This window comes from Pseudomonas sp. Mb7 (genome assembly GCF_054790525.1).
In genome coordinates, this window is sequence record NZ_CP186501.1 from 4,300,747 (window position 1) to 4,531,432 (window position 230,686).

199 protein-coding genes, 1 tRNA gene and 1 other RNA gene (1 of these 201 cut by a window edge) are annotated in these 230,686 nt (G+C 59.1%); 88 read left to right on the forward strand and 113 right to left on the reverse strand.

Annotation, left to right across the window (positions count from 1 at the left end; translation table 11 throughout):
- Positions 1-174, reverse strand: partial view of a HugZ family pyridoxamine 5'-phosphate oxidase gene (locus ACOYXH_RS19335; protein ID WP_320413414.1) — the start only. The gene continues 558 nt to the left of window position 1, outside the view; 174 of the gene's 732 nt are visible here — the first part of the coding sequence; it begins with the start codon at positions 172-174; its stop codon lies beyond the left edge, outside the window.
- 165 nt (positions 175-339) lie between these two features.
- Here ACOYXH_RS19335 and ACOYXH_RS19340 point away from each other — a divergent pair, with 165 nt between their 5' ends.
- Positions 340-1,098 (forward strand): SDR family oxidoreductase, encoded by a 759-nt coding sequence (locus tag ACOYXH_RS19340; RefSeq protein ID WP_150794589.1) that lies wholly within the window; start codon positions 340-342, stop codon positions 1,096-1,098.
- Between the two features lie 131 nt (positions 1,099-1,229).
- Here the strand turns inward: ACOYXH_RS19340 and apbC are convergent, their stop codons facing one another.
- Complete coding sequence (apbC, locus tag ACOYXH_RS19345) at positions 1,230-2,324, reverse strand: iron-sulfur cluster carrier protein ApbC (protein ID WP_095048283.1); 1,095 nt, start codon at positions 2,322-2,324, stop codon at positions 1,230-1,232.
- 225 nt (positions 2,325-2,549) lie between these two features.
- Here apbC and metG point away from each other — a divergent pair, with 225 nt between their 5' ends.
- The 8 genes from metG (at position 2,550) to ACOYXH_RS19385 (ending at position 9,575) form a co-directional block, all read left to right on the forward strand.
- Entirely contained in the window at positions 2,550-4,601 is a 2,052-nt protein-coding gene (gene metG / locus ACOYXH_RS19350; protein WP_095048392.1) for a methionine--tRNA ligase, read from the forward strand.
- A gap of 131 nt (positions 4,602-4,732) precedes the next feature.
- Complete coding sequence (locus ACOYXH_RS19355; protein WP_095048284.1) at positions 4,733-5,302, forward strand: electron transport complex protein RnfA; 570 nt, start codon at positions 4,733-4,735, stop codon at positions 5,300-5,302.
- Positions 5,299-6,507 carry an electron transport complex subunit RsxB gene (rsxB, locus tag ACOYXH_RS19360; RefSeq protein ID WP_460409886.1) on the forward strand — a complete coding sequence of 403 codons (1,209 nt, stop codon included), beginning with the start codon at positions 5,299-5,301 and terminating at the stop codon, positions 6,505-6,507. The genes ACOYXH_RS19355 and rsxB overlap by 4 nt, the downstream gene beginning before the upstream one ends.
- A complete protein-coding gene (locus ACOYXH_RS19365) occupies positions 6,494-7,477 on the forward strand; it encodes an RnfABCDGE type electron transport complex subunit D (protein WP_095048286.1) in 984 nt (327 codons plus the stop codon). The genes rsxB and ACOYXH_RS19365 overlap by 14 nt, the downstream gene beginning before the upstream one ends.
- Positions 7,474-8,079, forward strand: coding sequence for an RnfABCDGE type electron transport complex subunit G (locus ACOYXH_RS19370; protein WP_095125870.1), 606 nt, complete (start codon positions 7,474-7,476; stop codon positions 8,077-8,079). The genes ACOYXH_RS19365 and ACOYXH_RS19370 overlap by 4 nt, the downstream gene beginning before the upstream one ends.
- On the forward strand, positions 8,076-8,657 hold the full coding sequence (locus ACOYXH_RS19375; RefSeq protein ID WP_460409887.1) for an Rnf-Nqr domain containing protein: 582 nt from the start codon (positions 8,076-8,078) through the stop codon (positions 8,655-8,657). The genes ACOYXH_RS19370 and ACOYXH_RS19375 overlap by 4 nt, the downstream gene beginning before the upstream one ends.
- Entirely contained in the window at positions 8,654-9,292 is a 639-nt protein-coding gene (gene nth / locus ACOYXH_RS19380) for an endonuclease III (RefSeq protein WP_038369071.1), read from the forward strand. Before ACOYXH_RS19375 ends, nth begins: the two co-directional genes overlap by 4 nt.
- A 106-nt stretch (positions 9,293-9,398) precedes the next feature.
- Complete coding sequence (locus tag ACOYXH_RS19385; protein ID WP_093430574.1) at positions 9,399-9,575, forward strand: PA3496 family putative envelope integrity protein; 177 nt, start codon at positions 9,399-9,401, stop codon at positions 9,573-9,575.
- Between the two features lie 89 nt (positions 9,576-9,664).
- On the opposite strand, the gene ACOYXH_RS19390 is transcribed toward ACOYXH_RS19385, so the two are convergent.
- The gene (locus tag ACOYXH_RS19390) at positions 9,665-10,291 is read right to left on the reverse strand and encodes a response regulator transcription factor (RefSeq protein WP_064119001.1); all 627 of its coding nucleotides are present in this window, start codon (positions 10,289-10,291) and stop codon (positions 9,665-9,667) included.
- Between the two features lie 510 nt (positions 10,292-10,801).
- Here ACOYXH_RS19390 and ACOYXH_RS19395 point away from each other — a divergent pair.
- Positions 10,802-11,518 carry a hypothetical protein gene (locus ACOYXH_RS19395; RefSeq protein ID WP_095048288.1) on the forward strand — a complete coding sequence of 239 codons (717 nt, stop codon included), beginning with the start codon at positions 10,802-10,804 and terminating at the stop codon, positions 11,516-11,518.
- A gap of 133 nt (positions 11,519-11,651) precedes the next feature.
- On the opposite strand, the gene ACOYXH_RS19400 is transcribed toward ACOYXH_RS19395, so the two are convergent.
- Both ACOYXH_RS19400 and ACOYXH_RS19405 read right to left on the reverse strand, forming a co-directional pair.
- Positions 11,652-12,869: an argininosuccinate synthase gene (locus tag ACOYXH_RS19400; protein ID WP_460409888.1), complete on the reverse strand. Its 1,218-nt coding sequence runs from the start codon at positions 12,867-12,869 to the stop codon at positions 11,652-11,654.
- A gap of 129 nt (positions 12,870-12,998) precedes the next feature.
- Positions 12,999-13,913 (reverse strand): flagellar protein MotY, encoded by a 915-nt coding sequence (locus ACOYXH_RS19405; protein WP_460409889.1) that lies wholly within the window; start codon positions 13,911-13,913, stop codon positions 12,999-13,001.
- A gap of 160 nt (positions 13,914-14,073) precedes the next feature.
- Here ACOYXH_RS19405 and pyrC point away from each other — a divergent pair, with 160 nt between their 5' ends.
- Both pyrC and rnt read left to right on the forward strand, forming a co-directional pair.
- Positions 14,074-15,120, forward strand: a complete 1,047-nt coding sequence (gene pyrC, locus ACOYXH_RS19410; protein ID WP_095048290.1) for a dihydroorotase — start codon at positions 14,074-14,076, stop codon at positions 15,118-15,120.
- The gene (rnt, locus tag ACOYXH_RS19415) at positions 15,117-15,794 is read left to right on the forward strand and encodes a ribonuclease T (protein ID WP_007916667.1); all 678 of its coding nucleotides are present in this window, start codon (positions 15,117-15,119) and stop codon (positions 15,792-15,794) included. The genes pyrC and rnt overlap by 4 nt, the downstream gene beginning before the upstream one ends.
- Before the next feature lie 62 nt (positions 15,795-15,856).
- Here rnt and ACOYXH_RS19420 read toward each other — a convergent pair whose 3' ends face one another.
- The 3 genes from ACOYXH_RS19420 to ACOYXH_RS19430 all read right to left on the reverse strand — a co-directional run bounded on the left by ACOYXH_RS19420 (position 15,857) and on the right by ACOYXH_RS19430 (position 17,561).
- Positions 15,857-16,270 (reverse strand): hypothetical protein, encoded by a 414-nt coding sequence (locus ACOYXH_RS19420; RefSeq protein ID WP_093430578.1) that lies wholly within the window; start codon positions 16,268-16,270, stop codon positions 15,857-15,859.
- A 1-nt stretch (position 16,271) separates the two neighbouring features.
- Positions 16,272-16,742, reverse strand: a complete 471-nt coding sequence (locus ACOYXH_RS19425; protein WP_095048291.1) for a Panacea domain-containing protein — start codon at positions 16,740-16,742, stop codon at positions 16,272-16,274.
- A gap of 216 nt (positions 16,743-16,958) precedes the next feature.
- Positions 16,959-17,561, reverse strand: a complete 603-nt coding sequence (locus tag ACOYXH_RS19430; RefSeq protein ID WP_003227723.1) for a peroxiredoxin — start codon at positions 17,559-17,561, stop codon at positions 16,959-16,961.
- Between the two features lie 314 nt (positions 17,562-17,875).
- Between ACOYXH_RS19430 and ACOYXH_RS19435 the strand changes: the two genes are divergently transcribed.
- Both ACOYXH_RS19435 and bfr read left to right on the forward strand, forming a co-directional pair.
- Positions 17,876-18,094: a bacterioferritin-associated ferredoxin gene (locus ACOYXH_RS19435; RefSeq protein WP_093430580.1), complete on the forward strand. Its 219-nt coding sequence runs from the start codon at positions 17,876-17,878 to the stop codon at positions 18,092-18,094.
- A gap of 201 nt (positions 18,095-18,295) precedes the next feature.
- Positions 18,296-18,769, forward strand: coding sequence for a bacterioferritin (bfr, locus tag ACOYXH_RS19440; protein WP_007916671.1), 474 nt, complete (start codon positions 18,296-18,298; stop codon positions 18,767-18,769).
- 187 nt (positions 18,770-18,956) lie between these two features.
- Here bfr and grxD read toward each other — a convergent pair whose 3' ends face one another.
- From grxD to ACOYXH_RS19455, 3 genes are all read right to left on the reverse strand, one after another.
- Entirely contained in the window at positions 18,957-19,298 is a 342-nt protein-coding gene (gene grxD, locus ACOYXH_RS19445) for a Grx4 family monothiol glutaredoxin (protein WP_016773402.1), read from the reverse strand.
- 97 nt (positions 19,299-19,395) lie between these two features.
- Entirely contained in the window at positions 19,396-21,501 is a 2,106-nt protein-coding gene (locus ACOYXH_RS19450; RefSeq protein ID WP_095048292.1) for a molybdopterin oxidoreductase family protein, read from the reverse strand.
- 134 nt (positions 21,502-21,635) lie between these two features.
- On the reverse strand, positions 21,636-21,926 hold the full coding sequence (locus ACOYXH_RS19455; RefSeq protein ID WP_016986650.1) for a hypothetical protein: 291 nt from the start codon (positions 21,924-21,926) through the stop codon (positions 21,636-21,638).
- A gap of 403 nt (positions 21,927-22,329) precedes the next feature.
- Between ACOYXH_RS19455 and argF the strand changes: the two genes are divergently transcribed.
- Positions 22,330-23,250 carry an ornithine carbamoyltransferase gene (gene argF / locus ACOYXH_RS19460; protein WP_093430582.1) on the forward strand — a complete coding sequence of 307 codons (921 nt, stop codon included), beginning with the start codon at positions 22,330-22,332 and terminating at the stop codon, positions 23,248-23,250.
- Positions 23,247-24,356 carry an ABC transporter ATP-binding protein gene (locus ACOYXH_RS19465; protein ID WP_007916688.1) on the forward strand — a complete coding sequence of 370 codons (1,110 nt, stop codon included), beginning with the start codon at positions 23,247-23,249 and terminating at the stop codon, positions 24,354-24,356. The genes argF and ACOYXH_RS19465 overlap by 4 nt, the downstream gene beginning before the upstream one ends.
- Before the next feature lie 78 nt (positions 24,357-24,434).
- Here the strand turns inward: ACOYXH_RS19465 and ACOYXH_RS19470 are convergent, their stop codons facing one another.
- Positions 24,435-25,217, reverse strand: a complete 783-nt coding sequence (locus ACOYXH_RS19470) for a PhzF family phenazine biosynthesis protein (protein ID WP_460409890.1) — start codon at positions 25,215-25,217, stop codon at positions 24,435-24,437.
- Between the two features lie 95 nt (positions 25,218-25,312).
- Positions 25,313-25,783, reverse strand: coding sequence for a Cys-tRNA(Pro) deacylase (gene ybaK / locus ACOYXH_RS19475; protein WP_090285884.1), 471 nt, complete (start codon positions 25,781-25,783; stop codon positions 25,313-25,315).
- A gap of 362 nt (positions 25,784-26,145) precedes the next feature.
- Between ybaK and ACOYXH_RS19480 the strand changes: the two genes are divergently transcribed.
- The 11 genes from ACOYXH_RS19480 (at position 26,146) to ACOYXH_RS19530 (ending at position 38,800) form a co-directional block, all read left to right on the forward strand.
- Complete coding sequence (locus ACOYXH_RS19480; RefSeq protein ID WP_016986645.1) at positions 26,146-26,997, forward strand: MIP/aquaporin family protein; 852 nt, start codon at positions 26,146-26,148, stop codon at positions 26,995-26,997.
- Positions 26,998-27,074: 77 nt separating this feature from the next.
- Complete coding sequence (gene glpK, locus ACOYXH_RS19485; RefSeq protein ID WP_449123296.1) at positions 27,075-28,577, forward strand: glycerol kinase GlpK; 1,503 nt, start codon at positions 27,075-27,077, stop codon at positions 28,575-28,577.
- Between the two features lie 95 nt (positions 28,578-28,672).
- Complete coding sequence (locus ACOYXH_RS19490; RefSeq protein WP_007916700.1) at positions 28,673-29,428, forward strand: DeoR/GlpR family transcriptional regulator; 756 nt, start codon at positions 28,673-28,675, stop codon at positions 29,426-29,428.
- Between the two features lie 273 nt (positions 29,429-29,701).
- Positions 29,702-31,240 (forward strand): glycerol-3-phosphate dehydrogenase, encoded by a 1,539-nt coding sequence (gene glpD / locus ACOYXH_RS19495; protein WP_095048294.1) that lies wholly within the window; start codon positions 29,702-29,704, stop codon positions 31,238-31,240.
- A gap of 537 nt (positions 31,241-31,777) precedes the next feature.
- Entirely contained in the window at positions 31,778-32,704 is a 927-nt protein-coding gene (locus ACOYXH_RS19500) for a glutamate/aspartate ABC transporter substrate-binding protein (RefSeq protein WP_095048295.1), read from the forward strand.
- A 193-nt stretch (positions 32,705-32,897) separates the two neighbouring features.
- Positions 32,898-33,644 carry an amino acid ABC transporter permease gene (locus tag ACOYXH_RS19505; protein ID WP_095048296.1) on the forward strand — a complete coding sequence of 249 codons (747 nt, stop codon included), beginning with the start codon at positions 32,898-32,900 and terminating at the stop codon, positions 33,642-33,644.
- Positions 33,644-34,315 (forward strand): amino acid ABC transporter permease, encoded by a 672-nt coding sequence (locus ACOYXH_RS19510; RefSeq protein ID WP_003227756.1) that lies wholly within the window; start codon positions 33,644-33,646, stop codon positions 34,313-34,315. The genes ACOYXH_RS19505 and ACOYXH_RS19510 overlap by 1 nt, the downstream gene beginning before the upstream one ends.
- The gene (locus ACOYXH_RS19515) at positions 34,312-35,046 is read left to right on the forward strand and encodes an amino acid ABC transporter ATP-binding protein (protein ID WP_007963947.1); all 735 of its coding nucleotides are present in this window, start codon (positions 34,312-34,314) and stop codon (positions 35,044-35,046) included. Before ACOYXH_RS19510 ends, ACOYXH_RS19515 begins: the two co-directional genes overlap by 4 nt.
- A 177-nt stretch (positions 35,047-35,223) precedes the next feature.
- Positions 35,224-37,125, forward strand: coding sequence for a two-component sensor histidine kinase AauS (gene aauS / locus ACOYXH_RS19520; protein ID WP_095048297.1), 1,902 nt, complete (start codon positions 35,224-35,226; stop codon positions 37,123-37,125).
- Entirely contained in the window at positions 37,122-38,450 is a 1,329-nt protein-coding gene (aauR, locus tag ACOYXH_RS19525; RefSeq protein ID WP_095048298.1) for a two-component response regulator AauR, read from the forward strand. The genes aauS and aauR overlap by 4 nt, the downstream gene beginning before the upstream one ends.
- Before the next feature lie 11 nt (positions 38,451-38,461).
- Entirely contained in the window at positions 38,462-38,800 is a 339-nt protein-coding gene (locus tag ACOYXH_RS19530) for a GlpM family protein (RefSeq protein WP_095125874.1), read from the forward strand.
- A 200-nt stretch (positions 38,801-39,000) separates the two neighbouring features.
- Here the strand turns inward: ACOYXH_RS19530 and ACOYXH_RS19535 are convergent, their stop codons facing one another.
- Positions 39,001-39,666: a DsbA family oxidoreductase gene (locus tag ACOYXH_RS19535; RefSeq protein WP_220556933.1), complete on the reverse strand. Its 666-nt coding sequence runs from the start codon at positions 39,664-39,666 to the stop codon at positions 39,001-39,003.
- A 178-nt stretch (positions 39,667-39,844) separates the two neighbouring features.
- Entirely contained in the window at positions 39,845-40,879 is a 1,035-nt protein-coding gene (locus tag ACOYXH_RS19540) for an alpha/beta fold hydrolase (protein WP_320414542.1), read from the reverse strand.
- A 240-nt stretch (positions 40,880-41,119) separates the two neighbouring features.
- Here ACOYXH_RS19540 and ACOYXH_RS19545 point away from each other — a divergent pair, with 240 nt between their 5' ends.
- Together ACOYXH_RS19545 and metR are read left to right on the forward strand one after the other, a co-directional pair.
- A complete protein-coding gene (locus ACOYXH_RS19545) occupies positions 41,120-46,645 on the forward strand; it encodes a dermonecrotic toxin domain-containing protein (protein WP_460409891.1) in 5,526 nt (1,841 codons plus the stop codon).
- 149 nt (positions 46,646-46,794) lie between these two features.
- Positions 46,795-47,712 (forward strand): transcriptional regulator MetR, encoded by a 918-nt coding sequence (metR, locus tag ACOYXH_RS19550; protein ID WP_007916739.1) that lies wholly within the window; start codon positions 46,795-46,797, stop codon positions 47,710-47,712.
- Positions 47,713-47,822: 110 nt separating this feature from the next.
- Here the strand turns inward: metR and ACOYXH_RS19555 are convergent, their stop codons facing one another.
- The 4 genes from ACOYXH_RS19555 to ACOYXH_RS19570 form a co-directional block, all read right to left on the reverse strand.
- The gene (locus ACOYXH_RS19555; protein WP_460409892.1) at positions 47,823-48,320 is read right to left on the reverse strand and encodes a GNAT family N-acetyltransferase; all 498 of its coding nucleotides are present in this window, start codon (positions 48,318-48,320) and stop codon (positions 47,823-47,825) included.
- Positions 48,321-48,322: 2 nt separating this feature from the next.
- Positions 48,323-48,961, reverse strand: a complete 639-nt coding sequence (locus ACOYXH_RS19560) for a LysE family translocator (protein WP_460409893.1) — start codon at positions 48,959-48,961, stop codon at positions 48,323-48,325.
- 23 nt (positions 48,962-48,984) lie between these two features.
- Positions 48,985-49,419: an NUDIX hydrolase gene (locus ACOYXH_RS19565; protein WP_460409894.1), complete on the reverse strand. Its 435-nt coding sequence runs from the start codon at positions 49,417-49,419 to the stop codon at positions 48,985-48,987.
- Between the two features lie 67 nt (positions 49,420-49,486).
- Positions 49,487-50,848: a response regulator c-di-GMP phosphodiesterase, NosR family gene (locus ACOYXH_RS19570; protein WP_095048305.1), complete on the reverse strand. Its 1,362-nt coding sequence runs from the start codon at positions 50,846-50,848 to the stop codon at positions 49,487-49,489.
- 252 nt (positions 50,849-51,100) lie between these two features.
- Here ACOYXH_RS19570 and ACOYXH_RS19575 point away from each other — a divergent pair, with 252 nt between their 5' ends.
- From ACOYXH_RS19575 to ACOYXH_RS19595, 5 genes are read left to right on the forward strand one after another with little or no spacing between them, the layout of a single operon-like run.
- Entirely contained in the window at positions 51,101-53,359 is a 2,259-nt protein-coding gene (locus tag ACOYXH_RS19575) for an EAL domain-containing protein (RefSeq protein ID WP_460409895.1), read from the forward strand.
- Positions 53,356-55,230 carry a putative bifunctional diguanylate cyclase/phosphodiesterase gene (locus ACOYXH_RS19580; protein ID WP_320413421.1) on the forward strand — a complete coding sequence of 625 codons (1,875 nt, stop codon included), beginning with the start codon at positions 53,356-53,358 and terminating at the stop codon, positions 55,228-55,230. Before ACOYXH_RS19575 ends, ACOYXH_RS19580 begins: the two co-directional genes overlap by 4 nt.
- A gap of 40 nt (positions 55,231-55,270) precedes the next feature.
- Positions 55,271-56,224, forward strand: a complete 954-nt coding sequence (locus tag ACOYXH_RS19585; RefSeq protein WP_460409896.1) for a cytochrome-c peroxidase — start codon at positions 55,271-55,273, stop codon at positions 56,222-56,224.
- A complete protein-coding gene (locus tag ACOYXH_RS19590; protein ID WP_320413423.1) occupies positions 56,221-58,035 on the forward strand; it encodes a DAHL domain-containing protein in 1,815 nt (604 codons plus the stop codon). The genes ACOYXH_RS19585 and ACOYXH_RS19590 overlap by 4 nt, the downstream gene beginning before the upstream one ends.
- Positions 58,032-59,435, forward strand: a complete 1,404-nt coding sequence (locus tag ACOYXH_RS19595) for an ATP-binding protein (RefSeq protein ID WP_095125882.1) — start codon at positions 58,032-58,034, stop codon at positions 59,433-59,435. The genes ACOYXH_RS19590 and ACOYXH_RS19595 overlap by 4 nt, the downstream gene beginning before the upstream one ends.
- 3 nt (positions 59,436-59,438) lie before the next feature.
- Here ACOYXH_RS19595 and ACOYXH_RS19600 read toward each other — a convergent pair whose 3' ends face one another.
- Both ACOYXH_RS19600 and ACOYXH_RS19605 read right to left on the reverse strand, forming a co-directional pair.
- Entirely contained in the window at positions 59,439-60,764 is a 1,326-nt protein-coding gene (locus ACOYXH_RS19600) for an APC family permease (RefSeq protein WP_127929619.1), read from the reverse strand.
- Positions 60,765-61,059: 295 nt separating this feature from the next.
- Positions 61,060-61,881, reverse strand: a complete 822-nt coding sequence (locus ACOYXH_RS19605; RefSeq protein ID WP_449123301.1) for a carbon-nitrogen hydrolase family protein — start codon at positions 61,879-61,881, stop codon at positions 61,060-61,062.
- Between the two features lie 125 nt (positions 61,882-62,006).
- On the opposite strand from ACOYXH_RS19605, the gene ACOYXH_RS19610 reads away from it, so the two are divergent.
- Entirely contained in the window at positions 62,007-62,807 is an 801-nt protein-coding gene (locus tag ACOYXH_RS19610; protein WP_311882961.1) for a helix-turn-helix transcriptional regulator, read from the forward strand.
- Between the two features lie 170 nt (positions 62,808-62,977).
- Positions 62,978-64,597, forward strand: coding sequence for an FMN-binding glutamate synthase family protein (locus ACOYXH_RS19615; protein WP_095048313.1), 1,620 nt, complete (start codon positions 62,978-62,980; stop codon positions 64,595-64,597).
- Here ACOYXH_RS19615 and ACOYXH_RS19620 read toward each other — a convergent pair.
- The 3 genes from ACOYXH_RS19620 to ACOYXH_RS19630 all read right to left on the reverse strand — a co-directional run bounded on the left by ACOYXH_RS19620 (position 64,506) and on the right by ACOYXH_RS19630 (position 68,181).
- Positions 64,506-66,176, reverse strand: a complete 1,671-nt coding sequence (locus tag ACOYXH_RS19620; protein ID WP_460409897.1) for a glycosyltransferase family 39 protein — start codon at positions 66,174-66,176, stop codon at positions 64,506-64,508. The two genes, ACOYXH_RS19615 and ACOYXH_RS19620, sit on opposite strands and share 92 nt — an antisense overlap.
- On the reverse strand, positions 66,173-66,535 hold the full coding sequence (locus ACOYXH_RS19625; RefSeq protein WP_095048315.1) for a GtrA family protein: 363 nt from the start codon (positions 66,533-66,535) through the stop codon (positions 66,173-66,175). Before ACOYXH_RS19625 ends, ACOYXH_RS19620 begins: the two co-directional genes overlap by 4 nt.
- Before the next feature lie 224 nt (positions 66,536-66,759).
- Complete coding sequence (locus ACOYXH_RS19630) at positions 66,760-68,181, reverse strand: amino acid permease (RefSeq protein WP_116255123.1); 1,422 nt, start codon at positions 68,179-68,181, stop codon at positions 66,760-66,762.
- 526 nt (positions 68,182-68,707) lie between these two features.
- Here ACOYXH_RS19630 and ACOYXH_RS19635 point away from each other — a divergent pair.
- Together ACOYXH_RS19635 and ACOYXH_RS19640 are read left to right on the forward strand one after the other, a co-directional pair.
- Complete coding sequence (locus tag ACOYXH_RS19635; protein ID WP_460409898.1) at positions 68,708-71,851, forward strand: transglycosylase domain-containing protein; 3,144 nt, start codon at positions 68,708-68,710, stop codon at positions 71,849-71,851.
- A gap of 192 nt (positions 71,852-72,043) precedes the next feature.
- Complete coding sequence (locus tag ACOYXH_RS19640) at positions 72,044-77,170, forward strand: dermonecrotic toxin domain-containing protein (protein WP_460409899.1); 5,127 nt, start codon at positions 72,044-72,046, stop codon at positions 77,168-77,170.
- A gap of 109 nt (positions 77,171-77,279) precedes the next feature.
- On the opposite strand, the gene ACOYXH_RS19645 is transcribed toward ACOYXH_RS19640, so the two are convergent.
- From ACOYXH_RS19645 to ACOYXH_RS19665, 5 genes are all read right to left on the reverse strand, one after another.
- Positions 77,280-77,783: a CS1 type fimbrial major subunit gene (locus ACOYXH_RS19645; protein WP_176471310.1), complete on the reverse strand. Its 504-nt coding sequence runs from the start codon at positions 77,781-77,783 to the stop codon at positions 77,280-77,282.
- A 33-nt stretch (positions 77,784-77,816) separates the two neighbouring features.
- Complete coding sequence (locus tag ACOYXH_RS19650; RefSeq protein WP_095125889.1) at positions 77,817-78,560, reverse strand: pilus assembly protein; 744 nt, start codon at positions 78,558-78,560, stop codon at positions 77,817-77,819.
- Between the two features lie 44 nt (positions 78,561-78,604).
- Positions 78,605-79,819: a hypothetical protein gene (locus ACOYXH_RS19655; RefSeq protein ID WP_099757075.1), complete on the reverse strand. Its 1,215-nt coding sequence runs from the start codon at positions 79,817-79,819 to the stop codon at positions 78,605-78,607.
- Between the two features lie 4 nt (positions 79,820-79,823).
- Positions 79,824-82,346 (reverse strand): CS1-pili formation C-terminal domain-containing protein, encoded by a 2,523-nt coding sequence (locus tag ACOYXH_RS19660; RefSeq protein ID WP_460409900.1) that lies wholly within the window; start codon positions 82,344-82,346, stop codon positions 79,824-79,826.
- A gap of 123 nt (positions 82,347-82,469) precedes the next feature.
- The gene (locus ACOYXH_RS19665; protein ID WP_095048323.1) at positions 82,470-82,949 is read right to left on the reverse strand and encodes a CS1 type fimbrial major subunit; all 480 of its coding nucleotides are present in this window, start codon (positions 82,947-82,949) and stop codon (positions 82,470-82,472) included.
- 499 nt (positions 82,950-83,448) lie between these two features.
- Between ACOYXH_RS19665 and ACOYXH_RS19670 the strand changes: the two genes are divergently transcribed.
- Both ACOYXH_RS19670 and ACOYXH_RS19675 read left to right on the forward strand, forming a co-directional pair.
- Positions 83,449-84,024, forward strand: coding sequence for a PadR family transcriptional regulator (locus ACOYXH_RS19670; RefSeq protein ID WP_093430616.1), 576 nt, complete (start codon positions 83,449-83,451; stop codon positions 84,022-84,024).
- Positions 84,021-84,809 (forward strand): siderophore-interacting protein, encoded by a 789-nt coding sequence (locus ACOYXH_RS19675; protein ID WP_099757077.1) that lies wholly within the window; start codon positions 84,021-84,023, stop codon positions 84,807-84,809. Before ACOYXH_RS19670 ends, ACOYXH_RS19675 begins: the two co-directional genes overlap by 4 nt.
- Before the next feature lie 102 nt (positions 84,810-84,911).
- Here the strand turns inward: ACOYXH_RS19675 and ACOYXH_RS19680 are convergent, their stop codons facing one another.
- Both ACOYXH_RS19680 and ACOYXH_RS19685 read right to left on the reverse strand, forming a co-directional pair.
- Positions 84,912-85,553 carry a Pr6Pr family membrane protein gene (locus ACOYXH_RS19680; RefSeq protein ID WP_258708768.1) on the reverse strand — a complete coding sequence of 214 codons (642 nt, stop codon included), beginning with the start codon at positions 85,551-85,553 and terminating at the stop codon, positions 84,912-84,914.
- 1 nt (position 85,554) lies between these two features.
- Positions 85,555-85,785 carry a VF530 family protein gene (locus tag ACOYXH_RS19685; protein ID WP_007916799.1) on the reverse strand — a complete coding sequence of 77 codons (231 nt, stop codon included), beginning with the start codon at positions 85,783-85,785 and terminating at the stop codon, positions 85,555-85,557.
- 300 nt (positions 85,786-86,085) lie between these two features.
- On the opposite strand from ACOYXH_RS19685, the gene ACOYXH_RS19690 reads away from it, so the two are divergent.
- The 3 genes from ACOYXH_RS19690 (at position 86,086) to ACOYXH_RS19700 (ending at position 90,969) form a co-directional block, all read left to right on the forward strand.
- On the forward strand, positions 86,086-87,447 hold the full coding sequence (locus ACOYXH_RS19690; RefSeq protein WP_320336388.1) for a carbohydrate porin: 1,362 nt from the start codon (positions 86,086-86,088) through the stop codon (positions 87,445-87,447).
- 218 nt (positions 87,448-87,665) lie between these two features.
- On the forward strand, positions 87,666-90,077 hold the full coding sequence (locus ACOYXH_RS19695) for a glucose/quinate/shikimate family membrane-bound PQQ-dependent dehydrogenase (RefSeq protein ID WP_095125894.1): 2,412 nt from the start codon (positions 87,666-87,668) through the stop codon (positions 90,075-90,077).
- A gap of 526 nt (positions 90,078-90,603) precedes the next feature.
- Positions 90,604-90,969, forward strand: a complete 366-nt coding sequence (locus ACOYXH_RS19700) for a DUF6124 family protein (RefSeq protein WP_460409901.1) — start codon at positions 90,604-90,606, stop codon at positions 90,967-90,969.
- A 62-nt stretch (positions 90,970-91,031) separates the two neighbouring features.
- Here the strand turns inward: ACOYXH_RS19700 and ACOYXH_RS19705 are convergent, their stop codons facing one another.
- Positions 91,032-91,220, reverse strand: a complete 189-nt coding sequence (locus tag ACOYXH_RS19705) for a hypothetical protein (RefSeq protein WP_320413466.1) — start codon at positions 91,218-91,220, stop codon at positions 91,032-91,034.
- 668 nt (positions 91,221-91,888) lie between these two features.
- Between ACOYXH_RS19705 and ACOYXH_RS19710 the strand changes: the two genes are divergently transcribed.
- The 8 genes from ACOYXH_RS19710 (at position 91,889) to cmoB (ending at position 104,775) form a co-directional block, all read left to right on the forward strand.
- Positions 91,889-92,263 (forward strand): DUF6124 family protein, encoded by a 375-nt coding sequence (locus ACOYXH_RS19710; protein ID WP_258708771.1) that lies wholly within the window; start codon positions 91,889-91,891, stop codon positions 92,261-92,263.
- 243 nt (positions 92,264-92,506) lie between these two features.
- Complete coding sequence (locus ACOYXH_RS19715) at positions 92,507-92,959, forward strand: hypothetical protein (protein WP_095048329.1); 453 nt, start codon at positions 92,507-92,509, stop codon at positions 92,957-92,959.
- A 206-nt stretch (positions 92,960-93,165) separates the two neighbouring features.
- Positions 93,166-98,892 carry a membrane-targeted effector domain-containing toxin gene (locus ACOYXH_RS19720; RefSeq protein WP_460409902.1) on the forward strand — a complete coding sequence of 1,909 codons (5,727 nt, stop codon included), beginning with the start codon at positions 93,166-93,168 and terminating at the stop codon, positions 98,890-98,892.
- A gap of 276 nt (positions 98,893-99,168) precedes the next feature.
- Positions 99,169-101,586, forward strand: coding sequence for an endopeptidase La (gene lon, locus ACOYXH_RS19725; RefSeq protein WP_095125897.1), 2,418 nt, complete (start codon positions 99,169-99,171; stop codon positions 101,584-101,586).
- Between the two features lie 258 nt (positions 101,587-101,844).
- The gene (locus ACOYXH_RS19730) at positions 101,845-102,237 is read left to right on the forward strand and encodes a protease inhibitor I42 family protein (protein WP_093430626.1); all 393 of its coding nucleotides are present in this window, start codon (positions 101,845-101,847) and stop codon (positions 102,235-102,237) included.
- A 2-nt stretch (positions 102,238-102,239) separates the two neighbouring features.
- Positions 102,240-102,878, forward strand: a complete 639-nt coding sequence (locus tag ACOYXH_RS19735; RefSeq protein WP_176471311.1) for a lysoplasmalogenase — start codon at positions 102,240-102,242, stop codon at positions 102,876-102,878.
- 200 nt (positions 102,879-103,078) lie between these two features.
- Entirely contained in the window at positions 103,079-103,822 is a 744-nt protein-coding gene (gene cmoA, locus ACOYXH_RS19740) for a carboxy-S-adenosyl-L-methionine synthase CmoA (RefSeq protein ID WP_007916813.1), read from the forward strand.
- The gene (cmoB, locus tag ACOYXH_RS19745) at positions 103,819-104,775 is read left to right on the forward strand and encodes a tRNA 5-methoxyuridine(34)/uridine 5-oxyacetic acid(34) synthase CmoB (protein WP_258708773.1); all 957 of its coding nucleotides are present in this window, start codon (positions 103,819-103,821) and stop codon (positions 104,773-104,775) included. Before cmoA ends, cmoB begins: the two co-directional genes overlap by 4 nt.
- 268 nt (positions 104,776-105,043) lie before the next feature.
- Here the strand turns inward: cmoB and tadA are convergent, their stop codons facing one another.
- The 7 genes from tadA to treP form a co-directional block, all read right to left on the reverse strand.
- The gene (gene tadA, locus ACOYXH_RS19750; RefSeq protein ID WP_258708774.1) at positions 105,044-105,544 is read right to left on the reverse strand and encodes a tRNA adenosine(34) deaminase TadA; all 501 of its coding nucleotides are present in this window, start codon (positions 105,542-105,544) and stop codon (positions 105,044-105,046) included.
- Positions 105,544-106,920 (reverse strand): multicopper oxidase family protein, encoded by a 1,377-nt coding sequence (locus ACOYXH_RS19755; RefSeq protein WP_095048335.1) that lies wholly within the window; start codon positions 106,918-106,920, stop codon positions 105,544-105,546. The genes tadA and ACOYXH_RS19755 overlap by 1 nt, the downstream gene beginning before the upstream one ends.
- A 117-nt stretch (positions 106,921-107,037) precedes the next feature.
- Positions 107,038-107,328 (reverse strand): PTS transporter subunit EIIB, encoded by a 291-nt coding sequence (locus tag ACOYXH_RS19760; protein WP_095048336.1) that lies wholly within the window; start codon positions 107,326-107,328, stop codon positions 107,038-107,040.
- A 2-nt stretch (positions 107,329-107,330) separates the two neighbouring features.
- Complete coding sequence (gene ptsP / locus ACOYXH_RS19765; protein WP_460409903.1) at positions 107,331-109,859, reverse strand: phosphoenolpyruvate--protein phosphotransferase; 2,529 nt, start codon at positions 109,857-109,859, stop codon at positions 107,331-107,333.
- A 62-nt stretch (positions 109,860-109,921) separates the two neighbouring features.
- A complete protein-coding gene (locus tag ACOYXH_RS19770; protein ID WP_460409904.1) occupies positions 109,922-111,145 on the reverse strand; it encodes a carbohydrate porin in 1,224 nt (407 codons plus the stop codon).
- A 105-nt stretch (positions 111,146-111,250) separates the two neighbouring features.
- The gene (gene treC / locus ACOYXH_RS19775) at positions 111,251-112,900 is read right to left on the reverse strand and encodes an alpha,alpha-phosphotrehalase (protein WP_095125901.1); all 1,650 of its coding nucleotides are present in this window, start codon (positions 112,898-112,900) and stop codon (positions 111,251-111,253) included.
- Between the two features lie 90 nt (positions 112,901-112,990).
- Complete coding sequence (gene treP, locus ACOYXH_RS19780; RefSeq protein WP_095125902.1) at positions 112,991-114,433, reverse strand: PTS system trehalose-specific EIIBC component; 1,443 nt, start codon at positions 114,431-114,433, stop codon at positions 112,991-112,993.
- A gap of 235 nt (positions 114,434-114,668) precedes the next feature.
- Here treP and treR point away from each other — a divergent pair, with 235 nt between their 5' ends.
- The 3 genes from treR (at position 114,669) to ACOYXH_RS19795 (ending at position 121,959) form a co-directional block, all read left to right on the forward strand.
- Positions 114,669-115,373 carry a trehalose operon repressor gene (gene treR / locus ACOYXH_RS19785; RefSeq protein WP_095048339.1) on the forward strand — a complete coding sequence of 235 codons (705 nt, stop codon included), beginning with the start codon at positions 114,669-114,671 and terminating at the stop codon, positions 115,371-115,373.
- A gap of 101 nt (positions 115,374-115,474) precedes the next feature.
- Positions 115,475-118,561: a membrane-targeted effector domain-containing toxin gene (locus tag ACOYXH_RS19790; protein ID WP_460409905.1), complete on the forward strand. Its 3,087-nt coding sequence runs from the start codon at positions 115,475-115,477 to the stop codon at positions 118,559-118,561.
- 254 nt (positions 118,562-118,815) lie between these two features.
- Positions 118,816-121,959 (forward strand): membrane-targeted effector domain-containing toxin, encoded by a 3,144-nt coding sequence (locus ACOYXH_RS19795; RefSeq protein ID WP_460409906.1) that lies wholly within the window; start codon positions 118,816-118,818, stop codon positions 121,957-121,959.
- Between the two features lie 75 nt (positions 121,960-122,034).
- Here ACOYXH_RS19795 and guaA read toward each other — a convergent pair whose 3' ends face one another.
- The 4 genes from guaA to ACOYXH_RS19815 all read right to left on the reverse strand — a co-directional run bounded on the left by guaA (position 122,035) and on the right by ACOYXH_RS19815 (position 126,750).
- Positions 122,035-123,612 (reverse strand): glutamine-hydrolyzing GMP synthase, encoded by a 1,578-nt coding sequence (gene guaA, locus ACOYXH_RS19800; RefSeq protein WP_093430638.1) that lies wholly within the window; start codon positions 123,610-123,612, stop codon positions 122,035-122,037.
- Positions 123,613-123,711: 99 nt separating this feature from the next.
- Complete coding sequence (gene guaB / locus ACOYXH_RS19805; RefSeq protein WP_034156270.1) at positions 123,712-125,181, reverse strand: IMP dehydrogenase; 1,470 nt, start codon at positions 125,179-125,181, stop codon at positions 123,712-123,714.
- Positions 125,182-125,297: 116 nt separating this feature from the next.
- Positions 125,298-125,846, reverse strand: a complete 549-nt coding sequence (locus ACOYXH_RS19810; protein WP_095048343.1) for a sugar ABC transporter ATPase — start codon at positions 125,844-125,846, stop codon at positions 125,298-125,300.
- Between the two features lie 136 nt (positions 125,847-125,982).
- Entirely contained in the window at positions 125,983-126,750 is a 768-nt protein-coding gene (locus ACOYXH_RS19815; protein ID WP_460409907.1) for a sulfite exporter TauE/SafE family protein, read from the reverse strand.
- A gap of 100 nt (positions 126,751-126,850) precedes the next feature.
- On the opposite strand from ACOYXH_RS19815, the gene ACOYXH_RS19820 reads away from it, so the two are divergent.
- From ACOYXH_RS19820 to leuA, 4 genes are all read left to right on the forward strand, one after another.
- Entirely contained in the window at positions 126,851-127,795 is a 945-nt protein-coding gene (locus tag ACOYXH_RS19820) for a LysR family transcriptional regulator (protein WP_460409908.1), read from the forward strand.
- An 85-nt stretch (positions 127,796-127,880) separates the two neighbouring features.
- Entirely contained in the window at positions 127,881-129,260 is a 1,380-nt protein-coding gene (gene xseA / locus ACOYXH_RS19825) for an exodeoxyribonuclease VII large subunit (protein WP_016984362.1), read from the forward strand.
- A 3-nt stretch (positions 129,261-129,263) separates the two neighbouring features.
- On the forward strand, positions 129,264-130,085 hold the full coding sequence (locus ACOYXH_RS19830) for a M23 family metallopeptidase (RefSeq protein ID WP_099757097.1): 822 nt from the start codon (positions 129,264-129,266) through the stop codon (positions 130,083-130,085).
- Positions 130,086-130,548: 463 nt separating this feature from the next.
- Positions 130,549-132,228 (forward strand): 2-isopropylmalate synthase, encoded by a 1,680-nt coding sequence (gene leuA, locus ACOYXH_RS19835; protein ID WP_007916856.1) that lies wholly within the window; start codon positions 130,549-130,551, stop codon positions 132,226-132,228.
- Positions 132,229-132,396: 168 nt separating this feature from the next.
- Here leuA and ACOYXH_RS19840 read toward each other — a convergent pair whose 3' ends face one another.
- The 21 genes from ACOYXH_RS19840 to trmJ all read right to left on the reverse strand — a co-directional run bounded on the left by ACOYXH_RS19840 (position 132,397) and on the right by trmJ (position 151,335).
- Positions 132,397-133,188, reverse strand: a complete 792-nt coding sequence (locus ACOYXH_RS19840) for an amidohydrolase (RefSeq protein ID WP_220556956.1) — start codon at positions 133,186-133,188, stop codon at positions 132,397-132,399.
- A complete protein-coding gene (locus ACOYXH_RS19845; RefSeq protein ID WP_414927031.1) occupies positions 133,176-134,324 on the reverse strand; it encodes a pyridoxal phosphate-dependent aminotransferase in 1,149 nt (382 codons plus the stop codon). The genes ACOYXH_RS19840 and ACOYXH_RS19845 overlap by 13 nt, the downstream gene beginning before the upstream one ends.
- A gap of 234 nt (positions 134,325-134,558) precedes the next feature.
- The gene (gene der, locus ACOYXH_RS19850) at positions 134,559-136,028 is read right to left on the reverse strand and encodes a ribosome biogenesis GTPase Der (RefSeq protein ID WP_095048349.1); all 1,470 of its coding nucleotides are present in this window, start codon (positions 136,026-136,028) and stop codon (positions 134,559-134,561) included.
- A gap of 136 nt (positions 136,029-136,164) precedes the next feature.
- Positions 136,165-137,316: an outer membrane protein assembly factor BamB gene (gene bamB, locus ACOYXH_RS19855; RefSeq protein WP_034156262.1), complete on the reverse strand. Its 1,152-nt coding sequence runs from the start codon at positions 137,314-137,316 to the stop codon at positions 136,165-136,167.
- Complete coding sequence (locus tag ACOYXH_RS19860) at positions 137,309-137,950, reverse strand: YfgM family protein (RefSeq protein ID WP_460409909.1); 642 nt, start codon at positions 137,948-137,950, stop codon at positions 137,309-137,311. The genes bamB and ACOYXH_RS19860 overlap by 8 nt, the downstream gene beginning before the upstream one ends.
- A 41-nt stretch (positions 137,951-137,991) precedes the next feature.
- Positions 137,992-139,281: a histidine--tRNA ligase gene (gene hisS / locus ACOYXH_RS19865; protein WP_016984369.1), complete on the reverse strand. Its 1,290-nt coding sequence runs from the start codon at positions 139,279-139,281 to the stop codon at positions 137,992-137,994.
- A 37-nt stretch (positions 139,282-139,318) separates the two neighbouring features.
- Complete coding sequence (ispG, locus tag ACOYXH_RS19870; protein WP_003227888.1) at positions 139,319-140,428, reverse strand: flavodoxin-dependent (E)-4-hydroxy-3-methylbut-2-enyl-diphosphate synthase; 1,110 nt, start codon at positions 140,426-140,428, stop codon at positions 139,319-139,321.
- 3 nt (positions 140,429-140,431) lie between these two features.
- A complete protein-coding gene (locus ACOYXH_RS19875) occupies positions 140,432-141,475 on the reverse strand; it encodes a RodZ domain-containing protein (protein ID WP_095048350.1) in 1,044 nt (347 codons plus the stop codon).
- A complete protein-coding gene (gene pilW, locus ACOYXH_RS19880) occupies positions 141,475-142,233 on the reverse strand; it encodes a type IV pilus biogenesis/stability protein PilW (protein WP_093430650.1) in 759 nt (252 codons plus the stop codon). Before pilW ends, ACOYXH_RS19875 begins: the two co-directional genes overlap by 1 nt.
- A 12-nt stretch (positions 142,234-142,245) precedes the next feature.
- A complete protein-coding gene (gene rlmN, locus ACOYXH_RS19885) occupies positions 142,246-143,394 on the reverse strand; it encodes a dual-specificity RNA methyltransferase RlmN (protein ID WP_016984373.1) in 1,149 nt (382 codons plus the stop codon).
- Positions 143,395-143,422: 28 nt separating this feature from the next.
- Positions 143,423-143,848: a nucleoside-diphosphate kinase gene (gene ndk, locus ACOYXH_RS19890; protein WP_007916882.1), complete on the reverse strand. Its 426-nt coding sequence runs from the start codon at positions 143,846-143,848 to the stop codon at positions 143,423-143,425.
- An 87-nt stretch (positions 143,849-143,935) separates the two neighbouring features.
- The gene (gene iscX, locus ACOYXH_RS19895; RefSeq protein WP_447787020.1) at positions 143,936-144,136 is read right to left on the reverse strand and encodes a Fe-S cluster assembly protein IscX; all 201 of its coding nucleotides are present in this window, start codon (positions 144,134-144,136) and stop codon (positions 143,936-143,938) included.
- Positions 144,137-144,150: 14 nt separating this feature from the next.
- On the reverse strand, positions 144,151-144,492 hold the full coding sequence (fdx, locus tag ACOYXH_RS19900) for an ISC system 2Fe-2S type ferredoxin (RefSeq protein WP_007916885.1): 342 nt from the start codon (positions 144,490-144,492) through the stop codon (positions 144,151-144,153).
- Positions 144,492-146,357 (reverse strand): Fe-S protein assembly chaperone HscA, encoded by a 1,866-nt coding sequence (gene hscA, locus ACOYXH_RS19905; RefSeq protein WP_099757101.1) that lies wholly within the window; start codon positions 146,355-146,357, stop codon positions 144,492-144,494. The genes fdx and hscA overlap by 1 nt, the downstream gene beginning before the upstream one ends.
- A gap of 51 nt (positions 146,358-146,408) precedes the next feature.
- Entirely contained in the window at positions 146,409-146,930 is a 522-nt protein-coding gene (gene hscB, locus ACOYXH_RS19910) for a co-chaperone HscB (RefSeq protein ID WP_095048351.1), read from the reverse strand.
- 8 nt (positions 146,931-146,938) lie between these two features.
- On the reverse strand, positions 146,939-147,262 hold the full coding sequence (gene iscA, locus ACOYXH_RS19915) for an iron-sulfur cluster assembly protein IscA (RefSeq protein WP_003227904.1): 324 nt from the start codon (positions 147,260-147,262) through the stop codon (positions 146,939-146,941).
- Positions 147,263-147,296: 34 nt separating this feature from the next.
- Positions 147,297-147,683 carry a Fe-S cluster assembly scaffold IscU gene (gene iscU, locus ACOYXH_RS19920; RefSeq protein ID WP_007916892.1) on the reverse strand — a complete coding sequence of 129 codons (387 nt, stop codon included), beginning with the start codon at positions 147,681-147,683 and terminating at the stop codon, positions 147,297-147,299.
- 101 nt (positions 147,684-147,784) lie between these two features.
- Complete coding sequence (locus ACOYXH_RS19925) at positions 147,785-148,999, reverse strand: IscS subfamily cysteine desulfurase (protein WP_095048352.1); 1,215 nt, start codon at positions 148,997-148,999, stop codon at positions 147,785-147,787.
- A 47-nt stretch (positions 149,000-149,046) separates the two neighbouring features.
- Positions 149,047-149,538, reverse strand: coding sequence for a Fe-S cluster assembly transcriptional regulator IscR (gene iscR / locus ACOYXH_RS19930; protein WP_038362955.1), 492 nt, complete (start codon positions 149,536-149,538; stop codon positions 149,047-149,049).
- A gap of 246 nt (positions 149,539-149,784) precedes the next feature.
- A complete protein-coding gene (gene cysE, locus ACOYXH_RS19935) occupies positions 149,785-150,561 on the reverse strand; it encodes a serine O-acetyltransferase (RefSeq protein ID WP_007916901.1) in 777 nt (258 codons plus the stop codon).
- A gap of 3 nt (positions 150,562-150,564) precedes the next feature.
- Positions 150,565-151,335, reverse strand: a complete 771-nt coding sequence (gene trmJ, locus ACOYXH_RS19940) for a tRNA (cytosine(32)/uridine(32)-2'-O)-methyltransferase TrmJ (protein WP_007916903.1) — start codon at positions 151,333-151,335, stop codon at positions 150,565-150,567.
- Between the two features lie 145 nt (positions 151,336-151,480).
- On the opposite strand from trmJ, the gene suhB reads away from it, so the two are divergent.
- Both suhB and ACOYXH_RS19950 read left to right on the forward strand, forming a co-directional pair.
- Positions 151,481-152,299, forward strand: a complete 819-nt coding sequence (gene suhB / locus ACOYXH_RS19945; protein WP_095048353.1) for a type III secretion system regulator SuhB — start codon at positions 151,481-151,483, stop codon at positions 152,297-152,299.
- A gap of 374 nt (positions 152,300-152,673) precedes the next feature.
- On the forward strand, positions 152,674-153,615 hold the full coding sequence (locus tag ACOYXH_RS19950; RefSeq protein WP_460067285.1) for an IS110 family transposase: 942 nt from the start codon (positions 152,674-152,676) through the stop codon (positions 153,613-153,615).
- A 114-nt stretch (positions 153,616-153,729) separates the two neighbouring features.
- Here ACOYXH_RS19950 and ACOYXH_RS19955 read toward each other — a convergent pair whose 3' ends face one another.
- The 6 genes from ACOYXH_RS19955 to queA form a co-directional block, all read right to left on the reverse strand.
- Positions 153,730-154,278 (reverse strand): glycine zipper 2TM domain-containing protein, encoded by a 549-nt coding sequence (locus ACOYXH_RS19955; protein ID WP_007916907.1) that lies wholly within the window; start codon positions 154,276-154,278, stop codon positions 153,730-153,732.
- A 121-nt stretch (positions 154,279-154,399) separates the two neighbouring features.
- Entirely contained in the window at positions 154,400-155,314 is a 915-nt protein-coding gene (gene secF / locus ACOYXH_RS19960) for a protein translocase subunit SecF (protein ID WP_095048354.1), read from the reverse strand.
- Positions 155,315-155,323: 9 nt separating this feature from the next.
- The gene (secD, locus tag ACOYXH_RS19965) at positions 155,324-157,192 is read right to left on the reverse strand and encodes a protein translocase subunit SecD (RefSeq protein WP_095048355.1); all 1,869 of its coding nucleotides are present in this window, start codon (positions 157,190-157,192) and stop codon (positions 155,324-155,326) included.
- 64 nt (positions 157,193-157,256) lie between these two features.
- Positions 157,257-157,595 (reverse strand): preprotein translocase subunit YajC, encoded by a 339-nt coding sequence (yajC, locus tag ACOYXH_RS19970; protein ID WP_007916913.1) that lies wholly within the window; start codon positions 157,593-157,595, stop codon positions 157,257-157,259.
- Positions 157,596-157,638: 43 nt separating this feature from the next.
- Entirely contained in the window at positions 157,639-158,754 is a 1,116-nt protein-coding gene (tgt, locus tag ACOYXH_RS19975; RefSeq protein ID WP_163004798.1) for a tRNA guanosine(34) transglycosylase Tgt, read from the reverse strand.
- Between the two features lie 14 nt (positions 158,755-158,768).
- Positions 158,769-159,833: a tRNA preQ1(34) S-adenosylmethionine ribosyltransferase-isomerase QueA gene (queA, locus tag ACOYXH_RS19980; RefSeq protein WP_158958315.1), complete on the reverse strand. Its 1,065-nt coding sequence runs from the start codon at positions 159,831-159,833 to the stop codon at positions 158,769-158,771.
- Positions 159,834-159,940: 107 nt separating this feature from the next.
- Between queA and ACOYXH_RS19985 the strand changes: the two genes are divergently transcribed.
- Together ACOYXH_RS19985 and ACOYXH_RS19990 are read left to right on the forward strand one after the other, a co-directional pair.
- Positions 159,941-160,025: transfer RNA gene (locus tag ACOYXH_RS19985), tRNA-Leu, on the forward strand.
- A gap of 139 nt (positions 160,026-160,164) precedes the next feature.
- The gene (locus ACOYXH_RS19990; protein ID WP_150693183.1) at positions 160,165-160,494 is read left to right on the forward strand and encodes a hypothetical protein; all 330 of its coding nucleotides are present in this window, start codon (positions 160,165-160,167) and stop codon (positions 160,492-160,494) included.
- A gap of 12 nt (positions 160,495-160,506) precedes the next feature.
- Here the strand turns inward: ACOYXH_RS19990 and ACOYXH_RS19995 are convergent, their stop codons facing one another.
- Both ACOYXH_RS19995 and ACOYXH_RS20000 read right to left on the reverse strand, forming a co-directional pair.
- Positions 160,507-160,875: a PH domain-containing protein gene (locus tag ACOYXH_RS19995; RefSeq protein WP_034156100.1), complete on the reverse strand. Its 369-nt coding sequence runs from the start codon at positions 160,873-160,875 to the stop codon at positions 160,507-160,509.
- Positions 160,876-160,920: 45 nt separating this feature from the next.
- On the reverse strand, positions 160,921-161,667 hold the full coding sequence (locus tag ACOYXH_RS20000) for a hypothetical protein (RefSeq protein ID WP_258708794.1): 747 nt from the start codon (positions 161,665-161,667) through the stop codon (positions 160,921-160,923).
- Between the two features lie 25 nt (positions 161,668-161,692).
- On the opposite strand from ACOYXH_RS20000, the gene ACOYXH_RS20005 reads away from it, so the two are divergent.
- From ACOYXH_RS20005 to ACOYXH_RS20020, 4 genes are all read left to right on the forward strand, one after another.
- Positions 161,693-162,151: a hypothetical protein gene (locus ACOYXH_RS20005; protein WP_256579889.1), complete on the forward strand. Its 459-nt coding sequence runs from the start codon at positions 161,693-161,695 to the stop codon at positions 162,149-162,151.
- Positions 162,152-162,266: 115 nt separating this feature from the next.
- Positions 162,267-163,004, forward strand: a complete 738-nt coding sequence (locus ACOYXH_RS20010) for a hypothetical protein (protein WP_258708795.1) — start codon at positions 162,267-162,269, stop codon at positions 163,002-163,004.
- 71 nt (positions 163,005-163,075) lie between these two features.
- On the forward strand, positions 163,076-164,995 hold the full coding sequence (locus tag ACOYXH_RS20015) for an alkaline phosphatase D family protein (protein WP_258708796.1): 1,920 nt from the start codon (positions 163,076-163,078) through the stop codon (positions 164,993-164,995).
- A 205-nt stretch (positions 164,996-165,200) separates the two neighbouring features.
- Positions 165,201-165,404: a type II toxin-antitoxin system Phd/YefM family antitoxin gene (locus ACOYXH_RS20020; protein WP_258709946.1), complete on the forward strand. Its 204-nt coding sequence runs from the start codon at positions 165,201-165,203 to the stop codon at positions 165,402-165,404.
- Position 165,405: 1 nt separating this feature from the next.
- Here the strand turns inward: ACOYXH_RS20020 and ACOYXH_RS20025 are convergent, their stop codons facing one another.
- A complete protein-coding gene (locus tag ACOYXH_RS20025; RefSeq protein WP_460065943.1) occupies positions 165,406-166,575 on the reverse strand; it encodes an acetylornithine/succinylornithine family transaminase in 1,170 nt (389 codons plus the stop codon).
- Between the two features lie 102 nt (positions 166,576-166,677).
- Between ACOYXH_RS20025 and ACOYXH_RS20030 the strand changes: the two genes are divergently transcribed.
- From ACOYXH_RS20030 to ACOYXH_RS20040, 3 genes are all read left to right on the forward strand, one after another.
- Positions 166,678-167,583, forward strand: coding sequence for a LysR family transcriptional regulator (locus ACOYXH_RS20030; protein WP_095048380.1), 906 nt, complete (start codon positions 166,678-166,680; stop codon positions 167,581-167,583).
- Positions 167,584-167,637: 54 nt separating this feature from the next.
- On the forward strand, positions 167,638-168,042 hold the full coding sequence (locus ACOYXH_RS20035) for a GNAT family N-acetyltransferase (RefSeq protein ID WP_095125931.1): 405 nt from the start codon (positions 167,638-167,640) through the stop codon (positions 168,040-168,042).
- 134 nt (positions 168,043-168,176) lie between these two features.
- Positions 168,177-168,878, forward strand: coding sequence for a hypothetical protein (locus ACOYXH_RS20040; protein WP_007949995.1), 702 nt, complete (start codon positions 168,177-168,179; stop codon positions 168,876-168,878).
- Positions 168,879-169,179: 301 nt separating this feature from the next.
- Here ACOYXH_RS20040 and ACOYXH_RS20045 read toward each other — a convergent pair whose 3' ends face one another.
- The 8 genes from ACOYXH_RS20045 to hmpA all read right to left on the reverse strand — a co-directional run bounded on the left by ACOYXH_RS20045 (position 169,180) and on the right by hmpA (position 177,648).
- Positions 169,180-169,671, reverse strand: coding sequence for a RidA family protein (locus ACOYXH_RS20045; protein ID WP_007916938.1), 492 nt, complete (start codon positions 169,669-169,671; stop codon positions 169,180-169,182).
- A 387-nt stretch (positions 169,672-170,058) separates the two neighbouring features.
- Positions 170,059-170,946, reverse strand: coding sequence for a heme o synthase (cyoE, locus tag ACOYXH_RS20050; RefSeq protein ID WP_007916939.1), 888 nt, complete (start codon positions 170,944-170,946; stop codon positions 170,059-170,061).
- Between the two features lie 11 nt (positions 170,947-170,957).
- On the reverse strand, positions 170,958-171,293 hold the full coding sequence (cyoD, locus tag ACOYXH_RS20055; RefSeq protein ID WP_007916940.1) for a cytochrome o ubiquinol oxidase subunit IV: 336 nt from the start codon (positions 171,291-171,293) through the stop codon (positions 170,958-170,960).
- The gene (gene cyoC, locus ACOYXH_RS20060; protein ID WP_034156084.1) at positions 171,293-171,916 is read right to left on the reverse strand and encodes a cytochrome o ubiquinol oxidase subunit III; all 624 of its coding nucleotides are present in this window, start codon (positions 171,914-171,916) and stop codon (positions 171,293-171,295) included. Before cyoC ends, cyoD begins: the two co-directional genes overlap by 1 nt.
- A 3-nt stretch (positions 171,917-171,919) precedes the next feature.
- The gene (cyoB, locus tag ACOYXH_RS20065) at positions 171,920-173,950 is read right to left on the reverse strand and encodes a cytochrome o ubiquinol oxidase subunit I (RefSeq protein ID WP_007916945.1); all 2,031 of its coding nucleotides are present in this window, start codon (positions 173,948-173,950) and stop codon (positions 171,920-171,922) included.
- A 3-nt stretch (positions 173,951-173,953) separates the two neighbouring features.
- Complete coding sequence (gene cyoA / locus ACOYXH_RS20070; protein ID WP_007916947.1) at positions 173,954-174,895, reverse strand: ubiquinol oxidase subunit II; 942 nt, start codon at positions 174,893-174,895, stop codon at positions 173,954-173,956.
- Between the two features lie 825 nt (positions 174,896-175,720).
- Positions 175,721-176,230 (reverse strand): disulfide bond formation protein B, encoded by a 510-nt coding sequence (locus ACOYXH_RS20075; RefSeq protein WP_025109264.1) that lies wholly within the window; start codon positions 176,228-176,230, stop codon positions 175,721-175,723.
- Positions 176,231-176,466: 236 nt separating this feature from the next.
- The gene (gene hmpA / locus ACOYXH_RS20080) at positions 176,467-177,648 is read right to left on the reverse strand and encodes an NO-inducible flavohemoprotein (protein WP_095050665.1); all 1,182 of its coding nucleotides are present in this window, start codon (positions 177,646-177,648) and stop codon (positions 176,467-176,469) included.
- Positions 177,649-177,812: 164 nt separating this feature from the next.
- On the opposite strand from hmpA, the gene norR reads away from it, so the two are divergent.
- The 5 genes from norR (at position 177,813) to ACOYXH_RS20105 (ending at position 182,309) form a co-directional block, all read left to right on the forward strand.
- Positions 177,813-179,372 (forward strand): nitric oxide reductase transcriptional regulator NorR, encoded by a 1,560-nt coding sequence (gene norR / locus ACOYXH_RS20085; protein ID WP_095050664.1) that lies wholly within the window; start codon positions 177,813-177,815, stop codon positions 179,370-179,372.
- Between the two features lie 307 nt (positions 179,373-179,679).
- The gene (locus ACOYXH_RS20090) at positions 179,680-180,582 is read left to right on the forward strand and encodes a chemotaxis protein CheV (protein ID WP_038362880.1); all 903 of its coding nucleotides are present in this window, start codon (positions 179,680-179,682) and stop codon (positions 180,580-180,582) included.
- 27 nt (positions 180,583-180,609) lie between these two features.
- The gene (locus ACOYXH_RS20095) at positions 180,610-181,068 is read left to right on the forward strand and encodes a GNAT family N-acetyltransferase (RefSeq protein ID WP_258708799.1); all 459 of its coding nucleotides are present in this window, start codon (positions 180,610-180,612) and stop codon (positions 181,066-181,068) included.
- A gap of 81 nt (positions 181,069-181,149) precedes the next feature.
- Positions 181,150-181,476, forward strand: coding sequence for a hypothetical protein (locus tag ACOYXH_RS20100; RefSeq protein ID WP_095050662.1), 327 nt, complete (start codon positions 181,150-181,152; stop codon positions 181,474-181,476).
- An 83-nt stretch (positions 181,477-181,559) separates the two neighbouring features.
- Positions 181,560-182,309 (forward strand): YkgJ family cysteine cluster protein, encoded by a 750-nt coding sequence (locus ACOYXH_RS20105; protein WP_258708800.1) that lies wholly within the window; start codon positions 181,560-181,562, stop codon positions 182,307-182,309.
- Between the two features lie 175 nt (positions 182,310-182,484).
- Here ACOYXH_RS20105 and ACOYXH_RS20110 read toward each other — a convergent pair whose 3' ends face one another.
- The 3 genes from ACOYXH_RS20110 to ACOYXH_RS20120 all read right to left on the reverse strand — a co-directional run bounded on the left by ACOYXH_RS20110 (position 182,485) and on the right by ACOYXH_RS20120 (position 183,733).
- Complete coding sequence (locus tag ACOYXH_RS20110) at positions 182,485-182,724, reverse strand: hypothetical protein (RefSeq protein WP_095050660.1); 240 nt, start codon at positions 182,722-182,724, stop codon at positions 182,485-182,487.
- Positions 182,725-182,835: 111 nt separating this feature from the next.
- Positions 182,836-183,141 carry a hypothetical protein gene (locus tag ACOYXH_RS20115; protein WP_095050659.1) on the reverse strand — a complete coding sequence of 102 codons (306 nt, stop codon included), beginning with the start codon at positions 183,139-183,141 and terminating at the stop codon, positions 182,836-182,838.
- 229 nt (positions 183,142-183,370) lie between these two features.
- Positions 183,371-183,733, reverse strand: a complete 363-nt coding sequence (locus ACOYXH_RS20120; RefSeq protein WP_093430677.1) for a DUF6124 family protein — start codon at positions 183,731-183,733, stop codon at positions 183,371-183,373.
- Between the two features lie 974 nt (positions 183,734-184,707).
- Here ACOYXH_RS20120 and ACOYXH_RS20125 point away from each other — a divergent pair.
- The 7 genes from ACOYXH_RS20125 to ACOYXH_RS20155 all read left to right on the forward strand — a co-directional run bounded on the left by ACOYXH_RS20125 (position 184,708) and on the right by ACOYXH_RS20155 (position 194,710).
- Entirely contained in the window at positions 184,708-185,868 is a 1,161-nt protein-coding gene (locus ACOYXH_RS20125) for an efflux RND transporter periplasmic adaptor subunit (protein WP_460065954.1), read from the forward strand.
- Positions 185,865-188,966: a multidrug efflux RND transporter permease subunit gene (locus ACOYXH_RS20130; RefSeq protein ID WP_460409910.1), complete on the forward strand. Its 3,102-nt coding sequence runs from the start codon at positions 185,865-185,867 to the stop codon at positions 188,964-188,966. Before ACOYXH_RS20125 ends, ACOYXH_RS20130 begins: the two co-directional genes overlap by 4 nt.
- An 8-nt stretch (positions 188,967-188,974) precedes the next feature.
- The gene (locus ACOYXH_RS20135) at positions 188,975-189,652 is read left to right on the forward strand and encodes a heavy metal response regulator transcription factor (RefSeq protein WP_007916978.1); all 678 of its coding nucleotides are present in this window, start codon (positions 188,975-188,977) and stop codon (positions 189,650-189,652) included.
- A complete protein-coding gene (locus ACOYXH_RS20140; protein ID WP_460409911.1) occupies positions 189,642-191,006 on the forward strand; it encodes a heavy metal sensor histidine kinase in 1,365 nt (454 codons plus the stop codon). Before ACOYXH_RS20135 ends, ACOYXH_RS20140 begins: the two co-directional genes overlap by 11 nt.
- 319 nt (positions 191,007-191,325) lie before the next feature.
- Entirely contained in the window at positions 191,326-191,547 is a 222-nt protein-coding gene (locus tag ACOYXH_RS20145; protein ID WP_095125944.1) for a hypothetical protein, read from the forward strand.
- Positions 191,548-191,743: 196 nt separating this feature from the next.
- Entirely contained in the window at positions 191,744-193,060 is a 1,317-nt protein-coding gene (locus tag ACOYXH_RS20150; RefSeq protein WP_095125945.1) for an OprD family porin, read from the forward strand.
- A gap of 144 nt (positions 193,061-193,204) precedes the next feature.
- On the forward strand, positions 193,205-194,710 hold the full coding sequence (locus tag ACOYXH_RS20155) for a sensor domain-containing diguanylate cyclase (protein ID WP_095125773.1): 1,506 nt from the start codon (positions 193,205-193,207) through the stop codon (positions 194,708-194,710).
- 148 nt (positions 194,711-194,858) lie between these two features.
- Here the strand turns inward: ACOYXH_RS20155 and lpxC are convergent, their stop codons facing one another.
- The 18 genes from lpxC to rsmI form a co-directional block, all read right to left on the reverse strand.
- Positions 194,859-195,770 carry a UDP-3-O-acyl-N-acetylglucosamine deacetylase gene (gene lpxC, locus ACOYXH_RS20160; protein WP_007916984.1) on the reverse strand — a complete coding sequence of 304 codons (912 nt, stop codon included), beginning with the start codon at positions 195,768-195,770 and terminating at the stop codon, positions 194,859-194,861.
- A gap of 112 nt (positions 195,771-195,882) precedes the next feature.
- Positions 195,883-197,079, reverse strand: coding sequence for a cell division protein FtsZ (gene ftsZ, locus ACOYXH_RS20165; protein ID WP_007916986.1), 1,197 nt, complete (start codon positions 197,077-197,079; stop codon positions 195,883-195,885).
- Between the two features lie 68 nt (positions 197,080-197,147).
- A complete protein-coding gene (gene ftsA, locus ACOYXH_RS20170) occupies positions 197,148-198,407 on the reverse strand; it encodes a cell division protein FtsA (RefSeq protein WP_007916987.1) in 1,260 nt (419 codons plus the stop codon).
- Positions 198,408-198,422: 15 nt separating this feature from the next.
- Positions 198,423-199,289 carry a cell division protein FtsQ/DivIB gene (locus tag ACOYXH_RS20175; protein WP_053123632.1) on the reverse strand — a complete coding sequence of 289 codons (867 nt, stop codon included), beginning with the start codon at positions 199,287-199,289 and terminating at the stop codon, positions 198,423-198,425.
- Positions 199,290-199,293: 4 nt separating this feature from the next.
- Positions 199,294-200,253, reverse strand: a complete 960-nt coding sequence (locus ACOYXH_RS20180) for a D-alanine--D-alanine ligase (protein ID WP_093430684.1) — start codon at positions 200,251-200,253, stop codon at positions 199,294-199,296.
- Positions 200,250-201,710 (reverse strand): UDP-N-acetylmuramate--L-alanine ligase, encoded by a 1,461-nt coding sequence (murC, locus tag ACOYXH_RS20185; RefSeq protein WP_460409912.1) that lies wholly within the window; start codon positions 201,708-201,710, stop codon positions 200,250-200,252. Before murC ends, ACOYXH_RS20180 begins: the two co-directional genes overlap by 4 nt.
- Entirely contained in the window at positions 201,703-202,773 is a 1,071-nt protein-coding gene (gene murG, locus ACOYXH_RS20190) for an undecaprenyldiphospho-muramoylpentapeptide beta-N-acetylglucosaminyltransferase (RefSeq protein ID WP_460409913.1), read from the reverse strand. Before murG ends, murC begins: the two co-directional genes overlap by 8 nt.
- Positions 202,763-203,980, reverse strand: coding sequence for a putative lipid II flippase FtsW (gene ftsW / locus ACOYXH_RS20195; RefSeq protein WP_016987575.1), 1,218 nt, complete (start codon positions 203,978-203,980; stop codon positions 202,763-202,765). Before ftsW ends, murG begins: the two co-directional genes overlap by 11 nt.
- Positions 203,977-205,323: a UDP-N-acetylmuramoyl-L-alanine--D-glutamate ligase gene (gene murD, locus ACOYXH_RS20200; protein WP_460411489.1), complete on the reverse strand. Its 1,347-nt coding sequence runs from the start codon at positions 205,321-205,323 to the stop codon at positions 203,977-203,979. The genes ftsW and murD overlap by 4 nt, the downstream gene beginning before the upstream one ends.
- Before the next feature lie 5 nt (positions 205,324-205,328).
- Entirely contained in the window at positions 205,329-206,411 is a 1,083-nt protein-coding gene (mraY, locus tag ACOYXH_RS20205) for a phospho-N-acetylmuramoyl-pentapeptide-transferase (protein WP_007917000.1), read from the reverse strand.
- A complete protein-coding gene (locus ACOYXH_RS20210) occupies positions 206,411-207,781 on the reverse strand; it encodes a UDP-N-acetylmuramoyl-tripeptide--D-alanyl-D-alanine ligase (RefSeq protein WP_460409914.1) in 1,371 nt (456 codons plus the stop codon). The genes mraY and ACOYXH_RS20210 overlap by 1 nt, the downstream gene beginning before the upstream one ends.
- Positions 207,774-209,237, reverse strand: a complete 1,464-nt coding sequence (locus tag ACOYXH_RS20215; protein WP_095050650.1) for a UDP-N-acetylmuramoyl-L-alanyl-D-glutamate--2,6-diaminopimelate ligase — start codon at positions 209,235-209,237, stop codon at positions 207,774-207,776. Before ACOYXH_RS20215 ends, ACOYXH_RS20210 begins: the two co-directional genes overlap by 8 nt.
- Positions 209,237-210,976, reverse strand: coding sequence for a peptidoglycan D,D-transpeptidase FtsI family protein (locus tag ACOYXH_RS20220; RefSeq protein WP_176471303.1), 1,740 nt, complete (start codon positions 210,974-210,976; stop codon positions 209,237-209,239). Before ACOYXH_RS20220 ends, ACOYXH_RS20215 begins: the two co-directional genes overlap by 1 nt.
- Positions 210,976-211,269, reverse strand: coding sequence for a cell division protein FtsL (gene ftsL, locus ACOYXH_RS20225; RefSeq protein WP_007917008.1), 294 nt, complete (start codon positions 211,267-211,269; stop codon positions 210,976-210,978). Before ftsL ends, ACOYXH_RS20220 begins: the two co-directional genes overlap by 1 nt.
- Positions 211,266-212,213: a 16S rRNA (cytosine(1402)-N(4))-methyltransferase RsmH gene (gene rsmH, locus ACOYXH_RS20230; protein WP_371748248.1), complete on the reverse strand. Its 948-nt coding sequence runs from the start codon at positions 212,211-212,213 to the stop codon at positions 211,266-211,268. The genes ftsL and rsmH overlap by 4 nt, the downstream gene beginning before the upstream one ends.
- The gene (gene mraZ / locus ACOYXH_RS20235; protein ID WP_007917012.1) at positions 212,210-212,665 is read right to left on the reverse strand and encodes a division/cell wall cluster transcriptional repressor MraZ; all 456 of its coding nucleotides are present in this window, start codon (positions 212,663-212,665) and stop codon (positions 212,210-212,212) included. Before mraZ ends, rsmH begins: the two co-directional genes overlap by 4 nt.
- Positions 212,666-213,067: 402 nt before the next feature.
- Positions 213,068-213,421, reverse strand: an RNA gene (rnpB, locus tag ACOYXH_RS20240) — RNase P RNA component class A.
- A gap of 73 nt (positions 213,422-213,494) precedes the next feature.
- Positions 213,495-214,400: a 16S rRNA (cytidine(1402)-2'-O)-methyltransferase gene (rsmI, locus tag ACOYXH_RS20245; RefSeq protein ID WP_093430688.1), complete on the reverse strand. Its 906-nt coding sequence runs from the start codon at positions 214,398-214,400 to the stop codon at positions 213,495-213,497.
- A gap of 177 nt (positions 214,401-214,577) precedes the next feature.
- Here rsmI and ACOYXH_RS20250 point away from each other — a divergent pair, with 177 nt between their 5' ends.
- The 4 genes from ACOYXH_RS20250 to ACOYXH_RS20265 all read left to right on the forward strand — a co-directional run bounded on the left by ACOYXH_RS20250 (position 214,578) and on the right by ACOYXH_RS20265 (position 218,024).
- Entirely contained in the window at positions 214,578-216,389 is a 1,812-nt protein-coding gene (locus tag ACOYXH_RS20250) for a penicillin-binding protein activator (protein WP_095050648.1), read from the forward strand.
- Positions 216,389-216,751, forward strand: a complete 363-nt coding sequence (locus ACOYXH_RS20255; RefSeq protein ID WP_220556973.1) for a YraN family protein — start codon at positions 216,389-216,391, stop codon at positions 216,749-216,751. The genes ACOYXH_RS20250 and ACOYXH_RS20255 overlap by 1 nt, the downstream gene beginning before the upstream one ends.
- A 104-nt stretch (positions 216,752-216,855) precedes the next feature.
- Entirely contained in the window at positions 216,856-217,449 is a 594-nt protein-coding gene (locus ACOYXH_RS20260; protein ID WP_007917022.1) for a phosphoheptose isomerase, read from the forward strand.
- On the forward strand, positions 217,446-218,024 hold the full coding sequence (locus tag ACOYXH_RS20265) for a BON domain-containing protein (RefSeq protein ID WP_007917023.1): 579 nt from the start codon (positions 217,446-217,448) through the stop codon (positions 218,022-218,024). The genes ACOYXH_RS20260 and ACOYXH_RS20265 overlap by 4 nt, the downstream gene beginning before the upstream one ends.
- A gap of 51 nt (positions 218,025-218,075) precedes the next feature.
- Here ACOYXH_RS20265 and ACOYXH_RS20270 read toward each other — a convergent pair whose 3' ends face one another.
- The 7 genes from ACOYXH_RS20270 to rplM form a co-directional block, all read right to left on the reverse strand.
- Complete coding sequence (locus tag ACOYXH_RS20270) at positions 218,076-218,489, reverse strand: ClpXP protease specificity-enhancing factor (RefSeq protein ID WP_007917024.1); 414 nt, start codon at positions 218,487-218,489, stop codon at positions 218,076-218,078.
- 16 nt (positions 218,490-218,505) lie between these two features.
- Positions 218,506-219,123, reverse strand: a complete 618-nt coding sequence (locus ACOYXH_RS20275; RefSeq protein WP_007917025.1) for a glutathione S-transferase N-terminal domain-containing protein — start codon at positions 219,121-219,123, stop codon at positions 218,506-218,508.
- Positions 219,124-219,269: 146 nt separating this feature from the next.
- Positions 219,270-220,052, reverse strand: coding sequence for a cytochrome c1 (locus ACOYXH_RS20280; protein ID WP_095050646.1), 783 nt, complete (start codon positions 220,050-220,052; stop codon positions 219,270-219,272).
- Positions 220,052-221,263, reverse strand: a complete 1,212-nt coding sequence (locus tag ACOYXH_RS20285) for a cytochrome b (RefSeq protein WP_093430693.1) — start codon at positions 221,261-221,263, stop codon at positions 220,052-220,054. The genes ACOYXH_RS20280 and ACOYXH_RS20285 overlap by 1 nt, the downstream gene beginning before the upstream one ends.
- Entirely contained in the window at positions 221,263-221,856 is a 594-nt protein-coding gene (gene petA, locus ACOYXH_RS20290; protein ID WP_003228055.1) for a ubiquinol-cytochrome c reductase iron-sulfur subunit, read from the reverse strand. The genes ACOYXH_RS20285 and petA overlap by 1 nt, the downstream gene beginning before the upstream one ends.
- Before the next feature lie 268 nt (positions 221,857-222,124).
- Positions 222,125-222,517, reverse strand: coding sequence for a 30S ribosomal protein S9 (gene rpsI / locus ACOYXH_RS20295; protein ID WP_008080273.1), 393 nt, complete (start codon positions 222,515-222,517; stop codon positions 222,125-222,127).
- Between the two features lie 14 nt (positions 222,518-222,531).
- Positions 222,532-222,960, reverse strand: coding sequence for a 50S ribosomal protein L13 (rplM, locus tag ACOYXH_RS20300; RefSeq protein WP_007917032.1), 429 nt, complete (start codon positions 222,958-222,960; stop codon positions 222,532-222,534).
- Between the two features lie 245 nt (positions 222,961-223,205).
- Between rplM and ACOYXH_RS20305 the strand changes: the two genes are divergently transcribed.
- Complete coding sequence (locus tag ACOYXH_RS20305) at positions 223,206-224,246, forward strand: NADP(H)-dependent aldo-keto reductase (protein WP_007917033.1); 1,041 nt, start codon at positions 223,206-223,208, stop codon at positions 224,244-224,246.
- 156 nt (positions 224,247-224,402) lie between these two features.
- Here the strand turns inward: ACOYXH_RS20305 and ACOYXH_RS20310 are convergent, their stop codons facing one another.
- A complete protein-coding gene (locus ACOYXH_RS20310) occupies positions 224,403-225,539 on the reverse strand; it encodes an acyl-CoA dehydrogenase family protein (RefSeq protein WP_095050645.1) in 1,137 nt (378 codons plus the stop codon).
- 250 nt (positions 225,540-225,789) lie between these two features.
- Here ACOYXH_RS20310 and ACOYXH_RS20315 point away from each other — a divergent pair, with 250 nt between their 5' ends.
- The gene (locus tag ACOYXH_RS20315; RefSeq protein ID WP_175555647.1) at positions 225,790-226,686 is read left to right on the forward strand and encodes a GlxA family transcriptional regulator; all 897 of its coding nucleotides are present in this window, start codon (positions 225,790-225,792) and stop codon (positions 226,684-226,686) included.
- Positions 226,687-226,882: 196 nt separating this feature from the next.
- Here ACOYXH_RS20315 and zapE read toward each other — a convergent pair whose 3' ends face one another.
- The 3 genes from zapE to ACOYXH_RS20330 all read right to left on the reverse strand — a co-directional run bounded on the left by zapE (position 226,883) and on the right by ACOYXH_RS20330 (position 230,077).
- Positions 226,883-227,977, reverse strand: coding sequence for a cell division protein ZapE (zapE, locus tag ACOYXH_RS20320; RefSeq protein WP_034156483.1), 1,095 nt, complete (start codon positions 227,975-227,977; stop codon positions 226,883-226,885).
- 90 nt (positions 227,978-228,067) lie between these two features.
- Entirely contained in the window at positions 228,068-229,423 is a 1,356-nt protein-coding gene (locus tag ACOYXH_RS20325; RefSeq protein WP_077574485.1) for a tryptophan--tRNA ligase, read from the reverse strand.
- Positions 229,424-229,447: 24 nt separating this feature from the next.
- Positions 229,448-230,077 (reverse strand): alpha/beta hydrolase, encoded by a 630-nt coding sequence (locus tag ACOYXH_RS20330; protein ID WP_095050667.1) that lies wholly within the window; start codon positions 230,075-230,077, stop codon positions 229,448-229,450.
- A 144-nt stretch (positions 230,078-230,221) separates the two neighbouring features.
- Between ACOYXH_RS20330 and ACOYXH_RS20335 the strand changes: the two genes are divergently transcribed.
- The gene (locus ACOYXH_RS20335) at positions 230,222-230,656 is read left to right on the forward strand and encodes a Z-ring associated ZapG family protein (RefSeq protein WP_095050642.1); all 435 of its coding nucleotides are present in this window, start codon (positions 230,222-230,224) and stop codon (positions 230,654-230,656) included.
- The last annotated feature ends 30 nt before the right edge of the window (positions 230,657-230,686 follow it).

Consider the following 230,686-nt stretch of genomic DNA (forward strand, 5'->3'; position numbering starts at 1 on the left):
GGTGTGCTGGGCGATGCGGCTGATCAGGATCAGCGGCCGACCCTGCTCGTCCAGGCAGTACGGCACCACGGAGCCAAAAGGAAAACCAGGCATCGATTTGGAGTGGGTCGACAGCACTCCACGGTATTCCTTGAGAAGCAATTCTCGGGCATTCTTCGCCACTTCAACGCTCAATTTATGACTCCTTAAATAGAATCCGTCGAAAAAACGGACAGGCGCCCGGGATCAAGTCCCAGTCACGCCAGCGGGCAATTCTCATGTGCAACCCTGCCACGGCCGGTGCAGATCGGGAGTCGCTGAAAACAAAAAACTACTCAGACCTGCTATCGGGGCATGCGAATGCAACTCAACGACAAAGTAATCATTATCACTGGCGGTTGCCAGGGTTTGGGCCGCTCGATGGCCGAGTATTTCGCCAGCAAAGGCGCGAAGCTCGCCCTCGTCGACCTCAATCAGGAAAAGCTCGACGACGCGGTCGCGGCTTGCAAGGCCAAGGGCGTCGAGGCGCGCAGCTATCTGTGCAACGTGGCCAATGAAGAGCAGGTCGAGCACATGGTCGCCCAGGTCGCCGCTGACTTTGGCGCGATCCACGGCCTGATCAATAACGCCGGGATCCTCCGTGATGGCCTGCTGCTCAAGGTCAAGGACGGCGAAATGACCAAGATGAGTCTGGCCCAATGGCAGGCCGTCATCGACGTCAACCTGACCGGCGTGTTCCTCTGCACTCGTGAAGTGGCGGCTAAAATGGTCGAGCTGAAGAACAGCGGCGCGATCATCAACATCTCGTCGATCTCGCGGGCGGGCAACGTTGGCCAGACCAATTATTCCGCGGCCAAGGCCGGTGTAGCGGCGGCGACGGTGACTTGGGCGAAAGAACTGGCGCGTTATGGCATTCGTGTAGCGGGGATTGCACCGGGTTTCATCGAAACCGAGATGACCCTGGGCATGAAACCGGAAGCGCTGGAGAAGATGACTTCGGGGATTCCGCTCAAGCGCATGGGCAAGCCGGAAGAGATTGCGCACTCGGCGGCGTATATCTTCGAAAACGACTATTACACCGGACGGATTCTGGAGATGGATGGCGGGTTGCGGATCTGACTGCCAACACAAAACAAATGTAGGAGTGAGCCTGCTCGCGATTGCGGTCATTCATTCAACAAATCTGTTGAATGTTATTCCGCTATCGCGAGCAGGCTCACTCCTACAGGGTTATCGGTGTTGCTGAGTAATCAATCGTCGCTGATGGTGATATTCGGCATCGCCGGCGTCGCCGCTTCCTGCAACACAATCCGCGCGCCGACATGGCGGGCCAGTTCCTGATAGACCATGGCAATCTGGCTGTCCGGCTCGGCAATCACCGTTGGCTTGCCGCCGTCGGCCTGCTCGCGGATCAGCATCGACAGCGGCAGTGAAGCCAGCAGTTCGACGCCGTACTGAGTCGCCAGCTTCTCACCACCGCCCTCACCGAACAGATGCTCGGCATGCCCGCAGTTCGAGCAGATGTGCACGGCCATGTTTTCCACCACGCCCAGCACCGGAATGTTGACCTTGCGGAACATTTCCACGCCTTTGCGCGCGTCGAGCAAGGCCAGATCCTGTGGTGTGGTGACGATTACCGCGCCAGCCACCGGGACTTTCTGCGCCAGGGTCAGTTGAATGTCGCCAGTGCCTGGCGGCATGTCGATCACCAGATAATCCAGATCGCCCCACGCGGTTTGCGTGACCAATTGCAGCAACGCCCCGGAAACCATCGGCCCACGCCAGACCATCGGCGTGTTGTCGTCGGTCAGGAACGCCATCGACATGACTTCCACACCGTGCGCCTTGAGCGGCACGAACCATTTCTGATCCTTGATTTCAGGGCGGGTGCGCTCGGGGATGCCGAACATGATGCCCTGGCTCGGGCCGTAGATATCGGCGTCGAGAATGCCGACCTTGGCGCCTTCACGGGCCAGGGCCAGAGCGAGGTTGGCGGCGGTGGTCGATTTGCCCACGCCGCCCTTGCCGGACGCCACGGCGACCACGTTCTTGACGTTGGCCAGCCCGGGAATCTGCGCCTGCGCCTTGTGCGCGGCGATCACGCTGTTCACTTCAACCTTGGCGATCACCACGCCGTCGAGGTTTTCGATGGCCAGTTGCAGCAGTTGCGCCCAGCCGCTCTTGAACAGACCGGCGGCGTAACCGATTTCCAGCTGCACGTTGACGCGATCACCGACGATCTCGATGTGCTTCACGCAACCGGCGCTGACCGGATCCTGGTTAAGGTAAGGGTCGGTGTATTGGCTGAGGACGGCTTCCACCGCTGCGCGAGTGACGGCGCTCATGGGCAACTCCGATAACAAGACTGGGAATAGATGGCGGGTATCGTACCTGAAAAAGATCGCAGCCTTCGGCAGCTCCTGCAGGAGATCGACGTACGTCTGCAGGAGCTGCCGCAGGCTGCGATTTTTTCCGTCTGCTCATCCAATGAAACAGGCGCACAGGGTGAAAAATATGCGCCAGCGCTTTATAGTGGCCGACCTCCGTTTCATCAAGTAGCGAAGCCCCACATGTCCGAACCACGCAAGATCCTCGTCACCAGCGCCCTGCCCTACGCCAACGGTTCGATTCACCTTGGCCATATGCTGGAATATATCCAGACCGATATGTGGGTGCGCTTCCAGAAGCATCGCGGCAACCAGTGCATTTATGTCTGCGCCGACGACGCCCACGGTTCGGCGATCATGCTGCGCGCGGAAAAGGAAGGCATCACCCCGGAACAACTGATCGCCAACGTACAGGCTGAACACAGCGCCGACTTTGCCGAGTTCCTGGTCGATTTCGACAACTTCCACTCCACTCACGCCGAAGAAAACCGTGAGCTGTCGAGCCAGATCTACATCAAGCTGCGTGACGCCGGGCACATTGCCCAACGCTCGATCACCCAGTATTTCGACCCGGAAAAGAAAATGTTCCTGGCCGACCGCTTCATCAAGGGCACCTGCCCGAAATGCGGCACTGAAGACCAGTACGGCGACAACTGCGAGAAATGCGGTGCAACCTACGCCCCGACCGATCTGAAGGATCCGAAGTCGGCGATCTCTGGCGCCACCCCGGTGCTCAAGGATTCCCAGCACTTCTTCTTCAAACTGCCAGACTTTCAGCAAATGCTGCAGGCCTGGACCCGCAGCGGCACACTGCAAGACGCCGTGGCCAACAAGATCGCCGAATGGCTGGACGCCGGCCTGCAGCAGTGGGACATCTCCCGCGATGCGCCGTACTTCGGTTTCGAGATCCCGGACGAGCCGGGCAAGTATTTCTACGTGTGGCTGGACGCGCCGATCGGCTACATGGCCAGCTTCAAGAACCTCTGCGACCGCACGCCGGAGCTGGACTTCGACGCGTTCTGGGGCAAGGACTCCACCGCCGAGCTGTACCATTTCATCGGCAAGGACATCGTCAACTTCCACGCGCTGTTCTGGCCAGCGATGCTCGAAGGCGCGGGCTACCGCAAGCCGACCGGCATCAACGTGCACGGCTACCTGACTGTCAACGGCCAGAAAATGTCCAAGTCGCGCGGCACCTTCATCAAGGCCCGGACGTATCTCGATCACCTGTCGCCGGAATACCTGCGCTACTACTACGCGGCCAAACTGGGCCGTGGCGTCGATGACCTCGACCTGAACCTCGAAGACTTCGTGCAGAAGGTCAACTCGGATCTGGTCGGCAAAGTGGTCAACATTGCCAGCCGATGCGCCGGTTTCATTCAAAAAGGCAACGCCGGTCTGCTGGTCGACCAAAACGCTGCGCCGGAGCTGACCGAGGCTTTCCTCGCCGCTGCGCCAAGCATTGCCGACGCCTATGAAGCCCGCGACTTCGCCCGCGCCATGCGTGAAACCATGGCCCTGGCCGACCGCGCCAACGCGTGGATCGCCGACAAGGCCCCGTGGTCGTTGAATAAACAGGAAGGCAAGCAGGATGAAGTCCAGGCGATCTGCGCCACCGGCATCAACCTGTTCCGCCAACTGGTGATCTTCCTCAAGCCGGTGTTGCCGTTGCTGGCCGCCGATGCCGAGGCGTTCCTCAACGTCGCCCCGCTGACCTGGAACGACCACACCACCCTGCTGGCCAACCACCAGTTGAACGAATTCAAACCGTTGATGACCCGCATCGACCCGGTGAAAGTACAAGCCATGTCCGACGCCTCGAAAGAAGACCTGACCGCCAGCCAGACCGACACCGGTGCAACCGCTCCGGCCGGCAACGGCGAACTGGCCAAGGATCCGCTGTCGCCGGAAATCGACTTCGACGCCTTTGCCGCGATCGACCTGCGCGTCGCACTGATCGTCAAAGCCGAACACGTCGAAGGTGCTGACAAGCTGCTGCGCCTGACCCTGGACATCGGTGACGAGCAACGCAACGTGTTCTCCGGGATCAAGAGCGCGTACCCGGATCCGTCGAAACTCGACGGGCGCCTGACCATGATGATCGCCAACCTCAAGCCACGGAAAATGAAGTTCGGTATCTCCGAAGGCATGGTGATGGCCGCCGGCCCTGGCGGTGAAGAAATCTACCTGCTGAGCCCGGACAGCGGCGCCAAGCCGGGTCAACGCATCAAGTAAGGCCCGGCAACAAATCGATCCCACCGGCGTGCCCCGCATGCCGGTGGGATTTTTCATATCTGGCCCACCCTACGTGGCTGCTGGATAATGCCTAACCTTATGAGATAGCCGCCCGTTTCTCTGGCAGAACCATGACCGAACTCGTGCTTACGCTTATCAGTGCTGCGCTGCTTAACAACTTCGTGTTGCACTGGCCCCTGGGCGTCGATCCGCTGCTGGCGGGCAGTCGTCGCCAGGTGCATGCGCTGGGACTGGCGACGTTGTGCCTGATGCTGGTTGCGGGCGTAACCGCTTACGTGATCTGGCATTGGCTACTGGTGCCGCTTCATCTTGAAGCCCTGCGGCTGTTCGTGTTTCTGCCATTGAGTGTGTTGCTGATCGCACCGCTGCTGAAACTGTTGTCCGGCGGCTTTCACGGTCTGCCTTTCGACGGGCTATGGCCATTGTTGCTGGGCAATGCCGGAGTGCTCGGGCTGGCACTGATCAACGCGCAAAACGATCAAGGCCTGCCGCAGGCAATAGCGCTAAGTCTTGGCGCCGGGCTGGGTTTCTGGCTGGTGCTGAGCCTCTTCAGCGATTTGCGCGAGCGCACGGCCGACAACGATATCCCCCTGCCCTTTCGTGGCCTGCCGATTGATCTGATCGGCGCCGGACTGATCGCAGTGATTTTTCTCGGATTCAGTGGACTGATCAAAACATGAGTCTGATTCAACGCATCGATGCCCTCCTGCCGCAGACCCAATGCGGCAAGTGCGGCCATCCCGGATGCAAACCGTACGCACAAGGCATCGCCGAGGGCGAGCCGATCAACAAGTGCCCGCCGGGCGGTGACGAAACCATCGCGGCGCTGGCTGAACTGTTGAAAGTGCCGGTGCTGGAGCTGGACATCAGTCGCGGCTCGGCACCGCCGCAAGTGGCGTTTATCCGTGAAGCCGAATGCATTGGCTGCACCAAGTGCATTCAGGCCTGCCCGATCGACGCGATCGTCGGCGCGGCGAAACTGATGCACACGGTCATCGTCGACGAGTGCACCGGTTGCGATCTGTGTGTCGCACCGTGCCCGGTGGATTGCATCGAAATGAATCCATTGTCGCCGGGCACGTTGCCGGTGGTGGGCGGCCTCGCCGTCAGTCTCGACGAGCAGCGCGCGCGCGCGGCCAAACGCGATCACGCGCGTCAACGCTTCGAGCGCCGAAACGAGCGCTTGCACCGCGAAGAACAACAGAAACAGGCTGAGCGTGAAGCGCGGGCGAAACGGGCGGTGCAGCCTGAAGTGACCGCGACCGATCCGGTGCAGGCAGCATTGCAACGCGTGCGTGCGCAGAAAGCCGCCACCGTTGACGCGGCGCTGAAGAAAGCCAAAATTGATGTAGCGATGAGCCGCGCGCAATTGCACAAGTCGTTGAAAGCCTTCGGTCATCCGCCGACGTTCGAGCAGCAGGCACAATTGATCGTGTTGCAGCAGCAGTTCGACGCGGCCGAGCAGGCCTTGGCGAAACTTGAAAGCAGCGCCCCGCCTGCCCCGGCAGTCACGGCCCCGGCGAAAGATGCCGACTTGAAACGGGCAAAAATCCAGTTGGCAATGCGTCGTGCCGAACTGAAAAAAGCCCAAACCGCCGAAGCGGCGCCCGAACAGATCGCCGCGCTGGAACAAGCACTACGCGATGCCGAACAGGCCCTGCACGCCGCCGAAGCTACAAGCGATCAGCCGTTGCCTGACCTGGTGCGCGTCGAAAAACGCCCGGTCGACAGCCAGCTTCGCCAGTTGAAAACCGAATTGGCCTACGCCCGCGCCGACCTCAACAAACTCGAACGGCGCGCCGACACGCCCACCGAAATCCTCGCCAAGGCCCGCGCCCGCCTGCAAGACGCCGAGCGCCAGGTGCAAGATCATGTTGCCCCTTGAGGCACCGGACAATCGCCTGCAACAGGCAATGAAGCTGGTATTGCTGGCCGCTTTGCCGGGGCTGCTCGGACTGTTCTGGCTGTACGGTTGGGGGGTGTTGATCAATCTGATTCTGGCGGCCACCACAGCACTGATTGTCGAAGCAGCGGTCCTGCACCTGCGTCGACAGCCCCTGCAGCCAGCGCTGAGCGACGGCAGCGCGCTGGTCAGCGCGACATTGCTGGCTGCTGCCCTGCCACCTTATTGCCCCTGGTGGCTGACGGTAACGGCCATGGCTGCGGGTCTGCTGTTCGGCAAGCACGTGTACGGCGGCGTCGGCAAAAACCCGTTCAATCCGGCAATGCTCGGGTTTGCCCTGGCCATGGTGATGTTCCCGCAACCAATGACCCATTGGCCGGCTCATGGCCTGGATCTGACGGCAACGTTTCAACAAGTGTTCGGCGCAGGTCAGGCGCCGGATGCTTGGGTCCAGGCCACCGTACTGGACAGCCTGCGCATCAATAAAAGCCTGACCATGGACGAGTTGTTCACCAGCAATCCAGCCTTCGGTCGATGGGGCGGACACGGTGTGGAATGGGTGAATCTGGCGTTCCTCGCCGGCGGGCTATTTCTGCTGCAGCGCCGCGTTTTCAGTTGGCATGCGCCAGTGGGCATGCTCGCCAGCCTGTTTGTCATCAGTCTGCTGTGCTGGAACGGTTCCGGCTCGGACTCGCATGGGTCACCGCTGTTTCACCTACTCAGTGGCGCGACCATGCTGGGGGCGTTCTTTATCATCACTGAACCGGTCTCTGGCGCTAAAAGCGCGCTTGCCCGTCTGCTGTTCGGAGGCAGTGTCGGGCTGCTGACTTACGTGATTCGAACCTGGGGTGGATACCCGGATGGCGTGGCGTTCGCAGTGCTGCTGATGAATCTTTGCGTGCCTGCGCTGGAGCGATTTGCCGCGAGCCGTCAGTCAGAGGTGCGCCCATGAATCGCACGGCCAGCGCGTCTATTGTGCTGCTGTTGGCGGTCATCGGCGTCGCTGCGACTTATGTTTTATACCGTAGTTCTGCAGCGCAAATTGCCAGCGGGCAGCACTGGATCGAAAGCCGCAAACTGCTGGATTTGCTTCCACTCGATGCCTACGACAATCAACCGCTCGAGCAGCCTTTGGCCTTGGCAGACTTGAACTTGAGCCATAGCACCTTAACGGGTGGCTATCGCGCGACCAAACGCGGCCAGACCGTTGCGATCTTGCTGCACAGTCAAACCCAGGGTTATGCGGGCGCCATCGAACTGTTGATCGCCATCGATACCAACGGCAAATTGCTCGGTGTAAAAACCCTTAAACAAAGGGAAACGCCAGGACTCGGCGGGCATCTGGGTGACTGGCCGAATACCTGGCTACAGTCGTTTATCGGCACATCGAGCAAGGAGCCGACTGATGCGGGATGGGCGCTGCAAAAGGATCAGGGACAATTTGATCAAATAGCTGGCGCGACCATCACCTCGCGCGCAGCCATCAGCGCGATCCATGATGCCCTGCGCTACTTCGATGAACATCGGGCCGCGCTGCTGGGGAGCGGAAGATGAACCGATCAGCAGTCCTCTCGAACACTTTGATGCTGACATTGCTGCTTGGCACCAGTGACTCACTGGCAGGTGGTGTGGGGACATTATTGATGTTCGTTACTGTCGCAAGCTTGTATGGCCTGTGCATGGCTGCCTTGCGACCACGACTCACAGAAAAAAGCGTGTTGCTCGCCAGCGTGTTGCTCGCCGCGACCCTCACCAGTTGCGCAGATCTTTTGGCGCAACGCTGGTTTCTGCCCTGGCAGCAAACCTTCGGCCTCTATGTCGGCCTGATCGCCTTGCAATGCGTGGTGCTGGAGCACAACGGTTTCTGGCGACAGTCGTGGATCGAGCGGCTCAAACTCTGCGGCATGTTCGGCGGATTGCTGCTCGGGCTCGCCGGGCTGCGTGAACTCGTCGGTCACGGCAGTCTCGGCCGGGGACTGTTCGAACACTGGCCAGGTCTTGTTGTATTTGGCGAAGGGCTGCACCTGATCACGTTGATCCCCGGTGCTTTTATTTTGTTGGCGCTGCTGCTGGCGGCGCGTCAGGCGATAGTTCGCCCGAACTCGATATCCAAGGAAACACATCGCTCATGAATGCAGCAAAACGCCTGGAGATTTTCCGCCGCCTGCACGAAGACAACCCGGAACCGAAGACCGAACTGGCCTACTCCTCGCCGTTCGAGTTGTTGATCGCGGTGATTCTTTCTGCGCAATCGACAGACGTCGGCGTCAACAAGGCCACGGCAAAGCTGTTCCCGGTTGCCAACACGCCAGCGGCGATCCACGCTTTGGGCGTCGAGGGGCTATCCGAATACATCAAGACGATCGGCCTCTACAACAGCAAGGCCAAGAACGTCATCGAGACCTGCCGCTTGCTGGTCGAACGCCATGGCAGCGAAGTCCCGCAAACCCGTGAAGAGCTCGAAGCCCTACCGGGAGTGGGCCGCAAGACCGCCAACGTCGTACTCAACACGGCTTTCCGCCAACTGACCATGGCCGTCGACACTCATATCTTTCGGGTCAGCAACCGCACCGGCATTGCACCGGGTAAAAATGTGGTCGAAGTGGAAAAGAAGCTGATGAAGTTTGTACCCAAAGAATTCCTTCTCGACTCTCATCACTGGCTGATACTTCATGGCCGTTATGTGTGTCTGGCCCGCAAGCCACGCTGCGGCAGTTGCCGGATCGAAGACCTGTGCGAGTACAAGGAGAAAACTTCGGACGATTGACCGGCTATTGGAATAATTGATAAGTCGATTGAAAAAATCTTTTTTACCCGCCGCAGGAATATCGATATAAGGAGCGCCAAAGGCATTCTTAGCCGGGAGTTAGCTGATGAGTAGCGACAAAGAGCCACTTGATGTAGATGATGATATCGCTGCGGAAACTGAGGACACCGAACCTGTGGTCGAAGTCGCCAAGACCAATCTCAGCAAGCGCCGTACGATCGATAACCTGCTTGAGGAGCGCCGACTGCAAAAGCAATTGGCCGATTACGATTTTGATGACTGATATTTGAAAGCCTCCCGAAATGGAGGCTTTTCACTTTCTGCGGCTAGCTGAGTTCGACCGGCCCATCACCCTGTCAGCCATCGATACATTCAGACCAGACCATTACGCTGCGCCAACTCGATCAGATCAACCAGGGATCGCGCATTGAGCTTCAACAACAAGCGCGTCTTGTAGGTGCTTACGGTTTTGTTGCTCAAAAACATGCCATCGGCAATTTCCTTGTTTGTCTTGCCTCGCGCCAACTGCTGCAACACCATCATTTCCCGACCGGACAGACGATCCACCATGTCGGCTTCACTGGCATTGCCCAGACTGGTGCGGACTGTATGCAAAGCCTGATTGGGAAAATAACTATAGCCCGACAATACCGCCTTGATCGCACTGAGCAACTCGGTCAGGTCCTGTTGTTTACAGACATAGCCGGCCGCTCCCGACTGCATGCAGCGCATTGAAAAGTGCCCGGGAGCCTGGGAGGTCAACACCAGAACTTTAATAGGCATGGCCGTCGTAGTCAGGCGCGCGATAACTTCCAGACCATCAAGCTTGGGTATTCCAATATCCAGAATGACAATATCCGGCATTTGTTCTCGAGCAAGTTGTAACGCATCCACACCGTTATCAGTTTCTGCGATGACTTCGTAGCCATGACGTTCCATCAGCATACGTACCGCAAGACGAATGACAGGGTGATCATCCACGATCAGCACTTTATTCATGGGCAAGTCCAGTTTCGCTGTTCGAATTTTCAGAACACGCACAATAGCCCAGTCACTTGCTCTATGGCATGGCAGTGTTAACACGCACCAGCATCGAGAGACATACCCTACAGTCATTGCGGACTATTCCTACAAAAAGCCGCTACCCCCAGTAAACATCCGACGTTATTTCCTCCTCCGCTCACGGAAATATTTCGCTTTTAACTTGTTACAGACTACGACTAGCGACACAGAAATCATGCCTTATCGCTGAGTTTCACTATGCCCGAACGGCCATGACACGTGCAAATCTGCGCTCGGCCGAGAACTTTGATTATTAACCCGAAACACAATGCAACAGCCGACACACCAACCTCACAACTTCAAACCCGATATAAACACTTGAAACAAGATATTTATACCTAACACAATACTTTTGCTATAAATACAAGTATTTGAAACCCGTCTGCCAAGCTACTCAACCACACAAACTTATCACCAACGAGACAGATCAAACACAAGAGTACAAGCATGCTGAAAATAAAAAACAAAATCACTAACCCAATGACGGTAATTGCCATATTTGCAGCTATTTCGGAAACATCAGCCGCCATTTCGCTGCCTTTTCTAGACAACAAGGACAGAGAGATCTACGTATGGTTTCTGATCAGCTTTCCGTTCTACTTGCTGTTTCTATTTTTTATAACTTTAAACTTTAATTACCGTTCCCTCTACTCACCCTCGGACTTCGGCAAGGACAAAAACTTTCTTAAAGTAATCGATAACAACGATCGCGAGAACAAACGAAACACACCGCCCCTGGAGCCAGCCACGCAAGGGACATTTGGACTATCAAGTTGTATCGTGCCCAGCGAGTCAGGCCCAACCGAATGCAAGGACGCGTGCAAAGTCCACAACGCACCTGACCCGCCCTCGGCCATCAATTCAAAATCGAACCTGATTGTTCAGCACAACATTCAGTTGCCCGCGTGGGTCAGTGACCTGCACCTCATCGACGTTCGGGGTGTCGATGCATCGAGAGAGTTAGCCACGATTCTGGAAAACATCCGGAACCTGGACCGGAAAACTCCCCGGGTAGTGGTGTTTCTTTCCAATCATGTATCGGATGTTTTACTGACGCAGCATTCATTGCTGAAGATCAGGCACGTCAGGAAAGGCTCAGGCAAAACGATTTGTATTGTTTATAACCTTTGCGCACAGGCGGTAACGCTGCTGGGACGGGCATGAAAGATGAGTCGTAGCCACAGATGCCAAGACCAGGAACAGGCTTCAATCAGACGCAAACAAAGAATCATGCAAAAAGGGCGGCCTTGTCTCGATGACAAGGCCGCCCTTTTCATTACGCTTCAGACCAGAACGCTTAGACCAGCTTGCGGCCCTTGTTGGCAGCAATGCGCATGCGCAGCGCGTTGAGCTTGATGAAGCCCGCGGCATCAGCCTGGTTGTAAGCACCGCCGTCTTCTTCGAAGGTCGCGATGTTGGAATCGAACAGCGAATCGTCGGACTTGCGGCCGGTAACGATCACGTTGCCTTTGTACAACTTCAGGCGCACAACGCCGTTCACGTTGACCTGCGAAGCGTCGATCATCTGCTGCAGCATCAGACGCTCTGGGCTCCACCAGTAACCGGTGTAGATCAGGCTGGCGTATTTCGGCATCAGCTCGTCTTTGAGGTGAGCGACTTCGCGGTCCAGGGTGATCGATTCGATGGCGCGGTGAGCGCGCAGCATGATGGTGCCGCCCGGGGTTTCGTAGCAGCCACGGGACTTCATGCCGACGTAACGGTTTTCGACAATGTCGAGACGGCCGATACCGTGAGCGCCACCGATCTTGTTCAGCGTCGCCAGCACGGTGGCCGGAGTCATCTCGACGCCGTCCAGTGCAACGATGTCGCCGTTGCGGTAGGTCAGTTCCAGGTATTGCGCTTTGTCAGGAGCGTTCTCCGGGGAGACGGTCCATTTCCACATGTCTTCTTCGTGCTCGGTCCAGGTGTCTTCCAGCACGCCGCCTTCATAGGAGATGTGCAGCAGGTTGGCGTCCATCGAGTACGGGGACTTCTTCTTGCCGTGACGCTCGATCGGGATCGCGTGCTTCTCGGCGTAGTCCATCAGCTTCTCGCGGGACAGCAGGTCCCACTCACGCCAAGGCGCGATCACTTTCACGCCTGGCTTGAGCGCGTAGGCACCCAGTTCGAAACGCACCTGGTCGTTACCCTTGCCGGTGGCGCCATGGGAAATGGCGTCAGCGCCGGTTTCGTTGGCGATTTCGATCAGACGTTTGGCGATCAGCGGACGCGCGATGGAAGTACCCAGCAGGTACTCGCCTTCGTAAACGGTGTTGGCGCGGAACATCGGGAACACGAAATCACGCACGAACTCTTCGCGCAGGTCGTCGATGTAGATTTCTTTGACGCCCATGGCCTGAGCCTTGGCGCGGGCCGGCTCGACCTCTTCGCCTTGACCGAGATCAGCGGTGAAGGTCACCACTTCACAGTTATAAGTATCCTGCAGCCACTTGAGGATCACCGAAGTGTCCAGGCCGCCGGAATACGCCAGAACGACCTTGTTTACGTCCGCCATGCCATCACTCCACGGGGTTCTACGGAAAGCCGAGGAGTCTACCGCTCCAACGCGATAATTTACAGAGGCGCGACAGCTTAAGACGACAAAGCGACAGAATCTGTCGAGAGCGCGACGATGACCGGCGGGTCAGGAAGTCGCCGCAGTATTGGCTGGCGTGCTCGCTTGCGGTGCCGGAGCCGGAGCCGCGACCGGCGCCACGCGCGCCAGTTTGACATTGACCCGACGGTTCTTCGCGCGATTGGCCGCGTTGGTGTTCGGCACAATGGGATATTGCTCGCCATGGAAACGCACGGTGATCTGCGATTCCTGAATGCCGTTAGCCTTGAAGAAGTCGACCACCGCCAGCGCGCGGCGGCGCGACAGTTCACGGTTGGTCAGGCGATTACCGCTGTTGTCGGAATGGCCGTCGAGTTCGATGTGATTGACCGTCGGATCGGCCTTCATGAACTCAAGCATTACTTGCAGTTTGGCTTTGGCGGCAGCGTCGAGGTCAACGCCTTCACCGGGGAAACCGATCTGCGACTGCTTGATCTGGTCAAAATTCTGCGGCAGCAATTTCGCCACACATGTCTGGTAATCGTTGAAGGCCTTGCTGAACTTGACCGGCAACAGGCGTACTTCCGAGACACGGCCATCGCCAGACGCGCGACGCACGACCGGGCTGCGCCCGTCCAGCAGGCCGCTGATCAGCCCCCCGGCCTGGGACTGCGAACTGCTGAACAGCACGTTGCCGCTGCCGAGCCGCACAGAGCCCAGATTAATGTCACCACGGCCCGGCTGCCAAGGCGCAGCCGCTGCCAGCAACGTTGCAGAACCGCCGCCGAGCATGGCGTTGTAGGCGTTCAGACGGAATATCGCCTGCTCGCCGGCCTTGCGCACGAACTCACCTGAGCCGAAATCAGTGATCGGCTGGGTCAGACGACACTCGAACTTGTCGCCGGCGACCGTCCACTCAATGTTCTCCAGACGGGTCTGGTACGTGAGCGCCATCGCGGGAAGGCTGGCAAACACACTGAGCAAGGCTAAATAACGCTGGCGCACGGGAGGCTCCATTGGCTTCTGAAACACAAAGACCGATTCACACTATGTTTACGGCATACCTACGGGATATCGGAAGGTTCCGGCAAAACTTGATAGCGAGTGCCTGCAAGAGTCTTTTCCGGTAGCATTCGCCTCAGTTTGACCCGCCTGGAATCCCCTCATGTCCGACCGCCTGACCCTGCTGCGTCCCGACGACTGGCACATTCATCTTCGCGATGGTGCCGTGTTGACCAATACCGTTGCCGATGTTGCGCGCACTTTTGGCCGCGCCATCATCATGCCCAACCTGGTACCACCGGTGCGCAACGCCGCTGAAGCCGACAGCTATCGCCAGCGGATTCTCGCTGCCCGCCCGGCCGGCAGTCGCTTCGAACCGCTGATGGTGCTGTACCTCACCGACCGCACCCAGCCCGAAGAAATTCGTGAAGCCAAGGCCAGTGGTTTTGTGCACGCAGCCAAGCTGTACCCGGCCGGCGCGACCACCAACTCCGATTCCGGGGTAACCAGCATCGACAAGATCTTCCCGGCACTGGAAGCCATGGCCGAAGTCGGCATGCCGTTGCTGATCCACGGTGAAGTCACCCGTGGCGACGTCGATGTGTTCGACCGCGAAAAGATCTTCATCGACGAGCACATGCGCCGCGTGGTCGAGCGCTTCCCGACGCTGAAAGTGGTGTTCGAACACATCACCACCGGCGACGCCGTGCAGTTCGTCAACGAGGCCTCGGCCAACGTTGGCGCGACCATCACCGCGCATCACCTGCTGTACAACCGCAACCACATGCTGGTGGGCGGGATTCGGCCGCACTTCTATTGCCTGCCGATCCTCAAGCGCAATACGCACCAGGAAGCCCTGCTCGACGCCGCCACCAGTGGCAGCGCGAAGTTCTTCCTCGGCACCGACTCGGCGCCGCACGCACAGCACGCAAAGGAAGCCGCTTGCGGCTGTGCCGGTTGCTACACCGCGTACGCCGCGATCGAGATGTACGCCGAAGCCTTCGAACAGCGTAATGCGCTGGACAAACTCGAAGCCTTCGCCAGCCTCAACGGCCCGCGTTTCTACGGCCTGCCGGCGAACACCGATCGCATCACCCTGGTTCGTGAAGAATGGACCGCCCCGACCAGCCTGCCGTTTGGCGAGCTGACCGTTATCCCGCTGCGCGCCGGTGAAAAACTGCGCTGGCGCCTGCTGGAGGAACACGCGTGAGTGAAGACCATTTCGACGACGAACTGGACGGTCAAAGTGGTGGTGGCGGTTCCCGTCACCCGATGGCAGCACGCTTTCGCGGCTACCTGCCGGTTGTCGTTGACGTAGAAACCGGTGGCTTCAACTCGGCCACCGACGCTCTGCTGGAGATTGCCGCGACCACCATCGCCATGGATGAAAAGGGTTTTGTATACCCGGATCACACCTACTTCTTCCGTGTTGAGCCTTTCGAAGGCGCCAACATCGAAGCAGCAGCGCTGGAGTTCACCGGGATCAAGCTCGATCACCCGCTGCGCATGGCGGTCAGCGAAGAAACCGCGCTGACCGACATCTTCCGTGGCATTCGCAAGGCGCTGAAGGCCAATGGCTGCAAGCGCGCGATTCTGGTCGGGCACAACAGCAGCTTCGACCTTGGCTTCCTGAACGCAGCCGTTGCGCGTCTGGACATGAAACGCAACCCGTTCCACCCATTCTCCAGTTTCGACACCGCGACGCTGGCTGGTCTGGCATACGGTCAAACCGTACTGGCGAAAGCCTGCCAGGCCGCTGACATCGATTTCGACGGCCGCGAGGCGCACTCGGCGCGTTACGACACCGAGAAAACCGCTGAGCTGTTCTGCGGCATCGTCAACCGCTGGAAACAGATGGGCGGCTGGGAAGACTTCGACGACTGATTGAGGGTCGTCGGGTAAATCCCGCGCATAAAAAAACCGGCCACGTGGGCCGGTTTTTTTGTTTAATGCTTATAGAGCTTAAATTCTCGATCAATCCACACGACATAAAAAATCCGATGGCTCTTGTATCCCACCATCGCTACACGTTCAAAAGCCCGAAACACCAGCAATCTGACATCACCTGTCAAAAAAGCAGGAATTCCCACTTTCAGACTGTTTCTCTCAATTGTTTCACAGCCATATCGATGCCTATGCTCTCTGCGCAATTCTCTCCACGGCATTCTTCCCAGAATCCTCAGACGCTCTAGCATTTTCGACCGTTCGACGGCCTCGCAATCTTGAATGCACCAGCCATTCTGCAAATACTCAAATGAGAAAACCGGAGGTCGCGCTTCCGATGAATCTATTTCGATGGTGGACGTCCGTGCCGTTACTGTAATTGCCGCATCGCGTTCCCTGCGTTTGAACTTGGCCATTTCAGTTCACCAAATGCTCCCGGAAATACTCCTCCATCTCACAGGCGGGAATTTCTCGGCTGAACTCCCCTTCCTTGAAGTTTCTACGCCAAGGGGCTTCTTCATGCGTCAACTGACGTAGTTTCCACGCCGAAAACTGGCCATAAACGTCGAATACTTCGTTGAGCAGACTTTGTTGTTTGGCACTGAAAAGATCTGGATTGAAATCACTTGGAGGAGGAATGGCACTCGATCCAAATTGGCTGAATCTTCGATACAGATCCGGAACCACCGGCCCGTGCATCCACGCCTCCAGCTTTTCAGGGAAGAGAGCCTCACCATGGACGGCCAGACTGAACCCTTGAGCGTAATAAACCATTTTTTGAATCTTGAGATTGGATATCTCGCCCTCATGCCCTTCCAGGCAGAGGAAATAATCCGCAACGTCCAAGCTACTCGGCATTTGAATCCCCTTCTGCATCATGCAATCCATTGCACCGTCCTTACTGAAGTGAGGCGCGATTCAGGACAAGGCAGTCGCCTTCGTACCCCGTTATCGCTCGAGCACAACCCTATCCAGCCACTGTTCACTCATCCAGTATTTTTTCCGAACATTTGAAACAAATGATGCCGAGAGGCTGTTTCAATTAATTCTCCGCATAAAAAAACCGGCCACGTGGGCCGGTTTTTTGTACCTCGACGTTGCGCCTTACAGGGCTGCAGCGTTCTCGGTCAGGTAAGCCGCAACGCCTTCTGGCGAAGCGTTCATGCCTTTGTCGCCTTTTTTCCAGTTGGCAGGGCAGACTTCGCCGTGCTCTTCGTGGAATTGCAGAGCGTCGACCAGACGGATCAGCTCTTCCATGTTACGGCCCAGCGGCAGGTCGTTGATGATCTGCGAACGGACAACGCCTTTGTCGTCGATCAGGAACGCGCCACGGAAAGCCACGCCGCCTTCGGATTCAACGTCGTAAGCCTTGGCGATGTCGTGCTTCATGTCGGCAGCCATGGTGTATTTCACCTGGCCGATGCCGCCATTGTTTACTGGGGTGTTGCGCCATGCGTTGTGAGTGAAGTGCGAGTCGATCGACACAGCGATCACTTCAACGTTGCGTGCCTTGAAGTCGGCCATGCGGTTGTCCAGAGCGATCAGCTCGGACGGGCAGACGAAGGTGAAGTCCAGTGGGTAGAAGAACACCAGGCCGTATTTGCCTTTGATGGCCGAGGACAGGGTGAAGCTGTCAACGATCTCGCCATTGCCGAGTACGGCCGGGACGGTGAAGTCAGGGGCTTGTTTGCCTACGAGTACGCTCATTGATATCTCCTGGTGTAAAAACTTGAAGTTCAGGGTCCGCGCCAGCCTGCCACCCTCAAGCGACAGCCCTGTGACACGAACCCCCTTCGCAAGGGCCGACCATCATACACTGCGAATTTGGCCTGTCCTTAACGGTTTTTCGAAGCAGGCGTAGAACGGCGCTGCATTTACGGGGCCAGGCAAATCGCCAGCAAATACCGTTCGTCAGTCACGGCTGTGAATCAGCAGAAGCCTTCCGAAAGCACTTTGACAATCATTCTCGTTAACATTAAGATCCATCGCAATTGAGTCACAACCAGCGACGGTTCTCACTTATGTATGTTTGTCTCTGCACTGGCGTCACCGACGGACAGATCCGCGATGCGATCTATGAAGGTTGCTGCAGCTATAAAGAAGTCCGCCAGGCCACCGGCGTCGCCAGCCAATGCGGCAAATGTGCGTGCCTTGCCAAGGAAGTCGTTCGCGAAACCCTGACCAAGCTGCAAACCGCTCAGGCTGCGATCCCCTACCCTGTAGAATTTACTGCCGCCTAATTGCCCTCCATTTCAAAGAACCGGACTTATGTCCGGTTTTTTTATGCCTGTAAATCAACTGCTTAGCGCCCAGACGCGGAACACAAACATTCTTATTCCGATTAATTTTCATATATTATTCAATAACTTAGGTTTGACACTTATAAGTACGAAGCTCAAACTCTGCCGTATATACAGCTAATACAGGGCAGGACTCCGATCATGAAAGGCGACATTACAGTCATCCAGCATCTCAACAAGATCCTTGCCAATGAGCTGGTCGCGATCAATCAGTACTTCCTGCATGCACGCATGTATGAAGATTGGGGCCTGAACAAGCTCGGCAAGCACGAGTACAAAGAATCCATCGACGAGATGAAACACGCGGACAAGCTGATCAAGCGCATCCTGTTCCTCGAAGGCCTGCCGAACGTGCAGGACCTGGGCAAGCTGCACATCGGCGAGCACACCAAGGAAATGCTGGAGTGCGACCTGCGTATCGAGAAGACCGGTCACGCTGACCTGAAGACCGCAATCGCCCATTGCGAAACCGTTGGCGATTTCGGCAGCCGTGAACTGCTCGAAGACATTCTCGAATCCGAAGAAGAACATATCGACTGGCTGGAAACCCAACTGGGCCTGATCGACAAAGTCGGTCTTGAGAACTATCTGCAATCGCAGATGGGCGAAGAGTAGGAGCTGCCGAAGGCTGCGATCTTTTCAGGTTGCACCGGCAACTTGCAGTAACTTTTCGAACGCACTAAAAAGCCCCGCACTCTTTCGAGTGGCGGGGCTTTTTATTGGCTGAAGATCAAAAGATCGCAGCCTCGTTTCACTCGACAGCTCCTACACAAGCAGCAGCTGTCGCATGAAACCTGGCCGATCAGGCTTCGGACTTGTTCGCCGCTGCCGCTTCAACAGCCGCCTTGATGGTGCTTTGCAGCGAACCGTCTGCAGCCATCTCGGTCATGATGTCACTACCGCCGACCAGTTCACCGCCGACCCACAGTTGCGGGAAAGTCGGCCAGTTGGCGTACTTCGGCAGGTTGGCGCGGATTTCCGGGTTCTGCAGGATGTCCACGTACGCAAACTTTTCGCCACAAGCCATCACAGCCTGCGCAGCTTTCGCAGAGAAGCCACACTGTGGGGCATTCGGCGAGCCTTTCATGTAAAGCAGAATGGTGTTGTTGGCAATCTGCTCTTTAATCGTTTCGATGATATCCATGGAGCACCTCGGCTGAACTTTCCGACTCATGGGTCGGCACGGTGACGCATTGTAACGGAATCCCGAGCGCCATGCTCGGTCTCCCCGACGGTCACATTCAGGCCGCCGCCACCGTCACCGGCACACCATTAAGTGCGGCGTTACCCGACAGCTCATCAAGCTGACACTCATCGGTCAGATCGTTTGCGCTAGACCCAGGCTGACTGCTGGCAATCGCCATTTGCACGCCCGGCCGCGCATGCCCCCAACCATGCGGCAGGCTTACCACACCTTTCATCATGTCCAGACTGCCGAGCACCTCGACCTCGATCTGCCCCACCCGCGAGCTGACGCGAACCAACTGACCATCGTTAAGCCCACGGCTAGCGAGGTCATCCGGGTGCATCAGCAGTTGATGGCGCGGCTTGCCCTTCACCAGACGGTGATAGTTGTGCATCCACGAGTTATTGCTGCGCACATGACGACGGCCAATCATCAACAGCTCATCGGCGGCCGGCGCCTGCAATGCGGCAAAGCGTGCGAGGTCAGCAAGGATCTCTGGCGGAGCAGCCTGCACGCGCTGATTCGGCGTTTTCAGGCGCGCAGCCAGGTTCGGCTTCAACGCGCCCAGATCAATCCCGTGGGGATGATCGAACAACGTTGCCAACGAAAGCTTTTGCTCGGACGCGTCACCGTACAGGCCCATGCGCAGGCCCATGTCGATCATCTTCGCCGGTGGCATGGTCGGTTTCAGTTCCTTGCCAGTCTTCTCGGCCAAGGCCTTGGCCAGGCCCACGAAAATCTCCCAGTCATGCAAAGCGCCCTCGGGTTTGGCGAGGATCGCGCGGTTGAAGCGGGTGACGTTGCGCACCGCGAACAGGTTGAACGTCGTGTCGTAGTGATCGTTTTCCAGCGCCGAGGTCGACGGCAGAATCAGGTCGGCATAGCGCGTGGTTTCATTGATGTACAGGTCGACGCTGACCATGAACTCCAGGCCATCCAGCGCCTGCTCCAGTTGCCGCCCGTTCGGCGTCGACAACACCGGGTTGCCAGCGACGGTGATCAGCGCACGAATCTGGCCCTCGCCTTCGGTGAGCATCTCTTCGGCCAGGGCCGAGACCGGTAGCTCGCCGCCGTACTCGGGACGCCCGGAAACGCGACTCTGCCATTTGTTGAAATGCCCGCCCGAAGTCGACGCCACCAGATCCACTGCGGGTTCAGTGCACAGTGCACCGCCGACGCGATCAAGATTACCGGTGACCAGGTTGATCAATTGCACCACCCAGTGACACAAGGTGCCGAAGGCCTGCGTCGAAACGCCCATGCGTCCGTAGCACACGGCACTCGGCGCGGCGGCGAAATCCCGGGCCAGTTGGCGGATCTGCTCGGCAGGAACAGCACACAACGGGCTCATGGCTTCAGCGGTAAACGCAGCGACAGCGGCGCGCACGTCATCCAGCCCATCGACCGGCAAATGACTTTCGCTGGTCAAGCCTTCGCTAAACAGGGTGTTTAACACGCCAAACAACAACGCCGCATCGCCCCCCGGACGCACGAACAAATGCTGATCAGCCATGGCCGCCGTCTCGCTGCGCCGTGGATCGACAACCACCACTTTGCCGCCGCGCGCCTGAATCGCTTTCAAACGCTTCTCGACATCCGGCACGGTCATGATGCTGCCGTTGGACGCCAGCGGATTACCGCCGAGAATCAGCATGAAGTCGGTGTGATCGATATCTGGAATCGGCAACAGCAAACCATGGCCGTACATCAGATAACTGCTCAGGTGATGCGGCAACTGATCGACCGAGGTCGCCGAGTAGCGATTGCGCGTCTTCAGCAGCCCCAGGAAATAATTGCTGTGGGTCATCAGCCCGTAGTTATGCACGCTCGGGTTGCCTTGATAGACCGCCACGGCGTTCTGGCCATGACGCTCCTGGATGGCCGCCAGCTTCTCGGCCACCAGCGCAAAAGCCTCGTCCCACTCTATCGGCAGCCATTCACTGCCCACACGGCGCATTGGCTGGCGCAGGCGATCAGGATCGTTCTGGATGTCTTGCAGGGCCACAGCCTTGGGGCAAATGTGTCCACGACTAAACGTGTCGAGCGCGTCACCCTTGATTGAAGTGATCGCGACGTTGCCCTCGGTTTCGGTGGTTTCGATGGTCAGCCCGCAAATGGCTTCACACAGATGGCAGGCACGGTGATGGAGAGTCTTGGTCATGGCCAGTCTCTGTCTTGTTCTGGGCAGGCAATCACGCCCGCGGGAACAAAACTATGGCCCCGGCGCCGATCCTGCGCCAGCGACGTTCGTCTTGTGAATCGGCGGTTATCAGGCGAGCCGATAAACCGCCATGATCAGTTCGACGGCAGCTGAGGCGGTGCGGCCAACTGAATCTCCTGAATGGTTTCAATCTGCTCGTGGGCGACATGTACGCCGGTGAGCTCGCCGATCAATCGCCAGTGTTCGTCGAGCCCGGCACTGATGGTCGCCATGCGATCGATCATGTGGCGGCCGGCGCTCTTCACCACTTCGTCTTCGCTGCGCAGCAGTTCGAATGACATTGAAGTGACTGAGGCGGTGAGATGGGTCAGTGAGCGAGCCGTGTGGCCCAGCAGTTCCATTAACAGTTTTTCTTTCGATTCCATGCGGAGGCTTCCTGCGTCGCTCGAAACTTATTTATAACCCAGCACTTTGCTTTAGCAAATGTTTCAGCCTGAGCATCCGACCAAGTGATGGCATGGCGCCACGGTGGTAAACCGACCCAAGCGACGCGATCCCCGCCACGCCGCATTGCCAACCCCTGTAACGCCAGTGTACAAAGAGGCTCGCTGCTGTCCTGAACCCGGCTTCAAATGCGCGACTGCAACATTCAGTGCGCCCTCCGAATCCCGCAAAAACCGTAGCCTATTGGAAAAACGCGACATTTAGTGTCAATATCGCGCCTTCCCCTATTTCGTCGCCCCGTGCGGCTTACGCCGCAGGTCTCGCCCGTTGTTCCGTTAAACAAGGCTTTGAGCATCTGCGGTTTGTAGCAAAAGGTAGTCAATGATGAGCGCAAGGCACTTTCTCTCCCTGATGGATTGCACGCCCGAAGAGCTGGTCAGCGTGATCCGTCGAGGCGTTGAGCTCAAGGACCTGCGTAACCGCGGCGTACTGTTCGAGCCTCTGAAAAACCGCGTGCTGGGGATGATCTTCGAGAAATCCTCGACCCGTACCCGGATCTCGTTCGAGGCCGGCATGATCCAGCTCGGCGGCCAGGCAATCTTCCTGTCGCCGCGCGATACCCAACTGGGCCGTGGCGAGCCGATCGGCGACTGCGCCATCGTCATGTCGAGCATGCTCGATGCGGTGATGATCCGTACCTTTGCCCACAGCACCCTGACCGAATTCGCCGCCAACTCGCGCGTGCCAGTGATCAACGGCCTGTCCGATGACCTGCACCCGTGCCAGTTGCTGGCCGACATGCAGACGTTCCTTGAACACCGTGGCTCGATCCAGGGCAAAACGGTCGCCTGGATCGGCGACGGCAACAACATGTGCAACAGCTATATAGAAGCGGCGATCCAGTTCGACTTCCAGTTGCGCGTTGCCTGCCCGGAAGGCTACGAGCCAAATCCTGAATTCGTCGCCAGAGCTGGCGATCGCGTGACCATCGTCCGCGACCCGCAAGACGCCGTGCGCGGCGCGCATCTGGTGAGCACCGACGTCTGGACTTCGATGGGTCAGGAAGAGGAAACTGCCAAGCGCCTCAAGCTGTTCGCGCCGTTTCAGGTCAACCGCGCCCTGCTCGACCTCGCTGCCGAGGACGTGCTGTTCATGCATTGCCTGCCGGCGCACCGTGGCGAAGAAATCAGCCTCGACCTGCTTGATGACCCGCGCTCCGTCGCTTGGGATCAGGCAGAAAACCGTCTCCACGCACAGAAGGCCCTGCTCGAGTTCCTCGTTGAACCGGCATATCACCACGCATGAGCCATGAATTACTGCTGAACCTGCGCAACCTCGCTTGCGGCTATCAAGATCAACGTGTGGTGCAGAACCTCAATCTGCACCTCAACGCCGGTGATATCGGCTGCCTGCTAGGCTCGTCTGGCTGCGGCAAGACCACCACCCTGCGTGCCATTGCCGGATTCGAGCCAGTGCACGAAGGGGAAATCACCCTCGGTGGCGAAACCATTTCCAGCGCCGGCTTCACCCTCGCCCCGGAAAAACGCCGGATCGGCATGGTGTTCCAGGACTACGCACTGTTCCCGCACCTGAGCGTTGCCGACAACATCGCCTTCGGTATTCGCAAGCATCCGAACAAAGAGCGCGTCACCGAAGAGCTGCTCGAACTGGTCAACCTGAAGAATCTCGGCAAACGCTTCCCGCACGAGTTGTCCGGTGGCCAGCAGCAACGTGTTGCCCTCGCCCGCGCCCTGGCGCCGGAACCGCAATTGCTGTTGCTCGACGAGCCATTCTCCAACCTCGATGGCGAACTACGCCGCAAGCTCAGCCACGAAGTGCGCGACATCCTCAAGGCCCGAGGTACCAGCGCGATTCTGGTGACCCACGATCAGGAGGAAGCCTTTGCCGTCAGCGATCACGTTGGCGTGTTCAAGGAAGGTCGACTGGAGCAGTGGGACACGCCGTACAACCTTTATCACGAACCGGCGACACCGTATGTGGCCAGCTTCATCGGTCAGGGTTACTTCATTCGCGGCCAGCTCGACAGCCCGGAATCGGTGCAGACTGAACTGGGTGAGTTACGCGGAAATCGCGCTTATACCTGGCCGATTGGCGGTGCAGTGGACGTGTTGCTGCGCCCGGATGACATTGTGTATGCGCCGGACAGCGCCTTGAAAGCACGGATTGTGGGTAAGACGTTCCTTGGCGCTTCGACGCTGTATCGCCTGCAATTGCCGACGGGTGCGCAGCTGGAATCGATTTTCCCGAGCCATGCGGATCATCAGGTGGGCGCGGAGGTGGGGATTCGTGTTGCCGCTGAGCATCTGGTGCTGTTCCAGGCATCGGGCAGCACCGCCGCACAAATCCCGGCAGTGGAAAACGGCGTGCGCCGCTACAGCACCGCGCTTTAACGATCAAAAGATCGCAGCCTTCGGCAGCTCCTACAGGGATCAATGTAGGAGTTGCCGAAGGCTGCGATCTTTTAGCTTTTAACCGAGGATCAGGGTGCCGCTCGCAACCAGCGTCGCATTGCCGCCAATCTTCACTCGCTCACCCTCCAGCCGACAAAACAACTCCCCACCCCGCGCCGATCGCTGATACGCGGTCAGGCTCGACTTGCCCAGACGCTTGGACCAATACGGAATCAGGCTGCAATGCGTCGAACCGGTCACCGGGTCCTCATTGATGCCGATCGCCGGTGCAAAATAGCGCGAGACGAAATCGTGTTGATTACCCCGCGCCGTGACGATAGCGCCCAGCCACGGCAATTTGGCCAGCGCGACCATGTCCGGTTTGCAATCGAGCACCGCCTGCTCCGACTCCAGCACCACAAACAGTTCGTTGGAGCCGAGCACATCCACCGCTTCGCCCCCCAGCGCCCGCTCAACGTCGACAGTCACACCAATCTCAGACGGCATGATCGACGGGAAATCCAGCCACAACCGATCACCTTCCCGCGTGACGCTCAGCGGACCGGATTTACAGGTAAAGTCGATACGCTCGGCGCTTTCCTGGTAGATCTCGAACAGCACATAAGCACTGGCCAACGTGGCGTGCCCGCACAACGGCACTTCAGTGGTCGGGGTAAACCAGCGGATATGCCAGGCCTGACCTTCGCGCACCAGAAACGCAGTTTCCGCCAGATTGTGTTCGGCGGCGATCTTCTGCATCAACTCATCCGCGAGCCACGTCTCCAGCCGATAAACCATCGCCGGATTACCACTGAACGGCCGATCACTGAACGCGTCGACCTGATGAAACTCGAGCTGCATAACTTTCTCCCTGGGTCAGTCGGCGGAGGATGCAGCCACGCCGTGATCAGCGCCAGTGACAGAACCAGTCAATTTTTTACATACAGCATTAATGACTAAGGACGGCCGATGTCGGCAAATTTGGCCTGGGTGTGTTCGGCGAGCACCGCGGGCGCCAGTTCCACTTCCAGACCACGCCGACCGGCGCTGACATAAATAGTCGCAAAACCCTGAGCCGAGTTGTCGATAAAGGTACGCAGGCGCTTCTTCTGCCCCAACGGGCTGATGCCGCCCAACAGATAACCGGTGGAGCGCTGAGCGGCTGCCGGGTCAGCCATCTCGACTTTTTTTACGCCAGCGGCATGGGCCAGACCTTTGAGGTCGAGGCTTCCGACGACCGGCACCACCGCCACCAGCAACTCGCCTTTTTCACTGGCCGCGAGCAGGGTTTTAAACACCTGTGCCGGTTCAAGTGCCAGCTTCTCTGCGGCCTCAAGGCCATAGGACGCGGCCTTCGGGTCATGTTCGTAACTGTGCACGCGATGTTCGGCACGAACTTTTTTCAACAAGTCCAACGCAGGGGTCATGGCAGCTCCAGGTTCGGCAATGGCAAAAAAAACCTCCGCCGGATTCTAGGTGATCAGCCTCCAAAAGGCTCTATCCCAAGCCACGATTCCCGCGGCTCGCAGACATTCAGCGCACGTTGTCGCACCTAGGCCACAAAGGATCATTCACCCAGCGAATAGTTTTATTGTGACCAATGGTTCACTTTCGACCTTTGACAGGTTTGTTTCTTGTCTATATTTTTTCGAATCTGAATAATGTAAGAATTGTCGTCACAGCGACACCCAGCAGTAAACCGGGAACGGAATGGGGATTCCTACTCGGGGAAAATCGCGCCTTGCCCTGTTGGCAAACGCGCCAGACAACAACAAAAACGAGGTTTTCAATGACAACTGCTTTACAGCAACCAACGCTCTCAAGCCAATGCATGGCCGAGTTTCTGGGTACTGCTCTTCTGATCTTTTTCGGCACCGGCTGTGTCGCCGCGCTCAAAGTCGCGGGTGCCAGCTTCGGCCTGTGGGAAATCAGCATCATCTGGGGCGTCGGCGTGAGCATGGCGATCTACCTCACCGCCGGAGTTTCCGGCGCGCACCTGAACCCGGCCGTGAGCATCGCCCTGGCGATCTTCGCCGACTTTGAAAAGCGCAAACTGCCGTTCTATATTCTTGCCCAGATCGCCGGCGCCTTCTGCGGCGCGCTGCTGGTTTACACGCTGTACAGCAATCTTTTCTTCGATTACGAACAAACTCACCAAATGGTCCGCGGCTCGGCCGCCAGCCTTGAATTGGCCTCGGTGTTTTCGACCTTCCCGAACCCGGTGCTGTCCACCGCCCAGGCATTCCTGGTCGAGATGATCATCACCGCGATCCTGATGGGCGTGATCATGTCCCTGACCGATGACAACAACGGCCTGCCGAAAGGCCCGCTGGCACCGCTGCTGATCGGCTTGCTGATCGCGGTGATCGGCAGTTCGATGGGGCCGTTGACCGGTTTCGCCATGAACCCGGCGCGTGACTTCGGTCCGAAACTGATGACTTTCTTCGCCGGCTGGGGTGAAATTTCCTTCACTGGCGGCCGTGATATTCCGTATTTCCTGATTCCGATTTTTGCACCGATTGTCGGTGCCTGCCTCGGCGCTGCCGGGTATCGCGGGCTCATCGCCCGTCACCTGACCGGCGCCACACCTGCTACAAAGGATGCAGAACCGGCCATTGACGGCAAACCAAGAACTTCTTGAAACAGTCGGCACCGGCTCCTGCCCTATAGAGCCTGCGCCACGGCCCACTCTCCCTTATTTCGTCCAAGGCAATCGACATGACCGACATTGAGAATAAGAACTACATCATTGCCCTCGATCAGGGTACGACCAGCTCCCGCGCGATCATTTTCGACCGCGACGCGAACGTGGTCTGCACCGCGCAGCGCGAATTCGCCCAGCATTACCCGCAAGCCGGTTGGGTTGAACACGACCCGATGGAAATCTTCGCCACCCAGAGCGCGGTGATGGTTGAAGCGCTGGCCCAGGCTGGGCTGCATCACGATCAGGTGGCTGCCATCGGCATCACCAACCAGCGTGAAACCACCGTGGTCTGGGACAAGACCACCGGCCGCCCGGTGTACAACGCCATCGTCTGGCAGTGCCGCCGCAGCACCGAGATCTGCCAGCAGCTCAAGCGCGATGGCCACGAAGACTACATCCGCGACAACACCGGTCTGGTCACCGACCCGTACTTCTCCGGCACCAAACTGAAGTGGATCCTCGACAACGTCGAAGGCAGCCGCGAACGAGCGCGCAACGGCGAACTGCTGTTCGGCACCGTCGATAGCTGGCTGATCTGGAAATTCACCGGCGGCAAGGTGCACGTCACCGACTACACCAACGCCTCGCGCACCATGCTCTTCAATATCCATTCGCTGGAATGGGATTCGAAGATGCTGGAAATCCTCGACATCCCGCGCGAGATGCTTCCGGAAGTGAAGGCGTCTTCGGAAATCTACGGTCGTACCAAGAGCGGCATTGCCATCGGCGGTATCGCCGGTGACCAGCAAGCCGCATTGTTCGGCCAGATGTGCGTGGAGCCGGGTCAGGCGAAAAACACCTACGGCACCGGCTGCTTCCTGCTGATGAACACTGGCGACAAAGCGGTGAAATCCCAACACGGCATGCTCACCACCATCGCTTGCGGCCCGCGTGGCGAAGTCGCTTACGCACTGGAAGGCGCGGTGTTCAACGGCGGTTCGACCGTGCAGTGGCTGCGCGATGAACTGAAAATCATCAACGACGCCCACGACACCGAATACTTCGCCAATAAAGTGAAGGACAGCAACGGCGTGTACCTGGTGCCAGCCTTCACCGGTCTGGGCGCGCCGTACTGGGACCCGTATGCCCGTGGCGCGCTGTTCGGCCTGACTCGCGGCGTGCGCGTGGATCACATCATCCGCGCCGCACTGGAGTCGATCGCTTACCAGACTCGCGACGTGCTCGACGCCATGCAGCAAGACTCCGGCGAACGCCTCAAAGCCCTGCGCGTGGACGGCGGCGCGGTGGCGAACAACTTCCTCATGCAGTTCCAGGCCGACATCCTCGGCACGCAGGTCGAGCGTCCGCAAATGCGCGAAACCACGGCACTTGGCGCCGCGTATCTGGCCGGTCTGGCGTGCGGTTTCTGGGGCAGCCTGGACGAACTACGCGGTAAAGCGGTGATCGAGCGTGAGTTTGAACCGAGCCTGGACGAAACCGAGAAAGAGAAGCTGTACAAAGGCTGGAAAAAAGCCGTCAGCCGCACCCGTGACTGGGCGCGTGAAGACGCTGAATAAGCCAACCTTCAGATCTAGATAGGCATCTAACTGGTCGGGAGCGGATTCCTGCGGCATCATGGGCAAATTTTGCACGGCAGCCCAAAGGAAGCCCCATGAATCTGCCTCCCCGTCAGCAGCAAATCCTCGAGCTGGTCCGCGAACGCGGCTATGTGAGCATCGAGGAAATGGCCACGCTGTTCGTTGTTACCCCGCAAACCATCCGCCGCGACATCAATCAGCTCGCGGAAGCCAATCTGTTGCGTCGCTACCATGGCGGTGCAGCCTACGATTCCAGCGTCGAAAACACTGCCTATGCAATGCGCGCCGACCAGATGCGCGATGAAAAACAACGCATCGGTGAAGCCATCGCCGCCCAGATCCCCGATCACGCCTCGCTGTTCATCAATATCGGCACCACCACCGAATCGATTGCCCGCGCCCTGCTCAACCACAATCATCTGAAGATCATCACCAACAACCTGCATGTGGCGTCGATGCTCAGTGCCAAGGATGATTTCGATGTGCTGCTGACCGGCGGCAATGTGCGCCGTGATGGCGGCGTGGTCGGTCAGGCGAGCGTGGATTTCATTAATCAGTTCAAAGTTGATTTCGCCCTGGTCGGGATCAGCGGTATTGATGAAGACGGTAGCTTGCTGGATTTCGATTATCAGGAAGTGCGGGTGTCGCAGGCGATCATTGCCAATGCGCGGCAGGTGATTCTGGCGGCGGACTCCAGCAAATTCGGGCGTAATGCGATGATTCGCCTGGGGCCGATCAGCCTGATCGATTGCCTGGTAACGGATCAGCAACCGGTGCCAGCGCTGGCGCAGTTGTTGAGTCAGCACAAGATTCGCCTGGAAGTCGTCTAGTTACTTGTTCCCACGCTCCGCGTGGGAATGCAGCCCGGGACGCTCTGCGTCCCACCTCAAAGCCGACGCAGAGCGTCGATGGATGCATTCCTTTGCTGCGCATGGGAACGATCCGCCCGTAAATGTTCGAATATTTTCTTTTACCCGCCCTTCGATGAGTTTTTTCAATCGAACGTGACTGGCTGTGCGCGTGTTTATGGGCTACCATTTTCGCAAATGAACATTCATGTTCGATTTCCAATATAGAAAATCAAAAGAACCCGAGGCCAGCCGATGTCCACCTCTACCTTGCGTACGCCCCCTCTCTCCGAGATCTACGACATCGCTGTCATTGGCGGCGGGATCAATGGCGTGGGGATCGCAGCGGATGCCGCCGGTCGCGGGCTTTCGGTGTTCCTTTGCGAAAAAGACGATCTGGCCAGCCACACCTCGTCGGCCAGCAGCAAGCTGATCCACGGCGGCCTGCGCTACCTCGAACATTACGAATTTCGTCTGGTACGTGAAGCGCTGGCTGAGCGCGAAGTGTTGCTGGCCAAGGCGCCGCATATCGTCAAACCGATGCGCTTCGTGTTGCCGCACCGTCCACACCTGCGCCCGGCATGGATGATCCGCGCTGGCCTGTTCCTCTATGACAACCTCGGCAAGCGCGAAAAACTGCCAGGTTCGAAAAGCCTCAAGTTTGGTGCCGACAGCGCACTGAAAAGCGAAATCAAGAAAGGCTTCGAATACTCCGACTGCTGGGTCGACGACGCCCGCCTCGTGGTACTCAACGCCATGGCCGCCCGCGAAAAAGGTGCCCACGTGCACACTCAGACCCGGTGCGTCAGCGCCCGTCGCACCAAAGGCCTGTGGCACCTGCATCTGGAACGAGCCGACGGCAGCCTGTTTTCAATCACCGCCAAAGCGCTGGTGAACGCCGCCGGCCCGTGGGTTGCCAAGTTCATTCGTGACGACCTGAAGATGGAATCGCCTTACGGCATCCGTTTGATCCAGGGCAGCCACATCATCGTGCCGAAGTTGTATGAAGGCGATCACGCGCACATTCTGCAAAACGAAGATCAGCGCATCGTCTTCACCATTCCGTACCTGAACCACTTCACCCTGATCGGCACCACCGATCGTGAGTACACCGGTGATCCGGCGAAAGTGGCAATCACCGACGCCGAAACCGACTACCTGTTGAAAGTGGTCAACGCCCACTTCAAGCAGCAGATCAGCCGTGACGACATCCAGCACAGCTACTCGGGCGTACGCCCACTGTGCAACGACGAATCCGACAACCCGTCGGCCGTCACCCGTGATTACACCCTGGCCTTGTCGGGCAGCACTGAAGAGGCACCGCTGTTGTCGGTGTTCGGCGGCAAGCTGACCACCTACCGCAAGCTCGCCGAATCGGCGATGGCGCAGTTGATGCCGTTCTTCACCCAGATGCGCCCGAGCTGGACCGCCACCGCTACCCTGCCTGGCGGCGAGGACATGACCACCCCGCAAGCCTTGTGCGCGCAGATCCGCGACAAGTTCGACTTCGTACCGACCGAGATCGCCCGCCGCTGGGCCACCACCTACGGCAGCCGGACCTGGCGCATGCTTGAAGGTGTGGAAAGCCTCGCGGACATGGGCGAACACATCGGCGGCGGGCTCTACACCCGCGAAGTCGATTACCTGTGCAGCGAAGAGTGGGCAACCACGGCCCACGACATTCTGTGGCGCCGCAGCAAGCTGGGCCTGTTCACCACTCCGGCCGAGCAGGAGAAACTGGCGGCGTACCTGGGCAAGGTCGAGCAGAACCGTAGCAAGATTGAAGCGGCGTGATGTGAACATCGCTTTAAACGAAAGCCCCTGAATTGAGAGATTCAGGGGCTTTTTGTTTTGTGGGCTCTGCAAAATTTGATTGTGTCAGTTTGATCGTTCCCCCCTCACCCCAGCCCTCTCCCCCAGGGGGTAGAGGGGGAAGGGAGCCGATCTTCATGAGGTTCAAATTCTGAGTTCGACTCGGTATCTCAAATCGGTGCATCTCGCCCAGTCGCCGCGTTCAGTCCCCTCTCCCTCTGGGCGGTCCGACGTTTCGGGAGGGCTAGGGTGAGGGGCTTTTGATCGTTCGGTTTTCCGAACGCGACTTCCCGGTCGATTCGGTAAACCGGATCAGTTACGCCAAAACAAACCATCACAAAACTTTAATAACGTTATAAATCATAAAGTTAAGTACATCTCCCTGGTCTGGCACGAGTCATGCTCTACACTCTCTCGACGAATGCTTGTTGTGCCAACACTTCAGGAGCCGTCAGGCATTCGAAGCACAAAAGGGCCGACGAACTGGCTCCATAAAAAAAACAATTCGAGGAAAATTTGATGCGCATCGTTCCCCATATCCTGGGCGCAGCCATTGCGGCCGCTCTGATCAGCACGCCAGTTTTCGCCGCCGAACTCACCGGCACCCTGAAGAAAATCAACGATTCGGGCACCATCACGCTCGCTCACCGCGACAGCTCCATTCCGTTTTCCTACATCGCGGATGCTTCCGGCAAACCAGTGGGCTACTCCCACGACATTCAAGTGGCCATCGTTGAAGCCCTGAAAAAAGACCTGAACAAGCCAGACCTGCAGGTCAAATACAACCTGGTAACCTCGCAAACCCGTATCCCGCTGATCCAGAACGGTACCGCGGATATCGAGTGCGGCTCCACCACCAACAACGCCGAACGCGCCCAGCAAGTCGACTTCACCGTCAACATCTTCGAAATCGGCACCCGTCTGCTGGTCAAGAAAGACAAGGATGGCAAGCCGTCCTACGCTGACTTTGCCGACCTGAAAGGCAAAAACGTCGTGACCACCGCCGGCACCACGTCCGAGCGCATCATCAAAGCGATGAACGCCGACAAGCAGATGGGCATGAACATCATCTCCGCCAAAGACCACGGCGAATCCTTCAACATGCTGGAAAGCGGCCGCGCCGTAGCCTTCATGATGGACGACGCCCTGCTGGCCGGCGAAGAAGCCAAGGCCAAGAAGCCGACTGACTGGATCATCACCGGTACGCCGCAGTCCTTCGAAGCCTACGCGTGCATGGTTCGTAAAGACGACCCGGCCTTCAAGAAAGCCGTCGATGCCGCCATTGTCGGCCTGTACAAGTCCGGCGAGATCAACAAGATCTACAGCAAGTGGTTCGAGAGCCCGATCCCGCCAAAAGGCCTGAACCTGAACTTCCCGATGAGCGACAAGGTAAAAGATCTGATCGCCAACCCGAGCGACAAGCCGGCGCCTGACGTAAAAATCTGATTCCTGACTAACCTTGTCTCCTGAGGGGGCGACCCTCCCTCAGGCGTTTGTTACTACCTGCTGGCTTCACTGTGGAACACTCGACCTGGCGGTTTCCGAGCCGATCGCGTGTGCCTGACGTTCAACGTCAGGCGGGAAAGGATCTTCCCCAAGCGGGTGCTTGTACATCGATCGATCTCGAGGGGAGACCCTAATGAATTACAACTGGGACTGGGGCGTGTTCTTCAAGTCCACCGGCGTTGGCAGCGAGACTTATCTCGACTGGTACATCTCCGGCCTGGGCTGGACCATTGCCATCGCCATCGTGGCATGGATCATCGCCTTGCTGCTGGGCTCCATTCTGGGGGTCATGCGCACGGTGCCAAACCGCATCGTATCGGGCATCGCGACCTGCTACGTCGAGCTGTTCCGTAACGTGCCGCTGCTGGTGCAACTGTTCATCTGGTACTTCCTGGTGCCCGACCTGCTGCCGCAAAACCTGCAGGACTGGTACAAACAGGACCTCAACCCGACCACCTCGGCTTACCTGAGCGTTGTCGTGTGCCTGGGCCTGTTCACCGCCGCCCGTGTCTGCGAGCAAGTGCGTACTGGCATTCAGGCGCTGCCACGCGGCCAGGAATCCGCCGCGCGCGCCATGGGATTCAAGCTGCCGCAGATCTACTGGAACGTGCTGCTGCCCCAGGCCTACCGGATCATCATTCCGCCGCTTACCTCGGAATTCCTCAACGTCTTCAAGAACTCCTCCGTGGCGTCCCTGATCGGCCTGATGGAACTGCTGGCGCAAACCAAACAGACCGCCGAATTCTCGGCCAACCTGTTTGAAGCCTTCACCCTGGCCACGCTGATCTACTTCACCCTGAACATGAGCCTGATGTTGCTGATGCGCATGGTCGAGAAGAAAGTCGCAGTGCCCGGCCTGATCTCCGTGGGGGGTAAATAATGGACTTCGATTTCAGCGGCATCATCCCCGCCATTCCGGGCCTGTGGAACGGCATGGTCATGACCTTGCAGTTGATGGTCATGGGCGTGGTCGGCGGCATCGTGCTGGGGACCATCCTCGCACTGATGCGCCTGTCGTCGAGCAAACTGCTGTCGCGGGTGGCCGGCGCTTATGTGAACTACTTCCGTTCGATCCCGCTGCTGCTGGTGATCACCTGGTTCTACCTGGCGGTGCCGTTCGTACTGCGCTGGATCACCGGTGAAGACACGCCAATCGGGGCGTTCACCTCCTGCGTCGTGGCCTTCATGATGTTCGAAGCCGCGTACTTCTGCGAAATCGTCCGCGCCGGTGTGCAGTCGATCCCCAAAGGCCAGATGGCCGCCGCACAAGCGATGGGCATGACCTATGGCCAGACCATGCGTCTGATCATCCTGCCCCAGGCTTTCCGCAAGATGACCCCGTTGCTGCTGCAACAGTCGATCATCCTGTTTCAGGACACCTCGCTGGTCTACACCGTGGGCCTGGTGGACTTCCTCAACTCCGCCCGCTCCAGCGGCGACATCATCGGTCGATCCAACGAGTTCCTGATCTTCGCCGGTGTCGTCTACTTCATCATCAGCTTTTCCGCCTCGCTGCTGGTCAAGCGTCTGCAAAAAAGGTTCGCCGTATGATCTCTATCAAGAACATCAACAAGTGGTATGGGGACTTCCAGGTGCTGACTGATTGCAGCACCGAGGTCAAAAAAGGCGAAGTGATCGTGGTCTGCGGCCCGTCGGGTTCCGGCAAATCGACCCTGATCAAATGCGTCAACGCGCTGGAGCCGTTCCAGAAAGGCGACATCGTCGTCGACGGCACCTCGATTGCCGACTCGAAGACCAACCTGCCGAAACTGCGCTCGCGCGTGGGCATGGTGTTCCAGCATTTCGAACTGTTCCCGCACCTGACCATCACCGAAAACCTGACCATCGCGCAAATCAAGGTGTTGGGCCGCAGCAAGGAAGAGGCGACCAAGAAAGGTCTGCAATTGCTCGAGCGTGTCGGCTTGTCCGCTCACGCCCACAAGCATCCGGGGCAACTGTCCGGTGGTCAGCAACAGCGTGTGGCGATTGCCCGTGCGCTGGCGATGGACCCGATCGTCATGCTGTTCGACGAACCGACCTCGGCGCTCGACCCGGAGATGGTCAACGAAGTGCTCGACGTGATGGTGCAACTGGCCCACGAAGGCATGACCATGATGTGCGTGACCCACGAAATGGGCTTCGCGCGCAAAGTGGCTGACCGGGTGATCTTCATGGACGCCGGCAAGATCATCGAAGACTGCCCGAAAGAGGAATTCTTCGGCGACATCAGCGCCCGCTCCGAACGCGCGCAGCACTTCCTCGAGAAAATCCTGCAGCACTAAAAGCAACACACCTGCCGGGGCATTGCTCCATCCCTGTGGGAGCGAGCCTGCTCGCGAAGAGGCCATTACATTCAGCCTGGATGTTGAATGTCAGTCCGTTTTCGCGAGCAGGCTCGCTCCCACAAGGGCCGGCGCTGCCCTTGCAACAAGTGTGGTGGTTGACCCAAGGCAACTGTGATGAAATGCGACCCCAATCTCTATCGCGCCGCGCCGCCATCACTTGCCGTGAAGCCTCGTCTGATTCGTCATCTGTTCCTGCCGCCACTGGTCATCGTCCTGATGATCGGGTTGGGTTACGCCGGCTTCTGGACCAGTGAGCATTTCGGCATTCGCAGCCTCGGCGAAAACGGCCAGCGTCAGCTCGAACTGAACGCCCGCGCCGTCGAAAGCGAAATCAGCAAATACACCTACCTGCCCAGCCTGTTGGAACTCGAAACCAGTGTGTCGCAGTTGCTGGCCGACCCGACCCCGGAACACCGGCGAACGGTCAACGATTACCTTGAAGGCCTGAACCGGCGCAGTCGCAGTCGGGCCATCTACGTGATGGACACCACCGGCCGTGTCATGGCCACCAGCAATTGGCGCGATGTCGACAGTTATCTCGGTGAAGACCTGTCCTTCCGCGCCTATTTCCAGAAAGCCGTACGCGGCGAGTCGGGGCGTTTCTACGGCATCGGCAGCACCAACGGTGAGCCCGGCTATTACCTCGCCCACGGCCTCGAAGAGCATGGCAAGATCATCGGCGTCGCCGTGGTCAAAGTGCGCCTGGAAGCCATGGAAGAACGCTGGCAACGCGCCCGTCTAGAAGCCTTTGTCAGCGATGAGAACGGCATCATCATTCTCTCCAGCGATCCGGCTCGACGCCTCAAGTCAGTGATCCCGCTCACCGACGAAATCAAAGAAAAACTCGCCCGCAGCCTGCAGTACTACTGGTTCCCGCTCAACGAACTGCAACCGCTGGCCCGGGAAACCCTGTCCGAAGGCGTGGAAAAACTGACCTTCCCCGCCAACAGCGAAGTGCGCTCCGACGATGACGACATCAGCTATCTGGCACAGACCCGGCCACTGAGCGACACACCGTGGAACTTCACCCTGCTCACGCCGTTGCAGGACCTGCGCCGCGAAGCCATCAACCAAGGGATTCTGGTCGCCGTCGCGTTTGCGCTGGTGGCATTCCTGTTGATCGCCTGGAACGAGCGACGCAAGGTCATCGCCACCCGTCTCGCCGCCCGCGAAGCCTTGCAGGAAGCCAACAATCAACTGGAGCGTCGGATTACCGAACGCACCACTGATCTGCGCGCCAGCAACGAGCGCCTGAAGAGCCAGATCCGCGAACGGCGTCAGGCCGAAGAGACGTTGCGCCGTGCGCAGGATGAACTGGTGCAGGCTGGCAAGCTCGCCGCCATCGGTCAGATGTCGACCAGCATCGCTCACGAATTGAATCAGCCGCTGGCGGCGATGCGTACGCTGTCGGGCAACACCGTGCGCTTCCTCGAACGGGGCCAACTGGATGTCGCCAGCACCAATCTGAAAACCATCAACGAGCTGATCGACCGCATGGGCCGGATCACCGCCAGCCTGCGTTCGTTCGCCCGGCGCGGTGACAACCAGGGCCAGGCCAGCCTCGGCAAAGCCGTGGAGGCCGCGCTGCAATTGCTCGGTGCACGCCTGGAGAGTTCGGCGGTCAACATTCACCGCCAGTTCATCGATGTCCAGGTGCAGATCGACCAGACCCGCCTCGAACAGATTCTGGTCAACCTGATCGGCAATGCCCTCGACGCCATGCAGGCGCAACCCCTGCCCGAGCTGTGGCTGGAGGGTGAAGAATTCAACGCCAAATATCGCCTGCGTGTACGTGACAACGGTCACGGCATCGACGCTGAAGCGCGCAAGCATCTGTTCGAACCGTTCTTCACCACCAAACCCGGCGAACAAGGCCTGGGCCTTGGCCTGACCCTTTCCGCCAGCCTCGCCGCCGCCACCGGCGGGCATCTGGGTGTCGAACACCCGGCCAGCGGTGGCACCACCTTCGTCCTCAGTTTACCGTTGGTAAGCCCTACTCCTGCCGAGCCAATATGAACCACGACCTTAGTGTGCTGATCGTCGAAGACGACCCCCATGTGCTGCTCGGCTGCCAACAGGCGCTGACCCTCGAAGACATTCCCTGTGTCGGCGTCGGCAGTGCAGAAGAAGCGCTGGAGCGCGTCGGCGACAACTTTGCCGGCATCGTCATCAGCGACATTCGCCTGCCGGGCATCGATGGCCTCGAACTGCTGACCCGCCTCAAGCAACGTGATCGCAGCCTGCCGGTGGTGTTGATCACCGGCCACGGCGACATTTCCATGGCCGTCGGCGCGATGCAGAAAGGCGCCTATGACTTCATGGAAAAACCGTTCTCGCCGGAGCGCCTGGTCGACGTCGCACGGCGGGCACTGGAGCAACGCAGCCTCGCCCGCGAAGTCTCATCGCTGCGCCGGCAACTGGCCGAGCGCGACTCCCTTGAAGGGCGGATCATTGGCCGCTCGCCGGCGATGCAGAACCTGCGCGAACTGATTGCCAACGTCGCCGACACTTCGGCCAACGTGCTGATCGAAGGCGAGACCGGCACCGGTAAGGAACTGGTCGCCCGCTGCCTGCACGATTTCAGTCGTCGCCACAGCAAGCAATTCGTCGCGTTGAACTGCGGCGGTCTGCCGGAAAACCTTTTCGAAAGCGAGATTTTCGGCCACGAGGCCAACGCCTTTACCGGTGCCGGCAAACGCCGTATCGGCAAGATCGAACACGCCGACGGCGGCACGCTGTTCCTCGACGAAGTGGAAAGCATGCCGCTGCCATTGCAGATCAAACTGCTGCGCGTGTTGCAGGAGCGCACCCTCGAACGTCTCGGCTCGAACCAGAGCGTGGCCGTGGATTGCCGGGTGATCGCAGCAACCAAATCCGACCTCGACGAAGCGAGCAAGGCCGGCGAGTTCCGCAGCGACTTGTACTACCGCCTCAACGTGGTAACGCTGGAGCTGCCACCACTGCGCGAACGCCGCGAAGACATCCTGCAACTGTTCGAACACTTCACCCAGCAATCAGCACTGCGCTTCGACCGCGCACTGCCGGAGCTGGACAACCAGACCCTGTCGAACCTGATGAGCCATGATTGGCCGGGCAACGTGCGTGAATTGCGCAACGTCGCCGAACGTTTTGCCCTCGGTTTGCCGGCGTTCAAGAAGTCCGGCACCAGCGCTGGCGGCCAAGGCCTGGCGTTTGCCGAAGCGGTGGAAGCCTTCGAGCGCAACCTGCTCAGCGACGCCCTGCAACGCAGCGGCGGTAACCTGACTCAGGCCAGCCTGGAATTGGGCATGGCCAAGACCACGCTGTTCGACAAAGTGAAAAAATACGGTCTGAGCCATTAAGCGAGAACGATGTGGATCTGTTTTTCAAAGCCCTGTTGGGCGCCGCGGTAGTACTGATCATCGCGGCGCTGTCGAAAACCAAAAACTACTACATCGCCGGATTGGTGCCGCTGTTTCCGACGTTTGCGCTGATTGCGCATTACATCGTCGGCAAGGGGCGTTCAATTGAGGATTTGAAGACCACGATTGTGTTCGGCATGTGGTCGATCATTCCGTACTTCATCTATCTGGCGACGTTGTATGTGATGGTGGATCGGCTGCGGCTGGAGGCATCGCTGGCGGTGGCGGCGGTGGCCTGGTTGATGGCCGCCACGGTGTTGGTGACTGTGTGGGTGCGCCTGCACGGCTAAGTGCAAAAGCCACCCTCACCCCAGCCCTCTCCCTCCGGGAGAGGGGGCCGACCGAGGTGTCTTGCAAGCTGCATCGACCTGAAAGATCCAGTCGATTATGGATTCGGTACAGCACGTTCACGTCGGCGTATCACTCCAGCATCCCCCAATCAGTCCCCTCTCCCTCAGGGAGAGGGCTAGGGTGAGGGGCTTTTAGCTTTTCAGTTGACGGCACCACCCCGGGCGTCAGCCATGATCTGCCGGATCGCCCCGACAAACGTCTCCACCGGTTGCCCACCCGTCACCGCGTATTGCCCGTTGAACACTACGGTCGGCACCGAACTCACCCCGCGCTGCAACCACAATTGCTCTTCTTCACGCACCTCATCGGCAAACTCGTCAGACGCCAGAATCGCCTCGGCTCGCTGACGATCGAGCCCGACACTTTCCGCAATCTGCACCAGTTGCCGATGATCCGACGGATTGCCGCCATCGCTGAAATACGCCTTGAACAGCGCCTCTTTCAACAACAGTTGCACACCTTCGAGCCCGGCCCAGTGCAGCAAGCGGTGCGCATCAAAAGTGTTGTAGATACGGCTGTTGCCGTCAGTGCGAAACGCAAACCCGAGTTCAGCGCCACGGGCACGAATGGCTTCGCGATTTTTCTGCGATTGCTCCGGGGTCGAGCCGTACTTCTCTTGAATGTGCTCAGCGATGTTCTGCCCGTCTGCGCCCATTTTCGGATTGAGTTCGAACGGTTGGAAACGGATCTCGGCCTGCACTTCGTTGCGCAGAATCTCCAGTGCCTGTAACAGGCCACGCAAACCGATGACACACCAGGGGCAGGAGACGTCGCTGACAAAATCGATTTTCAAGGCAGAACTCATCACACACCTCGCGGGGGGAAATCGTGCGGGAAAATTTGCACGATACACCTGCTCCGGATTTTTTGGTGACCGTAGTGGCCCCTTCGCGAGCAGGCTCGCTCCCACCCTTGGAATGCGTTCCCCTATGGGAGCGAGCATGCTCGCGAAGAGGCCCGCTCAGGCGATACAAATACCTCGATTACAGCAGATTCCCGCCCACCACCGGCTCAATCTGCGCCCAATGCGAAGTGTCTTCACGATGCGCCTGCAAATACGGCAGCACCGCCGCCAGCAACGGCTCCTTGAACGCCTCTTGAAAGCGATGCGCCAACCCCGGAATCAGTTTCAACTGGCTGCCGCGAATATGCGCCGCCAGATGAACCCCGTGCATCACCGGCAACAACGGATCCGCCGTGCCATGCACCACCAGCGTCGGTACCCGCAACTGATTGAGCAATGCCACCCGGCTCGGCTCGGCAAGAATCGCCATGATCTGCCGCTTCACGCCTTCGGGATTGAACGCGCGGTCATACGACAGCGCAGCCTGATGCAGCAAGACCTGGCGATCATCGGTGACCGCCGGGCTGCCCAGCGCGGCCAGCAGATCAGCCTGCTGTTCCAGCGCCACCTGTCGATTCGGTGCGCCGCGACGCGACAACAACTGCACCAGCGCCGCGCTGGGTGCCGGCAGACCTTCGGCGCCCGAGGTGGTCATGATCAATGTCAGACTCTCGACCCGCTGCGGTGCCATCGCCGCCATGTGCTGGGCAATCATCCCGCCCATGCTCGCGCCCAGCACGTGGAATTGCTCGACGTGCAACGCGTCCATCAAGCCCAGCGCGTCGTCTGCCATGTCGGTCAGGCTGTAAGGCGCTGCCACCGGCAGACCGAGCTTGTAGCGCAGCACTTCGAAGGTCAGATTGGCGTCAGCCGGCGCCTGCCGCCAGGTCGACAGACCGACGTCGCGGTTGTCATAGCGAATCACCCGAAAACCCTGCTGACACAGCGCAACCACTACTTCGTCCGGCCAGTGGATCAACTGTCCACCCAAGCCCATGACCAGCAACAACGCCGGATCCGACGCGCGACCAATGCTCTGGTAAGCCAGGCTCACCTGCTGCAGATCAACGTGCTCGGTCGGCACATTGACGTCGCAACGCGCCGCCGCCCAAGACGACGATCCGAAAAAAATCGCGACCAGAACAACCGCGACCGATACAAAACCCTTGACCATGAAAAACACCGAAACGCAGAACCCCAGTAGAGCGCGAGTCTGATGAAGTTTGTTCAAGCGCGCTGCCACACTTCGATGACAGTTTGATGAAGAGTGCCGAATGGTCATGGGCGGTGGTTGCAAACAATATCTATGTACCGCCATCGCCTTGCGCGATTTCTCTTGAATGACCCGCTCAGGGACGGATTCCCCGCCCCGCCAATGCGAGTCACGCCACCATGCTCGAGCGCCTTATTCTGGATGAGCTCCCCCGCACCGTCACCGTTGCCCGAGACCGTCGAACAGCTGCCGAAAACGATTGATGACAGCCTCCTGCTGCAGGCTTGCCAACGCTGGCGCGCCAGCAGCGAGGGTTTGCGCGATTTGTTTGCCGCCAGCCCGGCCCTGCGCGACAGCGTCAATGAATTGCTGCGCCAACAACTGCAACTAGACGGCGAAAAGACCGGACTGCGCTTTGCGGCCACCGCTGACCAGCCGGAGCACATCGTCAGCCTCACCGACGCCTGTGCCTTTGTCGTTCAACACCCGACACTGGAAACCGATCTGGATCAGCGTTGTGTCCTCACCGGTATCCGCGCGGGCCATCTGTTAGCCACCCTGAAGCCCCTGCAGCTCCTGGAAAAACTCAAAGCCCTCGACCCACGCAAAAGCCACGAGATTCGCTGGGCAGAATTCTGGGACGCGCGAGCGCCGCGCACACCGGTGTCGCGACGTAGCCGCGCCACGCAGCTTTACCGCGAGCATTTCGAAGCCACTGCGCACATGGCTCTCGCCCATCAGACGATTACCCCGGCACAACTCAAAACGCTGCAACTGATCATTGATTCAGGTGCTGGCGCGCTGACAATCGAGGGTCAACCTGTGCACACGGAAAAGTTGGCCCTGGTGCTGAGCAACGACAGCAAAATCAAACTCCCCGGTGCATGGGTCGTCAGCGTCGGCAATTTGGCCACGGCGGCGCCTTTGCTTTATCTGCCCGGAAACGCCATATCGATCCAGGCCTTCACCACCCGCGCAGACATGCAGACGTGGCTGACCAGCGAGGTACAGATCCCCACCGGACTGCCCAAGGAAATCCTTCGCGTTGACTACAGCGCAGCGCTTGACCCGATGGTCACTGGCGCCAGCGATCTGTTCGCCGACCGTCACCACGCGCAGCTCGACGCCTTGAGCAATACCAACAAAGGCCATCCCGGGCTCAGGGCGCATGGCGCGCGCTCACTGGTACATGTCGACCTGATTGATCATCAGCGCAGCAGTGCGATCATCGTGGCGGCGCCGCCAAAACCGCTCAACTCCGCCAGCGATGTCGAGACCGACGAAACACCGCTGTTCGGCAGCCTGTCCGCCGGGATTCCACTGGCGGTGCGCCACGCGGCGCTCAAACGCCAACGCGAGGCGCTTGAGCGCTTGCAGGCCAATGACAGCGACGGCTCTCGATACCGAGAATGCCAGGACGCCCTCAAAGCGCTGGAAGCCGCCGAACAAACTGGCGCGACCGCTGCCACAACCCTGCTTTACCGCGAAACGGCCCTCGACGCGAATACCTTCAACACCGCCCTCAGTGCCCTGCGTCAGGCACACCGGGACGGCCTGTATGCCGAAGGCAGACTGCAAGCAAACCTTGGCCAACTTGACAGCGCCGAACACGATCTGCTCAAGGCCGTGCTGGCCCCCCCCGTCGCGGCCGAGCGTGACACGGATATCACGGCGGCCAGCCTGACCTTGTCACTGAGCGAAACCAAGGACGGGGTCACGACAACGCAAAGCGAAGTGCTCAAGGGCGCACTCGTCATCGGACGCCAGGCGGCACTCTCGGACACTTCCAGTCTGATGCTCTACTGGCCGGGCAATAACGGTGGCCTGCAACGCTTTGCCGATCGCCGGACACTGGCGCGCGAGGTGTTCAGGATTCTCGACGACGACAACGACCTGGCCCTGCAACTGAGTCCGATCACCACCGACCCGTTGCTTTATTGCCTCAACGCGCTGGTGAGCGACTTCGAAGCGAAAGCCACACCCCTGCGCGGCAAACCCGAACAGGCTGACGCGCTGGAGGTTCTGCGCCAGGGCTGCCTGGCCAATCTTCAGGTTCCGCTGCACGCCGCCAGACACCTGGCTTTCACTCATCTGCAGGAACAGCAACGCAGCGGCACCCTCGCCGGCAACCTGCCGGGCTGGCTGGTCAAACTCAAGGAAAACGAGCGTAGCGCGCTGAAACAGAACATCGAGGCGTACGTCGCGGCGATGCGTCAAAGCCACGCCCTCATGACCCTCGCCCTGGAACCTCGTGATGACTTCACCCGCCGCCATCTGCACGCCCGATTGCGCAGGGACTTTTCCCTTGAGGGCGACTTTTCCATACAAGTCGAACTGCCCGACTCGACCAAAACCGAACAGGTCCCGGAGTCGGGGCCGGGTGGCGTCAGAAAGATCACGACCATTGTGCCCAGCAAAGCACGCAGCAAAATGTCACTGGAGGACCTGGCCCAGCTCAATATCGATAACGTGCAATCGGTGCTCAATGACTCGCTGTCACAACGCTTGATCTTCTTGCGTCTGGAGATCACCGCGACGCATAAAAAGGATCGGACGCGCCTGCTCAACGGCATCAACCTGACCTATCTGCGCAAGGTTCTGCCGGACCTGGACCTGCCCAAAGTCTATGAGCAGAAGATCCGTGACGCCTTTCAGGGCGCCGCCAGCGAGTCAGCATTCGTCAAACAACATCGCCGGGAAAGCCTGATCGAGCCGTGGCGCCTGATGCTGAAAATACAGAGCGAAAATGCACGCCTGCAAAAACACCTCAGCGCTGATGAAGCGGCACTGCTGAACATCGCCATCGACGCCGACACCCCACAAGCGTGGCAAGCCAGCGGCAAGCGTCTTGTGCTGTTGCCGGTGTCGCTGAAAGTCGGCGGCAAGGACACCCCCGGCGAAGGCCCGGTGACCCTGTCCGGCGTCAGCTTCATCGAAGAGCAGATCAGCGGCGTCACCCTGCTGTACCTGCCGGACAGCCACGACGGGCAGTTCTTGCGCCGCTACGACACGCTCGAAGCGGCGCGCAAAGGGCTGTTCACCTTGTGCGCAAGTGACAAGTGGATCGAGTACCTGGCGCACAGAACGTTGCAAGGTAACGTCAGGGCCCATGTCAACCGAATCGGTCAGGCCGTGGAAAAAAACTTCGATGCGATCATCGAAGTCGGTGTGCGCTGGCCGGCCAGTACCTCGCTGGCCGCACACCTGCTCGATGCGCACATGGGACGCTTGATCGAGGCCCATCGCGGCACGTCGCGCTCCAACGATGAACTGTTCTTCGAGCGCTACGCCCTGAAAGGCCCGCGCGCCTTCAACTACATCAAAATGGCCGTGGGCATGGTGCCCTTCGTCGGCAGTGTGCTGGCCCTCTATCAGGCCTGGACCGCTGCCAATCAGGCAGCCGCCGCGTTCTTGCGTGGTGACGTGGCTGACGGTCTGGTGGAAATCGAGTCAATGCTGCTGTCGCTGATCGACGCCTTCATGGATCTGCTCCCGGGTGAAGCCGCGGCCTCGACGCTCTCCCGGACGACCCGCGCGTTGACTCGGGCGCGTCAGCTGCACGCGGTGGTGCGCGATGTGGCGACACTGCAGGTCAAGTCGCAGCGCCACGCACGACATGTGCTGGCGCGCTTCAAGGATTACGACTATGAAAAACCGATTTCCCTGGGCGGCACAGAACCGGCCAGCCACGGCCTCTACCGCGGGATCTACCGGCTTGCCGACGGCGACTTCATCGAACGTCAGGGCCGCGTCTACCAAGTGGAACTGAGCCGGGATTCGCGCAGCTGGCGTCTGTCCGGCAACTCGCGAAAAACCTACAAGCAGCCGATCGCACTGGATGAAAGCGGGCAATGGGATACCTGGTTTGGCGTCTATGGCACAGCCCTTGAAGGTGGCGTGGTGGGGGGTGGCAATGTCGGCGGGCGCCTGGTCGATACACTCGACCCTTACTGGCCGTCGGTGATTCGGCAACGCCTGCCGCGCTGGCTGGTAGATCGAAACTTCCGCCGCCACCATCAACTGGCCGCCACCGTTAGCAATTTGGGCGACCAATTGCAACTCAGGGGAGCGAAAAGTGACCAGGTGATCAATGCCTACGCCGAAGCCACGGAAGCGCAACGCCTGACCATGTTGCCAACGGCCGAAGCCGCATGCATTGGCGATATCCAACTGGCCAGGCAACGTTATGAGGCGTTGACCGAGTTGACTGCGCTGACCCAAGGCAGAAAACACAGGGCTGTCGCCAAAATGCAAAGCAAGACCGCATGGCTGTTGACTGATCGTTACCAGCGGCGCGCCTTTCATCTGTCGCATAACATTCATGGCATGACACGAGCAATCGACCGATTGAAGCAGCTACACAATGCGCTGCCAGGTGACGCTGTGGCTGAACGTTTGAAACACATTGAAAACATACACAGGTTTCGTGTCGAGATCGTCAACCAGCTCGATCAGTTGGGCGAACTCAGGGACCAGGTCAATCACTGGTTTGAACGCATGCTGGCAAAAGACCGGCCGAAAATGTCGGCGCTGGTCGATAACACTAACAGCCGTCACAGTGAAGCCATCCTGCTGTACCTGAAAACCTCCCAACGTCTGGAAATCGTCAGAAAAGCCGGCAGCCCCTACGATGCCTCGTGGCGCTATTTTGTGACGATGGCAGAGCCCCTGCGCAATAGAATCGATCTGCATCTGTACCGCCAGTACGACCTGCCGAACATGCAGAACACGACCGCCCAACGTAATCGCATTCTTCAGGAATGCGTCGACACTTGCGTCGAGTATCGGCGCGAGATGGCGGTATGGACCGCCAGCTGTCCGCAATTCTTTCATCTGGACGTAGTCGAGCCCTTGCTGGAAGGCGTTGATCGCCTGGCGGATCGAGCGCGTGCCGCTATCAACAGGCCACCCGAACCGAGGGTCGCGGGGCGACCCCTGCAGCGCGTGTTCATCACTGATGACAACCAATTGCGCCATGGCGTGGAGCAATGGGATAACCTGACCAACGCCCGTCAATACAGAAGTACCGGGATTGGAGGCTATGAAGAAATCTGGGAACATGGCGCCGATGGCGTCGTGCGCCTGACCAACCCGCAAAACCTGGCAGTTCCCTCCCCCGCCGAGCTGAGTCTGGCCACCCTGGTAACCGAGGCACAGCAACGTCTGGAGAACGTGGCCACTTACCGCACCACGGTGCAGAGCAACGCCAATCGCGGCATGCTGCCCGTCGACCTGCAGCACATGATGGACAGTCATGCGAGTGAACTCACCACCCGTGCCGACGGTATCGCTGCCAAATCGGCAGAGCAGCCGATCATCCAGCAATTGCGCGATCAGGCCGCCGAGCTGATCGTCGAAGGTCGTGCCTTGCGCACCCAACGCTCGATGACCAGTCAAAAGCCCACCGACGGCATGCTTGATGACCTCATCGGACAGAACGCGGTGGAGATCCGCAAACCCCTTGCGATCCGAAAACTGGCTGATCATCAGGGGCGGCCCAACTACCTGCAGGAATATGAGGTCTGGAACCTCACACAGGAGCCCGCGCAATTACTCTGGTACGTGCATTTCCATTACCGTTCGGCGACCCGCCCCTTGCGCCAATTCGAAAGAGCCCACCTGAAACTGCCGGCGCATCGCAAGCTGACTCACGCTGACGACCCGACCCTGCTTGATTCCAGAATCACTGCACAGTCCATTGCCCTGCGGCATTTCGAGGGACTCTGAGCATAAGGCACTGTAGTCATAGGAAGAACTGCCGAGCCATCACTCGGCGGTTCTGCCGTAAAAGAACGCGTCGATGTCGACAGCGCTATCATCATGAGACAAACTCACCCTCTTTGCGCTTATCACAAGTTTTCCTCATGGAGCCTTCGGTGCTTGAAATCCGTCACCTGAAAACCCTGCACGCCTTGCGTGAAGCCGACAGCCTGGTCGATGCCGCCGACCGTTTGCACCTGACGCAGTCGGCGCTGTCCCACCAGTTCAAGGAGCTTGAGGAACGCCTGGGCATGGCGTTGTTCGTGCGCAAGACCAAACCGGTACGGTTCACCAGCGCCGGTTTGCGCTTGCTGCAACTGGCTGACGCAACCCTGCCGCTGTTGCGCGCCGCCGAGCGGGATATCGGCCGTCTCGCCGGTGGTACGGCCGGGCGTTTGCACATGGCCATCGAATGCCACAGCTGCTTTCAGTGGCTGATGCCGACCATCGACCAGTTCCGCGATGCCTGGCCGGAAGTCGAACTCGACCTCGCTTCGGGTTTCGCCTTCGCACCGCTGCCGGCGCTGGCGCGTGGCGATCTGGATCTGGTGGTGACTTCCGATCCACTGGAAATCGCCGGCATCACCTATGTACCGCTGTTCACCTACGAAGCCATGCTTGCCGTGGCCAATCAGCATGCGCTGGCGAGCAAGCCGTACATCGTCCCCGAAGACTTGCTGACGGAAACGCTGATCACCTACCCGGTGGAACGCGACCGTCTCGACATCTTCACACGCTTCCTGGAGCCGGCCGACATCGAGCCGGCGCAGGTGCGCACTTCGGAACTGACGGTGATGATGATGCAACTGGTCGCCAGTGGTCGTGGTGTTTGCGGCATGCCGCACTGGGCGCTGCACGAATACAGCTCGCGCGGTTACGTGAAGGGTAAACGGCTGGGGGAAAAAGGTTTGTTCGCAACGTTATACGCGGCGATTCGCACCGACATGCTCGATGCACCGTACATGCGGGATTTTCTCCTGACGGCGAAGGACACGTCGTTCTCGACCCTGGACGGTGTCAGCGCGGTTCGCTGAGTCACTTGTGGGAGCGAGCTTGCTCGCGAAAGCGATGTATCAGACACACAAATAGTGACTGTCAGATTGCCTTCGCGAGCAGGCTCGCTCCCACAGGGGTCAGCGCAATATCAGAGTTGACGCCACATGTGGATCTTGTCGAAGTAGTCTTCGCCCACCCGCACCGCCAACGGTTCGAGGCCGAACTGGATAAAGCCGCAGCGCTGGTAGAGATTGAACGCGGCGTCATTGCCGGCGGTAACGGTAAGCTGGAGCAGTTTCAGTGCCGAGTGGTTTTGCGCTTCGGTAATGGCCGCCTGTACCAGTTCATGGCCCAGACCGTGCTGGCGAAAATCCGTCGAGACGTACATGCCGAACAACGTGGCCTTGTGGCGAGCCTTCTCGCGCGGTTCAAAGGCCAGGCCGACGATGCCGGCCAGCGCGCCGGCTTCAAACGCGCCAAGCACCACATCGAGCTTGCTGGTCAGGCGCCCTTCCCACCAGCTCAATGGCATCACCGCGCGTTCGCGAACGCTGGAGGTGAACGCCTGCGGATGGCGGTCATAGGCTTCGAGCATCAGTTCGCGGTAAGCCAGGGCATGACTGGCGTCCAGCCGTTCGATCCACATGTTCACGCCGTCCTGCGTTGCTCAAGCATCAGCCGCACAGCGAGGCCGCCGAGGACTAAGCCCATGAAATAACGCTGCAGCGCCAGCCACGTCGGGTTACGCACAAACCACGAAGCGATGCCCGCCGCGAACAGCGCGATCAGCAAATTGACGCAGAAACTGACGCTGATCTGGGTCAGGCCGAGAATGATGCTTTGGGTGAACACCGAACCGTGTTCAGGGGAGATGAACTGCGGAAACACCGAGAGGTAGAACACGGCGATTTTCGGGTTCAGCGCGCTGGTGAGAAAGCCCATGGTGATCAGCTTTCGCGACGAGTCCGGCGGCAATTGCTGCGCCTCGAACGGTGAGCGCGCACCGGGTTTCACTGCTTGCCAGGCCAGCCACAGCAGGTACAGCGCACCGGCCCACTTCAGCACTTCATAGGCCATCGGCACTGCCAGAAACACCGCAGTCAATCCCGCAGCCGCGGCGAACATATGCACAAAGAATCCACTGACCACACCGAGCAACGACGTGACCCCGGCCTTGCGTCCCTGACAGATCGAACGCGAAATCAGATAGATCATGTTCGGCCCCGGCGTCAGCACCATCAGCAATGCGGCAGCGGCGAAGATCAGCAAGTCTTGAAGCGGGATCATGGCAAAGTCCTTTGCGTGGATGATCAGGCGATTGCGTTCAGCGACTTGCGATAAAACGGCAGGATCAGGTCACGTGTCAATGGCGCCAGAACCACAGCAGGATCAGTGGCCGGATCGACCCAGATCACTTCTTCGATTTCCGCCGCCGGTGTGACGTCGGCCTTGATCGTCAGTTGAAAGATCTCGGCCTGCACGACACACCCCGGCTCGTTGGCCGCAGGCGCCGAGAACTGGCCGAGAAAAGCCGCCTGCGCCGGATCGATCTGCAAGCCCAGCTCTTCTTCCAGCTCGCGGGCCAGCGCGTGCACCGGCAACTCGTGCGCCTCGATCTTGCCGCCCGGTTGCATGAACGCCGTGGTGCCGCGCTTGCGCACCAACAGAGTCTGGCCTGCGGGATTGAGCAACAGCGCGGCGGCTATACGAATGAGGTTTGCAGAGACAACGGATGCACAAGTCATGGATCAGCCACCGGCCTGGAAAAACCGCAAGGATCCCATGCCCGGCCCAATGACGTCACCTCACCGATCATTCCCCCTGCGCCTTGAGCGTGGCTTCAACCTCCTCCGGCACCTTGACGAAAATCGTGTACTTGCCGCCCTCCATGGCTTCAAACGCAATCAGCTTTTCCACCAACAGCGCGCTGAGCACCTTGCCGGCATTGAGCAGCAGCATGCCGTTATCGGCATTGAGGTTGCGCGCCAGAATCATCCCCGCCGCCAGATCCCGAGTGGACAGCACCTTGACCGACGGATCTGCCAGCGTCACGTCGCTGAGGAACGCGGCACACACCTGAATGAAATCCTCGACCAGATCGGGATCGTACAAACGTCCGGCGTACTGGCGCAGGTACAGCAGCGCTTCATCGCTGTTCATCTGCCGCTCAAGGATCAGACCGCGCTGCAACTCGACGAAATCCACCGCCAGTTTCAGCAAGCGTGAACCGAACGGAATGCCCTCGCCCTTGAGCCGGTCGGGAAAGCCGCTGCCGTCCCAACGCTCCTGATGATGCAGGATCAGACGCGCCGCATCCTTCATCGGGTCCAGGGTCATGAGCAACGATTCGCTCTGCTTCGGATAGCTGCGATAGCGCTCGCGTTCGGTATGGCGCAGCAGATCCGAGGGCGTGGTCATCATCGCGTCGGTCCAGCTCAGTTTGCCAATGTTGTACAACGCCGCCGCCATGGTCAGATCACGGCTGGTGGCCTCGTCCAGCCCATGCTGTTTGCAGTAGCTGCGCACCAGTTCGATGATCTGCCGGTTGGTCTGTTTGGCAGGTGGCAAGCGCAGATTGGCCAGCAGCGAGAACACTTCGGTACCGGTGACATAGCTGTGTTTGAGCTCTTCGTACGCCAGATCGAGCATGTCGGCGGTTTGCTGCAGTTCGGCGGTGCGCGCTGCGACATGCTTTTCCAAAGTGCTGTTAAGCAGTTTGAGCTGATCGTTCTGCACTCGGGTCAAGCGCTCCAGCCGTTGGCGCTCCTGCTCGGAATGCTGGTGTTCGAGGGACTGGCGCAGAATCAGCAACAGCTCTTCGTCATTCCACGGCTTGCTGATGTACCGGTGAATCTGCCCGTCATTGATGGCTTTGATGATCGCCGCCGGGTCGGCATAGCCGGTGAGCATGATCCGCGCCGTCGCCGGAAAACGTTCACGGACATGCGCCAGCAACGAAGCACCGTCCATGCCCGGCATCCGCGCATCGCTCATCACCAGGTTCACCGGCTGCTGCGCGAGGATCTCCAGCGCCTGAGCGCCGCTGGTGGCCAACAGAAGATCGTAGGGTTGGCCGCGTAACAGGCGGCGCAGGCTGTTGAGGATCGACTCCTCGTCATCGACCAGCAGCACTGTGGGTCGATGCGCCGGCAGCGGCGCGGATGGCTCTTCCATGGCATGGCCTCAAGCAAACAGGGAAATTACGACGCACCGAGCCAACACTTCGCCGGTCCGCGCCTGAGTCCAAGGCTAGATGATTTTGGCCGGCATTCACGCCGATCTTTGTCCGGGGCCGAAAGCGCAGTGCCGGGGAGCCGACTATGCTGAAGACAGCGCAAGACTCCATCGGCGGATACAAACAGGCAAATGGCGAGGGAAAAGGATGCCCCGGATCACCACAGCATGCCTCTCCACGGGTGGCGCGGCATGACAGCGCCAACCGTGCACATCAATCGCCGCGTGCTGATCGTTGACGACAGCCCGGCGATCCATGGCGATTTCGCCAAGATTCTCAGCCCGGTCATCGCCGGTGACGATGGCTTGGGCGAAACCGAGAGCCTGCTGTTCGGCACGCCGTCCGCACCGCAAACCCAACATTTTGAACTGGATTCGGCGTTTCAGGGCCGCGAAGCCCTGGAAAAACTTGAGGCCGCGCTGGCAGAAAACCGCCCCTACGCCATGGCCTTCATCGACATGCGCATGCCACCGGGCTGGGATGGCCTGGAGACCATTGAACGGCTGTGGCAGGTCGACCCCAAGCTGCAAGTTGCGCTGTGCACGGCCTATTCCGATTATTCCTGGGAAGACATCGACCGGCGTCTGGCGCTGAACGACCGCTTGCTGATTTTGAAAAAGCCCTTCGACGCCATCGAGATCCGCCAGATGGCCAGCGCCCTTACGGTCAAATGGCAGATGACCGAAGACGCCGAACTGAAGATGAGCCTGCTGGAAGCGGCGGTGCAGGAACGCACCCGGGAGCTGTCCGACGCCAATGTGATCGTGCAGAACAGCCCGACCATTCTTTACCGTCTGCGCGGCGAACCCTCGTTTGCGCTGATGTACATCTCCCACAACATCACCCGTTACGGCCATGTCGCCGCCGACCTGGTGGGTTCGCCCGACTGGGCGCAGGCACTGATTCATCCGGACGATCAGGCGAACGTCGATGCGGCCATGGCCCGGGTGCTGGATCGGCATGCGTCGGGCGCGTCCATCGAGTTCCGCATGCGCACCGGCCAGGGCACCTGGCGCTGGGTGGAGAACCGCTACATCCCGGTGCGCGATGATGACGGCCGTCTGCTGGAAGTCGAAGGCATCATCCTCGACATCACCGAGCGCCGCCTGGCCGAGGACAAACTGGCCTTGCTCGCCCGCTCCGATGGCCTCACGGGGCTGGCCAATCGCGCCACGCTGATTGAGCGCCTGCATCAAGCGTTCGCCGCCGCACGACGAGGCGCCATGCCGTTCGCGGTGTTCTACCTGGACCTCGACCATTTCAAGCGGATCAATGACACCTTCGGCCACCCGGTGGGCGATCTGCTGCTGCAGGAAGTCGCCCGGCGCATCAAGTCCGATGTCCGCGAAAGTGACGTAGTGGCGCGCCTGGGCGGCGACGAATTCGCGATCCTGCAACTGGACGTCAGCGACCCGACCCAATCGGCCGCGATGGCCGCCAAGATTCGCGACACGCTGCTGGCGCCCTACCACCTGGCCGGTAATGCGCTGCATATTTCGGTGAGCATCGGCATCAGCAGTTACAGCGACCTCAGCCTCGATGCCGACGCGCTGCTCGGGCAAGCCGACATGGCGCTGTACCGCGCCAAGGAAATGGGCCGCAACCAGTACCACTTCCACTCCGAGGAAATCTCTCGGGAAGTGGCCGAACGCATGACCCTCGTCAGCGAATTGATGACCGCCCTCGAGGGCAATGAGCTGATGCTGCGCTATGCGCCGGAGGTCGATCTGCACAGCGGCAGGATTCTCGGCATGGAGGCACAAGTCCTCTGGCAGCATCCTCGTCGCGGCCTGCTGCAGGCCTGCGACTTCGTGCCGATTGCAGAGAAAACCGGCGCAATCATTCCGCTCGGGCGCTGGGTGCTGGATCACGCCTGCCACCAGATGCATCTGTGGCGTAACGAAGGCGTCGCGCCGCCCGTAATGGCGATCAAACTTTCGCTGGCGCAACTCAAGAGCGGCCCCGAGCTGATCTACAACGTGCTGCGCACCACCGCCCGTTGGGAACTCGCCCCTTGGGACCTGCGTTTCGATGTCACCGAGGCCACACTGGCCCAGACCAAGTGGACGCACAACGACGCGTTGCCGCGCCTGCGTGAGCTGGGCGTGAGCATCGCCATCGATGATTTCGGCACCGAATACTCCTCGTTCGACTACCTGAAAACCTACCGGGTCAATCACCTCAAACTGGCGCAGAGTTTCGTCGACAGTGCCGCCCACGATGTCGCCAGTGCCAACGCCCTGCGCGCGATCGTCAACTTCGCCCGGGACCTGGACATCGACATCATTGCCGAAGGCCAGCCATCGTCGGATCAACCGTGCACGCCCCCCACCGCGCCCCCGCTGCCCAGCGCCCGGGGCATGTATTTCAGCGCAGCGGTCAGCGCCGAACAAGCCGGGCATTTGCTCAAGGACAGTTGCCGTCTGGCGCCAAAGGAGGACGAGGCATGAAAACGCCTTTTCCACAGACCAACCGGCGCATCCTGATCATCGATGACACGCCGGCGATCCACGATGACTTTCGCAAGATCCTCGCCCCGCAGGTGGCGGACGCCGTCGATTTGCAGCAACTGGAGCAGACGCTGTTCGGCAGCCAGCAGACGCCGCACCTGAGCTTCCAGCTCGACTCCGCCTATCAAGGCCAGGAAGCGCTGGCACTGGTCAATCGCGCACTGGCCAGTGGCAATCCCTACGCCCTCGCCTTTATCGACATGCGCATGCCGCCCGGCTGGGATGGCCTGGAAACCATCGAGCAACTGTGGCGTGTCGACCCGAACCTGCAAATCGCCTTGTGCACGGCGTACAGCGACTACAGCTGGGAAGCGATGGCCGAACGGCTGGAGTTCGGCGATCAGTTGCTGATCTTGAAAAAGCCGTTCGACAGTCTGGAAATCCGTCAGATGGCCAATGCCCTGACCTGGAAATGGCAACTGGCGCAGGACGCGGCGCTGAAGATGCTCAGCCTTGAGCGGACCATCGAGGCGCGGGTGCACGAACTGCTCAAGGTCTCGCACCTGCTGCAATACGACAGCCTCACGGAGCTGCCCAACAGCACCTTGCTCGGTGATCGCCTGAGTCAGGCCATGGCCGTGTGCCGACGGCATGACAAACAATTGGTGGTGATGTTTCTCGGTCTGGATCGCTTCAAGCGCATCAACAATGCGCTGGGCCATCCGGCGGGTGACGAGATGCTCAAACGGGTCGCCCGACAACTGTTGTCCTGCGTGCGCGATTCGGACTCGGTGTTTCGCTACGGTTCCGATGAGTTCGTGGTGATCCTCGGCGACATCAACCACCCTCAGCAAACCCACGGCATCGCGGAAAAACTCCTCGCCGCCATTCGCCTGCCGCAGACGATTGCCGGCCACGACGTCAGCGTCACCGCCAGCGTCGGCATCAGCGTCTACCCCGAAGACGGCCTCGAAGCCACCGAGCTGATCAAGAAAGCCGAGACCGCGATGCGCAACGTCAAGGAGCAGGGGCCTGACAACATCGGCTTTTTCATCGAAGCCATGAACCAGCACGCCCGGGAGCAGCACAGCATCGAGTCGGGCATTCGCCGCGCCCTGCAGGCGCATGAATTCGTCCTGCACTATCAGCCGAAAGTCGACCTGCGCAGTGCCAAAGTGGTGGGTGCCGAAGCACTGCTGCGCTGGCAGAAACCCGGGCATGGCTGGGTCTATCCGTCGGACTTCATACCGGTGGCCGAGGACAGCGGCCTGATCGTGCCGTTGAGCAAATGGGTGCTGGCTGAAGCTTGTCGTCAGACCCGTGCCTGGCAACTGGCCGGACTGCCGCCGATCCGCATGTCGGTCAACACTTCACCCATCGATTTTCGCCAGCGTGACTTCGTCGCTGGCATCGAGTGCGTCCTGGAACAGACAGGTCTGGCCCCCGAATGGCTGGAGCTGGAAATCACCGAAGGCGTGCTGATGCAAAACGTCGAGGCGACGATGACGGCGCTCAATCGCCTGAAAACGCTGGGCACGCGTCTGGCCATTGATGACTTCGGCACCGGCTATTCCAGCCTGAGCTACTTGAGGCGATTTCCCATCGATGTGCTGAAGATCGACCAATCGTTCATTCGCAACCTGTGCAACGACCGCAACGATGCCGCGCTGGTGAGCGCCATCATCAACCTGGGCAAGAGTCTGGAACTGGACGTCATCGCCGAAGGCATCGAAACCGCTGACCAACTGGCCTTTCTCAAGGCCCATCACTGCGAAGAAGGCCAGGGCTACTTTTTCAGCGAAGCCCTACCCGCAGACGCATTTGCGCGGTTGCTGGCCGGTACGCAACCCGCGCCCTGGACGATTGAATGATCACTGTGAAACCGGCCTTGAGTCAGGGAGACAAATGCCGATGAGCCTTTTCCATCACGCCGTCGCGTTGCTGCTGTACGGAGTCTGTATCGGCGCCAGTGCCGAGCCGCTGGACGAGCCGCTCAAACCGTTGCCCGCGGTGCCGCAGCAGGATCCCCGGCGCGTGGAACTCGGTCGACGGCTATTCCACGAGCCACGTTTGTCGATCAACAACACGCTGTCCTGCGCCAGCTGCCATCAACTCGACAAGAACGGTGCCGACAGCCGCGCCTTGTCACTGGGCTTCGACGGTAAACCGGTGGCCGTCAACACACCGACCGTGTTCAACGCAGCCCTCAACTTCCGCCAGTTCTGGGATGGCCGCGTTAAAACGCTGGAGGAACAAAGCCACGTCGTCATCACCAGCCCCCATGAAATGGGCAGCGACTGGCGCACCGTAATCGAACGCATCGGCAACGACCCCGATTACCGTCGCGATTTCGCCGCCACCTACCCGGACGGCGTAACCCAGGCCAACGTCCAGCAAGCGCTGGCCAGTTTCGAACGCACCTTGCTGACGCCCAATTCACGCTTCGATCAATACCTGCAGGGCAATACCGACATCCTCACCCTGGAGGAAAAGTACGGTTACCAGCGCTTCAAGGAGTACGGCTGCATTGCCTGCCATCAGGGGGTCAACATCGGTGGCAACATGTTCCAGAAATTCGGCGTGTTCGGCGATTACATTGCCGATCGTGGCAACCCGACCGTGGCCGACCAAGGCCGCTTCAACGTCACCGCCGACGAAGCAGACCGGGCGGTGTTCAAGGTGCCGAGCCTGCGCAATGTCGCGATCACCGCGCCATACTTTCACGACGGCTCGGCGCCCACCCTCGAACGCGCTGTGGATGTGATGTTCCAGTATCAGTTGGGGCGCATGCCAAGCGCTGAGGATAAACGGCTGATCATGCTGTTTCTCACAACCCTGACCGGCCAACGGGAAGTCCAGCCATGATCAACATTTCGCGGCGACGCAGCCTGTTGTTGCTGACCCTGGTGGCCCTGGCGCTGGCCTCGATCCTGCTGTTCCTGTACTTCAAGTCGAGCTCTGACCAGAGCATGACGTACACCGAATCGCGGGATCTGATCCGGCAGATCAAACAGCAGAATTCGCAGTGGGAGAACGAGATCCTCAAGGCCAGGGTGGCGCTGACCCACAACTACGATCCGCTGGTGTCACCGATGAATGAGATGAACCGGCTCTGGGCGCGCTTCGACGAGATCGAGTCCGGGCATGGGCGCAACGACTCGACGCAATGGAACGATGCTCACGAAAGCTTCCTGCAGGCGATGCAGGAAAAGACCCGTCTGGTCGAACAGTTCAAATCGCACAACGCGCTGTTACGCAACTCCCTGGCTTTTTTGCCCACCGCTGAAGACGACATCCAACAGCAACTGGCCAGCCTGTCGGACTTCGATAAATTGCAGCTGCAAAACATCACCACCGACACCTACGACCTGCTGCTCAGCGCCCTCGAATTCGCCCAGGTCACCTCCGACGACCGGGCCGCCGACATCGAGGTCGGCCTGAACAAACTGAAGGTCAATGCACAACGCCTGCCGCTCGCGTTTCAGGCCCCGATCAGAATCATGAGCAGCCATATTTCGCTGATTGCGCGCGAGCAGCCTGTGGTCAATCAGTTGCTCGAAAGCATCGAAAACATCCCCGTGGCCGACAGCCTCGACAACATCACCACCATGCTCGATCGCGATCAGCAGCGCGCCGATCAGGTCGACCGGCAGTACCACTTCTACCTGCTGTTGTTTTCGGTCTTGCTGGTGTTGTCGCTGGTGTGGCTGGCCATCCGTTTGATCGGTAGTTTCGCCGAGATCAACCGGGTCAATAACGCCCTGCAAACCGCCAACGATGCACTGGAACAAAGAGTCGAAGAACGCACCCGGGAACTGCGGGACGCCCAGAGCGAACTGCTCGATGCGGCACGTCAGGCCGGCATGGCGGAAATCGCCACCAATGTGCTGCACAACGTCGGCAACGTGCTCAATAGCGTGAACATTTCCAGCGACCTGATCACGCGCAAGCTGCGCAACAGCAAGGCCCAAGGCCTGGGCAAGGCCATGCAATTGATCAACGAACACCCGGATGAACTCGGCGTGTTCCTCAGCGAAGACGCCAAGGGCAAATTGCTCCCCGGCTACCTCAACCAGTTGGTGGTCGCCATTACCCAGGAACAGCAGGAAATGCTCGACGAGTTGAACCAGATGAACAAAAGCGTCGACCACATCAAAGACATCGTCGCCACCCAGCAATCCTATGCCGGCGCCAACAGCATGACCGAACCGCTGTTCATCAACGAATTGCTCGAAGACGCGTTGCGCATGAACGCCGGGGCACTCACCCGGCACCACGTCACGGTGGTCCGGGAGTACGCTGACGTGCCGCAGGTGATGGGCGACAAACACCGTTTGCTGCTGATCCTGATCAACCTCATCAGCAACGCTAAATACGCCATGTCCGACCTCAGCAACCGCCCACGCACCATGACCCTGGCGGTCAAAATTGTCGATGACAACTTCCTTGAAATCAGCGTCAAGGACGACGGCGAAGGCATCGCCGCGGAAAACATGACGCGGATCTTTGCCCACGGTTTTACCACCCGCAAGGAAGGCCACGGTTTCGGTCTGCACAGCTGCGCCCTGGCCGCCATCGAGATGAACGGCCACCTCACCGCGCACAGCGACGGCCCGGGCCAGGGTGCATTGTTCACCTTGCAGATCCCCCTGATCAGCGTCACGGAGAGCGCATGAGCGAGCTGTCGAACCGCCGCATTCTGCTGATCGACGACATGCCGTCGATCCATGAAGACTTTCGCAAGATTCTCGCGCCGCCGGCGGCGCAGTCGGTGGAACTGGACGAGATGGAAGCAGCACTGTTCGGCGCTCAGGTGCGCGCCGAACGTCCGCCGTTCGAGCTGGACTCGGCCTATGGCGGCGAGGAAGGCCTGGGCAAGCTGAATCAGGCCTTGGCGGAACAACGCCCCTATGCGCTGGCCTTTGTCGACATGCGCATGCCCGACGGCTGGGACGGCGCGAAAACCATCGAGCATCTGTGGCAGCAGGATCCACAGTTGCAGGTGGTGGTCTGCACTGCCTACTCGGATTATTCCTGGGATGAACTGCTGGAGCGTCTGCAGGCGCATGACCGCTTGCTGATTCTGAAGAAGCCGTTCGACAACATCGAAGTGCAGCAGATGGCCAACACCCTGCTGACCAAGTGGCAGATGACCGAACGCGCGTCATTGCAAATGCATCACCTGGAACATCTGGTCGATCAGCGCACCGCCCAGTTCAAGCAGGCCAGCGAAGACCTGCAACGGGAAATCGATGAGCGCAAGCAACTGGAAAGTCAGCTGGTACAGTCGGAAAAACTCGCCTCACTCGGGCAAATGGCGGCGGGCGTGGCCCATGAAATCAACAACCCGATCGGCTTCATCTCCTCCAACCTCGGCACCCTCGACGGCTACTTCAAACAATTGCTCAGCGTACTCGATGCCTGGCAGACGCTTGGGCCAATACCAGACAGCGAATCCGTGGCGCGGCTTGAGCAATTGCGCAAAGACGCCGATCTGGATTTTCTCCTCGAAGACATTCCGGTGCTGATCCGCGAATCCAAGGAAGGCATTGGCCGGGTCGGGCAGATCGTCAAGGACCTGAAGGATTTCTCCCGGGTCGATAGCCAGCAGCAATGGCAGTGGGCCAATCTGCAACAAGGCATCGAGTCGACCCTGAACATTGTCGCCAGTGAACTCAAGTACAAGGCCGACCTGATCAAGGAGTACCAGCCCCTGCCGGACATCGAATGCCTGCCGTCGCAAATCAATCAGGTGATCATGAATCTGGTGGTCAATGCGGCGCAGGCCATGGGCCCCGAACGCGGCACCATCACCTTGCGCACCGGGCAACAACAAGATACGGCGTGGGTGGAAGTCGCGGACACCGGCGCGGGGATTGCGCCGGAGATCCTGCAGAAAATCTTCGATCCGTTCTTCACCACCAAACCCGTCGGCCAGGGCACCGGGCTTGGCCTGTCCCTGTCCTACGGCATTGTGAAAAAGCACGGTGGCGACATTTCGGTACGCAGCGAACCGGGGGTGGGCACGACCTTTCGCATCGAGTTGCCGATGCGCCAGAACCGGCCCGCTGCCTGAGCCTCAAGTGGCTTCCTGGAAATCCATCTCCGGCGGCTGGCGACGGAAGCCACCGGTGAGCACGGCAAGATAAACCACGCCGATCGCCAGCCAGCTCAAGCCCAGATACACCGCCAAGTGATCAAGGCTGACCATCAGCCATAAATCCGCCACCAGACCAATGAACGGGAAGAGCAAAAACAGCACCATCTCACGCAGTCCCTTTTTCTCGCCGCCGATCCAGTAATGAAAGATCACCGAGAGATTGACCAGACTGAACGCCAGAAACGCGCCGAAGTTAATGAACGAGGTCGAGGTGGTCACGTCGAGTTTAAGTGCCAGTAACGCCACCACGGCGCAGAGCAGGATGCTGTTGACCGGTGTGCCGAAGCGCGCGTGCAAAGTGCCGAAGAACGACTTGGGCAACACGCCGTCGCGGCCCATGGCGAACAGCAGCCGAGAGCCACTGGCTTGCGCCGACAGCCCCGAGGCGAACTGACCGACAATCAGGCCGATGAGGAAGATCGAGACGAACAGATCGCCGCCGATATTGCGCGCGATTTCATAGGCGGCGGAGTCGACGCTGTCGAACTGGAACGATGGATGGGCGATCTGCACAAAGTATGAAACGCCAACGAAGATCAGCCCGCCGATCAAGGTGATCAACATGATCGCGCGCGGGATGGTGCGGCGTGGATCGCGGGTTTCTTCGGTCAGCGTGCTGACCGCATCGAAGCCGAGGAACGAGTAGCAGGCGATGGCCGCACCGCTCATGATCAGCGGCATCTGCATGTCGCCGTTGAAGAACGGCTTGATCGACCACAACGGCGTGCTCGCATCGCCACCGATGTAGTGCACGCACAGCGCGACGAAAGCGATCAGCACGAGGAACTGCACCAGCATCAACAAGGCGTTGATGCCGTTGGCCAGTTTCAGGCCGATGATGTTGATCGCGCTGGTGATGCCGATAAAGGCCAGCACCCAGATCCATTGCGGGATCGACGGGAATGCCGAGGCCAGATAAGCCGCGCCGATCAGCCAGATCGCCATCGGCAGAAACAGGTAATCGAGCAACACCGCCCAACCGGCGATGAAGCCGAGTTTCGGGCTGATTGCCTTGCGCACGTAGCTATAGGCGGAACCGGCGACGGGGAATGCAGCGGCCATGCGCCCGTAACTCATAGCGGTGAAGAACATCGCCACCAGCGCCGCCAGATACGCGGCAGGCACCATGCCGGCGGTGGACTGGGCGAGGATGCCGAAGGTGCCGAGGACAATGATCGGCGTCATGTAGGCGATGCCGAACAGCACCACCGACCCTAATGAAAGGGTGCGTTGCAAACGAGCCATGGGCGACTTACTCCGAATGTTATTGGATTTATGGCAGAGCCGGGTTCGGCGAATGTTTTCGGGTGTGGCTGATCGTTCCCACGCTCTGCGTGGGAATGCCTCAATGGACGCTCTGCGTCCGCTCTTGGGACGTGGAGCGTCCCGGGCTGCATTCCCACGCAGAGCGTGGGAACGATCGGGTAAAACCTGAGTTCGACCCGTTGCTTCTGGTCGGCGTACCTCGAACAATCAACTCGGTCAGTCCCTCTCCCTATGGGCGGTCCGACGTTTCGGGAGGGCTAGGGTGAGGCAGCGGTCAACGGCGTGGAATCAACAACTCACGAACACCATCACCGTGCTCCACCACCTCCCCCGGCAACTTCAAGCGCTGATCATCCAGATAGCGGTAATCCCTGCGCGCAATCTCCAACCGCGCGAAATCCAGCTCGACGCTGAACGTCCCTTCTTCCCGCCCGGCCTCGAACAACAGCGAGCCCAGCGGATCGACCAGCGCACTGCCACCGGCAAACATCAAGCCGTCGTCCCCCGCCTCCACGCGATTGACCATCAACGCAAAGGCCTGATTCTCCTGGGCACGGGCCATGATCGCGGTGCGGTGAGTCGGCGCGTACGGGTCCATGTTGCCGTTAGTCACGATCAGCAACTCGGCACCCAGTTGCGCCAAGGCACGGGCTGACTCCGGAAACTCGATGTCGTAGCAAATCAACAGGCCAATACGCACGCCGTTCCATTCGCAGGTGGTGTAACGGTCGCCGGCCTCGAACACGCCACGATCCGACGCCCACAGATGGGTCTTGCGGTATTTCAGGGCAATGCCTTCAGGGGTGATCAGCAACGTGGTGTTGTAGAAGCGACCGTTGTCGTTCTCGGCCATACCGATCACCACGGCGATGTTGTGTTCACGCGCGGCGGCCAGCACGGTGCTGACGGTCGGGCCGTCGAGCGGTTCGGCGGTTTGCGCCACGGTTTCGGCCGTCGGGAAGCCCATCAGGTGGGTTTCCGGGAACACGATCAATTGCGTGTCGGCCGCACACGCGGCAATCGCTGCCAGTGCGCGTTCGAGGTTGTAGGCCGTGGCATTGTCACGGCCTGCCAATTGCGCGAGTTCGACTTTCATGGGAATTCCTTGTGATAAGCGGCGGGCGCTGAAAGATTGCCCGGTGGCTGTCTGTGGGCCAGTATGCGCAGCAAGCAGCCGGCCAGGGAATTACGCGGCCGGGGTAACCCGATAGGGGTAGATCGATGACACTTTCGTTTGACGACATCACCTGGCACCGCGCCGTCGGGCAACTGATCGATGCGCTGGACAAGCCGAATTTCTGGGCGCAACTGGTGCGTCTGCTCGACCAGTACGTGCCGTTCGATAGCTGGGTGGCGCTGCTGTTCAGCGCCGATCAACACCCGCAAGTCTTCGCCGAATGCCCGGGCGAAGACGGCAACCCTGACCCGTTGTTTCAGGATTATCTGCGCGGTCTGTACTTGCTGGACCCGTTCTACATCGCCTGTCGCGAGCAAACCCGCACCGGTCTGTATCGCCTCTCGGAAGTGGCGCCGGAGCATTTCGAACTGACCGAGTATTACCAGCGATACTTTCGTCTGAATGTCGTGGCCGACGAAATCCAGTTCAATTGTCAGCTCGAAGGCGATCGCACCTTGTGTCTGTCGCTGGGCAGTGAAAAACGTTTCACTGGCGAACATATCGCCTTGCTGTCATTGATCCAGCCTTGGGTGCTGGGCCTGCTGCGCCAACGACTGCCCTATGAGATCAACGAAACCGTGGCCCTCGCCGCCGCCCCTGCCCGGGCTGACTGGCGGGTGCAACTGGAGGCGTCGGTGCAGCAACTCAAGGGCGCGCAATTGACCGCCCGTGAACTGGATGTCGGGCGCTTGATGCTCAGCGGTTGCTCCAGTAAAGAAATCGCCCGTAAGCTGGAAATCTCCGTAGAAACCGTGAAAGTCCATAAGAAACACATGTACAGCAAGCTGGGGATCAAATCCCAGTCCGAGCTGTTTTCGATTTTTCTTCAGGCACAAAACGCCTGATCGTTTGGTGGAATCGTTTTTGTGGGAGCGAGCCTGCTCGCGAATGCGTCGGATCAGACAATAATTTTTCTACTGACAGGTCGCTTTCGCGAGCAGGCTCGCTCCCACAGGGATTTTGTACATCCCTTAGCTTTTCGCCGAAATCTCTGAGTCCGAACCAAGGAAACCGTATGAGCCTGTCACTCCTGAGCCGCTACGCCTTCTTTGCCGTCTGTGTGATGTTCACCCTCGCCAGCCTGCCTTTCCTCGAACATGACTGGCTGTGGCCGATCACTGCGGTCACCGGCGTGCTGAGCCTGATCGGTCTGTTCGACCTGCTGCAAAGCCCGCACGCCGTGCGCCGCAACTACCCGATCCTCGGCAATATCCGCTATCTGGTTGAAGGCATCCGCCCGGAGATCCGCCAGTACCTGCTGGAGTCCGACAGCGACGCCCTGCCCTTCTCCCGCGCGCAACGTTCGCTGGTTTATTCGCGAGCGAAAAACGAAACCGCCGACAAACCGTTCGGCACGCTGATTGATGTCTATCAATCCGGATTCGAATTCATCGGCCACTCGATGCGTCCGGCGCCGCTGAGCGACCCGAGCAGTTTCCGCGTCACCGTCGGTGGCCCGCAGTGCAGTCAGCCGTACTCGGCCTCGGTATTCAACATCTCGGCGATGAGCTTCGGTTCGCTCAGCGCCAATGCCATTCGCGCGTTGAACCAAGGCGCGAAACTCGGCAACTTCGCCCACGACACCGGTGAAGGCAGCATCAGCCCGTATCACCGCGAACACGGCGGCGACCTGACCTGGGAGCTGGGCAGCGGCTATTTCGGTTGCCGCACCAGCGACGGCCGTTTCGACCCGGAACGCTTCGCCACCCAGGCACAGAACCCGCAAGTGCGGATGATCGAAATCAAGATGAGCCAAGGCGCGAAACCCGGCCACGGCGGCATCCTGCCCAAACACAAAGTCACCAAGGAAATCGCCGAAACACGCGGCATCCTGATGGGCGAAGATTGCGTCTCGCCGTCACGTCACAGTGCGTTTTCCACGCCGATCGAAATGATGCAGTTCATCCAGCAACTGCGTGAACTGTCCGGCGGTAAACCGGTGGGCTTCAAGTTCTGCCTCGGCCATCCGTGGGAGTTCATGGGCATCGCCAAAGCCATGCTGGAAACCGGCATCCTCCCGGACTTTATCGTCGTCGACGGCAAGGAAGGTGGCACCGGCGCCGCACCGGTCGAGTTCACCGACCACATCGGCGTACCGATGCGCGAGGGCCTGCTGTTTGTCCACAACACCCTGGTCGGCCTGAACCTGCGCGACAAGATCAAACTCGGCGCCAGCGGCAAGATCGTCAGCGCCTTCGACATCGCCAGCGTACTGGCCATCGGTGCAGACTGGGCCAACTCCGCACGCGGCTTCATGTTCGCCATCGGCTGCATCCAGTCGCAAAGCTGCCACACCAACAAATGCCCGACCGGCGTGGCCACTCAGGATGCCTTGCGCCAACGCGCGCTGGTAGTGCCGGACAAGGCACAGCGCGTGTTCAACTTCCACCGCAATACCCTCAAGGCGCTGGCAGAAATGCTTGCCGCCGCCGGTCTTGAGCATCCGTCGCAACTGTCGGCCAAGCACTTGGTGCGGCGCATGTCGGCGACCGAGATCAAACTGTTCTCGCAGTTGCATGTGTTCCTGAAACCGGGGGAATTGCTCACCGGGGAAGTGAATGGCGAGTTCTATTCGCGGATGTGGCAGATGGCGCGGGCGGACAGTTTTGAGCCGCAGGAAGTGGCCGTGGCTTAAGTGTGCAATAGGTGCTGGCCTGCGCTGAAGCCGGCACCGAATCGGCAGTAAACAGATACGCAGAAATGTTTCCCCCGTGAATCGTCAACACGGGAGTCCGATCCTTTGCGAACTGTGGCCTGTCAGCATGCAAATCAGCATCTGTGATCCACCAGACTCTTTGGCTGCGGCAATCCAAAACCGTTATCCCATCAATATACATACTCGCTACGGGATCTTTGATCAGGCTCAAAAGACCACGACTGGTCAGCTTCAGGTAATCATCAATCGATGAGCGCACCTCAAACCGGGGATCAATACCAGTGGTGTCGTAATAAGTGAATGTCGGGTACCAGAACGGGTTAGCAATGATCACCTCATCACCTGGAAGGGCATTCTGATTGAGCCGCTTCACCAACTGACCAAACTCGGTATCTCTGCGGTAATTCGTTCCATTCAAGCCACCTGTCTGCCGGTAAACCGCAGTCAGACCATTTAATTGCACAACAACAAAAAGCAATAAACCAACAGTCGCCAACAACGCTCGACGTCTCCAGATGCCGTCAAGTGCCAACGCTGCAATCATCGCAATGGCGGGCGCCGAAAAAACCAGATATCTAGGAACGAATAGTGGAAGGAATAAGGCAAACACATAGAGCGTTGTCAGCGGAACAAAAAAATAACCAATCGGCAAAAAACGAAAAGGTTGCTTTAGGGAGTAGTCCGCGATGACTGTTGTGGCGCAGAACAGTAAAAGCGCCAGAGGCAGGAGATGCCACGCCGATGCTTGAAAAGCCCCATTTCCCATCAGCGTGAACTGCCAGACTAGCGACAACGCCTCCTGCAGCGTCACCGGTTTGATCCAACCCAAGCCCGTCGTATTCGCAAGTTGAGCAATCAGATGAGGTACCCAAGGCAAATACAGGACCACGATAGTCAGGTTAGCAAGTAGCCATTGCCCTAGGGTAATCGCCATCCCGGGACGGTTATTCCGGCTCAGCCACCAAAACATCCAATGCACCAGTACACACAAACCTGCGAAGTAGTGAGTGTAAAAAGCAGCGCTCATCAGGAGCACGTAGATCACCGCAAAACGGCCTTGCTCCGCAACCCTCGCCCAACAAACCAACGCAACAGTTGCAGCCATCAACCAGCACCCGAGCAGGCTGTACATCCTTACTTCCTGGCTATAGCGCACCGAAATCGGGAGTAACGCCAATAGCAGCGCAGCAATCCATGTCGCCCTGCGCGTTGAAATCAGGCTCATCAACTTGATACACAGTAAAAGAGTGCCGAGATCCGCGAGTGCACTCAAGGCCCGGGCAGACAACGCCGAGTCTCCCCACACCGACACCCAGTAGTGCAACAGCATGTAGTAAAGCGGTGGGTGCACATCCCGTGCCGTCAGCGCCCAGATGCGCTCCGGTGTTTCGCGTGCAAGCAGCAGACTATAGGCTTCATCGTTCCAGATGGCGGGTACTGAAATAGCGTAAAACCGTACGAGTAGTGCGAGGATCAAAACGATAGCGAGCGCGAATCGATCAACGAGCACTGGCGTAAAGGCTCGTCTGACAAATGCAACGGCCGCAAAAGTCTTCATAGCCGTTGTCTGCGAAACAATACAAACCTGAAAAAGCTGTACCCCAGCAACAGATTCAGCAGTGTAAACACCGCCACCGTCAGCAATCCCGGCAGATCACGCGTATCGGCGATCGCACCGATGGCAAAACTGAGCGCGCCCATCACCACGATAAACAGCAGATAACCAAGCACCGACGTTCGGCTGTCAAAGGTATACAGCATGTTCACGTAAAACGAGAACATGGCCGCTACGCAGAAAGCCGCGAAATTGCTGGCGGCTTGGGTCAGTTCGGCAGCCGTGCACAGGACGAAAAAGATCTGCCAATGGATCAATCCATCGGCGATTCCGATAACCGTCAATGCCGAGAATCCCTTCATGCCGGTGCCCCGCTCTTGCCACGTTTGGCGAAACTTCAACCTAGGCCAAGGCAGGTGCCAGGTCTACTGTCAGAAATTACAGGTGCCCGGCTACTTCCGACGAGTGGACATCACACTGCCGCTGCAGCAAGCGCAGGTGGCTCAGCCTTGGAGACGATCCGCGGCACGGGCAATAAAAAGCCCCGGTCTCGCGACCGGGGCTTGGTTGATGCAGACGCTAAAACTTACGAAGCCGAACGCGCCGCACCTTGCGCTACGTTGCTCGGTTGCAGCTTGAACACGTAGAACAACACGGTCAGCAGCACCAGGAACGCAGGCCCCACATAGAGCGCCACGCGCGTGTCCGGGAAGTACGCCATCAGGCCGACCACCAGCACCAGAAACGCTAGCGCAAAGTACGAGCTGACCGGGTACAGCCACATCTTGTACTTGAGGCCGGCACGTTCGCTGGCGCTCAGGCCTTTGCGGAATTTCAGTTGCGCCAGCAGGATCATCACCCAGGTCCAGATCGCGCCGAAGGTGGCAATCGAGGTCACCCAGACAAAGACTTTTTCCGGCACCAGATAGTTGAGCAGCACGCCCAGCAACAACGCACCGATCGACAGCAACAGCGCTCGACGCGGTACACCGTTATTCGAAGTCTTGGCAAAACCGGCCGGCGCCTGGCCATTCTGCGCCAGGCTGTAGAGCATACGCCCGGTGCTGAAGATACCGCCGTTGCACGACGACAACGCTGCGGTGATCACCACGAAGTTGATGATGCCGGCGGCAGTCTTGATGCCCAGACGCTCAAAGGTCATCACGAACGGACTGCCCTGCGTGCCGATTTCGTTCCACGGGTAGATCGACAGAATCACGAACAGTGCGCCGACGTAGAACAGCAGAATCCGCCAGAACACCGAGCCGATCGCATCAGGAATGGTCTTCTGCGGGTTCTTCGCTTCACCGGCGGTCAGGCCGATCATCTCCACGCCGAGGTAGGCGAACATGACCATTTGCAGGGACATCAGCACGCCGGTCACGCCGTTGGGCATGAAGCCGCCGTGGGCCCACAGGTTGGAAATCCCCAGTGCCACGCCGTCATTGCCGAACCCGAAGGCGATGATGCCGACGCCGCCGATCACCATCGCAATGATGGTGACGATCTTGATCAGGGCGAACCAGAATTCGAACTCACCGAAGGCCTTTACCGCGATCAGATTGACCGAACCCATGCTGATCAGCGCCGCGAGGGCCCAGATCCAGCGCGGTACATCGGGAAACCAGATGCCCATGTACACGGCCACCGCGGTGATTTCCGCGACGCAGGTCACCAGCCACAGGAACCAGTAATTCCAGCCCGTGAGGAAGCCCGCCAACGGGCCGAGGTAGTCTTGCGCGTAACGGCTGAACGAGCCGGCGACCGGATTGTGCACGGCCATTTCGCCGAGAGCGCGCATGATCACCAGGATCGCCAGACCACCCAGAATGTACGACAGCATGATCGCCGGGCCGGCCATTTCGATGGCCTTGGCGGAACCTAAAAACAGACCGACGCCGATACAGGCACCGAGTGCCATCAGGCGAATATGCCGTTCGCCGAGTTCGCGTTTGAGCGGACCGCCCTGAGCGGTGTCGCCGTGAGGCAGTTGATTGCCGACTGGCATAGGGGTGCAACCTCGTCTTGTTATTGGATATGACCACCGAGTGTCGAAGCGTCGGCCGATAAGCCCTGGCTTGAAATGAAACCGCGCCTGCTTTGTGAGCAGACACGTCTTGCAGGACAGCCTGCAAGATCAGCGGGACGTGCAGTATAAAAAGCCTTTGGCAGGAGTTTTCACTCTATAAGCCACAACATTCAGCGACAACTCTCGGTAAAAGCCCGGTATGCCGAGAGGCATTCCCTGCTTTGCGTAGGAATATTCGCCGCCGAAAAAGCCGCCGAGTATTGCACAGCATTGGTGCATCGTCATGTGTCCGCTTGGTCAACTTTATTGCTGAACGGTTCTATTGCGGCCGCTCAGATCTCCCTCGCCGCAAAGTTTGCTTCAGGCTCATTTTCGCTCCGGCACCCGCCTTCCAGATTTATTCAGCAACTCCCCTCGCCCATCCCGCACATTTTTTTCACCAGCCCCAACCACCGTCTAAGCTTCAGACAAGTCCGATCAATCTGCGTGAATGGATCAATCGACTATGGGCGCTTTGTGGCAAACCGATTCGAGTAAAGCCGTGGTTCCGACTGAACGAGTGGATGAAGCGCCTGTCCCTGAAAAACCCCGCCGCAACCGGCATGGGTGGAAGGCTTTCTGGTTGTTGCTGGTGATTATCGCGATCGTCGTGGGGCTGGCTGCGTCCAAGGAAATGCGCACTTCGCGCTTCCAGGCGCGTGAGCTCAGCCAATACGCCGCGTCACTGACGTACACCCTCGAACCCGGCCCCAGCGAAGCCATTCGTTATCCGGGCAATGGCCCGTTCGATCTGCGCCTGGGTTACAGCTCGCTGGATGAATTCCTGCCGCGCCTGCTCAAACGCAACTACGTCATCACCGAACAGGCGCGGTTTTCCCCGGCACTGCTCAGCTACACCGACAAGGGCCTGTTCGTGCCGTATTCCGAAAAGATTCAGGCCGGGCTGTCGATCACCGATTGCCGGGCCGCACCGCTGTACAAGTACAACTACCCGCAACAGCTATATTCAAGCTTCGAATCCATCCCGCCAGTGGTGGTCAGCAGCCTGTTATTCATCGAAAACCGCTTCCTGCTCGACCCGAAACAGCCGCTGGCCAACCCGGCGGTGGACTGGCCGCGCTTCGGCATGGCCGCGTGGTCACAAGTGGCGAAATTGCTGCGCCTGCCGGGCCAGTCGGCGGGTGGCAGTACGTTAGCCACGCAATTAGAAAAGTACCGGCATTCCCCGGATGGCCTGACGGTGTCCGGTGCCGAGAAACTGCGGCAGATGATGTCGGCCAGCGTGCGTGCCTATCAGCCCGGCCCGCAAACCCTCGGGGCACGACAGAACATCGTGCGTGACTACCTCAACAGCGTGCCGCTGTCGGCGGTGCCAGGGCATGGCGAAGTACATGGCATGGCCGAAGGCCTGCGCGTCTGGTACGGCAGCGACTTCAACCAGGCCAACGAACAACTGAACAGCCCGGCCACCGATGCGAAGACCATGGCCGCCAAAGGCCTGGCCCTGCGCGAGATGTTGTCGCTGATGATCGCCCAGCGCCGCCCTTCGCGTTACCTGACCAAGGGCCGTGAAGAGCTTGCCGAGCTTACCGACAGCCATTTGCGCCTGCTCAAACAGAACGGTGTGATCGACAACGCGCTAGCCGATGCCGCCCTTGCCAGCAAAGTCACTTACCGCGACTGGCAGACCCAGCCGACCATTCAGCCGATCGAAACCAACAAGGGCATCAGCGTTGCCCGCAGTCGTCTGGCGAGCATGCTCAACCGGCCGCTGTACGACCTCGACCGCCTCGACCTCTCGGCCACCAGCACCCTGCAGGGCGAACTGCAAACCCAGGCCACCGCTTACCTGAAGAAACTCGCCGACCCGGCCTATGCCGCCGAAATCGGCTTGCTCGGTGAACGTTTGCTGACCCCGACCAGCACCACCCAAGTGCGCTACAGCTTTACCCTCTTCGAACTGACTCCGGACGGTTCCCGCGTGCGGGTGCAGACCGATAGCACTGACCAGCCGTTCGATATCAACGAAGGCAGCAAACTCGAACTCGGCTCCACCGCGAAAATGCGCGTGCTCACCACTTACCTGCAAATCATCGCCGAACTGCACGACAAGTACGGCGCCATGAGCGTGCCGGAACTGAAGAAAGTCAAAGTCCCCGATCAGGACCGCTTGAGCCAGTGGGTCATCGATTACCTGATCCAGAACAAGGATCACGACCTGTCGAAGATGCTCGGCGCAGCCCTCGACCGCAAATACTCGGCCAGCCCCGGCGAGGCGTTTTTCACCGGCGGCGGATTGCATACATTTCACAATTTTCGCAAAGAGGACAACGGTCGCATACCGACTCTGCGCGACGCCCTGCGCGAATCGATCAACCTGCCGTTTATTCGGCTGATGCGCGATGTGGTGCGTTATGTCACTTATTCAGGGCCCAATAGCAGTGCCGAACTGCTCAAGGACGATCGCGATCCGCGTCGGCAGGAATACCTGGCAAGTTTCGCCGACCGCGAAGGCACGGCGTTCCAGCTCAAGTTCTGGAAAAAATACAGGAACAAAGACACGCAGGCGCGTCTCGACACCTTCCTCGACAGCATGCGCCCGACGCCGATCCGCATGGCCGCCGTGCATCGCTACCTGCTACCCGATGCCAGCCAAGAAGACTTCAACACGTTCGTCCGCTCGCACCTTAAAGGCACCAAGCTCACCGAAAAACTCACTGATGATCGCCTGATCCGCCTCTACGATTCCTATGGTCCCGGCAGTTACGATTTGCCCGATCAAGGCTTCATCGCCAAGGTGCATCCGCTGGATCTGTGGATGATGGGCTACCTGTTGAACCACCCGGACGCGACCTTCAGCGAGATCGTCAAGGCCAGTCACTTCGAACGTCAGGAAGTCTACAGCTGGCTATTCAAGAGCAAGCACAAGGGCGCCCGCGACAGCCGTATTCGCACCATGCTCGAGATTGAAGCGTTCCTTGAAATTCACCAGCGCTGGCAGAAAGTCGGCTACCCGTTCGACCATCTGGTGCCGTCGCTGGCCACCGCGATTGGCAGCTCCGGTGACCGCCCTGCCGCTCTGGCCGAGTTGATCGGCACCATCCTCAATGACGGCGTGCGCATGCCGACGCTGCGCATCGACAGCCTGCATTTCGCCGCAGGCACGCCTTACGAAACGCAACTGGTCAATGACCCGCATGTCGGCAAACGGGTGATGCCGTCCGCGGTCGCCACAGCCATGCGCGAGGCACTGTCGCAAGTGGTCGACGCCGGTACGGCAAAACGTGTTTCCGGCAGTTTCAAACTGGCTGATGGCAGCCCACTGGCTATGGGTGGCAAAACCGGGACCGGCGACAACCGCATCGAAGCCATCGGTTCGGGCGGACGCATCCTCAGTTCGAAGTCGATCAACCGCACGGCGACGTTCGTTTTCTACATCGGCGATCACCACTTCGGCACCCTCACCGCGTTCGTTCCGGGGCGTTCGGCAGAGAACTTCAAGTTCACCTCGGCCCTGCCAGTGCAGGTGCTCAAGGGCATGGCGCCGATTCTGACGCCGTATCTGCAACCCGGCAGCGACTCACAGTGCAAACCGACGCAGACCGCCAGCGTGGCGATGCTCGAAGCGCCGCGCCCTACGGCGAGGTAACAAATCGTGTCGGGTTTTTCTGCATCAGGGTGACGAATTTTCAGTTTGGCGGGTGGTATTTATGTATTTTTCAGATTCGAATTTTCGTCGGGTTGGTGACCGGCAACGCGGTTTGCCTCCCGATCTTTGAACTTTTGTTTTGCCCTGCCCTGAGTAGGCTGATCACTCCTCAACAATCAAGGATGATTGGCCATGTCTCTCTCTCCCCTGCCTGCGGAAAACGCGGACAAAGGACGGCACTACGAATTCATCAAGTCCGCCGTCAACGACAATTTCAAAAGTGCCACCGTCAGCCGGAGCCTCGCCTTGGCAGCTTCGCCACTGAAGAATGAAGCCTGGTACACCAAAGCACCTTCCGCGTATCTGAACAAACTCGCTGCGGCCAACCTCAAGGCCTGGGGATCGCAGAACCAGGTTGATCATCTCTTGGCGAAAGTCGATCTCCATGCCTTCGCCGAGCCGCTGCTCAAGGCAAAAATCAAGGAGCGGCACGGCATCGAGCCGGACGTCAAAAGCACCTTTCTGCGCCTTTACCTGCCCAAGGACAAACCGTGGTACGCCATCGACCTTTCCGCAGGCGTCGTGACCCGCACCATCTCGCTGCTGGATGCCGCCCTGCACAATTTCGCCAGCAGTGAAACGGTCGGCCATGGCTCGGACTACATCAGCGAGCCCGATGAGCGCGGTCTGTTCGATGTCGTACCGATCAAAAGCGCCATGCCCATCAGCCAGTTTCAGGCGCTGTGCCGCGATCTGGATATCGGCGCGCAGTACAAAAAACACCTGGAAAGTTACCTGCTGCCCGGCGAACCGCTGGCCGAGAGCGTGCTGCAGTACAAGGTCAACCAGAGTCAGAAGGACGCCCTCGCCGTCGCCGCACATTTGGCGCTGATCAAGGACGATATCCAGTACGACGCCTACAAAATGCTCTTGAGCCTGACCGAGGAAAAACCGCAACTGCTGCTCAATGGCCGCGCGATGCAGTGCGCTGACCTGTCGCTGCTCGGCACCCGGCTGACCGGGATTCTGCTGCTGACGCACACGGCATCGGACAGCCGCGGTGTTCGACGCCTGATCGTCTACATTCCCCACGACCCGGATCACCCGGTCAAGGAGTACAACTCTCTGAAAGCCTTCCGGGAGGAGTTGGTGCGCCAGCTTCGTGAGGACCGATTCAGCGAGTGGACCGAACAGACCTACCGTCAGTTCTTCAGCCAGTTTGTCGACCATCAGCAGCGCGGGCATTTCTTTGCCGAGCTTGAGCAACGCCTGTTCATCGTCAGGTATCACCCGCGTCAGGATCCCACCGATCAGCAACCACCGTGGCGCAAGGACCCGCAGGACAATCCCAACCTGCAGTTCGGTCGGGTGAAATTGCAGGGCGATTACTGGCGCCACGCCTATCAGCAAAAGCTCAACAAGATCCTCAACGACGCCCGGGAGATCGCCGTCTCCACCGCCGACACCGACAGCAAAGCGCGCTGGGCGTGGTGGGACAACTTCAAGAAAATCCTTTCGGACATTTTCAACGTGGCGCTGTTGATCGCCACACCATTCGTGCCGGGGCTGGGCGAACTGATGATGGCCTACACGGCCTACCAGCTAACCAGCGATGTGATCGAAGGCATCGTTGATCTGGCCGAAGGGCTTTGGCAGGACGCTGCCGGGCATGTCATCAGTGTGGTCACCGACATCATTCAGTTGGCCGCCTTCGCCGCCGGCGCGCAGATCGGCGAAACCTTTCGCGTCAAACTGTCGTCGCTGGTAGACGGCATGAAACCGGTCAAGCTGCCCAATGGCAAAAACAGCTTATGGCACCCGGACCTGAGTCCCTACGAACGTAACGAACTGATGCTCTCGCCCGGCGCCAAACCCGATCGCCATGGCCTGCATCAGTACCGCAACGAACACGTCCTGCCGCTGGAAGGCAAGCTGTACGTCGTCGAAAAGGCCACGACTGATGCGACGTCCAACACCCACCGCATCAAGCACCCGAGCCGCGCCAACGCCTACCGGCCGAAAATCGAACACAACGGCCACGGCGCCTGGGTGCATGAAGCGGAGACCCCGCACAACTGGCCGAATGACGCGCTGATGCGACGACTGGGCCACAGCGTCGAACGCTTTTCGCCCGCGGAACTTGAGCAGATCCGCATCGGCAGCGGCACCGATCACGACGCCCTGCGTCAGATGCATATCGACAACAGCCCGCCTCCGCCGCTGTTGGCCGACACAGTCAAGCGCTTCAGCGCCTACGACGATGTACTCACGGCGACTGCCGACATCCGCGCGGGCCGCCCGATCGATCCACAGGCCGTCTGGCTGGAACCGGTGTTGACCGGTTTGCCGGGCTGGCCTTACAGCAAAGCGCTGGAGGTGTTTGCCGATGCCAGTCTGAGTGGTTACTCGCGCAAGTACGGCAATCCGCAGGCTGCGCCGGCGGAGACGTTGCGCATCAGCCTCAACGATCTGAATGCGGGCCAGTTGCCGGATCGCGTGGCGAACTTCCTCTCCGATGAAGAATTCAACCACCTGCTGGGCCCGGACATTGCCCCTGACCAACGCGTCGCGGCCTTGCGCAATCGGCTCGCCAATGCCGTCGATGAGCGTCGCGGGGACGTCTCCCGCCGTGTCTATCAAGCAGGGGAAAGAACCGACAAAACCGACATCAAAACCGTTAGACAGACCTTTCCCGATCTGCCGCTGCCGCTTGCCGAAAAACTCGTGGCCCAGGCCAGACCCGCCGAACTGCAAAGAATCGCCAAGGAAAAACGCCTGCCGTTACGCCTCAAGGTCCAGGCCCGGGAAATGGCCTTCGAAGCCTGCGCCACCCACGCCTACGAGGGCTTTTATCATGACGAGCTGATGACCGCAGACAGTGAACGCCTGGCCCTCAATACCCTCAGGCTCAACACCGACACCTTTGCCGATCTGCGTCTGGAAGTGCGCGACGGCACCTACGACGGACCACTGCGCTGCAGTGTCGGACCCGATGATGCAAGCGTCGTCAGGCGCCTGATCCGCGACGAACAGGGGCGCTATGAAGTGCTCGACGCAGGCAACCGCTCGCTGCATGACGCGGATGATTTCTATGAGTCGATTCTGCATGCCGTGCCTGCCGAAACACTGCCTGCCGTGGGTTACTCGCGCGGCCAGGGACGCCCGTTGAAACTGTGGATCATGGAAGAGGCCGCCGGCCCTGCGCAGCGCCGAACTGCGCTGGCAGAGCCGCCCATCCGTCCGGTGGCGACGATTGAAACCGAAACGCTGGTGCGCGGTTGGTCATGGCTTTGGGGTGAGCCGACGCTGGAAAAACGTATCGGCAAGCTCTACCCGAAAATGAATGAAAGGGAGGTGAACACGTTCATTGAAATATTGCAGCGCAAGAGCGAGGGCAATGCAGTCGATGCCATCGCAAAGCTGGAAAGCGAGCGCAAGGATTTGCACCGTAAATTACAGGCATCGCGTGAAAAACAACCCGCCGGCGTGGACGACGAGGGAAATCCGGGCTACGGAGCGTCCATGGATTACATGCAACTTGGCGGGAGGCACATAGAAGAAAGGTTAATTGAGTGTTTCGAGCGCAAAAGCGCTGGGTTCGACGAACAGATCCATCATCCAGAGCAAGGCTATACGCTGGACCTGACCACTGAGTTGAACCGATATGATCTCGAATACTGGTGGGAAGAATTGCGCAAGCAACCCGGCATGAAGCAACACCTTGATCAGATCACCGCACTTAGGCTCAACAAGACATCCCTCTCGGCAAATCGCGACGGACTGCTCGGCAGCTTCCCTCATCTGCGCCAATTGAGCGCCCGCCAGTGCAATCTGAAAGAAATACCCTCCAGCATCGGCCAGATGCGTCAACTTGAGGATCTGGATCTGGCCGATAACCGTATCGACTTGACGTATCGCTCCAGCAAACAACTCGACGCACTGGTACGTCTGCGCACGCTAAACCTGAACGGCAATCCCTTGCGCATACCCCCGGATGTCGGGCGAATGTACCGGCTGGAGGAGCTGAGCCTGGCCAATACCGGCATCCAGACCTGGCCCGAGGGACTGTTCAAGGTCGGCACAGCCAACCGACACCGGCCACGCAGTTTCATGCTCGACATGCGGGGGGCGCCGATCAATACCCTGCCCGAAGTCACGCCTGGCTCTGATCAGGCGTTTGTGCTCAGCCGCGCACGTTTCAGCCCGGAAAAACTGACCAATGAAGAGCGGGTGCGTTATGGCCAGTATCGAGAGTCTTCAGGCCTGGGTTTTGTGCAGGATTATTTTCCCGCCGCCAATGACGAACTCCGCCATTGGCAACTCGTTGCCGATGTACCCGGCGGTTTCGGCCCGTCTTCGGCACTGAGCAAATACCGCGAAGAAACCTGGCATGACCTGATGGCCGAGCCGGACTCCGCCGGTTTTTTCAGCGTGATTGCCAAACAAAGAGAAAGCGCCGACTACCGGACTGAGCCCGCACGCCGCAAGCTGACCCAACGTGTCTGGGAAATGGTCGAAGCCGCCGCCCTCGATTCGGAGCTGCGCGAAAAACTGTTCAAACAGATCGTGTCCCCGGAGGACTGCGGCGATCTCGGTGCGCAATTGTTCAATTCACTGGGAATGAAAGTGCTGGTGTCCAAAGCCTATACAGCGCCGACATCGGCCCAGGTTCTGGATAACACCCTCGTACGCCTGGCCCGCAGTGCTGCGCGGCTGGACTTGGTGAGCGACGAGGCTCGCGTGGAATACAGCCGTCAGGAACAACAGAACCTGATCGACCCGAACAACCTCGCCCCGGATGAGGTCGAGGTCCATCTGGCATTCGAAACCGGACTGGCTGAACGACTTGAACTGCCCTGGCAGTCTGAAGGCATGCGCTACCAGCCTCGTTCTGGTGTCAACGAAGCGGAGATCGAGTTGGCTTACAGGATGATCATGAGGCGGGAACAGGGCGACGGTCTGGTCAATGGAATGATCAATCTTCCTTCGGACAATTTCTGGGAGCGCCACCTGCGCAAGACTCACCCGACACAATACGAGCGCAATGATCATCTGTTTGAGAACAAACTCGAATGGGTCGAAGAATTGAAGGAAATAAAAGCGCAGTGGGCTGAACTCAAGGATCCGGGTCAGATAAAACCACTGACGCAAAAACTGGAAAGTCTTGCGAACCAACTCGGCATTTCCGTGGCCGATGTACTCAAGGATGAGCCCTTGAGCCAAAGGCTGTACCAGGACCTGCAGAAACAAATCGGTTATCAGCGCGATGACCTTTCCCGACAATTGACCCGGGAGGCCATGAGAATCGCGAACCTCTGACGGCAGGCTTGCAAACCGGTCAGACCATCAAGGACTGGCCGGCCCCTGCGACAGCTTTTCGCCCCCCATAGGCCCGGGCTTGCGTGCTCTGGGTCAGGCCAAACCGCACTCATTCCGCCCCCGGTGCCCTGGCATTGAACATCAGCACGACACTGCCGTGGTAATCCCCGGAACGATAGCCGCCCTCCGGCTCGATCGGGTCGATTTTCAACGCCACGCGTTTGCCCCTGGCGGCTTCTTCCACGGACAACACCTGGCGCGGGGTGACGTGCGAACTCAGCTCGACATCATTGAAGGAGACCAGCAGATCGATCACTTCGCCGGGGCGGCCATTCTCCAGATAAGGATCGAACGCCAGACGCGCTTCAATCGCGCTACTGTCATGGTGCACATCGAAATTGCGCATCAGCCCGCTGAGGGTCGAGCGCTGATAGTCCCACTCAAGCCGCTGTGGCCGGTGAATCCAGTCCGGTTCTGCCGGAATGATATAGAACGGGCGGCTGGGAATGGTCAGGGACACTTCGAAGGTGTGCTCTTCGCGCGCGGCCCACGCCCCGGCGCCGGTCAGCGCAGTGGCGACCATCAGCGCGGCGGCGGTGCATTGCTTGATCATGTTGGTTACCCGATGGGTCAATGGAAAACAAACCTAGCGACTGGCGGTCTTCATGCTTTTTTTCTCGCTGCCTTCGATCAGGAAGAAGCGGTATTCGCGGCCCTTTTCCTTGTCGAAGGCAAAGGTCTTGCCCGCCAGCACGTGGTGTTTGGTGGTCGCGCCGCAGTCGCTTTCTTTGCTCAGTGAACAGCTCTTGAACTCATCGACAATCAGCACGGTGTTGCCATCGTTACGCAGTTCATAGCGTTTTTCGGTGTCATTGATGACGGTGGCAAAACGCGCGTCCTTCGGCCGCACAAAGAAGATCGTGCCGAACCCGGTCATTACGTTGACCCCGGCTGAAAGCGAGTTTTTGTAGTCTTCGCGCTCCTCGCTGCTGACCACGAATTCGTCTTCCTTTTCCGGTACCACCGGGACGAAGCGCACGCGGAAATAGCGCTCGCGATCGCGCTCGCCCATGTACAGCAAACGCGTACCCTGCATGCCCTGCGCCGGGACGATCAGCCGCGCCGGACTGGCCATCACGCCATTGCGTGAAGCACCGTCGGCAGCGTTTTGCACGGGCACTTCCTGCGGCACGCCATCGGCGCCGTAGATGATCTCAAGCACATTGACCTTGACGAAGGCCGTGGCATCGCCGCTATTGAATACGCGTTTCAGGTAAGTACTTTTATCAGCGTCGAGATAGTCGTAGACGGTGCCGACATTGATTTGCGGGCCGGCCTGCGCCGTCAGGCAACACATGCTGAGCACGCCCAGCAGAAAACCACGTTTCATCGCGTTCAACTCCATGAAAATCGAAATGGGCCGGACTGGAGCGCTCACGCATCCGAGTCCCAGATAATGGTGATGTTGCCGCGTAGCCGGTCGTTCTTGCCGGGGCGCAGGAGGAAATCGATCGCAAACGGGTCCAGCTCGAAATGCAGCGCGCCGGGCTTGCGCTCGACATAGAGGCTGGGCTGGAACGGGCCGACCCAGTTGTTGAAGTTCAACGGCATTCTATTGACGGGGCCATTGCCGGCACCGTCGATTCCCGCGGGCAAAGTCATCGAGACCTTGACCGATGTGGTGTCGCCCGAGGGGCTGCCAAGATTGCAGTACGGCCCGCCCTGGGAATTGCATAGCATCATCACCTTGAAGCGCGAAGATGCCGAGATGAAGAACGGTTGGTCGCGAAAGATCCGCTTCGGCTTACGCCCGCTGTCGATCCACTGCGCCCATCCGCCTTCGGGTTCCAGCGACACTTTGCTGCCACCCGGCGGGAGATCGACTTTGAGGGTGTGCTGTACGTCCAGTACGAAGTCGAGGGTCAGCCTGCCTTCGTCCGGCTGAAAAGCCGCGCCCATGTCAAAATCGCCACCGGGTCCCATCGAGTATTCGATGGATCCGGTATACAGACCGCTCGACATGCTCAACGGGTTGGGGGTTCTCAGCTCATACGCAAAATCGATCTTCTCGAAAGACATCGAGGGGATACGGAAAGCAGCGGTCTTGGTGCAGGGCGCTTGCACAGGCGTCTGCCAGAAAAAGCGATAGGTGCGAGCGCTGTACCCGGACACGCTAGTGCCTCTGCAAGGCGCGGGGGCGTAGAGCCAACCGCTAAGGGACGTCCAGAGGATGTCATGGCCTGTCGGGTGCTCCACCCCGGTCAGTTTTTCCACGGTATCGCTCAGGATATAGTTGGAGCCTATGCCGGTGATGCGCACCTCTACGGTTTCCGTTTCCTGAGTATCCTGATTAGTCACCGTCAACCGTTTCCAGTCGGCGGGGGCCTGCACTGAGACATCGTCACCCGGCATAAGCTCGCCGGTTGAGCTATAGCCGACAGGCAACTCGATGCTGAACATGTTGGCGCTGGCGCACTGCGCAGGGAAGTTCACGCAATAGCCGCTATTGGGCGTCTGGTTGACGAACAGGTTCTTGCCCGGTTGCGAAGAATCGGGTTGAAACAGCGCACGGATTTCCTGATTTATCGCCTGTGCCGTGGGCATGCTTAGCGCCAGCAGCAATGCACAACCACCTGTAAGTTTTTTCATAAGATCAACCTGCCTTCTGTTCGGTGGAGGTAGCGTCAGCGAGGGTGTCCGGCGTGCAGCGCAGATCGCCGATCATCAGCACATTGTTTTCGCTGCGATGGTCGGACTCGTTGAGGCGGAACTGGCAGAGCAACTGGTTGCCCTGACGCACTTCCAGGGTCGGTGAGCCGGCGTTCATTTCCATCGAGAAGAACCCGTCGACTTCACTCACCCCACGGCTGGCGTGGTTGATCACGTGATGGCCCTTGAGCGGCCGCCCCTGGCCATCCACCAGTCGGCCGAGCACGGTCATGGTTTTCATCACGCGGACCTTGCGGTACTCCACGCCACCCTTGTTCAAGTGATAGCGGGTGCGCGGCGGTTCGATGGACGCGGCCGGTACGTGGTTGCCCTCGAAGTCGAAACTCACCGAGCTGTTCTGGTACGCGGTGATCGGGATGAAATTGCGCCCCGGCTTCAACGCCGCACCGCCACCGCTGAAATCGTCGGCCCGCAGAACGATGTCCTCGATGTCCGACTCGACGTCGACAATCAGCCCGGCGCCGCGCACTTCGGTCTGACTGGTCATGAGCATCTGCTGCGCACCGACCACCAGCGTGCTGTCGAGGTTGAGGCCACCGGTGAAGTTGCCGTTGTAGGAGGAGCGCTGAATAAAGCCGTCACCATTGACCGCGTCGGTGCGGAAGTTGGCCAGGCTGGCGACGCCCACCCCGTAGGTGTCGGTGAGTGCCGTGACCGACACGTTCTGCAAGACGTGATCCCGGAAATCCTTGCGCCAGCCGAGCGAGGCGTTGTTGTCACGCGCACCGTCACGGGCCGTGCGTGAGCCGATACTGCCGCTGATCTGCTGACCGGGGGCGCCGAGCGCCATGTTGATGCTCAGGTCGACCCCGCGATTGCGCGCATCGCCGCTGCTGAAACTGCCGGGACGATCAAAAATCGACAGGCGCCAACTGGCATCGCTGCCCAGCACCATCGTGCGCTGGGTCCAGCCCAGATCGACGCCCATGCCTTCGACATTGCCCTCGCTGTGCGAGACCCGCGCGTTGACCGAACTCTTGCTGCTGAGGCGATGGTTGAGCGCCAGCGAGGAATTGCTGGTCTGGCCGATGAACACATTGCGCGGGCGCACCCGGGTGCCGTCCGGCAACGTGTCGTAGGTATTGGTGGTGTCGAGCCAGCTGCGGTTATGGCTGACGACAAGACTGCCGGCGCCGTAGTTGTAGAGGCTTTGCAGATCGAGACCGGTGCCGTAATCCTCTGTCTTGTAGACGTTGGCGTAGAGGCTGATGTGATTGGCCAAGGTCCAGTCGATGGACGTGCCGTATTGCAGCTTTTCGCGAATCTGCCGCGCCGACAGCCCGAGGATGACGCGCGGATGCAACAGGTAATTCACCGAAGCGCCCGCTGTCGGGCTGCCGCTGGCCTGGGTGTCCCAGTTGCTCAGCAGTTTCTGTTCTTCGCCGGCAAAGACGTTGTAGCGCCAGCGCTCGTCGAGGTTGCGCCAGTTGTTGGGCTTGTACACCAACTCCTGAGTAGTGGAGGTGATCTGGCCGTCTTCGATCAGCCGGACTTCCACCTCATAAATGCCACCGGGCAGCGGCCGGGTGTCGAGGGTCTGCAAACCGGCCGGCACCGATTGGGTATTGATCAGCAGGCCATCGCGCCAGATCTCGACGGAACCCTGGCGGTTGGCCGTGACATAGATCGGATAAACGCTGGGCATCGGGCTGTTGATGGCCAGGCTGTCGGAGCTGCCGTACATCACGCCGACGGCGGTGTCGGGACTGCTGCCGAACGTACGCGGCTGGCGTGTCAGCCCTTCGGAATTGGGGGTGAAATAGCCCAGGCGGAAAAAACTGCCTTGCAGTTCGCGCTGGGTGTGCAGCTCTTGAACGGCGTGATAAAGCTTGTCGTCCGGACCGCCGAGACGGGCCACTTGCAGATTCAGTGTCTGACTCCAACTGCCCAGACTTGAGCTGGCTTCGAGGCCGAAACGCCCGCCGAGATCCTGATCCTGGCCGCCATTGAGGTTGAGCTGGTTACGCACCATCAAGCCATGACTGCCACCATCAGGCTGTTCGAAGTAACGCTTGGCTTCAACGTCGCGTTCGGCATTTTCGGTGAGAATCGAGACCAGCGAGTTTTCCAGGTTGTAATGCACCGCCAGAAACTGGTCCGGGCAGGAACCGCTGCACGCACCCAAGGGCACGCCGGGTTTCAGATAGCTCGCCCATTTTTCCCGCTCGGCGGGGCCAAAACGATTTTCGCTGGTGTCAGTGAATTCGAGCAGGGTGAGGCGATCGTCGCGGGACAACACCACCATGGCCTCACCCAGTGGTTGCTGATCGACTTCGACCCGTACCGCCAGCGGTACATCAAAGAAATGCTCCTCGAAATCCGCCGGCAAACCCTTGGCCTGCGCCAGCAGACTGCGTGGTGTGGTGCCGGAGGAGTTGGAAGCCACAGCTGCGCTGGCACAAAACAACAGCGCAAGCGCAGCCGCGATGGGTGTCATCGGGAACATGAACGCGTACTCGGATAACAAACAATGGAAGTCCGTCGAGGCAAACAAATCGTCAGCCCCGACGGTCAAGCGTCAACATTGAAGTTGGGCTTAGTGCCTGATCGATCGATCAAGTGACTGCTGTTATGGCGTCACGGCGTCGAAGATCATCGCCACGGCCCCGGTGTAATCACCAGGCTGGAAGTTGTTGCCCACCGCGCTAATGTTCAGCGGCGCACGGTAGTTGACGTCGGACTCGGCTTCACCCACGACCAGTTGCGGAGTCAGGGTCAGTTCCTTGTTGTTGAACAGCACGCGCAGTTCGATAGAAGTACTGCCCGAGACCAGTTTTGGCAGGCTCTCGAGGCTGGCGTGTACCGAGCCGTTATTGTTGCGCACGTCGAAGAAGCCATTGACGTCGCGCATCTTGCCGGTGGTTGGCTGATAGCTCATGTCCTGGTCCTTGTTGACCAGATCCGGATCGGTCGGCACCACATAGAAACCGTTGGTCGGCACATGCGCGACAAGGCTGATCGAGTGCGACGCTTCACCAGCGGCGAATGCGCCAGTGGAACCCAGTGCCAGAAGAGCCAGTGGAGCGGCGATTGCGAGTTTCTTGAACATCGTTATGTACCTGTTTTCTTGATAGGGGGATGAACATTGAAAGTTCAGGTAAATCATTGCCCGAGTTGAGCCAGATCAACTTGAACGTTCAACGCCTAGGCATCATCGACTGTTGCCTCTGGAAAGTAAGCAAGCAACTTCCGATAACCTCGTAGTTAAACAACCCCATGACTCGCCAGAAAAAAGAACAAAATAACGATATTCGAAACAGTAACTGTAAGTTATCCCCTACAGACAGTTTAAATTAAAAAACCATACAGCAACTTCGCCCTTATAGTGCGGTAACTCAGGGTCATTTAGAACATATACTCTACATCAAATAGAGTGATGACTTTAACTTTCAAGTTATCGCTGACTTACACTCCCCTGAAAAATCATCGCTTGCATTGGCGGGTGGGCTGCCGCTCGTCAGCCGAAGTCGCGACGCGGGGAAAAACGTCTTGCGCAGACCTTAAGATATATCTTAAGTTGTATCTAAACACGACGAGAGAAGACTGAAATGAGAGACCATCATTCCCCCCACCGCGAACACGGCGACGGCCGTGACGGCTTCGAGAAGCGCCCCGGACGTGAGCGCGGCGGCCGTGGCCCACGGGTATTCGCCCCCGGTGACCTGAAATTGCTGCTGCTGGCGCTGGTGGCCGAACAGCCGTGCCACGGCTACGACCTGATCCGCCAGATCGAAGGCATGTTCGACGGCGCGTACAGCCCCAGTCCCGGGGTGATCTACCCGACCCTGACCTTTCTCGAAGAGAGCGAACTGATCACTGGCGACGCCGAGGGCGGTAAAAAACGCTACAGCGTCACCGAGGCCGGTCGTTTATCTCTCAGTGAGCAAGCGGTCGCGCTGGACGGCGTGCGCATGCGGATCGATGTGAGCAAACGCTCACTACGTGGCCATGATCGGCCGCCGGAAATCCACGAAGCCGTGCACAACCTGCGGCATGCCCTGCAAATGCACCACGGCCGCTGGAGCGCCGCAGAAATCCTGCGCGTGCGTGACCTGCTTAACGACACCGCCAAAGCCATCGTCGACGGCCCTGCCGTTCAACCTGCCCCGGAGAAAGCCGAATGACTGCAGTCGATACCCAAACCATTCACCGTGTGATGCACGAAATCAAACGCCGCAAGCTTGAGGTGTTGCGCGTGGTCGACCTGACCCCGCGCATGCGCCGCATTACCCTCGGCGGGCCGGAGCTGGCCGGGTTTATCAGCCTGGGCACTGACGATCACGTCAAACTGCTGTTCCCGCAGAACGCCGAACAAGCCGCCGCGCTGGAGACCATGGTGCTCGGCGCCGGCAAGGACGATGGACCAAAACCGGAAATGCGTGATTACACGCCGCGTCGCTACGACCTCGATGCGCTGGAACTGGACATCGATTTTGTCCTGCACGGTGACGGCCCTGCGTCGACCTGGGCCGAGCAAGCGCAACCCGGGCAATACCTGCACATCGGCGGCCCGCGCGGCTCGATGATCGTCCCGGATATTTTCGACAGCTACTTGCTGATCGGCGACGAAACCGCCCTGCCCGCCATCGCCCGCCGCCTCGAAGGCCTGGCGGCCAATCGCAAGGCCTTGGTGGTGATCGAAGTGGAAAACGGCGCCGAACAGCAAGTGCTCGAAAGCGCGGCGCAGGTCAATGTGATCTGGGTGTTACGCGAGGGTAGCAAGGACAACCTGCTGGCGACGGTGAAACAACTGCAGGTGCCTAAAGGCAATCTGTATGCGTGGGTGGCGACCGAAACGAAAGTTTCACGGCAGATTCGCCGGGTGCTGATCGATGAGCATGGGCTGGATGAACAGCTCATCAAAGCCGTCGGCTACTGGCGCGCTGAAGGCACTTCCGAAGAAGAGTGATATCCCTTGTAGGAGTGAGCCTGCTCGCGATAGCGGGGTGTCAGTCAATAAATTTGTAACTGATCTACCGCCATCGCGAGCAGGCTCACTCCTACAGGTGCTTTAACTTCGTGCAAGCCTCCAGCGGTCGAGGCCAATGACCAGCAAGCCAATCCCCACAAACCCCAGCAATATCCCCCCGGCATTGAGCAGCACCTGTGGATAACCCAACACCGCCACGTCAATGAACGGATACGCATACGCGCCGAGCAAATGCCCGCGCAGCAAGGCGTAGATGAAATACACCAGCGGATAGATCAGCCACACCGGCAGATGCCACAACCGCAGCGTGCCTTTCGGTACGCAGAGCCACCAATAAGCAAGAAACAGCAACGGCATCACGTCGTGCAGCAACTCGTCAGCAATAAATTGCCAGCCTTCCGGGTGCCACAAATGCCGCAGCAAAAGGCTATAGGCAAGCCCCACCACAGCAATGCTCACGGCAATGCCACTGCTGACCCACGGCTGCAAAAACCAGCGGCGCGCGGCGGATTCGCGAGCGGTCACGGCACAGGTCAGCACCGTCGCCACCAGCGTGTTGGTCAGAATCGTGAAGTAGCTGAAAAAGCTCACCAGCCCGCCCAACAGGCTGGCGCCGACGCTTAAACGCGCAAAGAAAATCAGATAAAGCTGAATGCCCAACCCCGCCCAGCCCAATATGGCTGCGCAGGTGATCAGGCGGCGGCGCCAACAACCGGTATGCATTTCAGAGCGGTCGCTTGGTGCGCATCAATTTCACGTACAGACGCTCGACCTTTTCGCGCGCCCATGGCGTTTTACGCAGGAACGTCAGGCTCGACTTGATGCTCGGATCACTCTTGAAGCAGCGAATATCGATGCGCTCGGCCAATCCCGACCATTCGTAATGGCTCACCAGTGCATTGAGGATCTGTTCAAGGGTGACGCCGTGCAGCGGATCGGGAGTTTGTTCGTTCATGCCAGGCCTATGGGCGAAGTGAAAATGCGGAAGCCGCGCACCTTAGCCGAGGGGCTGACTGGGTGGAAGGCCTGACTTTAAATGTAGGCCAACCCGGAAAGATCGCAGGCCACGATCCGGCCGACAATGCGCCCGTTTGCCGCACTGTTACCGAATCCGAAACGCTGCATGTTCACAAAAGGCCTTTGTCTTTTTGTAACAGATCTTTATCCTGCCGCCCTTCCGCTGAATCGCTTCACTGCCTGCGACATATTGAAGCGCTCGAATTGCACCCCGAAAACACCAAAAAAAGACTGAGCCATGCCCGATTTTTCCTTCTCCCGAGACAGCGCTATCTCAACCCTGCGCACCCTTGGCGGCTTTACCGCCCTCGGCCTCGCCACTTGCGTTCAAGCGGCGCCCGCGTTCGACAGTGAATCACCGTACATGCTCGGTGACTGGAACGGCACGCGCACCGAACTCTCGGAAAAAGGCTACGACTTCAAGCTCGATTACACCGGCGAAATGGGCAGCAACCTGCACGGCGGCTACGACCACGACCGCACTGCGCGCTATAGCGATCAGTTCGGTCTGGGCACACACCTCGACCTGCAAAAGATCCTCGGCTGGGACGACGCCGAGTTTCAACTGACCATCACCAAGCGCAGCGGCAACAACATCAGCAACGACCGCATCAACGATCCGCGCGTTGGCGGCTTCACCTCGGCCCAGGAAGTCTGGGGCCGTGGCCAGACCACGCGCCTGACACAGATGTGGTACCAGCAGAAATTCTTCGATCAGAAACTCGACATCAAGGTCGGCCGTTTCGGCGAAGGCGAAGACTTCAACAGCTTTCCGTGCGACTTCCAGAACCTCGCGTTCTGCGGTTCGCAGGTCGGCAACTGGGTCGGCGGCATCTGGTACAACTGGCCGGTCAGCCAATGGGCGCTGCGCGTCAAATATCACCTGACCCCAGAGCTGTACGCACAGGTCGGCGCTTACGAGCAGAACCCGTCGAACCTCGATCGCGGCAACGGTTTCAAACTCAGCGGCAGCGGCACCCAGGGCGCGATCCTGCCGATCGAACTGGTGTGGACGCCGAAACTCAACGGCCTGCCGGGCGAATACCGTGCCGGTTACTACTACAGCAACGCCAACGCCAGCGACGTCTATAAAGACAGCCACGGCCAACCGGCGGCCCTGAGCGGTGAAGCCTATCGCAGCGCGTCGAGCAAACACGGCGTGTGGCTGGGTATTCAGCAGCAGATCACCAGCATGGCCAGCGATAACAGTCGCGGCTTGAGCGTGTTCGCCAACGGCACCATGCACGACAAGAAAACCAACGCGATCGACAACTACGTGCAGGCCGGCATCACCTACAAAGGCCCGTTCGATGCGCGCGCCAAGGATGACATCGGTTTCGCCCTCGCCCGCGTGCACGTCAACCCGGCCTTCCGCAAAAATGCCGAAGCCAGCAACCGCGCCAACGCCGTGTACGACTACGACGATCCGTCCTTCCTGCCGCCGCAAGACACCGAATACAGCGCCGAGCTGTACTACGGCGTGCACGTGACCAACTGGCTGACCGTACGCCCGAACCTGCAATACATCCGCCACCCCGGTGGCGTGAACGACGTCGACGACGCCCTGATCGGCGGGATCAAGATCCAGTCCTCGTTCTAAAGATTTACGTAAATCCATTGTAGGAGTGAGCCTGCTCGCGATAGCGGTGTTTCAGGCGACATCTCCAGTGACTGAAACACCGCCATCGCGAGCAGGCTCACTCCTACAAAAAAGAAATTCGTTAGCTAGACAAGTTTTATCTGAACCATGCCTGTGCCAAATCGTCATCTAAAGTGACTACAGCGCGGGACTACATAAACGTCACGGAGAATCACACTATGAGCACCGAAAGTGCTTCGAGTCGGGGCCGTCTGCTACCGAGCCTGCTCGGCATTCTGCTTCTACTGATGGGCCTGGCCATGTTGGCCGGTGGGGTCAAGCTGAGCATGCTCGGCGGCTCGCTGTACTACCTGCTGGCCGGTATCGGCATCGCGCTGTCCGGCATTCTGATGCTGATGCGCCGTCGCGCGGCGCTGGGCCTGTACGCCATCGTTCTGTTTGCCAGCACCGTTTGGGCGCTGTGGGAAGTCGGTCTGGACTGGTGGCAACTGGTGCCACGCCTGGCCCTGTGGTTTGTCCTCGGCTTCGTCATGCTGCTGCCGTGGTTCCGTCGTCCGCTGCTGCTTAACGGCCCGGCGCCGATGGGCACTGGCGGTCTGACCGTCGCTGTGGTACTGGCCGGCGTCACCGCTCTGGCCAGCCTGTTCACCCACCCGGGCGAAACCTTCGGCGAACTGGGCCGCGACACCGCGGACACCACCAGCACCGCGCCAGCCATGCCCGATGGCGACTGGCAGGCCTACGGCCGCACCGAATTCGGTGACCGCTACTCGCCACTGAAGCAGATCACTCCGGCCAACGTCGGCAAGTTGCAAGAAGCCTGGCGCATCCAGACCGGTGACTTGCCGACCGCTGATGACCCGGTCGAGCTGACCAACGAAAACACTCCGCTGAAAGCCAACGGCATGATCTATGCCTGCACCGCGCACAGCAAAGTGTTAGCCCTGGACCCGGACACCGGCAAAGAACTGTGGCGCTTCGACCCACAGATCAAGAGCCCGGTCGGCTTCAAAGGCTTCGCCCACATGACTTGCCGTGGCGTGTCGTACTACGACGAAGCCGCTTACGCCAAAACTGAAAACGCAGCCTCGGCGGTAATTTCCGAAGCTGGCAAAGCCGTTGCTCAGGCTTGCCCGCGTCGTCTGTACCTGCCCACCGCTGATGCCCGCCTGATCGCCCTGAACGCCGACACCGGCAAGATCTGCGAAGGCTTCGGCAACAACGGTGTGGTTGACCTGACCCAAGGCATCGGCCCGTTCACCGCCGGTGGTTACTACTCCACCTCGCCAGCGGCGATTACTCGTGATCTGGTGATCATGGGCGGTCACGTGACCGACAACGAATCGACCAACGAGCCATCGGGCGTGATCCGCGCTTTCGACGTGCGCGACGGTCACCTCGTATGGAACTGGGATAGCGACAAGCCTGACGCCACCGAGCCTTTGGCACCGGGCGAAACCTATAGCCGCAACTCGGCGAACATGTGGTCGCTGGCCAGTGTCGACGAAAAACTCGGCATGGTTTACCTGCCACTGGGCAACCAGACCCCAGACCAGTGGGGCGCTGATCGCACCCCGGGCGCCGAGAAATTCAGCGCCGGCATCGTGGCTCTGGACCTGGCCACCGGTAAAGTGCGCTGGAACTACCAGTTCACCCACCACGACCTGTGGGACATGGACGTTGGCAGCCAGCCAACCCTGCTCGACATGAAAACCGCCGACGGCGTGAAACCGGCGCTGATCGCTCCGACCAAACAGGGCAGCCTGTACGTCCTCGACCGTCGTGACGGCACGCCGATCATTCCGATCAAGGAAATCCCGGTCCCGCAAGGCGCCGTCAAAGGCGACCACACCGCACCGACCCAGGCCCGTTCGGACCTCAACCTGCTGGCCCCGGAACTCACCGAAAAAGCCATGTGGGGCGCGAGCCCGTTCGACCAGATGCTGTGCCGCATCCAGTTCAAGGAACTGCGTTATGAAGGCCAGTACACCCCGCCGTCGGAACAGGGCAGCCTGATCTACCCGGGTAACGTCGGCGTGTTCAACTGGGGCGGCGTCTCGGTCGATCCGGTTCGGCAAATGCTGTTCACCAGCCCGAACTACATGGCCTTCGTTTCGAAAATGGTGCCACGCGAGCAAGTCGCCGCCGGCAGCAAACGCGAAAGCGAAACCGCTGGTGTGCAGCCAAACACCGGCGCGCCATACGCGGTGATCATGCACCCGTTCATGTCGCCATTCGGCGTACCGTGCCAGGCTCCGGCCTGGGGCTACGTTGCCGGTATCGACCTGACCACCAGCAAAGTCGTGTGGAAACGTAAAAACGGCACCAGCCGCGACAGCTCGCCCATCCCGATCGGTTTCACCCTGGGTGTGCCGAGCATGGGCGGTTCGATGGTCACGGCTGGCGGCGTCGGCTTCCTCAGCGGCACCCTCGACCAGTACCTGCGCGCGTACGACGTGAACAGCGGTAAAGAGCTGTGGAAATCGCGTCTGCCGGCGGGTGGTCAAGCGACACCGATGACCTACACCGGCAAGGACGGCAAGCAATACGTGCTGCTGGTTGTCGGCGGTCATGGCTCGCTGGGCACCAAGATGGGTGACTATGTGATTGCGTACAAACTGCCGGAATAAGTTTTAGCGGCGGTAAAACAAAGGCGATGCCCCGCAAGGGACATCGCCTTTTTTGTGCCTGCCAATTTTGAATCCTCTGGAGAAACCTGTGGGAGCTGGCTTGCCAGCGATAGCGTCGGGTCAGCCGGCACATATGCCGGCTGGAAGAACGCCATCGCTGGCAAGCCAGCTCCCACAGTTTGATCAGCGTTGGTTGTAGGAATTGTTCTTGTCCTACAGATGCTGGGAGTTGCAGGGAGATTTCCGACAAGTCGTGTCGGTTGTGCCTCGGAAATCGGCTGGATAGGCTCGGGGGGGCGCGGCAAATTCAGCGAACGGGCGTCGCGGCCCGATAACTGATGCATAATCGCCAACCTGACGGCACCTCGGTGCTGTTTGTCTGTGTCATGGCGGCTGTGCGCGGGATACCTTCTTGGAGGTATGCCGATTTCTCAGTTATCGGTCCGCGAACCCGCGTACAGCTGCCACCTCAGATTGCGTCGCGGCAATCGAAGGCAGCTCCACTTTCACCAACTGAGTATTCACCATGAAAAAGCCAACACCCAATCCGCCCGAAACCGAAGACACCACCCCCTACGAATTCCCCGGCTCGAAGCGATTCCACGAAGCCGCCGAACGCGCCCTCGACCACGACCTCAAACCCAACGCCCTGACCCTGCGCTTCCACAAACCCAGCACCATGTTCCAGGTCGCCCCCGAACAGGACAGCGAAAGCCTGCTGGTCCACGCCTGCGAATCGCTGGCCCAGGCCAGCCTCATGACCAGCGACATCGCCGCCTACATCGACCTGCCGCAGCGGCGCACGATTCTGGCCATCCAGCAAATCATCATGCTCGCCGAACTGGCGGTGAACCGCGTGCTGGATAACCACGAAATCCCCGCAAATACCTGACAACTCACCTTGTGCGGGAGCTGCCGCAGCTCCTGCACAAGGTGAGCGTTAGCCCGGCCGATTCAAAAAGCTTTGCCTCCACTTTTCATCCGCTGCAATCGCTCAATGATCAGTTGCTCGGCGTGTTTGCGGGTCTCAAGCAACAAACTCTCCTCTGTTGCGCTATAGACCACCCGATATCGCAGACCTGGGGTGTCGGAGGAGTATTCGCGAATAGTGAAGCCTTGGTAATTCGTATCGGCATAACTCATGGTTGGATTCCTTGAAGTCCGTAAATTGGCATGTGCCGTTCTGCCCAAAGGCGCTTGGGTAATTTCGGGTCGACCGGGCAATGTGTCTACTGTCAGAAATTACAGGGGTTCAAGACCGGTTCGAAATAAACCGCAATGAATTTTGATCTATGAGTTAACCGTCAGATTGAAGATGACTCCCGAGAGGCATCGCCTTTTTTGTGCACGCCAATCCCCCATGTAGGAGCTGCCGAAGGCTGCGATCTTTTGACTTTGTTTTTAAAAGCCAGATCAAAAGATCGCAGCCTTCGGCAGCTCCTACAGGTTGAAATGTGTTGGCCTGTGGGAAATGTGCTCGTCCTACAGACGTTGAAAATTGCGCGGAGTTTTCCGACAAGTCGCGTCGGTTGTGCCTCGGAAATCGGCTGGATAGGCTCGTGGGGTCGCTGCAAATTCAGCGAACGGGCGTCGCGGCCCGAGCAGTTCATTCGATTTGATGCATAATCGCCAGCCCAAACTGAAGCACTCAGGTGCTTGTTGTCTGGTTTGATGGTGGCTGTGCGCGGGATACCTTCGGGTATGCCGAGATTGCCGAATGGCTCGGTCCGCGAACCCGCGTACAGCTGCCACCCTCCGTCGCGTCGCGGTGATTGAGAGTGACAGCCCCACTTATCATTCGGAGTTTCACCATGAAAAAGCCAACACCCAATCCGCCCGAAAACAACGACACCTCTCCCTACGAATCCCCCGATTCGAAGCGATTCCACGAAGCCGCCGAACGCGCCCTCGACCACTACCTCAAACCGAACGCGCTCACCCTGCGCTTCCACAAACCCAGCACCATGTTCCAGGTCGCCCCCGAACAGGACAGCGAAAGCCTGCTGGTCCACGCCTGCGAATCGCTGGCCCAGGCCAGCCTGATGACCAGCGACATCGCCGCCTACATCGACCTGCCGCAGCGGCGCACGATTCTGGCCATCCAGCAAATCATCATGCTCGCCGAACTGGCGGTGAACCGCGTGCTGGATAACCACGAAATCCCCCAATCCCCATCACACAGCTAACCCTCTGTGGGAGCGAGCCTGCTCGCGAAGGCGTCAGCGCATTCGGCAGTTGGACTGACTGACGCAGTGCTTTCGCGAGCAAGCCTGCCCCGCACTTGATCAACACTGTGCCTGCCATATAACTCCTATCAAGAAGGCTCATCGCGAACACGTATAAAAACCTGTCAGATATGACAGTTCACTGTCTTCACCCGCCCAATCAGACTTCCTTCTCCAACCAAAATCAGGCACAGGAAGCACCCCATGACCCATCCAAAGGCATCCCCAGCAGTTTGGGTAAACGGTATTCTCAACGTTAATGTAAAAGGCACCATTGGCGGTACGCCGGTTAATCTGACCAGCTTCACGACAACCAGCATTTCCACCTCTGTCAACCAGCTCGGCGGTTACAATTTTTCTTTCGAAGATAACCACGGTTCATCGAGCCTACGAGCCATCTCCATCTCGCTTCGCAAGCTGCTGGATCCTGCAATCGCTGGCTACCTTGAATATGTCGTGACCGAACGAGGTATTCAGCCTTATGACTATGAAGTGACATCCTCTTCCGACATTTCTGTAAGTCAACTCAATAGCGGCCTGTACTTATACTCCCTCGATAATTTGCAACTTTCCGGTAAGGCACGCCACGGTGATGAAACACGTGAACTCACCGGTAGCGGATACTTTTTTCTCCAAGAGCTGACTTCCCCTATCTAACAAACAGATCAGGATTTCACTCGTCGGGTTAAACGTGCGTCTGCCGCTCCATCACAGGTGCAGGGCAGACGCATGCCGACGTGAAATACCGAGTCGAACCCAAGCTCTACATCGACAGACCAATAACCCCCTATACATATATACCACCCGCCCCCCACTGCCCCTCGCCATGCTGGCCGCTCACCCTCAGCATGGAAAAAATGCCCATGAACCTCGCCGCAACCCCCACCGCCGAAGAGGTCAAAAACGATCTCAACGCGATCGCCCATCACCTGTTCAATACATCAACCCCACTGCTTCCCGAACAAAAACCGAGTACCGAACAGGCCTTTCTGAAACGCCTCGACGAACAACTGAAAACCTATCGCACCAGCTACCTGCAACGCAGCCGCGAGCTGTATCAGGCGCTGGAAAACAGCGATCTGCAAAGCGACGAAGGCAAACAACTGATCGCCACCCTGAAAATCAGGCTGGCCACCCAACTGATCAACATGGATCAGCGCGACCGGATCGACGATAAACCAGCGAAAACCTTCCTCAAATATGACGCAGGCTTCACCGCCATCGGCCACGAAGCCAGACAGGCCGTCACCGACCGCCTGCTGCACCCGCAAGCCGGCGAACTGCTGCAAAAACTCGATGCGGTGCCGATGCTGCGTCCGGCCATGTACGCGCTGCAGTTCAGCTATCAAGACACCACCGTTGAGCTGGCCGGCGCCTTTGTGGTCACGGAAAAAGACACTCGCCGCGTCAAGGACCTGCAGACCGACCAGAGCATGGGTTTCGCCCTGCTGTTTACCCCCGCAAGAGGCATCGAATTCTTCAACTCCCTTGCTGATCTCGACAGCCAACTGCGAACATCGCTGAACCACGCCAGCGGTAGCGAGGAGTTCATGTCCATGTTGCCGACGCGCTATCACGCCGTGGGCGCAGCAGGGATCTGGCCGCTGCTGCTCGCGCCAATCGACAGCAGACCGTTGTTCGAACACACCTACGACGCGCTGATCGAAAAACGCACGCAGGATATCGAGCGCGCCTTGAGCTTCGCCGAAAACCCTCAGCAAGACCCCAGGCAATTGCTCACCGCGCTGGACCGCGCCATTGCCGCTGCCCTGCCGGATCTCACGCCGCGTCTGGAATTACGCGCGCAAACCTTGTTCGAGCGCCACCTGCACTACAGCGCACCGGACTGGTTTCGAAGCGCCAGCACCGCGCAAAAAGACGCACTGGCGCAGCATCTGCGCAACTACCAGCAGGCGCGGCAAGACCTGCTCGACTTGATGGAGCCGGCTGGCAGTCTGACGGCACTGGCCCGCCAGCAATGGCTGGAGCGCCTGAGCGAAGACCTGGAAATCGACGACCTCGAGCCGGCAAAGTTAAGCCTTTCGACCGATCGCCGAGTGCCGGGCTACGGCGTTTATGTGCATCAATCGAGTCTGCTCGAGCTGTCCTTGCGCGGCCCGCACACCGGCGATGAATTACCGGGTTCGGAGTTTTTGAAGTACACCACCCTCACCTACGATGACGCGCCTTTGCCGCCAGCCTACGCTGACGTGACGCCGGCGTGGCTGATCAGGCAAGCCGTAGAGCTGCAACCTCGGATTGACTTCAATCACTTGCAAAATGAGCTGCAGGCCAGGCCCGCAATCAAACCTGCCATCGAGCAGATGCTCGATAAACGTATCGTCGCCCTCGCTCACACGGCGGTGCTGCAAGGGCACTTGCTCGACAATGACCTGCAACTGATCCAGCGCCTGCGTGACGGTAGCGATGCGCGCCTGCGCGCCGCCACCCTGTCGCTGCACGGCGCCCAGTTGCAAGATTTTTGGGTGCTGCGCCAGTACGATGACGGCGGCGCGCTCAAACGGCTGTTGCTGTGCACACCACAGGCGCCGCGAACGCAACAATTCCAGGCCTTCGACAGTGAGCGCGAATGCCAGACCCACCTGCTGGGCTGGGCCAAACACAGTGATGCCGCCGACAGCATGGCCGGCTACCTGATCAGCCGTGCGCCCATGCGCTTTCGCGCAAAGCTGCGCCACGTGTTGGCCGGGCTGAGTTTCAAACCTGAGGCGCTGGAGCATCAAAAGGTCACGTTCGCTCACACCGGCAGTCATCCCGATTGCCTGCGCGCGATGGCTGAACATGTGCTCGCCACACGGATCGACGACTATGACTTCAGTACACCGCTGTGGTATCGCTCCACCACGGCTGCCAACCGCCGAAAGCTGACGACCCTGAGTGAAGACGCCGAAGGCGCCTTGCGCGCGTTCAACAAGCATGCCTTGTCGGGCAGTCGCTTTCCGGCGTTTGATGACTACGTGCACGAGCAAGCCAAAATCAGCTTGAACCGCTTGCTCAAGCGCACCACCAACGATGTCGATCCGGATACCGTCTGGGCTTACTCGCCGACCGCCATCGTGCGCTCGTGGACGCCAAAACCTCTGAACTACACCACGCTGTATCGCGATGGCTACGCCGACGGCGTCGGTTTTCTCGATGAGAAATTTTCCCGCTCGGCGCGCTTCAGAGGCCCGCAGGGCATCGATATCAGCAGTCTGACCGCACAGAATGTCGCACGCTCGGTCACCGGTGTCTGGATCGGCCAACGCTACATCGACAAGGTCAAGGCTGAACTGCAAAGTTCGACGAGCGAAGGCTATGACTTCCGGCGCAACACGACCCTGGCCATTACCCAGCGCCAGATGAAAAACGCCGCGCTGGAATGCCAGCTGCAGGGCCATATCGCCAGCCATGATCTGCAATGGCTGGAGCAGAGTATCGACAGCATGGCTGAAACTTCCGGCTCCATGCGCACGACCTATCCGCTCCACCGTTTGATGATCGACGGCGAATGGGTGCTCGATGCGTGGCTGTTCAGCCATGGCGCCAACCCGGTTCTGCTCTACACCCCCGAGGCGCCCGACGGCGTCGCTTTCCGCGAAGCGCGGCTGTTCAATTACCTGCTTCAGCAGCAGTCCGGCATGCTCGAATACCTGACGTTGCGCGTCGACGTCAGCGCCCGGACCCGGGTTCGCACATACCTTGAAAACATCAAGAAAGGGCTGCCCAAAGACCTCAATAAAACCACACCCAGCCCTGCACGCTACGACTCGACCCGCGCGGTCGCGGCGGTCAGTGACCTGCGCACTGTCCTTTACGACATGAAGTTGCAACGTCGTATCGACGACGTTAACGCCACCACCACCAGCCGTGCCGAGATGATCGCCGGTCTGGTCTGGAACAGTATCGAATGGATCACCGCCATTGCCACGGCGCCGTTCCCGCTGCTGAGCCTGAGCACCGGCCTGCTCCTGGCGTTCAAGGACGCCATGCTCGTGCTGCACGCGTACCGTCAGGGTGACCACGGCGAAGCGTTCCAGCACCTGGTCGGTTATCTGTTCAACAGTGTCGGCGCGTTGCTGACCGACCTGCGTCCGGCGCTGCGTTCGCTCAAAACTGTGCGCCGGCCTTTGCGACAGAGCATCGCCAGCGCCCTCAACGAACAACGCGATGTCATGACCGTGATCGAACAAGTGGAACCTGGCCCCAAGCGGAATGAAATGAGTGCGGTGTTTTTCAGAGGCCAGGTGTACTACATCCGGGAAAATGCCGACTTACTCGGTCGTCATGTGCTCTATCTGAACAACCCGGAATTCGGCGCCCCCCTCTCGAGCGGCATTCTCGCCGTGCGCAATTCCGACGGGGTGATGGTGCGCGCCGGCGTGTCCGGCGGTGCGCCGAAGTACGAGGCCGTGCCAGAGCCAGACGGTCCGCACAAGATCTATGGCGTCGAGCCCAAATACCGCCAGCGCATCGAAACGGTGATGAATCCGCAAACCCGGGAAAACACCCTCCTTAGCAGTCAAGACTACATGGGCACCGATCCCCGCTTGATCCTTGTCGGGGTCGTGGAACGCCTCGCCTCGACACGCACCGCCTACCTGAAACAGGTCGAAAAGCTCAGCAAAGACGCCGCCGCGCATTTCGCTGACCTTACCGCGCTGCCAGCCCGCGCCCAAGTCCCGCCGATCGCCGACGACTTGTCATTTACACAGTTGATCGCCAGTGACGCGGTCAAAGGGAAGAATCTGGTGATCGGCGCCCAGCCCGGTTCGATCGCCAGCAAACAACTGCTGATCAATCATCTGGACACCCTCGTTGAAAGTGGCTTCAAGCGACTTTACGTGGAATACCTGGCAGCGGATGTCTTCAAGGCGAAGCTGGAAAAAATGAACAAGGGAAAATCCTGGAAACACATCGAAAAACATCTTGAAGCCGTCGACCGTGCGCTGGGCCATGAGCAGGACGCGCCATTTTCCTATCTGGCACTGGTGCGTACCGCTCGCGAAAAGGGCCTGAAAATCCATGCGCTGGATGCTTCGACCAGCTACAAACTGGAAGGCGCGCTGGTACTGGACGAGGTCTCGCCATTGACCCCTCGCAGCAACAGCCTGAGGAATTTCTATTCGCACAAGACGCTGGCCGCCGATATCGCCGACGCGCCTGATGAGCGCTGGGTGATCCTCACCGAACAATCACGCATGTCCACCTTCGACAACACCCCCGGCCTGGCCGACTTGCACGCGGCTGTCGCCGTGCGCGTGGAGGATGTCGCAGAGGGTCAGGCGGCACGTATCGGCCTCGATTCAGCCGGGGCAATCGCCGGGGATTCGGCCGCCAAGGGCGATTATCGTGTGCAATGGCCGACGGCGTACAAGGCGCCTCAGCCCGTCTCCAGGCCAGCAGCGATTACCCCCGTTGTCGAGCATTTCAGCGAGTACGATATCCCGCCCTCGATGCGCGACGATATTGCGCAAATGTTGCATCAACCCTACGCCATGGATTCACGCTACAGCCCGACCGTACCGAGTGAAAAAAAGGCGTTCGACGCGTTCATCGCCCACCGCAAACGTCTGGAGAAAAAGGCCAGGGACGCATTTACTTACTACACGCCCCCCGAAGCGGCCACGCTGCCGACGCTCACCTCAGACACCACGTTCGAGGCGTTTTTGCAGCTGCTGGCCGACGGCCGCTTGAACCTGCTGATCGGTGAGGCCCATAGCCACGTATCGAGCAAAGCGCTGCTGAAAAAGTACATGAAGGCGCTCAAGCAAGCCGGGTATGACACGCTCTACGTGGAACATCTGTTCACCGATTTGCACCAGGCCGATCTGGATACTTTTTTTCGGACACAGCGCATGCCGGACAGACTGAAGAATTACCTGCGCGTTCAGGACCGTGGCCAAATGCCGACCTATAACGGTAACGATACCTACACAGAGGTCCTCCAGGCGGCGGCCAAGTACAAAGTCCGTATCAGGGCCCTCGATTGCACGGCGTCTTACCACCTCAAGGGTGTGTTTAACGAAGATATCTCGCGAAACGAGATGTTCAGCTATTTCGCCACCCATGTGATCGATGCCGACCAACTGGCACATGGGCCGCACAAGTGGGTGGCCCTCATCGGCAATGCCCACACCAACTACAACCTGGGTGTGCCGGGTCTGGCGGATACGCTCTCGGCGGTCAGTCTCCACGTACGCGACACCGCTCCGGAACTGGCCAGAGATATCCATCGCGGGACCTGGAGAGCGGTGGCCAGCGAGCGCGGAACCAATAGCCGGGCCTTGCGCAGCGATTTCCTGTTGGAAGTGGCCGTCGCCGGAAAGAAAAAACCAGCCCTGACGCCGGCCGTCGAGCGCAGCAAACTGACCCGACCCGGGATGTTCATGATCGAAAATACGGATACGGGCGAGCTCCGTCTGGTGCATAAATCCAGGTCCGGCGACATCGTTGAGACACCGATTCAGGTCAATGACCACGGCTTGTTTTTCATTGATCGCTGGGAGAAAAAAGATGAGCGTTTCAAATACCTGGGGACCTTGATCGATATGCTGGTCAGTGATCTGAAATTGACCGAGGTGAAATAACCGTCAGGTCTGACCTGCGCATTGCCAACCACCACCGGGCTTGACGGCCCGGTGGTTTTTTATAGCCCGGATGCCACCGCTCTGCGCCTTACAGCAATAGCGCAGGCCAATGTCTCAGCGAGCGTGTTTCGGGTGGCGTTCAGATGGAAACAACGATCGCCAAGTGCAGAGAAACCCTGTCAAAACCCTGAACACACAAGCAGAAACATCGCCCCCCATTGAAACCACCCAAGGCCTGCCCCATCTAAGACCCATACTCCATTGCGCAGGTGCCCCATGAGCGACCAGCAAGAATTCCCGGAAAACCCCGACGACTACACCGAAGCCGAACACATCGAACACACGTCTTCCGGCAAAGGCCTTGCCCTGCCCGGCCAGAACCTGCCGGACAAGGTCTACATCATCCCGATCCACAATCGCCCGTTCTTCCCGGCGCAAGTCCTGCCAGTCATCGTCAACGAAGAGCCCTGGGCTGAAACCCTCGAACTGGTCAGCAAATCCGAACACCATTCCCTGGCCCTGTTCTTCATGGACACGCCCCAGGAAGACCCGCGCCACTTCGACACCGGCGCCCTGCCGCAATACGGCACGCTGGTCAAAGTCCACCACGCCAGCCGCGAGAACGGCAAACTGCAATTCGTCGCCCAAGGCCTGAGCCGCGTGCGCATCAAGACCTGGCTGAAACACCACCGCCCGCCGTATCTGGTGGAGGTTGAATACCCGCACCAGCCCACCGAGCCGACCGACGAGGTCAAGGCTTACGGCATGGCGCTGATCAACGCGATCAAAGAACTGCTGCCGCTCAACCCGCTGTACAGCGAAGAGCTGAAGAACTACCTCAACCGCTTCAGCCCCAACGACCCGTCGCCGCTGACCGACTTCGCCGCCGCGCTGACCTCGGCCACCGGCCCCGAACTGCAAGAAGTGCTCGACTGCGTGCCGATGCTCAAGCGCATGGAAAAAGTCCTGCCGATGCTGCGCAAGGAAGTCGAAGTCGCGCGCCTGCAAAAAGAGATTTCGGCGGAAGTTAACCGCAAGATCGGCGAGCATCAGCGCGAGTTCTTCCTCAAGGAACAACTCAAGGTCATTCAGCAGGAACTTGGCTTGACCAAGGACGACCGCAGCGCCGATCTTGAACAGTTCGAGCAACGCCTGGAAGGCAAAGTCCTGCCAGCGCAAGTGCAGAAGCGCCTCGAAGAGGAAATGAACAAGCTGTCGATCCTCGAGACCGGTTCGCCCGAGTACGCGGTCACCCGTAATTACCTCGACTGGGCGACGTCAGTGCCGTGGGGCGTCTACGGCGAGGACAAACTCGACCTCAAGCACGCGCGCAAAATCCTCGACAAACACCACGCTGGCCTCGACGACATCAAGGATCGCATCCTCGAGTTCCTCGCCGTGGGTGCTTATAAAGGCGAGATCAGCGGCTCCATCGTGCTGCTGGTCGGCCCGCCAGGCGTGGGTAAAACCAGCGTCGGCAAATCCATCGCTGAATCACTCGGCCGGCCGTTCTACCGCTTCAGCCTCGGCGGCATGCGCGACGAAGCCGAGATCAAGGGCCACCGCCGCACCTACATCGGCGCGCAGCCGGGCAAACTGGTGCAGGCGTTGAAAGACGTCGAGGTGATGAACCCGGTGATCATGCTCGATGAAATCGACAAGATGGGCCAGAGCTACCAGGGCGACCCGGCCTCGGCGCTGCTGGAAACCCTCGACCCGGAGCAGAACGTCGAATTCCTCGACCACTACCTCGACCTGCGCATGGACCTGTCGAAAGTCCTCTTCGTGTGCACCGCCAACACTCTGGATTCAATCCCCGGCCCATTGCTTGACCGCATGGAAGTGATTCGCCTGTCGGGCTACATCACTGAAGAAAAAGTCGCCATCGCCAAGCGTCACCTGTGGCCGAAACTGCTGGAAAAGGCCGGCGTGTCCAAGGGCAGCCTGAGCATCAGCGACTCCGCGCTCAAAGCCTTGATCGACGGTTACGCCCGTGAAGCCGGCGTGCGTCAGCTGGAAAAGCAAATGGGCAAACTGGTGCGCAAAGCGGTGATGAAGCTGATCGACGAGCCGAAAGCGGTGATCAAACTCGGGCCGAAAGACCTCGAAGCGTCACTCGGCCATCCCGTGTTTCGCAACGAACAAGTGCTGTCCGGTACTGGCGTGATTACCGGTCTGGCATGGACCAGCATGGGCGGCGCGACGTTGCCGATCGAAGCCACGCGGATTCATACGCTTAACCGTGGCTTCAAACTCACCGGGCAACTGGGTGATGTGATGAAGGAGTCGGCGGAGATCGCCTACAGCTACGTCAGCTCGCACCTGAAACAATTCGGCGGCGACGCGAAGTTCTTCGACGAAGCCTTCGTCCACCTGCACGTACCGGAAGGCGCGACACCCAAGGACGGTCCGAGCGCCGGCGTGACCATGGCCAGCGCCCTGCTCTCGCTCGCACGCAATCAGCCGCCGAAGAAAGGTGTAGCGATGACCGGCGAATTGACCCTGACTGGGCATGTACTTCCGATTGGCGGGGTGCGCGAGAAGGTGATTGCGGCGCGCCGGCAGAAGATTTTCGAGTTGATTCTGCCTGAGCCGAACCGGGGCAATTTTGAGGAATTGCCGGATTATCTGAAGGAAGGCATTACGGTGCATTTCGCGAAGAAGTTTGCCGATGTAGCGAAGGTATTGTTCTGACAGAAAACCCCTCACCCCAACCCTCTCCCGGAGGGAGAAGGAGCTAATTGCGGAATATTGCAGAGTTACACCGACCTGAAAGTACTTCGCTGAATCCATAATCGACTCGGTCTTTCAGGTCGATGTATTACACAAGACACCTCGGTCAGTCCCCTCTCCCTCTGGGAGAGGGTTAGGGTGAGGGCTTGGCGTTGTCACACTTTGTCTCATCTTCAGTTATGCTCGCCGTTCGTCGTAAACGCCGGAGCCTCTGACCTTATGTCCCCCACTCGCCTGTTTGTCCCCCTCGCCCTTTCGTTGCTGGCCGCCTGCGCCACACAACCGAAACACAACGTGACCGTGGAAAAACAAAGCGAATGCCCCGTACGGCTGACTAACGGGCAAAACCTCATCATCATGCTGCCAAGCAACCCGACCACCGGCTATCGCTGGGCCATTCAGGATTCGGCTGGCGGCGTATTGCGTGCACTCAGCCCCGAGGTCTACAGCAATCCGGAAGACGCCGGCGTCGTCGGCGCGGCGGGCGTATCGACCTGGCGCTTTCAAGCATTTGCCCCCGGCACCGGGCGTCTGCGCCTGACCTCGCAACAGCCATGGGCACCGGAAGTGCTGCCCGTGGAAACCTTTGACTGCGCCATTTCGGTGAACTGATCGTGGGCTGGCTGATTCTGGCGCTGATGGGCGCGGTGACGTTTCTCTACGGTGTCAGCACCCACGCGGCGTTACTGTGTCTGTTGGTCAAACCGTTGCCGGTGCTGGCGCTGCTCGGCTGGCTGCACGATGCGCCACCCAGCGACTATCGGCGCTGGATCAGTCTCGGCCTGATTTTCTCGTTGCTGGGTGATGTGTTGCTCGCTTGGCCGGGGGATTTGTTCGTGTTTGGCCTCGGTGCGTTTCTGGTCGCACACCTGGCTTATCTGAAGGCTTATCTGAGTGACTGCAAGCGTCTGGCGGTGTTGCCGCTGGTGCTTGCTCTCGGTGTTGGCGCGGTGTTGCTGGGGATGCTCATTTCCAGCGGACTCGGGCCGTTGCTAGTACCGGTGATTGTCTATGGCACGGCAATCAGCGCGATGCTCTGGCGCGCGCTTGCTCGTCTCGGCACCGATGTGCCGAAACGTTCGGCGTTGCTGGCGGCGGGCGGTGCAGTGGCGTTTGTGTTCTCTGACAGCGTGATTGGCATCGATCGCTTTGTATCGCCATTCCACGCCGCGCCGTACGTCATCATCCTCAGCTACTGGCTGGGCCAATGGGGCATCGCCGCCTCCGCTTTCTCCCAGACTAAACGAATCTGATCGTTCCCACGCTCCGCGTGGGAATGCATCCTGTGACGCTCTGCGTCATTTGCGCAGGGACGCGGAGCGTCCGGGGCGGCATTCCCACGCAGAGCGTGGGAACGATCACCGGCAAAAAAACGCTTTATCAGACAACCCAAGCATCCCCGCGCCCTTTTGGCTAAAATGCCGGCCTTTCCATTTACACCGCCGGAACCGCCGTGAGCAAAGAACCCGATCGTATTTTCGCCAAGCCTTTGGCCCAGGTGCCCGACTTCGCCTTCAATGAAGACGTGGTGCGGGTGTTCCCGGACATGATCAAGCGCTCGGTGCCGGGTTACCCGACCATCGTCGAAAACCTCGGCGTGCTCGCCGCGCAGTTCGCCCAGCCGAACAGCGTGCTCTACGACCTCGGCTCGTCCTTGGGCGCTGTCACTCAAGCCCTGCGTCGCCACGTGCGCACCGACGGTTGCCGGGTAATCGCTGTGGATAACTCGGCAGCGATGGTTGAGCGCTGCCGCGAATACCTCAACGGTCAGGACTCGATGTTCCAGGAGTTGCTGCCGGTCGAAGTGATCGAAGGCGACATTCTCGCCCTCGACTTCCAGCCCGCCTCGGTGGTGGCGCTGAACTTCACCCTGCAATTCATCGCCCCCGATCAGCGCACGGCGTTGCTCTCGCGCATTCGCCAATCGCTGCTGCCGGGCGGCGCGCTGATCCTCTCGGAGAAGCTGCGCTTCAACGATGCCGAAGAACACGCGCTGCTCACCGATCTGCATGTCGCCTTCAAACGCGCCAACGGCTACAGCGAACTGGAAATCGCCCAGAAGCGCAGCGCCATCGAAAACGTCATGAAGCCCGACAGCCTCGAAGAACACCGCGAACGCCTGCTGGCCGCCGGGTTCTCGAAAGTCGTGCCGTGGTTCCAGTGTCTTAACTTTGCCTCGTTGATTGCCTTGCCATGATTGATCTGTCTCCCCTCGCCCGCCGTCTGGCCGGCACACCGCTGGCCGAATGGGCCAACACTCTGCAAGCGCAACTCGACAAGAAAATGGAGAAAGGTCACGGCGACCTGGAGCGCTGGCAAAGTGCGCTGGATGCCCTGCCGAAAATCCAGCCGAGCGAAGTCGACCTGCTCAACGGTCTGAAACTCGACACCGATTGCGACGATGAAACCCGCGCGCAGATGCACACCGCGTTGATGGGCCTGTCGCCGTGGCGCAAAGGGCCGTTCGACTTGTTTGGTGTGCACGTCGACACCGAATGGCGTTCGGACTGGAAGTGGTCGCGTGTCTCTCCGCACCTCGACTTGAAGGGCAAACGCATCCTCGATGTCGGTTGCGGCAACGGTTATTACATGTGGCGCATGCTCGGTGCCGGCGCGAACAGTGTGATCGGTGTTGACCCGAACTGGCTGTTCTTCTGCCAGTTCCAGGCCGTGCAGCGTTATCTGTCAGAACCCAATGCCTGGCACCTGCCCTTTCCGTTCGAAGACCTGCCGCCAAACCTAGAAGGCTTCGACACGGTGTTTTCCATGGGCGTGTTCTACCACCGTCGCTCGCCGATCGAGCATTTGCTGGCGCTGAAGGATTGCCTGGTCAAGGGTGGCGAACTGGTGCTGGAAACGCTAGTGGTCGAAGGCGACAAGCATCAGGTGCTGGTGCCGGAAGACCGTTATGCGCAGATGCGTAATGTGTGGTTCCTGCCGTCGGTGCCGGCGCTGGAGTTGTGGCTGCGCCGTGCCGGGTTCACCGATATTCGCTGCGTGGACGTGAGCACAACCACGGTTGAAGAACAGCGCGGGACTGAGTGGATGAAGTATCAGTCGCTGAGCGACTTCCTTGATCCCGAAGACCACAGCAAAACCATCGAAGGCTTGCCGGCGCCGATGCGGGCGGTGATTGTCGCCAAGAAGTAACCCAATCGCCCAAACACCGCGGTGGGGCTACCCCTCACCCCAGCCCTCTCCCCAAGGAGAGGGAGCTGATCGTTGAGCTTTTCAAAACTTGAGTTCGACTCGGAATCTCAGGTCGACGGACTTAGCCCATCCAGCTCGGTCAGTCCCCTCTCCCCAAGGAGAGGGGGCTGATCGTTGAGCTTTTCAAGACTTGAGTTCGACTCGGAATCTCAGGTCGACGGACTTGGCCCATCCAGCTCGGTCAGTCCCCTCTCCCCCCGGGAGAGGGTTAGGGTGAGGGGCTTTTTGCGCGGCGAGCACGGAAGAATTCGGTCAGCACGGCGCCACACTCTTCGGCCAAAACCCCGCCTTCATACAGCACTCGATGGTTGAGAAAAGCCTGGGTAAAAAACTGCCCTTGGCTCTGCACAATCCCCGCTTTCGGTTCCAGCGCGCCATACACCACCCGCGCCACCCGCGAATGCACGATCAAACCGGCGCACATGCTGCACGGCTCCAGCGTCACATACAGCGTGCTACCCGGCAGACGATAGTTATCCACCGCCTGCGCGGCCTCGCGAATGGCGACCATTTCCGCGTGGGCACTCGGGTCGCTGGTGCTGATCGGGCAATTGAAACCGCGACCGATGATCTCGCCGTCCTGCACCAGCACCGCGCCCACCGGCACTTCGCCGAGGGCTGCGCCTTGTGCGGCGAGGAGCAGCGCTTCGCGCATGAAATCGCGATCACGGCTGCGGTCGATAATTGCCGCAGGGCGAATCTGGCGCATCACTTCACCTCGATGGCGGCCATCAGGCCGGTTTCCATGTGATCGATCACGTGGCAGTGGAACATCCACACCCCCGGATTATCGGCCACCAGCGCCACTTGCGCGCGCTCGTTCTTGCCCAGCAGATAGGTGTCGGTGAAATACGGAATGATCTTGTGCCGGTTCGACGCAATCACCTTGAAACTCATGCCGTGCAGGTGGATCGGGTGCTGATACTGGGTCATGTTCTTCAATTCGAAGATGTAGCTCTGCCCCAGTTTCAGACTGGCAATCGGCCGGTCGGCGCAGGTCTTGTCGGTGATGTCCCAGGCCTTGCCGTTGATCTGCCACAGGCTCGGCGGCCTGCCGTTGTCGACGTTGACCGATACCGAACCGACCCACTCGAAATTGAAGTTGAGTTTCTCGGCATTGGCCAGGTCCGGCTCCGCCACCGGATTGGCCGGCAGCGCTTTCGGCCAGTCAGTCGGCGCATCGTTATTGGCCACTGAACGCAGCGTGCCCAGACGCACCGGGCCGTTGCGCAGCGACAATTCTTCACCCGCTGCCGGCGCCTTGATCGCCAGACAGATACGCATGCCCGGGCCCAGCCAGTATTCCTTGCCCAGCGGCCGCGGTTCGACCGGGTTGCCGTCCAGCGCATAGATCTGCGCTTCGACGCCGGGAATGTTGATGCGGTAAGTCAACGTGTTGTCGAGGTTGAGCAAGCGCACCCGGGTGATCTGCCCGGCCGGCAGTTCGATCACCGGGTTCGGCACGCCGTTGATGGTCGACAACCGCCCCGCCGTACCGCCACGAGCCGCTTCACGGGGAATACTGAACTCGACGAAATTGCCTTCGTCATCGATGTGCCAGTTTTTCAGGCTCAAAGTCTTTTCGTACTTGAAACCGGTCGGCTCGCGCTCTTCGATGATCAATGGCCCGACCAAGCCGCGCCCGAGCTCTTCGCTGCTGCTGACATGCGGGTGATACCAGTAGCTACCGGCATCCGGCACGCGGAATTTGTAATCGAAGTACTCGCCCGGCAACACCGGCAGCTGCGACACGTACGGCACACCGTCCATTTCCAGCGGCAGACGAATGCCGTGCCAGTGAATGGTCGTCGCTACCGGCAGATGGTTGATGAAACGCACCCGCAGCCATTCACCCTGACGCACCCGCAACTCGGTGCCCGGCGCCGACGGACCAAATGCCCAGGCCTCGGTCTTGTGCCCCGGCACCAGCTCGACGTCCAGCGGTGCGGCGATCAGCTCATAGTCGTGGCCCGCCTCGGCGTCGGCCATTTTTCCCAGCCAATACCGCGACGCGCCCCCCGCACCGACACCAACGACAACAAGACCGGCCAGGCCACCGAGGATTTGGCGACGGGTAAAGGACATGAACTCAACTACCTCACGTATCAGCGACAGGCCCTGAAAGCCTGCAAAAGGCGAATACGATACACCTGCGGTTGAGAAACAGTAAGGGCGACCTGAGGCCGCATGCCCTTGACCGGCTTAAGGTCGCAGCCCGGTAATCAGGTGCACGACACCATCCTCCAAGGGCATCACGCCCGCGACCCCGGCGGCGCTCAACGCCTGTTGATCGATACCCGACACATCACGCAATACTACCCGCACCCGCGTCAACGCCAGCGGTTGCTGTGACTGGAGATTATCCACACCGCCCAGCGCCGCGACGATGGCGGCGCTCAATCCGGCGCACGGCTCGGCGGGGACTTCGGGTGTGTCCACCACCAGATCCGGGGTCAGGGCTTTCCAGAATGCCTTCTGCAATTTATCCAACATCTTCAGTTCTCCAGAACCCGTAAAGTATCGACGGTTGCCTCGTGAAAGAGCTGCAACGCCTCGCGCACCTGCCCGGCACTTTCCAGCCCCAGCACCTGTTGGGCGATGATCTGACAATCGGCCAGCTCGAGTTCGCGCACCGTCGCCTTTACCGGTGCAATCATCGGCACGCTCACCGACAGTTCATTCACGCCCAACCCCAGCAACAACGGCACCGCCAGACGTTCCGAGGCCATTGCCCCGCAGACTCCGACCCATTTGCCATGGGCGTGCGCGGCCTTGACGGTCATGGCGATCAGGCGCAATACCGAGGGATGAAAACTGTCCGCCTGACTGGCCAGACGCGGGTGATCGCGATCCATCGCCAGGGTGTATTGCGTCAGGTCATTGGTGCCGATCGAGAAGAAATCCACCAGCGGCGCAAACAGGTCCGCCATCAGCGCCGCGGCCGGCACCTCGATCATGATCCCCAGTTTCGGCCGTTGCGTTAGCCCCAGCGCGAGGATTTCCTCGTCGAGCATTTGCCGCGCCAGACGCAGCTCCGACAGTTGCGTGACCATCGGCAACATGATGTGCAAACGTGTCAGCTCGCAGCAGCCGAGCATGGCCCGGAACTGCTCACGCAATAACTGCGGGCGCTCCAGGCACAAACGAATGCCGCGCACGCCAAGGAACGGGTTGGTTTCGCTGTCCATCGGCACGTAGGCCAGCGGTTTGTCACCACCGACATCAAGGGTGCGCACCACCAGATTGTGCGCAGGTCCCACGCAGCGAGCGATGGCGCTGTAGGTCGCAGCCTGTTCGTCATGGCTCGGCGCATGATTACGGTCCAGGTAGAGAAACTCCGAACGCAGCAGGCCGACGCCCGCACCGCCGAGGGCCATGGCCTGCTCGGTTTCCGCTAACGAGGCGACGTTGGCCGACACCTCGATGTGATGGCCGTCACGGGTCCGCGCCGCGAGCGTTGCGCTGGCCAACTCATGCTCATGGCGTTGACGCTGTTGTGCGTGCCGCGCCTGCCATTGACTGACGGCCGCAGGATCGGGACGCACATGCAATTCGCCCTTGTCGGCATCGAGCAACACCGGGGTGCCGTTACTCAACGCCAACATCTGCACCGGCACCCCGCAGATCGACGGCAGACCACAGGCGCGCGCAAGAATCGCCACGTGACTGGTTGCGCCGCCGCCGACCGTGGCAAAACCCAGCACCTTGCTGGTATCGATGCCGGCGGTCTGCGACGGGGTCAGTTGATCGGCAATCAGAATGCTTCCATGCGGCAGCTCCATCGCCTGCTCGCCTATCCCCAGCAATAGCTTGAGCACGCGGCGCCCGACATCGGTCAGGTCCGCCGCCCGTTCAGCCAGCAACGCACTGCCCAGTTGGCGAAACATCGCCGCGGTTTCTTCAGTGGCCGCGCGCCAGGCAAACGCCGCGCTTTTGCCTTCACTGATCAATGCCTGGGCCTGATCGAGCAGCCCCGGATCTTCGAGCAGTTCCTGATGCGCCTTGAAGATCTCGGCCTCGGCCTCGCCAGCGGCGGTGTCGCGCAAATGCTGTAAGGCCAGATCGGCTTCGATCAGGGCATTGGCGAGGGCCTCGCGCTCGCCGTCTGCTCCGCCGCCGAACTCGCTGACGTCGAACACCGGCTCGCTGATCTGCACCACTTGGCCCAACGCCGAACCGGGTGACGCGCAGACGCCACGCAGCAGGGTCAGAACCTCGGTTTCGACCAGCTCGACAGGCGCCACCGCCGTCACCGTTTCACCGCAGCCTTCAATCAGTAATCGAGTCAGCGCCTCGATTGCCGCGTCAGCATCTTCGCCCACCGCACTGACCTGCACGCTGTCGCCGCACGCGGTCTGCAACGCCATGATCGCCACCAGGGATTTGGCGTTGGCCTGAGCCTGCTGTTTATGCAGGTAAATCTTTGCCGCGAAGCCCTTTGCCGCTTGCGCGAACACCGCTGCCGGGCGCGCGTGCAATCCGTTGGGATTGGGCAGTTTCAACGTTTGAGAGAACACGGCCTGACCTTCTGCCGCGCCAGCATCCACGCCACAAGCCTGAGTACGGGCGAGCTCAAGCAACGGCTGACCGGTTTCGACCCATCCGCTCGACGCGACCCGCCAGGTGAACGGCTCTGCGCTGACCACCAGCATCAACGTCATCAGGCTGCGCGCATGCCGGGCAATGTAATCGGCGTCGAATTCGATCAACGCTTGTCCGGCGGCAACCCGTTGCCCCTCTTCAACGAGGCGGGTGAAGCCTTGCCCGCCGAGGTTCACGGTATCAAGGCCGATGTGCATCAACACTTGTACGCCATGGTCATCGGTGATGCTCACGGCATGCCCGCTGGCCTGCACGTTGCTGATGACGCCGGCCATGGGCGCACACAGGGTCGATGAAGTCGGGTCGATGCACAGACCGTCGCCGATCACGCGCCCGGAAAACACCGGATCGGGCACCTGCTCAAGCGCGATCAGGACACCGGACAAGGGAGCCAGCAATTGCAATGGTTGGGGTGTGGCCATGACGTCACCTGCAGTTTTGTTCTTTGAAGTGCCCATGGAGCGCGACGCTCCATCAGCATCGCTTATTTCCACCAGTATTCGACCTGCAATCCGACATTCGCACCGTGGCGAGCGCTACCGAAGGCGCCGGTGTCGGAGAGTGCCGAGCCTTTGGCCAGTTCGTTGGCCGCGCGTTTGGCCGCCTCGTTCCAGGTTGCGTACGTGTAATACAGCCGCACCTCGGGACGCGCCCAGAACTCCGGGCCTTTCGGCGACCAGGTCGGGGCAAAGGTAAATTTGCTCAGTTTGCGCGTACCCCCCGGAGCTTCGACTTGATCGTGACCCAGCTCGGTGACCAGTTTGAAGTGTTCGCTGAGCGCATAAGTCGGTCGCACCCCCAGCGAGATCCAGTTCTGGTCGACACCGTCCGGGCGGATGTCTTTCTGGTACACCGCTTCAATCTGGCCACCGAAGCGCGGCGTCACCTGCCAGTCGAAAAACTCGACGACTCGATAACTTTTATTGCTGTCGTCCAGTTTGACGTTGCCGGTATAACCCAGTCCGGTGCCCGGCCCTTCACCGTATTGCAGCGCCAGTTTGTTTTTGCCGCCGAGAAAATCCGTCTGCACATGTTGCGTGGTGATCGCCCAGCCCCGGTGGGCATCGCGGCTGTCGGGTTTGTCGATATAACTCAAGCCGAACTCCAGCTCACCGCCAGGATTGGTCTTGAAACCGGCGATGTTGAAGTCGTGCCGATTGATGTAGTCCTTCTGGTACAGGTTGTCCTTGCGCGAGAAGGCGTAGCTGTATTTCAGATCGCCGATCAACACGTCTTCGACCCCGCCCCCCGTGGCGCTCTGGTTCCAGTAGTAGAAGTCGGAAATATGGATGTCATTGCGCTTGTAGTAACGGCGTCCGGCCCACAATGAACCACCGTTGAGCGCGGGCATCGCCGACCACTGTGCGTAGGCCTGCGGCAAGCGGATCGAACCATTGTCGTCTTTGAACGTGGGGCTGCGGTCGTAACGGTTATACAGCGAGGCCATCCCGTCGACACTCAGTATCGAACCGTCGTCAAGGGTGTACAGGTCCTGCCGCAACTCGAGTTCGCCGTACTGCTCGCATTCGTTACCCAAGCGATATTTGGTCTGCGCACCCGGTAACTGGAAGCACGACTGACCGCTGCTGTTGACTGACGTGCCGACACCGCTGCGCAGGTAGCCGCCAAACTCCAGCGCTTGTGACGTTGGCGGTAAGGCCAGGCAAAAACCTGCGACTGCAAGGCTGCGATTTATTGTTGTTTTCATAAGCCACCCCATTGTTTTTATTGTCTGGTTGCATGAATTCGGCGCGCAGAAATCCCCCGCGCAGTGCTCTGCGTGTTTTTTGAACGTTGTTTTTTTAGTTAAAGGTCAGGGATCGATCAGGTGCAGGACGAAGGACTCATAAGGTCGCAACGTCACCTGGCGCTTGCGCAACGCGCCCTCTGGATAATTGCTGATCAACTGGCGCTGGCTCATCGATTCACTGATGACCGTCGCCGGTAATTCCACTTCACAGGTTGTCCCGTAGAAGTTGTTCACCACCAACAAACGCTCGGCGTCACCTTCACGCACATACGCCCAGACCTGCGGATGTTCGGGCAGTAATTGTTGGTACAGCCCGTCGGTGATCAACGGTTCACTGCGGCGCAGCGCGATCAGACGGCGGTAGTGATGCAACACCGAGTCCGGGTCGTCGAGCTGGTTTGCGACGTTGATCTGCGCAGCATTGGCCGGCACTCCGATCCACGGTTCGACACGGCTGAAACCGGCGTTTGGCCCGGCGTCCCAGTGCATCGGCGTGCGCCCGTTATCGCGGGACTTCTGCATGATCGCCGCCATGTTGTCGGTATCGCTGCTGCCGGCCTCGCGCTTGAGGCGAAAAATGTTCAGCGTCTCGACATCGCGATAATGCTCGATCGATTCGAACCCCGGATTGGTCATGCCCAACTCTTCGCCCTGATAGACGAACGGCGTGCCCTGCAGAAAGTGCAGTGCGGTGCCGAGCATCTTCGCCGAGCATTCGCGGTACTCGCCGTCGTTGCCGAAGCGCGAGACCACGCGCGGCTGATCGTGGTTGCACCAGAACAGCGCGTTCCAGCCGCCACCCGCCTGCATGCCGGTCTGCCAGTCGGACAGAATTTTCTTTAGCTGAAGGAAATCGAAGTCGGCGCGTACCCACTTCTGCAGGTTTGGATAATCGACTTTCAGGTGATGAAAGTTGAAGGTCATCGACAACTCTTTCGACTGCGGATTCGAATAGCGAATGCAGTGTTCGAGGCTGGTCGATGACATCTCGCCGACATTGATCAGGTCGTGCCCTTCGAAGACTTCGCGGTGCATCTGCTGCAAGTACGCGTGGACATTCGGCCCGTCGGTATAAAAGCGTCGGCCATCGCTGTCGTCTTCGGGGAAGTCCGCAGGCTTGGAGATCAGATTGATCACGTCCAGGCGAAAACCGCCGACGCCCTTGTCTCGCCAGAATTGCATCATCCGGAATACTTCAGCGCGCACCTTGGGATTGTCCCAATTCAGGTCGGCCTGGGTGTGGTCGAACAGGTGCAGGTAATACTGACCGGTCTGGGCTTCGTACTCCCAGGCGGAACCGCCGAACTTGGATTCCCAGTTGTTCGGCTGATCACGCCAGATGTAGAAGTCACGGTACGGGTTGTCGAGGCTGCTGCGCGCCTGTTGAAACCAGACGTGTTCGATCGAGGTGTGATTGACCACGATGTCGAGCATCAGCTTGATCCCGCGCTTGCCCGCCTCGGCGATCAGCAATTCGCAGTCGGCCATGCTGCCGTAGCTCGGGTCGATGGCGTAGTAATCGCTGATGTCATAGCCGTTATCGCGTTGCGGCGAACGCAAAAATGGCGTTATCCATAAACAGTCGACGCCCAGCCACTTCAGGTAATCGAGTTTGGCGACGATACCGAGCAGATCACCCGTCGGGTTGCCGGCGTGACTATGAAAACTCTTCGGATAGATCTGGTAGATCACCGAACGCTGCCAGTCTTGCATGGCACAACTCCTTCAATAAGTCCGTGCGGCTCGCACCCAGATTGAAATGCAATCAACTGTGGGAGCGAGCCTGCTCGCGAAAGCGATTGTTCAGGCAACCCGATAACCGGGCCGGACGATCTTCATGCTCAATGCACAGGTCAAAACAAACGGCACGAGCATGGCAATCAGCATCCCCAGCACAAACATCGGGATGTACTGCGGGATGATCGAGATGAACCCCGGCAGTCCGCCGACGCCGATGGCCGAGGCCTGAACCTTGTTCAGCGACAGGAACACGCAGCCCAGTGCCGAACCGGTCAGCGCGGCATAAAACGGAAACTTGTAGCGCAGGTTGACGCCGAACATCGCCGGCTCGGTGATACCGAAGTAGGCAGAGATTGCCGAAGTCGACGCCATGCTCTTGTCCCGTGCATTACGGGTCATCCAGAACACCGCCAGGGCGGCACTGCCCTGAGCAAGGTTGGACATGACGATCATCGGCCAGATGAAGGTACCGCCCTGGGTCGAGATCAATTGCAGGTCGACCGCGAGAAACATGTGGTGCATGCCGGTGATCACCAGCGGCGCATACAGCAGACCGAAAATGGCGCCACCCACCATTGGTGCCAGGTCAAACAGCATGACCAGCCCTTCGGTGATGAAGATGCCGATGTGGCGGGTTACCGGGCCAATCACGGCCAGCGCCAATACGCCGGTAACGACGATGGTGGTGATCGGTACCACGAGTAACTGAATGGCGTTGGGCACGCGCGCGCGCAGCCATTTTTCGATGACGCTCATTACGTAAGCGGCCAGCAGAATCGGCAAGATCTGCCCCTGATAGCCGACCTTTTCCACCTGAAACAATCCGAGAATGTCGAAGTACGGCAACTGCTGCCCGTCCAGCCCGGCCACGGCCTTGCCGTAGTTCCAGGCGTTGAGTAGATCCGGGTGCACCAGCATCAGACCGAGCACGATGCCAAGGATCTCGCTGCCGCCAAAGCGCTTGGCCGCCGACCAGCCCACCAGCGCTGGCAGAAACACGAACGAGGTGTTGGCCATCAGATTGATCAGGCTCCATAGCCCATCGAGTTTCGGGTAGGCATCGAGCAGGGTCTGCCCGTCGATGAACATGCCTTTGGCACCCAGCAGATTGTTGATGCCCATCAGCAGGCCGGCAATGATCAGTGCCGGCAGAATCGGCATGAACACGTCGGAAAACACCCGCACCAGACGCTGCATGGCGTTGATTTTTTCAGTGCTTTTTTGTTTGACGTCAGCGATCGTCGACGCCGCGAGACCGGTCTGACGACGCAGTTCGGCATAGACCTTTTCCACTTCGCCCGGACCGATCACCACCTGATACAGGCCACCGGTAAAGAACGAGCCTTTGACCAGGTCGATCTGGTTGAGCATGGCACTGTCGACCAGGCCCGGATCTTTCAGGGCCAGCCGCAACCGAGTGACGCAATGGGCGGCCTGTTCGAGGTTGTCGCTGCCGCCGAGGCTTTGCAGCAATTGCCTGGTGATGTTCGGATAGTCGTGGCTCATGCTAGTTCTTCCGCTATGGATTGTTGTTATTGGCAGCACGCCGAAGCGAAAAATACTCGTCTGTACGAGTTAATGCAACAACTCGTACAGACGAGTTTGTTTATGTATGTTCCTGCCAGACCGAAGGCGAATTTTCCTACCCTGCCTTAGGGTGATTTCCATCGCCCACATGGACAAAGCCCTACCCTGGCCTTAAGGTTCGAAGCTTTGAGCACAGTCGGCACCGAGCCTACCCATGAGCAAATACAACCAGATCTATAGCGATCTGCTGGCCAGCATCACGACTGAACGCCTGGAGCGCGGCGCCCGCCTGCCTTCCGAAACCGAACTGATGGACAGCTATCAGGCCAGCCGAGGCACGGTGCGCAAAGCCATTGAACTGCTTCAGGAGCGCGGCTTTGCGCAGAAAATCCACGGCAAGGGCACCTTTGTGCTTTCGACCAACCCGATCGAATTTCAGCTCGGCGGCATCGTCAGTTTCCAGGAAACCTATCCGCGCCTGGGCAAAGATGTCAGCACCGAAGTGGTCGAGCTGAGCCAGATCCCGCTCGAAGGTGCCCTGCTCGAGCACATCCATGCCGAACCCGGCAGCCTCATCACCCGAATCAAACGTGTGCGGCGGATCGACGGTAAACGCGTGATCCTCGACATCAACCACTTCGTCAGCGAAGTGATTCCCGGCCTGTCCCTCGACATCGCCGAGCAATCGATCTACGCCCATATCGAGCAGACCCTGCAGCTACAGATTGCCTACGCCCAACGCACCATCGAAGCGGTGCCGCGCAGCAAGGATGATCAACTGCACCTGGACCTCGATGGCCAGAGCCATGTGATCGTGGTCAGCAACCAGACCTTCCTCCAGGACGGGCGTCAGTTCGAGTACACCGAATCCCGCCACACCCTCGACAAATTCTACTTTTCCGACGTGGCACGGCGCTGACCCCTACACGTTTCCAACGATCATGTGCGGTATATATGTAGTGCACTCCCCTTGAGCGAATCGGCCATGCTCGGCCTTCATTTCTCAAGGATGGAGAAAGCATGTACGCCACCCAACAAAGCCTTCTGCCTAACGCGGCAGACAAGGCGGCTCTGAAGCGAATCGCCTATACCGTCGTGCACAATTGCCCCGGACTGCAGGACGCTGCCCATGAAGCCGCCCGTGATCTGCTGGAAGCAAAAGGCCTGTCGAGCCTCGACCCGGATGAGGTTTATTTCCATCGCTTCAAGACGGCCCAGAGCAGCACTCGCTCGTTTACCGGCTGGGAGCACATCCGCGAGAAACCCTACGAATCGATGACCCTGACACAGCTGGTCATTCATCGTTTTCGTGCCACCGACCAGGACAACGCCGACTTGCTCGATCTGTACGGTGGCTTCTACAGCGAAGGTCCGCAGGGCGAAAATTTCGACGAAAAAAACCAGGTGTGCCTGCACGGCAACGAGGTCTTGAAGGCGTTCTGGAGCCTCGATTTCAGTGGGTACTACAGCGCCACGCTGACGGACTTCTGGAACAGCCACGGCGAGGATTTCCGCACCTTGGCCAAGTGCAATTTCCTTAGCCGTGCAGTGCAGGCGTTGGACCTTGGGCAACTCACCCGCAGTGACTTTCAATGGCTGGTGGACTCAGTGGTGGGACCGGTTAGCTGGCCGGTCACCCTGAGCATGTTGCAATCAAGCCACACGACAACGGGAGATGTGTTCGCCTTCGACATAGACGGGCATATCTCCACGCAATTGCTACGCTTCGTCGATTCTGCCGGTCGGCAGATTATCTATCTGCCGAGTGCGACCGCAGCGTTCGTGGTCAAGGAAACGCCGGCAGACCTGCATTGGTGGGTTCTGGATCAACTGAACGACGCCAAACGCCGCGCGACCTTCCTGGAGCATTTTGCCCTCGCCGATCGTCAGCACATGAGCGAGAACATGCCCGATCTGATGAATCGCTTGGTGGCCACCTGGGGCCGGGCCGACCATCACCTGATCAACCGCACAAACCAGGAACTGAGCGATGATGCATTCAGTTGGCTGCGCGACTCGACACGTCAGGCGATGTTTGCTGAAGCCCACCTGTCTCTGACATCCAATGGCGATCTGCGCAAGAAACTGTGGATCGGCTATCTGAGTGCGGGCCTCAAGGTATTTGGTCCGATGGCCACTGTCGGTTGGCCACTGGCGCTACCGGTGATTGGCGCCACCCTTGCGAGCATGGGTCTGAATATCGATCAGGCGCAAAACGGCAAGACAAGGGCCGAACGCAAGGCCGGCGTGCTGGGTGCGGTTTTGAGTGGTATCAATCTGTTATTCAACCTTCCATTGTTGATCGGCACCGGGCCGATGCTGGAGGTTGGCGCCGAGGTCGAGGCTGCAGAAGCCGCCGAGATGGCTGAGTACAGCGAAGCCTGGAATGCCTCTGCCGAAACCGATTACCAAGAGCCGATCATGGTGCCGGACGATGCCGACATCCCCGGGCCAGATATTGATGAAACGATGCTGGTTCCGGCGCAGAAAGCCCTACCGCCTCCGGTGCCCGAACGTTACCAATGCAACGAGCTGCTTGATGGCACAGCACTCGGCGAAGAGTCCGGGAAGTTCCACGGTGTCTACCGCCTCGACTCGGATCCGCCCTATGCCATTCTGATGAATGACACGCCGTACTATGTGCGCTACTTCGCCAACGCTCACGGCAACGGCGACTGGGCGATCGTCGACCCTGAGCGCCCAAACCAGCTTGTCCACGCGCTGCCTGTGCGTCTCAATGGCGAAGGAGAATGGGAGCGCATGCCAGCCTTGGGTCTCAAGGGTGGCGGCCAGTGCATGGGCAAACAATGCACTCCGGATCTCGAACTCGACACCTTCGAACCTGCCTCGCCCGAAACGCCCGTGCAACCGGCAGAAGAACCGCAACCCTCGACATCGAGGCCCCCACGCCCGGTGACCAGTGCCTTTGACATCGAACCGTCGGTACGCCGTTCGATAAAAGCCTGGGCGTTAAACCTCAACGAAACCCATGCCCGGTTGCAGCCCGACGGTGCCGGCGGTTTCGCCATGGACGATCCGTTCGAGTTGTATGCCGCCGGCAAACGCCAATTTCTGCAAAGTTCAGCCCGAGGTTTTTTCAAGAACCTGCCGTGGGTCATCCAGCCCCCGCGCCCGGTGATACCCGAGATCAACCGGCTGATGCCACTGACCGATCTTGTCGATGGCGTTTTTGAAGGTGCCTCCGGACTGGTGGTCGGAGAAACCCTCGATCGCATTGCCAGCATGAGTTTTCTGATCGAAAACATGCCGGCGCTGGCCCGACACGTGAAAACCCTCTACCTGCGCGGCCTGCTCAGTGACTTCGCTCAAGTGGAACTGAACCGCTACTTCACCAGCGGCAATATGACTGCGGATTTACACACTTACTTGAACAGTCTGGGCACCGATCCCGCCGGTCGATTCAACCCACTGGAACTGGTCCAGGTCGCGCGAGCGAACGGGGTTCGGATTCAGGCGATCGATTGCGCCGCCAGCTACAAAATGAAAACACCGCTGCCGTCCGTCGACGAGCAAATGATGAACACCTTCCTGACCAACGACATCATGACCGGTGACGTCTACCTCAACAGCCCGGGAAAATGGATCGTAGTAACCGATGCTCACAGCACCAATACCTTCAGAGGACTGCTGGGCATCAGTGAACTGAAGGGGGGAATAGGCTTGCGAATCGATGAAGTCGGCGCCGGTGAAGATCTGGGCGTGGATGTCGATCCGGGTATTGAAGTACCACGCGGCAGCTCGCCCGGCGGCACTGTCAGACAAGGAAATCCAGACTTTCTGCGCGCCGATCTGCGCTTGAAAATGCCCGCACCCGAGGTGACCTGGACCGAAGAAACGCTGGAGAATCTGTTGTACAGGCGCGGCATGTATCTGTTCGAAAAAACAGGTGAGCGCTACACGCTGATCCACCGCAGCAAACAAGGCATGCTGCAACGCACACCGATCACTCGATCGAGTGACGGCAAGGTCTCCCTCCACCGACCTGCGTGGCAGCGGGTGAATGACATCGCATTCGCCAACCTGAAGGACATGTCTCAACGGTTGTCCGATACCGGGCTGATATTGCGTAGCCGGATCCCTGATTGAGGCTCTCCGGTTAAAACTGAGCAAGGAAGGCCCGACAACGAAAAATGCCAGTCAGCAAAACTGACTGGCATTTTTCATCAACCTTCCTCTGCACTTGCGAATCCAGCTAGCGCCTGGAGGACGCCGGACAAACAGCCCTCCTCCATCACCCCACTCTATTATCAATAGGGGAGCAATATGCGGTAGCCGGGTAGTGCACTGCCCTTGAGCGAATCGGTCATGCTCAGTCTTTGTTTCTCAAGGATGATGAACGCATGACCTCCCCCGAACGACGTCTCCTGCCAAACGCTGAGGACAAAACTGCCCTCAAAGCCATTGCTGCGACGATCGTGCAGACCTGCCCGAGTCTGCTCGACGCTGCCCATCAAGTGGCCAACGAAATACTGGCGGACAACGGACTGTCCGGCCTCGATTCCGACCGTGTTTACTTCCACCGTTTCAACACGGCGCAGAGCAGCACGCTGACCTTCACGGGTTGGGAACATTTGCTGGAAAAGCCTTACGAAACGCTCACCCTCACACAGTTGGTGATCCATCGCTTTCGCGCGACTGATCAAGACAACGCAGATCTGCTTGGTCTTTACTGCGGGTTCTACTCGGATGGCCCGGAGGCAGAAAACTTCAATCAGAGCAATGAAGTCCGGTTGCTGGGCAGTGATGTGCTGAAGGCGTTCTGGGACGTCGACTTCAGCGCGCGCTACATAGGCCAACTGACGACTTTCTGGCAAACCTCGTCGGATAACTTCCGAGCCCTGGCAAAGTGCAACTTTCTCAGCCTGGCGGTGCAGGCGCTGCAACAGGGTGACCTTGACGGAACTGACTTTCAGCGCGTCGTCGACTCGGTAATCGGGCCCGTCACCTGGCCCGTTACCTTGCCAATGCTGCAAGCGTTACACCCGGTCGGTGCTGAAGTGCGGGCGCTGGATCTCGATGGCCACGTAGCTTCCAATGCACTGCGTCTGGTGGAAGACAGTGGCCGCCAGACCCTTTACTTGCCAGGCGAAGCCCAGACATTCCTCTTGATGGAGAATGAAGCGGATCTGCATTGGTGGATGCTGGAGCAGATGAATTCAGAGGACAAGCGCACGGCTTTTCTCAAGCATTTCCCGCTGGCTGACCGCAATCACTTGACCGAAAACCTCACCGATCTGATGAACCGCCTGGTGAGCACTTGGGGTCACAGCGATCATCAAATGATCAATCGCAGCAACGTCGCGATCAGCGGTGACGCATTCACTTGGTTGAGCGAGTCGACACGTACGGCCATGGTTGCCGAGGCGCACCTTGTACTCACTTCCAACAGTCAATTGCGCAAAAAACTCTGGATCGGTTATTTGAGTGCCGGTCTGAAAGTATTCGGCCCGATGGCAGCGGTGGGCTGGCCTGTGGCGTTGCCTTTGATTGGCGCCAGCATCGCGAACATGGGATTGAACATTGATCAGGCCATCAACGGCACCACGCCAACCGAACGCAAGGCCGGAGTTACCGGCGCAGTGCTGAATGCGATCGACATTGTGTTCAACATTCCGTTTCTGATCAGCACGGGCGCGCAACTTGAAGTGGGCCCGCAGGTGGAGTTTGCCGAAGCGCAAGAAATGCTCGGTTTGGTCGAGTTCACTGCGCCTGACGCACCCTTCTTGCCGCCTGTGGATCAACCGCCAGTCGCGACGATTGATCCACAGGCGACCGTTGAGCTGGCAAACGAAATCGCCACCGAGACCACCATCGCATCCACCCGGCAGTTGGCCACGGCGGCTGCGCGCCAAGGTTGGTCTGTTCCAAAGATTCCTGCCAAATATCGATGCAACGAGCTACTTGCCCAGCGTTCTGCAGAGGCAGCTCCAGGCAAGTATGAGGGCATTTACCGCCTGGACAAGGAGCCGGGCTATGCCATCGAAATAGAGGGTGCGGCTTACTACGTGCGCTACTTTGCCGAATCCGAAGACGCTGGCAACTGGGCCATCGTCAATCCCGAGCGCCCCAATCAGTTCGCTTACTCGTTGCCAGTACGCTTCGGTAGTAGCGGCAAGTGGGAACGCATGCCCGCGTTGCGTCTCAGGGGAGGCGGCCAATGCGTGGGCAAGGCCTGTTTACTGGGCATTGACCTGCCCTCGTCCTCATCCTCGGCCCCAGCCTCATCAACCCCGTCAGCGGAGCTCCCCCTCGTCGAAGCGGTTTCACCGGTCGCGCGACCACTGCGCCTGGTGAATCCGGTCAACGACATCGCAGGAATGGACATGGCGAAAATGAAAAGATGGGCAATGAACTTGCCCGAGACCTTCGCCGAGCTCGCCAGTGCAAACCGCGGTAAACCATCGACTGCCGATACGTACGCGGCCTATTTTCGCGACAGGCGCTCGTCCCTGCTGAACGAGGCCAAAGAGTATTACTCAGAGCTGAACTGGACCAACCTGCCCGCACGGCCAGTCATCCCGCAAATCGATGCCGAGATGCAGACGGCTGAGTTGATTGATCGCATCTTTGCCAATACCGATGGACTGGTCGTCGGCGAAACCCTTGATCGCATCGCCAGCATGCGTTTCATGATCGAAAACATGCCGGCGTTCGCACGGCATATCGACACACTGTACGTACGTGGTTTGCTGAGCGATTTTGCCCAGGCAGATCTCAACGACTTTTACCTGTCGGGAGAGATGTCAGAGGGTCTTCGAGCCTACCTGTCCAGCCTGGGTACCGACCCTGATGGCCGGTTCAACATGCTTGAACTGATCAAGGCTGCCCAGGCCAATGGCATCCGGCCTCACGGTCTTGAAGGCGCGCACAGTTACAAGCTGAAGGTACCACTGACTTCGATCGAAGAGCAGATGATCCATGCCCGGCTCGCCTCGCAAATCATGTGGGGTGACGAGTTCCTCAACAGACCAGGCAAATGGGTTGCCCTGGTCGAGGCAACGAACACCAATACTTTTAGAAATCTGCCAGGCATCAGCGAAATCAGGGGCGGCATCGGTTTACGCATTGAAGAAGCGACGTCCACCGAAGTGCCCGGCATCCGAATCGACCCGGGACTGGAAGTCGCTCGGGGGCCGTTTGATAACGGTGCATCGACGCGCAACTCATCCGACTTTCTATTCGCTGATTTGCGCTTGCAGATCGAAACACCTGTGCCGCAGTGGACTGAGGCGACGGTGAATTCACTGCTGAATCGCAACGGCATGTTCATGCTCGAAAAAACACAGAATGCATACACGCTTGTACGTCGCAACAGCGACGGCAATATTGTTCGAACAATGGTGAATCGCAGAGGGGATGGTCAGGTTTACATCTGGGCACAGTCGATGCCGCGCATCAGCGGCATCATGTTCCGTGACATCGGCGCGTTATCCCAGCGTTTGATAGAGATCGGCTTGACCCTGCAAAGTCGCCTGCCAAGCTAACTGTTTTCAGGGTATGAAACGAAAAAACCCTTGGCTTCAGGCCAAGGGTTTTTCGTTAAACAACCTGCAGCGGGATCACTCCCACTCAATGGTCGCCGGCGGCTTGCTCGACACGTCGTAAGTGACGCGAGAGATGCCTTCGATTTCATTGATGATGCGGCCGGAAACGGTTTCCAGCAGTTCGTAAGGCAGGTGAGCCCAACGCGCGGTCATGAAGTCGATGGTTTCTACGGCACGCAGGGCCACAACCCAGGCGTAACGACGGCCGTCGCCAACAACGCCAACCGATTTCACTGGCTGGAACACGACGAAGGCCTGGCTGACCTTGTGGTACCAGTCGGCTTTGCGCAGTTCTTCGATGAAGATGTGGTCAGCGCGACGCAGCAGATCGGCATATTCCTTCTTCACTTCACCGAGGATGCGCACGCCCAGGCCCGGGCCCGGGAACGGGTGACGGTAGACCATGTCGTACGGCAGGCCCAGCTCCAGACCCAGACGACGGACTTCGTCCTTGAACAGTTCGCGCAGTGGCTCGACCAGTTTCAGGTTCATCTCTTCCGGCAGGCCGCCCACGTTGTGGTGCGACTTGATCACGTGGGCCTTGCCGCTTTTCGCGCCAGCCGACTCGATCACGTCCGGGTAGATGGTGCCCTGAGCGAGGTACTTGATGTTTTCCAGTTTGTTCGACTGGGCATCGAATACGTCGATGAAGGTGCGACCGATGATCTTGCGCTTCTTTTCCGGGTCAGCTTCGCCGGCCAGGTTGTTGAGGAACTGCTCTTCAGCGTTGGCGCGGATCACCTTGACGCCCATGTTCTCGGCGAACATGGCCATCACTTGCTCCCCTTCGTGCAGACGCAGCAGGCCGTTGTCGACGAAGACGCAGGTCAGCTGGTCGCCGATGGCTTTGTGCAGCAGCGCAGCAACTACCGAAGAGTCAACGCCGCCGGACAGACCCAGCAGCACGTTGTCGGTGCCGACCTGTGCGCGGATGTTGGCGATGGCGTCTTCAGCGATCTTCGACGGGGTCCACAGGGCTTCACAGCCGCAGATGTCGAGGACGAAGCGCGACAGGATGCGACCGCCCTGCTTGGTGTGGGTTACTTCCGGGTGGAACTGCACGCCGTAGTAGCCACGGTCGTCGTTGAACATGCCGGCGATCGGGCAGCTCGGGGTGCTGGCCAGAATGTGGAAGTCTTCCGGCATCTTGGTGACTTTGTCACCGTGGCTCATCCATACGTCGAGGCCGAACAGGCCGTCAGCGTCAATGTGGTCTTCAATGCCGTCGAGCAGGCGGCTCTTGCCGACCACGTCAACGCGGGCGTAACCGAACTCACGCAGCTCGGAACCTTCAACCTTGCCGCCCAGTTGCTCAGCCATGGTCTGCATGCCGTAGCAGATACCGAAAACCGGTACGCCCAGATCGAACACTGCCTGTGGGCAACGCGGGCTGTCGGCGACGTGCACGGACTCGGGGCCGCCGGCGAGGATGACGCCTTTAGGAGCGAATTCGCGGATCGCATCTTCGTCCATGTCGAACGGGTGCAGTTCGCAGTACACACCGATTTCGCGCACGCGGCGGGCGATCAGTTGAGTGTATTGCGAGCCGAAGTCGAGGATCAGGATGCGGTGAGCGTGAATATCGAGGGCCATGATTCAGTCTCGTCTAAGTCGTTCAGAAACAGTCGTGATTCAGAAACAACTCGGGGCTGAATCAAACAGCCCCGGTTGCTTTGCTTGTTGCTTGAAGGCTCAACCTACGCGGTAGTTTGGCGCTTCTTTGGTGATCTGCACGTCGTGAACGTGGGATTCGGCCATGCCAGCGCCGGTGATCCGCACGAACTCAGGCTTGGTGCGCATTTCTTCGATGTTGGCGCTACCGGTGTAGCCCATCGAGGAACGCAGACCGCCCATCAACTGGTGAATGATCGCGCTCAGGGTGCCTTTGTAAGGCACACGGCCTTCGATGCCTTCCGGAACGAGTTTCTCGGCACCTGCCGAGGAGTCCTGGAAGTAACGGTCGGAGGAACCTTGAGCCTGGGACATGGCGCCCAGCGAACCCATGCCGCGATACGCCTTGTACGAACGGCCCTGGAACAGTTCGATTTCGCCCGGCGCTTCTTCAGTACCGGCGAACATCGAGCCCATCATCACGCAGGAAGCACCGGCTACGATGGCCTTGGACAGGTCACCGGAGAAACGGATACCGCCGTCGGCGATCAACGGTACGCCAGTGCCTTCAAGGGCAGCGGCGACGTTGGCGATGGCACTGATTTGCGGGACGCCGACACCGGCGACGATACGGGTGGTGCAGATCGAGCCAGGGCCGATACCGACCTTGACCGCATCAGCGCCAGCTTCGGCCAGAGCCTTGGCTGCGGCGCCGGTGGCGATGTTGCCGCCGATCACCTGCACTTCAGGGAAATTCTCTTTAACCCAGCGAACGCGGTCGATCACGCCTTTGGAGTGACCATGCGCGGTGTCGACTACCACGACGTCCACGCCAGCGTTGACCAGAGCCGCTACACGGTCACCGGTGTCTTTACCCGTACCGACCGCAGCGCCAACGCGCAGACGACCTTGATCGTCCTTGCTGGCCAGCGGGTAGGCTTTGGCTTTTTCGATGTCTTTGACGGTCATCATGCCTTTGAGGGCAAACTTGTCATCGACGATCAGAACTTTTTCCAGACGGTGCTTGTGCAGCAGCTCGCGGACTTCGTTCTTGTCGGCGCCTTCACGCACGGTGACCAGACGCTCTTTAGGCGTCATCACTTCACGTACGGTGGCTTCCAGACGGGTTTCGAAACGCACGTCACGGGAAGTGACGATGCCGACCAGGTCGCCATCGTGCAGGACCGGAACGCCGGAAATGTTGTGCATGCGGGTCAATTCGAACAGGTCACGTACCGTGGCATCAGCCTCGATGGTGATCGGATCCTTGACGACGCCGGCTTCGAACTTCTTGACCTTACGCACTTCGGCAGCTTGCTGCTCGATGGTCATGTTCTTGTGGATAATGCCGATGCCACCTTCCTGAGCCATGGCGATTGCCAAACGGGCTTCAGTGACGGTGTCCATTGCAGCAGAAACCAGAGGAATGTTCAGCTCGATGCCACGGGTAAGGCGGGTCTTGAGACTGACTTCGTTAGGAAGCACCTCGGAATAACCAGGCACTAAGAGAATGTCGTCGAATGTCAGAGCTTCTTGGCTGATACGCAGCATCGCGGGGGCTCCCGAGCGGGAAAATGGAAGCGCGCCATTATAGTCATCCACCCCCTGCTGTTCAATGTAAAACTCAGCTTAATATCAATGTTGCTGATATACGGAGACCCCCGCCGCTACAGCTCCACCTTGACCCAAGAGACAGGTTGATCGAGCCAATCGGCGAACTCATCGATAAAGCTCTGCTTGAAGCCCGCCTCCAGCCAGTTATTGAAGATGAAGCCGAGGTTGGAAAACCCGCACTCCTGCAGGTACAGGAAGCCGTTGATGTCGTCTTCGTGACCGCATTCCGGGCAGGTGAAGTTGTCGGTGCGCCCCGGCATCCAGTCTTCGAGGCTTTCAAACAGCGCTTCGCCGATCTCGCGACGACACTCGGCACAACCAGCCTCTTCGAGAAAGCCCTTGGCCGGCGTGTAGATGCAGCGTTTGGTGACGATCTCCAGCCCGTTGATCGGCTCACCAAATGGCAGCGCTTGCGGGTGCAGGACCACGGCGCGGGCGCCATCGGCAATCGCGTAAGCCATGCGGTTGCCGGTGCGGCCACAGGTTGTCAGCTCTTCTTTGATGATGTTCTTGCGCACCAGCCAGCGCACGATCGCCCGGGCCCGGGGTTCGTGGACCGGCAGGGTGGAGATTTTCGGGACGATGATGCTTTGCGAATTCATGGGAAATCCTGCGGTGTGACTTCTGACGCCTTCGCGAGCAGGCTCGCTCCCACAATGGCATGCAGTTCCCTGTGGGAGCGAGCCTGCTCGCGAAGAGGCCCTAAAGGCCGGCAGCTTAATCCCTGACAAAATCCGGTCAAGTGCTGAGGTAGCGTCCGATCAACGCCAGCCCGCTCGCCAGCACCAGCCATGTCACCAGCCGCACAAACGCCTCGCGCGACAACTTCATGGTCAAGCGCCGCCCGATCCACAACCCCAGCACCATGGCCGGCAACAAACACAAGGCCAGCATCAATAAGGGTAGCTCGGCATACACACCGGCGATGGCAAACAGGCTCAAACGCACCACCGTGCTGCAACTGATCAGCGCACTTTGCGTCGCCCGCGCGGCGTCTTTCGGCAGCCGACTGTTGAGATAAATCGCGTATAGAAAGCCGCCACTGCCAAACAGCGCGCCGAACAACCCGCCCACCGTGCCCATCGGCACTGCCCAGGCCGCCGACAATTGCGCCGGCCGGGCTTTGACCCACAGGCTGTAAACCGCATAAGCGCTGATAAACAGGCCCATCAACAACAGCAACAGATCGGATTTCAGATTAAGCAGGAAAATCACTCCCAGCGTGCAGCCCAGCGCCATGCACGGCAGTAGCCGCAACAACTCCGGCTTGGCCACATCCCGCCGCGACGGCAGCAGGTTGCCGAACGCCGCGACAAAATCCAGCAGCACCAGCAACGGCACAATCTTCGACAACGGCATGAACAGAATCAGAATCGGCCCCGCCACCAATGCAGTGCCAAATCCGGCAATGCCGAACACGATGTAAGCCAATGCGATGCCCAACCCAATCACCGCCCAGCCGCCAGCGCCCCACGCCCATTCACTCAACAACCCCGCCACACTCATCGTTCCGCTTCCTTAATAAGCCTCAGATGACTTTAGCCAGCGCCGAGGGTTGCGACTAATATCTTCAAAGTCGCTCCCCCATCTCAAAAAGGCATACCTGGTGCTTTCAACCCGTCAATTGCGTTACTTCGTCGAAATTGCCGAATGCGGCAGCTTCAGTGCCACCGCTGAACGTTTATTCGTTGCGCAATCGGCGCTGAGCCGGCAGATCAAGGACATGGAGACGCGCCTGCAGACCCCGCTGTTCGAACGCACCGCGCGCCTGCCTCGCCTGACTGCAGCAGGCGAAGCGTTTTTGCCGCGCGCCAGAAATCTGCTCAATGAGCTGAGCAAGGCTAGCGCCATGGCCACCGAAGTCGGCAATGGCCAGCTCGGCACCTTGCGCCTCAGTCACTCCAGCACTGTGTCTATCAGTGGCCGGGTGCTCAGTGATCTCGGCGCTTATCTGCAGCAACAGCCTGGCGTGTCACTGGATATCGGCAAACTCTCTTCGGAAGCGCAACTGGAAGAACTCGTCGAAGGACGCCTCGATGTCGGCCTGCTGCGCCTGCCAGTGTTGCGCCAGCGCGAAGGTATTCAGATTGTGCCGCTGTTTACTGAACGGTTGCTGTTGGCAGTGCCGATGAATCATCGATTGGCCGAGGCTGAGCGTGTCGATCTGGCCCAACTGAAGGACGAAGCGTTCATCTCGATCCCGCATCCACAGCGTGGCGGCCTGAGCTATCTGTGTGCTGACCTGTGCATGCGTCAGGGCTTCTTTCCGCAAGCGGCGCGGGTCATGTCGCGCAAGACCACCCAGCTCCAGCTGATTCAGGCCGGGTTCGGCATCGCCCTGCTGCCGGAATCGATGCAGGACATCGCCCCAAGCGGCGTACGATTTCTGCCGCTGACCGATCCCGATTGCCAAAGCACCGTCGCCCTCGCCTACCCACAGAATCCGACCCCGCTGATCCAACACTTCCTCCAGACCTTCACCAATCCCCCTTGTGGGAGCGAGCCTGCTCGCGAAAGCGGACTGTCAGCCACTGAAGATGTCGAAGGATAAGAAGCTTTCGCGAGCAGGCTCGCTCCCACAGGGTTTTGTGCGGTGTCATGGTGATTCGACGGCAAATGCCTTTAAACTGCGCCCCATGATTAAAGATCCCTTTGCAAGACTTGGCCTGGACCGTGAGGTCCTGACCGTCAGCCAGCTCAACGGCCGCGCGCGGGTGTTGCTCGAAGACGTGTTCAGCAACATCTGGGTCGAAGGCGAAATCTCCAACCTCGCGCGCCCGGCGTCCGGCCACATCTATTTCACCCTCAAGGACAGCGGCGCGCAGGTGCGTTGCGCGCTGTTCCGGCAGAACGCTGCGCGAGTGCGTCAGGCGTTGAAGGACGGCCTGGCGGTGAAGGTGCGTGGCAAGGTTTCGCTGTTCGAAGGCCGTGGCGACTATCAGTTGATTCTCGACACTGTCGAACCTGCCGGTGACGGTGCACTGCGTCTGGCCTTCGATGCGCTGAAGGAAAAGCTCAGCGCCGAAGGTCTGTTCAGTGCCGAACGCAAAGTGCCGTTGCCCGCGCATCCGCAGCGCATCGGCATCATCAGCTCGCCAACCGGCGCGGTGATTCGCGACATCATCAGCGTATTCCGCCGCCGTGCGCCGCAGGTGCAACTGACGCTGATTCCGACTGCCGTACAAGGCCGGGAAGCCACCGCGCAAATCGTCCGCGCGCTGAAAATGGCCGATGCCCGTGGTTTCGACGCACTGATCCTCGCCCGTGGCGGCGGCTCGCTGGAGGACCTCTGGTGCTTCAACGAAGAAGCTGTAGCCCGTGCCGTTGATGCCTGCGTGACGCCGATTGTCAGCGCCGTCGGCCATGAAACCGATGTGTCGATCAGCGACTTTGTTGCCGACGTGCGCGCACCGACGCCGTCTGCGGCTGCCGAATTACTCGCGCCCGATTCCAGTCATCTGATCCGTCAGGTCGAAAGCCTGCATCGGCGCTTGGTGATGCGCATGCGCGACCGTTTGATGCGTGATCGTCTGCGCTTGGAAGGCATGGCCCGTCGCTTGCGCCATCCCGGCGAACGTCTGCGCCAACAGGCTCAGCGCCTGGATGATCTGGACATGCGCATGCGTCGGGCGTTCGAGCGCCATCTCAATACCCGTCGCGAGCGCCTGATCCGCCTGGAAACACGCCTCGCCGGCCAGCATCCGGGGCGGCAATTGGCGATGTTGCGCCAGCGACTCGACAGCCTCGCCGAACGCTTGCCTCGCGCCATGCGCGAAGGTCTAAAAAACCGGCGCCTGCAATTGCACAGTCAGATGCAGACGCTGCACGTGGTCAGCCCATTGGCGACGCTCGGTCGCGGTTACAGCATTTTGCTCGATGAGCGTGGCCATGCGATTCGCAACGCTGCACAGACCCACACCGGCCAGCGCCTCAAAGCCAAACTCGGCGAAGGCGAACTGCAAGTGCGCGTCGAGGACAATCACCTGACGCCTGTCACTCTCTCTTTACTGGACTGATCCATGCCGCGCTTTCTCGCTCCACTGTTTTTGCTCTGCCTGACCTTCAATGCCCACGCCGACAGTTACATCACCCGGCTACTGAACAAACCGGTGCCGGGCGGTGTGGCGGTGGTTGATCTGGGCACCGCCGCGCAGGCACCGAAAGCCACGTATCAGGGCAAACCGGTGCTGGTGGTGAAAGAGCAGAACAACTGGCTGGCGATTGTCGGCGTGCCGTTGACGGTGAAGCCGGGCGCGCAGCAGATCAGCAGCGGCGGGCGCAATCTGCCATTCACCGTGGGCAACAAGAAATACCCGGAACAGCGCATCACCCTGAAGAACAAACAGCAAGTAAACCCGGATCAGTCGAACCTCAAACGCATCGAGGGTGAACTGGCCGAGCAGATCAAGGCGTATCGCAGCTTCAGCCCGAACACGCCGAGCAATCTGTTGTTGGATAAACCAGTCAACGGGCCGCTGTCGAGCAAGTTTGGCGTGCGTCGTTTCTTTAATGGTGAAGAACGCAATCCCCACGCGGGTCTCGACTTTGCCGTGCCAGCGGGCACGCCGATCAAGACTCCGGCGGCGGGCAAAGTGATTCTGATCGGCAACTACTTCTTTAATGGCAACACCGTGTTTGTCGACCATGGGCAGGGCTTTATCAGCATGTTCTGCCATATGTCGAAGATTGATGTGAAAGTCGGTGATCAACTGGCGCGGGGCGCGGTGGTTGGCAAAGTCGGCTCGACGGGCCGGGCAACCGGGCCGCACATGCACTGGAATGTCAGCCTGAATGATGCGCGGGTGGATCCGGCGATTTTCATTGGCGCCTTTCAACCTTAAATATGTGTTGAGGCGACCGGCCTCTTCGCGAGCAGGCTCGGCCCCACACTGGATCTTATTCACAACAAAGATCCCCTGTGGGAGCGAGCCTGCTCGCGAAGGCGGCCTATAAAACACCGCCACACTCAATGAATCTTCAAAAACTCAATTGCGCCCCAATCTAACCTCACGCAAACATCAATAAGATCCACCGCCTTAAGCGCAATAAAATCCTGCATAGCCTCGCTTTCCGAGTATTCCTCTCAATTTTTTCCGACTGCTTGCCAACCTCTCCCCCCGCGGTTAGGGTTGAAGGCATGAAAACCTCTCACACCCTCATTCAGCTTCGCCAGCACCGCAGCCTGTGCCTCGTCAGCGCACGACTGCCAGGCTGAATCGCGGCACCTCGTCCCACGCTTTTCCAAGAACATTCGTAACACCGGCAGGCCGCCTTTTTTCGGCCCAGACAATAAGGAATTTCCCGATGAGCATGCTCAAAGATCCGTCTTCGAAATACCGCGCGTTTCCCGTCATCAACTTGCCGGATCGCACCTGGCCGTCGAAAACCATCGACACCGCGCCGATCTGGTGCAGTTCCGACCTGCGTGACGGCAACCAGTCGCTGATCGAACCGATGGACGCGGTGAAAAAGCTGCGCTTCTGGAAAACCCTGGTGCAGGTCGGTGTAAAGGAAATCGAAGCCTCGTTCCCGGCCGCTTCGCAAACCGACTTCGACTTCGTGCGTACCCTGATCGAAGAAGGCCACATCCCGGACGACACCACCATTCAGGTGCTGACCCAGGGCCGTGAAGATTTGATCGAGCGTACTTTCGAATCCCTGCGCGGTGCGAAAAAAGCCATCGTTCACTTGTACAACGCCACCTCGCCTTCTTTCCGTCGCATCGTCTTCAACCAGGACAAGGACGGTATCAAGGCCATCGCCGTGAACGCGGCCAAGCTGTTCGTCAAATACGCGGCGATGCAGCCGGACACCGAGTGGACCTTCGAATACTCGCCGGAAACCTTCAGCGCTACCGAGCTGGAATTCGCCAAGGAAGTCTGTGACGCGGTGATCGAGGTGTGGAACCCGACGCCTGAGCACAAGATGATCCTCAACCTGCCGGCTACCGTTGAGTGCGCGACCCCGAACGTCTACGCCGACCAGATCGAGTGGTTCGGCCGCAACATCAACCGTCGTGACAGCGTGATCATCAGCCTGCACACCCACAACGACCGTGGCACCGGCGTCGCCGCTACCGAGCTGGGCCTGATGGCCGGCGCCGATCGCGTCGAAGGCTGCCTGTTCGGCAACGGCGAGCGTACCGGTAACGTTGACCTCGTCACCGTCGCTCTGAACATGTACACCCAGGGTCTTGACCCGCAGCTGGACTTCTCCGACATCGACGGCGTGCGCAAAGTGGTCGAAGAGTGCAACCAGATTCAGGTTCACCCGCGTCACCCGTACGTTGGTGACCTGGTACACACTGCGTTCTCCGGCTCGCACCAGGATGCGATCCGTAAAGGCTTCTCCCAGCAGAAACCGGATGCACTGTGGGAAGTGCCGTACTTGCCGATCGACCCGGCCGACATCGGCCGCAGCTACGAGGCGGTGATTCGCGTCAACAGCCAGTCGGGCAAGGGCGGCATCGCCTACTTGCTGGAGCAGGAGTACGGCATCAGCCTGCCACGTCGCATGCAGATCGAATTCAGCCAGGTTGTGCAGCGTGAAACCGATCGTCTGGGCCTGGAGATGACCGCCAAACAGATTCACTCGTTGTTGATCAGCGAATACCTGCAAGCCAACACCCCGTATGCGCTGGTCAGCCATCGCCTGCAGGAAGAAAACGGCAACAGCGCCGTCGAAGTGGAAGTGGCAAGCAAAGGTCAGGGCGAAACCAACCTGCACTGGCGCGGCAAGGGCAACGGTGCACTGGAAGCACTCGTCGCTGGCCTGCCGATTCCGGTGGAGATCATGGACTACAACGAACACGCGATCGGCGCAGGCACCAACGCCAAAGCAGCGGCGTACATCGAGCTGCGTGTGAACGGCGAACGTGCAGTGCACGGCGTGGGCATCGATGAAAACATCACCACGGCCAGCTTCAAGGCCCTGTTCAGCGCGCTGAACCGCTCACTGAGCCAGCCTGAGGCGAAAGCGGCGTAATCGATCGCTGAAATGCAAAAGGCCCCGGCGTGCAAACTCCGGGGCCTTTTTTTGCTTGCGATCGTTCCCACGCTCTGCGTGGGAATGCCTCAAGGGACGCTCTGCGTCCAGTGACGCGGAGCGTCACGGGCTGCATTCCCACGCAGAGCGTGGGAACGATCAGTTACCTCAGGTGAACTCGAAGGTGTCGGCATCCAGATTCGCCGGAAAGCGCTCGCGATATGCCGCCAGTGACGCCGCCTCCAAAACCACCTTGAACACCCCGTCCGCCTCCCCCGCCGCCAGCAAGGTTTCCCCCTGGAAATCCAGCACCTGACTGTCACCAGTGTAGGCGAAGCCCTTGCCGTCCGTGCCGACGCGATTCACCGCCGCCACATAGCAAAGGTTTTCGATGGCTCGCGCCGGCAACAGGCGATTCCAGTGCAGACGCCGCGCGCCCGGCCAGTTGGCGGTGTACAGCAACAGATCAGTGTCCTGCGCATCGCGGCTCCACACCGGGAAGCGCAGGTCGTAGCAGATCAGCGGACGGATGCGCCAGCCCTTGAGTTCGAACTGCACCTGACGTTCGCCGGGGGTGTAGTGATTGTGCTCGCCGGCCATGCGGAACAGGTGACGCTTGTCGTAATGCAGCACTTCACCGTCCGGTCGCGCCCACAGCAGGCGATTGCGATGGCTGCCGTCGGCGGCCTGAATGATCACGCTGCCGGTAATGACTGCATCGAGCTTTGCCGCCTGAACCCGCAGCCATTTGCTGGTCGGGCCATTCTCGGCTTCGGCAAGGGTTTCGGATTCCATGGAGAATCCAGTGGTGAACATTTCCGGCAGGATGATCAGATCCGCCCCCCACGCCTGCTCCAGCAACACCTCGAAATGTTCAAGGTTGGCCTGGCGGTCATGCCAGGCCAGGCTGGTCTGGATCAGCGCCAGGTTCAGATCAGGTAACGCACTCAGATCACGCATAGTTTTGCCGCCGCTTCACGCAACGTCTCCTCGCGTTTGGCAAAACACAGGCGCACCAGGCGCTGGCCTTGCGGTGGGTTCTGGTAGAACACCGACACCGGAATACTCGCCACGCCGTGTTCGCGGGTCATCCACATGGCCATCTCGACGTCATTCAGGTCAGGACGGATCTGCGAGTAATCGACCAACTGGAAGTAGGTGCCAGTGACTCGGGTGAAGGTGAAGCGCGACGGCGCCAGCAGATCGCAGAACAGATCGCGCTTGGCCTGATAGAAACCCGGCAACTCTTCGACGTGTTCCGGGTGCTCGGCCATGTAATCGGCCAGCGCATATTGCAACGGCGTGACGCCGCAGAAACTGACGTACTGGTGGACCTTGCGCAGTTCGGTGGTCAGCGCTGGCGGCGCGACGACGTAACCGGTTTTCCAGCCGGTGACGTGATAGGTCTTGCCGAACGAGCTGACCACGAATGCGCGCTGATACAGCTCTTCATGGGCCAGCACGCTGACGTGCGGTACGCCGTCGAACACCAGGTGTTCGTAGACTTCATCGCTGATCAGGTAGATGTCGCGACCACGGATCAACTCTGCCAGTTGATCGAGTTCTGCACGACTGATCAGCGCGCCGCTCGGGTTGTGCGGGGTGTTGATGACGATCATTTTCGTGCGCGGACTCAGGGCAGCAGCGAGTTGATCGAAATCGATGGAGAAGTCGTTTGGATTCAGTTGTACATGTACGCAACGACCGCCCGCCAACTCCGTCGCCGGTTCGTAGCTGTCGTAGCACGGATCGAACACGATGACTTCGTCGCCGCTGTGGATAACCGCCTGAATCGCACAGAAGATTGCCTGGGTCGCGCCCGGCGTGACCGTCACTTCACTGTCGGCATTGACTTGCACGCCATAGCTGCGAGCGATTTTCGCCGCAATCTGCTCGCGCAGCGCCGGCAGGCCAGTCATCGGTGAATACTGGTTGTGGCCACTGGCGATGTGCCGACCGACCGCATCACGCAGGGACTGCGGGCCGTCGAAGTCAGGAAAACCCTGGGACAGGTTGATCGCTCCGGTCTGGGCCGCGAGCTGAGACATCTGCGTGAAAATAGTGATGCCGACATTCGGCAGCTTACTGGTGATCATCGGGGGTTCCCTGCTCAACACCCGGCTCTGACGACGGCGCGGGAGAGCCCGAGGATAGCCCATCCGGCGCCCATAAAAAAAGGGCGCCGGATGGCACCCTTCTCTCATGTTGATCGTTCCCACGCTCTGCGTGGGAATGCAGCCTTGGACGCTCTGCGTCCACCGCTTATGTGACGCAGAGCGTCACGGGATACATTCCCACGCGGAGCATGGGAACGATCAACGAGCCGCACCTTACTTCTTGTCGCGGCGCTTCTTGCTGGCTTTCTTGTTGTGCGACATCAAGCGACGCTTCTTGTTGACCTGGCGGTCGGTCAGCGTGTTCTTGTTGCCTTCGTACGGGTTCTCGCCGCCCTTGAACTCGATGCGGATCGGCGTACCGACCAGCTTCAGCACACGGCGGTAAGTGTTCTCCAGATAGCGCACGTACGACTTCGGCACTTTCTCGATCTGGTTACCGTGGATCACGATGATCGGCGGGTTCGCACCACCCAAGTGTGCGTAGCGCAGCTTGATCCGGCGGTTGTTGACCATCGGTGGCGCGTGCTCGCCCACCGCGTCTTCCAGAATCTGGGTCAGACGGTTGGTCGGCCAGCGGGTGACCGCCGACTTGAACGAGTTCTGTACGGACGCGTAGAGGTTACCCACGCCAGTGCCGTGCAGGGCCGAGATGAAGTGGATGTCGGCGTAGTCAACGAAGAACAGGCGACGTTGCAGCTCGACCTTGACGAAGTCGCGCTCGCTCGGCGTCATGCCGTCCCACTTGTTGATCGCGATCACCAGTGCACGACCGGATTCGATGGCGAAGCCCAGCAGGTTGAGGTCGTGATCGACCACGCCTTCGCGGGCGTCCATCACGAAGATCACCACGTTGGCGTCTTTGATCGCCTGCAGGGTTTTCACCACGGAGAATTTTTCGACTTCTTCGTGGATCTTGCCGCGCTTGCGCACACCGGCGGTGTCGATCAGCGTGTACTTCTCTTCATTCCGTTCAAACGGGATGTAGATACTGTCGCGAGTGGTGCCCGGCTGGTCATAGACGATAACCCGGTCTTCACCGAGCATGCGGTTGACCAGGGTCGACTTGCCGACGTTCGGACGACCGATGATGGCGATCTTGATCCCGTCTTTTTCGCTCGGGCCAGGAATGCGCTTGGCTTCCTCGCCTTCGGCAACGATCTCTTCCTCGCCTTCTTCTGGCTCTTCTTCGTCTCTCGGGAAATCACCCAGGGCGATTTCCAGCATCTGGGTGATGCCACGGCCGTGAGCACCGGCGATCGGGATCGCGTGGCCCATGCCCAGAGGGGCGAATTCAGCGCGGGCCATTTCCGGGTCGATGTTGTCGACCTTGTTGGCGACCACGTAGGAACGCTTGTTACGTTTGCGCAGGTGCTCGGCGATCATCTGGTCGGCGGCGGTGAAACCGGCCTTGGCATCTACCAGGAACAGCACAACATCCGCTTCTTCAATGGCCAGCAGCGACTGCTCGGCCATTTTTTCGTCCATACCGTGCTCGTCACCGGAGATACCACCGGTGTCGACCAGAATGTAGGAACGCCCTTGCCACTTGGCCTCACCGTACTGGCGATCACGGGTCAGACCGGACAAGTCGCCGACGATGGCGTCGCGAGTCCTGGTCAGGCGGTTGAACAAGGTGGACTTGCCGACGTTCGGTCGGCCCACCAGGGCGATTACGGGAACCATGCGGCTCTCCACTTCGTTATTTCAGAAAATACAAAAGCCGCTGCGAGGCAGCGGCTGGTGCTCGGGGCAACGCCTGTTAGCGCTGCAAGCCCCATGAATCCGGGGCCGCCTGGGGGTTTAACCCCAAGCATAGTTGTTACTTGATGGTCAGGGCTTCCAGTTTGCCGCTGTTGCCATAGACATAAATCGTGTCACCCACCACCAGCGGACGGGCACGCAGGCCGTCGCTGTCGATGCGCTCACGGCCGACGAAACGACCGTCAACCTGGCTCAGCAGGTGCAGATAACCTTCCAGGTCACCGACTGCAACATAGCTGGAGAACACTTCCGGAGCCGACAGTTGACGACGAGCCAGCGAATCGTTGCTCCACAATGCTGTGGTGGAACGTTCGTCGACGCCTTCAACGGTGCCCGAGGACAGGCTCACGTAAACGCTACCGAAACCCTGAGCGATACCGGCGTAGCTCGACGCATCGCGCTGCCAGAGTTGACGACCGCTTTCCAGATCCAGTGCCGCCACGCGACCCTGATAGCTGGCAACGTACAGCGTACCGCCGGACAACAGCAGACCGCCGTCGATGTCGACTACGCGCTCCAGTTCCGAACGACCTTGTGGAATCGCGATCCGTTGTTCCCAGACCGGCACGCCGTTGGAAATGTCCAGAGCGACCACTTTACCGGTCGACAGGCCAGCCACCGCGAGGCGGTTGGTAACCAGCGGTGCGCTGGTGCCACGCAGGGTCAACACGGCCGGGGTGCTGTCATACACCCAGCGCTGAGTACCGGTGGAAGCATCCAGACCGATCAGACGATCGTCCTGAGTCTGTACCACCACCACGTCGCCGTTGTTGGCTGGCGGCGCGAGGACTTCGCTGTTCACACGAGCGCGCCACTTCTCTTCACCGTTGCTGGTGTCCAGAGCAACGACTTCGCCGCGCAGCGTACCGATCAGAACCAGACCGTAACCCACGCCAACGGCGCCGGAGACAGGCAGGTCAAGATCCTGCTTCCATTTCACGTCGCCATTGCCGCGATCCATGGCCATCACCACGCCGGTTACATCGGCGGCGTAGATGGTGTCACCGTCGATCGCCGGCACCAGCATGTTGTAGGTTTCGCCCTGACCGTCACCGATCGAACGACTCCACTGCTTGTGAAGAACCACTTCTTCTTTGAAGTCGGTCAGTTCAGCCGGTGGCAATTCTTTCTTGCTGTTGCTGCTGCAACCCGCGGCCAGAAGGGCCAGAGCCAGCAATGCTGCATGCTTCCAACGGATCACGTCACGCATCCCCTTTGGCCAGGTCGTCGAGCTTGATTTGAAGGCCACCGACCGCCGCTTCATCCGACAGTGCCGCCTTGGCTTTTTGATACGCCTTGTTCGCGTCATCGGTACGGCCCAGCTGTACCAGCAGGTCGCCCTTGAGTTCTTCGCGAGTGGCCAGGAATGCTTTGTCGGCATCACCGTCGAGCAGTTTCAGGGCATCTTCAGCCTTGTTCTGCGCGCCGAGTACCTGCGCCAGACGCTGACGGGCGATTTCGCCCAGCGCCGGGTTGGCCGGTTTGTCGACAATGGCTTTCAGTTCGGTCGCGGCGTCATCCAGCTTGCCGCTGTCGACCGCCACTTTGGCGACGAACAGGCTGCCGTACTGCGCGTAGGCGGAACCGCTGAATTCGCTGTTGAGCTTGCCGGCCAGATCCGCAACGCGGGCCGCATCAGGCTTGCCGTCAGGCGTCAGCGTGGTTTCCAGCAGTTGCTGATAGAGCACCGAGGCGCCTTGCGACTGGTTGCTCTGATACTTGTGATAAGCCTGCCAGCCGAACACGATGACCAGCGCCAACAGGCCGCCAGTGACCAGAGGTTTGCCGTTGCGTGTCCACCAGTCCTTCAAATCCGCCAACTGTTCGTCTTCGGTACTCGACACCCCAATACTCCTTAATCGCTAAATCGGCTGTTTGGACAGCTTCAACCCTGCACGACGCAGGTGGCCAGGTGAGCGGCGAGCGCATCCCAGGCAATGCTTTGTTGTTCGCCCTGGCCACGCAGGGGTTTGAAACCTACCACTTGCTGGGCCATTTCGTCGTCACCGAGGATCAGTGCGTACAGCGCACCGCTCTTGTCGGCCTTCTTGAACTGGCTTTTGAAGCTGCCGGCGCCGGCATTGACTTGCAGACGCAGGTTTGGAAGTTGATCACGAACACGTTCAGCCAGAGCCAGACCGGCCAGCTCGGCTTCTTCACCGAAGGCGCACAGATAGACATCGACCTGACGGGAGATTTCTTCCGGGATCTGCTCCAGGGTTTCCAGCATCAGCACCAGACGTTCGATGCCCATGGCGAAACCGACGCCGGTGGTCGGCTTGCCACCCATTTGCTCGACCAGACCGTCGTAACGACCGCCCGCGCAAACAGTGCCCTGGGCGCCGAGTTTGTCGGTGACCCATTCGAATACGGTTTTGCTGTAGTAATCGAGGCCGCGCACCAGTTTCGGGTTGAGCACGTAAGGAATGCCGACGGCATCCAGACGCGCTTTCAAACCTTCAAAGTGCGCACGGGATTCGTCGTCGAGGTAATCGGCCATTTTCGGCGCATCGACCAGCACCGCTTGAGTGTCGGCATTTTTCGTGTCGAGCACGCGCAGCGGGTTGGTTTTCAGGCGACGCTGGCTGTCTTCGTCGAGTTTGTCGTGGTGCGCCGAGAGATACTCGACCAGCGCTTCACGATAACGCCCACGGGACTCGCTGGTGCCGAGGCTGTTGAGTTCGAGCTTGACCGCATCACGAATGCCCAGCTCGCCCCACAGACGCCAGGTCATGGTGATCAGCTCGGCGTCGATGTCCGGGCCGTCGAGGTTGAACACTTCCAGACCGATCTGGTGGAACTGACGATAACGGCCTTTCTGCGGACGCTCGTGGCGGAACATCGGGCCGATGTACCAGAGTTTCTGCACCTGGCCACCGCCGGTGATGCCGTGCTCGAGTACGGCACGCACGCACGCCGCGGTGCCTTCCGGACGCAGGGTCAGGGAGTCGCCGTTGCGGTCTTCGAAGGTGTACATCTCTTTTTCGACGATGTCGGTCACTTCACCGATCGAGCGCTTGAATAGCTCGGTGAATTCAACGATCGGCATGCGAATCTGCTTGTAACCGTAGTTATCCAGCAAACGCGCAACGGTGCCCTCGAAATAACGCCACAACGGGGTCTGCTCGGGCAGTATGTCATTCATGCCACGAATGGCTTGCAGAGACTTGCTCACTTTAAATCCTTAAATTCGTTCGGCGCTTCAATCAGGCTCAGCCGCGCGCAATAACCGCAGCGTCAGCTTCGACCTTTTCGGCCGCTTTCTGGCGGATCAGCTTTTCCAGCTCGTCCACCAGATTGTCATTCGTCAGTTTCTGCGACGGCTTGCCGTCGATGTAAATCAGGTTTGGCGTGCCGCCGGTCAAGCCGATATGGGCTTCCTTGGCTTCGCCGGGGCCGTTGACCACACAACCGATCACCGCGACATCCAGCGGCACCAGCAGGTCTTCAAGGCGCCCTTCCAGCTCGTTCATGGTTTTCACCACATCGAAGTTCTGCCGCGAGCAACTCGGGCAGGCGATGAAGTTGATGCCACGGGAACGCAGATGCAAAGACTTGAGAATGTCGTAACCGACCTTCACTTCCTCGACCGGGTCGGCCGCCAGCGAGATGCGGATAGTATCGCCAATCCCCTCGGCGAGCAGCATACCTAGGCCCACGGCGGATTTCACTGTGCCCGAACGCAATCCACCGGCTTCGGTGATGCCCAGGTGCAGCGGCTGAACGATTTCTTTCGCCAGCAAGCGGTAGGCTTCGACGGCCATGAACACGTCAGAGGCCTTAACGCTGACCTTGAAGTCCTGGAAATTCAGGCGTTCGAGGTGCTCAACGTGACGCAAAGCAGATTCGACCAGCGCAGCAGGGGTCGGCTCGCCGTATTTCTTCTGCAGGTCTTTTTCCAGCGAGCCGGCGTTGACGCCGATGCGGATCGGAATGCCGCGATCACGCGCTGCATCGACCACCGCCCGAACACGGTCTTCACGACCGATGTTGCCCGGGTTGATACGCAGGCAGTCCACGCCCAGTTCGGCCACGCGCAGAGCGATCTTGTAGTCAAAGTGGATGTCGGCAACCAACGGCACTTTGACCAGTTGTTTGATCTTGCCGAACGCCTCGGCGGCGTCCATGTCCGGCACCGAGACGCGGACGATGTCGACGCCAGCGGCTTCCAGACGGTTGATTTGCGCAACAGTGGCGGCAACGTCATTGGTGTCGCTGTTGGTCATGCTCTGTACCGCGATCGGCGCATCGCCGCCCACCGGTACGTTGCCGACCCAGATCTTGCGCGAAACGCGACGTTTGATTGGAGATTCGCCGTGCATGACTTATTGACCCAACTTCAGGCGAGCAGTCTCGCCACTGGTGAACGGAGCGATATCGACCGGCTGGCCGTTGTAGCTGACCTGCGCGGCGCGGGCAACGCCCAGACGTACGTTAAGCGGCGGCTTGCCGGAAACGGTGACGCTATCGCCTTTATGCTTCAGACCACTGAAAATCACTTTGCCACGGCCATCGGTCACTTGTGCCCAGCAATCGGCACTGAACTGCAGTTGTACCTGACCATCGCCAACCACCGGAGCAGCCGCTTCTGCGGTAGCTGCTGATGCCGCAGGGGCTACCGGAGCAGTGACGGTCGGCGCTGGAGTGACCGGAGTGTTTGGCGCTGGAGTGGCCGGGTTAGCGACAACTGGCGCTGGGGTGTGAACCGGAGCAGTTGGCGTGGTGGCCGGAGCGACTGGAGCTGCTGGAGCAGTCGCTGGCGCAGCAGCTTCGGCACCGGTGGACTCAGCGGTGGTTTCAGACTGAGGCAGCGCCAACGCCGTTGAAGTATCGGCCTGGTTTTCCTCGACAGCCTGGTCTTCCGGCTCATCGATCGGGTGAATCTGGGTGGTGCCGTCAGCACCTTCGACTTCAACGTGCTCAGGCGCCAGCGACGTCAGGTCCTTGGTGCGCTGGGATGTCTGATCCTGCCACCAGACGAAACCGCCGCCGATGACCGCGATCAGCAACAGCAGGCTGACAATACGCAAAATGGTGTGGGAAACCCGCACAGGCTCTTCGATACGGCCAAGGGCATGCACGTTGCTGCCCTGGGAGTCGGTACCGGTGGACTGGTCGAACTGCTGAACCAGAACGGTCTGGTCCATGCCGAGCAATTTGGCATAAGCGCGAATGTAACCGCGAGCGAAGGTATGCCCCGGCAGCTTGTCGAAAGCGCCGGCTTCAAGATTGCTCAGGGAAGTCACGGTGAGGTTGAGCTTGAGGGCCACTTCGGCCAGCGACCAGCCATTGCTTTCGCGGGCCTGGCGCAGGGTCTCACCGGGGTTAACGCGATTCGCTGCTACAACTTCGGGATGCGCCGCTTTCATCATTGCTCCGACAGGTATTGCTGATATTCCGGCGTACCGGGATAGAGTCGTTTTAATTGCAGGCCATAACTGGCGGCCTTGTCGCGATCTTCAAACACTTTTGCCAGCCGAACGCCGAGCAATAGACTACGTGCATTTTGTTCGGTCAACTGGCTGAAACGGTCGTAATAGTCTCGCGCGGGCACATAATGCCTGTCTTCGAAGGACAACTCAGCCATTTCCAGCAAAGCACGTGGTTGTTGACGGTTCAAACGCAGTGCTTTTTCCAGCTGTTGCTGTGCCAGATCACGCTGACCGAGCTTCGCCGCCGTCATGCCGAGGTTCTCGAACACACGCGAACGCTCAGGATACAGGGTATCGGCGGCGGCCTGTTCAAAACGCTCGTAGGCTTCTTTATAACGCTGTTGTTCGTAGAGAAAACTGCCGTAGTTGTTGAGGATGCGCGCATCGGCGGGACGGGAGGACAAAGCCTTGCGGAAGTGTTCGTCGGCCAGCTCAGGCTCCATTTCGGACTGAAACACCAACCCGAGGGCAGCGTTGGCGTCAGGATCGGAACCGTCGATTTCCAGCGCCTTCTTCAGCGGCACCTTGGCACGCTCGGTCATGCCTTGCTGCAAGTATCCCAGCCCCAACTGCACGTAGGCAGCCCGCGCTTCATCGCGGCCCTTGCTGGTCTTCATCGGGTTGTAGTCACCCGACAGGACACAACCAGCACACAGGCTGGCCAACAGCAACAGCAGCGCAAAGCGCAGGGACATAGAGATCCTCTCTTAATTTGTGTTCGCGGCGTTCTGTGCCAGATCGCTGTCGGCGCTCAACTCGCGCACGGCGATGTAACGTTCGCTGCGACGGGTGCGATCCAGCACCTGCCCTACCAATTGACCACATGCAGCGTCGATGTCTTCACCACGGGTGGTGCGGACGGTGACGTTGAAACCGGCCTGATGCAACTGATCCTGGAAACGACGGATCGCGTTGTTGCTTGGCCGCTCGTACCCGGAATGCGGGAACGGGTTGAACGGAATCAGGTTGATCTTGCACGGAATATTCTTCAGTAGCTCGATCATCTCGACGGCGTGTTCAACCTTGTCGTTGATGTCCTTGAGCAAGGTGTACTCGATGGTCAGCACACGTTTCTCGCCAAGGGCGGACATGTAGCGCTGGCACGACTCGAGCAGCATCTTAAGCGGATACTTCTTGTTGATCGGCACCAATTGGTTACGCAATGCGTCATTCGGTGCGTGCAGGGACAACGCCAGGGAAACGTCGATGTGCTTGGCCAGCTCATCGATCATCGGCACCACACCCGAGGTGGACAGGGTCACGCGGCGCTTGGAGATCCCGTAGCCGAGGTCATCCATCATCAGATGCATGGCGGCGACGACGTTGTCGAAGTTCAGCAATGGCTCACCCATGCCCATCATCACCACGTTGGTGATGGCACGGTCGACGGTTGCCGGGACACTGCCGAAAGATTTGTTGGCAATCCACACCTGACCGATGACTTCGGCGGCGGTGAGGTTGCTATTGAAGCCTTGCTTGCCGGTGGAGCAGAAACTGCAATCCAGGGCACAGCCTGCCTGGGACGAAACGCACAGAGTGCCGCGTTTGCCCTGGGGAATGTACACGGTCTCGACGCAGCTGCCGGACGCCACGCGCACCACCCACTTACGGGTGCCGTCGCTGGAGATGTCCTCGCTGACCACTTCCGGACCACGGACCTCAGCAATGGCCTTGAGCTTGTCGCGCAAGGCCTTGCTGACGTTCGTCATGGCGTCGAAATCATCGACACCAAAGTGGTGAATCCATTTCATTACCTGACCGGCACGGAAACGCTTCTCCCCGATTGAGTCGAAGAATTTTTCCATTTCCTGTTGAGTCAGACCCAGCAGGTTGGTTTTTACAGTCGATGTAGTCATGGATTCACCTTCACTCTTAAGCCAATGCTTAGCGAGTGGTTACTTCAGTAGCTGCGAAGAAGTACGAGATTTCACGAGCAGCTGCGGCTTCGGAGTCCGAACCGTGAACAGCGTTGGCGTCGATGGAATCAGCGAAGTCAGCGCGGATGGTGCCGGCAGCAGCTTCTTTAGGGTTGGTAGCGCCCATCAGCTCACGGTTCAGAGCGATAGCGTTTTCGCCTTCCAGAACCTGAACAACAACAGGACCGGAGATCATGAAAGCAACCAGGTCGCCGAAGAAACCACGAGCGCTGTGCTCAGCGTAGAAGCCTTCAGCTTCAGCTTTGGACAGTTGCTTCAGTTTCGAAGCTACAACGCGCAGGCCGGCTTTTTCGAAACGAGTGGTGATTTCGCCAATGACGTTTTTTGCAACAGCGTCAGGCTTGATGATGGAGAAAGTGCGTTGAACAGCCATGGTGTAACTCCAGAAACGGTAATTTGCGAAAAATTAAACCCGCGAATTATACGCGGGTTCTTGGGTATTGCCTAACCTGCGAGACGATCAGTCCAATTCTTTGGCCCAGAGCTCCTGAACCGCTTCCAGCACCTTCTCGCCGACACGGCCAGAAGTGCTATCGAAGTCAGGCAGATCCAGGATCATCTGCTGCAGACGGACAAAACCTACAGAATACGGATCGACGCCGTCATGGGCCTCGGCCAATTCTTCTGCAATACGTTGAACATCATTCCAACCGTAGCTCATGACAGTCTTACCAGTCAGTGCGGCGCTTCGGCCGCATGGTTAAGCGAATATTTCGGAATTTCGACGGTGATGTCTTCTTCACCAACGATAGCCTGGCAAGCCAGACGCGATTGCGCTTCCAGACCCCAGGCACGATCGAGGAAATCTTCTTCCAGCTCGTCGGCCTCTTCCATCGAGTCGAAACCCTCGCGGATGATGCAGTGGCAGGTGGTGCAAGCGCAGACACCGCCGCAAGCGCTTTCCATCTCGATGTGGTGTTCGTGGGCCAGTTCGAGAATCGATGTGCCGGGCGCAGCCTCTACAACCATGCCTTCAGGGCAGAACTTCTCGTGGGGCAGAAAAATGACCTGCGGCATCAGATATCCTCGATTTCATTCAGATTGCGCCCCGACAGAGCGGCTTTCACCGTCAGATCCATGCGGCGGGCAGCAAAAGCATCGGTCACTTGCGACAGACGCTTGGTCTGCTGCTCGATGGCGTAACCATCAGTGCCTTTCATCAGTTCGGCCAGTTCCTGCAACTGCAGATCGATGACCATGCGCTCTTCGGCGTCGAGCAAACGCTCGCCATCGGCCTCCAGAGCGCCCTGCACCGCTTCGATCAAGCGTTGGGCATCGACTTGCTGCTCACGCAGAACGCGGGCGACTTTGTCGTCATTGGCATGCTGGAACGAATCCTTGAGCATCTTGGCGATTTCGCCGTCGGTCAGACCGTAGGACGGCTTGACCTGAATGCTTGCCTCAACGCCTGAACCCAACTCACGGGCGGAAACGCTGAGCAGACCGTCGGCATCGACCTGGAAGGTCACACGAATCTTCGCCGCACCGGCGACCATCGCTGGAATGCCGCGCAATTCGAAGCGCGCCAGCGAGCGGCAGTCACTGATCAGCTCACGCTCGCCCTGCAATACGTGGATCGCCATGGCCGACTGGCCATCTTTATAAGTAGTGAAATCTTGTGCGCGAGCGACGGGGATGGTGGTGTTGCGCGGAATCACCTTCTCCATCAGGCCGCCCATGGTTTCCAGCCCCAGGGACAGTGGAATCACGTCGAGCAGCAGCAGTTCGCCACCATCGCGTTTGTTGCCAGCCAAGGTGTCGGCCTGGATCGCGGCACCGATGGCCACCACTTGATCCGGATCGATTTCGGTCAGCGGCTGACGACCGAAGGCTTCGGCAACGGCTTCGCGAACACGCGGAACGCGCGTCGAACCGCCAACCATGACCACGGCGTGCACGTCTTCCAGCTCAATACCGGAATCACGGACAGCGCGGCGGCAGGCTTTCAGGCTGCGAGCGACCATCGGCTCGATCAGCGCATCGAAGGCTTCACGGGTCAGCTGTGCTTTCCAGTCGCCATAGGCCACTTCAACGCTGGCCGCATCGGTCAGGGCTTCTTTGGCCGCGCAAGCGGTTTGCAGCAGATTGCGTTGTGCGCCCGGATCGAGATCGGCGGACAGACCCGCGCTCTCGATGATCCAGCCGGCAATCGCGTGATCGAAGTCATCGCCACCCAGCGCGCTATCGCCGCCAGTGGCCAGAACTTCGAAAACACCGCCGGTCAGACGCAGAATGGAAATATCGAAAGTACCGCCGCCGAGGTCATAAATAGCGACCAGGCCTTCAGCGTGCTGATCCAGACCGTACGCCACAGCGGCCGCAGTCGGCTCATTGAGCAGACGCAGCACGTTCAAACCCGCCAATTTGGCCGCATCCTTGGTCGCTTGACGCTGGGCATCGTCGAAATACGCCGGAACGGTGATCACCGCACCCACCAGTTCGCCACCCAACGTCGCTTCAGCGCGCTGACGCAGCACCTTGAGGATATCGGCGGAGACTTCGACCGGGCTTTTCGGGCCTTGCACGGTATCGATGAACGGCATGTGCGATTCGCCACCGACAAAGCGGTAGGGCAGTTGTTCGCCCAATTGCTTGACGTCGGACAGACCACGACCCATCAAGCGCTTGACCGACAGCACGGTGTTCAAAGGATCGGAAGCGGCGGCCAGTTTGGCCGACTCGCCGACTTCGACGCGATCGGCGTGGTAACGCACAGCGGACGGCAGGATGACCTGCCCGTTTGCGTCAGCCAACGGCTCGGAAAGACCACTGCGCAACGCAGCGACCAGCGAATTGGTAGTGCCCAAGTCGATCCCCACAGCCAGACGACGCTGGTGCGGTTGAGGACTTTGGCCGGGTTCGGCGATCTGCAGTAGGGCCATCGTGATCAGGACTTATCTGTATATCAGGCGTGCGACCGGAGCGGCACTGGGTTAATCGTCGAGGCGCTCTTCTAACTGGCGCACTTCGTAGGTGAGCTTGTCGAGGAACTGCATGCGCCGCATCAGGCGTTCGGCCTGTTCGCGTTGCGCCGCATCATCCCAACAGGCTGCGAAGCTTTCATTGAGTTCTTCCTGAGCCACTTTCAAGCGCCGCTTGAACACGGCGACACCTTCGAGGTCAGCACTGTCCTGGAGGTCTTCGAGCTCTTCGCGCCATTGCATCTGCTGCAGAAGAAACTCGGGATCATGGACCGTGACTTCCATCGGCACTTCATGCCCGCTGATGGTCAGCAGGTAGCGTGCGCGCTGGGCCGGACTCTTGAGCGTCTGATAGGCGTCGTTGAGCCGCGCAGACTGCTCGAGTGCCGACCGCTGCTCACGCTCGGAAGCGTCGGCAAAGCGATCAGGATGAACGCCGCGCGCCAACTCACGATAGCGCGTAGCCAACTGCTCGAGATCCAGACGGAAACCCGGTTGCAGCTCGAATAAAGCGAAATGACAAGGAATACCCACGACAAGCCTCAGATGTTGAAGCTTTCGCCGCAGCCACATTCACCGCGTACGTTGGGGTTGTTGAACTTGAAGCCTTCGTTCAACCCTTCCTTGACGAAATCGAGCTCGGTGCCGTCCAGGTAGGCCAGGCTTTTCGGGTCGATGATCACTTTTTCGCCGTGACTCTCGAACACCTGATCCTCTGCAACCACCTCGTCGACAAACTCCAGCACGTAGGCAAGGCCGGAACAGCCTGTGGTGCGAACACCCAGACGAATCCCTTCACCTTTGCCGCGCCCGTCGAGGGAGCGCCGCACGTGTCGAGCAGCCGCTTCTGTCATGCTGATAGCCATCGGTGACTCCTTACTCGTCGCCTAATCCAGAAAGTCAGATCAAGCCTTTCTTCTGCTTGTAATCGCGAACAGCCGCTTTGATAGCGTCTTCAGCCAGTACCGAGCAGTGAATTTTCACTGGCGGCAGGGCCAGTTCTTCGGCCAGCTGAGTGTTCTTGATGGTTTCTGCTTCGTCTAGGGTCTTACCCTTCATCCACTCGGTGGCGAGGGAGCTGGACGCGATAGCCGAACCGCAGCCGTAGGTCTTGAACTTGGCATCTTCGATGATGCCAGCGTCGTTGACCTTGATTTGCAGACGCATCACGTCGCCGCACGCCGGAGCGCCGACCATGCCGGTGCCGACATCAGGATCTTCCGCGTTCATCTTGCCGACGTTGCGCGGGTTTTCGTAGTGGTCGATGACCTTTTCGCTGTAAGCCATGATTCTCAATCCTCACTCATCAGGGCCGCTCTTGAGACCCTGCAACTGCGCTGCGTAAACCGCCGCGTCGCTACAGGATCTGTATCTGGCGGCTTCTATATTTAGTGTGCCGCCCACTCGATTTTCGAGATATCGACGCCGTCTTTGTACATGTCCCACAGCGGCGACAGAGCGCGCAGCTTGGTAACGGCCTCGCAGACTTTCTGCGCGGCGTAGTCGATTTCTTCTTCGGTGGTGAAACGGCCGAAGGTGAAGCGGATCGAGCTGTGCGCCAGTTCGTCATTGCGGCCCAAGGCGCGCAGCACGTACGAAGGCTCGAGCGACGCCGAGGTGCAGGCCGAACCGGACGATACCGCCAGATCCTTGAGCGCCATGATCAGCGACTCGCCTTCAACGTAGTTGAAGCTCAGGTTCAGGTTGTGCGGAACGCGGGCGGTCAGGCTGCCGTTGACGTACAGCTCTTCCAGATGCTCGACCTGCTTGTAGAAGCGGTCGCTCAAGGCTTTGATACGGACGTTTTCAGCAGCCATGTCTTCTTTGGCTACGCGGAACGCTTCACCCATACCGACGATCTGGTGGGTCGCCAGGGTGCCGGAACGCATGCCGCGCTCGTGACCGCCGCCGTGCATGGTCGCTTCGATGCGCACACGCGGCTTGCGGCTGACGTACAGCGCGCCGATGCCTTTAGGGCCGTAGGTTTTGTGGGCGGAGAACGACATCATGTCGACTTTCAGTTTCTGCAGGTCAATCTCGACCTTGCCAGTGGACTGAGCGGCGTCGACGTGGAACAGAACGCCCTTGGCGCGGAGCATTTCGCCGATCGCGGCGATGTCGTTAACGGTGCCGATTTCGTTGTTCACGTGCATTACGGAGACCAAAATGGTGTCTTCGCGCAGTGCAGCTTCAATCATGGACGGGGTGATCAGACCGTCTTCGGTCGGCTCGAGGTAAGTAACCTCGAAACCTTCACGCTCCAGTTGGCGCATGGTGTCGAGGACAGCCTTGTGCTCAATCTTGGAGGTGATCAGGTGCTTGCCCTTGGAGCCGTAGAAATGTGCCGCGCCCTTGATTGCCAGGTTGTCGGACTCGGTAGCACCGGAAGTCCAGACGATTTCGCGCGGATCAGCGTTGACCAGATCGGCCACCTGACGACGGGCGTTTTCAACGGACTCTTCAGCCTTCCAGCCGAACACGTGGGAACGGGACGCCGGGTTACCGAAGTTTCCGTCGACCAGCAGGCATTCACTCATTTTTTGCGCAACACGCGGATCAACCGGGGTGGTCGCAGAGTAATCAAGGTAAATCGGCAATTTCATGGACTATCTCCTAAATCAGGGCTGGCGTGCCGCTAGCTCTCTGGCTGTCATTCGACGGCGGACGCTTCAATCTTGTCCAGGCGTGGCGCCTTGCTGTTGCAACGGCGCTGGTCCTGACGCTGGGCTACTTCTTGCACCTCACGGCGAGTCACAAGATCAGCCAAGCTGATACCACTTAGAAATTCGTGAATCTGCAGGCTCAAATCGCACCACAGATGATGGGTCAGGCAGGTGTCGCCGGAATGGCAATCGCCCTGGCCCTGGCATTTGGTGGCATCGACCGATTCATTTACTGCATCGATCACCTGGGCGACCTGGATACCCTGCATCTCGCGGGACAACTGGTAGCCACCACCCGGGCCGCGAACACTGGAAACCAGGTTACTGCGGCGCAGCTTGGCGAACAGCTGTTCGAGGTAGGACAGGGAGATGCCTTGGCGCTCGGAGATATCGGCCAGGGACACGGGCCCGTGCTGCGCGTGCAACGCCAGGTCGAGCATGGCGGTCACGGCGTATCGGCCTTTTGTAGTCAGTCGCATGGACAGTTACCACGGAGTTCAGAATGGGGCGAGTATGCAATTCCCGAGTATTTAAGTCAACTTTAAGACCTAGTACTTTAGTCAGGTTTACCCGCAAAAGAGCGCGCGAATGATAGCAGGGTCTGCGGCCTAATGGCACACCGGTTGACGCAAGCCTCTGTAGGAGCTGCCGAAGGCTGCGATCTTTTGATTCTGTGAAAGACAAGATCAAAAGATCGCAGCCTTCGGCAGCTCCTACAGGAGGCGCTAGCTGGCTTTGGACTCGTCTTTGCCTTTGACGCAGGCGAAGTCTTCTTCACGCAGTTCAGGCAGATCTTTCGCACAGTAATTGCTACCCAGATCCTTCAGCGCGCCGCACATCCCCTCCAGCCGCCCGTCCACCGCTTGCAGGTGATCGAGCAACTGACCAATGGCGCGCGCCACCGGGTCAGGCATGTCTTCGCTGACGCCGTAGGCATCGAAACCGATCTTCTCGGCCATGGCCTTGCGCTTGGCATCCTGCTCTTCATCGGACTTGACGATGATGCGCCCGGGAATACCGACAACAGTGGCGCCCGGCGGCACTTCTTTGGTCACCACGGCGTTGGAACCAACCTTGGCACCAGCGCCGACGGTGAACGGGCCGAGCACCTTGGCGCCCGCGCCCACGACCACACCATCACCCAGCGTCGGGTGGCGTTTGCCCTTATTCCAGCTAGTGCCGCCGAGGGTCACGCCCTGATAAATAGTCACGTCATCGCCAATCTCGGCGGTTTCACCGATGACGATACCCATGCCATGGTCGATAAAGAAACGACGACCGACCTTGGCCCCCGGATGAATCTCGATCCCGGTCAGCCAGCGACCGAAGTTCGACACCAGCCGCGCCAGCCATTTCAGCTCGTTGCGCCAGAGCATGCCGGCCAATCGATGGATCCAGATCGCATGCATGCCGGGGTAGCAGGTCAGGACTTCAAAAGCGTTACGCGCCGCCGGGTCTCGATGGAATACGCTCTGGATATCTTCACGCAAACGCTCAAACATCATTTAGTCCTTCCGCTTAAGAAGCTCACCACGGGCCGCTTTCTGGGTTTCCGTGAGGATGCCACGCAAAATATTCATTTCCGCCCGGCTGACCGAGCTGCGTCCGTACAACCGACGCAGGCGCGCCATCAAGTGCCGTGGTTTCTCGGGATCGAGGAATTCGATGGCGACCAGTGTCTGCTCCAGATGCTCATAGAAGCGTTCCAATTCATCCATGGTCGCCAGCTCGGCGCTTTTCACCGAAGCCACTTCTTCTTTCTCGATCTTGCTCGGCTGGCCTTGGGCGGCCAGCCAGGCCATGCGCACCTCATAGCTCAACACCTGCACCGCCGCGCCGAGGTTCAGCGAACTGAACTCAGGGTCGGAGGGGATATGCACGTGAAAGTGACATCGCTGCAGCTCTTCGTTGGTCAGACCGGAATCTTCACGACCGAATACCAGAGCGATTTCGGCGCCCTGCCCGGCTTCCTCGACTACTTTGGTGCCGCACTCGCGCGGATCCAGCAGTGGCCAGGGAATGCGGCGGTCACGGGCGCTGGTGCCAAGCACCAGATTGCAGCCGACCAAGGCATCTTCCAAGGTGGCGACGACTTGCGCATTTTCAAGGATGTCACCGGCACCGGAAGCACGAGCATCGGCTTCGTGGTGCGGGAAGACCCGCGGTTCGACCAGCACCAATCGCGACAGACCCATGTTTTTCATGGCGCGCGCGGCCCCGCCGATGTTGCCGGGGTGGCTGGTATTGACCAGGACGACACGAATGTTCTGCAGCAAGGGAGGCGCTCTCGGACACAGGAAAGGGGTGCAAATCTTACAGAACAGCCTACCGTTAAGCTATGAAAGCGAACAGCGTCCTTCACCTGAAGAAAAGTTCTGATAGAATGCGCGGCTTTCTTTAACAACCTTAGGTGACACATCCATGCAGCCCATGCTGAATATCGCGCTGCGCGCCGCCCGCAGCGCCAGTGAACTGATCTTCCGCTCCATCGAGCGCCTGGATACCATCAAGGTCGACGAAAAAGACGCCAAGGATTATGTATCCGAGGTAGACCGCGCCGCCGAACAGAAAATCATCGACGCCCTGCGCAAGGCATACCCGAATCACTCGATCCAGGGTGAAGAGACCGGCATGCACGCCGGCACCGGTATCGAAGGCGAAGAGTACCTGTGGATCATCGATCCACTGGACGGCACCACCAACTTCCTGCGTGGCATTCCTCACTTCGCTGTCAGCATTGCCTGTAAGTACCGTGGCCGCCTGGAGCACGCAGTGGTTCTGGACCCGGTTCGCCAGGAAGAATTCACCGCCAGCCGTGGTCGCGGCGCTCAACTGAACGGTCGTCGCCTGCGCGTCAGCGGTCGTACCAGCCTTGACGGCGCCCTGCTGGGTACCGGTTTCCCGTTCCGTGACGACCAGATGGACAACCTCGACAACTACCTGGGCATGTTCCGCGCCCTGGTTGGCCAGACTGCCGGCATCCGCCGTGCCGGTTCGGCAAGCCTGGACCTGGCTTATGTCGCTGCCGGTCGTTTCGACGCGTTCTGGGAATCGGGTCTGTCCGAGTGGGACATGGCTGCAGGCGCCCTGCTGATTCAAGAAGCTGGCGGCCTGGTGAGCGACTTCACCGGCGGTCACGACTTCCTTGAAAAAGGCCACATCGTTGCCGGCAACACCAAATGCTTCAAGGCAGTACTGACGGCGATCCAGCCGCACCTGCCGGCTTCGCTGAAGCGCTAAGCTTCACGCGAAAGGAAAAAAGCACCCTTCGGGGTGCTTTTTTTATGCCTGGAATTCGATCTTCAGACCACCAAAATCTTCATGTGGGAGCGAGCCTGCTCGCGAATGCATTCTGACAATCAACATTGATGCCGGCTGGCACACCGCATTCGCGAGCAGGCTCGCTTGTATGGTAGGACTTGAAGGGAGGAGGAGGGACAAGGCTCGATTCTGACTGTTGACGCAGCACAGACCGTGGGAGATTTCGCCCCTCCTCCTTTCACCCAAGCGCCGATAAAGAATGCATCTGGCTAGACCGACGATAGGAACAAGCCTGCGCCTCTGGGTGAGCCCTTCAAGTGCTCAAACCTTATCCCGGAGGAAATCCTGTGGCAATGCCAGTCGCTCTATCAAATCCGATCGTTGGCGTGGATGTCGCCAAAAATGAACTGGTGATTTATCAGGCCGATAGCGATCTGCTTGAAGCGATTCCCAACACCAAAACATCCATTAAGCAGTGGCTGAAGGCCTTGCTCGGCCCCGTGTCTATTGCCATTGAGGCTACAAACATCTACCACTTGGAATTCGCTGATTTGGCCTATGCGGCCGGTTGCACGATTTACATGGTGGGCGGCTATGAACTCAAACATTACCGCGAAGGCGTGAAGATCCGCGCCAAAACCGACGCCTTGGACGCCAAGTTGCTGGCCCGTTACCTGAAGAACGAAGCCGAGGAGTTGCGCCCCTGGACCCCGCCATCACCGCTGTACCGCCAGCTCCTGAGCCTTTTCCGCCGCCGCGCGGCTTTGGTCCAGGCAAGGGTCGGCCTGGTGCAGAGCTGGTCGAATGAGCCGCTATTGAAGGCAGCTTTTGCTGAACAAATAAAATCCATGCAGCGGCTTGAAACGATGATCGAAAAGACGATCAACGATCAGCTCAAACAAGCCGGTTTGCTCGGCCAATTGAAGCGTTGCCTGAAAGTTGAGGGCATTGGATTTCTGACCGGAGCGCGCCTGCTCACGGCGTTTCAGCGGGGGGAGTTTAGCAACGCGGATGCGTTTATCGCCTTCCTGGGCATGGATTTAAGGGTATCGAAATCAGGGCAAAAGGACGGTCGCCGCAGCTTGACCAAGCGCGGAGACCCCGAGGCCCGCCGACTTTTGCACAACGCTGCGATGTCGGCTAGCCGTACGAAAGCCTGGAAAGGGTTTTACGAGGCCCAAAGAGCACGGGGTTTCAGCACCACGCAGGCGTTGGTGATGCCGGCTCGCAAACTTGCTCGGGTGGTATTCGCCTTGCTGAAAGGGCAAAGCGAATACCAGACAAAAGTCAGTTGAGGGCTTCCCCTCAACCATAGAATCTCCCACAGGGGGGGGGGGCACGGTTTAGCCAAAAATTGCGGGTACAAAAAAAGCACCCCGCAGGGTGCTTCTTGTTAAAACAGTCGGTACTTACTGAGCCGGCTCATTCTGCGACAGAATCAGCTTGCCTTCCTTGTCGACCGGAATCTGGTTGCCCGGATCACGATCCATCCGCACCTTGCCCTCCTTGCCATCGAGCGAGTAACGCACGTCGTAACCGACGACCTTGTCGCTGATGTCGTTGACCGTGTTGCAGCGGGTTTGCGTGGTGGTGTAGGTGTCACGCTCTTGCATGCCTTCCTGCACCTTGTTACCCGCATAACCGCCACCGACCGCACCGGCCACCGTGGCAATTTTCTTGCCGGTGCCGCCGCCAATCTGATTACCCAGCAAACCACCTGCCAGCGCACCGACGACGGTACCGGCAATCTGGTGTTGATCTTTTACCGGTGCCTGACGAGTCACTGTCACGTCCTTGCACACTTCACGTGGAGTCTTGATCTGTGTTTTAACCGGTTCAACGGCCAATACTTGCGCATACTCAGGGCCGCTTTTAACCAGGCTGTAGGTGGCAACAGCACCCCCGGCAGTTACACCGACAGCACCCAATACCGCACCAACCAGCAACGACTTGTTCACATGAACCTCCTGACCATCACATGCGGGACGCGCCCGCGCTTCTCCCAGCCTTGGAGCATAAAAAAAGGCGCGAGTTCAACTCGCGCCTTTCTTGGGCTGACAGCCGGGAAAACGATGGCCGTTATGGACGGTCGTCGACTTCCTTCTCGGTGTTGGCCGGAGGAATCAGATCCTCGGTAGTCAGATTCAACCAGATCAGCACCACGTTAGCGATGTAGATCGACGAGTAAGTACCCGCCAGAACCCCGATAAACAGCGCGATCGAGAAGCCGAACAGGTTGTCACCGCCGAAGAACAGCAGTGCCGCGATCGCCAGCAAAGTCGAGATCGACGTTGCCATGGTGCGCAGCAGGGTTTGCGTGGTCGAGATGTTGATGTTCTCGATCAGCGTTGCCTTGCGCAGGACACGGAAGTTCTCACGAACCCGGTCGAATACCACGATGGTGTCGTTCAGCGAGTAGCCGATGATCGCCAGCACCGCCGCCAGCACGGTCAGATCGAAAGTGATCTGGAAGTACGACAGGATACCGATGGTTACGATCACGTCGTGAATCAGCGAAACGATGGCGCCGACCGCGAATTTCCACTGAAAGCGGAAAGCCAGGTAGATCAGGATGCCGCCGAGCGCCAGCAGCATGCCGAGGCCGCCCTGGTCACGCAGCTCTTCACCGACCTGCGGGCCGACGAACTCGACACGCTTGACCGTTGCCGGGTTGTCGCCGCCGACCTTCAGCAGCGCTTCCGCCACCTGATGGCCCAGTTGCGGGTCTTCACCCGGCATCCGCACCAGCAGATCGGTAGTCGCACCGAAGCTCTGCACGATTGCTTCGTGGTAACCCGACGTCACCAGCTGCTCACGCACCTTGGTAACGTCGGCCGGACGCTCGTAGGTCAGCTCGATGAGCGTACCGCCGGTGAAGTCCAGACCCCAGTTCATGCCCTTGGTAGCGACACTGAACATAGCCAGCAACGTGAGAAACACTGTGACGCCGAACGCGAAGTTGCGAACGCCCATGAAGTTGATTGTACGTAACATGGCAGCCCCTTAAATCCACAACTTCTTGAAGTCACGTCCGCCGAAGATCAGGTTGACCATTGCGCGGGTCACCATGATGGCCGTGAACATCGAGGTAAAGATCCCGAGGGACATGGTCACTGCGAAACCTTTGACCGGGCCGGTGCCCATGGCAAAGAGAATCCCGCCGACCAACAAGGTAGTCAGGTTGGCGTCGAGAATCGCGGTGAATGCCCGGCCGAAGCCTTCGTTGATTGCACGCTGCACAGTCATGCCGGCGGCGATCTCTTCACGGATCCGCGAGAAGATCAGCACGTTGGCGTCGACCGCCATACCCATGGTCAGCACGATACCGGCGATACCTGGCAGGGTCAGCGTTGCACCCAGCAGCGACATCAAGGCCAGCAGCAGCACCATGTTCACCGCCAGTGCGACGGTGGCGATGATGCCGAAGAAGCGGTAGATGGCGATGATGAACAGCGACACGAACAGCATGCCCCACAGCGACGCATCGATACCTTTGGTGATGTTGTCAGCACCCAGGCTCGGGCCGATGGTGCGCTCTTCAGCGAAGTACATCGGTGCAGCCAGACCACCGGCACGCAGCAGCAGCGCCAGTTCGGACGACTCCCCCTGACCGTTCAGGCCAGTGATGCGGAACTGAGCACCCAGCGGCGACTGAATGGTCGCCAGGCTGATGATCTTCTTCTCTTCCTTGAACGTTTGCACCGCAACGTCTTTCTCGACGCCATCAACCACTTGCTTGGTGTAAGTGGTGACCGGACGCTGTTCGATGAAGATCACCGCCATGCTGCGACCGACGTTAGAACGGGTGGCGCGGCTCATCAGCTCACCACCGTGACCATCCAGACGGATGTTCACTTCTGGTGTGCCGTGCTCGCCAAAACCAGCCTTGGCATCGGTAACCTGGTCACCGGTGATGATCAGGCCACGCTCGATCTGCGCTGGCGGACGATTGCCTTCACGGAACTCAAAGGATTCGGAGGTGGCTTTCGAAGCACCCGGCTCAGCAGCCAGACGGAACTCAAGGTTGGCCGTCTTGCCGAGAATACGCTTGGCTTCGGCAGTGTCCTGCACGCCCGGCAGCTCAACCACGATGCGGTTGGCGCCCTGACGCTGAACGATTGGTTCGGCAACACCCAGCTCGTTGACGCGGTTACGTACCGTGGTCAAGTTCTGCTTGATGGAGTATTCACGGATTTCCGCCAGCTTGGCCGGGGTCATCGCCAGACGCAGCACCGGTTGACCGTTGAGGTCGGCCGGAACAATGTCGAAATCGTTGAAGTTCTTGCGGATCAGTGCACGGGCCTGTTCGCGGGAGTCTTCATCGCTGAAGCCCAACTGAATGGCACCGCCCAGTTGCGGCAGGCTGCGATAGCGCAGCTTCTCTTTGCGCAGCAGACTCTTGACGTCGCCTTCGTAGACTTTCAGGCGTGCATCGAGGGCTTTGTCCATGTCCACTTCCAGCAGGAAGTGCACACCACCGGACAAGTCCAGACCCAGCTTCATCGGGTGCGCGCCCAGGTTGCGCAGCCATTGCGGGGTGGTCTGTGCCAGGTTCAGCGCGACAACGTAGTCGTCACCCAATGCCTTGCGCACAACGTCTTTGGCCGGCAGTTGGTCTTCAGCCTTGCTCAGACGGATCAGACCGCCCTTGCCGTTGGCGGCCAGCGTGGCGGCCTTGACGTTGATCCCGGACTCCTTGAGCGCAGTGCTCACACGATCCAGATCAGCCTGATTGACTTGCAGCGCAGTGCTTGCACCGCTGACCTGAATGGCCGGGTCATCAGGATAAAGATTGGGAGCGGAATAAATCAGACCGACCGCCAGCACCGCCAGGATCAGAATGTATTTCCACAGAGGATATTTGTTCAGCATCACGCCGCCCGTTATGAACGCGGGGCGCCTTGCGCGCCCCGTCGATTGAGTAGAAGTTGTTGCTTCAGATCGCTTTCAGCGTGCCTTTTGGCAGCGTGGCGGCGATGGCGCCTTTCTGGAACTTCATTTCCACGGTGTCGGAAACTTCCAGAACCACGAAGTCATCGGCAACTTTAGTGATCTTGCCAGCGATGCCGCCAGTGGTCACAACTTCGTCACCTTTCTGCAGGCTGCTCAGCAGGTTCTTCTGCTCTTTGGCGCGCTTGGCCTGTGGACGCCAGATCATCAGGTAGAAGATGACCAGGAAGCCGACCAGGAAAATCCACTCGAAACCGCCGCCCATTGGGCCGGCAGCAGCCGGTGCAGCCGCGTCAGCCATGGCGTTAGAGATAAAAAAGCTCATTTAGCACTCCAGTTGCAAATGTTGAATCTTGGGGTCAGAAAACTCAGTCCAAAGGCGGAACGGGGAGCCCGCGTTTGGCGTAGAAGGCATCGACAAAGGCGGCCAATGTACCCTGTTGAATAGCCTCGCGCAAACCAGCCATCAGCACCTGATAATGGCGCAAGTTATGGATGGTATTGAGCATGCTTCCCAGCATTTCGCCGCACTTGTCCAGGTGATGCAGATAAGCGCGGGAGAAGTTCTGGCAGGTATAGCAATCGCAGGTCGGATCCAGCGGCGATTCATCATGGCGATGGAACGCGTTACGGATCTTCAGCACGCCTGTATCAATGAACAGATGCCCATTGCGGGCATTACGGGTTGGCATCACGCAATCGAACATGTCCACACCGCGGCGCACACCCTCAACCAGATCTTCCGGTTTGCCAACGCCCATAAGGTAACGAGGTTTGTCAGCCGGCATCATGCCCGGCAGATAATCCAATACTTTGATCATCTCGTGCTTCGGCTCGCCCACCGACAGACCGCCAATGGCCAGGCCATCAAAGCCGATCTTGTCGAGGCCTTCCAGCGAGCGCATGCGCAGATCCTGGTGCATGCCACCCTGCACGATACCGAACAGCGCCGCGGTGTTTTCACCGTGGGCATTTTTCGAGCGCTGAGCCCAGCGCAGCGACAATTCCATCGAAACGCGCGCGACGTCTTCGTCAGCCGGGTACGGCGTGCATTCGTCGAAGATCATCACGATGTCGGAGCCGAGATCGCGCTGCACCTGCATCGACTCTTCCGGGCCCATGAACACTTTGGCGCCGTCGACCGGGGAGGCGAAGGTCACGCCCTCCTCCTTGATCTTGCGCATCGCGCCTAGGCTGAACACCTGGAAGCCACCGGAGTCGGTGAGGATCGGGCCTTTCCACTGCATGAAATCGTGCAGGTCGCCGTGTTCCTTGATCACTTGAGTGCCAGGACGCAGCCACAGGTGGAAGGTGTTGCCCAGAATGATTTCTGCGCCGGTGGCAACGATGTCACGCGGCAACATGCCCTTGACCGTGCCGTAAGTGCCCACCGGCATGAACGCCGGGGTCTCGACGGTGCCACGCGGGAAGGTCAGGCGACCACGCCGTGCCTTGCCATCAGTGGCCAGAAGTTCAAAGGACATGCGACATTCGCGACTCATTCTGTTTCCTCTGGGCCGGTTTCTTTAGGGGCAGTAGGTGCGGGATTACGGGTGATGAACATCGCATCACCGTAGCTGAAAAAGCGGTAACCGTTGTCGACGGCGGCCTTGTAGGCAGCCATGGTCTCGGGATAACCGGCAAATGCCGAAACCAGCATCAACAGCGTCGATTCCGGCAAATGGAAATTGGTCACCAGGGCGTCGACTACATGGAACGGCCGGCCCGGGAAGATAAAGATATCGGTGTCGCCACTGAACGGCTTGAGCACGCCATCGCGCGCGGCACTTTCCAGCGAACGCACGCTGGTGGTGCCGACAGCAATCACCCGACCACCGCGCGCACGGCACGCTGCGACCGCATCGACCACATCCTGGCCGACTTCCAGCCACTCGGTGTGCATGTGGTGATCTTCAAGCTTCTCGACGCGCACCGGCTGGAACGTCCCCGCGCCCACGTGCAGCGTGACGAAAGTGGTCTCAACGCCCTTGGCCGCAATCGCTTCCATCAGCGACTGATCGAAATGCAGCCCCGCCGTCGGCGCCGCCACCGCACCGAGTCTCTCGGCGTACACAGTCTGATAACGCTCGCGATCCGAGCCTTCGTCCGGGCGGTCTATATAAGGAGGCAACGGCATGTGCCCGACGCGATCAAGCAGCGGCAACACTTCTTCAGCGAAGCCCAGCTCGAACAACGCATCGTGACGCGCAAGCATTTCTGCCTCGCCACCACCGTCGATAAGAATCTTCGAACCCGGCTTCGGCGACTTGCTGGAACGCACATGGGCCAGCACGCGATGCGTATCGAGCACCCGCTCAACGAGGATTTCCAGCTTGCCGCCCGAGGCTTTCTGCCCGAACAGCCGCGCCGGAATCACCCGGGTATTGTTGAACACCATCAAATCGCCCGGGCGCAAATGCTCAAGCAAATCAGTGAATTGACGGTGTGCGAGGGCGCCGCTCGGCCCGTCAAGGGTCAGCAGGCGACTACCGCGACGCTCGGCCAAAGGGTGGCGGGCGATCAGCGAATCAGGGAGCTCGAAAGTAAAGTCAGCAACGCGCATGATGGGGTTCGTCTAGCAGGGCCGGAAAGTCTAGCGGAAATATCGAAAATTCTCTATGTACCTGATTGACCGACGGTAATCTCATCTCTATACTTCGCCGCCATTGAGCCCTGATGGCGGAATTGGTAGACGCGGCGGATTCAAAATCCGTTTTCGAAAGGAGTGGGAGTTCGAGTCTCCCTCGGGGCACCAAAATTAAGAAAGGTCTTGCTTAGCAAGGCCTTTTTTTTCGTCTGCCGGAAAGTGGCTGCTGTTGTAGGAGCTGCCGCAGGCTGCGATCTTTTGATCCACCGCTTCTTGGTCAACCGAAAACCCAAGGATCCCCCCCCCCATGGAAACGTCACTGGAAACAGTCGCCCTGTTCTCCCTCAAGCTCGCTTATGAGGAAGAAGGCCTGAGCCCGATTTTGCGGGACGACATGGTCATGGGTGATTACCAGAAAGACATTTTCGAATTGCTGGTGCGACGCGGGGATGTCGAGACCATTCAGTTCAAGATGAACGAATGCCTGCGCTTGGCGATGGACGCCTTGGGCGGTGTCGAGAAACCGCTGGGGCGTGAGTTGCACAAGTTGTCTGCTGAGTTCAGCGAGGCGCGCTCGCTGGAGCAGCTGGATCAGCCGCTCCTCGCGCTGAAGGGTTACTTGAAAGACATCTTGTAATGGGCTGAGCCGTTACAGCAGATGCTTCGAGATGTACTTGGAGATCTCCACCATCGAGGTCTTCCCGGTGAATTCGAACTTCACTTTCCCCAGTGACGAAAAGTAAATCTCCAGCTCCGAATCCAGATCGAACGTGCCCGAGGTTTCCACGGAGTAGGCGACGATGTTCTTGTACGGCAAGGACGTGAAATCTTTCTTGCTGCCGGTAATCCCCTGAACGTTGACCGCGATGATGCGTTTGTTGGTAAACACCACGCCGTCACGCATGGCCTTGTAAGAGTCGATCACTTCTTCGCCATCCAGCAGCAGCGCGCTTACGCGTTCAGCGTATTCATCGTTCTGCTTGAGTTTGAAGAAGCCTTTGTTGTTGAAGTCGATCATCTGTCCATCCTCATCTTCAAGAAAACATCCCGGTATTTCTTTGGTTCAACGACGGGCTTTCAGCACGCGGATATCCGTCGGGAAGCCATCGGCGCCAACAAGCTTTTTCCAACCCAGATACTGAAACTCGCCCTTCTCATCAATGTAATCGCCCTTCTCCACTGATCGGCCGCCAACCACCGCCACGCGTTTCACCTCACCACAACCGCCGTCAGAAGGCCGGACCGTATAGATCACATACGGTTTCACGTATTGCGTGGCGCGGAAGTATTGGCCGCAGATTTCATCGACGGTGATCAACATGGTTTTCAGGCGTGCTTCGCCGTCGGTGTCTTCGTGCAGTTTCAGGAAGGAGATGTCGCCGACGTCGCCGTAGCCGAGGGCGCGGGCGCGTTGGTATTCGGGGGAGTTCTGGTGGGCGATGCGGCCTTCCTCCGCAGCGCCTTGCATTTTCGCGGCGAACTCGGCTTTGCCTTGGGCAATGATTGATTCAGCCTGGCCCGCGAAGTTTTCGCATTCGGCGAATTCTCGCGAGCCCTGGTGATTGGGCGTCAGGTTGGAGCGGTGTTCATTCATGGTCTGCAGGTTGCTTTCCAGCGCAAACATCACGTCGTAGGCCGTGGCCCGACCGCTTTGTACGTCGGCCATTTTTTCCAGCACGCGCTGGCAGTTGCCGGCGTAATACTTCCAGCTGTTTTCCGGGTGTTCTTGCACGGCGGCGAATGCGGGGGTTATTGCGATGGCAATTGTGATTGCGCAGAACAGGCGCAAAAAATGAGTTCTGACAGGCATAGGTAGTCCATTACAGAGAAGAGCGATGGCGCGACGCTACTATTTTGCTATCTTGCCGTCCACTGCCAGTAACGAGGTCGCCAGCTCCTCGATGGAGTCAATTTTCAGAGGGAGAAACACCTTGATGGCCGTGTTGTACTTTTTCGTCTGGGCAGCCATTTGGGCTTGGGTCGTGCAGACCCGTGGTGCCTGGAACCTGATCCTCGCCAACCTGGCGGGTGCCGCCAGCGGCTTCATCGTTGCAATGATTTTTTCGGTGGTCTGTTCAGGCCTTTTCCCTTCGCACGTGTCTCCCTCACCGGAAAATCTTGCCAGTAGCGTGTTGCAAATGATCACCACGTTCGGCGTGTTGGCGGGCGTCTGGATGTGGCTGGTCAGGCGCCCTCGGCCAGAGCATCCGTTGGCTCGCCAACTTTTCGCTGGCATCTGTGGGTTGGCTGCGGGTGTGACGACGCTGGCGTTTTTCGCGCTCAATTTTCACTGAGCACTGCTATCGCCACTGGCATTACACGTCTGTTTTGTTATCTTGCCGCCCATCGTCAGCGTTCACCTTGGGCGTGCGTTGATTTCAGGTTTTGAAGGTTTAAGGAAAGGATCAAATGGAGTTTCTGCGTTTTCTGGCGATTGTCGCGGTGTGGGGGTTCATGTGGCGCTGGGTGGTCAAGAACCGTGGCAGCTGGAATATTTTCTACGGCAACATCGTCGGCGCAGCGGGTGGTTTCATTGTCGCGATGGTAGTGCTGTCGATCACGTTGTCGTTGTTTCCTTCGTCGCATGACTACGAAGCGGCGCAGGCTGAAAACACGCAAGTCATCGAGCCGACCTCCCTATTGCCTGAAGCCGAGGCAGTCACACCCGCTGCCGAACTGAAGGATGCGCCGGCTTTTGCTGCCATCGAGCCGGATGACAAGCCCTCTCCCGCCGACTCCGCACTGTTGCCGAATTACGCCAGCCGGGCGCCGAAATCAATCGGGTTACAGACCGTGCTGGATCAAAGCGACTATCAGGGGCGCATGGCCCTGGCAGCGCTGAACAAGAAATTGCGCGGCGACGCACAGGCCGACAAGTCGATGATCGCGTATGTCATGTGCAGCCCGTTTGTGACCAGCACGTTGCGCTTCCCCGCTTCGGCGCGTTTTGCTGACAGCAAGGCACTGGTCAGCCACCGCTTCAAGGATCAGGTCTACACCTTCAACAACACCGTCACCGCGCGCAACATGAACGGCGACGATGTCACCTACCGTTTCGATTGCTCCGTGCAAGAGCAGCCGCGAGTTGACGCGCTGCCTGCGCAATGGCGTTTGTTGGCGCTGAAAGTGCAAAAAGCCGACTCTTAAGGCTTATTTAAGGGATCAAGGCGCCGCCTGCGCTATCATCGCCGGCCTGTGCGCCTTGAGCTTTGCCCTCGATGTCCTCGACACCCGCTGACCTGATCCCGCTGCCTCCTGTCCTGGCCGGCCCGCTGTTGCGACGGCTGGAGCCAACGCGCGTGGTCATGTGGCTGGTCGGCACGCGGCCACTGGCGCTGACCTTGCGCCTGCAAGGTGTAGGAGACATTCCTCTCGACGCCGGGAAATGCGCCGTCATTCCCGTAGGTCGTCAGGCGTTTGTTCATCTCATCGATGTTTCTCTCGACAGCGCCCTGCCCTGCGATACACGTATCGACTATGACCTGCTGATCGACAATGCAGAGGGCATCGCCGACTGGGCACCGCATCTGCTGTACGGCGATGCAACCAGTCCGAACTTCGTCCTGCGCTCACGGATCGATCAACTGCTACACGGCTCCTGCCGCAAACCGCATCACCCGGCGGCGGATGGTTTGCTTTGCGTCGACCAATTATTGGCAACGGAAACCGATCCACAACAACGCCCCGCCCTGTTGATGATGAGCGGCGATCAGGTCTACGCCGACGACGTGGCCGGCCCGATGTTGCGGGCGATTCATGCCTTGATCGAACGCCTTGGCCTGTTTGACGAACACCTCGAAGGCGCCGTGGTCAGCGACAGCGCCAAGCTCTACAAACACCCGGCCAGTTACTACCACCGTGCGGATTTGTTACCGGCGCTGGAGAGCAACGAGACATTGCGCGAGCGATTTTTCGGCGGTGCGCGTAAGCCGATTTTCACCAGCAGCAGTGCTGACAATCACCTGGTGACGTTCGCCGAAGTCATGGCGATGTACCTGCTGGTGTGGTCGCCGACGCCTTGGTCGCTGATCGATCCGCAAGCGCCCGAACTGACGCCCGAACGCCTCAAGCGCTACACCCTCGAACAGACCCGCATCGACGCGTTCAAGGCTGGATTGGACAAGGTCGCCCGCGCGCTCGCGCATCTGCCGAGCCTGATGATTTTCGACGATCACGACATCACCGATGACTGGAACCTGTCCGCGCAATGGGAGGAAACGGCCTACGGCCATCCGTTCTCCAAACGCATCATCGGCAACGCGTTGATCGCCTATATGTTGTGTCAGGGCTGGGGCAACAATCCCGATGCCTTCAAGGATGTCTTGGAGAAAACACTGGGACTGAGCGCCAGCGGTGATGACCAGTATCTCGACAGCCCGGTGCAAGATGCTCTGATCGATGATTTGCTGCGCTTTCAGCAATGGCATTTCGTCCTGCCGAGCAGTCCGGCGCTGGTAGTCATCGACACCCGTACCCGCCGCTGGCGCAGCGAGCTGGCGCTCAAACAACCCTCGGGCCTGCTCGATTGGGAGGCGTTGAGCGAACTGCAGCAGGAACTGCTCGATCACCCGTCAGCGATCATCGTTTCCCCGGCGCCGATCTTCGGCGTGAAGCTGATTGAAACCGTGCAAAAAGTCTTCAGTTGGTGCGGTTTTCCACTGCTGGTCGACGCGGAAAACTGGATGGCCCATCGCGGTGCGGCGCAGGTGATCCTGAATATTTTCCGCCACTCGCGCACACCGGGTAACTACGTGGTGCTGTCGGGCGATGTGCATTATTCCTTCGTCTACGAAGTACTTATCCGACACCGCAAGGCCGGGCCGCGAATCTGGCAGATCACCAGCAGCGGGATCAAAAACGAGTTTCCGAAAACCCTGCTGGAATGGTTCGACCGCCTCAACCGCTGGCTCTACTCGCCACGCTCACCGCTGAACTGGTTCACCAAACGCCGACGCATGCGCATCGTGCCGTATACGCCGGAACATGCTGAGGCAGGTGAACGCTTATGGAATTCGGCGGGGATCGGTCAGGTGTTTTTCAATGAACAGGGGCAGCCGCGCGAGATCATTCAGCACAATTCGAATGGCAAGGCGAAGACACGGATGCTGGCGCCGGATCTGGCGGACTATCCGGACTAGCCATAGTTTTTTCCTACACCGGGAATGCCGAATGCCGACAACGCGGCGGTTTCTCGCTGCCCGAGACAGTGGACAAGGAATACAACCTTCTCAGAAACGTCTCCAGAGTTCTTAAGTGATACTGAACGTGCTCGCAGTAAGCCCTTCTGCGAAACAACCACTAGTAGGTGTCGCCTTGTCATCCTGTACTCACCTCCATACGTTCTTGGCATCCAGCGAGGATCGAGAGCTAACTTCGCAATCTCGGCAAGAATCTAAGCCTGTCGTGATGATGCCTCTTGGCGAGAACAACACACTCGAAGAAACAGCCTACTTGATGCGCTCACCCGCAAACGCCGACCGGTTGATCAGATCGATCGGCGAAATGCGTGCAGGAAAAGCCAAAGTCAGACATTTGATCGAAGAGTGAATCACGACTGAACGACGCATCCCACACCTCTGACAATCATCTCCACCTCCCGCTCATCAATCGTCAACGGTGGCAGCAACCGTATCGTCTTGCCCCGCGTGACGTTGATCAACAGTCCATGATCCCGCGCCGCGATCAGGGTCAGATCACGCACCGGTTGTTTCAGCTCGATACCAATCATCAAACCCTGACCACGAATCGCCAGCACGTTGGGATTGTCCGCCAGCTCTGCACGCAGACGAGTCAACAGCCGCTCCCCCTGAATCCGGGCGTTTTCCAGCAGGCCCTGTTCTTCGATGATGTCCAGCACCGTGCAACCGACCCGACACGCCAGCGGATTGCCGCCGAAGGTGCTGCCATGGCTCCCGGGCGTAAACAGATCCGCCACCCTGCCCCGGGCCAGGCACGCGCCGATCGGCACACCGTTGCCCAGTCCCTTTGCCAAAGTCATGACATCCGGGACGATGCCTTCATGTTGGAACGCAAACCAGCGGCCAGTGCGGCCGATGCCAGTCTGGATTTCATCAAGCATCAGTAACCACGCATGGCGATTGCACAGCTCGCGTAAGGCTTTCAGGTAACCCGGCGGCGCAAGCTGCACACCGCTTTCGCCCTGAATCGGCTCAACCAGAATCGCCACGATGCGCTCACCGTGTTTTTGCTGCACCTGTTCCAGCGCTGCGAGATCACCGAACGGCACTTTGAGGAAATCACCCGGCAATTCGTTGAAACCCAGGCGCACCGCCGGGCCATCGCTGGCCGACAAGGTGCCAAGTGTGCGGCCGTGGAACGCGTTGGTCATGACCACTACCAGCGGCTGCTCAATGCCTTTGCGCCAGCCGTACAAACGCGCCAGTTTCAGCGCTGTTTCATTGGCCTCGGCACCGGAGTTATTGAAGAACGCCCGCTCCATCCCCGACAGCTCGGTCAGCCGTTTGGCCAGTTGCTGCTGCCAGTCGATGCTGTACAGATTCGACGTGTGCAGCAGCAATCCCGCCTGCTCGCTGATCGCTGAAACGATCCGCGGGTGCGAGTGGCCGACGTTGGTCACCGCGACTCCGGCCACCGCATCCAGATATTCGCGACCGGCCTGATCCCACAGGCGAGTGCCCAGGCCTTTGGTGAAACTCAGGGCTAGCGGTTGGTAGGTGTTCATCAGGGCGGCGGTCATGACTTCAAACTCCAGTGCAGGTCGGTGTGCTGGCAGTATGGTTAGCCACCGAAACTTGATAAACTCGGCAAAACTTCATTCATTTAAAAGCTGAGCTTGATAATGGACCTGTTCCAGTCGATGAGCGTGTACGTCAAAGTCGTCGAAGCCGGGAGCATGACGGCGGCCGCGTTGCAGTGCGATATGTCGACGACCATGGTTGGCAATCATTTGCGCGCGCTAGAGCAACGGCTGGGTGTGCAACTGCTGCAACGCACGACCCGACGCCAGCGCCTCACCGAATTTGGCAGCGTTTATTACCAGCGATGCCTGGAAGTGTTGGGATTGGTCGCCGATTCCGAACGCCTCGCCGAGCAGACCCTCGATCAACCCCGAGGCATGCTGCGCCTCACCGCGCCGCTGACGTTCGGCGTTGAACGGCTGGCGCCGGCGCTAAGTGAATTTTCACTGCTTTATCCACAGGTCAAACTCGATGTGGTGTTGACCAACACCCGTCCCGATCTACTGGAAAGCGGCCTCGATGTCGCGTTTCGGCTGGGCAATTTCGAGCAGTCCAACCTGATCGCCCGGCCCTTGATCGACTACACCCTGACCGCGTGCGCGTCGCCGCAATACGTCGCCCGGCGCGGCATGCCGAAAACGCCGGAAGACTTGCAACAACACGACTGCCTGTCGTTCGCCTATCCCGCCGGTGACGACTGGCAATCGGTGGAAAAGCGCTGGCGCCTCAGCGGCCCCGACGGGGAGATCATGGTCGACGTCAGCGGGCCTATGCTGATCAACAGCTCCGCCGGGCTGCATCAGGCTGCCCGCACCGGCATGGGCATCGTGATGCTGCCGGATGCGCTGGTGGAGCAAGACCTGCGCGAAGGCCGACTGGTGAAAGTGATCGCCGATTTCCAGCCACCCAGCAGACCGATGCATCTGCTGTATGCGCCGGATCGCTATCGCTTGCCGAAACTTCGTCGTTTCGTAGAGTTTGTCATGCAGCGCTGGGGGAAGTCCTGACGTCACCTGCACCAGCCACCCAGGAAGAATCGCTGACAAGGAGCCGAACAGCAGATGAACAACACACTCAACGTACGCAATTTGCAGCCCGCCGAAACGCAATCGGTGAGGCAGTTTCTCGGGCAGCATGGCTGGGGCCATCGCACCGGCTCAGCTGAACACTTCGCCCGGTTGATCGAGCACTCTCAGCGCACGGCCGTCGCCGTCAAGGGTGAGCGCATCATCGGTTTCGCTCGCGGGATCACCGATGGCTTGTCCAACGGCTACCTGTCGATGGTGGTGGTCGATGACCAGCATCGGCGTGCAGGGATTGGCCGCGCACTGGTCGAGCACATCATGGGCGACAACCCGGATATCACGTGGGTGCTGCGTGCCGGGCGCGAGGGCGCTGAGGCTTTCTTCGTCAGCCTGGGTTTCGAGACCTCGGTGATTGCCATGGAACGGCCGCGCCTGAAATAGCGCACGCCGGGAAAAAACTCGACCGGCAGACCGTTGCTCCGTGACAACGCCGCCCCGCTCCCCTAAATTAGTCGGCCTGAAAAAGCCCTTGGGTTTTCTCATCTCCACTCAAGTTAAAAAGTAGTGAAATTTCAATGTCCGATTTCAACACCGCTGAATCCGTAGTCACCGAATCGTCCAAAGCGGAATACGAAAACTCCATCAATCTTTCACAACACCTGCCACAAGCCAAAATCATCAGCGAGATGGTCCTGGACGCGTTCCAGTCGACCCGCGAAAGTGACCAGATCCGCGAGCTGCGCGCGGCGATCCGTCAGGCTCACGACAGCTTCGATGACGACAAGGCCTACGAGCTGATGGGCGAACTCAAGGCGCTGAAAGACGCTGAAGCGGCGGACCTCGCCGCCCTTGAAGACCTCAGCAGCAAGTTCTCGATCGGCCGCATCCTGTCCAGCTTCAAGGATGATCCGGCGTTCCAGGAAATCGTTTACGGCCTCGCGCTGAAAGTGCTGAACCAGACCCATCAGGCGATCAGCAATCCGAGCGGCGGCAAGAGCAAGGCTGCGAAGAAGAAAGAAGTCGAAATCTTCACCATCAGCAAGGACGGCATCAGCGTGACCTTGCCACTGCGCACGCCACGCTCGCGCCTGAACGTTGACCGTGCAGCGCTGGAGTTCCTCGGCTTCACCTTCGTCGGTGAAGGTGAGGAAGCGGAACTGGAAAGCGAAGTCTTCGTTGATAATGCGGGTACAGAGCAGGCAGTGAACCGCAAGAACATCATCACCGCATTGCAACAGCAGACTGCGTTTGATGGCTATAGCATCGCCGCGCAGTAATCCGCAGCGCTGTACGAAAAAGCCCTGCACTGAGATTCAGTGCAGGGCTTTTTGGTTTTCGGCTGGGGATTAGTGGAATGGCGTAAATCCCATCCCCTCATCGGAACGCCGCCCGCCCAGCCCTCTCCCGAGGGAGAGGGAGCCGATCGTGAGATATTCAAGAGATGCACCGAAATGAAAGTGCGGTGCCGAATCCACAATCGCCTCAATCTCTCAGGTCGATGTATAGCGCAAGACACCTCGGTCAGTCCCCTATCCCTCTGGGAGAGGGCTAGGGTGAGGGCAAGCCGTCAAACCACCCTCAAGCCGAAGGATGCAACGCTACAATCATGTCCACTTCAATCGCTGCGTTCTTCGGCAACTGATACACACCGACCGTGGTGCGCGTATGCCGGCCAGCATCGCCGAGCACATGACTGAACACGTCCGACGCACCGTTGGCCACTTCGCTCAGGTCAACGAAATCCGGCGTCGACTTCACGTAAACAGTGACCCGCAACAACGCCTTGATCTTGTCCAGCGAACCGACGGCATCGACGATCAGCGCCAGGCAACGCATCGCACTGATGCTCGCGGCGGCTTGCGCATCCTTGAGGGTCAACTCCAGGCCGACACGCCCCGGGTACTGAATCTTGCCGTTAGTGCGCGGCACCATGCCGCTGATGTACAGCTCATCATGATGACGGATCAGCGGCGCGTAATTGCCGCCGGCGGTGTTCTCACCATAGATGTCGTAGTTCAGCTCTTGGGCCAGGGCAATAAAACGCTCGTCGCAGGTCATCCTCTCAGTCATTTCGCCCAGCCTTTTGATCAGTGCATGAAGAAGCTCGAATCACGGCAGTAAAACACCGAAAAATGGCTTGGTGCTATCACTGTCGGGGTTGGATCCAAATCTAGGGGTTTTGAACTCCACTCGCAACCCTCACCCTAGCCCTCTCCCATAGGGAGAGGGAACCGAACGCAGGATATTGACGACATACACCGACCTGAACGCACTTTACCGAATCCATAATCGCCACGACTTTGCAGGTCGGCGGTGGACTCGAGACAACTCGGTCGGCCTCCTCTCCCTCTGGGAGAGGGCTGGGCGGGCGGCGTTCCGATGAGGGGCTTTACGCCACCCAACAAAAAACCCCGCACATCTCTCAATGTGCGGGGTTTTTCTTCAAGCCTTTGAGCCTTACGGCGCGTACGTCAGCAGCAACTCTGCCGGCACCTTGAAGTCCAGGGACATCATGACGCTCAACGCAGTGATGGTGAAGATCGAGAACACAAACAGCTTGCGTGCCCAGACTGTGTCATCCACTGCCTTGTAGCCGGTCCAGGCCATGTACAACCAGTACATGCCCATGGCCGCAGCCACCGCGAGATAGCTCATGCCAGCGTAACCGCTGAAGGTCAGCATCAAGGTCGCTACGAGGAACGCCAGGATGTAGAGCAGGATGTGCTTCTTGGCCACTTGAATCCCGCGCTTCACTGGCAACACCGGAATCGATGCGGCCAGGTAATCGTTGAAGCGGAAGATCGCGATGGCGTAGGAATGCGGCATCTGCCACAGGCTGAACATCACCAGCAACGTCAGCGCGGCCATGTCGAAGCTGTTGGTTACGGCAACGTAACCGATCACTGGCGGCATGGCGCCCGACAGACTGCCCACCAGCGTGCCGTGAACCGACTTACGCTTGAGGTACAGGCTGTAGAAGCCGACGTAGATGATGAAACCGATCACCGCGAACAAAGCGGCCAACGGGTTGGCCACCTTGTACAACAACGCAACGCCGAGAACACCAAGGATGGTCGCGTAGACCAGGGCCAGTTTCAGGGAGATCAAGCCCTGCACCAGCACCCGGTTTTTAGTGCGTTCCATCTTCAGGTCGATGTCGCGGTCGATGCAGTTGTTGAACACGCAACCGGAGGCAACAACCAGGGATGTACCGATCATGGCAGCCAGAAACACCGCCAGATCCACATGCCCTTTCGAGGCCAGGAAAAACCCGCCTGCCACAGAAAGCACGTTACCGAAAATGATCCCCGGTTTGGTGATTTGGATAAAGTGCTTGAGCGACATCGGGTCTTACCTCACTTCGCCATCATGTAGGTGTGGATGCTGAACATGATCCACAACGACAGGCCAACCAGCAGCACGATCACAATGGCCGTAAAGACGAATGCAATCACGTTGTTACGCTGAGCAATGGAACGGTCCAGGTGCAGGAAGTAATACAGGTGAACAATCACCTGGATTACTGCGAACAACAGAACGATTGCCAGCGTGGTGGCCTTCGGCAGGCTCGGGTACATCACCAGACCGAATGGAATCACGGTCAGGATCACCGACAGGATGAAGCCAATGGCGTACGACTTTACGCTGCCGTGGCCAGCATCATGGCTGTCATGGGAGTGTGCATTAGCCATTACAGAGTCCCCATCAGGTAAACAACGGTGAATACGCAGATCCACACCACGTCCAGGAAGTGCCAGAACAGGCTCAGGCAGCTCAGACGGGTCTTGTTGGTCGCCGTCAGGCCGTGCTTGTTGACCTGGTACATCATGATGCCCATCCAGATCAGACCCGCAGATACGTGCAGACCGTGGGTACCGACCAGGGTGAAGAACGCGGACAGGAAGCCCGAACGGCTAGGACCGAAGCCCTCGGAGATCAGCAGGTGGAACTCGTTGATCTCCATGGCGATAAAGCCTGCGCCCAGCAGGAAGGTCATGAACAACCAACCCAGAACCTGCTGCTTCTTGCCTTTGAACAACGCCAGCATGGCGAAGCCGTAGGTGATCGAACTGAACAACAGCAGAGCGGTTTCGCCCAGCACGTATGGCAGTTCGAAGATGTCGTGGCCCGACGGGCCACCGGCAACGTTGTTTACCAGTACTGCGTACACCGCGAAGATCGACGCAAACAGAATGCAGTCGGTCATCAGGTAGAGCCAGAAACCGTATACGGTCATCTCGCCCGAGTCGTGGTGATGGTCATCGTGCCCATGGTCACCATGGGCGTGTCCAACATTGGTCACTAAGTTCGACATGGTTTAAGCCTGTTCCAACGAGGTTTCAACACGGGTGGCACCGGCCGGGATTTTCCCTGCCGCAACCAGACGCTTGTGCTGCTCGGCTTCGATACGCTCGATCGTTTCAACCGGAACCATATAGCCCTGGTCGTCACGTGCAGCGTGGATCACGAAGTAGATGACGGTGCCGGCCAGGCTGGCGATTGCCAACCACCAGATGTGCCAGATCATCGCGAAACCGAAGACGGTCAACAGTGCGCCCATCACCACGCCAGTGGCGGTGTTGTTCGGCATGTGGATCGGCTCGTACTTGGCCGGACGCTGGTACGCAGTACCGTTTTCCTTGGCTTCGGTGAACGGGTCGATGCAGTCAGCCTTAGGCAGCACAGCAAAGTTGTAGAACGGAGGTGGCGACGAGGTCGACCATTCCAGGGTGTGTGCATTCCACGGGTCACCGTGATCGCAAACGTTCTCTGGCTTGTTACGGTCACGCACGCTCACATAGAGCTGGATCAGCTGGCAGGCAATACCCACAGCGATCATCACCGCACCGAACATGGCAACGTACAGGTACGGTACCCACTCAGGGTTGGTGGTGGCGTTCAGACGACGGGTCATGCCCATGAAGCCCAGTGCATAGAGCGGCATGAACGCGACGAAGAAGCCCGAGATCCAGAACCAGAACGCTGCTTTACCCCAGCCTTCGTGCAGCTTGAAGCCGAACGCTTTCGGGAAGTAGAACGCGAAACCAGCGATGTAACCGAATACCGCGCCGCCGATGATCACGTTGTGGAAGTGCGCAATCACGAACAGGCTGTTGTGCAGAACGAAGTCAGCACCCGGGATGGCCAGCAGTACGCCGGTCATGCCGCCGATGGCGAAGGTCACCATGAAGCCCAGAGTCCACAGAACCTGGCTGGTGAAGCGCAGACGGCCCTGGTAGATGGTGAACAGCCAGTTGAATAGCTTCACACCCGTCGGGATGGAAATGAGCATCGTCGCCAGACCGAAGAAGGCGTTGACGCTCGCACCCGAACCCATGGTGAAGAAGTGGTGCAGCCAAACCATGAAGCCCAGTACCGAGATCGCGCCCGAGGCGTAGATCATCGAGTGGTGGCCGAACAGTTTCTTGCCGGTGAACGCCGAGATCACTTCCGAGAAGATGCCGAATGCCGGCAGGATCAGGATGTAAACCTCAGGGTGGCCCCAGGCCCAGAACAGGTTGACGTACATCATTGGATTGCCACCAAGTTCATTGGTGAAAATGTGGAAATCCATGTAACGGTCAAGGGTCAGCAGTGCCAGGGTAGCGGTCAGGATCGGGAACGAAGCCACGATCAGAACGTTTGCCCAGGTGCAGGTCCAGGTGAAGATCGGCATGTCCATCAGTTTCATGCCAGGGGTACGCATTTTCAGTACGGTCGCGAGGAAGTTAACCCCCGTTAGCGTCGTACCTAACCCGGATAGCTGTAGCGCCCAGATGTAGTAGTCCATGCCCACGCCAGGGCTGTATTGCAGACCCGACAATGGTGGATAGGCAACCCAACCGGTCTTGGCGAATTCGCCGACGCCAAGGGACAGGTTGATCAGCACTACGCCGGAAACCAGCAGCCAGAAGCTCAGGGAGTTCAGGAACGGGAACGCAACGTCACGCGCGCCGATCTGCAGCGGCACTGCAAGGTTCATCAGGCCGGTGAAGAATGGCATCGCCATGAAGATGATCATGATCACACCGTGAGCGGTGAAGATCTGGTCATAGTGTTCAGGTGGCAGGTAGCCAGGCGAACCCTCGGTGGCCATGGCCAATTGGGTACGCATCATGATGGCGTCGGCAAAACCGCGCAGCAGCATGACCATGGCGACGATGATGTACATCACGCCGATTTTCTTGTGGTCGACCGAGGTCAACCACTCGGTCCACAAGTAGGTCCACTTCTTGAAGTAGGTGATTGCAGCGAACAGCGCCAGACCACCGAGGGCGATCATGGCAATGGTCACCATCACGATCGGCTCGTGGAATGGGACTGCTTCCCAACTTAATTTACCAAACATCGTTTACTCCTCTGCCCCGGCAGCTGAATGCGAACTCGAGTCAATTTCCGTGGCCGCCACTTCTTTCTCTTTCTTCTCGTGCTTCAGCGGCTTGCCCGGCTTCATACCTTCGTACTTGTCGACGATGATCTGGAACTGGTTCGGCGTGACCGAGGAGTAGAGCTCGACTGGGTTGTTCTGGCTCGGTTTGGCAAGGGCCGCGTATTCAGCTTGATCAAGCTGTTTAGGTGACTTCTTGACTTCACTTACCCAGGCGTCGAAATCTTCCTGAGTGGTGGAGATAGCCTTGAATTTCATACCGGTGAAACCCGCGCCGCTGTAGTTGGCGGAGATACCGTCCATTTCAGCGTTACGGTCAGCGATCAGGTGCAGCTTGGTCTGCATGCCCGCCATCGCGTAGATCTGGCCGCCCAGACCCGGGATGAAGAACGAGTTCATCACAGCGTCAGAGGTGATCTTGAAGTTGATTGGCGTGTGCGCCGGGAACACGATCTTGTTGACCGTGGCGATGCCTTGTTCCGGGTAGATGAACAGCCACTTCCAGTCCAGCGCAACGACTTCGATGGTCACTGGCTTGACGTCGGATTGAATCGGACGATACGGGTCCAGTTCGTGGGTCGAAATGTAGGTGATGTAACCCAGGGCAATGATGATCAGGACCGGGATGGTCCAGACTGCCACTTCGATTTTGGTCGAGTGCGACCATTTCGGGGTGTAGACGGCGTTCTTGTTCGACGCGCGGTACTTCCAGGCGAACAGGAAGGTCATGACGATAACCGGCACAACGACCAACAGCATCAGCAGGGTCGCGGTGATGATCAGGTTTCGCTGTTCCAGGCCAACCTGGCCCGTTGGATTGAGCAAGGTCATGTTGCAGCCTCCCAGCAACAACGTGCCGAGCAGCGGCACTAGGCCTAGTAATCTGGGGTACCTGTTTTTACTCATCTCACGACCTCTAAAGCAGCTTGCGCAATGCAGTTGGGTTTTGATCGCCAACACTTCACCCTGCCAAGGGTTGGCATTTTCTTTGGATTGAATAAGGGCCGCCCGTCGCGCGTCAGACGCTCGACAAAACCTGGGACAGCGGTCAGTTCTTATTCGAATTCGTGGTCAAAGGCCTTGTTACAGACCAATTCCATTTGGTGCGGAAAGTTGGAAGGCACCGACACCTGGGTGTCTTGAAAGCCTTTCGACTCACTCGACACCCGACTTCCTGCTCGCCTCCTTAATAAAGGCTGAACAGTGCCGGGAATTCAGTGCGGGCGATTGTAGATAGGTAGCGCCCTATACACCATGTCTTATCCCGAAATAATTTTTATCCGTTCGAGCAACAATGCATCGCCATTTTTGCAAAAGTTCCACATGTTATCGAAATAGATTCTCAACAAAAACACCAAAAAATGTAGGTGTACCCGCGTCAGTTCAGACAGCTCCGAAGGCTATTTCCGAACGCTGGAACAGCGCAAAGCCCGATAACCCAAGGCTTTTGGCCATATACCCGCGCTTGTTAAAACTGCCTGCTCTGGCACTCGCGTGCTAAAGCCGAAAAACCCGGAAACTGACCAATCCTTTTTTGTAACAACGGCCGATTCCGCGTCACTCAATGGCCCTGCGACATGGCGCGTGTGACAACATGTCGCACACTTGCCACACCCTTCCTTGCCACCCGTCACGGTGTTTTCACAAACACCGTGAAAAGCAAAACGCCCCGATTGGCTGATCCGCAAATCGAGGCGTTTTCTGTATCGGCCAGACAGCCGATTAGTTGACTCAGCGCAGTGCTTTTCGGTTACGCGAGGTCAGCAGCGGCACCAGGATCACCACCAGCACGAACGCCACCAGTGCCCATTGTGCCAACGACAAGCCAAGGATCGGCGGGTACGGCGTCGAGCAGAAACCGTCAACCTGGAAGCCCAGCGGGAAGATCTTCGCCAGCGGCAGATCATCGACAATCGGCTGCAGCACATCGATGCCGCAACTCACCGCCGGATAGAACTGGGTGTACACGTGATGCCCGGCCACACCGGCCCCGGCAATCGCACAAATCACCACCAACACCTCGAAAACGGTGATGCTGCGACGGGTGCGCATGGCCGCGCCGATGAACGCGAACAGCGCGATCAGCAGCAACGCATAGCGCTGCAAGATGCACAGTGGGCACGGCGCTTCGCCGAGCACGATCTGCATATATAGAGCGCCACCGATCAGCGCCAGACAGATGATCCCCAACAGCACCAGAAAGCGCCGCTCACGGCCCAACCGAATCGTTTCCTCGCTCATCGCGTTTCCCTTTTATGTCCATGGTTCAACCGGCTCGCGGCTGAAGGTTGTCGCAAGTCTACACCGGGGGAATAAACGATAAAGCGGTTAAGAAACGATTAACCTTTAAACAGAATTTAAGAATCGAGACCGCATAACGGCCTTCGCGAGCAGGCTCGCTCCCACATTGGATCTGCGTCGAACACAAATCCTGTGGGAGCGAGCCTGCTCGCGAATGAAGGTGACTCGGTTCTGGATTATTCCAAAGCCGCAGCCGGCCCAAAAAACTCATAACGGCTCTGCTGCTCCGGCACACCCAGCGCTTTCAAATGCCGCTTGATCGCCCCCATGAAACCCTTCGGCCCAAGGAAGTAGGCGTCGACATCACGCTGAGCCGGCAACCACTCGCCCAGCAACTCCTGACTCAACATCCCGACCTTGTCCGCCGCCGGACTCACACCGTCATCCTCGGCGTAGCAATAAAAACGCTTGAGTTGCGGATGACGCTCAGCCAACTCATCAATCCAGTCGCGGAACGCATGCACGCTGCCATTGCGCGCGCAGTGGATAAAGTGCACCGGACGCTCGGTTTCCAGCGCGGCTTCAAGCATCGCCAGAGTTGGCGTGATGCCGACGCCGCCGCTGATCAACACCAACGGCTTGTCGCTCGCGGTCAAAGTGAACTCACCCGATGGTGGGAACAGCTGAATGCTGGCGCCAACCTGCAGTTGATCGTGCAAGTGGTTGGAGGCACGGCCACCCGGTTCGCGTTTGACGCTGATGCGGTACTGACCGTTGTTCGCCAGTGCCGACAGCGAATAGTTGCGGCGGATCTCCTCGCCATCAAGGATCAGCTTCATGCCGATGTATTGACCCGGTTCGGCCGCGAGAATCGGGCCTTTGTCTGCCGGCTCAAAGTAGAACGAAATGATTTCCGCGCTCTCCTCGACCTTGGCCGCGACGATGAATTCACGCGCTCCGCGCCAGCCGCCGACGGCTTGTTCTTTCTGGTCATAGATCGCGGTTTCGGCGCCGATCAGAATGTCCGCCAGTTGACCGTACGCCGCGCCCCACGCGCTCATCACTTCTGGCGTGGCGATCTCTTCGCCGAGCACTTCGGAAATAGCGCGGAGCAGACAGGCACCGACAATCGGATAATGTTCAGGGAGGATCTGCAGGGCAACATGCTTGTTGATGATCTTCGCCACCAGATCACCCAACTGGTCGAGCTGATCGATGTGCCGCGCGTACATCAACACGCCGTTGGCCAAGGCGCGCGGTTGATCACCGCTGGCCTGGTGCGCCTGGTTGAACAGCGGGCGGACTTCAGGGTATTCGGCGAGCATCATGCGGTAGAAGTGCGTGATCAGCGCTTCACCGCCGCTTTCCAACAGAGGCACGGTGGATTTGACGATGGCACGATCCTGAACGCTAAGCATAAGGTTGACTCCTGAGCTTCTTTGAAAAGTTACCTTAGGGTTATCAGATTCCGTGCCAACTTATTTTTTCATATAACTCAATAACTTAATAACGATGTAGTCATAACGACCCAAAGGCCTTTATAGTCATCCCGACTACATCTTGTCTCTTTGACTACAAGACCATGACCGCCAAATCCCTGCTCACCGCCCTGCTGCCTTTAGTTTCCGATTTGTCCCGCGAACTGCCCGAGGGCGAGCGTTATCGACGCCTGCTCGAAGCCATGCGCGCCCTGCTGCCCTGTGATGCAGCAGCGTTGTTGCGTCTCGATGGTGAATCGCTGGTGCCGCTGGCCGTGGACGGTTTAAGTACGGACACCCTCGGTCGGCGCTTCAAAGTCAGCGAGCACCCGCGTTTCGAAATGCTCCTCAGCGGAGCCGGACCCACGCGCTTCGCCGCCGACAGCGACTTGCCCGATCCTTATGACGGTCTCGTCGACGGACTCGACGAGCATCTGGAGGTTCACGATTGCCTCGGCTGTCCTTTATTTGTCGATGAAAAACTCTGGGGCCTGATCACCCTCGACGCTCTCGACCCCGAGCGTTTCGAACCGATCGAACTCGACGCCCTGCAAGCCTTCGCCAGCCTCGCCTCGGCCACGGTCAACGCCGCCGAACGTATAGAACGTCTGGCCAATCGCGCAGAAGACGAGCACCAGCGCGCCGAAGTTTATCGTCAGGCCAGCGGCCAGCAGAACCGCGAAATGATCGGCCAGAGCAAGGCGCTGAAAAAACTGGTGGAGGAAATCAATCTGGTCGGCGGCAGCGATCTGACGGTGTTGATCACCGGGGAAACCGGCGTCGGCAAAGAACTGGTCGCCCAAGCGATTCACGCCGCCTCTCCCCGCGCCGAAAAACCAATCATCAGCCTCAACTGCGCCGCCCTGCCCGACACGCTGGTAGAAAGCGAACTGTTCGGCCACGTGCGCGGCGCCTTCACCGGCGCCACCAGCGACCGACGCGGCAAGTTCGAACTGGCCAATGGCGGTACGTTGTTTCTCGATGAAGTCGGTGAATTGTCGCTGACCGTGCAGGCGAAATTGCTCCGCGTTTTGCAGAGCGGCCAGTTGCAACGTTTGGGCTCGGACAAGGAGCATCAGGTCGATGTGCGCCTGATTGCCGCGACCAACCGTGACCTGGCCGAAGAAGTACGCAGCGGTCGCTATCGCGCCGACTTCTACCATCGCCTGAGCGTGTACCCGCTGCGCGTACCGGCGCTGCGTGAGCGCGGTCGCGATGTGTTGTTGCTCAGCGGCTTCTTTCTTGAGCAGAACCGTTCACGCATGGGTCTCAACAGCCTGCGCCTGAGCAGCGACGCCCAGGAGGCGTTGCTCGCCTACACGTGGCCGGGCAATGTGCGTGAACTGGAACACTTGATCGGGCGCAGTGCGTTGAAGGCGCTGGGCAACTGCAAGGTGCGGCCGAAGATTCTCAGTTTGAGCGCGGCGGATCTGGATTTGCCGCGCGAGGTTGTGGATAACTCGGTTGAGGCGGTTGCCGGAGTTGTGGCTGAGATGCCGCTGATTAGCGGGGATCTGCGCAGTGCGACCGAGCAATATCAGCGGCGTTTGATCAGTGCGGCGCTGGAGCGTAATCAAGATAACTGGGCGAGTGCGGCGCGGGAGTTGGGGCTGGACCGAGCCAACCTCGGCCGCATGGCCAAACGACTAGGCATGAAGAGCTAAAAGCACACCCTCACCCTCTCCCAAAGGGAGAGGGGACTGATTGGGGGACATTGCAGAATTCCGCCGACGTGATTGATCTTTACCGAATCCATAATCGACTCGGTCATTCAGGTCGATGTACAACGCCAGACACCTCGGTCGGCCCCCTCTCCCTCCGGGAGAGGGCTAGGGTGAGGGGCTTTGGCTTTTGATCTGCACGCCACCCGACAACTAACCTAAAGCCCAACCTTTTAACGCCGATAACCCGGCATCAATAGTTTCTGGCGATTTGCACCCTCGCCCACCACCTTTTCCACAGAAGGTTCATATGTCCTCCACCAAAGCCCGCGCAGACTCACTTTCGCTTCTGCTATTTACCTTGCGCAGCGGCAAGCTGATGGCGATCAACCTGCTGAAAGTCAGTGAAATCATCCCCTGCCCGCCGCTGACCAAGCTGCCGGAGTCGCACCCGCACGTGAAAGGCATCGCCACCCTGCGCGGTGCTTCGCTGTCGGTGATCGACCTCAGCCGCGCCATCGGCGAACGCCCGCTGGAAGACCCGAACGGCGGCTGCCTGATCGTCACCGACGTCAGCCGCTCCAAGCAGGGCCTGCACGTTCAGGCTGTGAGCAAAATCGTCCACTGCCTGACCACCGACATCAAGCCCCCGCCCTTCGGCTCGGGCGGTTCGCGTGCCTACATCACCGGCGTGACCTCGGTGGACGGTACGCTGGTGCAGGTGCTGGATATCGAAAAGGTTATCCACAGCATCGCCCCGGCGCAGATCGAAATGGCCCCGACCGACCTGAGCATGGAAGACGCCGAGGTGCTCGGCAACGCACGCATCCTGGTGGTCGACGACAGCCAAGTGGCGCTGCAGCAATCGGTGCACACCCTGCGCAACCTCGGCCTGCAATGCCATACCGCACGCAGCGCCAAGGAAGCCATCGACTGCCTGCTCGACCTGCAAGGCACGGCGCAGCAGATCAACCTGATCGTCTCCGACATCGAAATGTCCGAGATGGACGGCTACGCCTTCACCCGTACCCTGCGCGAGACCCCGGACTTCGCCCATTTGTACGTGCTGCTGCACACCTCGCTGGACAGCGCGATGAACAGCGAAAAAGCGCGGCTGGCCGGGGCGAACGGTGTGCTGACCAAGTTCTCCTCTCCAGAACTGACCCACTGCCTGATCGAAGCGGCCAAACACGTCGCCGCCCACGGGCACTGAGTCTTGGCCCAGAGGCATTGTTTTTTGATGCGGCGCGACCTGGGCAAGGACGCGCCGGATGCCCCTTGGCCACAAGACATTGAACTGTGCACTTACTCCGTCGAACTGGCGGCGGATGTGCATGACTTGATGCAACTCGGTTATCGCGAAGGTGGCGGCCGAGTGCCGGCGCTGGACGTTTGGCAGCAGCAGTTCGAAACCGATCCTGAATACGATCCGAGCCTGTGTTTGATTGCCCGTGATGGCGAAGGCGTGGTCGGCGTGGCGCAATGCTGGACCAGTTCGTATATCAAGAATCTGGTTGTGCATCCGCGCATGCAGGGCCGAGGATTAGGCCGGGCGTTGCTGTTCAATGCATTCAAGGTGTTTCAGCAGCGCCGTGAAGGGTTTGTTGATCTGAAAGTGCTGGAGGACAACCTGCGGGCGCAGCGCTTGTATGAAAGTGCCGGGATGTATGTGGTCCGCCGCGAGCTGGTGCCGGACTGATCGACCGTCTTCGCGAGCACAGGCAACTTCCCTTCTCAGACAGACTCAAACCTTGGCCACCCACGACCAAGGACGCCCACCATGAAAACCTTCACCGCAAGCCTGCTCTGCCTCACCGCCCTAACCTCCCAGGCTCAAGCCTCCAGCCCCGATGCCTGGGCCGCCTACGACAAAACCGTGCTCGCCAGTTGCACCAAGGCCAGCGGCCTGAAAAACGCCAAACCAGTCGGCACCCCCGCACAATTCGATGACCGCGTCGGCTACACCGCCGTTCTGCTGCAAGGCCAATACCCGCAAAAACACATGAAAGGCCAGCAAGGCACCGAGCTTTGCCTCTACAACAAAAAATCGAAAATCGCCTTCGTCACCGAGTGGGACTCGATCCGCCCGACAGCCAAATCCCAGTGAGTGGCGCATAACTTGCTTCGATCCGCGCCTGTGCGGTGGTTTTCCGCCACCGTTTCACACCCTGATTGAAGACAGATCGCTCAATGAATACGACGTTTTCCTGCGTAGGCTGTGGCAAATGCTGCACCGACCACCATGTCCCGCTGACCTTGGCCGAAGCCCGCATGTGGGCGGCGGATGGCGGTCAGGTGATCGTGCTGGTGGAGGCATTTCTCGGTAATGGCCTGGGTTTGCCGGCGCAGCAGCGGGAACATGCCGAACGGCGCTCAGCGCTCGTTCGCAGCGGCGCGGCAGACGCCCATGTGGCGATCACTTTCGCCGCGTACAACGTCGGCCCCTGTCGGAATCTTGACGAAGACAAGTTGTGCCGGATCTACGAGCGACGGCCGTTGGTGTGCCGCATTTATCCGGCAGAAATCAATCCGCATATCCCGCTCAACCCTGCCGCCAAGGATTGTCCGCCGGAGTCCTGGCAACAGGGGCCGGTGTTGATTGCCGGCGGTGAGTTGGTCGATCAGGAACTGGTGGAGTTGATTCAGCGCTCGCGCCAGGCCGATCGGGATGACATCGGCATCAAGGACGCGATTTGCGCGATGCTCGGGATTCGCACCACAGCACTGAAAGGGGACGGCTTTACTGCGTACTTGCCGAACATGGATGCGTTTGCGGCGGTGATTGATCAGGTGACCGCGCAGCCGTTGACGACTGCACCCAGTGAGTGGGTGTTTCATCTATCGGGCGATGATGTTGCCGCGCAGATTTTGGCGGCCGGGGCGCAGGTGGTGACGGAGCCGGCGCAGACGTATGCGTTTATCTCGCTACGGGCGGCTTGATCGGGATTTTGCAAAAACCGAACTGGCCTCATCGCTGGCAAGCCAGCTCCCACAGGTATCTCGGGCGTTCACGTAATTTGTGTACGACACAGAACCCTGTGGGAGCTGGCTTGCCAGCGAAAGGTCCGGCACAGGCAGTATCAATCGCCGCGTTGAACGCAGGCGGGAATAAAACTCAGCGCTTGCCCATCGAACGACGGGTGCCCGGCGGCGCCATGCCCGGGGTCTTGGTGTGGCCGTTCTTGGCGCCGTTCTTGTACCACGGCTGGTTCGAGCCTTTGGCAGAAGCCAGTTCGCCCGGTTTGAACGGAAATTTGAACGCCGGGATTTCGGCTTTGGTTTCGCTGGTATCGGCCAGTTCAGCCGGGACATCGCTCACGGCGTCGTCAACCGGCGGCAGGGTCGGGGAAGTCATAAAAGCTCCGGAAAGCAAAAAGTCGGGCCCGATCAGTGAGCCGCGAAGGCGCGCAGTATACCTGTGCGCCATGGCTCGGCACCTGAAGATTTGCAGCGCACGCCGAACGGTTTACAGGTAGGTGATGGTGACGATGCCTTTGTCGGTCGAGGTCTTCAGCGCTTCGTAGCGCATGGAAATCGGCAGCGACTGATGGCTACAGGCGTTGCGCTCAGTGTCGACATCGACTTTCACGCCGGGCTTGATTTCAATCTGGCGAGACTCACGATCAGCAAACGCCCCGACCAGTCCGACCTGACAGCCCGAATCAACGATTTGCCCGGTAAAGCGGATCTCGCCGGATTGACTGGCCGGCGCGGCGAACGCTGTGAGTGGAAGCAAGAGAAGCACATACGGCAGAGCGGTTTTCAGCTTCATTTCAAGACACTCCCGGGGGTGAACGGCCCAGAGAACCCGGGCTACACAATGTTATCCGCGTGCTGGGACGGATCTTGAGAAGCATAGTTGGCAAATGGGTCCCGAATAGGGACTGATCGGTCCCTTTTTGGGACCGTTATACCGCCATCGCGAGCAGGCTCACTCCTACAATTGGAATGCGTTTTAACTGTGGGAGCCAGCCTGCTGGCGATGAACGATGACGCGGCGTTCAACCCTGAGGATCAACCCGATCCAGCGCCCGGTTTACCGCCAGCTCGGCGAGCATGACGATCTGCTGGATCGCCAGCGCCGTACTGCGCTGCGGGCGACTGAGCTGATCGGCCAGATCACCGGCCATGACATTGGCTGAAGCCAGCGATTCGCAGGCGTGGGCGAGCAGGCTTTCGGTGTCGATGTTCGGGTGGATGAGGAACATCGTACTGGGCTGACGTGGTTTGACTGGTTCGGGGCAAAGGTAGAAATCGAGGGCGCGCTTGATGGCTTCGCGGGTTTTGATCTGGTCGTCGGCGCGGATGGCGTCTTCGAGTGGGGTGGTGGGATCGATGGGTGGATCTGGAACTGGCTTAGTCATTGGAAACCCTATTTTGCAAATGGGAGCCATCCCTTGCCGTTTCTCACGCGGCGAAGTGGGTGGCAGCTATGTGCGGGGTGAGAAACCGGAAAAATAGGAAACCGGCCAGACCGAAGTCTGCCCGCACACAGCCGCCATGAAGCATTTGCGAGCAGCGGACAAGCTGCCGCCAATTATGCGGACTGATGGACTGAATCACTAATTTTTCAGGGTTCTCACACCCGATCGCCGAGTTTTCGGCGACAACCAAAGACTAGAGAGCGCACGTCCGACGGACAACCTGAAAAGCTTGTGGGAAGGTTCTGGTTATTTGACACAAATTTGAACAGCCAAAAGCCAACCCTCACCCTAGCCCTCCCGAAACGTCGGACCGCCCGGAGGGAGAGGGGACTGACCGTGGTGTTTGGCAGAACTACGCCGACGTGCAATACCGCGTTGAACTCAGGTTTTGAAAAGCCCACAGATCGGCCCCCTCTCCCTCGGGAGAGGGCTGGGGTGAGGGGAAGCACCACCACAAATTCAAAGCCGACCACGCCCCGCTCTTCACCACTCAATAGGCCGAGTGTCAGCTCGCCTGCTCTTGATCTTGATCCACGGGCGACGTCGGAAGGCTGAGTGGAGGGATTGATCCGGGCGTGGGAGCGCAGCGACCGTTTGGCGCAGCCAAACACAGCGAGAGGAGGTGCAGCGAAGCAAACCGTAGGCGCTGCGCCCGGATCGATCCCGGAGCGAAGGAACCCCGAGCCCCAGCGAGCGGGCCGTACGTAGGAGCAAGCGTTTTTTGCTTACTTTTTTAGGCGCTTGTAAAAAAGTGAGTCGCCGTAAGGGCGAAACCCTAAGCCGCCGTTACCGCAGCAACGGATCCACCGCAAAGAAAACTGACAGCGCCGACAGCTAGCCGTCACCCTCCTGACCCCCAAACAAGTTTATAAAGACCCTAACCCTGCCCAAACTCCGTCCGGCGCCCACCCCGCATGCGAATCCAAAAGAACAAAGCCCTGCTCGCCACCCTATTGATCGTCCTCGCAGGCGCAGGTCTGTGGTACACCCTGAAACCCGCCCCCACCAAACTCGCCACCCCCACCGCCATCCCGGTGCGAGTCATAGCGGTCAGCGAAAAAGACGTCCCCCGCTACACCAGCGGCATCGGTTCCGTACTCTCATTACACAGCGTCGTAGTGCGCCCCCAGATCGACGGCATCCTCACCAAAATCCTCGTCAAAGAAGGCCAACTCGTCAAAGCAGGCGACCTGCTGGCCACCATCGACGACCGCTCCATTCGCGCCAGCCTCGACCAGGCCCGGGCCCAACTGGGCGAAAGCCAGGCGCAACTGCAAGTCGCCCTGGTCAACCTCAAACGCTACAAACTGCTCACCATCGACGACGGCATCTCGAAACAGACCTACGACCAGCAACAAGCCCTGGTCAACCAATTGAAAGCCACCGCCCAAGGCAACCAAGCCTCAATCGACGCCGCCCAAGTTCAGCTGTCCTACACGCAAATCCGCTCCCCCGTCACCGGCCGCGTCGGTATTCGCACCGTCGACGAAGGCAACTTCCTGCGCCTGACCGACACCGCCGGCCTGTTCACCGTCACCCAGATCGACCCGATCGCCGTCGAATTCTCCCTGCCCCAGCAAATGCTGCCGACCCTGCAAGGTTTGATCAACGACCCGCAACGCGCGCAAGTCAAGGCCTACATCGGCGCCGACACGGACGGCGAAACCGGCAACCTGCTCGGCGAAGGTCACCTGACCCTCATCGACAACCAGATCAACGCCAACACCGGCACCATCCGCGCCAAGGCCGAATTCGACAACGCCAGCCAGAAGCTCTGGCCTGGCCTGCTGGTCACGGTAAAAATTCAGACAGCCCTCGACAAAGATGCGCTGGTCGTCCCGCCCACCGTCGTACAACGCGGCCTCGACCAACACTTCGTTTACCGGGTGAATGGCGACAAGGTCGAAGCGGTGCAGGTGCAAATGGTTTACCAGGGCAGCGGCCAGGACATCATCAAAGGCGTGAAGGCCGGTGACGTGCTGGTCACCGACGGCCAGTCGCGGCTTAAACCCGGTTCGACCGTGCAAGTCATGAGCGAGCCGCCGCAAGTGGTGCAGGCGGAGCCGAAGCCATGAAGGCGCATAAAGGTGTTTCGACGTGGTGCATCGATCACCCGGTCGCCACAATCCTGCTGACCATCGCTTTGGTGCTGGTCGGTTTGATTGCCTTCCCGCGCTTGCCAATCGCCCCACTGCCGGAAGCGGAATTTCCTACGATTCAGGTTTCCGCGCAGTTGCCCGGCGCCAGCCCCGACACCATGGCCTCATCCGTGGCCACGCCGCTTGAGGTGCAATTCAGCGCCATCCCCGGCATGACCCAGATGACCTCCAGCAGTGCCTTGGGCTCCAGCCTTTTGACCCTGCAATTCACCCTCGATAAAAGCATCGACACTGCTGCTCAGGAAGTCCAAGCGGCGATCAACACCGCCGCCGGTAAACTGCCCAAGGACATGCCGACCCTGCCGACCTGGAAGAAGGTCAACCCGGCCGACAGCCCGGTGCTGATCCTCAGCGTCAGCTCGACACAAATGCCCGGCACCGAACTCAGCGACCTGGTGGAAACCCTGCTCTCGCGTCAGATCAGTCAGATCGACGGCGTGGGACAAATCAACATCACCGGTCAGCAACGTCCGGCGATTCGCGTACAAGCCTCGGCGGACAAACTCGCGGCGATCGGCCTGACCCTCGCCGACATCCGACTGGCGATTCAGCAAACCAGCCTCAACCTGGCCAAAGGGGCGCTGTACGGCGAATCAAGCATCTCGACGTTGTCGACCAACGACCAGTTGTTCCACCCCGAGGACTACAGCCAACTCATCGTTTCCTACAAGGATGGCGCCCCGGTTCACCTGCGTGATGTCGCCAAAGTGGTCAACGGTTCGGAAGATGCCTATGTGCAAGCCTGGGCCGGAGATCAACCTGGCGTGAACCTGGTGATCTCGCGCCAGCCCGGCGCCAACATCGTCGAAACCGTTGACCGCATTCAAGCCGCCCTGCCGGGCCTCGAAGCGATGCTGCCGGCTTCGGTGCAAGTGAAAACCCTGATCGACCGCACCCAGACCATTCGTGCCTCGCTGCATGAAGTCGAGATCACGCTGTTGATCGCGATCATGCTGGTGGTCGCGGTGATGGCGCTGTTCCTGCGTCAGTTGTCGGCGACCCTGATTGTCTCGGCGGTTCTGGGTGTTTCGCTGATCGCCAGTTTCGCTTTGATGTACCTCCTCGGTTTCAGCCTGAACAACCTGACGCTGGTGGCGATCGTCGTCGCGGTCGGCTTCGTCGTCGACGACGCGATTGTCGTGGTGGAAAACATCCACCGGCATCTGGAGGCCGGCGACGACATGCGCGAGGCCGCGATCAAGGGTGCGGGCGAGATCGGCTTCACCGTGGTCTCGATCAGTTTCTCGCTGGTGGCGGCGTTTATTCCGCTGCTGTTCATGGGCGGTGTGGTCGGGCGCCTGTTCAAGGAATTCGCCCTGACCGCGACCTCGACCATCATGATTTCCGTGGTGGTGTCGCTGACCCTGGCGCCGACGCTGGCGGCGTTGTTCATGCGCAAACCGGTGCACCACGCCCACGCCAAACCGGGCTTCAGCGAACGTCTGCTCGGCTGGTACGAGAAAGGTCTGCGCCGTGCCCTCGCCCATCAGAAATTGATGATCGGCGTGTTCGGTTTATCGCTGGCGCTGGCCATCGGCGGTTACATCTTTATCCCCAAAGGTTTCTTCCCGGTGCAGGACACCGGTTTCGTCCTCGGCACCACTGAAGCGGCTGCGGATATTTCCTACGGCGACATGGTGAAAAAACACCTGGCGATGGCCGAAATCGTCGCCGCCGATCCGGCCGTGCAGGCGTTTTCCCACTCGGTGGGTGTCTCCGGCAGCAACCAGACCATCGCCAACGGCCGTTTCTGGATCGCCCTGAAAAAACGCGGCGACCGTGACGTCAGCGCCAGCCAGTTCATCGACCGCATCCGTCCGCAACTGATGAAAGTCCCCGGCATCGTCCTCTATCTGCGCGCCGGCCAAGACATCAACCTCAGCTCCGGCCCGAGCCGCGCGCAGTATCAATACGTACTCAAGAGCAACGACGGCGCGACCCTCGCGACATGGACGCAACGCCTGACGGAAAAACTGCGCAGCAACCCGGCGTTCCGCGATATTTCCAACGACCTGCAACTGGGCGGCAGCATCACTCACATCAGCATCGACCGCAGCGCCGCCGCCCGTTTCGGCCTGACCGCCAGCGATGTCGACGAGGCGCTGTACGATGCCTTCGGGCAACGGCAGATCAATGAATTCCAGACTCAGGTCAACCAGTACAACGTGATTCTGGAACTGGACACCAAGCAACGCGGCAAGGCCGAAAGCCTCAACTATTTCTACCTGCGTTCGCCGCTGAGTGGCGAGATGGTGCCGCTGTCGGCGCTGGCCAAGTTCGATGCGCCGACCATTGGCCCGTTGTCGATTGCCCACGACGGCATGTTCCCGGCCGCCAACTTGTCGTTCAACCTGGCGCCCGGCGTTGCGCTGGGTGATGCGGTGATTCTGCTCAATCAGGCCAAGGCCGAGATCGGCATGCCGACGACGATCAGCGGCAATTTCCAGGGCGCGGCGCAGGCGTTCCAGAGTTCGCTGGCCAGTCAGCCGTGGCTGATTCTTGCGGCGCTGGTGGCGGTGTACATCATTCTCGGTGTGCTTTATGAAAGCTTCGTGCACCCGCTGACGATTATTTCGACGCTGCCGGCGGCAGGTTTGGGTGCGGTGATCATGCTGTGGATCTGCGGCCAGGACTTTTCGATCATGGCCTTGATCGGCCTGGTGTTGCTGATCGGTATCGTCAAGAAGAACGGCATCCTGATGATCGACTTTGCGCTCGAAGCGCAGCGCCACCGAGGCCTGTCACCGCAGGATGCGATTTTCGAAGCATGCATCACGCGGTTCCGGCCGATCATCATGACCACCCTCGCCGCCCTGCTCGGCGCGCTGCCGCTGATGCTCGGCTACGGCACTGGCGCCGAACTGCGTCAGCCGCTGGGGATCGCGGTGGTCGGCGGTTTGCTGGTCAGCCAGATGCTGACGTTGTTTACCACTCCGGTCATATACTTGTGGCTTGAGCGGCTGTTCCACAGGCCCAAACCTGCGCCCGTAGCGGCGCTGGCGACCACAGACTGAGGCGGGTCATGCGCGTTCTGATTATCGAAGACGAGGAAAAAACCGCGGACTATCTGCACCGCGGTCTGACGGAACAGGGTTACACCGTGGACCTGGCCCGCGACGGCGTCGAGGGTCTGCATCTGGCGCTGGAAAGCGACTACGCGGTGATCGTCCTCGACGTCATGTTGCCGGGCCTCGATGGCTTCGGCGTGCTGCGCGCGTTGCGTGCGCGCAAGCAAACCCCGGTGATCATGCTCACCGCCCGTGAGCGCGTCGAAGACCGCATCAAAGGCCTGCGCGACGGCGCCGACGATTACCTCGGCAAACCGTTTTCCTTCCTTGAACTGGTCGCGCGCCTGCAAGCGCTGACCCGCCGCAGCGGCGGCCATGAACCGGTGCAGGTGAGCATCGCCGACCTGTGGATAGATTTGATCAGCCGCAAGGCGACTCGCGCCGGCACCCGACTGGATCTGACCGCCAAGGAGTTTTCGTTGTTGAGCGTCCTCGCCCGTCGCCAAGGTGAAATCCTTTCGAAAACCGCCATCGCCGAAATGGTCTGGGACATCAATTTCGACAGCGATGCCAACGTCGTCGAAGTCGCGATCAAACGCCTGCGTGCCAAGCTCGACGGGCCGTTCGACGAGAAACTGCTGCACACCATTCGTGGCATGGGTTATGTGCTGGAGAGCCGTGGTGTCCAGTAATTCCATCGCGCTGCGCCTCAGCGGTATGTTCACGCTGGTGGCGCTGCTGGTGTTTCTGTTGATCGGCGGCGCGTTGTATCAACAGGTTGATAAAGGCCTCGGGCTGCTGCCGGAAGCCGAACTGGATGCGCGTTACAGCGTGCTCGAATCGGCGCTCAATCGCTTCGGCACCCCCGAGCATTGGGTGAAGATCAACGCCAAGTTGAAATTGCTTGGCGAAGAGGACAAACGCATTCGGTTCTGGGTGGTGAGTGGCGATCCGGGTTATGAATACGGTCAGCCGGATGCGGCGATTCGTGCCTTCGCCCAAGGCCCGCTGGGCATGCATGACTTGCAGTTGCCCGGCCAGCCTTATCCACTGAAAGTGCTGCTGACCGAGTTGCCGGCCAAGGATCAGCGTCCGCCGCTACGGTTCATGATCGGCATCGATACCGAGACCTTTCATGAGACTCAGCACAACTTGCTGATTGCCTTGATCGGGCTGGCGATTGTCGGTGTGCTGATGGCTTCGGCGCTGGGCTATTGGGTCGCGCGGATTGGTCTCAAACCGCTGATCAAACTGTCCCATGAAGCTCAACGACTGGCGCCTCCGCTACGGGCCGGGCGCTTGCGTCTGTCGCCGCTGCCACCGGAACTTGAGCAGTTTGTCGACTCCTTCAACTCGACGCTGGAACGGGTTGAACAGGCCTACTCGCGGCTGGAATCGTTCAACGCCGATGTCGCTCATGAGCTGCGTTCGCCGCTGACCAATCTGATTGGCCAGACTCAGGTGGCGCTGACCCGTGGGCGTTCTGCCGAACATTATTTCGAAGTGCTGCAATCGAACCTGGAAGAGTTGGAACGGCTGCGTTCGATAATCAACGACATGTTGTTTCTGGCCAGTGCCGATCAGGGTAACAAGGCGACCAAACTGACCTCGACGTCGCTGGCGGATGAGGTGGCGACGACGCTGGAGTATCTGGATTTCATTCTTGAAGATGCGCAAGTTGAAGTGCACGTCAGCGGCGATGCGCTGGTGCAGATCGAGGTCGCGCATTTGCGCCGGGCGTTGATCAATCTGTTGAGTAATGCGGTGCAGCACACCGGCGCGGGTCAGGTCATCGAGGTGCGGATTGAGGTTGAAGCGCATCAGGTGAGTATCGGCGTGGCCAACCCCGGCTCGCCGATTGCCAGCGAGCATTTGCCGCGCTTGTTCGAGCGCTTTTATCGGGTGGATGCCTCGCGCAGCAACAGTGGCAATAACCATGGCTTGGGGCTGGCGATCGTCAAGGCGATTGCGCTGATGCATGGCGGCGATGTGTTTGTGCGCAGTGATCGGGGGATGAATACCTTCGGGATTTATTTGCCGGTCTGAAAAGCCCCTCACCCTAACCCTCCCGAAACGTCGGACCGCCCGGAGGGAGAGGGGACTGACCGAGTTGTTCTCTCGAGTTACACCGACCTGAAATATCCAGTCGAACTCAGGCTTTGAAAAGCCCCCAATCTGCTCCCTTCCCCCTCGCCCCCTTGGGGGAGAGGGTTGGGGTGAGGGGGTTGCTCTTGGCTACACCGCGAACTTCGACTTTTACCTCCTGCGCAACAGTCATTTATGAAAATCACGCTGTTTCCCAACGCCCGGCGACCTTATCTTTGCCCGCACCAAACAGCACTCGCCAAGCGAGAAGGTTTTCAAGATGTCCAACAGTATGGGTATTGCCAGCGCTTTCGTTTTGTCCTCATTGATCCTGTCGCCGATGGCGATGGCTGAAGAATCGCAGTCGTTCGTAGCGCAAAATATCGCTCGCGCTCAGGCCTTCGATCAGCATCAGGCCGAAGTGATGGCCAAGGCTCAGGACGCCTCGCAAGCCCCGCAGGCTGCCACTTCCCAGACTCAAGCAAGCGAGACAGACAGCTGAGTCGCGCTCCGCGCCAACGTTTCCCTCGACGCGGTTGTTTGGCTCTTCCCGTTCAACCGTCGTCATTCCAGGCCGCTGCCTTTCAGCGGCCTTTTTTCGTTGTGGTCTGAAAGCCGTTTGGTTCGTCTGTAACAACAAGAAACATCAAGCCCTCAAGCCATTGAAGGGCCAGTTGACCCAAGGAGCTCCATCGCACGTGCGTTACCCAGTTCGCTGCACCCCGCTGTTCTTTGCAATTGCCGCAACGATTGCCCCTGCCGCTCACGCTGACGAGCCTGCCAAAGATGGCTTTGTCGAGGGTTCGAGCCTCAACCTCAACGCCCGCAACTACTACATGAATCGCAACCGCTTGCAGAAAGCGGACGACAACATCGAGTGGGGCCAGGGCTTTCTCGGGGTCTTCAAGTCGGGCTACACCGAAGGTACGGTCGGTTTCGGCATTGATGCCCACGCCATGCTCGGGTTGAAGCTCGATGGCGGTGGCGGCACCGACGGCTCGAGCATCCTGCCGGTCAGAGAGAATGGCGGCAAAGCGCCGGGGGCGTTCTCCACGGCGGGCGGCACGTTGAAAATGCGCGCGTTCGATACCGAGTTGAAGGCCGGTGATCTGTTCCTCACCAACCCGGTGATTGCCGGCGGTGAAACGCGCATGCTGCCGCAGACTTTTCGTGGTGTGAGCCTGACCAACCACAGCTTCGATGGCTGGTTGATCGAAGGCGGCCAGGCGAGTTTCAACAAGCCTTACAACCAGAGTGGCCACACGCGCATCGGCACTTCCTACGGCACTCTTGCCGACGGTGATGAGAGCCAGCACCTGAACTGGGCCGGCGTGGCGTGGAGCGGTGTCGAAGGCCTGACCAGCAGCCTTTATGCCTCTGAGTTGAAGGACATCTGGAACCAGTATTACTACGACCTCGACTACACCTGGCAGTTGAACGATCTAGTCAGCCTCAACCCGGGCTTGCACTTCTATCACACGCAAGACACCGGTGATGCGCTGCTGGGCAACATCGACAACAACACCTACAGCCTGCATTTCACCGTTGGCGTCGGTAATCACAGCGTTACCGCCGCGTATCAGCGGGTCAACGGCAACACGCCGTTCGACTACATCAGCCAAGGCGACAGCGTTTACCTCGACAACTCCCAGCAATACTCCGACTTCAACGGCCCGAACGAACGCTCGTGGAAGCTCAAGTACGCCTATGACTTCGCCGGTGTCGGCGTGCCGGGGCTGACCACGGCGGTGTCGTATTCGCGCGGCAAGGTGGACCTGACCAAGGTCGACCCCGACAGCAAAGGCTATTCCAACTGGTACAGCGCCGATGGCCGCAACGCCAAGCATTGGGAACGCGATCTCGACTTGAAGTACGTGGTGCAGAGCGGTCAGGCCAAGGATCTGGCGCTCCACCTGCAATGGGCGACCAACCGTGGCGGCAACGGCTACGGCGTGATTGATTCGGATACAGATGAATACCGCGTGATCATCGACTACCCGATCAACGTCTTCTAAGATCGGCGCCATAACACCGTCTTGAATTCAGTGATGCACCCTGTGGGAGCGAGCCTGCTCCCACATTGGAAATGGTTTCTGGCTTCGGCTGTGGTTTTTGGCCTACTACGCTTATAAGACTTCTCCCCAACCGACAGCCCAATCATGATCGCGAGCCGTACCCCACCCGTTGCGGGCAAGACCGGACGCCCCGAGTTGCTGCTGATCTGCGGCAGTTCGCTGACCGTGATCGCGATTCTGTGCATCGTCACGTTCCTGCTGATCCGCGAGCACGCCAACGCTCAGGAGTCGGCTACCCGCAGTGCCACCACCATCGCGCAACTGATCGACGCCGATGTCCTGCGCACCGTCGAGTTGTACGACTTGACCCTGCAAGGCCTGATCGCCGCCGCCCAGCGCGACGACCTGCAAGATGTCTCACCGCAGATCCGCCATCTGGCGCTGTTCGACCGCTCGACCACCGCGCGCTTCAAGGGCGACATACTGCTCCTCGACAAGCACGGAGATGTGATTGCCGACTCCTCACGGATCGAGCCAAAACCGGGCAACTTTGCCGACCGCGAATACTTCCTTGCCCACGCTTTCAATCACGACGTCGGCATGTTCATCAGCCGCCCGTTCAAGACCCGTTGCGACTGTGAGGAGGCCAATCAGTGGCGAATCAGCTTCAGTCGACGGATTTCCTCGCAAACCGGCGAGTTCGCCGGGGTAGCCGTGGCGTCGATGAAACTCGATTACTTCGATCAGTTGTTCAACAGCCTCGACATTGGCAAAGACAGCACGTTGAACATCATCAACAACGACGGCGTCCTGCTGGCGCAGAAGCCGTATCTGCAAAGCGATTCCATCGGCAAGAGCTACGGCAACCGACCGAATGTCGTGCGTATTCTGGGAGACAAGGATGGCAATGGCAGTTTTACCAGCACCTCGAGCATGGACCATCAACAACGCCTCTATACCTATTCGCGGGTCGGCAATCTGCCACTGACGGTGATGGTCGCGCTGTCCAGCGATGAAGTATTTGGCACCTGGCGGCGCACCGCGATGCTGATCAGTGGTGCCACGGGCGTGTTGTGTATGGGTTTGCTGTGGCTGACCTGGCTGTTGGCCCGCGAGTTGCGCCTGCGCCAACGGGCCGAGCGCGAGTTGGCCCAACTGGCCGCTACCGATGCGCTGACGGGCGTGGCCAATCGGCGGATGCTCGATCAGGCACTACGCCATGAGTGGTTCCGCGCCCAGCGCTCGGGCAAACCGATGTCGGTGATGATGATCGATGCCGATCACTTCAAGGCTTTCAATGATCGACATGGGCATCAGGCCGGCGACCTGGCGCTGAAGACGCTGGCCAGGGTCATCACGGAAAACGTGCGGCGACCGACGGATCTGGTGGCGCGCTACGGAGGTGAAGAGTTTTCGGTGATTCTCGCCGAGACCGATGGCCATGGCGCACAGCAGATAGCCGAGCATATTCGTCAGGGGGTGGAGCAGTTGCCGTTGGTCGACGGGGCCGAGCGGCCGATGACCGTGAGTATCGGCATTGCGAGCTGGACGGCGGCGAGTGAGATGACGCTGGAGCAGTTGTTGTTTGCGGCGGACAAGGCGCTTTATCAGGCCAAGGAAAGTGGGCGTAACCGCGTCGTCAGCTATTAAGATCAAAAGATCGCAGCCTTCGGCAGCTCCTACATGAGAATGCGATCACCCTGTAGGAGCTGCCGAAGGCTGCGATCTTTTGATTTTAAAAGGGCATAAAAAAAGGCCATCCGAGGATGGCCTTCAAAAAACTAGAGAGGTTTTTTACTTACACCGCCGCAACCGGGCGCATGTAAGAGATTGGTGCGGTGCTGGCGTCTTCGAACGTCACCACTTCCCAAGCGTCTGTCTGCTCAATCAACTTGCGCAGCAGCTGGTTGTTCAGTGCGTGGCCGGACTTGAAGCCCTTGAACTCACCAATCAGGCTGTTACCCAGCAGATACAGGTCGCCAATGGCATCGAGGATCTTGTGCTTCACGAATTCGTCTTCATAGCGAAGGCCGTCTTCGTTCAGTACGCCATCGGCATCGACCACGATTGCGTTTTCAACGCTGCCGCCGAGTGCGAGGTTGTGCTTGCGCAGGTACTCGATATCACTCATGAAACCAAAGGTACGGGCGCGGCTGACTTCTTTTACGAACGAAGTGCTGGAAAAATCCACGCTTGCACTTTGGGTGCGGTCCCGGAATACCGGGTGATCGAAATCGATCTCGAAGCTCACCTTGAACCCTTCGAAAGGGACGAAAGTGGCGCGCTTGTCGCCGTCTTCCACTGTCACTTCACGCAGGATGCGGATGAATTTCTTGGCGGCGTCCTGTTCTTCCAGGCCTGCCGATTGAATCAGGAATACGAAGGGTCCAGCGCTGCCATCCATGATCGGGACTTCGGACGCGGAGAGCTCGACGTAGGCGTTATCGATGCCCAGGCCAGCCATGGCCGAGAGCAAGTGCTCTACCGTGTCCACTTTCACGTCGCCGTTAATCAGCGTCGTCGACATAGTGGTTTCACCGACGTTTTCCGCGCGGGCAGGAATCTGCACCACAGGGTCGAGGTCAGCGCGACAAAACACAATGCCAGTGTCGACAGGCGCAGGCTTGAGGGTCAGATAGACCTTCTCACCGGAGTGCAGGCCTACACCTGTGGCACGGATAATATTTTTCAGTGTGCGTTGTTTAATCATGGCTTGGGCCGCTTCAGCGCAAATTGCGAACTGGTATCAACAAAGGCTGGCGATGATAGCAGACCATGCCTTTGCTGAACACCAATCACCTTCATAGCCCTGATACATTCCATCAATCGGCCTGACGACGCAGGAATGCCGGGATGTCCAGGTAGTCCAGATCATCTTGCGGATTCATCTTCGCGGCAGCCGCAGCACCGGCCTGAGCTTGGTTGCGCATGACGGTCGGACGATCCAGATCACGGTAGTTGACCGCTGGCGCTTCCTGACGGGCCGCAGCCGGTTGTTGTACCTGGGCAGAAGCCATGGAGGTGTGAACGGTGTTGTCGATGACCTTCACAGGCTTCTCGATTTTCGCGCCCAGACCAGTGGCAACCACAGTCACGTGCAGTTCGTCGCGCATGTCCGGATCGATAACGGTACCGACCTTGACCATCGCGTGTTCGGAAGCGAAGGCTTCGATGATGCTACCCACGTCGGAGTACTCACCCAGGGACAGGTCAGGACCGGCGGTGATGTTCACCAGGATGCCGCGTGCGCCTTGCAGGTTCACGTCTTCCAGCAGCGGGTTGCGGATCGCCGCTTCGGTGGCTTCACGTGCACGGTTCGGACCGCTGGCGCAGCCAGTGCCCATCATCGCCATGCCCATTTCGCTCATCACGGTACGTACGTCGGCGAAGTCGACGTTGATCATACCCGGACGCTTGATGATGTCGGAGATACCGCGAACGGCACCGGCCAGTACATCGTCAGCCTTGGCGAAAGCCGACAGCAGGCTGGCGTCTTTACCGAGGATGGTCAGCAGCTTCTCGTTAGGAATGGTGATCAACGAGTCAACGCTTTCCGAGAGCATGCGGATGCCTTCATCGGCGATCTGCATACGCTTGCGGCCTTCGAACGGGAACGGACGCGTTACGACAGCAACGGTCAGAATGCCCATTTCCTTGGCCACTTCGGCGATGATCGGCGCAGCACCGGTACCGGTACCGCCGCCCATGCCAGTGGTGATGAACACCATGTTGGTGCCCTGCAGGACTTCGGCAATGCGCTCACGGTCTTCGAGAGCGGCCTGACGACCTACTTCAGGGTTGGCGCCAGCGCCCAGACCTTTGGTCACGCCGGTACCCAGTTGCAGAATGGTACGCGCACCGATGTTTTTCAGCGCTTGAGCATCAGTGTTGGCGCAGATGAATTCAACGCCTTCGATGTTGCTCTTGACCATGTGATTGACAGCGTTGCCGCCGCCACCGCCAACACCGATAACTTTGATTACCGGGCTTGCGGGGATGTTGTCTACGAGTTCGAACATTTTCCCTCTCCTTACATTCTCTAGTTTTTTCGCCTACTGCTTTTTTGTTGCGGTGTTGCGGTAAAGCTTTAGAAGTTGCCTTGAACCCACTTCTTCAATCGGTCCAGCAACGGTGCCTGTGGCTCTTCGTTGCTGTAGCTGTCGCGGCTGCCGATGCCGGAGAACGAAACCCCGTCGGACTGCTTTTGCAGGCCGTACATCAACAAACCAACGCCAGTGGAATAAATCGGGTTGCGCACCACATCATCCAGGCCCTTCACGCCATGCGGCACGCCGAGGCGCACCGGCATGTGGAAGATTTCTTCGGCCAGTTCAGTGGCGCCTTCCATCTTCGAAGTACCGCCGGTGAGGACGATGCCCGCCGGGATCAGGTCTTCGTAGCCGCTGCGACGCAGCTCGGCCTGAATCAGCGTGAACAGTTCGTCGTAACGCGGCTCGACCACTTCGGCCAGGGCCTGACGCGACAGTTCGCGTGGTGGACGGTCGCCAACGCTCGGCACCTTGATGGTTTCACCGGCACCGGCCAGCTTGGCCAGGGCGCAGGCGTAGCGGATCTTGATTTCTTCGGCGTACTGGGTCGGGGTGCGCAACGCCATGGCGATGTCGTTGGTCACCTGATCACCGGCAATCGGGATCACTGCGGTGTGGCGGATCGCGCCTTCGGTGAAGATCGCGATGTCAGTGGTGCCGCCGCCGATGTCGACCAGGCACACGCCCAGTTCTTTCTCGTCGTCGGTCAGTACCGAGTAGGCCGAGGCCAGTTGCTCAAGAATGATGTCGTCGATTTCCAGACCGCAGCGACGCACGCATTTTTCAATGTTCTGGGCGGCGTTGACGGCGCAGGTGACCACGTGAACCTTGGCTTCCAGACGTACGCCGGACATGCCCAGTGGTTCGCGAACGCCTTCCTGGTTATCGATCACGTAATCCTGCGGCAGGGTGTGCAGCACGCGCTGGTCTGCCGGAATCGCCACAGCCTGAGCAGCGTCGAGCACGCGCTCAAGGTCGGCCGAGCTGACTTCACGATCGCGGATCGCGACGATGCCGTGGGAGTTCAGGCTGCGGATGTGATTGCCCGCCACACCGACGAACGCCGAGTGAATGCGGCAGCCCGCCATCAGTTGGGCTTCTTCGATCGCGCGCTGGATCGATTGCACGGTGGACTCGATGTTGACCACCACGCCCTTCTTCAGGCCACGGGACGGATGGGTACCGATCCCGACGATTTCCAGCGAGCCGTCGTCGGAGACCTCGCCGACCAGCGCCACCACCTTGGAGGTGCCGATATCGAGACCGACGATCATTTTGCCGCTTTGCACGTTTGCCATGGGTCCTGCCTCTTCTTAATTCTTCGCGACAGCGGGTTGGGCTGTCGTCGGCGCTACTGGTTCCCGCCAGCCAACAGCGAGGCCGTTGGCGTAGCGCAGATCGATGCGCGCAATGTTCGTAATCTGGTCTTTAAGCGTCTTGTCATAGATGGCGATAAAACGGCGCATCTTTTCCACCAGGTTGCCGCGTCCCAGCAGCAACTCGATGCCGGGGCCAGAACTGCCGGCACCGGTGGTCAGGAACCAACTCCCGCGTTCACGCAGTTCCAGGCGTGCAATCGAAAAGCCCAACGGCCGCAGCATCTGGCTCAGCACCTGATACTGCTGCATCACTTGCTGCTGAGCCCGTTGTGGGCCGAACAGCTGTGGCAGATGTTCGTAGTTCGCCAGTTCCTTGGGCGTAAACGCCTGGCCCTGGTTGTTCAGCAATGACTCATCCCCCCAACGCGCCACCGGCAGCTGCTCTTCGAGGCGGATCACCACCTGGTCCGGCCACACCCGACGTACTTCGGCGTGGGCAATCCACGGCATCTGCTCAAGCTCGGTGCGCATACCGGCCAGGTCGATGGTGAAGAAGCTCGACGCCACGTACGGGGCGATCCGCTGCTGCACCGCTTGCTGGCTGATGTAGCTCAGGTCGCCTTGCACGGCGATCTTGGTGATCGGCCGGTCGGCGTACGGCAGCAAACGCGTTGCACCTTCGTAAGTACCAAAGCCCAGCACCACCAGCAGCACTGGCCAGAACAGACTTTTCAGAAAGCCGAAATTGGCTTTCGGCAGGCGCGCGGACATCGGCTCTTTCGCCACCATTCGGCTGGCACCCCGTGGCACCGGCTTGCGGCCGGGTGCGGGAGGCTGATGTCGGAGCTGAGCGCCTTGCATCGTCTTAACCTCGAGCGTCTTCAACACTGGCGGCCAGAATGGCCAGAACCAGCTGCTGGAAATCCAGGCCAGCCGCACGGGCCGCCATCGGTACCAGACTGTGATCGGTCATGCCCGGTGCGGTGTTCACTTCCAGGAACCAGAACTGCCCGTCGGCGTCCTGCATCACGTCCGCCCTGCCCCAACCGGCAATACCCAGCGCCTCACAGGCCTTGGCCGTGAGATCCATGAGTTCCTGTTCCTTGGCGGCATCCAGCCCGCACGGAATGCGGTACTGGGTATCGTTGGCGATGTACTTGGCGTCGTAGTCGTAGAACGTGTGCGGTGTACCCAGGGCAATCGGAGGCAACACCTGGTCACGCAGGGTGGCGATGGTGAACTCCGGACCTTGAATCCATTGCTCAACCAAGACTTGCGAATCGTAGGTACTGGCCGCTTTCCATGCGTCGATCAACTCGGACGCAGAACTCACTTTGGCCATCCCAATACTTGAACCTTCATGCGCCGGTTTGACGATCAAAGGGAAGCCCAGTTCCGTCGCCGCCGAAATACAATCGGCTTCGCTGCACAGCACGGCGTGACGCGGCGTCGGAATCCCGAGGCTGTGCCAGACCTGCTTGGTGCGCAGTTTGTCCATCGCCAGTGCCGAAGCGAGAATGCCGCTGCCGGTGTACGGAATGCCCGCCACTTCGAGCAGGCCCTGCATGGAGCCGTCTTCACCGCCACGGCCGTGAAGAATGATGAACGCGCGGTCGATCTTTTCGCTGAGCAGCCGTTGCAGAATGTCTTCGCCAACGTCGATGCCGAACGCGTCCACGCCAGCGCTTTGCAGCGCGTCGAGTACGGCGTTACCGGATTTCAGCGACACCTCACGCTCGGCACTCAGGCCACCGAAGAGCACGGCGACACGGCCGAAGTCTTTCGGCGCGATAGTGGAAAACAGCTTGGCGTAGGCAGCAGTCATTTCAACTTCCCCTCGACCGGCGCCGCCACGGCGCCAGCGAACAATTCACTTTTCAACAGCTTCGGCGCGAGACCGCCGATATCACCGGCGCCCTGGCACAGCAGGATGTCGCCGGCACGCAGCAGCGGCTTGACCAGCGGCGCCAGATCGACGCCACGCTCGATGTAGATCGGGTCGAGCTGACCGCGCTGACGGATGCTGTTGCACAGCTTGCGGCTGTCGGCGCCCGGGATCGGCTCTTCGCCGGCCGGATAGACTTCCATCAGCAGCAGCACGTTGGCGTCGGCCAGTACATTGACGAAATCGTCGTACAGGTCACGGGTGCGGCTATAACGGTGCGGCTGGTAAACCATCACCAGACGGCGCTCCGGCCAGCCACCGCGCACGGCTTTGATCACTGCGGCGACTTCGGTCGGGTGGTGACCGTAATCGTCGACCAGCATCACGTTGCCCCCGTCCACTGGCAGTTCGCCGTAAACCTGGAAGCGTCGACCAACGCCCTGGAAGCCCGACAGGCCCTGGACGATGGCTTCATCGCTGACGCCTTCGTCGGTGGCAATACAGATGGTTGCCAGCGAGTTGAGTACGTTGTGGTTGCCGGGCATGTTCACCGACACGTCCAGCGGCTCGCGATCCGGGCGCAGCACGGTGAAGAAGGTCTGCATGCCTTGCTGGCGAATATTGATCGCGCGCACGTCAGCGTCTTCACTGAAGCCGTAAGTCACGGTCGGACGTTTCACCAGCGGCAGGATTTCACGCACCACCGGATCGTCCAGGCACATGACCGCCAAACCGTAGAACGGCAGGTTGTGCAGGAACTCGACGAAGGTTTTCTTCAGCTTGTTGAAGTCACCGTCGTAGGTCGCCATGTGGTCGGCGTCGATGTTGGTAACCACGGCCACCAGCGGTTGCAGGTGCAGAAAACTCGCATCGCTTTCATCGGCTTCGGCGATCAGGTACCGGCTGGTGCCGAGCTGGGCATTGGTGCCCGCCGCATTCAGACGACCACCGATAACGAACGTCGGGTCCAGGCCTCCGGCCGCGAACACCGAAGCGATCAGGCTGGTGGTGGTGGTTTTGCCGTGGGTACCGGCGACGGCGATGCCGTGGCGATAGCGCATCAGCTCGGCGAGCATTTCTGCACGCGGCACCACCGGGATACGACGCTCAAGCGCGTTCGCCACTTCCGGGTTCGAGGTATTTACAGCGCTCGACACCACCAGCACATCGGCGGTCGCGGCATTCTCGGCACGGTGGCCGATGAAAATCTGCGCGCCGAACGATTCCAGACGCTCGGTCACCGGCGAAGCTTTCAGGTCGGAACCGGACACTTGGTAGCCCAGGTTCAACAACACTTCGGCGATGCCGCACATGCCCACGCCGCCGATGCCGACGAAGTGGATGCGACGGATGCGGCGCATTTCCGGTTGTGGCATGGCTTTCTGATTCTCAACCATGTGCCACCTCCAGACAGGTATCGACCACGCTACGGGTGGCATCGGGTTTCGCCAGACGGCGGGCCGCTTGGGCCATATCTTCGAGTCGTTGCGGTTGCATCAAGACCTCTGTCAGGCGCGCGGCAAGGTCCGCGGCACCAGTCGTTCTTTGTGGCATCAGGAAGGCAGCGCCTTCACGGGCCAAATAATCGGCGTTGCGGGTCTGGTGATCGTCGATCGCGTGGGGCAAAGGCACCAGCATCGAGGGCAGACCGGCGGCAGCCAGCTCACTGATGGTCAACGCGCCTGCGCGGCACACCACCAGGTCAGCCCAGCCATAGGCCTGGGCCATGTCTTTGATGAACGGCTGCACCTGCGCATCCACGCCGGCGGCGCGGTAGCGCTCTGCAGTCACTTCATCGTGGTTTTTGCCGGCCTGATGAAACACTTCCGGGCGCAAATCGGCAGCGACTTGGGCCAGGGCTTCAGGCAGCAATTTGTTCAACGGTTCTGCGCCCAGGCTTCCGCCAAGGATCAGCAAACGCGCTTTGCGGCCGGCCAGAGCAGGTCGCGATGTTTCGAGGAACAGCTCGCTGCGCACCGGGTTTCCGGTGGTACGGCGGGTGTCCGACAGAGTAAAGGTGTCGGGGAACGCTTCACACACCCGGGCGGCGAACGGCACCAGCAACCGATTGGCGGTGCCGGCCACAGCGTTCTGCTCGTGAACGATCACCGGCACACCGGCCAGTTTCGCGGCAAGACCACCCGGGCCAGTCACATAACCACCGAAGCCGACCACACACACCGGCTTCAAGCGACGAATGATTGCCCGCGCCTGCCATACCGATTTCAGCAGCATGAACGGCGCCTTGAGCAGCGACAGCTTGCCCTTGCCGCGCAGGCCGGTGGCGTTGATGCGGTGCAGTTCAAGACCTGCCGCGGGCACCAGTTCGTTTTCAATTCCGCGTGGCGTGCCGAGCCAGTGCACGGTGTAGCCGCGCGCCTGAAACTCGCGAGCACAGGCCAGCGCCGGGAACACGTGGCCGCCGGTTCCGCCGGCCATGATCAATACGTTAGCGCCCATGATTCGGCTCCTCGGCGAAGTCGCTCTCATGGAATTCCATCTCTTCACTGCCCAGGTGGGTTCGACTCTCCCACTCAATCCTCAATAACAAACCGAGGCAGGCACAGCAGATCACCAACGAGCTGCCGCCATAACTGAGGAACGGCAAGGTCAGACCTTTGGTTGGCAGCAGGCCGACGTTCACTCCGATGTTGATCAGGAACTGACCAATCCACAGGAACGACAGGCCGTAGGCCACATAAGCGGCAAAGAACTGCTTGGCTTTCTCGGCCCACAAGCCGATGTACATGCCGCGAATACACACGAACACGAACAGCGCCACGGTGCACAGCGAACCCACCGCGCCGAGTTCTTCAGCCAATACCGAGAACACGAAGTCGGTGTGCGCTTCCGGCAGGTAGAACTGCTTCTGCACGCTGTTGCCCAGGCCCACACCCAGCCATTCGCCACGACCGAACGCGATCAGCGCTTGGGACAATTGGTAGCCGGCGCCGAACTGGTCGGCCCACGGGTCAGCGAAGTTGGTCAGACGCGCCATACGATACGGCTGCATTTGAATCAGCAAGACCACCGCTCCGACCGCCAACACCACCATCAGCGAGAAACGGAACAGTCCGACCCCGCCGAGAAACAGCATCGCCGCCGCAGCGCCCATCATCACCACGGTGGCGCCGAAGTCTGGCTCCATCAGCAGCAGGCCGGCCATCGGCAGCAGCACGATGAACGGCTTGAAGAAGCCCATCCAGCTCTCGCGCACTTCCTTCTGACGCCGCACCAGATAACCGGCGAGGTAGATCACCACGAATACTTTGGCGATTTCCGACGGCTGCACGTTGAAGAAGCTGAAACCGATCCAGCGCATCGAACCGTTCACTTCGCGACCGATGCCGGGAATGATCACCATCACCAGCAAGCCGAACGCACCGATCAGCATCAACCAGCCGAGGCGTTGCCAGGTGGCGATCGGAATCATCATGGTGACGATGCAGGCGCCCAGGCCCAGCACCACATAAATAAGGTGGCGAATCATGTAATACAGCGGACTGCCCGACTGCGCGGCTGCCACCTCAGTGGACGCCGAAGCGATCATGATCAAACCGAGACCGAGCAAAGCCAGGCAACCGGCGAGCATCGGAAAATCGAGGTCGATACCGCGCCCGGTAATAATCGGCGACGGGTACGGCTTGATGATATTGAACAGACTCATGCCAGTTCCTCCACAGCGCGGACGAACTGGTGACCACGGTCTTCATAGTTCTTGAACATGTCGAAACTGGCGCAGGCCGGCGACAGCAGCACCACGTCACCCGGTTGGGCGGCGGCGCGGCATTGCGCGACGGCGTCAACCAGCGAGGTCGCGCGAATCAGTGGCACGGCATCACCGATGGCTTCACCGATCTTGTCGGAGTCGCGGCCCATCAGGATCACGGCACGGCAGTTGACCGCTACCGGATCACGCAGATCGTTGAATTCGGCACCCTTGCCATCGCCACCGGCGATCAGGATGACCTTGCCGTCGATATCCGCGCCCAAGCCTTCGATGGCGGCCAGAGCGGCGCCGACGTTGGTGGCTTTCGAATCGTTGTAATACGCCACGCCGTCGAGATCACGCACCCACTGGCAACGGTGTTCGAGACCGGCGAAGTTGCGCAGCGCCGAGAGCATGGCCTCGAACGGCAAGCCCACGGCATGACCGAGCGCCAGCGCCGCGAGGACGTTGGACTGGTTGTGTGCGCCGCGAATTTTCAGCTCACGCACCGGCATCAGGTTCTGGAATTCGAAGGCCAGATACTTCTCGCCATCTTCTTCGCGGATACCGAATGCCTTGAAATCCGGTTTGGTCAGGCCGAAGGTCCAGCATGGCTGACCCTCGCCCATCAACGGACGGCTCAGCGCATCCTGGCGATTGACCACGAACTGCTTCGCGCCACGGAAGATCCGGTGCTTGGCCAGGTGGTACGCCGGCAGACCGCTGTAGCGATCCATGTGGTCTTCGCTGATGTTCAGCACGGTGGCCACTTCGGCATTGAGCTGGTCGGTGGTTTCCAGCTGGAAGCTCGACAGTTCCATGACGTACAGCTCGACGTCGTCGCTGAGCAGGTCCAGCGCCGGGGTGCCGAGGTTGCCACCGACGGCGACGCGTTTGCCGGCCGCAGCCGCCATCTCGCCGACCAGGGTGGTGACGGTGCTTTTCGCGTTGGAACCGCTGATGGCCACGATCGGCGCCCGCGCGTTACGCGCGAACAGCTCGATGTCGCCGGACAGTTTCACGCCACGGGCCGCAGCGGCTTGCAGGGCCGGGGTCGCCAGCGCCAGGCCGGGGCTCACGTAGAGCTCGTCGGCACGGCAGAGGAATTCGACGTCCAGCTCGCCACAACGCACTTCCACGTGCGGATAGTCACGCTTGAGCGTGGCCAGTTCCGGTGGATTTTCCCGCGTGTCCGCCACGGCAAACGACGTGCCCCGGTTCGCCAGGAAGCGAACCAGGGACATGCCGCTCTTGCCGAGGCCGACAACGATGCGGAAGTGGTCAGAAGCGATCAGAGACACTCGTTCTACCTCAGCTTCAGGGTGGCAAGGCCAATCAGCACGAGAATCACGGTGATGATCCAGAAACGGACGATCACGCGCGGCTCGGGCCAGCCCTTGAGTTCAAAATGGTGGTGGATCGGTGCCATGCGGAACACACGGCGACCGGTCAGCTTAAAGGACGCAACCTGAATGACGACTGACAGGGTTTCCATCACGAACACGCCGCCCATGATGAACAGGACGATTTCCTGACGGACGATCACCGCGATGGTGCCCAGTGCCGCGCCGAGTGCCAGTGCACCGACGTCGCCCATGAACACTTGCGCCGGATAGGTGTTAAACCAGAGAAAGCCGAGGCCGGCACCGATCAGCGCACCGCAGAACACGATCAGTTCACCCGCGCCCGGCACGTAAGGGATCAGCAGGTACTCAGCGAATTTCACGTTACCCGACAGGTAGCAAAAGATGCCGAGGCCACCGCCGACCATCACGGTTGGCATGATCGCCAGACCGTCGAGGCCGTCAGTCAGGTTGACTGCGTTGCTCGAACCGACGATCACGAAGTAAGTCAGCACGATGAAACCGAGGCCCAGCGGAATGCTGTAGTCCTTGAGCATCGGCAGGATCAGCGTGGTTTCCACCGGGGTGGAGGCGGTCATATAAAGGAAGATCGCCGCGCCGAGGCCGAACACCGACTGCCAGAAATACTTCCAGCGGCTCGGCAAGCCACGGGAGTTCTTCTCGATGACCTTGCGGTAATCGTCGACCCAACCGATGGCGCCGAACAGCAGAGTCACCAGCAAAACAGTCCAGACGTAGCGGTTGCTCAGGTCAGCCCAAAGCAGGGTGCTGACGCCGATCGAAGACAGAATCAGCGCGCCGCCCATGGTCGGGGTGCCCGACTTGGACAGGTGCGATTGCGGACCGTCGTTACGCACGGATTGACCGATCTGACGGTTCTGCAGGGTGCGGATCATCCACGGGCCATAGCACAGCGACAAAACCAGCGCGGTCAGCACACCGAGGATCCCGCGCAGGGTCAGGTACTGAAAGACCGCGAAGCCTTTGTAGAACTGTTGCAGATACTCCGCTAGCAGCAGCAGCATTAATGTTTCTCCAGACTGGGCCCGCACAGAGCCGCAACGATGTTTTCCATCGCTGCACTGCGCGAACCCTTGATCAAAATGGTGGTGTTTGTGTCCTGCTCGGCGTCGAGGGCCTGAATCAGTTCGGCTTGGCTGCCGAAGTGATAGGCCTGTTCACCGAAAGCGTTTACGGCGTGAACCATGTTTGGCCCAACGGCATAAAGCGCGGAAACCTTGCCCCGGGCGTACTCGCCCACGTCGCGGTGCCCCTGCTCCGCCCAATCGCCCAACTCGCCGATATCTCCGAGCACCAGGACGGTGCGGCCGGAAAAGCCGGCGAGTATATCAACGGCCGCGCACATCGAGGTGGGGTTTGCGTTGTAAGTGTCATCGATCACGCGCATACCGTTTTTCGCCAGTTGCGCGACGGTGCGACCCTTGACCGGTTGCACGGCGCCAAGCCCGGTGGCGATGCCGAACAGCGACACGCCCAAGGCGTGAGCGGCAGCGGCGGCAGCCATGGAATTGGCGACGTTATGGGTGCCGAGCAGGTTCAGTTGAACGTGCTCGACACCTTCTTCAGGTGTGTGCAGATTGAAGGCCGGGCAACCACGGGCATCAGTGGTCAGGTCGCTGGCGTAGAAGTCAGCCTGAGTGTTGCTCAGGGCGAAGGTCAGCACTTTGCGCACACCCGCACGGGTCTTCCAGATGCCGAAGGCTTTGTCATCGAGGTTGAGCACGGCGACACCATCAGCCGCCAGCCCGTCGATGATTTCGCCTTTGGCTTCGACGATTTTTTCCGGGCCGCCAAACTCACCAACGTGCGCGGTGCCGGCATTGTTGAGGATCGCCACGTGAGGCTTGGTCAAGCCAACGGTGTAAGCGATTTCGCCGAGACGCGAGGCGCCCAGTTCGATCACCGCCGAAGTGTGTTCCGGGGCCAATTCGAGCAGGGTCAGCGGCGCGCCGAGGTCGTTGTTCAGATTGCCACGGGTCGCCAATACCGGACCGCGCGTGCGCAGGATGCTCGCGAGCATTTCCTTGACCGTGGTCTTGCCGCTGGAGCCAGTGATGGCAGCGACTGGCTGGGTGAATGCAGCACGGTTCAGCGCACCCAATTGGCCCAGGGCCTGACGGGTGTCTTTGACCAGCAGTTGCGGCAGCGTGCTGTCGGCAACTTCACGTTCGACCAGTGCAGCGACGGCGCCTTTGGCGGCGACATCGTTCAAGTAGTCATGACCGTCGAAACGCGGGCCGGTCAACGCAATAAACAGTTGACCCGGCTGGATCGCACGGCTGTCGATGCTGACGCCGTCGAAACTGGCATCGGCGGCGATCAAACGTGCGTCGAGCGCGTTGGTCAGTTCGCTGAGTTTGAGGGCCTTAAGCATGGGCCACCTCCCACGCGGTCAGGGCGTGATCAGCCTCGACCAGATCAGAGAAGGCATGGCGCTCGCCGTTGATTTCCTGATAGTCCTCGTGACCTTTACCGGCCAGAACAATCACGTCATCAGCCGAGGCGCCGGCAATCAGTTGTGCAATCGCCTGACCACGGCCGGCGACGAAGGTGACTTTATCCACAGCCGTGAAACCGGCGCGGATGTCATCGAAAATCACTGCCGGATCTTCAGTGCGCGGGTTGTCGTCGGTGACCAGCACCTGATCGGCCAGACGCTCGACCACTTCGGCCATCAACGGACGCTTGCCGCGATCACGGTCGCCGCCGCAGCCGAACAGGCACAGCAGTTGACCTTTGACGTGCGGGCGCAACGCGGTCAGTACTTTCTCCAGTGCATCCGGGGTGTGGGCGTAATCGACCACCACCAACGGCTGCGTGCCGCCACCCAGACGCTGCATGCGACCGGCCGGGCCCTCGAGTTTCGGCAGTACTTTGAGAATTTCGTCGAGCGCGTAATCCAGACCGAGCAAGGCACCGACCGCTGCCAGTACGTTGCTCAGATTGAAACGACCGAGCAGGGTGCTACGCAGATGATGTTCACCCTGCGGCGTGACCAGTGTGGCGCGCACGCCGTGATCGTCGAACTGCGCTTCGCGGCAGAACAGGTAAGCGCTGCTGTCGAGCAGGCTGTAGGTGATCAAGCGCGATTCACGTTTTTCCGCGGCCAGTTGCCGACCGAAATCGTCGTCGAGGTTGACCACGCGGCACTTCAGATCATTCCAGGCGAACAGCTTGGCCTTGGCCTCGGCGTACGCCTCCATAGTGCCGTGATAATCCAGATGATCGCGGGACAGGTTGGTCATCACCGCGACGTCGAACGCCAGCGCCGTCACGCGGCCCTGATCCAGACCGTGGGACGACACTTCCATGGCCACGGCTTTGGCGCCGGCCTTTTTCAGGTCGCCCAAGGTCGCTTGCACCGCGATCGGATTCGGCGTGGTGTGCAGACCGCTTTGCAGTGCGCCATAGAAGCCGGAACCCAAGGTCCCGACGATGCCGCAATGCTGGCCGAGCAAATCCAGCGCCTGCGCGACCAATTGGGTCACGCTGGTTTTACCATTGGTGCCGGTCACGCCAATCAGGTTCAGGTGATGACTTGGCTCACCGTAAAAACGCCCGGCGATGTCCGACAGCTGCGCTGCCAGGCCTTTGACCGGAATCAGCGGCACGTCAGTGATCGGCAGAACGGTGGCGCCTTCCACTTCATAGGCTACAGCCGCAGCGCCACGCTGCAAGGCATCGGCGATGTGCGCACGGCCATCGAATTTGCCGCCCGGCACGGCGAGGAACAAATCGCCCGCGCGCACGTTGCGGCTGTCCAGCGCCAGTTCACGGATCAACAGATCGTGGCCGGCGTGGGGGAATATCTTGTTCAGACTTAATGACATCAGCCGCGCCCTCCATTGGCTTTCAGCGGTATGACCGGGGTGGCGTTGGCCTGCTGTGTCGTCGGCAAGTTGTCCGGCGTTACGTTCATCAGGCGCAGGGTGCCGGACATCACACGGCTGAACACCGGCGCGGAAACCAGACCACCGAAGTAACCGGCCTTGCTTGGCTCATCGATCACGACAACGATGGCGTAACGCGGATCGCTCATCGGGCCGAAACCGGCGAACAGCGAGCGGTAAGAGTTTTCCGCGTAGCCTTTGGTGCCCACCGAGGTCTTGCGCGCGGTACCCGACTTGCCCGCTACGTGATACGCCGGCACCTGCGCACGGAACACGCCGCGCGGCGCTTCGATCACCTGGGTGAGCATGCCTTGCAAGGTTTTCGCCACGGCTTCCGGCAGCACTTGCGTGGTCTGCGGCGGCTTGTCGGTTTTGATCAGGGTCAACGGCGCGAGACGACCGTTGTTGGCCAGCGCCGAGAACGCGTGCACCAACTGAATCGCGGTCACGGAAATACCGTAGCCGTAGGACAGGGTCGCAGTTTCAGCCTTGCGCCAATCGCGGTAGTTCGGCAGGTTACCGACACGTTCGCCCGGGAAGCCGAGGCCGGTGTCCTGGCCGAGACCGACTTTCTGCGCGAGGCGGAAAATCGTTTCACCGCCGATATCGAACGCGACCTTACTCATGCCGACGTTACTGGAATTGATCAGGATGCCGGTCAAGTCGAGCACCGGACCTTCGCTCTTGGAAACGTCCTTGATCGTGTATTTGCCGATCTGCAGGGAGCCCGGATACACCTCGACGGTGTCGCTCGGTTTCCAGCGCCCGGTTTCGATTGCAGCGGCCATCGAGATGGCTTTCATGGTCGAACCCGGTTCGAACACGTCGATCATCGCGCGGTTACGCATCATTGCCGGTTGCAGATTGCGGCGGTTGTTCGGGTTGTAGGTCGGCTGGTTGACCATGGCGAGAATCTCGCCGGTCTTGACGTCCATGATCACCAGGCTGCCGGCCTTGGCGCCGTTCTCGATGATCGCGTTGCGCAGTTCGCGGTTGGCCAGATATTGCAGACGCAGGTCAATGGACAACGCCAAGGGCTTGCCGGCCTTGGCGTTTTTGGTGACCTGAACATCCTTGATCAGCCGACCGCGCCGATCCTTGATGACTTGTCGTTTGCCCGGCACCCCGGCGAGCCATTCGTCATAAGCCAACTCGACACCTTCACGACCGTGGTCATCGATGTCGGTAAAACCGACCATGTGCGCGGTGACTTCACCGGCCGGGTAGAACCGGCGGAATTCTTCGATGCCGTAGACGCCTGGGACTTTCAGATCGAGCACAGCCTGGCCTTGCTCGGGGGTCAGCCCGCGCACCAGATAAATGAATTCTTTGTTGGCCTGGGCTTCAAGGCGCTCGGTCAGGGCTTTGGGATCCTGACCCAGCGCGGCGGCAAGTGCCGGCCACTTCTCTTTAGCGGTTTGCATTTCCTTGGCGTTGGCCCACAGCGTGGTCACGGGGGTACTTACAGCCAAAGGCTCGCCGTTACGGTCGGTGATCAGACCACGGTGAGCCGGAATCGGAATGTGACGCAGACTGCGCGCGTCGCCCTGACCTTTGAGGAAGTCACGGTCAACCACTTGCAGGTCGATGATGCGCCAGCAGATCGCCGCGACCATGATGCCGAGCAGCGCCACCATCAGGCGGAAGCGCCATGGGAACAGTGCGCCTTCGAGTTTCATCATGGCGCCACCATCTTCACGTCAGCCGCGCCAGGAATGTGCATTTTCAGTTGCTCGGTAGCCAGCACTTCGATGCGGCTGTGCGCGGTCCAGGTGCTTTGCTCAAGAATCAAACGCCCCCACTCGGCCTGCGCCTTATCACGCACGCTGAGTTCGTTATAAAGGGTGTTGAGCAACTGCCGGTTCCAGTGCGCGCTGTACGACACGGCGATGGCCGAGACGAGCACGCCGATAAACAGCAGCAGCATCAGAAAGCTGCCGCCGGGCAGTGGCTTGGCGAAAAGCTTGCTCACCGCAGCTTCTCCGCGACGCGCATGACGGCGCTACGGGAACGTGGGTTGGCTTTGAGTTCGGCGTCGGAGGCCGTCTGCGCTTTGCCATGGACTTTGATTTTCGGTTCGAACGCGACATGGCGAACCGGCAGGTTGCGCGGCAGGTTGTCGGCTTCGCCTTTCACCAGCTTGCGCATGAACAATTTGACGATGCGGTCTTCCAGCGAGTGGAAGCTGATCACGACCAGACGGCCGCCAATTTCCAGAGCATCCAGTGCGGCTTCGAGGCCGGCTTCCAGATCACCCAGTTCGTTGTTGACGTGAATGCGCAAACCCTGGAATGCACGGGTGGCCGGGTTCTTGCCCTTTTCCCATGCCGGGTTGGCGACTTTCAATACTTCGGCCAGATCGGCAGTGCGCTCGAACGGTTTGATATCGCGACGCTCGGCGACAGCACGGGCCATGCGACCGGAGAAACGTTCTTCGCCGTATTCCTTGAACACCCGGGCGATTTCCTCAGCCGGCGCGGTGTTGACGAATTCGGCAGCGCTGATGCCGCGGGACGGATCCATGCGCATGTCCAGCGGGCCGTCGTTGAGGAAACTGAAGCCGCGCTCAGCGTCGTCGAGCTGCGGCGAAGACACGCCGAGGTCGAGCAGAATGCCGCTGACCTTGCCGGCCAGACCTTGCTCGGCAACCACCGAACCCAGTTCGGCAAAGCTGCGCTGCACAACGACAAAGCGGCCGTCTTCGGCCGCTAGCGTTTGCCCGGTGGCAATCGCTTGTGGATCTTTGTCAAACCCGATGAGCCGACCGTCCGTGCCGAGCTGGCTGAGGATCAGCCGGCTGTGTCCGCCGCGCCCGAACGTGCCGTCCAGATAGCAGCCATCAGGACGTACGGCGAGAGCCTCGACGGCTTCGTCAAGCAGTACGGTGATGTGGTTAAAGCCGCTATCAATAGTCACAGGATCAAATCACGCAGTTCATCAGGCATCGCGCCCGGTTGTTGAATAGCAGCAAGGTCAGCGGCAGATACCGCGTTCCATGCATCCTCGTCCCACAATTGGAACTTGTTCAGTTGGCCTACCAGCATCGCGCGCTTATCGAGCTTGGCGTATTCGCGCAGACGCGGTGGAACCAGAAAACGACCGCTGCCATCGAGTTCGAGGTCGACGGCATTACCAATCAGCAAACGTTGCAGGCGACGGTTTTCTTCGCGAAGCGAAGGAAGCGCGCGCAACTTGGTTTCAATAATTTCCCACTCGTCGAGCGGATAGACACACAAACACGGATCAACGGCATCAATGGTCACGATCAATTGGCCAGAACTACGCGAATCGAGCTCGTCACGGTACCGGCTCGGCATGGCGAGACGGCCCTTTGCATCGAGACTGATAGCGTTAGCTCCGCGAAACACGTCTGCGTTTCTCCAATTTTTATCGTTTTGAGCTCAAAAAACCCACTTCATGCCACTTTCCGCCACTTGCGCACACTATAGGAATGCGCCCACCACACCGTCAAGGCGCGGATTAAAGGAAAACCCTTACAGAACGGAGATTTAGGAGCATAAAAGGAGGTGCAACGAGAATCTGACGGATACTTTTGACCAATAACTTGATGCAGCACTGAAAGCTGCGCTCGAAAGTTAAAGTAATTTGTTAAGAGTAAGATTTTTTCGGTATTACAAAAGCGCTTCTGCTGTTGATTGAAGCAAGGTGGGAAATGGCTATTACTGCGTTTGCCGCTGCCGGACTTTCAGAGCAGGCCTGCTGATATTACACAGCCCTGTTGCCAATGATTCAAGCAGGGAAAGAAAAAGGTGGAGAGTCGATCTGTAAGCCGGGTTCTGTCTTGAACAGTCATTCGTCTACGATGGCCATCACTGGACATCTTTAGCAACCTACCCGGTCCCAGCGCGGGCCACGCCTTGAGACCCTATTTGGTCTTGCTCCAAGTGGGGTTTACCTAGCCACGAACTGTTGCCAGACGTGCGGTGCGCTCTTACCGCACCTTTTCACCCTTACCGGCGCCGAAGCGCTTAGGCGGTTATTTTCTGTGGCACTTTCCGTAGGCTCACGCCTCCCAGGCATTACCTGGCACTTCGCCCTATGGAGCCCGGACTTTCCTCCCCCCCCTAATTTTCATAGAGGGCAGCGACTGTCCGATCGACTCTCCGCCGCGAAGGTTAACGGCAGAGCGCCCGAAGAACAAGCGCTAAAAGCCTCAAGACCGCTATGGGTGACGGCCTACACGCCTTTCTGTTTCTCCAGCGCGACCTGATACAGCACGTTTTTGCGCTCGCCAGTGATTTGTGCTGCCAACGCGGCGGCACGCTTGAGCGGCATCTCTTCGAGCAACAGATCAAGAATACGCATCGCCTCGCTGCTGACGGCATCCTCGGACTCCGGTGCCGTCCAGCCCGCCACCAGCACTACGCATTCGCCACGCTGCTGATTGCTATCGGATTCGACGAACGCGCGCAACTCTGCCAATGGCAGACCTTTGAGCGTTTCGAAGGTCTTGGTGATCTCGCGGGCGAGCAATGCCTGGCGCTCACCGCCAAACACGGCTTCCATATCCTGCAGACATTCAAGAATGCGGTGCGGGGCCTCGTAGAAAATCAACGTACGCGGCTCTTCTTTAACCGCTTCCAGTCGCGCCTTGCGTCCGACCGACTTGGCCGGCAGAAAACCTTCGAAGATGAAACGGTCAGACGGCAGACCGGCCGCCGACAGCGCAGCGATAAGGGCACAGGCGCCCGGCACTGGCACGACATTGATCCCGGCCGCGCGGGCCTGACGCACCAGGTGATACCCCGGATCGGAAATCAGCGGCGTTCCCGCATCGGAAATCAACGCGACGTTATCACCCGCCAGCAAGCGGGTAATAAAGCGGCTACCTTCATCTCGTTCATTGTGTTCATGACACGCGGCCAGCGGCGTGCCGATCCCGAAGTGCTGCATCAGGCGCGCCGAGTGACGAGTGTCTTCGGCAGCGATCAAGGCCACTTCGCGGAGGATCTTCAGGGCCCGGGCGCTGATGTCGTCCAGGTTGCCGATGGGCGTCGCCACCACATAAAGCGAGCCAGCAGCGGAATTCAGGGAACCTGGAGCAGTCAAAGCGCACACCTCGTGATCGGTAAAAGCGGCCATTGTAGCGCGACACGAGGCTTGCGACGCGCTTCGAGCCACCACGGTTTTGTCCGTGGTTATGCAGCACTGCAACATTTACTTCAGCTAAATCGTCCGATTCACGCCAGTAACATCGCGCCCCGGCCAGTGCTTGGGTACAATTCGACGCTAATTTGATCGAGTATCAGGAACACTTACATGATCGCTTGCCTGCGGCTGTTCACTGCCCTCTGCCTCGCTGCCTTGTTGGCGGCTTGCGCCAGCTCCCCTTCCTCCAGCCTTGGCGAACTTCCACGGACCCCGGATGCCAGCATCGAGCAACTGCTCGAACAGGCTAGCCAGGCGAAAACCCCGGAAAAAGCCGCCCTGCTGCGCCTGAGCGCTGCGGATCTGGCTTACCGTCAGGGTAACGCCGGACAGTCCGCGCAGATCCTTCAACAAGTGCCAATGGAGCAACTGAAGCCAGGCCAGCAGATTTTCGCCAGCACGCTGAATGCTGAACTGGCCATGACCCGCAATCAGCCGAAAGCCGCGCTGACTGCCCTGAGCCATCCAAGCCTGCAGCACTTGGGCGAGATGCCTGAAGAGCAGCAAGTGCGCACCGGCACCGTACATGCCCGCGCCCTTGAGGCCGATGGCCAGACCCTGGCCGCTGCCCGCGAGCGCGTGTTCATCGCGCCGATGCTGCAAGGCGACGCCGCGAGCAAGAACCACGAAGCGATCTGGACCCTGATCGGCTCGCTGCCAACTGATCAACTGCAACCGAACAGCACCGACGATCTCGGCGGCTGGATGGGGCTGGCCATGGCAGTGAAATCCGCTGGCACCCTGGAACAGCAGCAAGCGGCGATCGACACCTGGCGCGCGCAAAATCCAAAGCATCCGGCCGCCATCAACCTGCCGTTGCCACTGACCAAACTCAAGGAACTGGCCAGCCAGCCCCTGAGCAAGATCGCCCTGCTGCTGCCACAGGACGGCCAGTTGGCCGCTGTCGGCAAGGCACTGCGTGAAGGTTTCATGGCTGCGCACTACCAGGCTCAACAGGCCGGGCAAAAGCCGCCAGCGATCGAGTTCTACGACAGTTCCAAGCTGACTTCGATGGACGAGTTCTACCGCAAGGCTCAGGCTGACGGCGTGCAACTGGTCGTTGGCCCGCTGGAAAAACCACTGGTCAAACAGTTGAGCACTCGCCCGCAACTGCCGATCACCACCCTCGCGCTGAACTACAGCGAAGGTGATCAAGGCCCGGCGCAATTGTTCCAGTTTGGCCTGGCGGCTGAAGACGAAGCCCGCGAAGTATCGCGCCGCGCCCGTGCCGATGGCCTGCACCGCGCCGCGATCATGGTGCCGAAAGGCGAATGGGGCGACCGTGTACTGCGTGCTTTCAGCCAGGACTGGCAGGCCAACGGTGGCAGCATCGTCGCCACTGAACGGGTTGATCAGCCGGTGCAACTGGCCCAGCAGATCGCCGACATGTTCCAACTGCGTCAAAGCGAAGCCCGCGCCAAGAGCCTGCAAAATGCCGCCGGCACCAACGTAGCCGCGCAGCCTTCGCGTCGTCAGGACATCGAATTCATCTTCCTCGCCGCGACCCCGCAACAGGCGCAGCAGATCAAGCCAACCCTGAACTTCCAGTACGCTGGTGACGTTCCGGTGTACGCGACGTCGCACGTTTACAGCGCCAGTGGCGACGTCAACCAGTACAACGACATGAACGGCATTCGCTTCTGCGAAACCCCATGGCTGTTGGACACCAGCGACCCACTGCGTCAGCAAGTGGTTGCGCAGTGGCCGCAAGCCGCCGGCAGCCTCGGTCGCCTGTACGCGATGGGTGTGGATGCCTATCGCCTGGCTCCGCGCCTGGGTCAACTCAAGGCCCTGCCAGACAGCCGCATCGACGGTGAGTCGGGCAGCCTCGGCATGACCCAGACCCAACGCGTTGTGCGCCAGTTGCCCTGGGCACAGTTCGTCAGCGGCCAGGTGCAGCGCCTGCCGGATACCCCGCGCTGATGCCTGACAGGTCACGCTCGCAAAGCGGCAAGGATGCCGAGCGCCAGGCGCTCGAGCATCTGCAACAACAAGGTCTGCGCCTGCTGGCGCAGAACTGGTTATGCAAACGCGGCGAGCTTGATCTGGTCATGCTTGATGGCGATACAGTAGTATTCGTTGAAGTTCGCTACAGAAAAAACACTCAATGGGGTGGCGCGCTCGCTAGCATCGATAGGCGCAAGCAGCAGAAACTGATTTTCGCTGCACAGTATTTTCTTCAGCGCGAATCGCGCTGGGCCAATTCCCCTTGCCGCTTCGACGTGGTGGCCATCGACAGCCATCCGAGTCAGCTGAACTGGTTGCAGAATGCTTTCGACAGTTGATCGCCGGCGTTGCGACCCGGACAATCCCACCGACAAATTTTGCTCTTTGCTTTGCGGGCTGCACATTCATGTGCCGGACAGCCGCGCTACTTAAGGTCACACAGATGGACATGCAATCCCGAATTCGCCAGCTTTTCCAGGCCAGTATCGACACCAAGCAACAGGCGATGGACGTACTTGCACCGCACATCGAGCAAGCCAGCCAGATCATGGTCAATGCCCTGCTCAACGAAGGCAAAATGCTTTCTTGCGGCAATGGCGGCTCGGCCGGCGATGCCCAGCATTTCTCTTCCGAGCTGCTCAACCGCTTTGAACGCGAGCGCCCGAGCCTGCCGGCCATCGCCCTGACCACCGACACCTCGACGATCACCTCGATCGCCAACGACTACAGCTACAACGAAGTGTTCTCCAAACAGATCCGCGCGCTCGGTCAGCCAGGCGATGTCCTGCTGGCGATTTCGACCAGCGGCAACTCGGCGAACATTATTCAAGCGATCCAGGCCGCACATGATCGCGAAATGATTGTCGTAGCTATGACCGGACGCGATGGTGGCGGCATGGCGTCACTGCTGCTGCCCGAGGACGTCGAGATTCGCGTACCGGCCAATGTCACTGCACGTATTCAAGAAGTCCACTTGCTGGCGATCCATTGCCTCTGCGATCTGATCGACAGCCAACTGTTCGGGAGTGAAGAATGACCCCTAATCGCCTTGGCCTTCTGGCCTTGACCCTGTGCCTCGGCATCAGTGGCTGCACCTCAGTGGTGAACGCCAGCCGTGAAGCACCGATCGACGACGACCGTGGCACGCGCACCTTCGGTAGCAAGATCGATGACTCGTTGATCGAAACCAAAGTCGGTGTGAACGTGGCCAAGGCCGACCCGGCACTGGACAACGACTCGCATATCGTCGTCACCAGTTTCAACGGTGTTGTCTTGCTGGCCGGTCAAACGCCTCGCGCAGATTTGAAAGCCAAAGCCGAGCAAGCGGCAGCCGCCGTGCAACGGGTAAAAACTGTTCATAACGAACTGCAGGTCATACCGCCGTCCGGCTTCCTGGCTCGCCAGAATGACACCTGGCTGACCTCCAAGATCAAGACGCAGATGCTTACCGACGCCAGCATTCCTGGCTCACGCATCAAGGTCGTGACCGAAAACGGCATCGTCTATCTGCTGGGCCTGCTGACCAAACAGGAAGCCACTCAGGCAACTAATCTGGTTCAGGGCGTTTCCGGCGTGCAGAAGATCGTCAAGCTGTTCGAATACATCGACTGACGCACAACCCCATGTAATAAAAAAGGCGATCCATCTGGATCGCCTTTTTTATTACTTCACCACTTTCAGGCTTGGCCGGCCGCTAGGGCGCGGCGGTTCACTGTCCGGTGGCGGCAAGTCGTCATCCGACTCGATCTCTTCTTCGTCATCCATTGGCGACTCGAGATCGAACACCATGCCCTGACCATTCTCCCGGGCGTAGATCCCCAGGATCGCGCTGATCGGCACGTACAGACTGTGCGGGACACCACCGAAGCGACCTTCGAAGGTCACCACGTCGTTGTCCATGTGCAGATGACGCACAGCACTCGGCGAGATGTTCAGGACAATCTGCCCGTCGCTGGCGAAACCCTGCGGCACCTGCACTGCCGGGTACTCGGAATTGACCAGCATGTGCGGGGTGCAATCGTTATCAACAATCCACTCGTAGAGCGCGCGGACCAGATAAGGTCGACTGGAGTTCATAGCGGCTCCTTAAGCCTTAGCGCATATCGCGTTCGACACCAGACAGACTCGCCTGGAATGCCTCACGCGCAAACGAGCGCTCCATATAATCAAGCAGCGGCTTGGCTGGCCGCGGCAGTTCAATACCCAGAATCGGCAAACGCCAGAGTATTGGCAATAGGCAGCAATCCACCAGACTTTGTTCCTCACTGAGGAAAAACGGCTTGTCGGCAAACAGCGGCGACACGCCCGTCAGGCTTTCACGCAATTCCTTGCGCGCCACGACACGCGCAGCCTCCTTGGACTTGGGATCCAGAATCAGATCCACCAGACCACACCAGTCGCGCTGAATTCGATGAATCAGCAAACGGCTATTGGCACGCGCCACCGGATAAACCGGCATCAACGGCGGGTGCGGGTAACGCTCATCCAGATATTCCATCACCACGGTCGACTCCCACAACGCCAGGTCACGATCGACCAGCGTCGGCAGACTGCCGTAAGGGTTTACCTCAATCAGTTTAGGCGGCTGGCGACCAGCTTCCACATAAATGATCTCGGCGCTGACACCCTTCTCTGCAAGCACAATGCGCACTCGGTGGGAATAGTGGTCGGCGGGGTCGGAGTAACAGGCCAACCGATTGGTCACGCCCATGGCGATCCTCCTCGCTTGTTGAATTTGTCGGAACCGGAAAAACGCGCGCGCCCAGAGGGCGCCTCCCGCAACACCTGGCAAACCAGACGTTGCGCTATCGGAGGCGCCCTTGGGCGCGCGCGATTAACAGCAATGCTTGAAGCGTATCAGTGCACGTCTTTCCAGTATTCACGCTTGAGCAGGTAGGCGAACACAAAGAAGAACGCCAGGTACAGCAAGACATAAGTACCGATGCGCTGATGTTGCAGCTTAACCGGGTTAGCCGAGTAAGCCAGGAAGGTTACCAGATTCTTGACCTTCTCATCGAACTGCTCTTCGTTCAGAGCACCGGATTTCGGCACGATGGTCAGTTGATCACACGCTTCATGAGTCAGAGGCGTACCGGTCAGCGGATCATATTGCTTCTTGCCGTCTTCGACGATCTGCACCTGTTTGCAACCCACGACCTGACGACCTTGCAGGCCGACCAGCACGTTAGGCATGCCGACGTTCGGGAAGACCTTGTTGTTCACGCCCCATGGACGTGCAGGATCTTCGTAGAACGACTTCAGGTAACCGTAGAGCCAGTCGGTGCCGCGTACGCGAGCGACCAGGGTCAGATCCGGTGGTGCGGCACCAAACCAGGTCTTGGCGTCTGCCGGCTGCATGCCGATGTTCATGTGATCGCCAATCTTGGCGCCAGTGAACACCAGTTTCTCCAGCATCATTTCGTGAGGAATGCCCAAATCATCGGCCACCCGCTCGTAACGCTGGAACTTGGCACTGTGGCAACCCATGCAATAGTTGGCAAAGGTACGTGCGCCATCCTGCAGCGCAGCGTTGTCGGAAACGTCGATGTCGACCTTTTCCAGCTCCGGACCACCGTGTTCAGCGGCGAAGGACAGAACAGGCAGAGCAGCAAAAATCAGAGCAAAAAATAACTTTTTCATCAGCCAGTCACCCTTTCCGGAACCGGTTTGGTCTTCTCGAGCCTGGTGTAGAACGGCATCAGGATGAAGTACGCGAAGTACAGGAAGGTGCAGACCTGCGACAGCAACGTCAGAGACGGCGTCGGAGCTTTCACGCCAGTCCAGCCAAGCAGCACAAAGCAAACGCAGAATATGACGAGCCAGACTTTGCTCATCCAGCCTTTATAGCGCATGGATTTGACCGGACTGCGATCGAGCCACGGCAGGACAAACAGGAAAGCAATTGAAGCGCCCATGGCGATGACGCCCATGAGTTTGTCAGGGATTGCTCGCAGGATCGCGTAGAACGGCGTGAAGTACCAGACCGGCGCGATATGCTCCGGCGTCTTGAACGGGTTGGCCGGCTCGAAGTTTGGTTTTTCGAGGAAATAGCCACCCATTTCCGGGAAGAAGAACACAATAAAGCAGAAGATAAACAGGAACACAACGACACCGACAATGTCTTTCACGGTGTAGTACGGATGGAAGGCAATGCCGTCCAGCGGGATACCGTTTTCGTCTTTGTGCTTCTTGATGTCGACGCCGTCAGGGTTGTTCGAACCGACTTCGTGCAACGCCAGAATGTGCAGCACCACCAGACCGAGAATCACGATCGGCAGAGCCACGACATGCAAGGCGAAGAAGCGGTTCAGGGTGATTCCGGAGATCAGATAGTCACCACGAATCCACTGCGTCAGGTCGTTGCCGATCACCGGAATCGCACCGAACAGCGAGATGATCACCTGGGCACCCCAGTAGGACATCTGACCCCATGGCAGCAGGTAACCCATGAACGCTTCAGCCATCAGCGCCAGATAAATCAGCATGCCGAAGACCCAGACCAGCTCGCGCGGTTTCTGGTACGAGCCGTAAAGCAGGCCGCGGAACATGTGCAGATACACCACGATGAAGAACATCGAAGCGCCGACAGCGTGCAGCAGACGCAAAATCGAGCCGTGATTGACGTCACGCATGATGCCTTCGACAGACGCAAAAGCCTCTTCTGCCGATGGCGTGTAGCTCATCGTCAGCCAGACGCCGGTGACGAGCTGGTTGACCAGCACCAGCAGCGCCAGAGAGCCGAAGAAATAGAAGAAGTTGAAGTTTTTTGGAGCGTAATACTTGCTGAGATGGTCTTCCCACATTTTGGTCGCAGGAAAGCGCGCATCAACCCAATCCATGAACTTGCTCATCACGCTTTCTCCGTATCGACGCCGATGACAATCAGGTCATCGGTCTCATAGGAATGCGGGGGAACTGGCAGGTTCAAAGGCGCAGGTTGCGACTTGTAGACGCGGCCAGCCAGATCGTAGTGGGAGCCGTGGCAAGGGCAGAAATAGCCACCGACCCAGTCTTTGCCGAGATCCGCAGGTGCCACTTCGGGACGGAAAGTTGGTGAGCAACCCAGGTGCGTGCAGATCCCGATCAGCAGCAGAATTTCCGGCTTGATCGAACGCACTTCAGGGTCGACATAGGTGGGTTGCGTGGAGTTTTTGGAGGTTGGATCGGAGAGCTGGCCCTCGATCTTCTTGAGATTCCCCAGGATTTCCGCAGTACGGCGGACAATGAACACCGGCTGGCCGCGCCATTCAGCAATCATCTGCTGTCCTGGCTCGATTTTGCTGACATTCACTTTCACCGGTGCACCGGCGGCTTTCGCCTTGGCACTGGGAAACCATGACCCCACGAACGGGACCGCAGCCCCCACCGCTCCTGCAGCACCCACCACGGATGTGGCTGCTACCAAGAAGCGACGCCGGCCTGCATTCACGCCGTCATTGCTCATTCAGTCCTCTCCCATCAGCTTTTGTGGCCTGTTAAATCAGGCATCTACTAAATAAATCAATGTTACTTATAAAAATTTTGCCGAATGGTAATGAAAAGCCCCAATTCTGACAAGGGAATTACCCGGGCTCTTACCCTCAAGCCTTGCAGTATAGGGGGTCTACGGAAGTGGCAAGTTGTCGCAGCGCAATTCTTTGATAAATCACAGGCATAAAAAAACGCCCGCTTCCGTGAGGAGGCGGGCGTTCTTTTTGAACGCGGAAGCGGAATTAACGCTTCGAGTACTGCGGACGCTTACGCGCTTTACGCAGACCAACTTTCTTACGTTCAACTTCACGGGCGTCGCGAGTAACGAAGCCAGCTTTGCGCAGAGCGCCACGCAGGGTTTCGTCGTAGTCCATCAGAGCGCGAGTGATGCCGTGGCGGATTGCGCCAGCTTGACCACTTACACCACCGCCGATCACGGTGACGTAGATGTCGAACTTCTCGACAGTCTCAGTCAGCTCCAGCGGCTGGCGAACTACCATGCGGGCAGTTTCACGGCCGAAGAAGTTTTCCAGCGAACGGTTGTTGATGGAGATGTTACCAGTACCCGGACGCAGGAAAACGCGTGCGGTTGCGGTCTTGCGACGGCCAGTGCCGTAATTTTGAGTCGCCGACATAATGTACTATTCCGTTAAAACTTCAGTTCTTGGGGCTGCTGAGCAGTATGTGGGTGTGCAGCGCCCGCATAGACTTTCAGCTTACGGTACATGTCGCGACCCAGTGGGTTTTTAGGCAGCATGCCTTTAACCGCGGTCTCGATCACGCGCTCAGGGGCTTTAGCGATCAGCTTTTCAAAGTTGATCGACTTGATGCCGCCCGGGAAACCGGAGTGGGAGTAGTACATTTTGTCAGTGGTTTTAGCACCGGTAACACGAATCTGCTCGGCGTTGATTACGACGATGTAGTCGCCGGTGTCAACGTGAGGAGTGTACTCAGGCTTGTGCTTGCCACGCAGACGGCTCGCGATTTCGGTGGCCAGACGACCCAGGGTCTGACCAGCAGCGTCGACGACAAACCAGTCGCGCTTTACTGTTTCCGGTTTAGCAGTAAAAGTTTTCATTCTTTATAGCCTCAGGGGCCGCCCTGTAAATTAGACGGCGGATCTTACTGAATAGTGCGTACTTTGACAAGTCAAAGGCAGCCGGATACAGACGCTTTCGGGGGCTCGGGTCGGCGCGTCCGTTCAACGGCAAGATTCTTCGGCGGCGGCGCATCACTTCCACTGCAGAAAGAGGTCGGCAATTATGCAGATTGCGAAAAATATTTCAACCTGCTTTTATGATTGTTTTGCCCAAGGAGCACCCGATGGACTATCGCCAGCTAGGCCGTACCGACCTGAACGTGAGTGCAATCTGCCTCGGCACCATGACCTGGGGCGAGCAAAACACTGAAGCTGAAGCCTTCGCGCAGATTGAACGGGCCAAAGAAGCCGGGATCAATTTCATCGACACCGCCGAGATGTACCCGGTGCCGCCGAAAGCCGAAACCTACGCCACCACCGAGCGCTATATCGGCAATTACTTCAAAAGTCGCGGCGACCGCGCCGACTGGATCCTCGCCAGCAAGATCGCCGGCCCCGGCAACACCATCGACTACATCCGCGACAAAAACCTGCGCCATAACCGCCAGCACATCACCGCAGCGGTGGACGCCAGCCTCGAGCGCCTGCAGACCGATTACATCGACCTGTATCAATTGCACTGGCCGGAACGCAGCACCAACTTTTTCGGACAACTGGGTTACAAGCACAAGATCGAAGCCAACCTGACCCCGCTCGAAGACACTCTCGAAGCACTCGACGAGCAAGTGAAGGCCGGCAAGATCCGCCACATCGGTCTGTCCAACGAAACCCCGTGGGGCACCATGCGTTTTCTGGCCTTGGCCGAAGCGCGTGGCTGGCCGCGCGCGGTGTCGATCCAGAACCCCTACAACCTGCTCAACCGCAGTTTTGAAGTGGGCCTGGCGGAAATCGCCATACGCGAACAGTGCGGCCTGCTCGCCTATTCGCCGCTGGCGTTTGGTTTCCTGTCAGGTAAGTACGAAGGTGGCGCTCGTCCGCCGAAAGGTCGCCTGAGCCTCTACAGTCGCTTCAGCCGCTATTTCAATGCGCAGTCGGAAGCAGCGTGCAGCCGTTATGTCGCGCTGGCCCGGGAGCACGGTCTGGACCCGGCGCAGATGGCATTGGCGTTCGTCACTCAGCAACCATTCGTCACGAGTAACATCATTGGCGCGACGACGCTTGAGCAACTGGACAGCAACATTGCCAGTTTTGATCTGAAGCTTTCCGATGAAGTGCTGGCAGGGATCGAGGCGATTCACAAGGATCACCCGAACCCAGCGCCTTGATTTACCGCTAAAAGCTTCGCGAGCAGGCTCGCTCCCACAGGTACGGTGATCCCCTGTGGGAGCGAGCCTGCTCGCGAAGAGGCCGATCAGATCACCACCAAAGCGGAACGCGGAGCGTCCCCGGCGGCATTCCCACGCAGAGCGTGGGAACGATCATCAAAGCGACCGCGCAATGATCTCCTTCATGATTTCATTGGTGCCGGCATAGATCCGCTGCACCCGCGCATCCGCCCACGCCCGGGCCACCGGGTACTCCCACATGAAGCCGTAACCGCCATGCAACTGCACGCACTCGTCGAGCACCTTGCATTGCAGATCGGTGCCCCAGTATTTCGCCATCGCCGCCGTCGGCACGTCGAGCTTGCCTTGCAGGTGCAGCTCCAGACATTTATCGACGAACACTCGGCCGATCTGAATTTCAGTTGCCATCTCGGCCAGCTTGAAGCGGGTGTTCTGGAAGTCGGCAATCGCCTTGCCGAAGGCCTTGCGATCGCGGGTGTAATCAAGCGTCCATTGCAACGCCGCTTCAGCTGAAGCCAGGCCACCGATCGCCACAGTCAGACGTTCCTGAGGCAATTCCTGCATCAGATAAGCGAACCCGGCCCCGGCCTGCCCCAGCAGGTTTTCTTTCGGCACGCGCACGTCCTGGAAAAACAATTCCGACGTGTCCTGCGCCTTCATACCAACCTTCTCGAGGCGCTTGCCCTTATCGAAACCCGGCGTACCCGCTTCCACCAGAAACAGGCTGGTGCCCTTGGCGCCGGCCTTTGGATCGGTCTTGGCCACCACGATCACCAGATCCGCGAGAAAGCCGTTGGTAATGAAGGTTTTCGAACCGTTGATCACATATTCGTCACCGTCCAGCACAGCGGTGGTCTTCACACCTTGCAGATCGGAACCCGCCCCCGGCTCGGTCATGGCGATGGCCGTGACCATCTCGCCCGAAACCAGTTTCGGCAGGTATTTGTGCTTCAGCGCCTCGCTGCCGTAATGCAGGATGTACGGCGCGACAATGTCCGAATGCAGCGAGAAGCCGATGCCGGTCAGGCCCAGTCGCCCGACCTCCTCGATCACCACCGCACTGTAGAGAAAGTCCGCCCCCAGGCCGCCGTATTCTTCCGGCAGGTGCGAGCAGAGCATCCCCGCCTCCCCGGCCTTGTTCCAGAGTTTGCGGTCGATATGGCCTTGTTTCTCCCATTGCGCATGGAACGGCACCGCCTCTTTTTCGAGGAAGGTGCGGACGCTGTCGCGAAACAATTCGTGCTCGGAGCTGAACAAGGTTCTGGGGATCATGCGGCACCTTTCTTTGTTGTTGGAGGGAGATGGCCTTCAGAGACTAAGCCTCCCCTCTGACACAGGACACTGGACACATCCGACAAAAAATAAGACGATCCAGCCGTCTGGTGACCACTTTCCCTTATAAAAACAAAACAAAAGTTGAATTATGTCCAAGCAAGTCTCCACGCCCTTGCGGCGCGTCAGCATCCTGGCAATCGACCGGGTTTTCGCCTCCACTCTCATGCAAGCCAAGGATTTCTTCCATCTGGCCAGCCTGCGTTATGGCAAACAACTGGGCCACGGCCTGACTCCAGCGTTCGAAACACGCTTGGTCAGCCCCGACGGCAAACCGGTGAACAGCTTCAGTGACGTGGTAATGCCGGTCGACGGTGGCCTGGAAAACGCCGACGTCATTATCCTCCCGGCGTTCTGGGACGATTTCGACACGTTGTGCGGCCGTTATCCGCAAGTGTTGCCCTGGCTGCGTGAACAGCACGCCCGTGGCGCGGTGTTGTGCGGTGAAGCCACCGGGGTGTTTTGGCTGGCCGAGGCCGGCCTGCTCAACGGCAAGGAAGCGACCACCTACTGGCGTTTCTTCAATGCTTTCGCCGAGCGCTTTCCCAAGGTCTATCTCAATCAGGACAAGCACCTGACCGATGCCGACAACTTGTATTGCGCCGGCGGTACCACGTCAGCCTGCGACCTTTACATCTACTTGATCGAGCGTTTCTGTGGGGCCAATGTCGCGCAAGCCGTGGCCCGCGACATTCTCTATGAAGTGCAGCGCAGCTATGCGCCAGGACGCATCGGTTTCGGTGGGCAGAAGCTGCACCAGGACGTGATCATCCTGCAGATCCAGCACTGGCTTGAAGAGCATTTCGCCGACAAGTTCCGCTTCGAAGACGTCGCCCGCGAGCACGGCATGAGCATCCGCAACTTCATGCGCCGCTTCCAGACCGCCACCGGTGACAAGCCACTGCATTACCTGCAACGCCTGCGTATCGAAACCGCCAAGGGCCTGCTGTCCGGCAGCCGCAAGAGCATCAAGACCATCAGTTATGAGGTCGGTTACGATGATGCGAGCTTCTTTGCGCGGCTGTTCCGTCAGCACACCGAGCTGTCGCCGAATCAGTATCGACAGCAGTTTCAGCAGGCGGCATAGCCCCCCGAAGCAAATACAAAACCTGTGGGAGCTGGCTTGCCAGCGATAGCGGTTTGTCAGTGAAATAAATATCACCTGACACGACGCCATCGCTGGCAAGCCAGCTCCCACAGGGATCGCAGTCCGCTCGAATTTTGCTTCAGCGCATAAAAAAGGGCCTGCAATTGCAGGCCCTTTTTCTTTGCCGAAAATCCGCTTAAGGCTTGTGCGCCCGCGACAGGAATTCGTGCGATTGCATCTCGAGCAAACGGCTCAGCGTGCGCTGGAACTCGAAATTCAGACGGCCGCCGGTGTACAGATCCTTCAGCTCGACCTCTGCAGAAATGATCAGCTTCACGTTGCGGTCGTAGAACTCGTCGACCATGTTGATAAAGCGGCGGGCGATGTCGTCGGTGGTGACGCTCATCTGCTCGACACCGCTGAGCAGCACGGCGTGGAAAATCTTGCCCAGTTCGATGTAGTCGTTCTGGCTACGTGGGCCGTCGCACAGTTCGCGGAAGTCGAACCAGGCCACGTCGTCACACGTGCGCAGCGCACGGATCTCGCGGTTTTCGATCATCAACACGTCGTTCTCGACCGCTGCGGTGCACTCTGGCGTCAGAGCCTTGAAGCTCTTGCGCAGGCTTTCGTGAGCGGCTTCGTCGAGCGGATAGTGGAACAGTTCCGCTTGTTCGAGGTGACGCAGACGGTAGTCGACACCGCTGTCGACGTTGACGATCTCGGTGTTCTGCTTGATCAGGGCGATGGCTGGCAGGAAGCGCGCACGTTGCAGGCCGTCCTTGTACAGACCGTCCGGCACGATGTTCGAGGTCGCGACCAGGGTCACGCCATTCTTGAACAACTCTTCCATCAGCGTGCCGAGGATCATGGCGTCGGTGATGTCGGAGACGAAGAATTCATCGAAGCAGATTACCCGCGACTCGGTCGCGAAGCGCTTGGCGATGATGGTCAGCGGGTTTTTCTCGCCGCCGAGGGTTTTCATTTCTTCGTGCACGCGCTTCATGAAGCGGTGGAAGTGGGTGCGGGTCTTTTCCTTGAACGGCAGCGCTTCGAAGAAGGTGTCGACCAGATAAGTTTTGCCGCGACCTACGCCGCCCCAGAAATACAGGCCTTTGACCGGCGTCTGATCCTTTTTGCCGAACAGTTTGCTCAGCAGACCCGGCTTGTTCTGATCGGCGGCGATCAGATCCTCGTACAGACGCTGCAAATGACGCACGGCAGTTTCCTGCGCGGCGTCATGGAAGAAGTCCGGGCGTTTCAGATCAGCTTGGTATCGTTCTAGGGGCGTCATAATTCGTTAGCAAGGCAACAAAAACGGGCCGTCACTGTAGCGACGGCCCGTGGGAATGGCAATCGGCCCTTGGTCGGACCGTGCCGCCGATTAGTCCTGAACCGGGGTCAGCGCGACGCGCAAAGCCTCGATGGCCGCGTCTCGCGCAGCCGCGTCGGCGAACGCCGGGCTGTCACCGACACATTCGCCTTCCAGCCAGACGCTGAAGCTCAGGTCTTCGCTGCGCACGTCCAGCGGCTGACCGGATTGCAGTTGCTTGGTCACCTGCCCTGCGGTTTTACCGTCGGCGAAGTTGCGCGACAACAGCAGTTGTTCGCCATCAGCCGCCAGCAGACGGAAGCGGAAGCTGCCGTCGTCTTCGCGGAAGCTGACGAAACGTGCGGCTTTCGCGGCTTTCTTCTTGGTCGTCGCGGCAACCTGAACCTGATTGACGAAGGAACGCAGGCCAACGGCTTCACGCAGTTCGTTGAGGAACGGCGTTGCCACCGCACGGGCCTTTTTCGCACCGATCTGCAGGATGTCTTCCAGATCCGCCGGGCGCTCGATCAGCTGGTGATACTTGTCGCGCGCTTCGCCGAGATCGTTATCGAGCAACTGGAACAGACGGCTCTTCGCCTCGCCCCAACCCAGACCGCCGAGCAGTTCGCTGCGGAATTCGTCAGCCTGCGCTGGCGTGGCGAAGGCCTGGAACAGGGTGAACAAGTGCGAGTTGTCCGGATCCTTGGCTTCGCCTGGCGCTTTGGAGTCGGTGACGATCCGCGAGATCGCGTCCTTCATCTCTTTGGCGCTGGAGAACAACGGGATGGTGTTGTCGTAGCTCTTCGACATCTTGCGACCGTCGAGGCCCGGCAAAGTCGCCACGCTTTCTTCGATCAACGCTTCGGGCATGGTGAAGAATTCTTTGCCCTGACCAAACAGATGGTTGAAACGCTGACCGATATCGCGGGCCATTTCCACGTGCTGGATCTGGTCACGACCGACCGGCACTTTGTGCGCATTGAACATCAGGATGTCTGCGGCCATCAGCACCGGGTAGCTGTAGAGGCCCATGGTGATGCCAGCGTCCGGGTCTTCACCGGTTTCGACGTTCTTGTCCACCGACGCCTTGTAAGCGTGCGCACGGTTGAGCAGGCCCTTGGCGGCCACGCAGGTCAGCAGCCAGGTCAGTTCAGGGATTTCCGGGATGTCGGACTGGCGGTAGAAAGTCACGCGGTCGACATCGAGTCCACCGGCCAGCCAGGTCGCGGCGATTTCCAGACGCGAGCGCTGAATGCGCAGCGGGTCATCGCATTTGATCAGGGCGTGGTAGTCGGCCAGAAAGTAGAACGAATCGGCATTGCTGTCGCGGCTGGCAAGGATCGCCGGGCGGATAGCGCCGGCGTAGTTGCCCAGGTGCGGCGTGCCGGTGGTGGTGATGCCGGTGAGGATACGGGTACGGTTCGTCATGGGTAATCGCTTGTCAGACTGCAATCAATTCGAGAGACGCGGCAGGATCAGATCCTTGAGATCGGTCAACTTGCCATGAAAAAAGTGTCCGCATTCTGCCACTTTCAGCAGCTCATGGGGGCGCTGGAGTTTTTCCGACCAGGCGTAGACCAGTTGCGGATCGATGACTTCGTCGGTTTCCGGCTGGATCACGGTGAGTTCGCCATCTTGTGGCAATTGATCCTGTTCGCTAAGACGCATCACCGCTGGCGCGACCATGAACAGGTGCTTGAGCTGCACGCCTTGGGCTTCGAGACGGCCGCCGAGACTTGCTGCAACAAATCCGCCGAAGGAGAAACCGAACAGGGTCAGTGGCAGATCCGGGTGTTTTTCACGCAGCCATGCAGCGGCAGCCTGAGCATCGTCGACCTCGCCGGTGCCCATGTCGTGGGAACCTTCGCTGGCGCCAACGCCGCGATAGTTGAAGCGCAAGGTGATCAGGCCGGCGTCGCGCGCGGTGCGCTGCAGGGTCGAGACGACCTTGTTGAGCATGGTGCCGCCCTGCACCGGGTTCGGATGGCAGATCAGCGCGATGCCGATTGGCTGCTCGTTATCCAGGTACAGAGACTCAAGTTGACCCACCGGGCCGTCAATCACTACAGGGGTTTCACGCATCAGCAAGGAAGGAACTCCGTGACCTCGAATCGGGTCGACTCGTCTAGCAAATTGTCTGTGCCAATCTATTGCGAGTGAATCGCGGTATACAGCGCAGGTTCGAGCCGTTAACGTAAAGCAAAGCCGTTTATAGAGGAAGGACTCGTGGAACACTCGCTCTTAGTTTGGTTGTTACCGACTCTTGCCCTGGTTGTGGGTGTCGCCATTGGATTCCTGATCGCGCGCGTTGCGCCGAACGCCGCGCCGAGCCGTACGCAGCGTCAACTGGATGATATCCAGGAGCGTTTCGACAGTTATCAAAACGAGGTGGTCACCCACTTCAACAGCACCGCGATGCTGGTCAAGAAGCTGACCCAGAGCTATCAGGAAGTGCAGGATCATCTCGCCGAGGGTGCCAATCGTCTGGCCCTGGACGAGCAGACCCGCCAGCGCCTGATCGCTGCCCTGCACGCTGACGCGGCAGTCACGCCACGTGAACGCCTGACGCCACCGCGCGATCAGGAGCCACCGCGCGACTACGCACCGAAGACCCCGAACTCGCCGGGCATGCTCGATGAGCACTATGGTCTGAAGAAGTAATCAGCCTTCGCTGAAAACAAAAAGCCCCCG

Coding starts and splice junctions, on each gene's coding strand:
- ACOYXH_RS19665 (WP_095048323.1), bottom strand. CDS start 82,949: ATGTTCAAGAAACTCGCAATCGCCGCTCCACTGGCTCTTCTGGCACTG.
- cyoB (WP_007916945.1), bottom strand. CDS start 173,950: ATGTTTGGTAAATTAAGTTGGGAAGCAGTCCCATTCCACGAGCCGATC.
- fdx (WP_007916885.1), bottom strand. CDS start 144,492: ATGCCGCAGGTCATTTTTCTGCCCCACGAGAAGTTCTGCCCTGAAGGC.
- ftsZ (WP_007916986.1), bottom strand. CDS start 197,079: ATGTTCGAACTCGTAGACAACATCCCCGCAAGCCCGGTAATCAAAGTT.
- ACOYXH_RS19400 (WP_460409888.1), bottom strand. CDS start 12,869: ATGGCGGACGTAAACAAGGTCGTTCTGGCGTATTCCGGCGGCCTGGAC.
- ACOYXH_RS20275 (WP_007917025.1), bottom strand. CDS start 219,123: ATGGGCGTGACCAATCGGTTGGCCTGTTACTCCGACCCCGCCGACCAC.
- ACOYXH_RS19685 (WP_007916799.1), bottom strand. CDS start 85,785: ATGAACGAACAAACTCCCGATCCGCTGCACGGCGTCACCCTTGAACAG.
- pyrC (WP_095048290.1), top strand. CDS start 14,074: ATGTCCGACCGCCTGACCCTGCTGCGTCCCGACGACTGGCACATTCAT.
- ACOYXH_RS19535 (WP_220556933.1), bottom strand. CDS start 39,666: ATGAGTTCTGCCTTGAAAATCGATTTTGTCAGCGACGTCTCCTGCCCC.
- murC (WP_460409912.1), bottom strand. CDS start 201,710: ATGGTTGAGAATCAGAAAGCCATGCCACAACCGGAAATGCGCCGCATC.
- ftsA (WP_007916987.1), bottom strand. CDS start 198,407: ATGGCAAACGTGCAAAGCGGCAAAATGATCGTCGGTCTCGATATCGGC.
- ACOYXH_RS19395 (WP_095048288.1), top strand. CDS start 10,802: ATGCTGAAAATAAAAAACAAAATCACTAACCCAATGACGGTAATTGCC.
- ACOYXH_RS19385 (WP_093430574.1), top strand. CDS start 9,399: ATGAGTAGCGACAAAGAGCCACTTGATGTAGATGATGATATCGCTGCG.
- ACOYXH_RS19490 (WP_007916700.1), top strand. CDS start 28,673: ATGAATCTGCCTCCCCGTCAGCAGCAAATCCTCGAGCTGGTCCGCGAA.
- ACOYXH_RS19605 (WP_449123301.1), bottom strand. CDS start 61,881: ATGAAAGTCGAACTCGCGCAATTGGCAGGCCGTGACAATGCCACGGCC.
- hmpA (WP_095050665.1), bottom strand. CDS start 177,648: ATGCTTAGCGTTCAGGATCGTGCCATCGTCAAATCCACCGTGCCTCTG.
- ACOYXH_RS19645 (WP_176471310.1), bottom strand. CDS start 77,783: ATGATCAAGCAATGCACCGCCGCCGCGCTGATGGTCGCCACTGCGCTG.
- ACOYXH_RS20110 (WP_095050660.1), bottom strand. CDS start 182,724: ATGACTTCCCCGACCCTGCCGCCGGTTGACGACGCCGTGAGCGATGTC.
- norR (WP_095050664.1), top strand. CDS start 177,813: ATGACCGCCAAATCCCTGCTCACCGCCCTGCTGCCTTTAGTTTCCGAT.
- ACOYXH_RS19545 (WP_460409891.1), top strand. CDS start 41,120: ATGAGCTCCCCCGCACCGTCACCGTTGCCCGAGACCGTCGAACAGCTG.
- yajC (WP_007916913.1), bottom strand. CDS start 157,595: ATGAGCTTTTTTATCTCTAACGCCATGGCTGACGCGGCTGCACCGGCT.
- ACOYXH_RS19705 (WP_320413466.1), bottom strand. CDS start 91,220: ATGAGTTATGCCGATACGAATTACCAAGGCTTCACTATTCGCGAATAC.
- grxD (WP_016773402.1), bottom strand. CDS start 19,298: ATGGATATCATCGAAACGATTAAAGAGCAGATTGCCAACAACACCATT.
- ACOYXH_RS20145 (WP_095125944.1), top strand. CDS start 191,326: ATGTCCAACAGTATGGGTATTGCCAGCGCTTTCGTTTTGTCCTCATTG.
- rpsI (WP_008080273.1), bottom strand. CDS start 222,517: ATGTCGGCGACTCAAAATTACGGCACTGGCCGTCGCAAGACCGCAACC.
- tadA (WP_258708774.1), bottom strand. CDS start 105,544: ATGCGCCAGATTCGCCCTGCGGCAATTATCGACCGCAGCCGTGATCGC.
- ndk (WP_007916882.1), bottom strand. CDS start 143,848: ATGGCTGTTCAACGCACTTTCTCCATCATCAAGCCTGACGCTGTTGCA.
- ACOYXH_RS19700 (WP_460409901.1), top strand. CDS start 90,604: ATGAAAAAGCCAACACCCAATCCGCCCGAAACCGAAGACACCACCCCC.
- cyoE (WP_007916939.1), bottom strand. CDS start 170,946: ATGTCGCTCAAGCACTTTATCCAAATCACCAAACCGGGGATCATTTTC.
- ACOYXH_RS19430 (WP_003227723.1), bottom strand. CDS start 17,561: ATGAGCGTACTCGTAGGCAAACAAGCCCCTGACTTCACCGTCCCGGCC.
- ACOYXH_RS19845 (WP_414927031.1), bottom strand. CDS start 134,324: ATGATCACCAGTAAGCTGCCGAATGTCGGCATCACTATTTTCACGCAG.
- ACOYXH_RS19365 (WP_095048286.1), top strand. CDS start 6,494: ATGTTGCCCCTTGAGGCACCGGACAATCGCCTGCAACAGGCAATGAAG.
- rlmN (WP_016984373.1), bottom strand. CDS start 143,394: ATGACTACATCGACTGTAAAAACCAACCTGCTGGGTCTGACTCAACAG.
- ACOYXH_RS20030 (WP_095048380.1), top strand. CDS start 166,678: ATGGACCTGTTCCAGTCGATGAGCGTGTACGTCAAAGTCGTCGAAGCC.
- ybaK (WP_090285884.1), bottom strand. CDS start 25,783: ATGACCCCTGCGTTGGACTTGTTGAAAAAAGTTCGTGCCGAACATCGC.
- ACOYXH_RS19610 (WP_311882961.1), top strand. CDS start 62,007: ATGACACTTTCGTTTGACGACATCACCTGGCACCGCGCCGTCGGGCAA.
- ACOYXH_RS20215 (WP_095050650.1), bottom strand. CDS start 209,237: ATGTCATTAAGTCTGAACAAGATATTCCCCCACGCCGGCCACGATCTG.
- mraY (WP_007917000.1), bottom strand. CDS start 206,411: ATGCTGCTGCTGCTAGCGGAGTATCTGCAACAGTTCTACAAAGGCTTC.
- hscA (WP_099757101.1), bottom strand. CDS start 146,357: ATGGCCCTACTGCAGATCGCCGAACCCGGCCAAAGTCCTCAACCGCAC.
- ACOYXH_RS20255 (WP_220556973.1), top strand. CDS start 216,389: ATGCCTGACAGGTCACGCTCGCAAAGCGGCAAGGATGCCGAGCGCCAG.
- iscA (WP_003227904.1), bottom strand. CDS start 147,262: ATGGCTATCAGCATGACAGAAGCGGCTGCTCGACACGTGCGGCGCTCC.
- secD (WP_095048355.1), bottom strand. CDS start 157,192: ATGCTGAACAAATATCCTCTGTGGAAATACATTCTGATCCTGGCGGTG.
- ACOYXH_RS19595 (WP_095125882.1), top strand. CDS start 58,032: ATGAGCGAGCTGTCGAACCGCCGCATTCTGCTGATCGACGACATGCCG.
- rsmI (WP_093430688.1), bottom strand. CDS start 214,400: ATGGCCGCTTTTACCGATCACGAGGTGTGCGCTTTGACTGCTCCAGGT.
- ACOYXH_RS19390 (WP_064119001.1), bottom strand. CDS start 10,291: ATGAATAAAGTGCTGATCGTGGATGATCACCCTGTCATTCGTCTTGCG.
- ACOYXH_RS20285 (WP_093430693.1), bottom strand. CDS start 221,263: ATGAGCAAGTTCATGGATTGGGTTGATGCGCGCTTTCCTGCGACCAAA.
- ACOYXH_RS19560 (WP_460409893.1), bottom strand. CDS start 48,961: ATGATCCCGCTTCAAGACTTGCTGATCTTCGCCGCTGCCGCATTGCTG.
- aauR (WP_095048298.1), top strand. CDS start 37,122: ATGAACCACGACCTTAGTGTGCTGATCGTCGAAGACGACCCCCATGTG.
- ACOYXH_RS20330 (WP_095050667.1), bottom strand. CDS start 230,077: ATGCGTGAAACCCCTGTAGTGATTGACGGCCCGGTGGGTCAACTTGAG.
- ACOYXH_RS19455 (WP_016986650.1), bottom strand. CDS start 21,926: ATGGAATCGAAAGAAAAACTGTTAATGGAACTGCTGGGCCACACGGCT.
- ACOYXH_RS20310 (WP_095050645.1), bottom strand. CDS start 225,539: ATGATCCCCAGAACCTTGTTCAGCTCCGAGCACGAATTGTTTCGCGAC.
- ACOYXH_RS19580 (WP_320413421.1), top strand. CDS start 53,356: ATGAAAACGCCTTTTCCACAGACCAACCGGCGCATCCTGATCATCGAT.
- ACOYXH_RS19370 (WP_095125870.1), top strand. CDS start 7,474: ATGAATCGCACGGCCAGCGCGTCTATTGTGCTGCTGTTGGCGGTCATC.
- treP (WP_095125902.1), bottom strand. CDS start 114,433: ATGAGCCACGACTATCCGAACATCACCAGGCAATTGCTGCAAAGCCTC.
- ACOYXH_RS20220 (WP_176471303.1), bottom strand. CDS start 210,976: ATGAAACTCGAAGGCGCACTGTTCCCATGGCGCTTCCGCCTGATGGTG.
- ACOYXH_RS19635 (WP_460409898.1), top strand. CDS start 68,708: ATGGGCGCTTTGTGGCAAACCGATTCGAGTAAAGCCGTGGTTCCGACT.
- zapE (WP_034156483.1), bottom strand. CDS start 227,977: ATGACGCCCCTAGAACGATACCAAGCTGATCTGAAACGCCCGGACTTC.
- ACOYXH_RS20270 (WP_007917024.1), bottom strand. CDS start 218,489: ATGAACTCCAGTCGACCTTATCTGGTCCGCGCGCTCTACGAGTGGATT.
- ACOYXH_RS19355 (WP_095048284.1), top strand. CDS start 4,733: ATGACCGAACTCGTGCTTACGCTTATCAGTGCTGCGCTGCTTAACAAC.
- cmoB (WP_258708773.1), top strand. CDS start 103,819: ATGATTGATCTGTCTCCCCTCGCCCGCCGTCTGGCCGGCACACCGCTG.
- xseA (WP_016984362.1), top strand. CDS start 127,881: ATGATTAAAGATCCCTTTGCAAGACTTGGCCTGGACCGTGAGGTCCTG.
- treC (WP_095125901.1), bottom strand. CDS start 112,900: ATGCAAGACTGGCAGCGTTCGGTGATCTACCAGATCTATCCGAAGAGT.
- ACOYXH_RS19695 (WP_095125894.1), top strand. CDS start 87,666: ATGAGCACCGAAAGTGCTTCGAGTCGGGGCCGTCTGCTACCGAGCCTG.
- ACOYXH_RS20120 (WP_093430677.1), bottom strand. CDS start 183,733: ATGACTAAGCCAGTTCCAGATCCACCCATCGATCCCACCACCCCACTC.
- ACOYXH_RS19420 (WP_093430578.1), bottom strand. CDS start 16,270: ATGGCCAAGTTCAAACGCAGGGAACGCGATGCGGCAATTACAGTAACG.
- cysE (WP_007916901.1), bottom strand. CDS start 150,561: ATGTTTGAGCGTTTGCGTGAAGATATCCAGAGCGTATTCCATCGAGAC.
- rplM (WP_007917032.1), bottom strand. CDS start 222,960: ATGAAAACTTTTACTGCTAAACCGGAAACAGTAAAGCGCGACTGGTTT.
- ACOYXH_RS19515 (WP_007963947.1), top strand. CDS start 34,312: ATGATCTCTATCAAGAACATCAACAAGTGGTATGGGGACTTCCAGGTG.
- ACOYXH_RS20095 (WP_258708799.1), top strand. CDS start 180,610: ATGCGGCGCGACCTGGGCAAGGACGCGCCGGATGCCCCTTGGCCACAA.
- apbC (WP_095048283.1), bottom strand. CDS start 2,324: ATGAGCGCCGTCACTCGCGCAGCGGTGGAAGCCGTCCTCAGCCAATAC.
- ACOYXH_RS19375 (WP_460409887.1), top strand. CDS start 8,076: ATGAACCGATCAGCAGTCCTCTCGAACACTTTGATGCTGACATTGCTG.
- ACOYXH_RS19670 (WP_093430616.1), top strand. CDS start 83,449: ATGAGAGACCATCATTCCCCCCACCGCGAACACGGCGACGGCCGTGAC.
- ACOYXH_RS19435 (WP_093430580.1), top strand. CDS start 17,876: ATGTATGTTTGTCTCTGCACTGGCGTCACCGACGGACAGATCCGCGAT.
- petA (WP_003228055.1), bottom strand. CDS start 221,856: ATGAGCAATGACGGCGTGAATGCAGGCCGGCGTCGCTTCTTGGTAGCA.
- cyoA (WP_007916947.1), bottom strand. CDS start 174,895: ATGAGTAAAAACAGGTACCCCAGATTACTAGGCCTAGTGCCGCTGCTC.
- ACOYXH_RS19620 (WP_460409897.1), bottom strand. CDS start 66,176: ATGAAGACTTTTGCGGCCGTTGCATTTGTCAGACGAGCCTTTACGCCA.
- ACOYXH_RS20265 (WP_007917023.1), top strand. CDS start 217,446: ATGACCCCTAATCGCCTTGGCCTTCTGGCCTTGACCCTGTGCCTCGGC.
- argF (WP_093430582.1), top strand. CDS start 22,330: ATGAGCGCAAGGCACTTTCTCTCCCTGATGGATTGCACGCCCGAAGAG.
- leuA (WP_007916856.1), top strand. CDS start 130,549: ATGAGCATGCTCAAAGATCCGTCTTCGAAATACCGCGCGTTTCCCGTC.
- treR (WP_095048339.1), top strand. CDS start 114,669: ATGAGCAAATACAACCAGATCTATAGCGATCTGCTGGCCAGCATCACG.
- ACOYXH_RS19450 (WP_095048292.1), bottom strand. CDS start 21,501: ATGACCAAGACTCTCCATCACCGTGCCTGCCATCTGTGTGAAGCCATT.
- ACOYXH_RS19790 (WP_460409905.1), top strand. CDS start 115,475: ATGTACGCCACCCAACAAAGCCTTCTGCCTAACGCGGCAGACAAGGCG.
- ACOYXH_RS19510 (WP_003227756.1), top strand. CDS start 33,644: ATGGACTTCGATTTCAGCGGCATCATCCCCGCCATTCCGGGCCTGTGG.
- ACOYXH_RS20040 (WP_007949995.1), top strand. CDS start 168,177: ATGTCCGATTTCAACACCGCTGAATCCGTAGTCACCGAATCGTCCAAA.
- ACOYXH_RS19465 (WP_007916688.1), top strand. CDS start 23,247: ATGAGCCATGAATTACTGCTGAACCTGCGCAACCTCGCTTGCGGCTAT.
- ACOYXH_RS20115 (WP_095050659.1), bottom strand. CDS start 183,141: ATGAAGCTGAAAACCGCTCTGCCGTATGTGCTTCTCTTGCTTCCACTC.
- iscR (WP_038362955.1), bottom strand. CDS start 149,538: ATGCGACTGACTACAAAAGGCCGATACGCCGTGACCGCCATGCTCGAC.
- lon (WP_095125897.1), top strand. CDS start 99,169: ATGAGCGACCAGCAAGAATTCCCGGAAAACCCCGACGACTACACCGAA.
- ACOYXH_RS20100 (WP_095050662.1), top strand. CDS start 181,150: ATGAAAACCTTCACCGCAAGCCTGCTCTGCCTCACCGCCCTAACCTCC.
- ispG (WP_003227888.1), bottom strand. CDS start 140,428: ATGCACGGCGAATCTCCAATCAAACGTCGCGTTTCGCGCAAGATCTGG.
- ACOYXH_RS19630 (WP_116255123.1), bottom strand. CDS start 68,181: ATGCCAGTCGGCAATCAACTGCCTCACGGCGACACCGCTCAGGGCGGT.
- ACOYXH_RS19730 (WP_093430626.1), top strand. CDS start 101,845: ATGTCCCCCACTCGCCTGTTTGTCCCCCTCGCCCTTTCGTTGCTGGCC.
- ACOYXH_RS20305 (WP_007917033.1), top strand. CDS start 223,206: ATGGACTATCGCCAGCTAGGCCGTACCGACCTGAACGTGAGTGCAATC.
- ACOYXH_RS20155 (WP_095125773.1), top strand. CDS start 193,205: ATGATCGCGAGCCGTACCCCACCCGTTGCGGGCAAGACCGGACGCCCC.
- ACOYXH_RS19500 (WP_095048295.1), top strand. CDS start 31,778: ATGCGCATCGTTCCCCATATCCTGGGCGCAGCCATTGCGGCCGCTCTG.
- ACOYXH_RS19590 (WP_320413423.1), top strand. CDS start 56,221: ATGATCAACATTTCGCGGCGACGCAGCCTGTTGTTGCTGACCCTGGTG.
- ACOYXH_RS20025 (WP_460065943.1), bottom strand. CDS start 166,575: ATGACCGCCGCCCTGATGAACACCTACCAACCGCTAGCCCTGAGTTTC.
- glpD (WP_095048294.1), top strand. CDS start 29,702: ATGTCCACCTCTACCTTGCGTACGCCCCCTCTCTCCGAGATCTACGAC.
- ACOYXH_RS19470 (WP_460409890.1), bottom strand. CDS start 25,217: ATGCAGCTCGAGTTTCATCAGGTCGACGCGTTCAGTGATCGGCCGTTC.
- ACOYXH_RS19990 (WP_150693183.1), top strand. CDS start 160,165: ATGGAAACGTCACTGGAAACAGTCGCCCTGTTCTCCCTCAAGCTCGCT.
- ACOYXH_RS20210 (WP_460409914.1), bottom strand. CDS start 207,781: ATGCTTAAGGCCCTCAAACTCAGCGAACTGACCAACGCGCTCGACGCA.
- ACOYXH_RS20000 (WP_258708794.1), bottom strand. CDS start 161,667: ATGCCTGTCAGAACTCATTTTTTGCGCCTGTTCTGCGCAATCACAATT.
- ACOYXH_RS20005 (WP_256579889.1), top strand. CDS start 161,693: ATGGCGCGACGCTACTATTTTGCTATCTTGCCGTCCACTGCCAGTAAC.
- ACOYXH_RS19640 (WP_460409899.1), top strand. CDS start 72,044: ATGTCTCTCTCTCCCCTGCCTGCGGAAAACGCGGACAAAGGACGGCAC.
- secF (WP_095048354.1), bottom strand. CDS start 155,314: ATGTTACGTACAATCAACTTCATGGGCGTTCGCAACTTCGCGTTCGGC.
- ACOYXH_RS19925 (WP_095048352.1), bottom strand. CDS start 148,999: ATGAAATTGCCGATTTACCTTGATTACTCTGCGACCACCCCGGTTGAT.
- ACOYXH_RS20135 (WP_007916978.1), top strand. CDS start 188,975: ATGCGCGTTCTGATTATCGAAGACGAGGAAAAAACCGCGGACTATCTG.
- lpxC (WP_007916984.1), bottom strand. CDS start 195,770: ATGATTAAACAACGCACACTGAAAAATATTATCCGTGCCACAGGTGTA.
- ptsP (WP_460409903.1), bottom strand. CDS start 109,859: ATGGCCACACCCCAACCATTGCAATTGCTGGCTCCCTTGTCCGGTGTC.
- bamB (WP_034156262.1), bottom strand. CDS start 137,316: ATGCGTGACGTGATCCGTTGGAAGCATGCAGCATTGCTGGCTCTGGCC.
- ACOYXH_RS20090 (WP_038362880.1), top strand. CDS start 179,680: ATGTCCTCCACCAAAGCCCGCGCAGACTCACTTTCGCTTCTGCTATTT.
- ACOYXH_RS20045 (WP_007916938.1), bottom strand. CDS start 169,671: ATGACTGAGAGGATGACCTGCGACGAGCGTTTTATTGCCCTGGCCCAA.
- ACOYXH_RS19815 (WP_460409907.1), bottom strand. CDS start 126,750: ATGAGTGTGGCGGGGTTGTTGAGTGAATGGGCGTGGGGCGCTGGCGGC.
- ACOYXH_RS19875 (WP_095048350.1), bottom strand. CDS start 141,475: ATGAAAGCGGCGCATCCCGAAGTTGTAGCAGCGAATCGCGTTAACCCC.
- ACOYXH_RS19565 (WP_460409894.1), bottom strand. CDS start 49,419: ATGACTTGTGCATCCGTTGTCTCTGCAAACCTCATTCGTATAGCCGCC.
- cyoC (WP_034156084.1), bottom strand. CDS start 171,916: ATGTCGAACTTAGTGACCAATGTTGGACACGCCCATGGTGACCATGGG.
- ACOYXH_RS20015 (WP_258708796.1), top strand. CDS start 163,076: ATGTCCTCGACACCCGCTGACCTGATCCCGCTGCCTCCTGTCCTGGCC.
- ACOYXH_RS19715 (WP_095048329.1), top strand. CDS start 92,507: ATGACCCATCCAAAGGCATCCCCAGCAGTTTGGGTAAACGGTATTCTC.
- ACOYXH_RS19505 (WP_095048296.1), top strand. CDS start 32,898: ATGAATTACAACTGGGACTGGGGCGTGTTCTTCAAGTCCACCGGCGTT.
- ACOYXH_RS19770 (WP_460409904.1), bottom strand. CDS start 111,145: ATGAAAACAACAATAAATCGCAGCCTTGCAGTCGCAGGTTTTTGCCTG.
- ACOYXH_RS20075 (WP_025109264.1), bottom strand. CDS start 176,230: ATGAGCGAGGAAACGATTCGGTTGGGCCGTGAGCGGCGCTTTCTGGTG.
- suhB (WP_095048353.1), top strand. CDS start 151,481: ATGCAGCCCATGCTGAATATCGCGCTGCGCGCCGCCCGCAGCGCCAGT.
- ACOYXH_RS19795 (WP_460409906.1), top strand. CDS start 118,816: ATGACCTCCCCCGAACGACGTCTCCTGCCAAACGCTGAGGACAAAACT.
- guaA (WP_093430638.1), bottom strand. CDS start 123,612: ATGGCCCTCGATATTCACGCTCACCGCATCCTGATCCTCGACTTCGGC.
- ACOYXH_RS19655 (WP_099757075.1), bottom strand. CDS start 79,819: ATGAAAAAACTTACAGGTGGTTGTGCATTGCTGCTGGCGCTAAGCATG.
- ACOYXH_RS19425 (WP_095048291.1), bottom strand. CDS start 16,742: ATGGATTGCATGATGCAGAAGGGGATTCAAATGCCGAGTAGCTTGGAC.
- ACOYXH_RS19625 (WP_095048315.1), bottom strand. CDS start 66,535: ATGAAGGGATTCTCGGCATTGACGGTTATCGGAATCGCCGATGGATTG.
- ACOYXH_RS19710 (WP_258708771.1), top strand. CDS start 91,889: ATGAAAAAGCCAACACCCAATCCGCCCGAAAACAACGACACCTCTCCC.
- pilW (WP_093430650.1), bottom strand. CDS start 142,233: ATGTCCCTGCGCTTTGCGCTGCTGTTGCTGTTGGCCAGCCTGTGTGCT.
- guaB (WP_034156270.1), bottom strand. CDS start 125,181: ATGCTGCGTATCAGCCAAGAAGCTCTGACATTCGACGACATTCTCTTA.
- ACOYXH_RS20010 (WP_258708795.1), top strand. CDS start 162,267: ATGGAGTTTCTGCGTTTTCTGGCGATTGTCGCGGTGTGGGGGTTCATG.
- ACOYXH_RS20175 (WP_053123632.1), bottom strand. CDS start 199,289: ATGCAAGGCGCTCAGCTCCGACATCAGCCTCCCGCACCCGGCCGCAAG.
- ACOYXH_RS19575 (WP_460409895.1), top strand. CDS start 51,101: ATGACAGCGCCAACCGTGCACATCAATCGCCGCGTGCTGATCGTTGAC.
- ACOYXH_RS19830 (WP_099757097.1), top strand. CDS start 129,264: ATGCCGCGCTTTCTCGCTCCACTGTTTTTGCTCTGCCTGACCTTCAAT.
- ACOYXH_RS19680 (WP_258708768.1), bottom strand. CDS start 85,553: ATGCATACCGGTTGTTGGCGCCGCCGCCTGATCACCTGCGCAGCCATA.
- ACOYXH_RS19340 (WP_150794589.1), top strand. CDS start 340: ATGCAACTCAACGACAAAGTAATCATTATCACTGGCGGTTGCCAGGGT.
- ACOYXH_RS19675 (WP_099757077.1), top strand. CDS start 84,021: ATGACTGCAGTCGATACCCAAACCATTCACCGTGTGATGCACGAAATC.
- ACOYXH_RS19755 (WP_095048335.1), bottom strand. CDS start 106,920: ATGTCCTTTACCCGTCGCCAAATCCTCGGTGGCCTGGCCGGTCTTGTT.
- ACOYXH_RS19760 (WP_095048336.1), bottom strand. CDS start 107,328: ATGTTGGATAAATTGCAGAAGGCATTCTGGAAAGCCCTGACCCCGGAT.
- iscU (WP_007916892.1), bottom strand. CDS start 147,683: ATGGCTTACAGCGAAAAGGTCATCGACCACTACGAAAACCCGCGCAAC.
- ACOYXH_RS19840 (WP_220556956.1), bottom strand. CDS start 133,188: ATGCGTGATCTGAGTGCGTTACCTGATCTGAACCTGGCGCTGATCCAG.
- ACOYXH_RS20035 (WP_095125931.1), top strand. CDS start 167,638: ATGAACAACACACTCAACGTACGCAATTTGCAGCCCGCCGAAACGCAA.
- tgt (WP_163004798.1), bottom strand. CDS start 158,754: ATGTCCTTTGAACTTCTGGCCACTGATGGCAAGGCACGGCGTGGTCGC.
- ACOYXH_RS19600 (WP_127929619.1), bottom strand. CDS start 60,764: ATGGCTCGTTTGCAACGCACCCTTTCATTAGGGTCGGTGGTGCTGTTC.
- der (WP_095048349.1), bottom strand. CDS start 136,028: ATGGTTCCCGTAATCGCCCTGGTGGGCCGACCGAACGTCGGCAAGTCC.
- ACOYXH_RS19615 (WP_095048313.1), top strand. CDS start 62,978: ATGAGCCTGTCACTCCTGAGCCGCTACGCCTTCTTTGCCGTCTGTGTG.
- metG (WP_095048392.1), top strand. CDS start 2,550: ATGTCCGAACCACGCAAGATCCTCGTCACCAGCGCCCTGCCCTACGCC.
- queA (WP_158958315.1), bottom strand. CDS start 159,833: ATGCGCGTTGCTGACTTTACTTTCGAGCTCCCTGATTCGCTGATCGCC.
- nth (WP_038369071.1), top strand. CDS start 8,654: ATGAATGCAGCAAAACGCCTGGAGATTTTCCGCCGCCTGCACGAAGAC.
- ACOYXH_RS20325 (WP_077574485.1), bottom strand. CDS start 229,423: ATGACGAACCGTACCCGTATCCTCACCGGCATCACCACCACCGGCACG.
- rsxB (WP_460409886.1), top strand. CDS start 5,299: ATGAGTCTGATTCAACGCATCGATGCCCTCCTGCCGCAGACCCAATGC.
- ACOYXH_RS19480 (WP_016986645.1), top strand. CDS start 26,146: ATGACAACTGCTTTACAGCAACCAACGCTCTCAAGCCAATGCATGGCC.
- bfr (WP_007916671.1), top strand. CDS start 18,296: ATGAAAGGCGACATTACAGTCATCCAGCATCTCAACAAGATCCTTGCC.
- ftsW (WP_016987575.1), bottom strand. CDS start 203,980: ATGAGTCTGTTCAATATCATCAAGCCGTACCCGTCGCCGATTATTACC.
- ACOYXH_RS20180 (WP_093430684.1), bottom strand. CDS start 200,253: ATGACTGCTGCCTACGCCAAGCTGTTTTCCACTATCGCGCCGAAAGAC.
- iscX (WP_447787020.1), bottom strand. CDS start 144,136: ATGAGCTACGGTTGGAATGATGTTCAACGTATTGCAGAAGAATTGGCC.
- ACOYXH_RS19555 (WP_460409892.1), bottom strand. CDS start 48,320: ATGTGGATCGAACGGCTGGACGCCAGTCATGCCCTGGCTTACCGCGAA.
- ACOYXH_RS20260 (WP_007917022.1), top strand. CDS start 216,856: ATGGACATGCAATCCCGAATTCGCCAGCTTTTCCAGGCCAGTATCGAC.
- murG (WP_460409913.1), bottom strand. CDS start 202,773: ATGGGCGCTAACGTATTGATCATGGCCGGCGGAACCGGCGGCCACGTG.
- ACOYXH_RS19690 (WP_320336388.1), top strand. CDS start 86,086: ATGCCCGATTTTTCCTTCTCCCGAGACAGCGCTATCTCAACCCTGCGC.
- ACOYXH_RS19995 (WP_034156100.1), bottom strand. CDS start 160,875: ATGATCGACTTCAACAACAAAGGCTTCTTCAAACTCAAGCAGAACGAT.
- ACOYXH_RS19950 (WP_460067285.1), top strand. CDS start 152,674: ATGCCAGTCGCTCTATCAAATCCGATCGTTGGCGTGGATGTCGCCAAA.
- ACOYXH_RS19650 (WP_095125889.1), bottom strand. CDS start 78,560: ATGAAACGTGGTTTTCTGCTGGGCGTGCTCAGCATGTGTTGCCTGACG.
- ACOYXH_RS19540 (WP_320414542.1), bottom strand. CDS start 40,879: ATGGTCAAGGGTTTTGTATCGGTCGCGGTTGTTCTGGTCGCGATTTTT.
- ACOYXH_RS20250 (WP_095050648.1), top strand. CDS start 214,578: ATGATCGCTTGCCTGCGGCTGTTCACTGCCCTCTGCCTCGCTGCCTTG.
- glpK (WP_449123296.1), top strand. CDS start 27,075: ATGACCGACATTGAGAATAAGAACTACATCATTGCCCTCGATCAGGGT.
- ACOYXH_RS20105 (WP_258708800.1), top strand. CDS start 181,560: ATGAATACGACGTTTTCCTGCGTAGGCTGTGGCAAATGCTGCACCGAC.
- ACOYXH_RS19720 (WP_460409902.1), top strand. CDS start 93,166: ATGAACCTCGCCGCAACCCCCACCGCCGAAGAGGTCAAAAACGATCTC.
- ACOYXH_RS20280 (WP_095050646.1), bottom strand. CDS start 220,052: ATGAAAAAGTTATTTTTTGCTCTGATTTTTGCTGCTCTGCCTGTTCTG.
- cyoD (WP_007916940.1), bottom strand. CDS start 171,293: ATGGCTAATGCACACTCCCATGACAGCCATGATGCTGGCCACGGCAGC.
- ACOYXH_RS19660 (WP_460409900.1), bottom strand. CDS start 82,346: ATGTTCCCGATGACACCCATCGCGGCTGCGCTTGCGCTGTTGTTTTGT.
- ACOYXH_RS19570 (WP_095048305.1), bottom strand. CDS start 50,848: ATGGAAGAGCCATCCGCGCCGCTGCCGGCGCATCGACCCACAGTGCTG.
- ACOYXH_RS20125 (WP_460065954.1), top strand. CDS start 184,708: ATGCGAATCCAAAAGAACAAAGCCCTGCTCGCCACCCTATTGATCGTC.
- ACOYXH_RS19810 (WP_095048343.1), bottom strand. CDS start 125,846: ATGAATTCGCAAAGCATCATCGTCCCGAAAATCTCCACCCTGCCGGTC.
- ACOYXH_RS20130 (WP_460409910.1), top strand. CDS start 185,865: ATGAAGGCGCATAAAGGTGTTTCGACGTGGTGCATCGATCACCCGGTC.
- ACOYXH_RS19585 (WP_460409896.1), top strand. CDS start 55,271: ATGAGCCTTTTCCATCACGCCGTCGCGTTGCTGCTGTACGGAGTCTGT.
- aauS (WP_095048297.1), top strand. CDS start 35,224: ATGAAATGCGACCCCAATCTCTATCGCGCCGCGCCGCCATCACTTGCC.